This window comes from Sinorhizobium sp. RAC02 (genome assembly GCF_001713395.1).
In the GTDB taxonomy this organism is placed as follows: domain Bacteria; phylum Pseudomonadota; class Alphaproteobacteria; order Rhizobiales; family Rhizobiaceae; genus Shinella.
The window spans coordinates 794,215-1,024,900 of sequence record NZ_CP016452.1 but is presented as its reverse complement, the minus strand read 5'-3'; the positions used below and the strand labels follow the sequence as shown (position 1 = coordinate 1,024,900).

Annotated in this window: 203 protein-coding genes, 8 pseudogenes and 1 riboswitch (2 of these 212 running past the window's edge); of the genes and pseudogenes, 59 read left to right on the top strand and 152 right to left on the bottom strand. The window is 62.4% G+C overall.

Features of this window, described 5'->3' with window-relative positions; all coding sequences use genetic code 11:
• The 12 genes from BSY16_RS25880 to BSY16_RS25825 all read right to left on the bottom strand — a co-directional run.
• On the bottom strand, positions 1-784 hold the 5' portion of the coding sequence (locus BSY16_RS25880) for an alpha/beta fold hydrolase (RefSeq protein ID WP_069062668.1). It extends 509 nt beyond the left edge of the window; the window shows 784 of its 1,293 coding nt (coding positions 1-784); its start codon is at positions 782-784; its stop codon lies off the left edge, out of view.
• Between the two features lie 3 nt (positions 785-787).
• Positions 788-2,098, bottom strand: coding sequence for an acyl-CoA dehydrogenase family protein (locus BSY16_RS25875; RefSeq protein WP_069062667.1), 1,311 nt, complete (start codon positions 2,096-2,098; stop codon positions 788-790).
• Between the two features lie 22 nt (positions 2,099-2,120).
• Entirely contained in the window at positions 2,121-3,170 is a 1,050-nt protein-coding gene (locus BSY16_RS25870; protein ID WP_069062666.1) for a 2,5-dihydroxypyridine 5,6-dioxygenase NicX family protein, read from the bottom strand.
• Between the two features lie 120 nt (positions 3,171-3,290).
• Positions 3,291-4,031 carry an amino acid ABC transporter ATP-binding protein gene (locus BSY16_RS25865; protein ID WP_069062665.1) on the bottom strand — a complete coding sequence of 247 codons (741 nt, stop codon included), beginning with the start codon at positions 4,029-4,031 and terminating at the stop codon, positions 3,291-3,293.
• Positions 4,028-5,002, bottom strand: a complete 975-nt coding sequence (locus BSY16_RS25860; protein ID WP_069062664.1) for an amino acid ABC transporter permease — start codon at positions 5,000-5,002, stop codon at positions 4,028-4,030. Before BSY16_RS25860 ends, BSY16_RS25865 begins: the two co-directional genes overlap by 4 nt.
• Positions 5,003-5,059: 57 nt before the next feature.
• Positions 5,060-5,893, bottom strand: coding sequence for a transporter substrate-binding domain-containing protein (locus BSY16_RS25855; protein ID WP_069062663.1), 834 nt, complete (start codon positions 5,891-5,893; stop codon positions 5,060-5,062).
• A gap of 147 nt (positions 5,894-6,040) precedes the next feature.
• Complete coding sequence (locus BSY16_RS25850; RefSeq protein WP_069062662.1) at positions 6,041-6,430, bottom strand: carboxymuconolactone decarboxylase family protein; 390 nt, start codon at positions 6,428-6,430, stop codon at positions 6,041-6,043.
• Complete coding sequence (locus tag BSY16_RS25845) at positions 6,423-7,235, bottom strand: alpha/beta fold hydrolase (protein ID WP_069062661.1); 813 nt, start codon at positions 7,233-7,235, stop codon at positions 6,423-6,425. Before BSY16_RS25845 ends, BSY16_RS25850 begins: the two co-directional genes overlap by 8 nt.
• A 2-nt stretch (positions 7,236-7,237) precedes the next feature.
• Positions 7,238-8,314, bottom strand: coding sequence for an LLM class flavin-dependent oxidoreductase (locus BSY16_RS25840; RefSeq protein ID WP_069062660.1), 1,077 nt, complete (start codon positions 8,312-8,314; stop codon positions 7,238-7,240).
• A gap of 21 nt (positions 8,315-8,335) precedes the next feature.
• Positions 8,336-9,850, bottom strand: a complete 1,515-nt coding sequence (locus BSY16_RS25835; RefSeq protein WP_069062659.1) for an aldehyde dehydrogenase — start codon at positions 9,848-9,850, stop codon at positions 8,336-8,338.
• Between the two features lies 1 nt (position 9,851).
• The gene (locus BSY16_RS25830; RefSeq protein WP_069062658.1) at positions 9,852-10,844 is read right to left on the bottom strand and encodes a flavin reductase; all 993 of its coding nucleotides are present in this window, start codon (positions 10,842-10,844) and stop codon (positions 9,852-9,854) included.
• Between the two features lie 145 nt (positions 10,845-10,989).
• Positions 10,990-12,795, bottom strand: a complete 1,806-nt coding sequence (locus BSY16_RS25825; protein WP_069062657.1) for a helix-turn-helix domain-containing protein — start codon at positions 12,793-12,795, stop codon at positions 10,990-10,992.
• A 164-nt stretch (positions 12,796-12,959) separates the two neighbouring features.
• Between BSY16_RS25825 and BSY16_RS25820 the strand changes: the two genes are divergently transcribed.
• Both BSY16_RS25820 and BSY16_RS25815 read left to right on the top strand, forming a co-directional pair.
• The gene (locus tag BSY16_RS25820) at positions 12,960-13,550 is read left to right on the top strand and encodes an amino acid synthesis family protein (protein WP_069062656.1); all 591 of its coding nucleotides are present in this window, start codon (positions 12,960-12,962) and stop codon (positions 13,548-13,550) included.
• Positions 13,551-13,765: 215 nt separating this feature from the next.
• On the top strand, positions 13,766-14,641 hold the full coding sequence (locus BSY16_RS25815; protein WP_069062655.1) for a helix-turn-helix domain-containing protein: 876 nt from the start codon (positions 13,766-13,768) through the stop codon (positions 14,639-14,641).
• Between the two features lie 41 nt (positions 14,642-14,682).
• Here BSY16_RS25815 and BSY16_RS25810 read toward each other — a convergent pair whose 3' ends face one another.
• On the bottom strand, positions 14,683-16,812 hold the full coding sequence (locus BSY16_RS25810; RefSeq protein ID WP_069063701.1) for a TonB-dependent siderophore receptor: 2,130 nt from the start codon (positions 16,810-16,812) through the stop codon (positions 14,683-14,685).
• 303 nt (positions 16,813-17,115) lie between these two features.
• On the opposite strand from BSY16_RS25810, the gene BSY16_RS25805 reads away from it, so the two are divergent.
• The 10 genes from BSY16_RS25805 (at position 17,116) to BSY16_RS25760 (ending at position 25,750) form a co-directional block, all read left to right on the top strand.
• Complete coding sequence (locus BSY16_RS25805) at positions 17,116-18,114, top strand: iron-siderophore ABC transporter substrate-binding protein (RefSeq protein ID WP_083243116.1); 999 nt, start codon at positions 17,116-17,118, stop codon at positions 18,112-18,114.
• On the top strand, positions 18,111-19,154 hold the full coding sequence (locus tag BSY16_RS25800; protein WP_069062654.1) for a FecCD family ABC transporter permease: 1,044 nt from the start codon (positions 18,111-18,113) through the stop codon (positions 19,152-19,154). Before BSY16_RS25805 ends, BSY16_RS25800 begins: the two co-directional genes overlap by 4 nt.
• Before the next feature lie 2 nt (positions 19,155-19,156).
• On the top strand, positions 19,157-20,194 hold the full coding sequence (locus tag BSY16_RS25795; RefSeq protein ID WP_069062653.1) for a FecCD family ABC transporter permease: 1,038 nt from the start codon (positions 19,157-19,159) through the stop codon (positions 20,192-20,194).
• On the top strand, positions 20,191-21,060 hold the full coding sequence (locus BSY16_RS25790) for an ABC transporter ATP-binding protein (RefSeq protein ID WP_069062652.1): 870 nt from the start codon (positions 20,191-20,193) through the stop codon (positions 21,058-21,060). The genes BSY16_RS25795 and BSY16_RS25790 overlap by 4 nt, the downstream gene beginning before the upstream one ends.
• On the top strand, positions 21,057-22,127 hold the full coding sequence (locus BSY16_RS25785) for a DUF2218 domain-containing protein (RefSeq protein ID WP_069062651.1): 1,071 nt from the start codon (positions 21,057-21,059) through the stop codon (positions 22,125-22,127). Before BSY16_RS25790 ends, BSY16_RS25785 begins: the two co-directional genes overlap by 4 nt.
• Positions 22,128-22,250: 123 nt before the next feature.
• Positions 22,251-24,299, top strand: coding sequence for a putative bifunctional diguanylate cyclase/phosphodiesterase (locus BSY16_RS25780; protein WP_069062650.1), 2,049 nt, complete (start codon positions 22,251-22,253; stop codon positions 24,297-24,299).
• 300 nt (positions 24,300-24,599) lie between these two features.
• Complete coding sequence (locus BSY16_RS25775; protein WP_069062649.1) at positions 24,600-24,809, top strand: cold-shock protein; 210 nt, start codon at positions 24,600-24,602, stop codon at positions 24,807-24,809.
• Between the two features lie 131 nt (positions 24,810-24,940).
• Positions 24,941-25,228 (top strand): hypothetical protein, encoded by a 288-nt coding sequence (locus tag BSY16_RS25770; RefSeq protein ID WP_069062648.1) that lies wholly within the window; start codon positions 24,941-24,943, stop codon positions 25,226-25,228.
• 37 nt (positions 25,229-25,265) lie between these two features.
• Complete coding sequence (gene rpsU, locus BSY16_RS25765; protein ID WP_069062647.1) at positions 25,266-25,502, top strand: 30S ribosomal protein S21; 237 nt, start codon at positions 25,266-25,268, stop codon at positions 25,500-25,502.
• Positions 25,503-25,543: 41 nt separating this feature from the next.
• Positions 25,544-25,750 (top strand): hypothetical protein, encoded by a 207-nt coding sequence (locus BSY16_RS25760; RefSeq protein WP_069062646.1) that lies wholly within the window; start codon positions 25,544-25,546, stop codon positions 25,748-25,750.
• 269 nt (positions 25,751-26,019) lie between these two features.
• On the opposite strand, the gene nrdF is transcribed toward BSY16_RS25760, so the two are convergent.
• The 10 genes and pseudogenes from nrdF to BSY16_RS25710 all read right to left on the bottom strand — a co-directional run bounded on the left by nrdF (position 26,020) and on the right by BSY16_RS25710 (position 35,124).
• Positions 26,020-27,009: a class 1b ribonucleoside-diphosphate reductase subunit beta gene (gene nrdF, locus BSY16_RS25755; protein WP_069062645.1), complete on the bottom strand. Its 990-nt coding sequence runs from the start codon at positions 27,007-27,009 to the stop codon at positions 26,020-26,022.
• A gap of 14 nt (positions 27,010-27,023) precedes the next feature.
• On the bottom strand, positions 27,024-29,171 hold the full coding sequence (gene nrdE / locus BSY16_RS25750; protein WP_171902518.1) for a class 1b ribonucleoside-diphosphate reductase subunit alpha: 2,148 nt from the start codon (positions 29,169-29,171) through the stop codon (positions 27,024-27,026).
• Entirely contained in the window at positions 29,168-29,563 is a 396-nt protein-coding gene (gene nrdI, locus BSY16_RS25745; RefSeq protein ID WP_069062643.1) for a class Ib ribonucleoside-diphosphate reductase assembly flavoprotein NrdI, read from the bottom strand. Before nrdI ends, nrdE begins: the two co-directional genes overlap by 4 nt.
• Positions 29,564-29,576: 13 nt before the next feature.
• Positions 29,577-29,798 (bottom strand): glutaredoxin-like protein NrdH, encoded by a 222-nt coding sequence (gene nrdH, locus BSY16_RS25740; protein ID WP_069062642.1) that lies wholly within the window; start codon positions 29,796-29,798, stop codon positions 29,577-29,579.
• Between the two features lie 249 nt (positions 29,799-30,047).
• Positions 30,048-30,265, bottom strand: a riboswitch (cobalamin riboswitch).
• Between the two features lie 291 nt (positions 30,266-30,556).
• A pseudogene (locus tag BSY16_RS25735) lies at positions 30,557-31,551 on the bottom strand (TRAP transporter substrate-binding protein).
• Between the two features lie 30 nt (positions 31,552-31,581).
• Positions 31,582-32,525: pseudogene (locus BSY16_RS25730) on the bottom strand (TRAP transporter large permease).
• Positions 32,525-33,007, bottom strand: a complete 483-nt coding sequence (locus BSY16_RS25725) for a TRAP transporter small permease (RefSeq protein ID WP_150130149.1) — start codon at positions 33,005-33,007, stop codon at positions 32,525-32,527. Before BSY16_RS25725 ends, BSY16_RS25730 begins: the two are co-directional and overlap by 1 nt.
• Before the next feature lie 421 nt (positions 33,008-33,428).
• Positions 33,429-33,623: a hypothetical protein gene (locus tag BSY16_RS25720; protein WP_069062641.1), complete on the bottom strand. Its 195-nt coding sequence runs from the start codon at positions 33,621-33,623 to the stop codon at positions 33,429-33,431.
• A 15-nt stretch (positions 33,624-33,638) separates the two neighbouring features.
• Positions 33,639-34,382: an SDR family oxidoreductase gene (locus BSY16_RS25715; protein WP_069062640.1), complete on the bottom strand. Its 744-nt coding sequence runs from the start codon at positions 34,380-34,382 to the stop codon at positions 33,639-33,641.
• Positions 34,375-35,124: an SDR family NAD(P)-dependent oxidoreductase gene (locus tag BSY16_RS25710; protein ID WP_069062639.1), complete on the bottom strand. Its 750-nt coding sequence runs from the start codon at positions 35,122-35,124 to the stop codon at positions 34,375-34,377. Before BSY16_RS25710 ends, BSY16_RS25715 begins: the two co-directional genes overlap by 8 nt.
• A 98-nt stretch (positions 35,125-35,222) precedes the next feature.
• Between BSY16_RS25710 and ydiJ the strand changes: the two genes are divergently transcribed.
• Together ydiJ and BSY16_RS25700 are read left to right on the top strand one after the other, a co-directional pair.
• Positions 35,223-38,270, top strand: a complete 3,048-nt coding sequence (gene ydiJ / locus BSY16_RS25705) for a D-2-hydroxyglutarate dehydrogenase YdiJ (RefSeq protein WP_069062638.1) — start codon at positions 35,223-35,225, stop codon at positions 38,268-38,270.
• A 42-nt stretch (positions 38,271-38,312) separates the two neighbouring features.
• A complete protein-coding gene (locus BSY16_RS25700; RefSeq protein ID WP_069063699.1) occupies positions 38,313-39,044 on the top strand; it encodes a FadR/GntR family transcriptional regulator in 732 nt (243 codons plus the stop codon).
• A 24-nt stretch (positions 39,045-39,068) separates the two neighbouring features.
• Here BSY16_RS25700 and BSY16_RS25695 read toward each other — a convergent pair whose 3' ends face one another.
• Genes BSY16_RS25695 through BSY16_RS25670 form a run of 6 tightly spaced genes read right to left on the bottom strand, consistent with a single transcriptional unit; the run spans position 39,069 to position 47,755 of the window.
• Positions 39,069-40,754, bottom strand: coding sequence for a thiamine pyrophosphate-binding protein (locus tag BSY16_RS25695; RefSeq protein ID WP_069062637.1), 1,686 nt, complete (start codon positions 40,752-40,754; stop codon positions 39,069-39,071).
• 17 nt (positions 40,755-40,771) lie between these two features.
• Complete coding sequence (locus tag BSY16_RS25690) at positions 40,772-41,965, bottom strand: NAD(P)/FAD-dependent oxidoreductase (protein ID WP_069062636.1); 1,194 nt, start codon at positions 41,963-41,965, stop codon at positions 40,772-40,774.
• Between the two features lie 8 nt (positions 41,966-41,973).
• Entirely contained in the window at positions 41,974-42,780 is an 807-nt protein-coding gene (locus BSY16_RS25685; RefSeq protein ID WP_069062635.1) for an NAD-dependent epimerase/dehydratase family protein, read from the bottom strand.
• A gap of 12 nt (positions 42,781-42,792) precedes the next feature.
• Complete coding sequence (locus BSY16_RS25680; protein ID WP_069062634.1) at positions 42,793-44,004, bottom strand: pyridoxal phosphate-dependent aminotransferase; 1,212 nt, start codon at positions 44,002-44,004, stop codon at positions 42,793-42,795.
• Positions 44,001-45,659 carry a hydantoinase B/oxoprolinase family protein gene (locus BSY16_RS25675; RefSeq protein WP_069062633.1) on the bottom strand — a complete coding sequence of 553 codons (1,659 nt, stop codon included), beginning with the start codon at positions 45,657-45,659 and terminating at the stop codon, positions 44,001-44,003. The genes BSY16_RS25680 and BSY16_RS25675 overlap by 4 nt, the downstream gene beginning before the upstream one ends.
• A gap of 11 nt (positions 45,660-45,670) precedes the next feature.
• The gene (locus BSY16_RS25670) at positions 45,671-47,755 is read right to left on the bottom strand and encodes a hydantoinase/oxoprolinase family protein (protein ID WP_069063698.1); all 2,085 of its coding nucleotides are present in this window, start codon (positions 47,753-47,755) and stop codon (positions 45,671-45,673) included.
• A 324-nt stretch (positions 47,756-48,079) separates the two neighbouring features.
• On the opposite strand from BSY16_RS25670, the gene BSY16_RS25665 reads away from it, so the two are divergent.
• From BSY16_RS25665 to BSY16_RS25645, 5 genes are all read left to right on the top strand, one after another.
• Positions 48,080-49,195 carry a branched-chain amino acid ABC transporter substrate-binding protein gene (locus tag BSY16_RS25665; RefSeq protein WP_069062632.1) on the top strand — a complete coding sequence of 372 codons (1,116 nt, stop codon included), beginning with the start codon at positions 48,080-48,082 and terminating at the stop codon, positions 49,193-49,195.
• Positions 49,196-49,276: 81 nt separating this feature from the next.
• Entirely contained in the window at positions 49,277-50,194 is a 918-nt protein-coding gene (locus BSY16_RS25660; protein WP_069062631.1) for an ABC transporter permease subunit, read from the top strand.
• Positions 50,195-50,205: 11 nt separating this feature from the next.
• Positions 50,206-51,510, top strand: coding sequence for a high-affinity branched-chain amino acid ABC transporter permease LivM (gene livM / locus BSY16_RS25655; protein ID WP_069062630.1), 1,305 nt, complete (start codon positions 50,206-50,208; stop codon positions 51,508-51,510).
• Positions 51,507-52,325 (top strand): ABC transporter ATP-binding protein, encoded by an 819-nt coding sequence (locus BSY16_RS25650; protein WP_069062629.1) that lies wholly within the window; start codon positions 51,507-51,509, stop codon positions 52,323-52,325. The genes livM and BSY16_RS25650 overlap by 4 nt, the downstream gene beginning before the upstream one ends.
• On the top strand, positions 52,322-53,038 hold the full coding sequence (locus BSY16_RS25645; protein ID WP_069062628.1) for an ABC transporter ATP-binding protein: 717 nt from the start codon (positions 52,322-52,324) through the stop codon (positions 53,036-53,038). The genes BSY16_RS25650 and BSY16_RS25645 overlap by 4 nt, the downstream gene beginning before the upstream one ends.
• 88 nt (positions 53,039-53,126) lie before the next feature.
• Here BSY16_RS25645 and BSY16_RS25640 read toward each other — a convergent pair whose 3' ends face one another.
• Positions 53,127-54,296: a M20 aminoacylase family protein gene (locus tag BSY16_RS25640; RefSeq protein ID WP_069062627.1), complete on the bottom strand. Its 1,170-nt coding sequence runs from the start codon at positions 54,294-54,296 to the stop codon at positions 53,127-53,129.
• Positions 54,293-55,504 carry a diaminopropionate ammonia-lyase gene (locus BSY16_RS25635; RefSeq protein WP_069062626.1) on the bottom strand — a complete coding sequence of 404 codons (1,212 nt, stop codon included), beginning with the start codon at positions 55,502-55,504 and terminating at the stop codon, positions 54,293-54,295. Before BSY16_RS25635 ends, BSY16_RS25640 begins: the two co-directional genes overlap by 4 nt.
• Positions 55,505-55,607: 103 nt before the next feature.
• On the opposite strand from BSY16_RS25635, the gene BSY16_RS25630 reads away from it, so the two are divergent.
• Positions 55,608-56,084, top strand: coding sequence for an Lrp/AsnC family transcriptional regulator (locus BSY16_RS25630; protein WP_069062625.1), 477 nt, complete (start codon positions 55,608-55,610; stop codon positions 56,082-56,084).
• Positions 56,085-56,124: 40 nt separating this feature from the next.
• Here the strand turns inward: BSY16_RS25630 and BSY16_RS25625 are convergent, their stop codons facing one another.
• The 3 genes from BSY16_RS25625 to BSY16_RS25615 all read right to left on the bottom strand — a co-directional run bounded on the left by BSY16_RS25625 (position 56,125) and on the right by BSY16_RS25615 (position 59,743).
• The gene (locus BSY16_RS25625) at positions 56,125-57,315 is read right to left on the bottom strand and encodes a DUF3095 domain-containing protein (RefSeq protein WP_069062624.1); all 1,191 of its coding nucleotides are present in this window, start codon (positions 57,313-57,315) and stop codon (positions 56,125-56,127) included.
• Between the two features lie 306 nt (positions 57,316-57,621).
• Positions 57,622-58,647 carry a DUF2955 domain-containing protein gene (locus tag BSY16_RS25620; RefSeq protein ID WP_069062623.1) on the bottom strand — a complete coding sequence of 342 codons (1,026 nt, stop codon included), beginning with the start codon at positions 58,645-58,647 and terminating at the stop codon, positions 57,622-57,624.
• Positions 58,637-59,743 carry an HlyD family secretion protein gene (locus tag BSY16_RS25615; RefSeq protein WP_069063697.1) on the bottom strand — a complete coding sequence of 369 codons (1,107 nt, stop codon included), beginning with the start codon at positions 59,741-59,743 and terminating at the stop codon, positions 58,637-58,639. The genes BSY16_RS25620 and BSY16_RS25615 overlap by 11 nt, the downstream gene beginning before the upstream one ends.
• A 614-nt stretch (positions 59,744-60,357) precedes the next feature.
• On the opposite strand from BSY16_RS25615, the gene BSY16_RS25610 reads away from it, so the two are divergent.
• From BSY16_RS25610 to BSY16_RS25600, 3 genes are all read left to right on the top strand, one after another.
• Positions 60,358-61,596, top strand: coding sequence for an alpha/beta hydrolase (locus BSY16_RS25610; RefSeq protein WP_286157353.1), 1,239 nt, complete (start codon positions 60,358-60,360; stop codon positions 61,594-61,596).
• A gap of 48 nt (positions 61,597-61,644) precedes the next feature.
• Entirely contained in the window at positions 61,645-63,804 is a 2,160-nt protein-coding gene (locus tag BSY16_RS25605; protein ID WP_069062622.1) for a mechanosensitive ion channel domain-containing protein, read from the top strand.
• A gap of 164 nt (positions 63,805-63,968) precedes the next feature.
• Positions 63,969-64,616 (top strand): MarC family protein, encoded by a 648-nt coding sequence (locus tag BSY16_RS25600; RefSeq protein WP_069062621.1) that lies wholly within the window; start codon positions 63,969-63,971, stop codon positions 64,614-64,616.
• 196 nt (positions 64,617-64,812) lie between these two features.
• On the opposite strand, the gene BSY16_RS25595 is transcribed toward BSY16_RS25600, so the two are convergent.
• Positions 64,813-66,597, bottom strand: coding sequence for an IlvD/Edd family dehydratase (locus BSY16_RS25595; RefSeq protein ID WP_069062620.1), 1,785 nt, complete (start codon positions 66,595-66,597; stop codon positions 64,813-64,815).
• A gap of 167 nt (positions 66,598-66,764) precedes the next feature.
• On the opposite strand from BSY16_RS25595, the gene BSY16_RS25590 reads away from it, so the two are divergent.
• Complete coding sequence (locus BSY16_RS25590) at positions 66,765-67,670, top strand: DMT family transporter (protein ID WP_069062619.1); 906 nt, start codon at positions 66,765-66,767, stop codon at positions 67,668-67,670.
• 19 nt (positions 67,671-67,689) lie between these two features.
• Here the strand turns inward: BSY16_RS25590 and BSY16_RS25585 are convergent, their stop codons facing one another.
• From BSY16_RS25585 to BSY16_RS25540, 10 genes are all read right to left on the bottom strand, one after another.
• Positions 67,690-68,967, bottom strand: coding sequence for an L-fuconate dehydratase (locus BSY16_RS25585; RefSeq protein WP_069062618.1), 1,278 nt, complete (start codon positions 68,965-68,967; stop codon positions 67,690-67,692).
• Positions 68,968-69,028: 61 nt separating this feature from the next.
• Complete coding sequence (locus BSY16_RS25580; protein WP_069062617.1) at positions 69,029-69,763, bottom strand: SDR family oxidoreductase; 735 nt, start codon at positions 69,761-69,763, stop codon at positions 69,029-69,031.
• 20 nt (positions 69,764-69,783) lie between these two features.
• Positions 69,784-70,233 (bottom strand): MaoC/PaaZ C-terminal domain-containing protein, encoded by a 450-nt coding sequence (locus tag BSY16_RS25575; protein ID WP_069062616.1) that lies wholly within the window; start codon positions 70,231-70,233, stop codon positions 69,784-69,786.
• A gap of 13 nt (positions 70,234-70,246) precedes the next feature.
• Complete coding sequence (locus BSY16_RS25570; RefSeq protein WP_069062615.1) at positions 70,247-71,317, bottom strand: Gfo/Idh/MocA family protein; 1,071 nt, start codon at positions 71,315-71,317, stop codon at positions 70,247-70,249.
• Positions 71,310-71,639, bottom strand: coding sequence for an L-rhamnose mutarotase (locus BSY16_RS25565; protein WP_069062614.1), 330 nt, complete (start codon positions 71,637-71,639; stop codon positions 71,310-71,312). The genes BSY16_RS25570 and BSY16_RS25565 overlap by 8 nt, the downstream gene beginning before the upstream one ends.
• 3 nt (positions 71,640-71,642) lie before the next feature.
• Positions 71,643-72,761, bottom strand: coding sequence for a mandelate racemase/muconate lactonizing enzyme family protein (locus tag BSY16_RS25560; RefSeq protein ID WP_069062613.1), 1,119 nt, complete (start codon positions 72,759-72,761; stop codon positions 71,643-71,645).
• Position 72,762: 1 nt separating this feature from the next.
• Positions 72,763-73,860: an ABC transporter ATP-binding protein gene (locus tag BSY16_RS25555; RefSeq protein WP_069062612.1), complete on the bottom strand. Its 1,098-nt coding sequence runs from the start codon at positions 73,858-73,860 to the stop codon at positions 72,763-72,765.
• Positions 73,861-73,863: 3 nt separating this feature from the next.
• On the bottom strand, positions 73,864-74,730 hold the full coding sequence (locus BSY16_RS25550; protein ID WP_069062611.1) for a carbohydrate ABC transporter permease: 867 nt from the start codon (positions 74,728-74,730) through the stop codon (positions 73,864-73,866).
• 13 nt (positions 74,731-74,743) lie between these two features.
• Complete coding sequence (locus BSY16_RS25545; RefSeq protein WP_069062610.1) at positions 74,744-75,640, bottom strand: carbohydrate ABC transporter permease; 897 nt, start codon at positions 75,638-75,640, stop codon at positions 74,744-74,746.
• Positions 75,641-75,768: 128 nt separating this feature from the next.
• Complete coding sequence (locus BSY16_RS25540; protein ID WP_069062609.1) at positions 75,769-77,079, bottom strand: type 2 periplasmic-binding domain-containing protein; 1,311 nt, start codon at positions 77,077-77,079, stop codon at positions 75,769-75,771.
• 158 nt (positions 77,080-77,237) lie between these two features.
• On the opposite strand from BSY16_RS25540, the gene BSY16_RS25535 reads away from it, so the two are divergent.
• Together BSY16_RS25535 and BSY16_RS25530 are read left to right on the top strand one after the other, a co-directional pair.
• Entirely contained in the window at positions 77,238-78,023 is a 786-nt protein-coding gene (locus BSY16_RS25535; RefSeq protein WP_069062608.1) for an IclR family transcriptional regulator, read from the top strand.
• Positions 78,024-78,083: 60 nt separating this feature from the next.
• Positions 78,084-78,611 carry a MaoC family dehydratase gene (locus BSY16_RS25530; protein ID WP_069062607.1) on the top strand — a complete coding sequence of 176 codons (528 nt, stop codon included), beginning with the start codon at positions 78,084-78,086 and terminating at the stop codon, positions 78,609-78,611.
• Between the two features lie 170 nt (positions 78,612-78,781).
• Here BSY16_RS25530 and BSY16_RS25525 read toward each other — a convergent pair whose 3' ends face one another.
• Together BSY16_RS25525 and BSY16_RS25520 are read right to left on the bottom strand one after the other, a co-directional pair.
• A complete protein-coding gene (locus BSY16_RS25525) occupies positions 78,782-79,918 on the bottom strand; it encodes a type 2 periplasmic-binding domain-containing protein (protein WP_069062606.1) in 1,137 nt (378 codons plus the stop codon).
• Entirely contained in the window at positions 79,915-81,072 is a 1,158-nt protein-coding gene (locus BSY16_RS25520; protein WP_069062605.1) for a CaiB/BaiF CoA transferase family protein, read from the bottom strand. The genes BSY16_RS25525 and BSY16_RS25520 overlap by 4 nt, the downstream gene beginning before the upstream one ends.
• 373 nt (positions 81,073-81,445) lie before the next feature.
• Between BSY16_RS25520 and BSY16_RS25515 the strand changes: the two genes are divergently transcribed.
• Together BSY16_RS25515 and BSY16_RS25510 are read left to right on the top strand one after the other, a co-directional pair.
• Positions 81,446-82,459: a zinc-binding alcohol dehydrogenase family protein gene (locus tag BSY16_RS25515; RefSeq protein ID WP_069062604.1), complete on the top strand. Its 1,014-nt coding sequence runs from the start codon at positions 81,446-81,448 to the stop codon at positions 82,457-82,459.
• A gap of 19 nt (positions 82,460-82,478) precedes the next feature.
• Positions 82,479-82,787 carry a putative quinol monooxygenase gene (locus BSY16_RS25510; protein ID WP_069062603.1) on the top strand — a complete coding sequence of 103 codons (309 nt, stop codon included), beginning with the start codon at positions 82,479-82,481 and terminating at the stop codon, positions 82,785-82,787.
• Here BSY16_RS25510 and BSY16_RS25505 read toward each other — a convergent pair.
• The 13 genes from BSY16_RS25505 to BSY16_RS25450 form a co-directional block, all read right to left on the bottom strand.
• Positions 82,772-83,689 carry a LysR family transcriptional regulator gene (locus BSY16_RS25505; RefSeq protein ID WP_069062602.1) on the bottom strand — a complete coding sequence of 306 codons (918 nt, stop codon included), beginning with the start codon at positions 83,687-83,689 and terminating at the stop codon, positions 82,772-82,774. The genes BSY16_RS25510 and BSY16_RS25505 overlap by 16 nt on opposite strands.
• A 122-nt stretch (positions 83,690-83,811) precedes the next feature.
• Positions 83,812-84,186: a VOC family protein gene (locus BSY16_RS25500; RefSeq protein WP_069062601.1), complete on the bottom strand. Its 375-nt coding sequence runs from the start codon at positions 84,184-84,186 to the stop codon at positions 83,812-83,814.
• Positions 84,187-84,250: 64 nt separating this feature from the next.
• A complete protein-coding gene (locus BSY16_RS25495) occupies positions 84,251-84,946 on the bottom strand; it encodes a helix-turn-helix transcriptional regulator (protein WP_069062600.1) in 696 nt (231 codons plus the stop codon).
• Positions 84,947-85,052: 106 nt separating this feature from the next.
• Positions 85,053-85,214: a hypothetical protein gene (locus BSY16_RS32560; RefSeq protein WP_171902484.1), complete on the bottom strand. Its 162-nt coding sequence runs from the start codon at positions 85,212-85,214 to the stop codon at positions 85,053-85,055.
• 160 nt (positions 85,215-85,374) lie between these two features.
• Positions 85,375-86,562: a saccharopine dehydrogenase family protein gene (locus BSY16_RS25490; RefSeq protein WP_069062599.1), complete on the bottom strand. Its 1,188-nt coding sequence runs from the start codon at positions 86,560-86,562 to the stop codon at positions 85,375-85,377.
• Positions 86,563-86,589: 27 nt separating this feature from the next.
• A complete protein-coding gene (locus tag BSY16_RS25485; protein WP_069062598.1) occupies positions 86,590-88,095 on the bottom strand; it encodes an aldehyde dehydrogenase family protein in 1,506 nt (501 codons plus the stop codon).
• A 153-nt stretch (positions 88,096-88,248) separates the two neighbouring features.
• Positions 88,249-88,596, bottom strand: a complete 348-nt coding sequence (locus BSY16_RS25480; RefSeq protein ID WP_069062597.1) for a cupin domain-containing protein — start codon at positions 88,594-88,596, stop codon at positions 88,249-88,251.
• Between the two features lie 27 nt (positions 88,597-88,623).
• Complete coding sequence (locus tag BSY16_RS25475; protein ID WP_069062596.1) at positions 88,624-88,986, bottom strand: cupin domain-containing protein; 363 nt, start codon at positions 88,984-88,986, stop codon at positions 88,624-88,626.
• Positions 88,979-90,271, bottom strand: coding sequence for a nucleotide disphospho-sugar-binding domain-containing protein (locus BSY16_RS25470; protein WP_069062595.1), 1,293 nt, complete (start codon positions 90,269-90,271; stop codon positions 88,979-88,981). Before BSY16_RS25470 ends, BSY16_RS25475 begins: the two co-directional genes overlap by 8 nt.
• A gap of 13 nt (positions 90,272-90,284) precedes the next feature.
• Positions 90,285-91,337: an ABC transporter ATP-binding protein gene (locus BSY16_RS25465; protein WP_069062594.1), complete on the bottom strand. Its 1,053-nt coding sequence runs from the start codon at positions 91,335-91,337 to the stop codon at positions 90,285-90,287.
• Positions 91,334-92,125 (bottom strand): ABC transporter permease, encoded by a 792-nt coding sequence (locus BSY16_RS25460; RefSeq protein WP_069062593.1) that lies wholly within the window; start codon positions 92,123-92,125, stop codon positions 91,334-91,336. Before BSY16_RS25460 ends, BSY16_RS25465 begins: the two co-directional genes overlap by 4 nt.
• Positions 92,122-92,922, bottom strand: coding sequence for an ABC transporter permease (locus BSY16_RS25455; RefSeq protein WP_069063695.1), 801 nt, complete (start codon positions 92,920-92,922; stop codon positions 92,122-92,124). Before BSY16_RS25455 ends, BSY16_RS25460 begins: the two co-directional genes overlap by 4 nt.
• A gap of 166 nt (positions 92,923-93,088) precedes the next feature.
• Positions 93,089-94,147 carry a polyamine ABC transporter substrate-binding protein gene (locus BSY16_RS25450; RefSeq protein WP_286157343.1) on the bottom strand — a complete coding sequence of 353 codons (1,059 nt, stop codon included), beginning with the start codon at positions 94,145-94,147 and terminating at the stop codon, positions 93,089-93,091.
• A 212-nt stretch (positions 94,148-94,359) separates the two neighbouring features.
• On the opposite strand from BSY16_RS25450, the gene BSY16_RS25445 reads away from it, so the two are divergent.
• The 4 genes from BSY16_RS25445 (at position 94,360) to BSY16_RS25430 (ending at position 98,542) form a co-directional block, all read left to right on the top strand.
• Complete coding sequence (locus tag BSY16_RS25445; protein ID WP_069062591.1) at positions 94,360-95,292, top strand: GntR family transcriptional regulator; 933 nt, start codon at positions 94,360-94,362, stop codon at positions 95,290-95,292.
• A gap of 4 nt (positions 95,293-95,296) precedes the next feature.
• Positions 95,297-96,592 (top strand): glycosyltransferase, encoded by a 1,296-nt coding sequence (locus BSY16_RS25440; protein WP_069062590.1) that lies wholly within the window; start codon positions 95,297-95,299, stop codon positions 96,590-96,592.
• A 264-nt stretch (positions 96,593-96,856) separates the two neighbouring features.
• Positions 96,857-98,098: an AGE family epimerase/isomerase gene (locus tag BSY16_RS25435; RefSeq protein ID WP_069062589.1), complete on the top strand. Its 1,242-nt coding sequence runs from the start codon at positions 96,857-96,859 to the stop codon at positions 98,096-98,098.
• 36 nt (positions 98,099-98,134) lie between these two features.
• Complete coding sequence (locus BSY16_RS25430) at positions 98,135-98,542, top strand: DUF3307 domain-containing protein (protein WP_069062588.1); 408 nt, start codon at positions 98,135-98,137, stop codon at positions 98,540-98,542.
• Between the two features lie 3 nt (positions 98,543-98,545).
• Here the strand turns inward: BSY16_RS25430 and BSY16_RS25425 are convergent, their stop codons facing one another.
• Positions 98,546-99,595: a hypothetical protein gene (locus tag BSY16_RS25425; RefSeq protein ID WP_150130148.1), complete on the bottom strand. Its 1,050-nt coding sequence runs from the start codon at positions 99,593-99,595 to the stop codon at positions 98,546-98,548.
• A gap of 119 nt (positions 99,596-99,714) precedes the next feature.
• On the opposite strand from BSY16_RS25425, the gene BSY16_RS25420 reads away from it, so the two are divergent.
• The 4 genes from BSY16_RS25420 (at position 99,715) to BSY16_RS25405 (ending at position 104,649) form a co-directional block, all read left to right on the top strand.
• On the top strand, positions 99,715-100,764 hold the full coding sequence (locus tag BSY16_RS25420) for a helix-turn-helix domain-containing protein (RefSeq protein WP_069062586.1): 1,050 nt from the start codon (positions 99,715-99,717) through the stop codon (positions 100,762-100,764).
• A gap of 78 nt (positions 100,765-100,842) precedes the next feature.
• Entirely contained in the window at positions 100,843-102,216 is a 1,374-nt protein-coding gene (locus tag BSY16_RS25415; RefSeq protein ID WP_069062585.1) for a transaminase, read from the top strand.
• Complete coding sequence (locus tag BSY16_RS25410; protein ID WP_069062584.1) at positions 102,213-103,601, top strand: glutamine synthetase family protein; 1,389 nt, start codon at positions 102,213-102,215, stop codon at positions 103,599-103,601. The genes BSY16_RS25415 and BSY16_RS25410 overlap by 4 nt, the downstream gene beginning before the upstream one ends.
• Positions 103,602-103,614: 13 nt before the next feature.
• The gene (locus BSY16_RS25405; protein WP_069062583.1) at positions 103,615-104,649 is read left to right on the top strand and encodes a histone deacetylase family protein; all 1,035 of its coding nucleotides are present in this window, start codon (positions 103,615-103,617) and stop codon (positions 104,647-104,649) included.
• Between the two features lie 7 nt (positions 104,650-104,656).
• On the opposite strand, the gene BSY16_RS25400 is transcribed toward BSY16_RS25405, so the two are convergent.
• Positions 104,657-105,799: an alpha-hydroxy acid oxidase gene (locus BSY16_RS25400; RefSeq protein ID WP_069063694.1), complete on the bottom strand. Its 1,143-nt coding sequence runs from the start codon at positions 105,797-105,799 to the stop codon at positions 104,657-104,659.
• Positions 105,800-106,231: 432 nt separating this feature from the next.
• Between BSY16_RS25400 and BSY16_RS25395 the strand changes: the two genes are divergently transcribed.
• Entirely contained in the window at positions 106,232-106,705 is a 474-nt protein-coding gene (locus BSY16_RS25395) for a GNAT family N-acetyltransferase (RefSeq protein WP_069062582.1), read from the top strand.
• A 13-nt stretch (positions 106,706-106,718) separates the two neighbouring features.
• A complete protein-coding gene (locus BSY16_RS25390; protein ID WP_502696033.1) occupies positions 106,719-108,746 on the top strand; it encodes a beta-N-acetylhexosaminidase in 2,028 nt (675 codons plus the stop codon).
• A gap of 56 nt (positions 108,747-108,802) precedes the next feature.
• Here the strand turns inward: BSY16_RS25390 and BSY16_RS25385 are convergent, their stop codons facing one another.
• Positions 108,803-109,426: a TerC family protein gene (locus BSY16_RS25385; protein ID WP_069062580.1), complete on the bottom strand. Its 624-nt coding sequence runs from the start codon at positions 109,424-109,426 to the stop codon at positions 108,803-108,805.
• Positions 109,427-109,926: 500 nt separating this feature from the next.
• Entirely contained in the window at positions 109,927-110,667 is a 741-nt protein-coding gene (gene hutC, locus BSY16_RS25380) for a histidine utilization transcriptional repressor HutC (protein ID WP_069062579.1), read from the bottom strand.
• Between the two features lie 509 nt (positions 110,668-111,176).
• Between hutC and BSY16_RS25375 the strand changes: the two genes are divergently transcribed.
• The 4 genes from BSY16_RS25375 (at position 111,177) to BSY16_RS25360 (ending at position 115,471) form a co-directional block, all read left to right on the top strand.
• Positions 111,177-112,211 (top strand): ABC transporter substrate-binding protein, encoded by a 1,035-nt coding sequence (locus tag BSY16_RS25375; RefSeq protein ID WP_069062578.1) that lies wholly within the window; start codon positions 111,177-111,179, stop codon positions 112,209-112,211.
• 99 nt (positions 112,212-112,310) lie between these two features.
• Positions 112,311-113,168, top strand: a complete 858-nt coding sequence (locus BSY16_RS25370; protein ID WP_069062577.1) for an ABC transporter permease — start codon at positions 112,311-112,313, stop codon at positions 113,166-113,168.
• Positions 113,161-113,991, top strand: coding sequence for a quaternary amine ABC transporter ATP-binding protein (locus tag BSY16_RS25365; protein ID WP_069062576.1), 831 nt, complete (start codon positions 113,161-113,163; stop codon positions 113,989-113,991). Before BSY16_RS25370 ends, BSY16_RS25365 begins: the two co-directional genes overlap by 8 nt.
• Entirely contained in the window at positions 113,984-115,471 is a 1,488-nt protein-coding gene (locus BSY16_RS25360) for an HAL/PAL/TAL family ammonia-lyase (protein WP_069062575.1), read from the top strand. The genes BSY16_RS25365 and BSY16_RS25360 overlap by 8 nt, the downstream gene beginning before the upstream one ends.
• 38 nt (positions 115,472-115,509) lie before the next feature.
• Here BSY16_RS25360 and fba read toward each other — a convergent pair whose 3' ends face one another.
• From fba to BSY16_RS25215, 29 genes are all read right to left on the bottom strand, one after another.
• Positions 115,510-116,553, bottom strand: a complete 1,044-nt coding sequence (gene fba / locus BSY16_RS25355) for a class II fructose-bisphosphate aldolase (RefSeq protein ID WP_069062574.1) — start codon at positions 116,551-116,553, stop codon at positions 115,510-115,512.
• Between the two features lie 243 nt (positions 116,554-116,796).
• On the bottom strand, positions 116,797-119,484 hold the full coding sequence (locus BSY16_RS25350) for a DNA translocase FtsK (protein WP_069062573.1): 2,688 nt from the start codon (positions 119,482-119,484) through the stop codon (positions 116,797-116,799).
• 107 nt (positions 119,485-119,591) lie between these two features.
• Positions 119,592-120,659 (bottom strand): ABC transporter ATP-binding protein, encoded by a 1,068-nt coding sequence (locus BSY16_RS25345; protein WP_069062572.1) that lies wholly within the window; start codon positions 120,657-120,659, stop codon positions 119,592-119,594.
• Between the two features lie 11 nt (positions 120,660-120,670).
• A complete protein-coding gene (locus BSY16_RS25340; protein WP_069062571.1) occupies positions 120,671-121,504 on the bottom strand; it encodes a carbohydrate ABC transporter permease in 834 nt (277 codons plus the stop codon).
• 4 nt (positions 121,505-121,508) lie between these two features.
• On the bottom strand, positions 121,509-122,432 hold the full coding sequence (locus BSY16_RS25335) for a carbohydrate ABC transporter permease (protein ID WP_069062570.1): 924 nt from the start codon (positions 122,430-122,432) through the stop codon (positions 121,509-121,511).
• 87 nt (positions 122,433-122,519) lie between these two features.
• Positions 122,520-123,779 carry an ABC transporter substrate-binding protein gene (locus BSY16_RS25330; RefSeq protein WP_069062569.1) on the bottom strand — a complete coding sequence of 420 codons (1,260 nt, stop codon included), beginning with the start codon at positions 123,777-123,779 and terminating at the stop codon, positions 122,520-122,522.
• Positions 123,780-123,818: 39 nt separating this feature from the next.
• Positions 123,819-124,991: a PLP-dependent transferase gene (locus tag BSY16_RS25325; RefSeq protein WP_069062568.1), complete on the bottom strand. Its 1,173-nt coding sequence runs from the start codon at positions 124,989-124,991 to the stop codon at positions 123,819-123,821.
• The gene (locus tag BSY16_RS25320; protein WP_069062567.1) at positions 124,988-125,710 is read right to left on the bottom strand and encodes a FadR/GntR family transcriptional regulator; all 723 of its coding nucleotides are present in this window, start codon (positions 125,708-125,710) and stop codon (positions 124,988-124,990) included. Before BSY16_RS25320 ends, BSY16_RS25325 begins: the two co-directional genes overlap by 4 nt.
• Positions 125,711-125,925: 215 nt before the next feature.
• A complete protein-coding gene (locus BSY16_RS25315; RefSeq protein ID WP_069062566.1) occupies positions 125,926-127,353 on the bottom strand; it encodes an amidase in 1,428 nt (475 codons plus the stop codon).
• 38 nt (positions 127,354-127,391) lie between these two features.
• Positions 127,392-128,417: an extracellular solute-binding protein gene (locus tag BSY16_RS25310; RefSeq protein ID WP_502696032.1), complete on the bottom strand. Its 1,026-nt coding sequence runs from the start codon at positions 128,415-128,417 to the stop codon at positions 127,392-127,394.
• Positions 128,418-128,681: 264 nt separating this feature from the next.
• Positions 128,682-128,984: a hypothetical protein gene (locus BSY16_RS25305; RefSeq protein WP_069062564.1), complete on the bottom strand. Its 303-nt coding sequence runs from the start codon at positions 128,982-128,984 to the stop codon at positions 128,682-128,684.
• Positions 128,981-131,275: an FdhF/YdeP family oxidoreductase gene (locus tag BSY16_RS25300; protein ID WP_069062563.1), complete on the bottom strand. Its 2,295-nt coding sequence runs from the start codon at positions 131,273-131,275 to the stop codon at positions 128,981-128,983. The genes BSY16_RS25305 and BSY16_RS25300 overlap by 4 nt, the downstream gene beginning before the upstream one ends.
• 231 nt (positions 131,276-131,506) lie before the next feature.
• Positions 131,507-132,337 (bottom strand): IolE/MocC family protein, encoded by an 831-nt coding sequence (locus BSY16_RS25295; RefSeq protein WP_150130147.1) that lies wholly within the window; start codon positions 132,335-132,337, stop codon positions 131,507-131,509.
• Positions 132,337-133,542, bottom strand: a complete 1,206-nt coding sequence (locus tag BSY16_RS25290) for an NAD(P)/FAD-dependent oxidoreductase (protein WP_069062561.1) — start codon at positions 133,540-133,542, stop codon at positions 132,337-132,339. The genes BSY16_RS25295 and BSY16_RS25290 overlap by 1 nt, the downstream gene beginning before the upstream one ends.
• A gap of 58 nt (positions 133,543-133,600) precedes the next feature.
• The gene (locus BSY16_RS25285; RefSeq protein WP_069062560.1) at positions 133,601-134,545 is read right to left on the bottom strand and encodes a substrate-binding domain-containing protein; all 945 of its coding nucleotides are present in this window, start codon (positions 134,543-134,545) and stop codon (positions 133,601-133,603) included.
• Between the two features lie 77 nt (positions 134,546-134,622).
• Positions 134,623-134,934, bottom strand: coding sequence for a MocE family 2Fe-2S type ferredoxin (locus tag BSY16_RS25280; RefSeq protein WP_069062559.1), 312 nt, complete (start codon positions 134,932-134,934; stop codon positions 134,623-134,625).
• Positions 134,931-135,965 (bottom strand): sterol desaturase family protein, encoded by a 1,035-nt coding sequence (locus BSY16_RS25275; protein WP_069062558.1) that lies wholly within the window; start codon positions 135,963-135,965, stop codon positions 134,931-134,933. The genes BSY16_RS25280 and BSY16_RS25275 overlap by 4 nt, the downstream gene beginning before the upstream one ends.
• 156 nt (positions 135,966-136,121) lie before the next feature.
• Positions 136,122-137,123, bottom strand: a complete 1,002-nt coding sequence (locus BSY16_RS25270) for a LacI family DNA-binding transcriptional regulator (RefSeq protein ID WP_069062557.1) — start codon at positions 137,121-137,123, stop codon at positions 136,122-136,124.
• A 63-nt stretch (positions 137,124-137,186) separates the two neighbouring features.
• Positions 137,187-138,806, bottom strand: coding sequence for a GMC family oxidoreductase (locus tag BSY16_RS25265; RefSeq protein ID WP_150130220.1), 1,620 nt, complete (start codon positions 138,804-138,806; stop codon positions 137,187-137,189).
• 2 nt (positions 138,807-138,808) lie between these two features.
• Positions 138,809-140,338 carry an FGGY-family carbohydrate kinase gene (locus BSY16_RS25260; protein WP_069062555.1) on the bottom strand — a complete coding sequence of 510 codons (1,530 nt, stop codon included), beginning with the start codon at positions 140,336-140,338 and terminating at the stop codon, positions 138,809-138,811.
• 78 nt (positions 140,339-140,416) lie between these two features.
• Positions 140,417-141,259: a class I fructose-bisphosphate aldolase gene (locus BSY16_RS25255; protein ID WP_069062554.1), complete on the bottom strand. Its 843-nt coding sequence runs from the start codon at positions 141,257-141,259 to the stop codon at positions 140,417-140,419.
• Positions 141,232-142,980: a glycerol-3-phosphate dehydrogenase/oxidase gene (locus BSY16_RS25250; RefSeq protein WP_069062553.1), complete on the bottom strand. Its 1,749-nt coding sequence runs from the start codon at positions 142,978-142,980 to the stop codon at positions 141,232-141,234. Before BSY16_RS25250 ends, BSY16_RS25255 begins: the two co-directional genes overlap by 28 nt.
• Positions 142,981-142,992: 12 nt before the next feature.
• Positions 142,993-143,988 (bottom strand): aldo/keto reductase, encoded by a 996-nt coding sequence (locus BSY16_RS25245; RefSeq protein ID WP_069062552.1) that lies wholly within the window; start codon positions 143,986-143,988, stop codon positions 142,993-142,995.
• Complete coding sequence (locus tag BSY16_RS25240; protein ID WP_069062551.1) at positions 143,985-144,992, bottom strand: sugar-binding transcriptional regulator; 1,008 nt, start codon at positions 144,990-144,992, stop codon at positions 143,985-143,987. Before BSY16_RS25240 ends, BSY16_RS25245 begins: the two co-directional genes overlap by 4 nt.
• A gap of 1 nt (position 144,993) precedes the next feature.
• The gene (locus BSY16_RS25235; RefSeq protein WP_069062550.1) at positions 144,994-145,983 is read right to left on the bottom strand and encodes an ABC transporter permease; all 990 of its coding nucleotides are present in this window, start codon (positions 145,981-145,983) and stop codon (positions 144,994-144,996) included.
• Between the two features lie 22 nt (positions 145,984-146,005).
• Positions 146,006-147,532 carry a sugar ABC transporter ATP-binding protein gene (locus BSY16_RS25230; protein WP_069062549.1) on the bottom strand — a complete coding sequence of 509 codons (1,527 nt, stop codon included), beginning with the start codon at positions 147,530-147,532 and terminating at the stop codon, positions 146,006-146,008.
• Between the two features lie 66 nt (positions 147,533-147,598).
• Positions 147,599-148,627: a substrate-binding domain-containing protein gene (locus BSY16_RS25225; protein WP_069062548.1), complete on the bottom strand. Its 1,029-nt coding sequence runs from the start codon at positions 148,625-148,627 to the stop codon at positions 147,599-147,601.
• Positions 148,628-148,962: 335 nt separating this feature from the next.
• Positions 148,963-151,404: a GcvT family protein gene (locus BSY16_RS25220; RefSeq protein WP_069062547.1), complete on the bottom strand. Its 2,442-nt coding sequence runs from the start codon at positions 151,402-151,404 to the stop codon at positions 148,963-148,965.
• Positions 151,401-152,312 carry a choline/ethanolamine kinase family protein gene (locus tag BSY16_RS25215; protein WP_069062546.1) on the bottom strand — a complete coding sequence of 304 codons (912 nt, stop codon included), beginning with the start codon at positions 152,310-152,312 and terminating at the stop codon, positions 151,401-151,403. Before BSY16_RS25215 ends, BSY16_RS25220 begins: the two co-directional genes overlap by 4 nt.
• Before the next feature lie 221 nt (positions 152,313-152,533).
• On the opposite strand from BSY16_RS25215, the gene BSY16_RS25210 reads away from it, so the two are divergent.
• Positions 152,534-153,292, top strand: coding sequence for a DeoR/GlpR family DNA-binding transcription regulator (locus BSY16_RS25210; protein ID WP_069062545.1), 759 nt, complete (start codon positions 152,534-152,536; stop codon positions 153,290-153,292).
• A 57-nt stretch (positions 153,293-153,349) separates the two neighbouring features.
• On the opposite strand, the gene BSY16_RS25205 is transcribed toward BSY16_RS25210, so the two are convergent.
• The 22 genes and pseudogenes from BSY16_RS25205 to BSY16_RS25105 all read right to left on the bottom strand — a co-directional run bounded on the left by BSY16_RS25205 (position 153,350) and on the right by BSY16_RS25105 (position 174,619).
• Positions 153,350-153,583 carry a DUF2171 domain-containing protein gene (locus BSY16_RS25205; protein ID WP_069062544.1) on the bottom strand — a complete coding sequence of 78 codons (234 nt, stop codon included), beginning with the start codon at positions 153,581-153,583 and terminating at the stop codon, positions 153,350-153,352.
• A 102-nt stretch (positions 153,584-153,685) separates the two neighbouring features.
• Complete coding sequence (locus BSY16_RS25200; protein ID WP_069062543.1) at positions 153,686-155,485, bottom strand: NAD(P)/FAD-dependent oxidoreductase; 1,800 nt, start codon at positions 155,483-155,485, stop codon at positions 153,686-153,688.
• Positions 155,486-155,636: 151 nt separating this feature from the next.
• Positions 155,637-157,508, bottom strand: a complete 1,872-nt coding sequence (locus tag BSY16_RS25195) for a sigma-54-dependent Fis family transcriptional regulator (protein ID WP_069062542.1) — start codon at positions 157,506-157,508, stop codon at positions 155,637-155,639.
• Between the two features lie 67 nt (positions 157,509-157,575).
• The gene (locus tag BSY16_RS25190; protein WP_069062541.1) at positions 157,576-159,519 is read right to left on the bottom strand and encodes a MacB family efflux pump subunit; all 1,944 of its coding nucleotides are present in this window, start codon (positions 159,517-159,519) and stop codon (positions 157,576-157,578) included.
• A 10-nt stretch (positions 159,520-159,529) separates the two neighbouring features.
• Entirely contained in the window at positions 159,530-160,804 is a 1,275-nt protein-coding gene (locus BSY16_RS25185) for an efflux RND transporter periplasmic adaptor subunit (protein ID WP_069062540.1), read from the bottom strand.
• Between the two features lie 183 nt (positions 160,805-160,987).
• Positions 160,988-162,163 (bottom strand): glycerate kinase family protein, encoded by a 1,176-nt coding sequence (locus BSY16_RS25180; protein WP_069062539.1) that lies wholly within the window; start codon positions 162,161-162,163, stop codon positions 160,988-160,990.
• A gap of 146 nt (positions 162,164-162,309) precedes the next feature.
• Complete coding sequence (locus BSY16_RS25175) at positions 162,310-163,788, bottom strand: SLC13 family permease (RefSeq protein WP_286157342.1); 1,479 nt, start codon at positions 163,786-163,788, stop codon at positions 162,310-162,312.
• 31 nt (positions 163,789-163,819) lie between these two features.
• Complete coding sequence (locus BSY16_RS32555) at positions 163,820-164,164, bottom strand: hypothetical protein (RefSeq protein ID WP_069062537.1); 345 nt, start codon at positions 164,162-164,164, stop codon at positions 163,820-163,822.
• Positions 164,165-164,342: 178 nt separating this feature from the next.
• Positions 164,343-165,059 carry a DUF6065 family protein gene (locus BSY16_RS25165; protein WP_069062536.1) on the bottom strand — a complete coding sequence of 239 codons (717 nt, stop codon included), beginning with the start codon at positions 165,057-165,059 and terminating at the stop codon, positions 164,343-164,345.
• A gap of 95 nt (positions 165,060-165,154) precedes the next feature.
• Positions 165,155-165,457, bottom strand: coding sequence for a DUF6958 family protein (locus BSY16_RS25160; protein ID WP_069062535.1), 303 nt, complete (start codon positions 165,455-165,457; stop codon positions 165,155-165,157).
• Positions 165,450-165,986, bottom strand: a complete 537-nt coding sequence (locus tag BSY16_RS25155) for a GFA family protein (RefSeq protein ID WP_069062534.1) — start codon at positions 165,984-165,986, stop codon at positions 165,450-165,452. Before BSY16_RS25155 ends, BSY16_RS25160 begins: the two co-directional genes overlap by 8 nt.
• Positions 165,937-166,617 carry a TetR/AcrR family transcriptional regulator gene (locus BSY16_RS25150; protein WP_069062533.1) on the bottom strand — a complete coding sequence of 227 codons (681 nt, stop codon included), beginning with the start codon at positions 166,615-166,617 and terminating at the stop codon, positions 165,937-165,939. The genes BSY16_RS25155 and BSY16_RS25150 overlap by 50 nt, the downstream gene beginning before the upstream one ends.
• Positions 166,618-166,772: 155 nt before the next feature.
• Positions 166,773-167,516 (bottom strand): hypothetical protein, encoded by a 744-nt coding sequence (locus tag BSY16_RS25145; protein ID WP_069062532.1) that lies wholly within the window; start codon positions 167,514-167,516, stop codon positions 166,773-166,775.
• Positions 167,513-168,046 carry an RNA polymerase sigma factor gene (locus tag BSY16_RS25140; RefSeq protein ID WP_069062531.1) on the bottom strand — a complete coding sequence of 178 codons (534 nt, stop codon included), beginning with the start codon at positions 168,044-168,046 and terminating at the stop codon, positions 167,513-167,515. Before BSY16_RS25140 ends, BSY16_RS25145 begins: the two co-directional genes overlap by 4 nt.
• Before the next feature lie 15 nt (positions 168,047-168,061).
• Complete coding sequence (locus tag BSY16_RS25135) at positions 168,062-169,600, bottom strand: IS3 family transposase (protein WP_069061375.1); 1,539 nt, start codon at positions 169,598-169,600, stop codon at positions 168,062-168,064.
• Between the two features lie 87 nt (positions 169,601-169,687).
• Positions 169,688-169,803, bottom strand: a pseudogene (locus BSY16_RS32175) (IS5/IS1182 family transposase); the annotation flags it as partial.
• 320 nt (positions 169,804-170,123) lie between these two features.
• Positions 170,124-171,449, bottom strand: coding sequence for an Nramp family divalent metal transporter (locus BSY16_RS25130; protein WP_069062530.1), 1,326 nt, complete (start codon positions 171,447-171,449; stop codon positions 170,124-170,126).
• A gap of 91 nt (positions 171,450-171,540) precedes the next feature.
• Positions 171,541-172,267: pseudogene (locus BSY16_RS32965) on the bottom strand (L,D-transpeptidase).
• A complete protein-coding gene (locus tag BSY16_RS25120) occupies positions 172,267-172,461 on the bottom strand; it encodes a hypothetical protein (RefSeq protein WP_150130143.1) in 195 nt (64 codons plus the stop codon). The pseudogene BSY16_RS32965 and the gene BSY16_RS25120 overlap by 1 nt, the downstream one beginning before the upstream one ends.
• Positions 172,436-173,299, bottom strand: coding sequence for a peptidyl-prolyl cis-trans isomerase (locus BSY16_RS25115; RefSeq protein ID WP_069062528.1), 864 nt, complete (start codon positions 173,297-173,299; stop codon positions 172,436-172,438). Before BSY16_RS25115 ends, BSY16_RS25120 begins: the two co-directional genes overlap by 26 nt.
• The gene (locus BSY16_RS25110) at positions 173,296-173,937 is read right to left on the bottom strand and encodes a DsbA family protein (protein WP_069062527.1); all 642 of its coding nucleotides are present in this window, start codon (positions 173,935-173,937) and stop codon (positions 173,296-173,298) included. The genes BSY16_RS25115 and BSY16_RS25110 overlap by 4 nt, the downstream gene beginning before the upstream one ends.
• Before the next feature lie 235 nt (positions 173,938-174,172).
• Positions 174,173-174,619 (bottom strand): hypothetical protein, encoded by a 447-nt coding sequence (locus BSY16_RS25105; protein ID WP_069062526.1) that lies wholly within the window; start codon positions 174,617-174,619, stop codon positions 174,173-174,175.
• Between BSY16_RS25105 and BSY16_RS25100 the strand changes: the two genes are divergently transcribed.
• Positions 174,618-175,232 (top strand): L,D-transpeptidase, encoded by a 615-nt coding sequence (locus BSY16_RS25100; protein ID WP_083243112.1) that lies wholly within the window; start codon positions 174,618-174,620, stop codon positions 175,230-175,232. The genes BSY16_RS25105 and BSY16_RS25100 overlap by 2 nt on opposite strands.
• A 246-nt stretch (positions 175,233-175,478) precedes the next feature.
• Positions 175,479-176,714, top strand: a complete 1,236-nt coding sequence (locus tag BSY16_RS25095) for a peptidoglycan L,D-endopeptidase MepK (protein ID WP_083243231.1) — start codon at positions 175,479-175,481, stop codon at positions 176,712-176,714.
• A 52-nt stretch (positions 176,715-176,766) separates the two neighbouring features.
• On the opposite strand, the gene BSY16_RS25090 is transcribed toward BSY16_RS25095, so the two are convergent.
• Entirely contained in the window at positions 176,767-177,639 is an 873-nt protein-coding gene (locus BSY16_RS25090; RefSeq protein ID WP_069062524.1) for a cation diffusion facilitator family transporter, read from the bottom strand.
• 184 nt (positions 177,640-177,823) lie between these two features.
• On the opposite strand from BSY16_RS25090, the gene gdhA reads away from it, so the two are divergent.
• Positions 177,824-179,173: an NADP-specific glutamate dehydrogenase gene (gene gdhA / locus BSY16_RS25085; RefSeq protein ID WP_069062523.1), complete on the top strand. Its 1,350-nt coding sequence runs from the start codon at positions 177,824-177,826 to the stop codon at positions 179,171-179,173.
• Between the two features lie 265 nt (positions 179,174-179,438).
• Here the strand turns inward: gdhA and BSY16_RS32960 are convergent.
• The 5 genes and pseudogenes from BSY16_RS32960 to BSY16_RS25065 form a co-directional block, all read right to left on the bottom strand.
• Positions 179,439-179,588 (bottom strand): annotated as a pseudogene (locus BSY16_RS32960) (3,4-dihydroxy-2-butanone-4-phosphate synthase); the annotation flags it as partial.
• Between the two features lie 139 nt (positions 179,589-179,727).
• Positions 179,728-180,515 (bottom strand): annotated as a pseudogene (locus BSY16_RS25080) (SDR family oxidoreductase).
• A 16-nt stretch (positions 180,516-180,531) separates the two neighbouring features.
• Complete coding sequence (locus BSY16_RS25075; RefSeq protein ID WP_069062522.1) at positions 180,532-182,019, bottom strand: sugar ABC transporter ATP-binding protein; 1,488 nt, start codon at positions 182,017-182,019, stop codon at positions 180,532-180,534.
• Positions 182,020-182,049: 30 nt separating this feature from the next.
• The gene (locus BSY16_RS25070) at positions 182,050-182,982 is read right to left on the bottom strand and encodes a substrate-binding domain-containing protein (RefSeq protein ID WP_069062521.1); all 933 of its coding nucleotides are present in this window, start codon (positions 182,980-182,982) and stop codon (positions 182,050-182,052) included.
• Positions 182,983-183,105: 123 nt separating this feature from the next.
• A complete protein-coding gene (locus BSY16_RS25065) occupies positions 183,106-184,080 on the bottom strand; it encodes an ABC transporter permease (protein ID WP_069062520.1) in 975 nt (324 codons plus the stop codon).
• A 208-nt stretch (positions 184,081-184,288) separates the two neighbouring features.
• On the opposite strand from BSY16_RS25065, the gene BSY16_RS25060 reads away from it, so the two are divergent.
• The 5 genes from BSY16_RS25060 to BSY16_RS25040 all read left to right on the top strand — a co-directional run bounded on the left by BSY16_RS25060 (position 184,289) and on the right by BSY16_RS25040 (position 189,426).
• A complete protein-coding gene (locus BSY16_RS25060; RefSeq protein WP_069062519.1) occupies positions 184,289-185,098 on the top strand; it encodes a transketolase in 810 nt (269 codons plus the stop codon).
• Positions 185,098-186,066 carry a transketolase family protein gene (locus BSY16_RS25055; RefSeq protein ID WP_069062518.1) on the top strand — a complete coding sequence of 323 codons (969 nt, stop codon included), beginning with the start codon at positions 185,098-185,100 and terminating at the stop codon, positions 186,064-186,066. The genes BSY16_RS25060 and BSY16_RS25055 overlap by 1 nt, the downstream gene beginning before the upstream one ends.
• 83 nt (positions 186,067-186,149) lie before the next feature.
• On the top strand, positions 186,150-187,619 hold the full coding sequence (locus BSY16_RS25050; protein ID WP_069062517.1) for an FGGY family carbohydrate kinase: 1,470 nt from the start codon (positions 186,150-186,152) through the stop codon (positions 187,617-187,619).
• A 21-nt stretch (positions 187,620-187,640) separates the two neighbouring features.
• Positions 187,641-188,591, top strand: a complete 951-nt coding sequence (locus BSY16_RS25045) for a sugar-binding transcriptional regulator (RefSeq protein ID WP_069062516.1) — start codon at positions 187,641-187,643, stop codon at positions 188,589-188,591.
• Positions 188,592-188,640: 49 nt separating this feature from the next.
• The gene (locus BSY16_RS25040; protein ID WP_069062515.1) at positions 188,641-189,426 is read left to right on the top strand and encodes an SDR family oxidoreductase; all 786 of its coding nucleotides are present in this window, start codon (positions 188,641-188,643) and stop codon (positions 189,424-189,426) included.
• A 166-nt stretch (positions 189,427-189,592) separates the two neighbouring features.
• On the opposite strand, the gene BSY16_RS25035 is transcribed toward BSY16_RS25040, so the two are convergent.
• The 6 genes and pseudogenes from BSY16_RS25035 to BSY16_RS25010 form a co-directional block, all read right to left on the bottom strand.
• Positions 189,593-189,826: a substrate-binding domain-containing protein gene (locus tag BSY16_RS25035; protein ID WP_069062514.1), complete on the bottom strand. Its 234-nt coding sequence runs from the start codon at positions 189,824-189,826 to the stop codon at positions 189,593-189,595.
• Between the two features lie 86 nt (positions 189,827-189,912).
• Positions 189,913-190,176: pseudogene (locus BSY16_RS25030) on the bottom strand (tetrahydrofolate dehydrogenase/cyclohydrolase catalytic domain-containing protein); the annotation flags it as partial.
• 9 nt (positions 190,177-190,185) lie between these two features.
• On the bottom strand, positions 190,186-191,070 hold the full coding sequence (gene purU, locus BSY16_RS25025; protein WP_069062465.1) for a formyltetrahydrofolate deformylase: 885 nt from the start codon (positions 191,068-191,070) through the stop codon (positions 190,186-190,188).
• A gap of 109 nt (positions 191,071-191,179) precedes the next feature.
• Positions 191,180-192,109, bottom strand: a complete 930-nt coding sequence (locus BSY16_RS25020) for an electron transfer flavoprotein subunit alpha/FixB family protein (RefSeq protein WP_069062512.1) — start codon at positions 192,107-192,109, stop codon at positions 191,180-191,182.
• A 24-nt stretch (positions 192,110-192,133) separates the two neighbouring features.
• Positions 192,134-192,883: an electron transfer flavoprotein subunit beta/FixA family protein gene (locus BSY16_RS25015; RefSeq protein WP_069062511.1), complete on the bottom strand. Its 750-nt coding sequence runs from the start codon at positions 192,881-192,883 to the stop codon at positions 192,134-192,136.
• 22 nt (positions 192,884-192,905) lie between these two features.
• The gene (locus tag BSY16_RS25010; RefSeq protein ID WP_069062510.1) at positions 192,906-195,347 is read right to left on the bottom strand and encodes a GcvT family protein; all 2,442 of its coding nucleotides are present in this window, start codon (positions 195,345-195,347) and stop codon (positions 192,906-192,908) included.
• A gap of 94 nt (positions 195,348-195,441) precedes the next feature.
• Here BSY16_RS25010 and BSY16_RS25005 point away from each other — a divergent pair, with 94 nt between their 5' ends.
• Complete coding sequence (locus BSY16_RS25005) at positions 195,442-196,377, top strand: LysR substrate-binding domain-containing protein (RefSeq protein ID WP_069062509.1); 936 nt, start codon at positions 195,442-195,444, stop codon at positions 196,375-196,377.
• Positions 196,378-196,383: 6 nt separating this feature from the next.
• Here BSY16_RS25005 and BSY16_RS25000 read toward each other — a convergent pair whose 3' ends face one another.
• The 7 genes from BSY16_RS25000 to BSY16_RS24970 form a co-directional block, all read right to left on the bottom strand.
• On the bottom strand, positions 196,384-197,667 hold the full coding sequence (locus tag BSY16_RS25000; RefSeq protein WP_069062508.1) for an NAD(P)/FAD-dependent oxidoreductase: 1,284 nt from the start codon (positions 197,665-197,667) through the stop codon (positions 196,384-196,386).
• Between the two features lie 21 nt (positions 197,668-197,688).
• Entirely contained in the window at positions 197,689-198,828 is a 1,140-nt protein-coding gene (locus tag BSY16_RS24995; protein WP_069062507.1) for an aldo/keto reductase, read from the bottom strand.
• A 32-nt stretch (positions 198,829-198,860) separates the two neighbouring features.
• Entirely contained in the window at positions 198,861-199,595 is a 735-nt protein-coding gene (locus BSY16_RS24990) for an aspartate/glutamate racemase family protein (RefSeq protein ID WP_069062506.1), read from the bottom strand.
• A gap of 66 nt (positions 199,596-199,661) precedes the next feature.
• Complete coding sequence (locus BSY16_RS24985) at positions 199,662-200,504, bottom strand: substrate-binding periplasmic protein (protein ID WP_069062505.1); 843 nt, start codon at positions 200,502-200,504, stop codon at positions 199,662-199,664.
• Between the two features lie 23 nt (positions 200,505-200,527).
• Positions 200,528-201,190: an amino acid ABC transporter permease gene (locus tag BSY16_RS24980; RefSeq protein WP_069062504.1), complete on the bottom strand. Its 663-nt coding sequence runs from the start codon at positions 201,188-201,190 to the stop codon at positions 200,528-200,530.
• Positions 201,190-201,834, bottom strand: coding sequence for an amino acid ABC transporter permease (locus BSY16_RS24975; protein WP_069062503.1), 645 nt, complete (start codon positions 201,832-201,834; stop codon positions 201,190-201,192). Before BSY16_RS24975 ends, BSY16_RS24980 begins: the two co-directional genes overlap by 1 nt.
• On the bottom strand, positions 201,831-202,595 hold the full coding sequence (locus BSY16_RS24970) for an amino acid ABC transporter ATP-binding protein (RefSeq protein WP_069063692.1): 765 nt from the start codon (positions 202,593-202,595) through the stop codon (positions 201,831-201,833). Before BSY16_RS24970 ends, BSY16_RS24975 begins: the two co-directional genes overlap by 4 nt.
• 670 nt (positions 202,596-203,265) lie before the next feature.
• Between BSY16_RS24970 and BSY16_RS24965 the strand changes: the two genes are divergently transcribed.
• Positions 203,266-203,580, top strand: a complete 315-nt coding sequence (locus tag BSY16_RS24965; RefSeq protein WP_069062502.1) for a LysR substrate-binding domain-containing protein — start codon at positions 203,266-203,268, stop codon at positions 203,578-203,580.
• A gap of 147 nt (positions 203,581-203,727) precedes the next feature.
• Here the strand turns inward: BSY16_RS24965 and BSY16_RS24960 are convergent, their stop codons facing one another.
• Genes BSY16_RS24960 through BSY16_RS24940 form a run of 5 tightly spaced genes read right to left on the bottom strand, consistent with a single transcriptional unit; the run spans position 203,728 to position 209,677 of the window.
• Positions 203,728-205,227 carry an amino acid permease gene (locus BSY16_RS24960; RefSeq protein WP_069062501.1) on the bottom strand — a complete coding sequence of 500 codons (1,500 nt, stop codon included), beginning with the start codon at positions 205,225-205,227 and terminating at the stop codon, positions 203,728-203,730.
• 33 nt (positions 205,228-205,260) lie between these two features.
• Complete coding sequence (locus BSY16_RS24955) at positions 205,261-205,617, bottom strand: DUF1937 family protein (protein ID WP_069062500.1); 357 nt, start codon at positions 205,615-205,617, stop codon at positions 205,261-205,263.
• 38 nt (positions 205,618-205,655) lie between these two features.
• Complete coding sequence (locus BSY16_RS24950) at positions 205,656-207,050, bottom strand: FGGY family carbohydrate kinase (protein ID WP_069062499.1); 1,395 nt, start codon at positions 207,048-207,050, stop codon at positions 205,656-205,658.
• Positions 207,051-208,271, bottom strand: coding sequence for an NAD(P)/FAD-dependent oxidoreductase (locus tag BSY16_RS24945; protein ID WP_069062498.1), 1,221 nt, complete (start codon positions 208,269-208,271; stop codon positions 207,051-207,053). It abuts the gene before it with no gap.
• The gene (locus BSY16_RS24940; protein WP_069062497.1) at positions 208,268-209,677 is read right to left on the bottom strand and encodes an NAD(P)/FAD-dependent oxidoreductase; all 1,410 of its coding nucleotides are present in this window, start codon (positions 209,675-209,677) and stop codon (positions 208,268-208,270) included. The genes BSY16_RS24945 and BSY16_RS24940 overlap by 4 nt, the downstream gene beginning before the upstream one ends.
• A 310-nt stretch (positions 209,678-209,987) precedes the next feature.
• Here BSY16_RS24940 and BSY16_RS24935 point away from each other — a divergent pair, with 310 nt between their 5' ends.
• Positions 209,988-210,704 carry a DeoR/GlpR family DNA-binding transcription regulator gene (locus tag BSY16_RS24935; RefSeq protein ID WP_286157340.1) on the top strand — a complete coding sequence of 239 codons (717 nt, stop codon included), beginning with the start codon at positions 209,988-209,990 and terminating at the stop codon, positions 210,702-210,704.
• Between the two features lie 812 nt (positions 210,705-211,516).
• On the opposite strand, the gene BSY16_RS24925 is transcribed toward BSY16_RS24935, so the two are convergent.
• Positions 211,517-212,185, bottom strand: coding sequence for an MreC domain-containing protein (locus BSY16_RS24925; RefSeq protein ID WP_069062494.1), 669 nt, complete (start codon positions 212,183-212,185; stop codon positions 211,517-211,519).
• A gap of 195 nt (positions 212,186-212,380) precedes the next feature.
• Between BSY16_RS24925 and BSY16_RS31735 the strand changes: the two are divergent.
• A pseudogene (locus tag BSY16_RS31735) lies at positions 212,381-212,458 on the top strand (cold-shock protein); the annotation flags it as partial.
• Positions 212,459-212,544: 86 nt separating this feature from the next.
• On the opposite strand, the gene pdxR reads toward BSY16_RS31735, so the two are convergent.
• Positions 212,545-213,996, bottom strand: a complete 1,452-nt coding sequence (pdxR, locus tag BSY16_RS24920) for a MocR-like pyridoxine biosynthesis transcription factor PdxR (RefSeq protein WP_069062493.1) — start codon at positions 213,994-213,996, stop codon at positions 212,545-212,547.
• 203 nt (positions 213,997-214,199) lie between these two features.
• On the opposite strand from pdxR, the gene BSY16_RS24915 reads away from it, so the two are divergent.
• Both BSY16_RS24915 and BSY16_RS24910 read left to right on the top strand, forming a co-directional pair.
• The gene (locus BSY16_RS24915) at positions 214,200-215,783 is read left to right on the top strand and encodes an ABC transporter substrate-binding protein (RefSeq protein ID WP_069062492.1); all 1,584 of its coding nucleotides are present in this window, start codon (positions 214,200-214,202) and stop codon (positions 215,781-215,783) included.
• Between the two features lie 63 nt (positions 215,784-215,846).
• A complete protein-coding gene (locus tag BSY16_RS24910) occupies positions 215,847-216,686 on the top strand; it encodes an alkaline phosphatase family protein (RefSeq protein ID WP_069063691.1) in 840 nt (279 codons plus the stop codon).
• A gap of 213 nt (positions 216,687-216,899) precedes the next feature.
• Here BSY16_RS24910 and BSY16_RS24905 read toward each other — a convergent pair whose 3' ends face one another.
• The 11 genes from BSY16_RS24905 to BSY16_RS24855 form a co-directional block, all read right to left on the bottom strand.
• Entirely contained in the window at positions 216,900-217,589 is a 690-nt protein-coding gene (locus BSY16_RS24905; protein ID WP_069062491.1) for an SDR family NAD(P)-dependent oxidoreductase, read from the bottom strand.
• A gap of 2 nt (positions 217,590-217,591) precedes the next feature.
• A complete protein-coding gene (locus BSY16_RS24900) occupies positions 217,592-219,046 on the bottom strand; it encodes an NAD-dependent succinate-semialdehyde dehydrogenase (RefSeq protein WP_069062490.1) in 1,455 nt (484 codons plus the stop codon).
• The gene (gene gabT / locus BSY16_RS24895) at positions 219,043-220,347 is read right to left on the bottom strand and encodes a 4-aminobutyrate--2-oxoglutarate transaminase (RefSeq protein WP_069062489.1); all 1,305 of its coding nucleotides are present in this window, start codon (positions 220,345-220,347) and stop codon (positions 219,043-219,045) included. Before gabT ends, BSY16_RS24900 begins: the two co-directional genes overlap by 4 nt.
• Positions 220,348-220,444: 97 nt before the next feature.
• Positions 220,445-220,636, bottom strand: a complete 192-nt coding sequence (locus tag BSY16_RS24890) for a hypothetical protein (RefSeq protein WP_069062488.1) — start codon at positions 220,634-220,636, stop codon at positions 220,445-220,447.
• Between the two features lie 4 nt (positions 220,637-220,640).
• Positions 220,641-222,338 (bottom strand): hydantoinase B/oxoprolinase family protein, encoded by a 1,698-nt coding sequence (locus BSY16_RS24885; RefSeq protein WP_069062487.1) that lies wholly within the window; start codon positions 222,336-222,338, stop codon positions 220,641-220,643.
• Between the two features lie 11 nt (positions 222,339-222,349).
• Positions 222,350-224,380, bottom strand: a complete 2,031-nt coding sequence (locus tag BSY16_RS24880; RefSeq protein ID WP_069062486.1) for a hydantoinase/oxoprolinase family protein — start codon at positions 224,378-224,380, stop codon at positions 222,350-222,352.
• Positions 224,381-224,406: 26 nt separating this feature from the next.
• Positions 224,407-225,111: a GntR family transcriptional regulator gene (locus tag BSY16_RS24875; RefSeq protein WP_069062485.1), complete on the bottom strand. Its 705-nt coding sequence runs from the start codon at positions 225,109-225,111 to the stop codon at positions 224,407-224,409.
• On the bottom strand, positions 225,104-226,162 hold the full coding sequence (locus BSY16_RS24870; RefSeq protein WP_286157339.1) for a branched-chain amino acid ABC transporter permease: 1,059 nt from the start codon (positions 226,160-226,162) through the stop codon (positions 225,104-225,106). Before BSY16_RS24870 ends, BSY16_RS24875 begins: the two co-directional genes overlap by 8 nt.
• Positions 226,162-227,076 (bottom strand): branched-chain amino acid ABC transporter permease, encoded by a 915-nt coding sequence (locus BSY16_RS24865; RefSeq protein WP_083243111.1) that lies wholly within the window; start codon positions 227,074-227,076, stop codon positions 226,162-226,164. The genes BSY16_RS24870 and BSY16_RS24865 overlap by 1 nt, the downstream gene beginning before the upstream one ends.
• A 10-nt stretch (positions 227,077-227,086) precedes the next feature.
• Positions 227,087-227,845 (bottom strand): ABC transporter ATP-binding protein, encoded by a 759-nt coding sequence (locus BSY16_RS24860; protein WP_286157338.1) that lies wholly within the window; start codon positions 227,843-227,845, stop codon positions 227,087-227,089.
• Between the two features lie 106 nt (positions 227,846-227,951).
• Positions 227,952-229,148, bottom strand: a complete 1,197-nt coding sequence (locus BSY16_RS24855) for an ABC transporter substrate-binding protein (RefSeq protein ID WP_069062483.1) — start codon at positions 229,146-229,148, stop codon at positions 227,952-227,954.
• A 164-nt stretch (positions 229,149-229,312) separates the two neighbouring features.
• On the opposite strand from BSY16_RS24855, the gene BSY16_RS24850 reads away from it, so the two are divergent.
• Together BSY16_RS24850 and lhgD are read left to right on the top strand one after the other, a co-directional pair.
• A complete protein-coding gene (locus tag BSY16_RS24850; protein WP_069062482.1) occupies positions 229,313-230,041 on the top strand; it encodes an ABC transporter ATP-binding protein in 729 nt (242 codons plus the stop codon).
• Positions 230,042-230,064: 23 nt separating this feature from the next.
• Positions 230,065-230,686, top strand: partial view of an L-2-hydroxyglutarate dehydrogenase gene (lhgD, locus tag BSY16_RS24845; protein ID WP_069062481.1) — the 5' portion only. Its footprint extends 587 nt past the window's final position; only the first 622 of its 1,209 coding nucleotides appear in the window; its start codon is at positions 230,065-230,067; its stop codon lies off the right edge, out of view.

Here is a 230,686-nt window from a genome sequence, read left to right as displayed (position 1 = left end):
CGAAGGACGTAGCGATCCAGGATCCATAGGAGAGACCGCAGAGCACAAGGCGCGTCGCGCCAAGCGCCTCGGCGACACGCCGGATATCGTCGCAATAGTCCTCCACCGTGCTTTGTGACGGGCCGAGCCGGCTCTCGCCGTAGCCGCGCAGGTCAAGTGCCGCAGCCCGCAGGGTCGGCGCGACCGCGTGGAGCTGGGCCAGCCAGTTCGTCCGCGCACCGCCGATGCCGTGCAGGAAAAGTACCAGCGGACCCGGCCTTTGCGGCGTGACCGTCAGCGCCAATTTCGGCTCGCCAGCGATGAAGACGCTTTCGAGTGCGGCGTCTGGCTGCTCGACAGAGGGAATATCATCCGAGGCCGATGTCCCGGCGATGTCGTCCAGAGCCGCTATGTCCATCTCAAAGATCGCCTTCGTGCCGGCGGCGATGGCCGGAGCGCGATCGGCGGAAGCGGAGAGCCGTGCCGACCACTCGATGCGGCTGCCCCCCGTTTCGTCGGCAAAGACCTGTAGTCGGGCATCGTAGCGTTCCGCGCCCGCAATACCCTCCAGATGCGTATAAGCGAGCACCCGGTCGCTGTCGGAGCGGTAGGTGAGCTGCTCGCGATACAGCGTGTCCTCACCCTTCGCGGTGAAGGCGCGGATGAGCGCGCCGCGCGCATCACGCTCCAGGCGCATTTCCGCGATCGCCGGATGCCAGGCGCCGCAGAAATTGCCGACAACGGCCCAGACCTCGGCAGGTTCTGCCGCAACATGCCCGATGACGTGAACCTGCTCCGTCGCCATGTCTCAGCGAAGCCCCTTGAGCGTGCCGCCCGTACCCCGCCACAGCGAGGAGCGCGCACCGCCCTCGTCGCCGGGCGCCTTGTCGAGTTCGTCCGTGTCATAGAGCGTGAGGACGGAAAGGTAGTCCTCCATGATTTCGGACGTGTAGGGCAACATCAGCGCCCCGCAGCGACTATCGCGATACATGCGTTCCAGCGGCAGGGTTTTCAGCATGGATTGGCCGCCGCAGGTCCGGATGGCGAGCGCTGCGATCTCCTGCACGCCTTCCATGACAGTGTACTGGGCGGCGTACATGCGCAGCACCTGCGCCTTTGTCGGAAACCCCTGGGCCTCCATGAAAGCCTGCCACCACAGTGCCCGCATCGCGGCGAGCTGGGTGTACATCTTGCCGACGGTGATGCGCTTCGTGCCGAACATGCGCCGGTCAGCGGCCAGCTGGCCGGGCACCTCGCCGCGCAAATAGGCGACCGTGAAATCGAAGGCGCCCTGCGCCACACCCATATAGGTGGGCGATAGCGTTGCCATCATGTGCGGCCAGTGCGGCAGGGTCTTGATGAAGATGCCGCGCGGCATCATCAGGTCATCCTCGGTGACGAAGACATCCTTGAGCACGAGGTCGCGGCTGTTGGTGCCGCGCATGCCGAGCGGATCCCAGCTGCCGGTGACCGAGAGGCCCGGCGCGTCCTTGTGCACGACGAAGATCATCGTGTCCTCGTGGCGTGGCTCGATGCCCTCGAAATGCTCGGTGCAGACGATGGAATAGTAGTCGCAATAGCCGGCGAGCGAGGCGAACTTCTTGAAGCCATTGATGCGCCAGCCACCATCGACCTTGCGGCAGGCGGTCTGCGCCGGCTTGGAGGTCCAGTTCTGCCCGGCCTCGGAAATCGGCTGCGAATAGATGCCCTGTTCCTTGACGGCACGACGGAACTGGCGTTCGCGCAGCGGCGCGAAGGCGGCACGGTCCTCGTCCGTCAGATTGGGCAGCTCATACATGAACCGCGACCACATCATCGAGGAATTGTGCATGTTGAAGGTGAGTGCGGTGGCACCGCAATATTTGCCGATTTCCGCCCCGACCATTGCATATTCGCCGAGGCTGAAGCCGTGGCCGCCGAACTCCTTGGGAACCGTCAGGGTGAGAAAGCCCTCGGCGGCCAGGTCCCTGTAGTTCTCGACCGGAAAGGACGCTTCGTCGTCTATTCCCTTGGCGCGCGGCGCAAAGCGTTCGCGGCCGAGTTCGTTGATGCGTGTGAGAACCGCCAGCACGTCGGGCCGGATACGGGAAAGGTCGTAATAATCTGCAGGTTCGCTCATGATCAGTCCTTGTCAAATCCGGTCAGAGAACGAGGTCGCCCTGGAGACGGCCGTCCCTCACCACGGCAACGCCATCCAGCGTAATCGTGCACTTGCGCATCGGCAGGTCGAAATGCCCTTCGGTGAAGCGGCCGGCATATTGGTTGGCACCTGTCGACCAGAGGAAATTGCCGGCCCAGGCGCGAAACTCGACGGCCTGCATGTCGCGCTTGTCGTAGAGCGCGCCGGACACCCAGCGGGCAGCGGGGTTCATGCCCCAGCCGACATGCGAGAACCCGTAGGCCAACGGGTCCTCCCAGGCGTCCATGTAGTCGCGGAACAGTTCAGCATCCAATCCGTCGCCTTTGATTTCCTTGACGAAATCGTTCTCGACGGTGAAATCGATGCGGCTGGTCAGATAATTCTTGAAGGTCAGGTTCATGTCGCCGACGTCCATGACGATGCGTCCGTTGACGGTGCCCGGCCCCGGGAATGCGAGGCAAAGGCCGCCCGGCCAGTGCGCGACGGCTCCCGGCGTCGTGCCGAAGCCCGGCGTTCCGCCGCAGGGCGCATCCGTAAGGTCGATGAAGAGGTCCGTTCCGGCCGCCGAGGTGACGCGCATTTCCTTCGCCTCGCGCAGCATCTGGATGCCGAGCGCCACCTTGGGGCCGAGTTCGGCCTTGGGTTCGCAACGCTCGAGGATTTCCGGATGCTCGTTGCAGACCACGAGGATGCGTGCACCGGCCGCCTCGATCTCCGGCCATTCGGCGGCATGGATCATGCCTTCCACGGTGCAGTCGACGATCACCTCGCACTGCTTCATGGCCTCGATCGCCGCGCGGTTGCCTTGGATGGCGAGTGAGGTGCCTGTGGATTTGACCGGCACGGGCGCCGTCTGCCGCGGCGTCGGCATGGTGATCATGCAATAGTCCGCGCCGAGATCGTGGCAAGCGATATCCGCAAGCTGGACCAGCACGGGCCGCGACTGCGTCTCCGCGACGATCGCCACGCGCGTTGCGCGGCCAATTCCATTGAGCACGAATACGCGCCGGAAGCAGGCAAGCCACTTCCCCTCAATGCGCTCCTGCAGCATTGACCTCTCCCAGATTTGAATCGCCCCTCAGCGATTTCTTTACTCATGAGTAAAGAAACTGTTTGAAGTCTAAAATTTTGTCAAGAGATAATTCTGGAGCCGGGAAACGGGCAATCCGCCTCAGTGTTTGAGGATCTGGCTGAGGAAGAGCTTGGTGCGTTCGTGCTGCGGATTGCTGAAGAAGTCTTCCGGCTTGCCCTGTTCGACGATCTGTCCTGCATTCATGAAAATCACCCGATCGGCAACCGCGCGGGCGAAAGCCATTTCATGGGTGACGCAGACCATCGTCATGCCCTCCCGGGCAAGGCTCGTCATGGTCTCGAGCACCTCCGAGACCATTTCGGGATCGAGCGCCGATGTCGGCTCGTCGAAGAGCATGACGGCCGGTTGCATGCAAAGCGAGCGCGCGATTGCCACGCGCTGCTGCTGGCCGCCGGAAAGCTGCACCGGATATTTGTTCGCCTGCTCGGGAATGCGCACGCGCTCCAGGAATTGCAGCGCCGTCTTGCGGGCTTCCGCCTGGGAAACGCCCTTGATCCACATCGGCCCGACCATGCAGTTCATCAGCACCGTCATATGCGGGAAGAGGTTGAAGTGCTGGAACACCATGCCGACGTTCTTTCGCACCGCGCCGACCTCACGCATCTTGTCGTGCAGGGTGATGCCGTTGACGACGATGTCGCCCTGCTGGTGCGCCTCCAGCCGATTGAAGCAGCGAATGAGCGTCGATTTTCCCGAACCCGATGGGCCGCAAATGACGATGCGCTCGCCCTTTTGCACGGTGAGATTCACATCGGTCAGCACGCGGAAGGCGCCGTACCATTTGGAAACGTTGCGCACATCGATAATCGTGTCGCTCATCGCACTTTGCTCCTCGCGTAGTGGCGTTCGATGCGCGACTGGATGAGTTCGAGTCCAATCGACACGATCCAGTAGAGCATGGCGGCGGAAATCAGCATTTCCATGTGCTGGAAGCTTTTCTGGCCGAGCGTGCGTGCCAGGAACATCAGTTCCCAGACCCCGATGACCGAGACGAGTGAACTGTCCTTCAGCATGGAGATGAATTGGTTGCCGGTTGGCGGAATGATGACGGGCAGCGCCTGCGGCAGGATGATCTTGCGCATGGTGACGCCGAAGCCGAAGCCGATGGAGCGCGAGGCCTCCCACTGGCCGCGGTCGATGCTCTGGATGCCGGAACGGAAGATTTCCGTCATATAGGCACCGTAGCAGAGCGAGAGCGCCAGGATGCCGGCGGGCACGGCATCGATGACGAAGCCGATCTGCGGCAGGCCGAGATAGATGAGATAGACCTGCATCAGAAGTGGCAGGCCGCGGAAGAACGACGTGTAGAAACTCGCGATCGCATAGGCAAAGCCGTTGGTCGACAATTTTGCGACCGCGCCAAGGATGGCGATGGCTGACGCGATGACGATCGAGATCGCGGAGACATAGATCGTCGTGAAAAGCCCCTGCGTGATGAGGAAAGGCAGCTTTTCGGCCATGAACGGCAGGCTGAGATTGAAGGTCGTGAAAAAGGCGAGGAAGAGCAGCAGCAGCTCGGACCAGACGACCGCGACCTGCACCTTCAGCGGCGCAAAGCCGATCAGCACGATGTTGAGGCACAAGGTCACCGCGATGACGAAGGCGATGGCAAAGCGGCCGTACACGCCGCTTTCAGCGGGATCGCCGATCACCGGCCGCATCAGGTCGCCAAGCGACGTTCCCGTCAGGTCGAACGCGAGAAAGACGGCGAAAACCACCGCAAAAAGACCGGCGACGAACCAGGGCTTGTGGACAAGAACGTCGGATTCGACGGTATCCGGATACAGCATCTCCGCTCCTTCAGGATTGGGCGCGATCCGGCAAGCCGAACCGCGCGCCGGTGGATGTTACTGGGTGACCGTGTAGTCGACGCCGTACCACTTGACAGACAGCTTGCTCAGCGTGCCATCCGCCTGCATGGTCTTGACGGCCTCGGCGATCTTTGTGCTCAGCTCCGCGTCGCCGTGTTCGACGGCGACCGCCAGCGGCTCGAAGAACACCGGCTTGCCGAGCTGCTTGATCGGGTAACCAGCCTTTTCAGCATCGAGAATGCTCGGCAGCGACGAAACGACGGCGTCGAGACGCGTGCCATCGCCAAGGCGCAGGTCATCGAAGGCGGTCGTCGAGTTGGCGTAGGATTTCACCTGACCCGGCTTGAATGCGTAGTTAAAAGCCGGCGCGCCAGCGGCATCTAGCGTCAGGTCCTGGTTGGCATAGGCCTCGAAGGTAGAGGTCGCCGTCACGCCCACACTTTTGCCCTCGATATCCTCGAGCTTTCCGGCCTTACTGTCCTTGTGCACGGCGACAGCTGCTGGGGTGTAATAATAGACGGCTGGGAAATCGAAGAGTTCGGCACGCGCCTTGGTCGGCGTCATCGATCCGATATGCATGTCCCAGCGACCCTGCCACTTGCCGGCGGTGATGATGTCCCAGCCCGGCGTCACGAATTCGACGGAAACACCGAGATGCTTGCCGATCTCCTTGGCGACATCGACGTCGAAGCCGTCCATCTCGTTCTTGTCGTTGACGAAGGATTGTGGTGCCCAGTTGGCGTCCGTCGCGACCTTCAGCGTCTTGGCAGCGAGCACGCGGTCCAGCACTTCGCCGGCCTTGGCGGGCACGGCGGCAAGCGAAAGAGCAATAGAGGCGGCGAGCGCCGCAACTGTCGAAATTTTCATCATGTGTTGTTCCCTCTGTCTATTGTTGCTTCGTGGACGGCGCGGCTTCCTCTTCCCGCCGTTGTGAATAATCTTGCGGCCTGTGGCCGATCCGGTCTTCCGGCGTTCCCAAGCAGCGCCTGCCGCCAGTCTCCGCTGGAATGACGGAAATCAAGCCGGTCCTTCCCCGGCCATCTCGGCCCGCACCGCGCGCGCCACGCGAAAAGCCTCGACGCCGGCCGGCACGCCGCAATAGACCGCGATTTGCACCAGCGCCGCCTGGAGTTCCCTGTCCGTCAGGCCGTTGCGGATCGCGCCGCGAAAATGAAGGCCGAATTCGTGCATGCGGTTGCTTGCCGCCAGCATGCCGAGGTTGAGAAGACTGCGCTGCTTGAGATCGAGGCCGTCATCCGTCCAGGCCATGCCCCAGCAATACTCATTCAAGAGATCCTGCAGAGGCGCGGCGAAGGCATCGGCGCCTTTCGTGGCGCGGTCGACATAGTCGTCGCCAAGCACGCGTCGCCGCACGGCCTCGCCTTGTTTGCGCAGCGCCTCATCCATCGGCCGCCTCCTTCTTTGTCAGGAACGTGGCCATGGTGTCGGCCACGACGTCCGGGGCTTCGATCAGGATGGAATGGCGCAGGCCGGGGAAGATGGCGAGCGTCGAACCGGGAATGCGCTCGTGCATGTAGCGGGCCATGCGCGGATTAGAGCCTACATCGTCCTCGCCGGTTGCAATCAGCGTCGGGCAGCGGATCTGGTCGAGAAAACCGCCGAAATCCGTTTCTGCGAGCACCCGGTAGGCGGAAGTGTAACAATCCGGGTCGTTCTCCGCATCGCGCGCCCGAAGCCAGGCGATGGTGTCGGGGTGCGCGTCCTGGAAACCTTCCGTCAGCCAGCGGGACAGCGAGGCATTGTGGTGGTCGGATGGCGTACCGGCCTGCAAAGCCGCGAGCCGCGCCAGAACGCGTTCGCGCTCCTCCGGCGTCCGGCCAGCGACCGTGGAGAGCAGCACGAGCCGCCGCAGCCGCGGAAGATGCGTCAACGCGAGGCGCTGGGCGATCAGGCCGCCGAGCGAAAAACCGGCGAGATTGAAGGTCGAAAAACCGGCCTTGTCGGCAAGTGCCAGAGTCTCGGCGACAAAATCATCGATCTCGTAGCGACCCTTGATACGGCTCGACCGGCCGTGTCCCCTGAGATCGAAGGTGAGGATCGTGAAGCGGTCCTTCAACCGCTCCACCACGCCCGACCAGGCCTCCAGATAGGAACCGACCCCATGGATGCAGACGAGCGGTTCGCCGCCGTCGCCATCAATGCGATAGTTGAGCGTAACCTCGCCGACCCTGTGCTCCAGCGCCTTGCCCATCGTCAGCGCCCCGCAACTGCCCGTTTGCGCTCATTTTCGCGCGCGGCGAAGACGGGCATGACTTCCTTCACGAAAAGCTCGATCGTGCGCTTTTGCAGTTCGAAGAGCAGGTTGAAGGTGAGGCCGAGGCAATATTGGTCGACACCGGCCGCCTCGAAGACCATCAGCTTCTCGATCACCTCGTCCGGCGTGCCGAACATCAGGTTCTTGCGGATGTTTTCCGGATTGTAGTTTTCCTTGCCCCGCACCGCTTCATAAGGCACGGCCTCCGGAAAACCGTCCTGCACGGTACCGACATTCTGCATCAGGTTCTCGAAGGCGCGGCCATAGTCCATGCTGTGCTGCACGGCCCTCTCCCAGCCGTCCGGCCGATCGTAGACGCAGGTGCGCCGCTGCATCATGAAACGAGGACGCGGCACCTCCGGATGGTCCGCCACCGCGCGGTGAAACTTGTCGGAAAGAACCTGGATTTCCGCAGCCGGGGCGGAAAGCGGCGTCGAAAGGATGCTGGCGCCGTTGGCGATTGCCCAGTCGAAGGTACCGGGATCGCGCGCGGCGACCCAGATGCGCGGGTGCGGCTGCTGCAACGGTTTCGGCACGGCGGCGGTCACCGGGAACTTCCAGTAGTGTCCGTCATGGGCATAGTCGCCGGCCCACAGCTTCTTCACCGCCGGCACCAGCTCCTTCAGATAGGCGACGCCCTCCTGCTGCGGCATGCCGCCGGCCATCCGGTCGAATTCGTACTGGTAGGAACCGCGCGCGATGCCAAATTCCAGGCGGCCGTTCGTCAGGTGGTCGCAGAGCGCGGATTCGCCGGCGAGCCGGATCGGGTTCCAATACGGCGCGACCAGCGTCGAAGTGCCGAGCCGGATATTGTCCGTGTGCTGCGCCAGCCAGACGAGCGTCTGGAACGGGTTCGGCGAGATCGTGCATTCGAGCGTGTGGTGCTCCGCCGTCCAGAGCATCTCGAAACCGCCCTCGTCTGCCATGCGGGCCAGCGTCAGGAGGTTGTTCTTCACCGTGGCCATCGGCACATCCGGCGAGAAGCGTTCCATCGTGAGCGAGACTGCGAACTTCATGGTTCTGCCTTTCGATGCTGGTTATTTGAGGCGGATGACGAAGGGGTCCTGCATGGCGCCGGAATAGTCGATGATGACGTTCTTCAGACGCGAGAACTCGTGCATGACCTCGAAGCCACCGCGCCGGCCGTAACCGCTTTCCTTGAAGCCGCCATTGGCCGACATGAAGGAGGCTGAGCGGTAGGTGTTGATCCAGACGGTGCCCGCCTCGATGCGGTTGGCAAAGCGCAGCGCCCGGTCGATGTCCTTCGTCCAGATGCCGGAAGCGAGGCCGTAACGCGTGTCGTTGGCCAGTTCGATCATCTCCGCCTCGTCGCGGAAGGGCATGACGCCCACCACGGGTCCGAAGAGTTCGTCGCGCATGAACGCCATGTCGTTTTGGGCATCGACCATGACCGTCGGCTCGAAATACCAGCCGCCCGGCGCGAGATCGGCCTTCTGCGGTCGCCCGCCGCCGACGGCGACTTTCGCACCTTCCTTCACCCCCGAGGCGACATAGGCCGCGACCTTCGACAGTTGGTCGGCAAGCGCCAGCGGGCCGACATCGGTATCCTCGGCAGTTGGCAGACCCACCCGGATACGCTGCGTGCGGGCGACGAGTGCATCGATGAACCTGTCGTAGACGCTCGCCTCGACGAAGCAGCGCGAGCCGGCAACGCAGGTCTGGCCCGCCGCGGCAAAGACGCCGGAGACGACGCCATTGACCGCATGCTCGATATCGACGTCGCCGAAAACGACGTGAGGCGACTTGCCACCAAGCTCCATGGAGCAGGGAACGAGGTTCTGTGCTGCATTGCTGGCGATGCGCCGGCCGGTCGCCGTGCTGCCGGTGAAGACGTATTTCGCAACGCCTGGATGACGGGTCAGCGCTTCGCCTGCACTCTGGCCGGTGCCCGTCACCACATTGACCACGCCCGCCGGGAAACCCGCTTCGTGGATCAGTTCGGCAAGTGCCAGCGTGGACGCCGTGGCATGCTCGGACGGCTTGATGACGACGGTGTTGCCGATGGCAAGGCACGGCGCCAGCGTGCCGGTCAAAAGCATCAGCGGAGAATTCCACGGCGTGATCATGCCGACGACGCCGAACGGTTCGCGCAGGTTGATGTTCAGCGTGTCGAGCCGGTTGATCGGGATCGTGTCGCCCTGCAGCTTGTCGGCCATGCCTGCGAAATAGTGGTAGCTGTCGGGCATGGCGCGCATCTGGGCGCGCGTCTCTTTCAGAAGCTTGCCATTGTCGCGCGTCTCGATTTCGGCGAGCGCATCGGCATTGGCGCGGACGAGTTCGGCGAGGCGCCGCAGCAGAGCACCGCGGTCGGTCTGCGTCATGCGCCGCCAGTCAGGATTGCGGAACGCGGCGCTGGCGGCGGCGACAGCGACCGCCACATCGTCCGCATCGGCTTCGGCGAACTCGTACCAAGGCTCGCCCGTCGTCGGATCGTAGCTCCGGATATAATTGCCGCCCTTTGGTGCCACGAATTCACCGCCGATGAACAGCTGCTGGCGCGAATCTTCGATGGTGCTGACTGTCGTCTTCATGTCATTGTCCTTGGTCTTGGGAGGCCTGGAGCCAGGCGCGAGCCTGCCCGTCGATCATCGCGACGCGGCCGCCATCGTCAGAATCCATGTAGATGCCGAAACGACCGGCCTGGCGCTCCTGCACGTAGCGCCGCAGCATGGAGCGCAGTTCGTGGGTGGCGATCGCGTCGTAAGGCAGGTCCTCGACGGGAAAGAAACGCAAGGTGTCGGGCAGGCTGATCTGCGCACCCTCCCCGGCCAGTCGCGCCCGGTAGACGAGATATCCGGGATCGCTGTCGGCAACGTCGAAGACGGAATAGAGGAAGGTTTCCTCCGGCACGAGGCGCAGCGCATCGCCGCCGTCCAGCACCAGTTCGCGGTCGGCCTTGCGCCGCCGCGCAGAGGGCAGCACCCACCCCCCTTTGCCGTCCGAGCACAGCAACAACCCGTCGCCAGCCTCGATGAGATAGCCGATGATCATGCCGTGCGAAGCAAGCCATCCTGCCGGCAGCGGGTCCTTCACGCTGGCATAGCGCCCTCGGCAGAAGCCGAGCGGTGCTGTCGGGCTGGTGCCAAAGGCGCGCACCTGGCCGATCAGGATCGCATGATCGCCGGCATCGACGGAACTGGTGAGGCTGCAATCGAACCAGGTCAGGCTGTCCGTCAACACGGGCGCGCCCGTATGCACCCGGTCATGATTGACCGATTGGAATTTGTCCGGCGACTTTGAGGCGAAGGTCGCCGAGACATCGACCTGACCTTCATGCAGGATATTGACTGCGAAACAGTTCGCCGCGGTGAAGGTGGCATAGCTGGACGCCGATTTGGCGACACAGACGAGCAGGAGCGGCGGATCTAGCGAAACGGAGGTGAAGGAATTGGCCGTCATGCCACGCGGCGTGCCGTCGGCCTCGCAGGTGGTGAGGACCGTAACGCCGGTGACGAAGGTGCCGAAGGCGCGGCGAAGCGCGACGGGGTCGATCGGTGCGTCCTGTGCTGTCGCCTCATCCGCCATGCCCGCAATCTCTCTCCTCATTTCGTTGGGAGGACGCTACCCGGCGCGGGCGGCGGGTGCTTCCCGCTGAACGGAGGAGACGATGGTGTTGTTCTGCTGCGGTTCGGAGGAGAGGCAATAGGGGGCGGCAATGGCCTTTACGCGTTCAGCGCTCGCCGAAGGCATGATTGTCGATGACACTGTGGAGACGAAGCGCAAGTTCCACGGAAAAGCGTCGTTCCGGCGTTTCCACGTCGATGCCGAAGAGTTCCTGAATGCGCGCCAGCCGGTAGCGCAGCGTCGTGACGTGAAGGCCGAGCCGGTCCGCACAGGCTTGGCTGCGGCAACCTTCCTCCAGATAGGTGGAAAGTGTTTCCAGATAGGGCGTGCCGTTCTCCCGGTCGTGCTCGGCGATCGCCCCGACACTATCGCGCACGAAGCTGCGCACGTCGCCGACGTCGGCTGCGGAAACAAGCATGGGCAGCGGCCCGAAATCCTGCGTGGAGAGCGCGCCCGTCAACCCGAAGGAACGGCCGATGCGGATCATCCGGCTGCATCGTTCCCAGGCCGTGGCATAATCATCGAGACCGCTGCAACGGCTTCCGGCAACCACGATCGGCGGCTCGCCGAGATAACGGCCAAGCTCCTCGGCGATACGGCGCATGAGCTTCGTGGTGCGTTCCTGCCGGTGTCCAGCCTCATGTTTGATGAGGCAGACGACGCCGCCATCGATCGCCACGAGTCCGGCCTCGATCGAGGCCTGTTGCATGATGCGCGAAAGCGTGTGCTCCACATCGATGGAACCGCCGCCAAAAGCCTTTGCCCGCTCCGGGAAATCGACCACGATCATCTGCTGCGGCAACGACAGATCAAGCCCGAGCCGCGCGGCACGCTGGCCAATATCGGCCGCATCCCGCCAGCGCCGCTCGACGATCTCGAAGAAAAGCTCGCTTTGCGTGCGCGTCTCGAAGCGGAAACGCAGGAAGCTGCGCATCATCTGGACGCTGAGTGCGAATTTCGCACTGTCCAGCATTAACTGGTCCAGCTCGCCTTCAGCAGCCGCGAAGGGGAAGATCACCAGCGCCCCGACCAGCTGGCGGTCGACCATCAGCGGTTCGGCGCGGGCGGAGACGCGCAGCCGTCGCGCGCCGTCCTCAAGGAAGATCGGTGTGGTTTCGGTGCTGCCGCGTTCCACCGCCTCCCGCGCCGCGCGGATGAGCACACGGGCAAAGGTCGTGGGCGCCGCCGCCTGCCAGGCGGCATCGTCGAAATCCGTCGCCAGCGGCGAGCGCCCGGCGATCACCTGGTTGACGGTGAAGTCCACGACGACGAGCGGGTTGGGCAACAGTCTTCCCACCATCGCGGCGAGCGAAGAGACGGAACCGTCGCTGAGCACGTGCTCCAGCAGCGAGGTATGTGCCGCAAGCGCCCGGACGAGCCGCTCCGACCCGCGCTTTTCCGCCGCCAGGCGGTGCTGTTTTTCGACGGCGATCGCGCCGAGGTGGATGATCGTTCCGAGGAAGGCGAGGTCGTCCTCCGTGACCTCGGTCACCGTGCGGGCGATGACGCTCAGCACCATCGGTCGGCCTTCCGCATCCGCGCAGTCCATCGGCATGACGAGCACTGTCCGGTAATCGCGCTCGAACGCCTCCTTGCGGTAGCCTGGGAATTCTTCACTCTCGCGCGCATCGCGAATATAGACGGGTTCGTTGCGCTGGAGCGCGATGAGCGATGGGCTGGTCGCGAGTTCCCAGCGGTCCGGCAGGTCGCGCTGGAGGAGCGTCGGATCATGCCGCACGATAACATGGGCATAGCCGTGCGCCGCATCGATGCCCATGATGGAGCCGAGCGCCCAGTTGGCGTGCCGGCAGGCGGCCGCGATCAGGTGCTGCAGCACGGTCGACAGATCGCCGCCGCTGTTGATCTGGCTCGCGACATCGCGAAGCGACAGTATCCGTGATTTCTGGTCCAACGCGCTGCGCATCCTCGTTAAAGAGCGGTGATAATGCGGCGGGGCGGCGCTGAAATCTACTTGTTTTCGGAGGATGACATGCTGCTCCACTCCTCCGGATACTAGGAAGACCAGGCGCGATCACACGCTAGGTTGCGGCAAGTTCAACAGACGGTGGAAATGACATGGCCCTCGACATCCGAAAGATCTGCACCTTCCTCGAGGAGACCCATATCGAAGGCGGCAAAGCCGCGCCGCGACCGTTCAATGTCGTTGTCGTCGCCGCCATCATCCGCAACCCCTGGGCCGGCCGGGGCTTCGTTGAGGACCTCCGCCCGGAGATCATCCGCATTGCCGGGCCGCTCAGCACGGAAATGACCCGTCGCCTGCTGGCGCAGATGCCGGCGGAGACCATCGAAGCCTGCGGGAAAGCCGCCGCCGTCGGCGTCAATGGCGAAATCGAACATGCCTCGGCGATGATCCACACGCTTCGCTTCGGCAATCCGTTCCGCGATGCGATCGGCGGCACCAACTACCTGGAATTCGCCAACACGCGCAACGCGCCCGGCGCCCTGCTTTCCCTGCCCATGATGCACAAGAGCGAGAACGGCAAGCGTTCCCATTTCCTGACTGCGAACTACCAGATCGCCGACGCCCCGCATCCGGACGAAATCGTCGTCGCCATCGCAGCCGCAGACGGCGGGCGTCCTCACGCCCGCATTGCCGATCGCTTCCAGGACATTGCAGAGATGGAGGCGGAATTCTCACGTCCTTGAGGGTGCCTGAAGGCGTCATTGCTGCAAATGCCTACCCGGGTGGCTGCTCTTGATAATCCCGGACGAAGACGCTTGGCAGCAGGCGGATCGCATTCTTTCCTTGTCTCAGCATGCAAACATGATAGTTTTCATCATCTTTAAGCCAGCCGAGATTGACGAGGCGCACGGCATTCGATGAAGAAGAGCGGCTTCAAACGGTGAGTTATCTGCACGCGATGACCTGCTATACCGAGGGCATCAAGGTCCTCGCGCCGGTCAAATGGCGCAGCCTTGATGGTCTGGTGGGTGTATTCTGGGATGCCGAAGGCCAATCCGGCGCAAAGGGGTACTATCTGTCCCCCGATCCACGCATCGTGATTTTCTTCAGCGACGTGTCGCCCTTCATCCAGATGACCAACCGCGAAGGCGGAATGGCTGCGCACGCCCGTCCCATGACGCGGGCAGTCTACGTGCCTGCCGGCGTGCCGCTCTGGACCAGCTTCACGTCCTCGCACCGTTTTTCCCATCTGGACCTGCACCTGCACAAGGACCGGATGCTGCGCTTCCTGTCGCCTTCGGTCGGCATGTCCTGCGCGCTTGCGGCCCTTCGCCGCCCGGTCGAGATCCAGGATGTCGGAGCGATCGAAACACTGGCGGGCCTGCTGGTCGACGAGGTCTCCACCCCGACGAAACACGCGGTTTATGCGGAAAGCCTTGTTGGCAGCATCGTCAGCGGCCTGCTCGATGTTTCTGACCACGGAACGGAACTTCCCAATGGCAGGTTGACCCAGGCGCAGCTGAACAAGCTCATCATGCACGTCAACACGCGTAGCGATGGCCGGCTGAGCGTCGCCGAAATGGCCGAAACGGTTGGTCTTTCCGAAAGCTGGTTTGCCAATGTCTTCAAGCAGACGACCGGCAAAACACCGCTACAGTGGCAGCTCGCCAGGCGCATCGACCTTGCACAAAAGCTGCTTGTGGAAAGCGAACTGAGCATAACGGACATCGCCGCCCAGCTCGGCTTCTCCGATCAGGCGCATCTGACGAAAACCTTCCGGCAGATCGTCGGAGGAACACCCGCCGCGTGGCGGCGGATGCAGCAGTTCAACTAAAGACGTCACGCCCACCCGAAAAGCTTCGGGCGGCGCATTCCTCACCAGGTCTGGCGCAGCGTCGCGTAGACCGCACGGCCCGGATTGTAGAAATCGGCCCCAAAGCCGCCGTAATCGACATGCTTGCGGTCGAACAGGTTGCTGACATTGAGTTCCAACGCGGTGTTTTCAAAGACCTTGTAGGTAAAGGCCGCATCGACAACGAAGTTGCTGCCCGTCTTTACCGTGTTCGCGTCGTTGAAATAGTAGGCGCCGGTATAGCGTCCGCCGAGCCCGAACGTCATGTCGCCGCGCCGGCCATTTCCTTCAAGCGTGTAATTGACCCAAAGCGAGGCGATGTGCTCGGGAACGTGATAGGGGCGATTGCCTCTGTTCGGGTCCTTTGGATCGATGATCTCGGCGTCGAGATAGGAGTAGGCGGCCGTCAGGCTCCAGTTGTTCGTCAGCTCAGCTTTTGCCTCGAGGTCCAGGCCCTTCACGCGCATGCCATCAAGCTTCTCCCAGCTGTTCGTCGCTGCGTTGAAGCGCGATACATCCGTCTTGGTCAGGTCATAGACGGAGGCCGTGAACAGGGCCGGAAAAGCCCCAGGCTGATATTTAATGCCGAGCTCGATCTGTTCGCCACGCTCGGGATCTACGCCAAAGGCCGGGGGTGCAACCGATTCGGCATAGGTCACGTAAGGCGCGATCTCATCGGTCAGCCGATAGGTCAGGCCGATACGCTTCGTCAGTTCGCTGACATCCGCTTCCTTTGTCGTGGACGCCAGATTGTTCGTCTCGCTGAGATCCAGCCAGTCATTGCGCAGCCCGGCCGTAACGATGATCTTATCGGCAAAGGTCAGCTCCTGCTGCATATAGAGGGCCTTGCCCTTCTGGTCATTGCTCGTACTGGCAATCAGCGGAAGCGATGTCGGCCGACCGGTATAGATGGGGTTCGTCCAGTCGATACTCGGCGCCGGCCCCCAATAGGTGTCGTTGTCACCGGCAATGCTGTTGTACTCGGCACCGATCAGGGTGCGGCTTTCAACATTGTCGAAGCTTGCTTCATATTGCAGGTGCGCGTCGATGATGAACTGGCGGCTGGATGCCTCATTGCCGAAGAAGGCGCGAGACGCGGTATTCGAGCCATCCGTCGATGTGCCGGAAATGTACGCGTAGCCGAAATCGGTGTTCGTCTTGCTGTAGCGCGCATTCGTGTTGAAGGTGAAGCCCGAGCCGAAATCATGGTCTAGCATGACGCTGACTGTGTTCCTGTTGGTGCCACGGTAGTTGTAATCCGGCTCACCGAAGAAGCGGTCGCGATCGAAATCCGTCCCGACCGGGTGGCCACCGCTGCCCGGCACGCCATCCTTGTTGAGGTGATCGTAGACGATGGAGAGGCTGGTGGCGTCGGTCGGCCGCCAGGTCAGGCCACCCATGAAAAACTTTTCATCGTCGCGCGAATAGTCGTATTCGGCGTCGGCGTCCCTGAGCTTGCCGGTGAAACGGTAGGAAAGTGTGTCGTCGCTGGTCAGGTTGTCGCCGAAATCGAAACCCACTTCCTTGCGGTTGAACGACCCGCCCGTGATATAGGCTTCGCCGAATTTCTCGCTCTTCGGTCGCTTGGTTACGAAATTCACCGCGCCGCCCGGATCGGAAACACCGAAGACCGTGGAATTCGCGCCCTTCAGCACCTCGACGCGCTCGAAGGCATAGGCCTCTTCGCGCACCCCGCCGAAGGGGCGACCGAGGACCAGGCCGTCGCGATAGGTGTAGGCGTCGAAGCCCCTGATCTTGAAAAAGTCATAACGATCATCCGACCCGTAGAAATCCGTGGTGACGCCGGCGGTATATTGCAGCACCTCCTCGACGGTCTCCGCGCCACGCTGCTGGATTTCCTTGGCGGTGATCACGGAAACCGAGGCGGGCGTATTGAGAATCTCGGTCGCCATCTTGCTGCCGCTCGAGGTCTTCGTCGCCACGATCGATTTCGCATCATTGTCGTAGTTTACGGTGGTGCCGGTGCCCTCGATGACAATCGTTTCCAGAACCGTCGCGGAGCCCGCCTCCGCCTGCTGCGCGCGCAAAGAAGCTGGTATCAGGGCGACGAGGGCCGTGCAGCCGAGAAGCATCACGTTTCGGCACCGGGTAAGATGCAGCCGCTTGTCGTCGCTAGTTTGCTTGATGTTCATCATCGAATCCAGAATTGAGTTGCGCTCGCTGGCAGCCGGCAAACCGTTGGCATGTCGATACCAGCCGGAACACAAATGCCCTCACAGCCTCAAGCCCCTCTCAGACCGATGCAGCGGTGCGCGATGTTCCTTGGGAGCGTCAATAACTTGAGATATCTAGTCTAGTATTGTAGATTCCCCCGGTTTTGTAGGAAACTACGGAAACTTCGCGGCTCTCCGGGAAAGACATGGGCATTCGCCTTGACGCCGCCCGGTGAACCTGAAACGGAAACTCCACTTTAAGGACCATGGAGGGTTTCGCCAATGCCGCGGCTCTTGCGTTTTTGCGCAGCACTGCTCATCGCATGCCTCTGGGCATTCACCTCCGGCAACGCCCGGGCTTCGGACGACACCATCTATCCCATCGTCATCAAACACGCCTTCGGCACGACGACGATCACGAAAAAGCCTGAGCGGGTGGCGACGGTCGCCTGGGCAAACCACGAGGTCCCGCTCGCGCTCGGCATCGTGCCCGTTGGGTTTGCAGCAGCCAATTTCGGCGATGACAATGGCGACGGGCTGCTTCCCTGGGTTGCCGACAAACTGGCGGATTTGAAGGGTGCGGCGCCCGTGCTGTTCGACGAGGGCGACGGCATCGATTTTGAAGCAGTCGCTGCGACGAGGCCTGATGTCATCCTCGCGGCCTATTCCGGACTGAGTCAGTCGGACTACGATACGTTGAGCCAGATCGCCCCGGTCGTGGCCTATCCCGGCTCCGCCTGGTCGACGGACTGGCGCGAGATGATCCGTCTCAATAGCACGGGCCTCGGCCTGGCTGCCGAGGGCGAAGCGCTGATCGTCCGCATCGAGAAAGAGATTGCCGATACGGTCGCGGACTACCCCATCCTGAAGGGCAAGTCGGCCATCTTCGTTACCCATCTCGACGTGACGAACCTCAGCACGGTCAATTTCTATACGGCCAACGACACACGGGTGAAATTCTTCGCCGATCTCGGGTTGGTATCCCCGAAAAGCGTGCTGGAGGCGACGAAGCCGGGCCAGTTTGCAGCCAGTGTCAGTGCGGAACGGGTCGATGCCTTCGGCGATGTCGACATCGTGGTGAGCTATGGCAGCACGCCGCTGCTCGACGCCGTGAAGGGCGACCTGCTTCTTTCGCACATGCCTGCGGTCCGCAAGGATGCCCTCGTCATGCTTGGCCAGAATCCGGTCGGAACCGCCGCCAACCCGACACCGCTTTCGATCTCCTGGGTGCTAAAGGACTATGTCGGGCTTCTTGCCGAAGCCGCCGGGAAGGCGCAATGACGGCGCAGGCTGCCAAGGCACAGGGCATGCCGCGGCTTGCCGGGCGCTCGCGTCGCCTGCACACCCTGTGGCTGTTCTCGCTTGCAGCTATGCTCATGCTGCTCTCGGCCCTGTCCGTCGCGGTCGGCACGCGCGACGTCGGCTTTGACGATATCTCCGCCGCGCTCGGTGGACAGGTCGAGACGATCGGTCAGGCAGCGGTGGCCATGCGGATTCCCCGCACGCTGCTCGGTCTTCTGGCGGGCGCCGCGCTCGGCCTCGCTGGCGCGATCATGCAGGGTGTCACGCGCAATCCGCTTGCCGATCCCGGCATTCTCGGCGTCAATATGGGCGCTTCGCTTGCGGTCGTGGTCGGCGTTGCCTGGTTCAGCATCGATACGATCCATGCCTACATCTTCACGGCAATCCTCGGCGCCGGTGCGGCGGCGGTCTTCGTCTATGTCATCGGCTCGCTCGGGCGCGGCGGCGCGACGCCGCTCAAGCTGGCACTTGCCGGAGCGGCAACCTCCGTCGCCTTCTCGTCGTTGGTCATCGCGGTCGTGTTGCCGCGCAACGATATCGCCGGCGGCATCCGGGCGTGGCAGATCGGCGGCGTCGGCGGCGCGACCTTCGAGCGCATCTACCCTGTTCTGCCCTTCCTGGCGGTGGGCTTTGTGATCAGCCTGCTTTGTGCGCGCAAGCTGAACGCTCTTGCCCTCGGCGACGACGTCGCTGCCGGCCTCGGCGAGCACGTCGCGCTCACCCGCGCGGTCGCCGCATTCGGCGCCATCCTGCTTTGCGGAGCGACAACGGCGATCTGCGGTCCAATCGCCTTCCTGGGCCTCATCGTGCCGCATCTCAACCGCCTGCTGGTCGGGAGCGACCATCGATGGTTGCTGCCGTTTTCCGCGCTCGGCGGCGCCGGCCTGCTGCTCGCCGCCGATATTGTCGGCCGCATCATAGCGCGGCCGGGCGAACTCGATGTCGGCATCGTCACCGCGTTCATCGGCGCACCATTCTTCATCTGGATCGTACGCCGCCAGCGGGTACGGGACCTGTGACCATGCTTCTTGCGCCCGTGACCGACATTATCGTTGACAACCGCCGCCGCCGCACCCGCCGGCACAGGCTGGTCGTCGCTGTTCTTCTCGCCCTTCTGGCCGCCGCCTTTGTCATCACCCTGTTGCTTGGGCAATCGTTCACGCCGCCTCGGGATATCCTGCGGGTCCTGATGGGCGAAGACGTGGCGGGCGTTGCGTTCACGGTCGGCCAGCTCCGGTTGCCGCGCGCGGTTCTGGCAATCCTCGCAGGCCTCAGTTTCGGGCTGGGAGGCGTCGCCTTCCAGATCATGCTGCGCAATCCGCTGGCCAGCCCCGACATTATCGGCATCAGCTGGGGCGCCAGCGCCGCGGCGGTCTTCGCCATTGTCGTCCTCGGCCTGAGGGGACCGATGGTATCGATCCTCGCGGTCGGCGCCGGGCTCGGCGTGGCACTCCTGGTCTACGGACTGTCGTTCCGCAACGGCGTTGCCGGCACGCGCCTCATTCTCGTCGGCATTGGTGTCTCCGCCATGCTGGAAAGCGTCATCGCCTACATCCTCTCCACGGCCCCGGCCTGGAGCCTGCAGGACGCCCTGCGTTGGCTGGCCGGCAGCGTCAACGGTGCGCAGCTTGGCCAGACGCTGCCCCTGATAGCATCCCTTGTCGTCTTCGGCGGCCTGCTGCTGAGCCGTACGCGCGACCTCGAGGCCCTAAGACTGGGGGATGACACCGCCGCAGCGCTGGGCGTCCGGGTCTCCCGAACGCGGGTGCTGATCATCATTTCCGCCGTCGGCATGATCGCCAGCGCCACAGCCATATCCGGGCCGATCGCCTTCGTCGCCTTCCTGTCGGGGCCGATCGCCGCCCGGATCGTCGGGAACAACGGATCGCTTCTCGTTCCTGCCGCTCTGGTGGGCGCCGTGCTCGTGCTGGTGGGCGACTATTGCGGCCAGTTCCTGCTGCCGAGCCGCTATCCCGTGGGCGTGGTCACCGGCGCATTGGGTGCCCCCTACCTGCTTTTCCTGATCGTGCGCGTCAACCGATCCGGAGGGTCGCTATGAAACCCCACGCCCTTGTCGCAAGCCGGCTCTCCGCCGGCTATGGCGACACCCGCATTCTGGAGGGGCTGGACCTCGCCATTCCCCCGGGCAGCATCACCGTAATCGTCGGCGCCAATGCCTGCGGCAAGTCCACGCTGCTGCGTACGATGTCACGCCTCTTGTCTCCGCAGCAGGGGCATGTGCTGCTCGATGGCAAATCGATCCATCGCATCCCCTCGCGCGAGTTGGCGCGCACCCTAGGCCTCCTGCCCCAATCGCCGATTGCGCCGGAAGGCATAGCCGTTGCCGATCTCGTCAGCCGCGGGCGACATCCCCACCAGGGCGTGTTCTCTCGCTGGACGCGCGAGGACGACGAAGCCGTTGCGGCGGCACTTGCGGCAACCCGCACCGTCGATCTTGCTGAAAGACCGGTCGACGAGCTTTCCGGCGGACAACGCCAGCGTGTCTGGATCGCCATGGCGCTGGCGCAGCAGACGGAACTCCTGCTGCTTGACGAGCCGACGACCTTTCTCGACATCAGCCACCAGATCGAAGTGCTGGACCTCCTGACCGATCTCAACCAGACGCGCGGCACCACGATCGTCATGGTGCTGCACGACCTCAACCTGGCGGCACGCTACGCGGACCACCTCGTCGCCATGTCGGATGGCCGGCTGCATGTCTCCGGCAGGCCGGAGGATGTGCTGACGGAAGAAAACGTGCGGCAGGTCTTCGGCCTGGAAAGCCGCATCATCACAGACCCGACATCCGGGCGGCCGACCATGTTGCCGATCGGACGACATCGGATGATCACAGGACAGGCCGGCGCTGCCGGCAAGAACGATACCGCCCCGATCCGGGCATTCGAGAGCGAGGACCCGTCATGACCGCAGTCGCGGAATTCAAACTTTCCGGCATAGCACTGCCGAAGGATGCCGAACGGATGCTCGACGAGGTCTGCGAGCACTTCATCGAACACGCAGAGGTTCAGCGCACCGCTGGTACCGCGCTGCTCACGAGCGAAACCGGCACTGCGCATATGCGCCTGGAGGATGGCAAGCTTCTGATCGAGCTGGTCTGCCCGACGCAGGATGCGCTCCAGATCAGCCGCACCGTCATCGCCGAGCATCTCTTCTACTTTGCCGGAGACGAGCCGTTCGAACTTGCCTGGTCCGAACCGGCGCCCCGCACGCGGCTCGCCAACCTTCACGAGGTGACGGTCGTGTCGGCAAAGGACGTGACACCGCATATGCGGCGCGTAATCGTTGCCTGTGCGGATGCCACGCCCTTTGTCAGCAGCGACATGCATGTGCGGCTGCTCATTCCGCCTCGGGGGCGGGAGCCGGTCTGGCCGGGTCCGCGCGACGATGGCCGCATTGCCTGGCCGGAAGGCGAGGATACGCTGCTGTCCCGTGTCTATACGATCCGCGCTGTCGATGTGGAACGGCGGGAGCTGTGGATCGACTTCCTGCAACATCCCACGCCCGGCATAGCAACCCCGGGCGCCGACTTTGCCCGGGATGCGCAACCGGGCGACCGATTGGCGCTGCTCGGGCCGGGCGGCGGCAATATGCCGGAGGCAGCCTCCATTTTCCTCGTTGGCGACGAAAGCGCCCTGCCCGCCATTGCCCGCATCGCCGCCGAAGCGCCGACGGGCACACATATGCAAGCCATCATCGAGGTGCAGGATGCCGCGGAAGAGCAATCGCTTCCCACCGCGGGCACGCTCGACGTGCGCTGGTTGCACCGCGGGACCTATCCCGCCGGCACGAAGAACATGCTCGCAGAAACGGCGAAGGCGGCCTTTGCCTCCGTCGATGGTGAGACCTTCGTCTGGGTGGCCTGCGAGAAAGACGACGTGCGGATAATCCGCGGCTTCCTGAAGAGGCGGCAACATGACAGGAAGCGGATGTATGTGGCCTGGTATTGGGAGCGCGAAGTGGTGGCGGCTTAGCCCGAGCGCCGGAGCGCGATGGCCAGAGATCGGTCGGAGACGCCTACTTTGAGCGAAATAGCTTTAGAGTTTGTTTACGATTAGGCGCCTACCCTCGATTGCAACGCGATCTGGGGCCAGCTCATGCTGAGAGTGATTTCGTGTATAGCCTACGAGCACGACTATGCCTTTGTCATCGCGGCGGCAATTGTCTGCATCGTGACGTCGATCATGACGGTGCGCTTGTTTGATAGAGCTGATCGCATCCCCACCGCCCGCCGGTTCTCCTGGATTGTCTTGTCCGGCATGGCCGGTGGTGCAGCCATCTGGACCACACATTTCGTCGCCATGCTGGGCTTTCAGCTTCCGGCTGAACACGCATTCGATGCATTCCTGACGGTCGGCTCGCTCCTCATTGCCATCAGCGTCACGGCCGGCGGTTTCTACATGACGGTGGAGCGGGCGTGGAACCTGCCTCCCGAGATCGGCGGCCTGGTTTTCGGCATAGGCATCGTCGCCATGCACTTTACCGGCATGGTGGGCCTGGAAAATGCCGGGCAACTCGAATGGGACCAGACCCTCGTCACCGCGGCCGTGCTGTTTGCGCTGGGTTTCGGCGCTCTGACGGCCCATCTGCTGGCACGATACCATTCGGGCCTCAGCCGGCTTCTGGCGATGCTCACGCTGGTGCTTGCGATCTGCACCATGCATTTCACAGCCATGGGGGCGGCAACATTGTTGCCGGACGCCACCGCCGCCGCCCCGACGCACACGATGTCCAACGAATTCCTGGCCGTGCTGGTGCTCGCAACGATGGCGGTCATCGCCGGGTGGATACTCTACATGATGGACACCCGTTCCCAGCGGGAGTTGATCGACAGCTTCCGGCACGCGGCACGCCACGATCCGCTGACGGGATTGCCAAACCGGGCCTATCTGTCGGAACATCTGCCCGCCATGCTGGCGCAGGCGCGGGATTGCAGCGCGCAGGCAGCGGTGGTCGTCATCGACCTCGACCGTTTCAAGGAGATCAACGACGTTCACGGGCACCATGCCGGTGACTGTCTGCTGCAGACGCTGGCAAAGCGGTTCGCATTGCAGATGACAGCAGGCGAGATCATAGCCCGCGTCGGCGGTGACGAGTTTGTCGCCATCAAGCATCCGGTTCATGAACAGGCCGATGTGGACGAATTCGCCCGGCGCCTCGGTGACTGCATTACCGAGCCGGTACAACGCGGCACCACGACGCTTACCGCAGGCGCGAGTATCGGCATCAGCCGTTTCCCGGGCGACGCAGACAATGCAGAGGAGTTGATCGGAAGGGCAGACCTCGCCATGTACCGCGCCAAGCGGGCGATTGGCGACGCGGTTTGTTATTATGAGCCGTCCATGGACGAGGGGCGCCGGGAGCGCAGCTCGCTTGCCATGGAACTGCGCCATGCGGTCGAGCGCGATGAGCTTGTACTCCACTACCAACCACAGCTGAACCTGCAATCAGGCGAGGTCATCGGATACGAGGCGCTGGTGCGCTGGAAGCACCGCACGCGCGGCCTCGTGCCGCCTTCCGACTTCATTCCGATCGCCGAGGAAACCGGTCTGATCCTTTCGATCGGCGATTGGGTGCTCAGGACGGCATGCGAGGAAGCCGCGCGTTGGGCCAAACCGTACAGGATCGCCGTCAACATCGCCTCTGCGCAACTCGCACAGGCCGACCTGCCGAAGTCCGTTCATGAGGTCCTTTTATCTACAGGCCTATCGGCATCGCGTCTGGAACTGGAGATCACCGAAGCAAGCCTCATAGAGGACAGGGAACGGACGCTGCGTGTCATTCGGCAGTTGAAGACGCTGGGCGTGACCATCGCCATGGATGATTTCGGCACGGGATACTCCTCGCTCTCCATGTTGCAGACCTTCCCCTTCGACAAGGTCAAGCTGGATCGCTCCTTCATCGAGGCGGTGACGACCAACGAGGTCTCAATGGCAATCGTCAAGGCGACGATCCTTCTCGCCACCAGCCTCAGAATGTCCGTCGTTGCTGAAGGCGTCGAGCGTCAGGAGCAGGCTGATTTCCTGCAGGCAGAAGGGTGCCGGGAAGCCCAGGGGTTCTTCTACGGTCGGCCGGAACCGCTATCGGAAATCGCCGACAAGGTGGGCCGGGTGACATCTATCGGCGTCGGACCGGTCGCGGCATGACAGGACGAGGCCGTCGTTTCAGGCCGCCATACACCCGTCGATAGAAAATTACGGACGAGGAAAAAATAAAATCGACGGCATATCGCTGATTCCGCGATGTTTTTTCAGTACTTTTTTTGAGAAATCTCGGGCGGCGGCGAGAATTTTGTTGCCCAAGCCGGCAAACATACTTATCTTCGTGGTATCGAACTTTGCTTGCGACCTTTGTCTTCCGCCTTCCGGCCCGGTCAGATCTCCTCTCATTGTCGATTTATCTGCGACCGATTTCGTCGCGTTTTCAACGATTGAAAGGATATCGTTATGAGTTCAGGCACCGTAAAGTGGTTTAACGGCACCAAGGGTTATGGCTTCATCGCACCGGATGACGGCGCAAGTGACATTTTCGTTCATATTTCCGCTGTCGAGCGCGCCGGTCTCCGCTCGCTCGCCGAGGGCCAGAAGGTCAACTACGAAGTGGTTCAGGACCGCAAGTCCGGCAAGCTTTCTGCCGACAACCTGACCGCAGAATAAGAGAATTGTTGCCCCTTTTCGCTGACCACGGATGTACTGGCAGCGAATGGAGAGCGACGGGAAGAGGTCGGGTCGATGCCCGGCCTTTTTATTTTTCGCATTCGGGAAGTCGGAACCTGAAAGGGGCACCTATGAGCCGGAATGTCTACGCAATCGGTGACGCGGTAAAGCTCAAGACGGATCAGCGCCGTCCTGCCGATGGCGGGAGAGCTTGCCGGATCGTCGCTGTGCTGCCTTCTGATCGTGGCGAAGTGCAATACCGCGTTCGTGTCGGCGATGAGCCCCATGAACGCCGTATTCTCGCAAGCGACATCGAGGCGCCGGACACGCCGGTGGTGACAAGGCCCAAAACGCCGACCGCCCATTCCGGAGGAAAAGAGCCCTGGTTCAAGGCCTCCAGCATCCGGACCAAAAAGTAAACAAGCAGCGGGTACTCCCGCCAAGGAAGGACATAATTTGCAAGTTCTCGTCAGGGACAACAACATCGAGCAGGCTATCCGCGTTCTGAAAAAGAAGATGCAGAGAGAAGGGCTTTTTCGGGAAATGAAGGCGCGTAGCGCCTACGAAAAGCCTTCCGAGCGGAGAGTACGAGAAAAAGCCGATGCCATCCGGCGTGCCCGCAAGCTCGCCCGCAAGAAAGCGCAGCGAGAAGGTTTGCTTCCGGCACCCAAGAAGAAACCCATTCGCGCGTGATCGCGTGGCGACCAGTTTCCGGCTCAGGTGAGGAGTGATCGATGACAGCGACTCGACAGCAATTTTTCAAGCCGACAAAGGCGACGGCTGCCACGAAGGCGGCTGAGACCAACTCTGTCGCGAAAGGCATCATCGAGCAGGAAGCCGCCGCCCGCGAAAAGAAGACCGAGAAACTGCGCGCGTTGCGACTGGCCCAGGATGCGGAGACGGTTCAACCGGTTCCTGCTCCCAAGCGAAAGCGCAAATAGCCAGCGATGGCTGTGAGGGGCGCAAACGCCCAAGCATCGAGACAGCTCGCCCGACATTCAAAGGCAAGCCCATTTCGACAAGACCATCTTTGACGTCTTCAAGGGTAAAGCGGCCAAGCCATCGAATTGGCCGCTTGCCTTATTTGGGATTCAGCAAACGCGGAATGCGGTCTGCTGAATCCCTCGATCGGCATAGATAGCGGACCGAAGCAACGGCCCTCCGTTTCCGGGCCGCTACGCCGTCGATACCAAACCCACCCTACTCGTACCTAGAAGTCCCAGTCGGCATCCTCGGTGGCGACCGCCTTGCCGATGACATAGGACGAGCCGGAGCCGGAGAAGAAGTCGTGGTTCTCGTCGGCATTCGGCGAGAGCGCAGAAAGAATTGCGGGGTTCACCTTGCAGGCCTCTGGCGGGAAAAGCGCCTCGTAGCCGAGGTTCATCAGCGCCTTGTTGGCGTTGTAGTGCAGGAACTTCTTCACGTCCTCGGTCAGGCCAACGCCGTCATAGAGCGCTTCGGTGTATTTCGCCTCATTGTCGTAGAGCTCGAGCAGCAGGTCGAAGGCGAAATCCTTGATCTCCTGGCGCCGTTCCTCCGACAGCCGTTCCAGCGAACGCTGGAACTTGTAGCCGATGTAGTAACCGTGCACGGCCTCGTCGCGGATGATGAGACGGATCATGTCGGCGGTATTGGTAAGCTTTGCGCGGCTCGACCAGTACATCGGCAGGTAGAAGCCGGAATAGAACAGGAAGCTTTCAAGGAAGACGCTGGCAACCTTCTTCTTCAACGGATCGGCGGAAGCGTACTGCTCCATGATCAGCGCCGACTTCCGCTGCAAAAACTCGTTTTCCTCCGACCAGCGATAGGCGTCGTCGACGTCCGGCGTCGAGCACAGCGTGGAGAAGATCGACGAATAGGAGCGCGCGTGCACGGCCTCCATGAAGGAGATGTTGGAGAGCACCGCCTCCTCGTGCTGGGTCGCGGAATCCTCCATCAACCGCACGGAGCCGACGCCGTTCTGGATTGTGTCAAGCAGGGTGAGGCCGGTGAAGACGCGGATGGTGAGCTGCTGTTCCTCCGGCTTCAAGGTAGCCCAGGACGGGATATCATTGGAGAGCGGCACCTTCTCCGGCAACCAAAAATTTCCGGTCAGGCGGTTCCAGACTTCCAGGTCCTTGTCGTCCTCCATGCGGTTCCAATTGATGGCGCGCACGGCGGCGGCCGCCTTCGGGGCTTTGGTCTTCACTTGGATGTTCATGGTCTTCCCCGATGTCACAATGCGCACGAGACGCAGCCCTGCACTTCCGTGCCGGACAGCGCCATTTGGCGAAGGCGGATGTAGTAGATGGTCTTGATGCCCTTCTTCCAGGCATGGATCTGCGCCCGGTTGATGTCGCGCGTCGTCGCGGTGTCGCGGAAGAACAAGGTCAGCGACAGGCCCTGGTCGACATGCTGCGTCGCCGCCGCATAGGTGTCGATGATCTTCTCCGGGCCGATCTCATAGGCGTCCTGGTAGTAGTCGAGATTGTCGTTCGTCATGAAGGCGGCCGGATAATAGACGCGGCCGATCTTGCCTTCCTTGCGAATCTCGATCTTCGAGACGATCGGGTGGATCGAGGACGTCGAGTGATTGATATAGGAGATCGAGCCCGTCGGCGGCACGGCCTGGAGGTTCTGGTTGTAGAGACCACCTGCCATGACTGCAGCCTTCAGAGACTGCCAGTCATCTTGCGTCGGGATATGGATACCCGCCTCGTCGAAAATCCCGTGCACCTTATCCGTCGCCGGCAGCCATTCCGCTTCCGTGTATTTGTCGAAATATTCGCCGGAAGCGTATTTCGAATTCTCGAAGCCTTTGAAGCTCACGCCCTTCTCGACCGCCAGCCGGTTGGAGGCGCGGATGGCGTGGTACGTCACCGTGTAGAAATAGATATTGGTGAAGTCGACGCCCTCTTCCGATCCATAGAAGATGCGCTCGCGGGCGAGGTAGCCGTGCAGGTTCATCTGGCCGAGGCCGATGGCGTGGCTGTCGTCATTGCCCTTCTCGACGGAGGGGACCGAGGAGATGTGGCTCATCTCGGAGACGGCCGTGAGTGCCCGGATCGACGTCTCGATCGTCTGGCCGAAATCGGGGCTATCCATAGCAGCCGCTATGTTGAGCGAGCCGAGATTGCAGGAAATGTCCTTGCCCATCGTCGCATAGGAGAGGTCGTCGTTGAACGTGCTCGGCTCGCTGACCTGCAGGATTTCCGAGCAGAGGTTACTCATGGAGATACGCCCGGCGATGGGGTTTGCCCGGTTCACCGTGTCCTCGAACATGATGTACGGATAGCCGCTTTCGAACTGGATCTCGGCGATGATCTGGAAGAAGTCGCGCGCCTTGATCTTCTTCTTCTTGATGCGGGCGTCCTCGACCATCTCGCGGTACTTTTCCGTCACCGAAATCTCGGAGAAGGCAACACCGTAGACGCGCTCCACGTCATGCGGCGAGAACAGGTACATGTCCTCGTTGTTCTTCGCGAGCTCGAAGGTGATGTCGGGGATGACGACGCCAAGCGACAGCGTCTTGATGCGGATCTTCTCGTCAGCATTCTCGCGCTTGGTATCGAGGAAGCGCATGATGTCGGGATGATGGGCGTTGAGATAGACCGCACCCGCGCCCTGCCGCGCACCGAGCTGGTTGGCGTAGGAGAAGGAATCTTCCAATAGCTTCATCACCGGAATGACGCCGGAGGACTGGTTCTCGATCTGCTTGATCGGCGCACCCATTTCGCGAAGGTTCGTCAGCGAAAGCGCCACGCCGCCGCCGCGCTTGGAGAGCTGCAAGGCCGAATTGATCGAGCGGCCGATGCTCTCCATGTTGTCTTCGATGCGCAGCAGAAAACACGAAACGAGTTCTCCTCGCTGCTTCTTGCCGGCATTGAGGAAGGTCGGCGTCGCCGGCTGGAAGCGGCCGGAAATGATCTCATCGACGAGGTCGCGGGCAAGCTGTTCGTTGCCGCGCGCCAGCGCCAGCGCCACCATGCAGACGCGGTCCTCATAGCGCTCCAGGTAGCGCTTCCCGTCGAAAGTCTTCAGCGTATAGGACGTGTAATATTTGAAGGCGCCGAGGAAGGTCGGGAAACGGAACTTCTTGTCATAGGCGTGGTCGAACAGGTCACGCACGAAATTGAAGGCATACTGGTCCAGAACCTCCTGCTCGTAGTAGCCCTCCGTCACCAGATAATCGAGTTTTTCCCTGAGGTTATGGAAGAACACGGTGTTCTGGTTGACGTGCTGGAGGAAATACTGCTTGGCGGCCAGCCGGTCCTTGTCGAGCTGGATTTTTCCACCCTCGTCGTAGAGGTTCAGCATGGCGTTCAGCGCGTGGTAGTCCAGCGCCGTAATCTCCGGGGCCTTGATCGGCTTGTCGAGCGTCATCGTGTCCAAAATCGTTCCAATCCATCTTTGACGTTGGCGACATCCTCATCCGTGCCCAGAAGCTCGAAGCGATAGAGGTACGGCACCCCGCATTTGGCGGAGATGACATCGCCGGCGATCCCGAAGGTCGCGCCGAAATTGCTGTTGCCCGCGGCAATCACGCCGCGAAGGTTTGCGCGGTTTTCCGCATCGTTGAGGAAGCGGATCACCTGCTTGGGAACGGCGCCTTTCCCGTCCTCACCGCAGTAGGTCGGCACGACGAGCACGAAGGCCGCCTTCGCCTTCAGCGTCTCGTCGGCGCGGAGAGGAATGCGGGAGGCTGGAAGGCCGAGCTTTTCCACGAACCGACGGGTGTTTTCCGACCGGGTGGAAAAATAGACGAGCCCGCCCATCGCCTGGCTCGCTTCAAGCCAGCGCGCTGATCATATCCGGACGAAAGCCGGCCCAATGCTGCTCGCCGGCGATGACGACAGGGACCTGCCGGTAGCCGAGCCCCTGCACGAGCGCGAAGGCATCGGCATCCTCGGAGACGTCGACGACGCTGTAATCGATGCCCTGGCGGTCGAGCGCGCGGGTGGTCGCGGTGCACTGGACGCAGGCAGGCTTGCTGTAGACGGTGATGGACATGGTCTTCCTCGTAATTGGACAATTGGGCGTGACAAATCGTTCAGCCATCCGCCGATGGCCGTTCGAAAAACTGGAGATAGGCAGATGGCCGCCTGAGACGGCCGGACACGAAACGCCGCTTACTCGCGTGGATGCACTGGAAACTGGATCGACATAACTTCACCCCGAAGTGATTATGCGGGACATACGGGGAGACGGGGCGCGACATCATTCCGCAACCCAACGCTCGCCTTCCGGACACCCCGCCCGTGGACATTCATGTACGAGGCAGGTCTCCTGGCTTGCGGGTCGCGGCATCCGTTCACCTTCCCAAGGCATTTGCGCCTCAGTGGCTTCATCGAACGAATGCTCGCCGCTTACAGTTGCGGGGGCAGCTCCGGTTTGACGCGGCCATCATGGCCGCCCCGGATTCCCGTCTTAGCCTTCGATTTTTTCGAATCGAAGGAACCTCGAACACAAGATATAGTAGACGAGGTAAAAAATGCGTCAACAGCTATGACGACTTATCAACCGTTTCGGTGCCCGCACTAGAACTGGCCGACGCCGCCATCGGGTCTTTCGATCAAGATTCGTCCACAATCGTGTTGCGAGTTCTTAGGTCTTTCGCAGACAACAACACCCCCGCTCCTATCAGAGGGAAAGAAGCCAGCCTCTCAGAATGTTGTCACGTGATCTGAAAATAATCGTGCCTACATGGTGGACTGTGCCGATACGGCCTTCCCTTGGCAGGAAAGCCGCAAACAGGTGAGCCGCTTCCGTCAGAGACTTGCGCCGACTTCCCGCAGTTTTTCAGAACCGGTGCCTTCGGCAGCGAGATCTCGTGATAGGCCGCGATAATTTCGGCGGTGTTCTGCAGGTCTACGTCGACGATCTTGATGCCGGCATCCTTGAAATTCTGCAGGAGGGGGGCTTCCTTTGCGACGGTAGCGTCGATCTGCTTGTCGAGCTCTTCACGGGTGAGGCGGGTGATGAGTTCACGATCCGCTTCAGGAACGCCCTTCTATACGCGACCGGACGCCAAGGCGACACAGGGCATGAAGATGGCGTTCATACGCAGCATTGTCTTGGCGACCTTGTCGTAGCGCTGATTCCAGGAGAGATCCAGATCGGCTTCAAGTCCATCCACCTGCCCGTTGGACATGGCGTCGAACACCTGCGGTGTCGGCATTGGTGTCGGCGCTGCGCCGAGCAGCTGGTAGAAATCACGGTACGCCAGCGTTGTGTTGATGCGCAGCTTCATACCCTTGATATCTTCGATGCCTGCGGTTTCCTTGCCCGTGAAGACGACGCGTAGGGTGGCGATGCCGTAACCAAGGCCGATCGTACCGCTCTGGGTAGGCAGTACGTCGAGCAGCTTGAGGGCCGCGGGATGGCGAACGAGCGTAGCGACTTTTTCCGTGCTTTTGACGAGCCACGGCGCATTGATGGCAGCGATCTGAGGAATACGCGAACCGAGTTCCGCGGTCATGATCCAGCCGAGATCCAGCGCGCGGGATTGCATCTGCTGCAGCATCGCGCCTTCGTTGCCCAGCTGATTCGACAGGAAGGCCTGAATCGAAAGGCGACCATTGGTTTCTTCCGAAAGGCGCTTGCCGACAGTTTCAGCTGCGACGTTCCACGGGTGGCCGGGCGGCGCTGTAATGCCGAGACGGTAGATCTTGGCGGTCTGCGCACGCAGGATCGACGGTGCGGAGACAGTCATTGCTGCTCCAGGCGAGACGCTTTTCATCAAAGCACGACGTGTAATGTCCATGGTGGGTTCCCTCTTTTATGAGTTAGCGAGTTAGGAGAAGTAGGTCGAGAGTGCCGGGAAGATCGAAAGCAGCACCAGGATGACGCAGCAGATCAGGAAGAACGGTAGCGTTACAATGAACATCTTTCCAGGTTTCGCGCCCGTCACGGCGGCAGCGATGAAGAAGTTCAGTCCGACCGGCGGGGACAAAAAGCCGAGGACCAAGTTGAGCACGGCGACGACGCCGAAATGCACCGGGCCGATGCCGTAGACTTCCGTCGCGATTGGAAGCAGGATTGGAATGGTCATGATCAAGCCAGGCGCGCCGTCAATCACCGTGCCGATGAGTCGACACGGCCTTTAGTGTAATGGGCACACGCTCGCGCATCGCAGGCTGGTGCCGCGCGGATAGTTGTAGACATAGCCCATGAGCGCGATCACCACGCAGAAGGCTATGGTTAGAATGACACCCGGAATGATGCCGGCGGCCAGCATGGTTCCAACGGGAACTTGCCAATGACGCTGTAGACAACGAACATGATGGACGGCGGAATGACCGGCCCAAGCATGCCGGCATAGGCAGTGAGGCCGGCAGCGAAGGTCTTATCTTAGCCCTTCTTCTCCATTTCCGGGACGATCATCTGCGACATCAGCGCAACCTGTGCTGCCGCGGAACCGAGAATGGAGGCCACGAACCTGTGGGCGAGCAGATTCACATAGACAAGACCGCCCTTGAGCGCGCCGACGAAAGCCATGGCCATGTCGATGATGCGCCGCGTGATGCCGCCGCCATTCATGATCTCGCCGATGAGAATGAACAGCGGGATGGCGATCAATCCATAACTGTCCAGCCCCATGAACATCTGGGTGGGAAAGGAGACGAACAGAACCGTGTTATCGCTCTGCGAGATATACGCCGCCGCCGTGAGACACAACAGGATGGAGATTGGCAGGCCAATCAACATGAGGGCAACGAATGCGCCGAAGGTAAACATCAAGCGGCTCCTTCGGCAGTCGTTAGCGGGGCCTGCTCGCGCTTGCGCGCGATCCCGAGGTCTTCAAGCAAGTTGGCAGCGTTGTGGACGGTGGGAGTGAGAGCGAAGATCGGCAGGATCAGGTTGACGATCCAGCTCGGCCATTCCAGCGTCTGGGTCCGCTCGGTATAGAGGAAGTTGAAGGTTTCCGAGGCAAAAGCCTGGGCATCAAAACCGTGGGAAGCGATGCCGAGCGGATCCAACCACAACCAGCACACCACCGCAAAACCGATCGCAAAGGTCAGCGATGTTCCGGTGGCGAGCGCGCGCAACCGCACGACCCATTTGGGCGACAACTGATCCGACAGGAGCGTGACGGCGAAATGGATCCGCAGCCGCGTCATGACCGATGCCCCGATGAAGCCGAACCAGATCAACGAGAAAATCGAAGCCTGATCGATCCAGTAGGTCGGCACCTTGGCGAAACGAGTGACGACGTTCACCGGGGATCAGCGCCAGCAGCACCGTTATGAAAATCCCGGCCAGAAATTTCTACCCACGCAGGAGCACCTGGGACACGCCTATGATTTTCTCCGTTCAGAACGGATAGTTTCGTCGCTCCGCTGTCAATGGCATCGTACACCTTCTCATCTTGCATACTTTATATATTCCTGAAGTATACAAGATGAGAAGGTGTCAACTATTTTCCGATACCCTTAGCAGGACGTGGCCGAATAGATCATCGCCCGCCCCCAACCCCTTGCCTCGCTTTCCAGGAAAACAATGACAGATGTGCGTGGATCAGGGCCACGCGCCACGCCACCAAATTCAACTCACGCCGCCTGGCGGCGCGCGCCACTGGAGCCGGCTGTGAACATGCATATAGGGCACAGAGTATGATCGAGTGTCCGCGTCGGCAAAATTTCAATCGTCTGGAATCGCGTGAAAGCCTGCCGGTAGGGCGAAGCCCGTGTCTGCCGGCGGATCGGGCGGCAGGGGTTCTTGCCTTCTCGGGATCATCGCATGGGCGGCGAGAACCGAGCGGATGGCGACCGGGCGATAGTGCCTGATGAGATCCGGCTTTTCTTCCCGCGTTTTCTTGTCGTCGTTGCCGGACACGGCGCCTCCAGGACTTCAGCTTGCCGGAAATCTTACCATGGATCCGCCGCCGGTCGCCTGGTCGGTCGGGAAAACCTCGACGCGGGCGACATCGACATAGACGGGCAGCGCAATCACGTCGTTGATGATCTGCGCGATGTTTTCCGGCTGGATCGGACGGTAGCCGTCATAGAGTACGGCGCTCGCCTGATTGTCCGGGATCGAGGTGCGGTACAGCGCCGTCTGCACGCGGCCGGGCACGATCTCGCTGACGCGGACCGAGGTTCCGAGCAGGTCGCAGCGCAGGTTATCGCAAAAGAGGCTGAGGCCGGCCTTCGAGGGGCCGTAAGCCCCCATGCCCGGAAATGCCGCCTGGCCGCCGCTGGAGCCTATATAGATGAGGTGGCCGCGCTTGCGCGAAACCATGCCCGGCAGGACGATGCGCGTCAGGTGCATCGGCGCCTTGAGATTGATATCGACCATCGCGTCGATTTCGGCGGGGTCGATGTCCTGAAAGGCTGCGCGGGTCGAGAGGATGCCGGCATTGTTGACGAGGATATCGACCTCGACGCCGGCCAGCGCGTCGGCTATGCGCGCGCTATCGCGTACATCCGCCTGAACGGGGATCGCGCCGCTTGTCTTCGCCAGTTCAGCTAGCTGCGCCTCGTTGCGCCCGATGGCATAGACGTCAAGCCCGCGCTTGCGCAGCATCGGCACGATGGCCTTGCCGATGCCGCTGGTCGCGCCCGTGACGACGGCGACGCGGTAGACGTCAGACATAGATGTATCCCCCGCTGATCACGACATTCTCGCCGGTCGCATAGGTATTCCGGCTCGATGCCATCATGACGATCCATTCGGCCATTTCAACCGGTTCGGCGGCGCGGCCGAGCGCGCTGGCTTTCGCCAGTTCCGGCAGAAAGCCGAGTTCCTTGGCGCGGTCGGTGGCAAAGCCGGCGGGCGCTACGGAGTTCACGAGAATCTGGTCCTTGGCGCATTCCTGCGCAAAGGATTTCGTCAGGCTGACGACCGCCGCCTTGGTCGCCGCATAATGCGCGTTCTGCGGATGGGCCTTGAACGCATCGACCGAGGTAATGTTCACGATACGGCCAGTGACGTCCGGCGCGTTCACGAACTGGCGCATATGGCGCACGGCTGCGACCATCATATGGTAGGTGCCTTTGACATTGATCGCATTTTCGAGATCCCAATCTTCATCGGTAATGTCGAGAATGGCCTTGCGCGGGTAGATTGCTGCGCTGTTGACGAGGGCATGGACGCGGCCGAGTTTGGCAGCAACGGCATCGAAGCCGGCATGCGCCGTTTCGGCACGGGAAATATCCGCCACCGCGGTCGCCACCTCGACGCCGAGCGCCGTCAGTTCCGCTGCAGAGGATGTCAGCAACGCCTCGTTGCGATCGATGAGGCCGATCTTCGTCGCGCCATGCGCGGCCATCAGCTTCGCCGTCGTGAGCCCGAGGCCCGAAGCGCCACCGACTATGACAACAGACTGGTTTTTCACGTTTCAAACCTCGCGTTTTCCGGGTTGCACCGCCATATTGGTATGTTATCACTTATATGCCAACTTCAACGAAGCGCAAGCCGTTTTTGGAATCCGCCATGATCCCCCGCCTCGATACCAACCGGGCCGTTTCGACATCCAATACCGGCTTTTTCAAGCATCTCGCCTCCACAGGGTTCGAGGGTGACGTGGGCACCGATGCTTCGGAGCGCACTGTCTATTCCACCGACAATTCCATCTACCAGGTGGCGCCTGCCGGCGTGCTGTTTCCTAAAAACATCGACGATCTCAAGCGCATTGCCAAGACCCTCGCGAGGTCGGAATTTTCCGGCGTCACGATTACCCCGCGCGGCGGCGGCACGGGTACGAATGGCCAGTCGCTGACAAACGGCATCGTTGTCGACTGCTCGCGCCATATGAACAGGATCATCGAGATCGATCCGGTCCGTCAAACCGCACGCGTGGACGCCGGCGTCGTCAAGGACCAGTTGAACAAGGCATTGGAACCTTACGGCCTGTTTTTCGCGCCGGAGCTGTCCACTTCCAACCGGGCGACGATCGGCGGTATGATCTCGACGGATGCGTGCGGCCAGGGATCCTGCCTTTACGGAAAGACCAGCAACCATGTCCGCGCCCTGCGCGTGGTTTTGACGGACGGCACCGATTTCCTCTCCCGCCCCGTGCGGGAAGAAGAATTGCGGGCGCTTCAGGCCCGGCGCGACCGCATCGGCGACATCCACAGGACGCTCGCTCGCATCGCGACCGACAACCGCGAGCAGATCGAGGCGATTTTCCCGAAGCTCAATCGCTTCATGACCGGCTATGACCTCGCCCATCTCCAGCGCGGGGATGGTCTTTTTGACCTGAACGCCTTGCTTTGCGGATCCGAAGGCACGCTTGCGATGATCGCCGAGGCGGAACTGGCGTTGTTGCCAATTCCCGCCTGCGCGGCGCTCATCAACATCCGCTACGACAATTTCAATGCCGCGCTCGAAGACGCCCGCACGCTCGTCGCTCTCAACGTCGCCTCGGTCGAGACGATCGACGAGACGGTCCTGCGGCTTGCGAAGGGCGACAGTGTCTGGCCGCGCATCGCAGGCTTTTTTCCAGACGATGCCGACGGGCCGGCGAACGGCATCAACATTGTCGAGGTTCTGGCCGACACCTCGGGGGATCTTGCCGAGAAACTCGCTCTCGTCAGCGCGGCACTCGAAGGAACCGCCTTCCCCGGCCGGAAAGGCTTTACCACGACGCATGGCAAGGCCGATATCGACGCCATCTGGACGATGCGCAAGCGGGCGGTCGGCCTGCTTGGCAATGTCGAAGGCCCGATCCGGCCGGTGCCCTTCGTCGAGGATACCGCCGTTCCGCCAGAACATCTCGCCGCCTATATCCGCGAATTCCGGACATTGCTCGATGGAGAAGGGTTGACCTATGGCATGTTCGGCCACGTGGATGCGGGCGTGCTGCATGTGCGTCCTGCGCTCGATCTGACCCGCGCAGACCATGCTGCGCTCGTACGGCGGATCAGTGACGCCGTCGTCGCGCTGACGCAAAAATACGGTGGTGTTCTCTGGGGCGAACACGGCAAGGGGGTGCGCTCGGAATATGTGCCGGCCTTCTTCGGCCCCCTCTATCCATGCTTGCAGGACATCAAGCAGGCCTTCGACCCGCTCAACCAGCTAAATCCCGGCAAGATCGTCGCGCCTGCCGGCAGCACCCTGCCGAAGATCGACGACATTCCCTTGCGTGGCAGCCTCGACCGCATCATCGGCAACGACATCCGCGCCGCCTTCGACAATGCAGCCTATTGCAATGGCAACGGCGCCTGTTTCGATTTCGATGCCGATGGGCTCATGTGCCCTTCCTACAAGGCGACGCGCGACCGACGGTTTTCACCGAAGGGCCGCGCCTCGCTGATGCGGGAGTGGCTTCGCCGGCTTGCCGAAAAAGGCGTCGATCCGCGCCAGGCGGCGGAACGCTTGCGCCGCTCGAGCGCCGCCCTAAGGCTGGCTTGTCGCGCCTGGAACTCGCTCAACCCCGCAAACCGCGACGACTTCTCCCATGAGGTGCGGGCGGCGATGGATACCTGCCTCGCCTGCAAGGCCTGCGCAGGCCAGTGTCCCGTCAAGGTGAGCGTACCCGCCTTCCGTTCCAAATTCCTCGAACTCTACTACGGACGCTACCTGCGCCCCCTGAAGGACCCGATCGTCGCTGCCATCGAAACCATATTGCCGGTGATGGCGCGAACGCGACCGCTCTACAATATCTTCGTCGGCTCCACGATCGGCCGGGCGGCGATGCGCTTTGCGGGCCTGACGGCACTTCCTGCCCTGCCCGCCCCTTCGCTTCGCCGCAGCGTCGCCATTGCAACACCGCAGGCACTCGCGAGCCTGAGCGGGAAGGAACGGGCCAGCACGGTTATCTTCGTGCCCGACGCCTTTACCGAACATTTCGACCCGCAGGTACTGTCCGCCGCCATCGATGTCGCAGTCCTCCTCGGGTTTCGGCCCCTCCTCGCGCCGCCGCTTGGCAACGGCAAGGCGCTGCACGTGCTCGGGTATCTCGGCGCTTTTGAGAGAGCAGCAGGGCGGACCGCCCGGCAGCTCGACCGTATGGCCGATACCGGAGTGGCGCTGGTCGGCATCGATCCCTCGATGACGCTCGCCTATCGCAGCGAATATGGCGCGACACGGCTGCGTGCGCGCGTCCTGCTACCGCAGGAATGGCTGGCGCAATTGATCGACCGGCTGCCCTCACCCGTTCCCGTGGGCGACCGACCGCTCTATCGGCTGATGGCGCATTGCACGGAACGCAGCAACCTGCCGGCGGCCGCCAGCCAATGGGGTGCGGTCTTCGCAAAACTGGGCATCGAGCTTTCCGTCATCGAGGCCGGCTGCTGCGGCATGGCGGGCATGTTTGGTCATGAGGTGCGCAACCGCGCGCTTTCGGAGAAACTCTATGCGATGAGCTGGCAGCCCGCCCTCGCAAGGCTGGGAACGGAAGATGTGCTCATGGCGACGGGCTATTCCTGCCGTTCGCAGGTAAAGCTGATGGCGGAGCGGCGCATTCCGCATCCCCTGGAAGTTATCTGCACCCTTCTTCAGGCGAATGCCGCTGCCATTGGAGAAGCCTGCCATGTATGATATGTGATAAATGCGAACTTTCGGGGCGAAGGGCAGACCGGCATGTCGATCATAACACAGCGCGGCAATCTCGCGGAAATCGTCGTCGCCAAACTTGCCGAGCGCATCGATAGCGGACTTTATGCGCCCGGCGAAAAGATCCCGTCAAGCGCCCAGCTCTGCGAGGAGTTCGGCGTTTCCCGCACGGTCATTCGCGAAGCGCTCACCTCGCTCAAGGTGGCAGGCCGGGTCATTTCGCGGCAGGGTGCCGGCGTCTATGTCACGGAGAAGGACGTCAAGACGCTGAACTTCGAGATCAGCCGCATCGATGACATCCGCTCCGCCATGCAGATCCTCGAACTGCGCCTCGGCGTCGAGATGCAGTCCGTGGCGCTTGCCGCGCAGCGTCGCACGCCGGAAGCGCTGGCCGAGATCGCTCGCGCCTTCGACTATATCGAAAACCTCGATACGAACGATCCCGAGATCGAGGCGCGCGCCGATTTCGATTTCCATCTTGCCATCGCCAAGGCCACGCGCAACTCGCATTTTCCGAGTTTTCTTGTCGCGGTGATGGGCGAGATTAACTTCGATCTGGTGCTCAAGCATCGCCAATCCGGCCGCACCTACAATGCCTATCTGAAGAAGATCAACAAGGAGCATGCCAGCATTCTCGCGGCGATCACACAGGGCGATGCCAAGGCTGCCAAACAGGCGCTGGTCGCGCATCTGGAGGAAAGCCTCACCCGCTACCGCGCCATGCTGGACGAGCCGGCGGGCAGCGAAGCGGACGACTGACCGCCGCGCCGCGGCCCGCCCGTCTCATTTGCCCGCTGCAAGTGCCTGTTCGCGGATCTGCGTCAGGCTCATCTTGGGCGTCAGCGCTTCCGGGTCGATGCGGATTTCGATCAGCGCCGGCTTGCCGGAGGCTTCCGAGCGCAGGAAGGCATCGGCGAATTCCTCCGTCCTCTCCACCGTCTCCGCGTGCAGGCCATACGAGCGGGCGAGATCGGCAAAATCCGGGTTGGTGAGCCTCGTGCCCGAAACGCGACCGGGATAGTTGCGCTCCTGATGCATGCGGATCGTGCCGTACATGCCGTTGTTGATGACAAGGAAGATGACGCGGGCGTCATACTGCATCGCGGTGGCCAGTTCCTGCCCGTTCATCAGGAAGCAGCCGTCGCCGGCGAAGGCGACCACAGTGCGCTCCGGCACTGTGATTTTTGCGGCGATTGCCGCCGGCACGCCATAGCCCATCGAGCCGTTGGTCGGCCCGAGCTGGGTGCGGAATGTGCGGTACTGGTAGAAGCGATGCGCCCAGGCGGAATAGTTGCCCGCGCCCGTCGTCAGGATGGCATCGGCCGGCAGATGGCCGCGCAACCATTCCATGACCTCGCCCATTTGGACGGCCCCCGGCACCTGCGGATGGTTGATGTTTTCGAGATAGTCGGCATGGGCCGCCGCCGTCCAATCACGCCAGGCTGGCGCTGCCACAGGCTTCAGCTTTTTGGCCTGCGCCAGAAAACCGGCTACACTGGCATTGATCGGGAGCGTGGCATGATAGACGCGGCCGAGTTCCTCCGCGCCGGGATGAACATGGACGAATGTTTGCTTCGGTACAGGAATGTCGATCAGCGTGTAGGCGCCGGTCGTCATCTCGCCAAGGCGAGCGCCGATGGAGATCAGCAAGTCGCAATCCTTCACGTGCTGGATCAGCTTCGGCCCGGCCGCAAGGCCAAGATCGCCCGCATAGTTCCCATGCGTATTGTCGAAGAGATCCTGGCAGCGGAACGAAGCAGCGACCGGAAGCGAAAACGCTTCCGAGAAGGCGCGCAGATCGGCAACCGCCTGCTGCGTCCAGCCGCCGCCGCCGGCGACGACCATGGGTCGCGTCGCCTTTGCCAGCAGTGCGATCAACTCGTCGAGCTGTGGCTCACCGGCATAGGTTTCCACCCGTTTGTAGGCCGGTGTATCGGCAATGGCCACCACATCCGTCAGCATGTCCTCCGGCAGCGCCACGACCACCGGTCCCGGACGACCGTTGACGGCGCGGTGGAAGGCCTGGCTGATGAGTTCGGGAATGCGTGCCGCATCCTCGATCTCCACCACCCATTTCGCCATCTGGCCGAACATGCGGCGATAGTCGATCTCCTGGAAGGCTTCGCGCTCCATCTGGTCGCGCGCCACCTGGCCGATGAAGAGGATCATCGGCGTCGAATCCTGGAACGCCGTATGCACGCCGACAGAGGCATTGGTGGCGCCCGGCCCGCGGGTGACGAAGCAGATGCCGGGCTTGCCCGTCAACTTGCCATAGGCCTCTGCCATATAGGCCGCCCCGCCCTCCTGACGGCAGATGACGAACTCGATCGCATCCTCGGCATCGTGAAAGGCATCCAGCGCCGCCAGATAGCTCTCACCCGGCACGCCGAACACCCGTTCGACGCCATGAACCCTCAGTGCGTCGACCAGGATCTGGCCGCCGCTGCGTGTCTCATATTCGGTTGTCATGTTCGTCTCCTGAGCCGTTAGATCACGGCGTCCTCAAGGAAGGGCCGGTCCGCGACGACGCGCTCGTAGCCGAAGGGCGAGAGGTCGAGCGAGCGGAAGCCGCCATAGGCGATCAGTTCGGACAGGCCGCGCCCCATTGCCGGCGACTGCTGCAGGCCGTGGCCGGAAAAGCCGTTGGCGAAGAGAAAATTCTTCACGTCGGTGTGTGGGCCGAGGATGACGTTGTGATCGAGCGTGCAATAGTCGTAGTGCCCCGCCCAACTGTTCACCACCTTGATCGCCTCGAAGGCCGGCACGCGTTCGGCGATCGTCGGCCAGATTTCGTCCTCGAACTCGTCGTGCATGACGGAAAAATCGTTCGGATCGACCTCCGGATCGTGCTTAGGATAGGTGCCCATCAGGTAGAATTTCCCTTCGGGGCGGAAGAAGACGCCGGACGGATCGATGGTGAGGCCGACCTTGCCTTCCAGTGGCGTGCGGCAATCCACCACGAAGAGTGAACGACGGCGCGGTTCGACCGGAATGTCGAGGCCGGCCATGCGCGCAACCTGCTTGCCATTGGTGCCGGACGTGTTGACCAAAGTGCCACAAGCGACCGTTTGCCCGCTCTTCGTCGTCACCGAAACAATGCGGTCACCCTCCCGGTTCACCGCGACGACTTCGTCCTCGATATAGTCGACACCGAGAGTGCGCGCCTTCTTGCGGAAACCCTGCAGCAGCCCGACGCTATCAAACCAGCCTTCGCCGCTTTCGCCTGTGCTGCCGAGCGTCAGGCCCTCCACGTTAAGCCACGGGAAGCGGCGACCCAGCCCTTCCGGATCGAGCAACGACACGTCGGCGCCGCAGGAGACCTGCGTTTCGTGGTTGCGACGAAGCACGTCAGCGCCACGCGCGTCGCCCGCAAGGAAGAGGTAGCCGTTTTCGTGGAAGCCGATTTCCGGCGTATCGTCATCGACTTCGACATTTTTCCGGAAGTTGCGAATGAACTCCGTGCCGAACTGCGAGACCTTGACGTTGATTGCGTTGGAGAACTGGTGGCGGATAGAACTGGACGAGAGCGCGGTCGCCGAGCGCTGATAGGTCCAGTCCTTTTCGATCACCAGCACCGAGCCGGTAAAATCGGGGTTCGTCGCCAGAAAATAGGCGGTCGCGCTGCCAACCACGGCACCGCCGACAATAATGACGTCATAGGATGTCTTCGAAGCCTGCATCGTCGCCCTCACTTGTCTTCGAAGTGGCCGGCCGCGCAGAAGCTGCCGCCCTGGTAGCGCACGGCCGGATCGTTCGGGTCCCCCTGTTCCGTGCTGGCAAAAACCTTGTCGGCATAATCGTCGGCGCTGTCTTGCGGTTTATAGCCGAGCACGGCGGCGGTGCGATTGTCCCAGAAGGCCTGCGCATTGTTCGACATGCCATAGGCGACCATGAAGCCGACGCGCGGGGCCGACAGGCTCTTTTCGACAAGCTGGCGGCAGTCGCGATAGGACAGCCATGTAATGAGGTGCCTGCGGTCTGTCGGCTCCGGGAAGCAGGATCCGATGCGGATACTGACCGTCTCGATCCCGAACTTGTCGAAATAGTAGCGACCGAGATTTTCCACGAAGGTTTTCGACACACCGTAGAGGCTGTCCGGCCGGGTCGGCACGGTGCCGTCGATCGTCTCGGTGCGCTCGTAATAACCGATCGCATGCACGGAACTGGCATAGACGATGCGCTTGACGCCGTGCTGGCGCGCGGCCTCGTAGATGTTATAGCCGCCGGAAATGTTGCTATCGAGGATCGTCTTCCATTCGGCTTCCAGCGGCTGGCCGCCGAGATGCACGATGGCGTCGCAACCCTTCACCGCCTCCGAAACCGCATCGAAATCGGCAAGCTCGAGCGGAAAATCCTCTTCGTGCGACCCGATGTTTTCGCAGGGCTTGCGGTCGGACAGCCGCACGACCCTGCCGAGCCGCGTGCCGGACTGGCGAAGCGCCGTGCCGACGCCGCCGGCAGCACCCGTCAGAAGAACTTTCTGGAAATGGGACATGGTCGGTTCCTCCTAGCGAAGCCGGGCGAGTGCATCGGCGATGCGGTCGATGGCGAGCGTGAGATTGTCGCGCGAGGTGGCGAAGGACAGGCGGATATAGGGCTCGACGCCGAAGGCGGCGCCCGGCACTGTCGCGACCTTGCCTTCCCTCAGCAGGTAGGCGGCGAGCGCCGTATCGTTGTCAATGACGGTGCCATCCGGAGCTGTCTTGCCGATATGAGCGGCGCATTTCGGGAAGAGGTAGAAAGCCCCCTCCGGCGCGCGCACCTCAAGGCCGGGAATCGCACTGAAACCCGTCGTCACGAGTTCGCCGCGCGCCTTGTATTCAGCGACGGCGGTTGCCACGAAATCTTGCGGGCTATTGAGCGCCGCCGCGGCCGCAACCTGCGTGATCGACGATGGGCACGTCGTGCTCTGCGACTGCATCTTGTTCAGGACCTTCGTCAGGCTCTTCGGACCCGCCGCATAACCAAGCCGCCAGCCGGTCATCGCATAGGCCTTGGAGACACCGTTGATGAGAAGCGTGCGGTCGCGCAGATCCGGGCAGGCATTTGCAAAGGACGTAAAGGGCACATCACCGCAGACGATGTGCTCATAGATCTCGTCCGACATGACAGCGACGCGGGGATGGCGCGCCAACACGTCACCCAGCGCCTTCAGTTCGTCGGCGGCGTAGATCGCCCCGGTCGGGTTGGACGGTGAATTGAACAGGAACCAGCGGGTCTTCGGCGTGATCGCCGCTTCCAGTCGCTCCGGCGTGATCTTGAAGTCGTCCTCCACGCCGCAAACAACGATCTTCGGCACGCCGCCGTGCAGGATGACGATGTCTGTATACGAGACCCAGTAGGGTGCCGGCACCACCACCTCGTCGCCGGGCTCCAGTGTGCCGAGAAAGGCGTTGAACAGGATCTGCTTGGCACCGTTGCCGATGGAAATCTCATCCAGGGCATAGTCGAGGCCGTTCTCGCGCTTGAATTTTCTGACGATCGCCTCGCGCAACTCGGGAAGGCCGTCCGGTGCAGTGTATCGCGTAATACCCCGCCTCATCGCGTCCACTGCGGCGTCCACGATATGGGCCGGCGTGTCGAAGTCCGGCTCGCCGAGCGACAGATCGATGACGGGTTCGCCCTTCGCCCGCATGGCCTTGGCCGCCATGGAAACGGCCATAGAGGGCGAGGATTTTATCGTGGATGCCCGCGCGCTTTCAAACACGATCATGTTCATGCCTTTTCTCCCACCTTGCCATAAAGCGCGGCCTGTTCCTCTGTGATGTAACCGTGCTTGACGTCATGGGCGACGGCATCTGCGGGGCGTACTGCCGGTTCACCATAGCCCCCGCCGCCGGGCAGCGAGAGAACCAGCCGCCGGCCTTCGGGTACGAATTGCAGGCCTTTGCCCTTCAATGCCGTGCCGTCATCGAGCGCTACACCGCCGGGCGCACCGTCGAGGCCGCCATCGCGGCCGCGGGCCGGATGGTGCAGGCGATCGAACATGGCGGAGAAGCGGAAGGAATAACCCTCGGCCGCCTCGATCTCGATCATCTGGCCGAGGCCGCCGCGTTGCGCACCCGCGCCGCCGGAGCCCTCGCGCAGTTCCTTGCGCCAGATGATGACCGGACCAACGTTTTCCGTCGCCTCGATCGGCATGGTGTGCACGCCGCTCGGGAAGGCCGTTGCGTTGAGGCCGTCTAGTGCTGCGCGCGCGCCGGAGCCGCCGGAGTTGAACATCAGGATTTCCGCGCCCTTGCCACCGATCTGGTCGGCGACGGGGCGCACGCTCATATGCAGGTTCCACAGCGCGCTCGCGCCTTCCGCCGGCACCTGGCCGGGCAATGCCTGGTGCAGCGCGCCGAGCACGAGATCCGGCACGAAATGGCCGAGCACATGGCGCACGGCGACGGGCGCTGGCCGCTTGGCGTTGAGAATGCAGCCTTCGGGCGCCGCGATGTCGAAGGGCGCAAGCGAGGCCGCATTGTTGGGAATTTCCGGCGCCACGACACATTTGATGCCGTAGCAGGCATAGGCCTTGGCATAGACGAGCGGCACGTTGATTCCGAACTTGCTCATGCCGGAAGTGCCATCGAAATCGACCAGCACGCCCTCCGGCCCGATGGTGAGTTTTGCCGCGAGGTGCACCGGCTCATCGTAACCATCGAGATCGAGGCTGTAGGACCAAGTGCCGTGCGGCAGGTTCCTCAAGCGCTCCAGCGTTGCCTCGCGGCTGTGCTTGAGGATGAAGCCGCCGATCATCGAAAGATCTTCGAGGTTGAATTCCGTCAGCATGTCGATGAGGCGGCGATGGCCGGTCTCGTTGCAGGCGGCAAGGGCATGGAAGTCGCCGACCACCTTGTCGTTCTCGCGCACATTGTTGCGCACGATATGGATGAGCGTGCGGTTCAGTTCGCCGCGCTCGAAGAACTTCATGATCGGGATGAACAAGCCTTCCTCATAGACTTCGCGCGCATCCGGACCGAAGCCGCGTCCGCCGACATCCACAACATGGGCGGTGGAGGCGAAGTAGCCGACCAGTTTGCCATGGTGGAAGGAGGGGGTGACGACGGTGATGTCGTGCAGGTGCCCGGTGCCCTTCCACGGGTCGTTGGTGATGTAGACATCGCCTTCAAAGATGTTTTCCGGGCCGATGTCGCGGATGAAATGCGCGACGGATTCCGCCATGGCATTGACGTGTCCTGGCGTGCCGGTGACGGCCTGCGCCAGCATGCGGCCTTCCAGATCGAAGACGCCGGCAGACAGGTCGCCCGCCTCGCGCACCGAGGTAGAGAAGGCAGTACGGATCAGCGTCTGGGCCTGCTCTTCCACAACGGAGATCAGGCGGTTCCACATGACCTGCATATGGATATCGATCATCGACTGGTTCATCGGTTCTATCCTTACAGCCGGGTGACGAGCAGGCAGCCGTCGTTCTGCACGATGGCCTTGAAGGCGGCGGTTAGCATGGTCGAGGTTTCGCGCTCCACCACAATGGCGGGGCCTTTCACGACATCGCCGGGTTTCAGGCCGTCACGCTCATGGATGCCGGCGTCTAGGAACGTGCCTTGCCCTGCTTCGAACAGGCGGCGGGTCTTGGCCGGCGTCACGACGCTGCCTTCACCAACGGCGGCGACGCGGGCGGCCGGGGGCAGTGGCGAACTTGCCTTGACCGACCAGCTCACGACCTCGATATCGAGGCCTTCGATGGCGCGGCCGAAGAAGCGCTCGTATTCCGTTTCGAACCGCACGGCGAGTGTCCCTGCACTGCCGGCACCGAACTTTTCCGCATCGAGCGGTACCGGAATGTCCCAGCCCTGCCCCGCGTAACGCATGAAGAGCGTGCGCTCGATCACCGGCGCGCCGCTATCGAGCCCACCTTCGACGAAGCCCAGTGCTTCCGCCTGCATGGAATCGACCAGCTTGTTCGCCTCGGCAAAGTCGAAGCTGGACAGATTGAAGACGGCGCTGCGGATGGATTCATAACCGAAGGGCGCGCGCAGGAACCCGATGGCCGACCCGACACCGGCGCCCGCCGGCACGAGGAAGGTGGAAATGCCCATCTTCTCGCAAAGTCTTGCGGCATGCAGCGGACCGGCGCCGCCGAAGGTGATCATGGTGAAATCGGCAATGTTCTTGCCATTCTCAACGGTGTGCACGCGGCCGGCATTGGCCATGTTCTCGTCCACCATCTCGCAAGTGCCGTAAGCGGCGCCGTCCGGATCGAGGCCGATCACCGTGCCGATATCGTCGGCCATTGCCTGCCGGCTGGCCGCGACGGAGAGTGGAATGGCGCCACCGGCGAAATTGTCGGGATCAAGCTTGCCGAGGATGAGGTCGGCGTCCGTCACCGTTGGGTTCTTGCCGCCGCGCTGGTAGCAGGCCGGGCCTGGCTCGGAGGCCGCCGAATGCGGTCCGACGCGGATCTGGCGCATACCATCCACGGAGGCGATGGAACCGCCGCCGGCGCCGATTTCCACCATCTCGACCACCGGTATGGAGATCGGCATGCCGGAGCCTTTGCGGAAGCGGTAGGTGCGCGCGACCTCGAAGGTTTTTGCGGTCTTCGGCACCTGGTTTTCGATCAGGCAGATCTTTGCCGTCGTGCCGCCCATGTCGAAGGACAGCACGGTGTCCAGCCCATGGCGCCGCGCGATGTCGGCGGCGAAGATCGCGCCGCCCGCGGGGCCGGATTCGACGAGGCGCACCGGGAATTCGGAGGCGCTTTCGACGGAGACGATGCCGCCGCCGGAATGGATCATGAAGACCGGGCAGCGGACGCCGATCTCCTTCAGCGAGACGACGAGCCGGTCGAGATAGGATTTGATCGCCGGCTTCACATAGGCATTGGCGCAGACCGTGTTGAAGCGCTCGAATTCGCGCATCTGCGGCGAGACTTCAGACGAAATCGACACGGAGACATGCGGCAGGCGCTTGAGGATCGCATCGCGCACGGCGGCCTCGTGTGCGCCATTCGCATAGGCGTGGATGAAGCCGATGGCGACGCTCTCATAACCGCCCGCCGCAATCGCCGAAACGACGGCCTCTACGGAGGCGTCATCGATCGCCAGCAGCACCTTGCCGGCGGCATTCGTGCGCTCGCGCACCACGAAACGATCAGCGCGGGCGATGAGCGCCGGCGGCAAGACGATGTTGAGATCATACTGCTCGAAGCGGTTTTCCGTGCGCATTTCCAGCGTGTCGCGAAACCCTTCCGTCGTGACGAAAGCGGTCCTGGCACCGCGCCGCTCGATCAGCGCGTTTGTGGCGAGCGTAGTACCGTGGATCAGAAGATCGATCTCCGAAAGCCCGATGCCCGCCATCTCGGCGACGGCGACGACCCCCTTCAGGATGGCCCGCTCGGGGCCGGTATAATCGGTCAGCACCTTTGTCGAATGGAGCACGCCATCCAGATCGAGGGCGATGTCCGTAAACGTGCCCCCGATGTCGACACCCACCCGGCAGTTCCGCGGCGCATTGCTCACCATGTCATTCCCCACATTCAGGCACCTTTCGGCATCGAATCCCATCCGGCGCGACCGCCGGCCGAACCTCTGGCACATCAGGTTTTCATGCCCGGCGCGCCGATGCAAGATTTCCGCTTGACGGATTTTGGATATATCACTTATCATACATGTGTCAACTGAAATTGAAGTCGGATCGCGACACAGAAACCGTCGCAATCAAGACATGACGCCGGCTGCCGCACGTCCTGAAAAGGCGAATGGCTCGGCTGCAACAAGAAGACCGAACGCGGAAAAACACGCGTCGAAACGAAGAACATCAACGGCTTAACCAGAGGGAAGCCTTTCATGACATCCATTTCGAAACTCTTCGCTGCCACCGCCATCGCATCCGCGCTCCTGCTTGCGCCGGCCTTTGCCGCCGACACGATCAAGATCGGCGTTGCCGGTCCCTATACCGGCGCCAACGCCACATTTGGCGAGCAGGTCTTCGATGGCGTCTCGGCCTATGTGAACGGCGTGAACGCGAGCGGCGGCATCAACGGCAAGCAGATCGAGCTGGTGAAGGGCGACGACGCCTGCGAGCCGAAGCAGGCAGTCGCGGTCGCCAACCGCTTCGTCGATCAGGACAAGGTGCAGGCCGTGATCGGCCACTTCTGCTCGTCGAGCACGATCCCGGCTTCCGAAATCTACAACGACGCCGGCATCCTCGAAATGACGCCGTCCTCGACCAACCCGGCCGTGACGGATCGCGGCTTCGACAACCTGTTCCGCGGCTGCGGGCGTGACGACCAGCAGGCCGTCGTTGCCGGCGGCTTCATCCTCGACACGCTGAAGCGGGACAAGATCGCGCTGATCCACGACAAGGACACCTACGGCCAGGGCCTGGTCGACGCCGTGAAGAAGACCATCGAGGCGCGTGGCATCACGCCGGTGCTCTATGAGGGCCTGACGCGCGGCGAACGCGACTTCAACGCGCTCGTCACCAAGATCAAGAGCACGGGCGCGAACGCCGTCTATTTCGGCGGCCTCATTCCGGAAGGCGGCCCGCTTATCCGCCAGCTCAAGGAACAGGGCGTCGACGTCGTCTTCGTCAGCGGCGATTCCTTCGCCCAGGCAGAACTCGTGGCTGCGGCCGGCGGCGGGGCCAACCTCAAGGATGTTTACTATTCGGCAACGCCCGATCCGCTGGCCGATCCGTCGACCAAGGACGTGCAGGACGCCCTGACTAAGGCCAACGTCACACCGGCAAATTACGTGCTCTACGGCTACGCCAATGCGCAGGCGGTCGTGGCGGCGCTGAAGGCAGGCGAAGACTTGAAGGCGCAGGCCGACTGGCTGCGTGCCAACACGGTCGATTCCGCCATCGGCAAGATCACCTGGGATGAAAAGGGCGACATCAAGGACTTCAAGTTCGTCTTCTACACCTTCGACGACAAGGGAACCCCGGCTCTCGTGAACTAAGGCAGGCCTGCCCGGACCAGCCGGACATGGGCGTCCGGCTGGTTTCGCCATGCCCGCAAGATTTGAAGAGAAGGGTTCACCATGGACGTCTACATCCTGGTCCAGCAATTGTTCAACGGCATCACGCTCGGCACGATCTACGGGCTGATCGCCGTCGGATACACCATGGTCTACGGTGTCATCCGCATGATCAACTTCGCCCATGGCGACGTCTACATGGTCTCGGCCTATATCGCCGCGATAACCCTTGCCGTGCTCACCTTCTTCGGCATCCAGTCCGTACCCTTCGCGCTGATTTCCGTGCTGGTGATCACCTGCGCCGTCACCGCCGTCTACGGTTGGGCGATCGAGCGCGTCGCCTACCGTCCTTTGCGAGGATCCACCAAGCTTGCCCCGCTGATTTCCGCCATCGGCATTTCGCTGATGCTGCAAAGCTACGTGCAGATCTCGCAGGGCGCACGCGACCAGGGCGTTCCGACGCTGATCAGCGGCGCCTTCCGCTTCGGCGACGGCGTGCATTTCGCGCAGATCACCTACATGCAGACGGTCATCCTCTTCGCCTCGCTGATCGCCATGGGCATCCTCACTTATGTAATCAACTACACCCGCATCGGCCGGGAATGCCGGGCAACGCAGCAGAACATCCGCATGTCCGCCGTGCTCGGCGTCAACACTGACCGAATCATCTCGACAGTCTTCGTTATCGGCGCCGCGACGGCTGCCGTCGGCGGCGTGCTCGTCACCTTCAACTACGGTTCGTTCAACTTCTTCATCGGCTTCGTCATGGGCATCAAGGCCTTTACCGCGGCCGTGCTCGGCGGCATTGGCTCGCTGCCCGGCGCCGTGCTCGGCGGCATCCTGCTTGGCCTGACGGAAGCGCTGTTCGCCGGTTATGTCAGCACCGACTACAAGGACGTCTTCGCCTTCGCGCTGCTCATCACCCTACTGTTCTTCCGCCCCTATGGCCTGCTCGGCCGGCCGGAAATCCAGAAAGTGTGAGGAGAACGACCATGCAAACCAACCGCCTCCGCACGCTCTTCAAGCAGGCACTTCTTACCTTTACCGTCTCGCTCATCCTGTTTGGCCCGATCTCTGGCCTCGTGCTCGAGGGTTTCTCGTTCCGCAATGAGCTGACGCGCGCCGTCCTGCTCGCCGCCATCGTCACCGCAGGGCGTATTGCCGTCTCGCTCGTCCAGATGACCGGCCTTGGCCAGGCGCTGACCCGCAAGCTGGCCGACAGCGGTGTCGGCGTTACGGTGATGACCGGCACGGAAAAGTCGCCCATGCTGATCCTCGCCTTGCTGTTCCTTGTCGGACTCAGCCTGCCCTTCTTCGCGGACAAGTATTTCCTCGGCATCGCGATCCTCGCGCTGATCTATTGTCTGCTCGGCCTGGGGCTGAACATCGTCGTCGGCCTCGCCGGTCTGCTCGATCTCGGCTTCGTCGCCTTCTATGCCGTCGGGGCCTATCTTTTGGCGCTCGGCTATCAGTATCTCGGGCTCGGCTTCTGGAGCGCGCTGGTCATCGCCCCCTTCCTCGCCGGCCTCTTCGGCATGGTTCTCGCCTTCCCTGTCCTCAAGATGCACGGCGACTACCTCGCGATCGTCACGCTCGGCTTCGGCGAGATCATCCGTCTCGTGCTGAACAACTGGCTGGAATTCACCGGCGGCCCGAATGGCGCGCCCGTGCCCGCGCCGACGCTTTTCGGCCTGGAATTCACTCGCTCGGCCAAGCAGGGCGGCGTGCCGATCCACGACTATCTCGGCATCCCCTACAGCGCCGACTACAAATTCTGGTTCATCTACCTCGTGCTGTTCCTCGTCGTCTGCCTCGTCATCTATGCCGTGGAGCGCCTGCGCGTCATGCCGCTCGGCCGCATGTGGGAGGCGCTGCGCGAGGACGAGATCGCCTGCCGCTCGCTCGGCGTGAACCACGTCTTCACGAAACTCACCGCCTTCATGCTCGGCGCCTCGACGGGCGGGCTTGCCGGCGTGTTCTTCGCCGTCCATCAGGGCTTCGTGAACCCGACATCCTTCACCTTCTTCGAATCCGCTCTCATCCTCGCCATCGTGGTTCTCGGCGGTCTCGGCTCGACGGTCGGCGTGATCGCCGCCGCCCTCGTCCTCACCATCCTGCCGGAACTCTTGCGTGACTTTGCCGAATACCGCGTGCTGATCTTCGGCGTGCTCATGGTCATCATGATGATCTGGAAACCCCGCGGCCTCGTGCGGATCAAACGCCCGGCCTTCTTTCCGAGCACGACGAGGGACGCTGGGCCGCTCCCGCTCGCAGCCAAGGTGGAGGCAGCCCGATGACCACGCCCCTCCTCGACATCCGCAACGTCACGATGCGCTTCGGCGGCATCGTCGCAAACCGCAATGTCAGCTTCTCCGTGGAGCGCGGCGCGGTGACCGCGCTGATCGGCCCGAACGGCGCCGGCAAGACGACCATGTTCAACTGCATCACCGGCTTCTATCGGGCAAGCGAAGGCGAAATCGTGCTGAACGGCCGCGACGGCCCGCTCGACATCGGTACGCTGATCACAAAACCCATCACCGGGGGCTCGCATCTCGTGACGCGCGCCGGCATCGCCCGCACCTTCCAGAACATCCGCCTGTTCAAGGAAATGTCGGTCATTGAAAACCTGCTGGTCGCCCAGCATCTGGTGACCGCCAACAATCTGCTGAGCGGCATATTCCGCACGCCAGGCTTCCGCCGCGCCGAGCGTGATGCCGTCGATCGCGCCTATCACTGGCTGCGCGAGATGAACCTTGCCGACGACGCCAATCGCCTCGCCGGCGAGTTGCCCTATGGGCGGCAACGACGTCTCGAAATCGCGCGCGCCATGTGCACCGGGCCGACGCTCATCTGCCTCGACGAGCCGGCCGCCGGCCTCAACCCGTCGGAAACCCGCGAACTCTCCGAGGTCATCCAGCGGCTCTGTACCGAGCATGGCCAGTCCGTCCTCGTCATCGAACACGACATGGCACTCGTCATGCGCATTTCCCAGCATATCGTCGTGCTCGACCATGGCGAGGTGATCTCCGACGGAACGCCCGAGCATGTGGCGAACGATCCCGCCGTGGTCGCCGCCTATCTCGGCGTCAGTGAAGAAGAGGTTGAGGCATGAGCGTTCCGCTGCTCGAATTTACCGGCGTTCATGCCCATTACGGCCCGGTCGAGGCGCTGAAGGATGTGAACGTCCATGTTTCCAAGGGCGAGATCGTCAGCCTGATCGGCGCGAACGGCGCCGGCAAGACGACGCTGCTCTCCTCGATTTTTGGCGCGCCGCGTGCGTCAGCGGGAAAGATCCTGCACAAGGGCGAGGACATTTCCCGCCTTGCGACCAACCGGATTTCCCGCCGCGGCATCGCGCTCGTCCCGGAAGGCCGGCAGATATACCAGGACATGACGGTGGAAGAGAACATGATGATGGGCACGACGCCGATCGGCATGGATCACTTCGACGAGGATCGTGCGACCATGTTCGATCTCTTCCCGCGCCTCAAGGAACGCCGCAGCCAGACCGCCGGCACCATGTCCGGCGGCGAGCAGCAGATGCTGGCGATCGCCCGCGCCATGATGGCGCGCCCGGAACTCATCCTGTTCGACGAACCGTCGCTTGGCCTCGCACCCCTCGTCGTCAAGCGCGTCTTCGAGGTGCTGAAGGAGATCGCCCAGATGGGCAAGACCATCTTCCTCGTCGAGCAGAACGCCAACCACGCACTGAAGCTCTCGCAACGCGCCTACGTCATGGTCAACGGCCGCATCCACCTCTCCGGCGAAAGCGCAGCCCTCCTCGACAACGAAGACGTCCGCAAGGCCTATCTCGGCCTGCACTGAACGGAGAATGCCGCACGGAAGCCTGATGCCGTCAGCCATCGGTGCCCGGTGGTTCTTCCGCGCGCGCCTTCTGGATGTCTGACCCCGGCTATTGACCGAGCGCGCCGGAAAGCCGTCGTCTCACGATACCAGCATGAAAATCCGCGCCGTGGAGAAGCCCTTCGTCGTTGAAGTCGTAGCCGGGGTTGTGCAGCGGCGCGGACTCCGTGCCGTTACCGAGGAAGACGAAGCAACCAGGCACATGGGCGAGGAAATGGGCGAAGTCCTCAGACCCGGTCATCGGCTCGGCGGCGAGCCTCGCATCCTCCGGCGGCAGGATGGCGCGTGCAACGGCAAAGGCCTCGTCGACGAGGGCGGGGTCATTCAGCAGCGGCACGAATTCCCGCGTATAGGTGACGCTCGCGGTGACATTGTGCGCCAATGCGGTGCCTTCCGCGATGATGCGCATCTGCCTTTCGATCGCCGCACTCACCTCCGGCCGGAAGCTGCGGGCATCCCCCAGAATCCGCGCCAGCCCCGGAAGCGCATTGCGCGTGCCGTCGGTGATGAGTTCCGTCACCGATACCACGCCCACATCCGTCGGGCTCAGCCGGCGTGCCACGATGGTCTGGAGGCTGGTCACAAGCGCACAGGCGGCGACCAGCACCTCGTTGCCCCAATGCGGCCGCGCCGCGTGGCCACCGACACCCTCGAGCACGATCTCGAAATTGTCTTCCGCAGACATGATGGCGCCGGGGCGTGTCTCGAAATGCCCGACAGGCAGGCCCGGCATGTTGTGGATGCCGTAGATCTCCTCGAAGGCGAAACGCTGCATCAGCCCGTCGTCGAGCATGGCCAATGCGCCCTTGCCCCATTCCTCCGCCGGCTGGAAGACGAAGCGCACTGTGCCGTCAAAGCCGCCCTCCTGCGCCAGTACTTTTGCGGCACCGAGCAGCATGGTCGTGTGTCCGTCATGGCCGCAAGCGTGCATGACGCCCGGATTGCGGGAACGATGGGCTCTCTCCCCCTGTTCGGTGATCCGCAACGCGTCCATATCCGCCCGAAGCGCAATGGAGCGGTTGCCCTGCCCCCGCCGCAGCGTTCCGACAACACCCGTTCCGCCGACGCCTTCCACGACCTCATCGAGGCCAAACTCGCGCAGCTTTTTCGCAACGAAAGCCGCGGTTCGTGTCTCCTCGAAGCCGAATTCGGGATGGGCGTGCAGGTCACGCCGCCAGGTTGTCATCTCGACCTGAAGGGCATTTCTGTCGATTGTCATGCCGATTCTCCCTTCCCGTTCCGCGCAGCAACGAGCGCGGGCGAAAGCCCGACGATTTCCTCGTATTTTCCGGGGTCCGTCGCTCCTTCCGTGTTGATCAGGAGGATCCGCGATTGGCCATCGATGCCAAGGTCGGCCTTCACCGCCGGATCGGCGATGGCGCGCATCAAGCCGGCAAGGCCGACACCGCCGCTTTCCCCGGAAACCACCGAGGGGTCGCCGGCGACAGGGTTGGCGAGCTGTTTCATCGCGGCGATGGCATCCTCCTCGTCGACGGTCATGAAGGCATCAGCGGCACGCGACAGGATGCGCCAGGCGACAAGCGACGGCGTATAACATTCGAGCATGGCCATGACAGTCGGCTCACCATGGGCGATCGTCACCGGATGGCCGGCGCGCGCCGTCTCGAACAGGCAGGCCGCCCGCGCCGGATCGACAACCGTGAAGACCGGCCGCGCCGCACCGGCTTCCAGCGCCAGATGGCCAGCCACTGCAGCAGCGATGCCGCCGACGCCGGACTGCACGAAGACATGCGTCGGCGGCGCCGGCAATGCTCGCAGCGCCTCGCGCACCAGCGCGGTGTAACCTTGCATCACCAGCCCCGGAATACGCTCGTAGCAGGGCCAGGACGTGTCGGAAACGATCGTCCAGCCCTTCTCCTCCGCCACCCGCGCAGCCTCCCGCACGGAATCGTCATAGGTGCCGTCGACACGGATCATCTCCGCGCCGAACCGGGCGATGGCGGCGACGCGCTCGGCCGAGACGCCGGCATGCACGAAGATCGCCGCCCGCGCGCCCACAAGTTGGGCACCCTGCGCCACCGACCGGCCATGGTTGCCGTCGGTGGCGCAGGCAAACGTCATGGTCCGCGCGACGGCTGCCACCTCCGGTGCCCGCAACGCGGCGATGTCCACCGTCCGGCCGAACCTCTCGCCGGCCTCCTCCAGCACGAGGCGGATCACTGCATAGGCCCCGCCTAGTGCCTTGAAACTGCCGAGACCGAGACGATGGCCCTCGTCCTTGATGTGGATCGCCGCGATCCCGTGTTGTTGCGCCAGGCCGGGCAGCGCGACGAGCGGTGTTTCCGCATGATTGCCCCGGAAGGAAAGATGGCGCTCCACTTCGGCGGCGGCTTCAAGGCCGAGCGTTTCGCCATCGCGCGGGTCGAGCGCCGTACGATAGTCGGCATGGGTATTCTTCAGGAACATGGTGGCCTCCTCGGTTGGAAGCTGAACGATATTGCATCGGGATCGAAATGAGCGCTGATATTTGCCTTGCCCTTTGCAAGTTTGTTTCGTCTGGAGCCGCCCAATGCACCATCCGCCGCGCCTCGATGCCTTCGACCGGAAAATCCTCGCCATCCTGCAGCAGGACAACACCACGCCGCAACGCACGATCGGCGAGGCGGTCAATCTCTCGGCCCCCGCCGTCCAGCGGCGGATCAAGCGCATGACGGAAGACGGCGTCATCCGGGCGAATGTCGCCATTGTCGACCCCGCCGCGGTTGGCCAGTCCATCACGCTCTTCGTCGAGGTGGAGGTGATCAGCGAGACGGCCGAGCACATCGAGGCCGCCAAGCGCGCCTTCGCCGCCACGCCGGAAATCCAGCAATGTTACTACGTCACAGGCGAGGCGGACTTCATCCTCGTCATCATCGTGCCCGCCATGGCCGACTACGAGGCCCTGACGCGGCGCCTGTTCTTCGGCAACAACAACGTCAAGCGGTTCCGCACCTTCGTCGCGATGGACCGCGTGAAGGTGGGCCTAGGCGTTGTGGTGGAGGCGTGAGAGCAGAACCGCAACTTGCGAAGCACGGGAAATCCGGCGCTTATGTCGCTCGCAAAGGTGAGGCTACGCCCAACGGGATGGAAGAAATCTGCTTCTTCAGGCGGCTGGCGGCCATGGCGTAGCCGCCGGCGGCGCCGTCGATGAAGTGCATGTGATCACGGCTGAGCGCCGTCGGCACGATGCAGGTCATCAGCGCCGAATCCTGACGATGCAGGCCGAAGCGGCAGATGCCGGCGCGCGTGGCATCCTCGAGCCGGGTTTCGATCTGGCGAAGCCTTTCCGGATCGATGTCGATGGTCATTTTCAGGCCATCGTCGAACTTGCGGAAATCGGTGTTGCGGGCAACGTCCTGCCGATAGACTTTCGGATCGAAACGGCCGAGCGTCAGGCCCAGACGATAGAGGCCGACGGTCAGCAGATATTGCCCCAGAATGAACAGCCGGTGCCGGAAGCGCCTTCCCTTCGGAGCCGTCTTGGTTTCCGCCGATAGACCCGCAACCGACAATCCCATCTGCGGCCCTTCCGGCGCAATCGGATGACCCTCCCGCTCTTCGCCGGCGGCCAGTGCGACGATATCGAGGACCAGCGCCTGAAAGGCCTCCACGGCGCCTGAACCGGCAGGGACCGCGAAGATCGAGACGATGTCGCCGTGCCGGGATTTGATCGGGTTCCATCGGCAGGACAGGCCGGCCAGATCCGGACGGGCGCCTGGCGGCGCCGGCGGAACGGTGAAAAGGCCTTCCTTCATGCGGGCTTCGGCCCAGCTCGATCCGCCGCCGGCAAACATCGCGTAGGAAAGATCCGGCGTGACCTGGAAGCGCGCAACGCGGACTTCCAAACCCGCCGCGATGACATCGGCGACGGGCACGAGAGCGGCGCGCAGCGTCAGGTGCAATTCCTCGCCCACCCAGCTTTGCACCGCCGAAAGTGCAGCCAACGCCTTCTCCACACCCGATGGCGGCACGGCCACCAGGGCGCCATCCCCGCCGAAGACGAAGGGGAGGTCGTTGTTGCCAAGCGCGTTCAGGATGGCGGAGATGACGCTGGCGCCGGCCATATTGACCGCCTTGTAGCGGCCGGCCTCGATTGCGCCGGTGGAATCGACGATATCGGCCGTCGCCAAAGCCCAGTCGGACGGCAGCGTCCGGTAGTTCCGGCTGTCGGCAACGCCTGCGAAATCGACGAAGGCGGGAAGCGTGCTGAAAAATGTTTCGCTGGAAGGCTCGCTCATGCCGCAAGGCTACCATATTCGCGCAGGACAGGCGACGTGGTTCGGCGGCCAATCAACCGGCGTCCTCATGATATCCGAGACGGGGGATGGCGCTATTGATTTCGCGACGGCGCGCCCCCATCTACCGATCACTGCCCGTTATGATGATTGCCTGCAGCGACAGATTTGTCGCGCGTTCGCAGCTGTCCGGGTCCGAAGGGCGCTCCCCGAAAGGGTCGAGCGCCCTTCGTCATTTGGCGAGCCGCAGGCATCGGACCCCTTGGCCAACTTTGTTTTGAAGCACCGCGTCAAGCTGGCGGCAAGTTGTCATGCCAATATCTGCTTCATGCCCGATTTTCGCGGCGAAAGAAGCACTGCAAACAGCAGTGTGAAGACCAAGGCCATCCCGACATAGAGGATGCGGGTCGCGAAGGATTCGGCCGCACTTCCCGGCAGCGGCGACACCCCCAGCCCGAACAGGATCAGGAAGATCGTCAGGGCACCTGCGAAAACCGGTGCGTCCTTCGACGGGGCGGCTGCGCGCCCGCCAAGCAGAAGCGCGGCCACCAGGACGATGATGAAGATCGTAAAAAGACTGGGCCGCAGGTCCAGGATCGCATAGGCGAGCGAGGCGAGCACGCCGCCAAAGAGATTGACAATCACAAGCCCGACCGCTGCACGACCGCTTGCCGCGAGGTCGAGCTGTCCGAGCAGCGATGCCACGGTTATAGGGATGACCGCAGCGGCGTTCAGATTATCGTTCGTCAGGCAGATGACGACCGATGCGAGGAGGATTGCGGTGTTGGCCAGCGCACGCCCCAGAGCTGGCGGCCGCTCTTCGGGCGGGGGTCCATCAGCGCTCTGCGCAGGCGGCTCGGGAAAGATCGCATGGGCGATCCACGCGAGAACCGTTGCGGACAACACGCCGCTGACGAGGATGAAGAGGATGGAACTGGCAAGCTCCTTGTTCAGGATTCCGAGCAGCGGCACGATGATCGCAACGACGAGGACGAGAAAGACCGCAGGACCACCCTTGCCCGTCGATTGCGCGACGAAGCACGAAAAATAGACCAGTCCCAACATCGGGAGGAGCACCAGGGGATGCTCGGCTGTCAGGATCGTCAACGCCATCAAGGCGATCCCCGTGAGCAGGATCACCAGCGCTGCTCCGATAGTCTTTCGCAGCGGCATGGGCTGCGCGCTTCCCAACAGGAACTGCGCGGCGAACAGCGGTCCGAGAAACGGAACGATGGCGCCCGAAAACACCGCGAACGTGAAGCCGACGGAGACCGCGAAAGCGACCCGCAGCCCCTTGCGCTTCTGCTCGGCGACGGCGGCGCTGTCAGTTGACATAGGTCAGCACCGAAATGATGCGCATCCGCAACGAACCCCATGCATTGGTTATCGGGTTGTCTCCGGTATAGATGACGACGTTTGCCTGCGAGCCGTAGCGCACGCCACCCTTTGGCCTGTCCGCCTCCTCGATGGTGAGGCGAACGGGGAAGCGCTGCGCCTCGCGGACCCAGCCGCTGTCATTCTTGATCGTCGGCAGCCCGGTGCTCGGGTCCGTTCCGCCCTGCGACACGCCGAACCCGACGCTTTCCACCGTCGCCGGGAAAAGCCGTCCCGGCAGGGCATCGAACAGCACCTCCGCCCGGTTGCCGACAGCAACCTTCTCGAGGCTGTTCTCCTTGAAGGCCGCGTTGATCCAAATCGTGCCGGCGTCGATGAAGGTCATGGCGGGCTGGCCGGCCGAGACGACCTTGCCGATGGTGAGCTGAAGATTGGTGACGACGCCCGCCGACGGCGCCTTGACGACCGTGTGGAGAAGATCGAGCCGGGCCTTTTCAAGCGCGGCGAGCGCTGCCCTGAGCTGCGGATTGTCCTTGCCCGTCGGGCCGAGCTGCTCTCTCGCCTTGGCAAGATCGGCCTGTGCCCCCGAAACTGCCGCCTCCGCCTGATCATAGGCAGACTTGGCCGCATCGAACCGCGCCTTGGAATAGACGCCGCGCTGCACCAGTTCGGAGGCGCGGGCATATTGGTCGCGCAGATTGTCCCGGTCCACCTGGATCTGCACGAGCTTGGCCTGGGCGGCATCCACTGTCGCCGTCGATGCCCCGATCGACTGGCCGGCACTGGCAAGCGCTGCCTCGGCCTCGCTGACGGCAAGCTCATAGCGCGTGGGATCGATGCGGAAAAGAACCTGATCGGCCTCGACCCGGGCATTGTCGGCAACGCCGACCGCCACAACCCGGCCTGTGACTTCGGACGCGATCCCGACGATATAGGCCTGCACCTGGGCTTGCGACGTCGACGGCGTGCGCCGTTCCATGAAGATCGACAGCACGAAGAAGGCCAGCGCCAATGCCACGACGACCAGGGCGATCCTGCGCAACGGATTGCGGGGCGGCGGCGATGGGACGGGCTCGTCAGAAATCTCGGAAACCACTTTGTCATCCTTCAAATGCACGGGGTCGATGGGTTACCGTCCAACAGCGATTTCCGATCACACTCTCATCAGCAAGGCCATGCCACGCACGCACAGCAGGCAGTGATGCTGCGATGTTTGCTGATGAACGCGAACGTCGTGGAGTAAGTTACCGTAGCCAACAGCTGCATGACCGCCTGCCTTGCCTGCTATCGCAGCCCCCCACAGGACATTTTCTGGCGGCGTGTCTCTTTCAACGGCCGCGCAGGCCTTGCCGTAGAACGCGAACGTCTTTGCGGTTTTCCACGACTGCACACCTGTAAACGGCCGGCCACCAACGACGCCTATCTTAGCAAATCAATGATAGCCCCCAACCCGATCTCCGCAAATCCTCATCAGCAACACGGCGTGCAATTTCTCCCATAAACGGACGTAACTTACCCGAAGTTACGGGCAAGCGTGCACGCCATCGCGTAGATTTCCCTTGGCGTCTATCGATCACTGCAACCGCCGGGGGGCGACAGTGAGCAATGGCAGGACGCCCGCGGGGAATATCGGTGATCAAAGCGGGTTGCGTTGCCTACCAGAAGCCCGGGGTTCTTCTCCGCCGCCTGAAATCGATCCTTGTCTGCGCCATGCTGATCGTGCTCGGCGGTTGCGGCGGCCATGCCCGGAACGTGCTCGTTCCTGTAGCGGATAGCGAACAAAAATCCACCAAGGTGAACATGCTCGTGACCACGACGCGCAGCCGCTCGGTGGTTCAGGGCGAAATGTTCACGGGTGAACGCGCCCGCGACGCCGCCTTTGCGGATATCACCGTCTCCATCCCGCCCAGCGACGCCCGGAAAGTGGGGGAAGTCGCCTGGCCAAAGAAGCTTCCCTCCAATCCGGCAACCGATTTCGCGACACTCAAGGCCGAAGAGATCAACCGCGAAGGAGCGCAGAAATGGCTGAACGCTTCGCTGAAAAAAAGCGGAGACGGCAGCGTGCTGGTCTTTATCCATGGCTTCAACAACCGCTTTGAAGATTCCGTCTATCGCTTCGCACAGATCGTCCAGGATTCCGGCGTTCACAGCGCTCCGGTGCTGGTGACGTGGCCATCGCGCGGAAGCCTGCTTGCATACGGCTATGATCGGGAAAGCACGAATTACTCGCGCAACGCGCTGGAGATGCTTTTCCAGCATCTCGCCAAGGAACAGAATGTGAAGGAGGTCTCCATCCTCGCGCATTCCATGGGAAACTGGCTTGCGCTGGAAGCGCTGCGCCAGATGGCCATCCGCAATGGCCGGCTCCCAGCGAAGTTCCAGAACGTGATGCTGGCCTCACCGGACGTCGACGTCGATGTTTTCCGCCAGCAGATCGCCGACATGGGCGAACACCATCCCAATTTCACATTGTTCGTCTCGCGGGACGACCGCGCGCTTGCGGTATCGCGCAGGGTATGGGGCGACGTAGCAAGGCTTGGCGCCATCGATCCCGAACAGGCGCCGTTCAAACAGGAGCTGGCGGACAGCCAGATCACGGTCATCGACCTCACCAAGGTCAAGGCGGGCGACAAGCTCAACCACGGCAAGTTCGCGGAATCGCCGGAAGTCGTGCGCCTCATCGGGGCACGGATCTCCGACGGGCAGACGTTGACCGACAGCAAGGTGGGGCTGGGCGACACGCTTCTTGCCGCAACGACGAGCACGGCGGCGGCGGCCGGCAGCGTGGCAGGCCTTATCCTTGCCGCTCCGGTCGCCGTCATCGATGCGGATACGAGAGACAACTATGCGGGCCATGTCAGCAGCCTTACCGGCTCGGCCGATACGAAAGGGCGGCCGTCGAAATGCGTGGCCGGCCACAACGGACAAAGGACGTGCGCACGCCAATAGACGGAAGCAGCGGGATTTCGAGCGACGTCATTCGAGCAAGGGCAAGTGATGGCAGCATTTTCGAAAATGGTCTCCGTCGGCATGATGTTCACCGCGGTCGCGCTGTCGGTCGTCATTCTCCTTGGCGTTTCCGCAACCGCAGCGCAGGACAACACCGAAGCGAAGGCGCAGCCCGAGAGCGTTCAGCATTTCATCGGCCTGCTTGCAAATCCGGACGTACAGGCGTGGCTTTTAGAGCAACAGAAAAGCGCCACGCCAGCCAAGACGGAAACGGAACCGGCGCAACCAGCGTTGGGCGACAGGGTTTCCTTTGCCGACGTTACGACGAAATTTCGCAGCCATGTCGCTGACCTTCTCGCCGCCGCGCATTCCCTCCCTTCGGAGACTTTCCGCGCGGGCGCGCTGCTCGAGCGCGACATCCGGACGAATGGCGGAACACGCCCGGTTTTCCTTGTCGCGGCGTTCGTTGCAGCCGGGCTCGGCGCCCAATGGCTGTTCCGTCGGGCCAGCGCCGGCTGGCGAGCCCGCATGGCGACTGCATCCTTTGCAACGGTGCGGGAGAAGCTGATCGCCATCGCCGCCCGCTTGCTGTGGGCGGCCTGCTACGTGCTGTCGTTCGGGCTTGGCAGTATCGGGTTCTTTCTCCTGTTCGAGTGGCCGACGCTCATCCGTGAAGTGGTTGTGGCATACCTGTTCGCGATCGTCGTCTTCCGCCTCGCAACGGCACTGCTCGACGTCGTTCTGGCGCCGGTCCGGGAAAACGAGAACCAGTTTCGCCTCGTGCCGGTTTCCAATGAAACGGCCCAGTTCTGGGCAAAGCGTCTGGGCTACGCCATCGGGTGGTACGCCTTCGGCTCGGTGACGATCCGCCTGCTTAGCACGCTCGGTTTTTCCGATGCCACCCGCCAACTCGTCGCCTATTCCCTCGGCCTCGTACTCTTCGCAATCGGCATCGAAGCTGTCTGGCGCGCGCCGCGTGAAGCGCCCGCCGGCCGCGCCGGTCTGCGGCTTCGAAAGGTCCTCTGGACGGCCTATCTGGTTGGTGTCTGGCTGCTGTGGGTCATCGGCGCGATAAAGCTGTTCTGGATCGCCGTCGTCTGCGCAGCACTACCGGCCGCCATCGCCCTCACAAGGGCGTCCGTCAGCAATATCCTGCGTGCCCCAGGGGCGGAGGACAGCCAGGAGAAGGGCACCGTCCTCTCGGTGATCATCGAGCGCGGCATAAGGGCGGCGCTGATCGTCGGAGCGATCGTTTTTCTCGCCAATGTGCTGGGCGTCCGCCTCACCGAAATGACGATGCAGGATTCGCCTGCGCTGCGCCTTGGCAGGGGCCTGTTGAGCGCGGGTATCATTCTCCTCGTCGTCGATCTCGCCTGGAACATCGTCAAGGTGCTCATCGACCACAAGATCGGCGACAGTCAGGAGGCGTTCGAGATCGGCAGCGAGCAGGAGCGCCGGCGCTCCCGGATACGGACGCTGCTGCCCATCCTGCGCAATCTCCTGATGATCCTGTTTGCAGCCGTCGCCGTCATGATGGCCTTGTCCTCGCTCGGCATCGAGATCGGCCCGCTGATCGCTGGAGCCGGCGTGGTCGGCGTTGCCATCGGCTTTGGCGCGCAGACGGTGGTCAAGGACATCATCAGCGGCATGTTCTACCTACTCGATGATGCCTTCCGGGTCGGCGAGTACATCCAGAGCGGCAGTTACAAGGGTACCGTCGAGGCTTTCAGCCTGCGCTCCGTCAAACTCAGGCATCATCGCGGCCCGATCTACATCGTCCCGTTCAGCGAACTGGGTGCGGTGCAGAACATGAGCCGCGACTGGTCGGTCGTTAAGTTCTTCCTGTCCGTCGCCCACGATTCCGACGTGCCGCAAGTCAAGAGCATCACGAAAGCCGTTGGCAAGGCCCTGCGCGAGGATCCCGAATTCAACCCGCTGATCATCGAGAACCTGAAGATGAAGGGTGTCGAGGAGATCAACGACTACGGCATCAAGCTCAGCTTCGGGATGACCATGAAACCCACGTCCTTGCAGTCGGCCATCCGCCGCCGGGCCTATGCCATGATTCGGGAAGCCTTCAACAAGAACGGCATCAAGATCGCCGTACCGACCGTGCAGGTTTCGGGGGGCAAGGACGAGGACAGTGTCGCCGCGGCGCAGAAGACGCTGGCAACGCAGAAAGCGGCGCTGATGCCCGCCCCGACGTGAGAACGCCGCCCTTCCGGTGAAACCAAACAGACGAGGACGTTGGAAGACATGAAGGCCCCGGAAAGCGCATCGTCCTTGTTCGCCCCACGGGTCCGCGCGCCCGTCATCACCCGCTCTCCCCGCTAGGGGCTGCCAAGCGTCACAAAGCCAAGAGGAACCGTTCCATGGATTTCACAGTCATCGATGCCGCACTCGTCGGAAACCTGCTCCTCCTGCTTCTCATCGGTATGGGGCCGAAAATCGCCCTGGTGCCGTTTCTCGAAAAGACCCATGCGTTCGATGCCGAAACCAAGGCGCGCATCGGTCGCCAGATGGTCATAGCCGCGCTGATTACGGCTCTGCTGCTTTTTGCCACCGGCGCTCTGTTGATGCGGCTTCTCCACATTACGGGTGGTGCCGTCGCCGTGGCTGGCGGCATCATCCTGGCACTTCTCGCGATCAAGATGGCGGCCGGGCCGATCGAAAAGCCGCATGACGAAATCGGACTGCCGGTCGATCCGGCAAAGATCGCCATCTTTCCGCTCGCCGTGCCCTATTTGCTCAACCCTGTCGGCATCACGGTTATCATTCTCGTCTCGGCGGAAGTCTCATCAATTGCCAGCGTCGCCATGGTCATCGGATTGATCCTGCTGGTTGCCGCGTTCGACTATCTCATCTTCACCAACATCGATGTGCTGGCAAAGCGCATGAAGCCTGCCAGCCTGGTCGTCTCCGAAATCGTCTTCGGGATCCTGCTCACCGCCGTCGCCGTACAATTGTTCGTAACCGGGCTGGGTAAACTCGGGATCATTTCCCCGGTCGCGGTTCACTGAGGGTTGCGTGATCTGCTTGTGGCACGCCGGGCAACTTGGCCCGGCGCGCCCAGCCGACGAGAAAGACCGGCCCGGCCTTTCGTTCAAGGCATTTGTTGGTGATCACCATCGCCTGTCTCCGAGAGACGTCGCTCTTACCCGAGCTTCAGCGACCCGTCATTCACCGCCATGGCCTCCCCTCGCGAACGCGCAGCCTTCAGTGATTATGCCTTGGCGGCGTCTCCGCGATCTTGCGGAAATCGGCGGCGCCTTCGATGACCGCGCCATCGGCAAGCTGGGTCACGGTCTGGCGGTAGAGCCGTTGCCAGGGCGTCGCATCAGCCGGCACCGGTGGAATGCCGTCTTCCTTTCGCCTCTCGATCTCGGCCGCGTCCACCAACATGTCGCAGCGACCTTTCTCGAGGTCGATGCGAATCGTGTCGCCGGTCCGTAGCCAGGCGAGGCCGCCGCCGGCCGCACTTTCCGGCGATGCATTGAGGATAGACGGGCTGTCCGCCGTGCCGGACTGGCGCCCGTCACCGATCGTCGGCAGGCTGGTGATGCCGCGCTTCAGCAGATGATCCGGCGGCTGCATATTGACGACCTCCGCCGAACCCGGCCAGCCGAGTGGCCCGGCACCCCGAATGACGAGGATGGTGCGCTCGTCAATGTCGAGCGCCGGATCGTTGATGCGCTTGTGATAGTCCTCCGAGCCATCGAAGACGACCGCCTTACCCTCGAAAATGCCTTCGCGGCCCGGCTCGCTGAGATAGCGCTCGCGAAACTCCGGCGAAATCACCGAAGTTTTCATGATCGCGAAATCGAACAGATTGCCTTTCAGCACGAGGAACCCCGCTCGTTCTTTCAGCGGTTCACCATAGGGCCGGATGACCTCGCGGTCGGTCGCCGCGCGGCCTTCGAGGTTTTCCAACACGATCTGCCCCGTCACGGTGGGACAGCCTCCGTCCAGCTTTCCCGCATCGAGCAGTTCGCGCATGATCGCCGGCACGCCACCGGCGCGGTGGAAGCGCTCGCCAAGGAATCGTCCGGCCGGCTGCACGTCGGCAAGCAGCGGAATGTCGTAGCCATGCACCTGCCAGTCCTCGGGCTTCAGGTCCACACCGGCATGTTTTGCCATGGCCATCAGGTGCGGCTGGGCATTGGTCGAGCCGCCGATCGCGGAATTCACGCGGATAGCATTGAGGAAGGCCTCACGGCTCAGGATGTGCGAGGGACGGATGTCCTCCAGCACAAGTTCCACCGCGCGGCGGCCGGTACGATACGCCATCTGACCGCGTTCGCGATAGGCGGCGGGAATGGCCGCGCAGCCGGTCAGCGACATGCCGAGTGCTTCGGCGAGCGCGTTCATCGTCGAGGCTGTGCCCATCGTGTTGCAATGGCCGATGGAAGGCGCCGAATCCATCGCCGCCTGCAGGAACTGTTCATCATCGATCGTGCCCGCCGCCAGCTTGCGGCGCGAGCGCCAGATCACCGTACCGGAACCGACGAGATCACCCTCGTTCCAGCCGTCGAGCATCGGCCCGCCGGACAGCACGATCGCCGGGATATCAACCGTGGACGCCGCCATCAGCGCCGAGGGCGTGGTCTTGTCGCAGCCGGTCGTCAGCACGACGCCATCGAGCGGATAGCCGTACAGGATTTCGACGAGGCCGAGATAGGCAAGGTTGCGGTCAAGCGCTGCCGTCGGCCGCTTGCAGTTCTCGAAGATCGGATGCGTCGGGAACTCGATCGGGATGCCGCCCGCATCGCGGATGCCGTCGCGCACGCGTTTTGCCAAATCGACATGATGGCGGTTGCAGGGTGTCAGGTCGCTGCCGCTTTGCGCGATGCCGATCACCGGCTTGCCGGAGCGCAGCTCCTCCGGCGTGATACCGTAGTTCATGAAGCGCTCGAGATAGATCGCGGCCATATCGATGTGATCGCGGTTATCGAACCAGTCCTGCGAGCGCAGCCGGCGTTTGCCTGTCGTTTCGTCCGTCATGAAATCCGCCTTGTGAAAATATCCGTTCGCACTGTTCCACCGCTTCCCTTTGCGATCAACCGGCCGGCGATGCAGTGTTCCGCTTTATGCAGCTATCAAAATTGCTGACTGGATCGGCTGGAGGGAATGTGTCACAGCCCTCGCATCCCGAGACCCGAGTTCCCGCCATGACACACTTGACCGCCGCCTCCCCTGCTTCAGGCACCGCCCGCCTCGGCGTGATCCTGATGCTGCTCGGCATGGTCATGTTCTCGCTGAACGACGTGCTCGGCAAATGGCTGGTCGCGACCTACTCCGTCGGCCAGCTCATGCTGATCCGCAGCATCGCCGCGATCGTCGTGCTCGCGCCGTTCTTCTGGCGCGTCGGTTGGCGCCGCCTCATCGATGTCGACCGGCCGAAACTGCACCTGCTGCGCTCCGCCCTCTTCGCCTTCGAGGCCTCCGGCTTCTACTTCGCCGTCGCCTATATGCCGCTTGCCGACGCCATGACCTACTGGCTTGCAGCCCCCATCTACGTCGCCGCCATGTCGCCGCTGCTGCTCGGCGAAAAGGTCGGTTGGCGGCGCTGGTCGGCCATCATCGTCGGCTTCATCGGCGTGGTCATCGCACTGGAACCATCGAAGGATAGTTTCACCCTGCCTGCCCTGATCGCCGTCGCCGGCAGCCTCGCCTTCAGCCTTGCCATGGTGCTTGGCCGATCGCTGCGCGCCGCACCCGATACGACGCTGGTCTTCTGGCAGGTGGCGGGTGCCGCGATCTTCGCGGGCGTCTGGTGTCTTGTCGACCCCGCCGGCTGGGCGCCGGTCAGCAGTGTCGATTTCGGCCTGCTGAGCCTGCTCGGCATCGTGGCGATGGGCGCGCATATGCTGGTCAACCGCTCGCTGAAGCTGGCGGACGCCTCGACCGTCGTACCGCTGCAATATACGCTGCTGATCTGGGCCGTGCTGTTCGGCTGGATGTTCTTCGGCGATGCGCCGCGTCCGGCCATGCTGATCGGCGCCGCCGTCATCGTTGCCTCCGGACTCTTCATCTTCTTCCGCGAGCAGCAGCTGAAACGCCGCGCCCGCGGATAAGAAGCCGACGCGCAAGCCGCTACTTGCCGAACGTGTAGGCCGCGATCGACTCCGGCTTCATCTCGATGGAAAAACCCGGCAGCGAGGGCGGCATGTAGGCGGCATTCTCGATGCGGCAGGGGTCGATGAAATGCTCGTGCAGATGGTCGACGAACTCGATCACCCGGCCTTCCTTGGTGCCTGAAACCGCGATGTAGTCGATCATCGACAGGTGCTGCACATATTCGCACAGGCCGACGCCGCCGGCATGCGGCCAGACCGGCAGGTCGAATTTCGCGGCCATCAGCAGCACGGCGAGCACCTCGTTGAGGCCACCCATACGGCAGGAATCGATCTGCACGATGTCGATCGCACCCTCGGCGATGAACTGCTTGAACATGATACGGTTCTGGCACATCTCGCCGGTCGCGACCTTGACGGGATGGATCGCCTCGCGGATCGCCTTGTGGCCGGCGACGTCGTCCGGACTCGTCGGCTCCTCGATGAAGAACGGCTTGTAGGGCTTCAGTTCGTTCACCCAATCGATCGCCTGCCCGACCTCCCAGACCTGGTTGGCATCGATCATCATATAGCGATCATCGCCGATGACCTCGCGGGCAATGCGCAGGCGCCGTTTGTCGTCTTCAAGATCGCGGCCGACCTTCATCTTGATATGGGTAAAGCCCTGGTCGACGGCTTCCTGGCAAAGCCGACGCAGCTTCTCGTCGCCATAGCCGAGCCAGCCGGCCGAGGTCGTGTAGCAGGGATAACCTTCCGTCTCGAGCTTCGCAATGCGCTCCGCCTTGCCCACTTCTGCCGTTTTCAGGATCGCGAGCGCCTCGTCCGGCGTCAGGGCGTCGGTAAGGTAGCGGAAATCGATGATATCAAGGATTTCCTCCGGGCTCATTTCGGCGACGAGGCGCCAGACCGGCTTGCCGGCCTCCTTGGCCAGGAGATCCCACACCGCGTTGACCACCGCACCGGTTGCGAGATGCATGGCACCCTTGTCCGGTCCGATCCAGCGGAGCTGGCTGTCGCTCGTGACGTGTCGCCAGAAGCGGCCGGGGTTTTCGCGCACCCAGTCAAGATCGAGGCCAATTACCAGGTGCTTCATTGCATCGATCGCGGCACAGCAGATCTCGTTGCCACGGCCGATGGTGAAGGTCAGACCGTGCCCTTCCAGACCGGCATTTTCGGTGCCCAGCACGACATAGGCGGCGGAGTAGTCCGGATCCGGGTTCATCGCATCCGAACCGTCGAGGCTCTGGGAGGTGGGAAAGCGCAGGTCGATCGAGCGAAGGCTGGTGATCTTGGTCATGGAAGCGGCCCTTGGCGTGGTCGAGTTGGCCGCCGGCGTCCTGCCGACGGTCGGAGATGTCTTAGATGGTCCAGCCGCCGTCGATGGCGTAGGCCTGACCGGTCGTGTAGGTGGCGCCGGCGAGATAGACGGCGAGATCGGCGATCTCCTCCGGCGTACCGATGCGGCCGATCGGCTGGCGGGCGATGAAGGCGGCCCGCGCCGTCTCGTAGTCGCCCTGCGCCTTCAGGCGATCCTGCAGCGAGGGGCTTTCGACGGTGCCGGGGCAGATCGCGTTGCAGCGGATGCCCTGCGCCACATAGTCGGCCGCGACTGACTTGGTGAGGCCGACGACGGCGGCCTTGGTAATGGTATAGGCGGCGCGGTTCGGCACGCCCTTCATGCTGGAGGCGACGGAGGCCATGTTGATGATGGCGCCGTCCTTTCGTTCCAGCATCGCCGGCAGGACCGCACGGATGGTGCGCACCATGGCCCGCACGTTAAGATCGAAGGCAAAGTCGAGGTCCTTGTCCGCCATGTCGAGGATCGATCCCGCATGCACGAAACCGGCGCAATTGAAGAGCACGTCGAACGGACCGGTGGCGGAAACGACACGATTGACTGCCTCTTCGTTCAAGACGTCGAGAACATAGGTTTCGATATTGGCCTCGCCGGCAAGGCTCTTCAGGGCGTCGGCATTGATATCGGTGGCGATCACCGTGGCGCCTGCGGCAGCAAAGGCGAGCGCGCTCGCCCGGCCGATCCCCTGCCCGGCGGCGGTGATGAGGACGCGCTTGTTTTCAAGTGACTGGGACATGTGGACTCCTCGATAGAATGTCAGGTGCTCGGGCGACGCTCGACAACATAGATGTGATCGGCGGCAAGTACGACCTCACCCTTTTGATTGATGACTTCCGTGCGCTCGACGATGCGGCCGGAACCGGCGCGCTTGGGGTCGTCTTCCTTGGCCGTTATCGTCACGCGGGTGTGGATGGTGTCGCCGATGAAGACGGGTTTGATGAAGCGCATGCGATCGTAGCCGTAGGAGAAGGCGGCCGGATTGATGACGCTGGCGGTCAGCCCGACGCCGATCGAAAAGACCATGGTGCCATGGGCGATGCGCTGGCCGAAGGGCTGCGTCTTCATGAATTCCGCATCCATGTGATGCGGGAAGAAGTCGCCCGTATGGCCGGCATGCACCACGAAATCCGTTTCCGTGATTGTTCGGCCGTAGGTCGTGCGACCCTCGCCGATCGCATAGTCCTCGAAATACTTGACCTGTTCCATGTCCTGTTCCTGTCTAGGGCCGGGTGGCAAGCGGCGTGGCGGGCGCGGCGCTGGAGGCGTAGGCTGCTTCGACAAGCGCCATGGTCATCCAGGCATCCTCGACCGACGAGACAAGATCGGCGTCCTCGCCCGAAACGAAACGCTGGAGGTTTGCCATGCGGCCGACGAAAGCATCCGGAAACCAGGTCCCTTCCAGCGGCACGGCGACCCAGCCATCGCCGCCCTTCGGATAGATTTCGAGAATGTCCGGCTCGCCGCGCGGATAGTCGAGATTGACGCCGAGCTGAAGATAGGCCGCTCCTTCCGTACCGGAGACACGGAACTCGCAGGCCTGGTGCTTGCGACCGAATTTGTGGTCGTGGTTGATCGACAGTGCGCAGCGCACGCGGTCGCCGTAGTCGAGGATCGCGGTGGTGCGGGTCTGCGCCATCCGGTGGTTCGGGTGGCCGATCGACTTGGCGTGCACACCCTTGGGATCACCCAACACCTGACGGATCACGTCGAGATAGTGGATCGAGTGCATGGCGATCTCGATGCGCGGCAGGCCTTCGAGGAAGGACCAAAGCTGCCATGGGGTATCGAGCGCGAGATAGACGTCGAAATCGACGACCTCGCCGAGCATCCCCCTGGCGATGGCATCCTTCAGCGCCAGCATCATCGGCGCGAAACGAAGCTGGAAGTTGACGGCCGCCTTGAGCTTCTTGTTGCGGCAGATATGCAGGATTTCAGTCGCCGCGGCGAGATCGGCGCCCATCGGCTTCTGGATCAGCGCTGCCGCGCCGTCGGGAAGTGCTGCAAGCACCTTGGCATGCGCGGCTGGTGGTGTGGCGAGATCGAAGATAGCGTTCTCCACCGAGGTCGCTTCTTCGACGGTTCGATAGGCTGTGACATCCCATGTGTCCGCGAGCGCTTTCGCCTTGTAATGATCCGGATCGTAGAGACCGGCAATCGGAAAGCCGCCCTTGCGATAAGCGGGATAGTGCGCATCGCCGACGATAGAACCGGCGCCGAAAGTGACGATCGGGCGCGGTTTCGACGGCAGAGGCCAGGACTGGGCAAGCGATTTGGGATCGAAGTCAGGCATGAAAGAACACCTCCTCCATGCCCGCCCACCATTCACCTTCCTTGCGCGTTTCCAGCGGCGCCTGGCACGGCATGCAGACGGCCCACCATTCCTGCGTCGTCGGATCTGCCGCCATCTTCGCCATATCGGCGGCATAATCCGTGCCGTGGTATTCGAAGAAGGAGAACAGCAGGTTTTCCGGCTCCTTCAGGAAGATCGAATAGTTTTTGATGTTGCAGGCCGAAATCCTCGCCAGCACCTCCGGCCAGACGGCGGCGTGCAGGCGCTTGTACTCGTCGATCTGCTCCGGCTTCACGCCGATCACCATGCCGATGCGCTGCATGTCTCAAGCCCCCTTGCGGATCTCGCGGTCGAATTCGGAAATCGAGCGGCTGCGGATCGCGTCCCAATCCCAGTCGATGCCGAGACCGGCGGTCGTGGGCGCGAGCGCCATGCCGTTCTCGACCTTCAGGCGCGAGGTGGTAATGTCGTCGAGCTGCGGGATGTACTCGACATATTTGCCGTTCTGCACCGCGCAGGTGAGGCTGACATGCAGCTCCATCAGGAAGTGCGGGCAGACCGGCATGTCGAAGGCTTCCGCCGCATGCGCCACCTTCAGCCAGGGCGTGATACCGCCGATACGGCCGGCATCAACCTGCACGATCGAGCACGCGCCCTTCTGCATATATTCGCGGAAGTGGCGGATCGAGTAGAGCGATTCACCGATGGCGATCGGCGTCGAAGTCGATTGATTGAGACGGACATGGCCGTCGATATCGTCGGCCGGCAGCGGCTCTTCGATCCAGCCGAGATCGAGCTCGCGCAGGCGCTCCGCCCGACGGATCGCCTCGTCGACGCTAAAACCCTGATTGGCATCCGTCAGGATCTCGTAGCCATCGCCGACGGCCTTGCGCACAGCCGAAAGCCGCGCAAAGTCCTCGGAGCCGTGCGGCTTACCGATCTTCACCTTCGAGCCGGTAAAGCCCTTCGCCTTGGCGTCCAGCGCATCCTCGACCAGCGCTTCCACCGGAATATGCAGCCAGCCGCCTTCCGTCGTGTAGAGCGGGCAGCGGTCCTTCGCACCGCCGGCGAGCTTCCAGAGCGGCAGGTTCTGTTTTCGGGCACGAAGATCCCAGAGCGCGGTGTCGATGGCGGCGAGCGCAATCGAAGTGATCGCGCCGATCGTCGTGGCGTGGGTGGCGAATTCCAGTTCGTGCCAGATCGCCTCGATCTGGTCGGCATCCCGTCCCAACAGACGAGGCGCAAGATGATCGGCAAGAAGCCGCATGACGGACGAGCCGCCGGTGCCGATCGTATAGCTGTAGCCGGTGCCGACCGCGCCGTCGCTGTCGGTGATGGTGACGAGCGGCGTTTCCTGGGAAACGAAACTCTGGATGGCATCCGTGCGCTCGACCTTCGGGCGAAGGTCAACCATTTTCAGTTCGACGCGTTCGATCTTCGCCATGTCAGCCTCGCAGGGTGCGGCCGCTGTCGCGGTCGAAAAGATGGGCCTGCGACAGGTCGAAGCAGAACGGCAGCGCCTCACCGGGCGAAAGCCGCCGCGGGTTCAGCATGCGGCCGACCCATTCCGCACCGGCATAATCCGAGAAGACCAGCGTTTCGTTGCCGAGCGGTTCCGTCAGGATGACGCGTAAATCCTGCTTGTGCACGTCGGCATCCTCGCCGGAATGAATGCCGTGGCCGGCCGGGTAGAGATCATCCGGGCGAAGACCGAAGGTCACCTTCTGCCCGGCCGTCACGCGGTCCTTGAACCGCGCCGGCAGCGGCAGACGGTCGCCATTTTCAAAGACCACTTGGCCGTCAGCCACTTCGGCATCCTTGAGGTTCATCGGCGGCGAGCCGATGAAGCCCGCGACGAATTTCGACTGCGGGCGCTGGAAGACATCCTCCGGCGTGCCAACCTGCTCGATATAGCCGTCGCGCATGATGACGATGCGGTCGGCGAGCGTCATCGCCTCGACCTGATCGTGGGTGACGTAGATGACGGTCGACTGAACCTTGGCATGCAGCTTCTTGATCTCGACGCGCATCTGCGTGCGCAGCTTCGCGTCAAGATTGGAGAGCGGTTCGTCGAAGAGAAAAACCTCAGGATTGCGCACGATGGCGCGGCCCATGGCAACACGCTGGCGCTGGCCGCCGGACAGCTGCGAAGGGCGACGGTCGAGCAGGTGGGTGAGGTCGAGCGTCCTGGCAGCCTCTTCCACTTGCGGCGCGATCTCCTCCGGTTTCTGGCCGGCGATCTTCAGCGAAAAACCCATGTTCTCGCGCACCGTCATATGCGGATAGAGCGCGTAGGACTGGAACACCATGGCAAGGTTGCGCGAGCGCGGCGGCAGGTCGTTGACGATACGGCCGCCGATCTTGAGGTTGCCCGCAGAGATTGGCTCCAACCCGGCGATCATGCGCAGCGTCGTGGACTTGCCGCAGCCTGACGGGCCGACAAGCGCGATGAATTCGCGGTCTGCGACCTCGAGATCGATACCATGCACCACTTCGACGGCGCCGTAGCGCTTGACCAGCTTTTCAAGGGAAACGGTTGCCATGGATTATCCTTTGACTGCGCCGGAGGTGAGGCCGGAAACCAGATGCTTCTGCACGATGAAGGTCAGCACGAGGGCGGGGATGATCATGATCACCGCCAGCGCACACATGCCGCGCCAGTCGATGGTGAACTCCGCCGTATAGTCGAGAAGGCCGACGGGCAGTGTCTTGGAATTGACGGAACGGGTAAGCTGCGAGGCAAGCGCAAACTCGTTCCACGAGGTGAGGAAGGCGAAGATGCCGGCGGATGCGATACCGGGGCCGGCGAGCGGAAACTCCACCTGCCAGAAGGCCTGCCAGCGCGTGCAGCCGTCGATCTGCGCGGCCTCCGCCAGATCCTTCGGCACCTGCCGGAAGAAGCCGTCGATCAGCCAGATGGTGAAGGGCACATTGAGCGCCACGTAGGCGATGATCAGCCCGAAATGCGTGTCGATGATGCCGAGCTTGGAATAGACGAAGAACAGCGGCAGCGAGAGCGCGATGCCGGGCACGGTACGCGTCAGCATCAGGCCGAGGAAGATCGAGGATTTCGCCCGAAAACGGAAGCGCGCGAAGGCGTAACCGCCGGCCATGCCGAGCGCCAGCGCGATCGCCGTAGAGGTAACCGAGATGATCAGCGAATTGCGGAAATATTCGATGACGGGAATGCCGCCCTGCCCCACGCCGGAAAACATCGCGACATAGGCATCGAAGGAGAGGTCCTGCGGGATCCAGACCGGCGGCTTCGCCATGATCTCGACCGTCGGGCGGAAAGAGGCCAGCACGATCCACAGGCCGGGCAGGCAGATGACGGCCATCGCCAGGAACAGGCCGATCTTGTGCGCGATCGACAGAAGGATGCCGTTGATGCGGGCTTTTGCGTTCTCGTTCATCTCACCACTCCCCCTACCATTCGGCTGCAATCTGGGTCCGCGCGGCCGAGAGCTTGCGGAAGAAATAGACGGTGAAGACGATGGACAGCAGGATCGCGACATAGGCCATGGCATTGGCGAGGCCCATGCGGGCATCGGCGTAAGCCGTGCGCGAGACCAGCGTCCAGAGCAGTTCCGTGCGCTTGGCCGGGCCGCCATCCGTCATGATCTTCACGATGTCATAGGCGCGTGCGACATCGAGCGAGCGGATCGTCATGGCGATATAGGCGAAGGGCATGATGAACGGCCAGGTGACGTAGCGGAAGGTCTGCCAGGGGGTGCAGCCATCGACGCGCGCCGCCTCGATCGGCTCCTTCGGCATGGCGAGCAGGCCGGCGAGGATGAGGATCGCGAAGACCGAGGTGGACGACCAGACTTCGGCGATGAGGATCGCGGTGAAGGCGAGCGTGCCGTCGATCAGCCACGGGATCGCCTGGTCCGTCAGGCCGAGCGACTGGAGTGCATTGTTCACGAGGCCGATATTGTCGTTGAACATGAACTTGAACTGGAAACCGACGAGGATCGGCGAAAACATCATGGGAAACATCATGATGGTACGAAGCAAGCGCTGGCCGCGCGTGGCCTTCTCGACCAGCATGGCCAGCCCCAGGCCGAGCAGCATTTCGACATTGAGCGCGACGGTGAGCAACAGCACGGTCCGGCCGAACGCCGTCCAGAACTCCAGATCCGTCAGGATGCGAACATAGTTGCGAAAGCCAATGAACGTGTAGAGCGACGCCGGCTGCGTCAGCCGGAATGGCGTGAAGCTCGAATAGAGCGACAGGATCAACGGGATGATGACGACGGCTGCCAGCACCAGGACGGCGGGCAGCAGAAGCAGAAACGGTGCCGGTGGCCTCCAGCCTTTCATGTCGGCTTCTCCTGTCTTCACGAATGCAGGAAAGACACCGCTTGCCGAAGCCGGCAGACGGTCCTGTCTTTCAGAATGTCACTAGAGGTGGCGGGTGGCGCCGGGCGAACCGGCGCCACGCTTGGCAATCAGAGTGCGCCGGCGTCTTCGAGGATCTGTGTCGCTTTTTCAGCGGCCGCATCCAGCGCTTCCTTGGAGGTCTTGTCGCCGAGGATGGCGGCCTGAAGCTCCGGATAGACGGCATTGGAGATCTCGATCCACGACGGCGTCTGCGGAACCGCGAAGGCGTGTTTTGCCGCCTCCTGGAAGGCAGTCAGCACTTCCTTGCGATACGGATCGCTTTCGGCCTGCTGGATGTTGTATTCCCAGACAGCGGTGCGCGTCGGCAGCGGACCGGCAGACGATTCGAGCTTCTGGCTGTCCTCGTTGGTGAGGAACCAGGCGAGCGAAGCGGCCGCTTCCTTGTTGGCGCAGCTTTCCGTGACCGAGAAGCCGTGGTGGCCGGACCAGCCGGTACGCTTGCCGGAAGAACCGGCCGGCTGAACCTTCACGCCGACATTACCGGCAACCTTGGACGACTTCGGGTCGTTGAAGAAGCTTGCCCAGCCAGGCCAGTCGAGGTTGACGGCAATCGTGCCCGAGGCAAAGCCCTGGCCGAGATCGTCCCACAGATAGTTCGTCGTGCCGACCGGCACGGCCTTCGCCTTATAGAGATTGACGAACCAGTCGAGCGCGCGGACGCCGGCTTCCGAGTTGAAGGTAGGCTTGCCATCGGCATCGAGATATTCGCCGCCTTCGGCGACCAGCATTTCATAGAAGCGGCCGTTGATCGCCTCTTCTTTGCCGGCATATTGCGTGCCGTAGAAATCCGGTGGATTGGAGAAGAACGTCGCCTGGTCGGTGACCTGCTGCCAGGTGTCCGGCGGGGTCAGATCATAGCCGTATTTCTCCTTGAACGCCGCCTTCTTGGCGTCGTCCTGGTAGAGGCTCTTCTGGTAGTAGAGGGCCGAGACGTCGAACTGCGCGCGCGGCAGCATCACCAGCTTGCCGCCGAGCGTGGAGGCAGCGATGTTGGCCGGTACGAAGGCAGCGATCTCTTCCTTCGGCAGCAAAGCCGCAAGATCGGTATAGATATCCGGATATTGCGGGGCGAAGGACGAGTGGTTCGAGCCGACGCACCAGGTGATGTTGCCGGTCGCGATGTCCGACTTGATCTCCTTGTCCAGCTCGAAGTGGTTCTTCTTCGAAAGAACGTTCACCTTCGCGCCGGTCGCCTTCTCCCATTCGGCGATGCGCGCATAGAGCGCTTCATATTGCTGACCGCCGATGAGCTTTGCATCGACGGTCACGCCTTCGAATTTTCCGGGCAGATCGGCGGCGAGCGCAGAGCCTGCGCACATCAACGCACCGACAGCGACGCCGGTTAGAAATCTCGACATGTTCTCCTCCCATGTGGCTTTCGCCAGCCCTCACCAATAAGAGCTTCATTCATATACAAACCAATTATTCATTCTTCGTCAAGCAGAAAACCGGTTTGCCGCATTGCCACGCCTTATTTCTGCGTATATGAATTTACTCATTCACTGGAGGATTTCAGGTGTCGGAAGAGGAAAACGATCGCTACCGGGCGCCGGCGCTCGACAAGGGTCTCGACATTCTGGAGCTCCTCGCGGCCGTCGATGGCGGGCTGACCCAGGCGGAAATCGCCAAGCGGCTCGATCGCAGCCCGAACGAATTCTACCGTATGCTCGACCGGCTGGTGAAGCGCGGCTACGTCACGCGCATCGATGGCGACCGCTTCTCGTTGACCCTGAAACTCTTCGGTTTGGCACAGCTCCATGCGCCGGTGCGCCGCCTTGTTTCCTTCGCCGTACCGCTGATGCGCGAGCTTGCGGAAGCCTCGCGCCAGGCCAACCAGCTCGTCGTCTTCGACCGCGGCAATCCCGTGGTCATCGCCCAGCAGGAGGCGCCGGGCTACTGGGGTATTTCTATCCGCGTCGGCTCGCGCATCGGCCTGTTCGACACAGGCTCCGGCCATGTTCTGCTCGCCTTCCGCTCGAAGGAGGAGCGCGAACGCATGATTGCCGAGCATATCGGCGACAGCAGCACGGACGGGCGCGTAACGCCGGAATTTTTGGCGCGGCTCGACCTCATCCGCACGCGCGGCTATGAGATGATGCCGAGCGCCCAAACTGCCGGCGTCATCAACCTTTCCGCCCCGGTGCTCGGTGCCGACGGCACCGCGATTGCCGCACTCACCGTCCCCTATATCACGCTGATCAACACGCCCGCCCCCGACATTTCCACGACGATCCAGCTGATCAGCGAGACCACCAGCAAGCTTTCCGAAATGGCAGGCGCCGGCTTCACTGCCGAAACATAAATTCGTATTTGAATAATCCATTCCTATGTGGCAGCTTCCTCCCATTCAGAGGAGGCCCGCATGACGTCGACAGTTGGAATCGAGAGCACCCACCCGAAGACCATGCCGGAGGCCCATGCGGCGTTGCCGGTCTGGAACGCGGAAAACTGGTTCTACGAGGATTTCGAGATCGGCCACAAAATCCGCTCGCTGCGCCGCACCATCTCGGAAGGCGAATCGATGCAGTTCAACGCGCTGGTGCTCGACATGCACCCCTATGTCGGCGACCAGATTTTTGCCGAGACCGAAGGCCTGTTCGGCCGCCGCCTGGTGGCTGGTGCCTTCGTGTTTTCGGCAGGGCTCGGGCTGGTGGCGACCAATTGCGTCAACGCCTTCTCCTACGGCTACGACCGTCTGCGCTTCATCAAACCCGTCTTCATTGGCGATACGATCTACACGATCCGCACCAATCTCGACAAACAACCGAAATACGACGATCTCGGCCTCATCCGCGCATCCTATGAAGTCTTCAAGGGCGAAGGCGAGCTGGTGCTCTATTGCGAGCACATCCAGACCGTAAGATATCGGGACGGCAAGCCAGTGGCGTGATGGGTGAATGTGCCAAAGGTGTTGGCAACCTCATTCAAACCTCTCCACCGTCATGGTCGGGCCTGACCCAACGCTGAGATATATGGATCCTCGGCTCAAGGCCGAGGATGACGTCGTGGTTGGAGCACGGCTGGCGAAAACCTCGAGAGGCGCGCCAATGGCACCCTTCCCTATCGAAAACTGCTCACGAAGAGATCGTTGAGATCACCGATGACCTTCGCCGCCGGCTCCCGACCTGTCACCGCCCGGTTGATGCGCTGAGAAGCCGCCTCCTGAAACGGCATATAGCCATCGTGCCGCGGCCGCAGCCATGCCCCCTCCAATGTTCGACGCGTATTGCGATAGAAGCCGAGCGTTGCCGCATTGGCAGCATCATCCTCCCAACCCGCAGCGTGACCTGGCTGCCCCCCGGACCGCCAGTAGCGATTGGCCTGTACCGCGCCACCGGCAATCCAGTACGCGAAATCCACGGCGGCATCACGGTTCGCCGAGAAGACCGAAACGGCAATACCAGTCCCGCCGAGCGCAGACCCGACGGGTCCGTTGGCCCCCGCGACAGGCATGTCGGCGAAGGCGATGCGGTTCGCCCGAAAGCCTTCCAGTGAATAGCTGACATAGCCGTAGATCAGAGGCGCGAGGCTGTAGCGCGACCCCTCCTCGCCCATGCGGTCCAGCACGGCGATCGGGTCCATGCCGGTACAGGCGGGATCGGTGAGCGCTGCCAGTTCCCGGATCATCTCGATCGCTTGCACGCCGATTTCCGCGTCGACGAAGGGACGGTCTCTTTCCACGGAACAAGGCCGGCCGAAGTTGCCGCACAGCGAGAACAGGCACATCAACGAATGCGGCGGCCGCAGGGGAAGCAACACCTCCCCGCCCCGCGCAAGGTCGACAACATCTGCCCATGCCGTTGGCGCCGTGCCCAATCGATCCGGCCGAAAGGCAAGCACTTGTGTGGCGGCATCGATCGGGAAAGCCCACTGATGGCCCTGCCAATAATAGCTTGGGAAAGACGCACCGACCGATCCTTCCGCCAGAGCAGCGAAAGCCGCCTCGCAGCCTGGCACATCCAGCGGAGCGAGGCAGTTTTCCGCGGTGATCTGGCCGACATGCGGGTGGTCGATCACGATGAGATCGTAGCGGCGCGCAAGCTCCTCGACAGGAAAGCTCTCGAAATCCTGAAGCGAACGCTTGTCCCATTCGACGACAACGCCCGTCTTCTGCAACCAATCGTCCGAGCAGGCCACCATAGGGTCGTAACCCCGCGGATGGCTCCAGGTCATGCCCTTGAGGGTAACCGTGCTCATCGGGCGAACTCCGCACGGATGCGATCGCTGTGCTCGCCGACCCGCGGCGCGGCGCGGCCACCGGAGGGGCGACGGCCATCGACGCGGACCGGGCAGCGGGTCGTGCCGATCGAAACGTCGTCCTCGCGCGTCACCGTCTGCAACATGTCGAGGATGCGAAAACCGTCACTCGAAAGCAGTTCCGGCCATTCCAGCACCTTGGAGCACCAGATATCGGCGGGCTCGAGGATGGAAAGCCAATGGTCGACCGTTTCCGTCGCGATGCGGTCGGCGATGATCTGCTTGATGGCATCGCGCGCCGTGAACCACGCCCTGCTGTCATCTCGGAAGGGGGCAAGCGCCTCTATCTGCAACAGATCCTGCAAGCGCCCGATCGGCGTCATCGCGATCGCCAGATACCCATCCTTGGCCGGATAGACGCCGTAGGGTGCGGAGAGATAGGCATGCGCGCTGCGGAAACCGGCCCGCTTCGGCCGGCGACCGCCGTCATTCAGATGGGTTGTCAAAACCTCGAACTGGAAATCGACCAGGCTTTCGAGCAGGCTCGTCTGGATAAAGGCACCCTTGCCGGAAATCCCGCGCCGCACGAGAGCCGCCAGAATGCCCTGGCAGGCATTGGCCCCGGCCAGCATGTCGGCAACAGCAAGGCCAAAGGGCACCGGCCCCTGCTCTTCATCGCCGTTCAGCCACATCAGGCCGGACCGCGCCTGCGCCAGCAGATCCTGTCCCGGCCGCATCACCCAGGGGCCGTCCTCGCCGTAGCCGCTGATCGAGGCATAGACGATGGAAGGGTTGATCGCCTTCACCGCCTCGTAATCGAGACCAAGGCGTTCGATGACGCCCGGGCGGAAATTCTGGATCAGCACATCGGCCTTCGCAATGAGCGTGCGCAGAAAGGCAAGATCGTCCGGGTTCTTGAGGTCGACGCCGAGGCTTTCCTTGCCGCGATTGATGGCATGGAACAGCGTCGAGTCGCCACCGACCTCCGTGTCGCTGAGATAGAGCCGCCGCGAAAGATCGCCGCCATCCGGACGCTCGATCTTGATGACCCGCGCACCCAGATCGAGCAATCGCAGCGAACAGTAGGGGCCGGAGAGAAACTGGCTCATATCGAGCACGGTCAGGCCGGCCAGCAGCCCGGTATCATCCTGCATTCACATATCCTCCAGCTGTGATGACAGCCGATCGCGATCTCATTCTTATTTAAATTATCATTTCATATGTGAGTTTTCGTTTCAAGCCTCGCGACGGCATCATCGCTCGATGGCTTCGGATACGCTAAGCTTGGAGCATCCGAGGTCTGGCTCGCGGGCAATCAACGGAAAAACCGAATTATTATTTCGTTTTGCGCCGAATTATGCGCGATGCGCGCAAAGTGTATTGCCAAATTAAGAGGGAGCCAACATGAAACTCGACAATGCCAAGATGAGATCATCGCGACATTCCCTTCATGAACGGTAGCGTCGTCGACATTGAAGGCAGCGCCCGCGCCATCTGACTTTTTAAACACCAATCAGGAGCTTCACCATGCGAGCCATCGGCTACCAGAACCCGCAACCCATCGACGCCGCAACCGCCCTTGTCGATTTCGATCTGCCGAGGCCGGAGCCAGCCGGGCGCGACATCCTCGTCGCTGTGAAGGCCGTTTCGGTCAACCCGGTCGACACCAAGATCCGCGCCTCGGCAAAGCCTGCGGATGGGGAATGGAAGGTCCTCGGCTGGGATGCCGCCGGTGTGGTCACCGCGGTCGGGCCGGAGGCGACACTGTTCAAGCCGGGTGACGCAGTCTTCTATGCCGGCGCGATCAATCGCTCGGGTACCAATGCCGAATTCCATCTCGTCGATGAGCGCATCGTCGGGAAAAAGCCGGAAACCCTCGATTTCCCGGCTGCCGCTGCCCTGCCGCTGACCTCGATCACCGCCTGGGAAATGCTGTTCGACCGGCTGGACGTCACCCGGCCTGTGCCCGGCGCCGCAAACGCCATCGTCATCATCGGCGGCGCTGGAGGCGTCGGCTCGATCGCGATCCAGATCGCCCGGGCGCTGACGGACCTGACGGTCATCGCCACGGCCTCCCGGCCGGAGACGCAGGATTGGGTGAAGGCGCTCGGCGCGCACCATGTGATCGATCATCGCAAGCCGCTGGCCGCACAGGTCGAGGCGCTCGGTCTCGGCGAGCCCGCCTTCGTCTTCTCCACCACCAACACCCAAGATCATCTGGGCGAGATCGTCGAACTGATCGCGCCGCAGGGTCGGTTCGGCCTGATCGACGACCCGAAGGAACTGAGCGCCCTCCCGCTGAAGCGTAAATCGATCTCGCTGCATTGGGAACTGATGTTCACCCGCTCGCTCTTTGCCACCGCCGATATCGAGAAGCAGCACGACCTGCTGAACCGCATCAGCGACCTCGTCGATACCGGCAAGATCAAGTCGACACTCAACGAGAATTTTGGCGCCATCAATGCGGCAAACCTCAAGCGCGCCCATGCCCTCATCGAGTCCGGCAAGGCCAAGGGCAAGATCGTGCTCGCCGGTTTCTGAGCGCACGAGAGGAGACATCATGACGATATCGACCGAAAAGCTCATTGCCCTTGCGGTTTTGAAGGCGAGGCCCGGCAAGCGGGAAGCGCTGCGGCAAGGGTTGCTCGCCCTCATCGAACCGACACGGGCGGAGACCGGCAATCTCGACTATGTGCTGTTTGAACTCCGCGACGAACCTGGCGCCTTCTACATGCGCGAGGCCTTTACCAACCAGGCTGCGCTCGACGAGCATGTTGCCGCGCCGTATTTCCAGACGTTCGCCGCCACGATCGACGACCTGCTCGAAGAACCGTTGCGCCTGATCTACCTGGATCAGGTATCGTCCTGACCGAACACCACGCCGCGGCCTGGAGACAGCGCCGCGGCGATACGATCGATCAACAGCCTCACCCGCCGCGGCTGCACCGCGCTCGGTGGATAGACGATCTGCAGCCCCGTGCTGCCGGCGGAAAAATCCTTGAGCAGCTCGACCAGTGCACCTGAGGCCAGGTCCGCATCCACGTCGCGGATCGATTTGAGCGCGATGCCGCGGCCCTCGCGGCACCAGTGCCGCACCAGCCCACCGTCATTCGCTACGCGCCGGCCACGCACGGCGACCTTGCGTACCGCGCCATCGATGACGAAGGACCAATCACGATCGATGTTCTGTCCGAAGCGCATGACGATGCAGTCGTGTCGCGCTAGGTCGTCCGGATGCTGCGGCACGCCGTTGGCGTCGAGATAAGCGGGTGACGCACAGACGATGCGGCGGTTCTCACCCAGCGGTTTTGCCCGCAGGCTGCTATCCGCCAGAACGCCGTGCCGGATCGCGAAATCCATGCCCTGCCCGACAAGGTCGACATTCCCGTCCGTGAGGTTGATATCGACCGTGACGGCGGGATGCTCCTCCAGGAAGGCATCGATCACCGGAACGAGTAGGCGCCGGCCAAGGTCTTCCGGCGCACTCAGCCGGATCGGCCCGGAAATGACATTCGCCCCGTGCCGCACGCGGCTCTCCATCTCCTCCGCCTCCGCCAGCAGGCGCCGCGCGCCTTCGACGAGCGCCCGCCCCTCGTCGGTCAGGCTGATGGCACGCGTGGTGCGGGTCAGCAGCGCCGCGCCGTAGTAGGCCTCCAGCGCGGCCAGCCGTTCGGAAACGGTGGCGGGTGAAAGTCCAACCTCACGCCCCGCAACGGCAAGCCCGCCCTTTTCGACGATGCGCAGGAAGAGCGAGAGGTTTTCAAGCAGCATTGATCGATTATCCCGAATTATGTCCAGCGGACCAAAGCAATTATCGGGTGTTACCGCAAGCGGGCAAGGCTGCATGATCTCCTCACAGCGTCCAATGTGGACCGGCCGGAGGCGAAGACGATTCAGCCTTCATCGGCGACGGCATAGACGCGCAGCCGGTGCCCATCACGATCCGTCGCGACGAAGCTGCGACCGAACTCCAGATCCGTCGGCGGCATGAGGATATCGGCCCCCTTGCCAGACCAATCCCGGTAGTGCGTATCGACTGCGGCCGCATCGGCCACCCGGAAGGCAATTTCGCAGCCACCGCCTGCTGCAATCGACGCCGGTTCCACACCGTCCCGGCGCCAGAGACCAAACCCAAGTCCTGAGGGAAGCCGGAACATCGCAAAGGTTGGGCTCGCCTCCACGGGCTCCAGGCCAAGCAGGCGGGTGAAGTAACGGGCGCTTGCCTCGGCGTCTGCCACGTAGAGAAGAATGCTGTTGTTGCCGGTCATGAAAACCTCCTGTGTTTGAAGACAGGGTGTTTCTAACCGCTCATGCTGTCAGTTTTTGGCAGCATCATACATCACGGGTGGGAACGCCCTCCACGTCCCGCCAGGCGCGCAGCAGCGCCTGCCGTCGTTTCGGGTACCGGTCTTCCAGCACTTCAGCCGTTTCAATACGATCGGTGCGAAAGTGACGAAATCCGTTTCGCAATTCGCACCAGGCGATGACGACGCGGGCACGATCGAAAAACGAGAGTGCAAAAGGCCACACGACCCGTGCCGAAGGCTCTCCTCCGCCAGTGCGATAGATGATTGACACTTTGCGTTCCGCCCGGATCGCACCGCGCAGAATGGAAAGATCGATACGGCCAGTGGGGAGCGCGTCGCCGGGACCTACGAGCAGGGGCGACGTTTCCAGTTCGGTGCGCAGTTCTGGTGGCAGGACGGCGGAAATGCGGGCGAGAGCGTTGCGGGCGGCACCTTGAAGGTGGCTGTCGGCGCGCTGCGCAACCCAACGCGTGCCGAGAACCAGTGCCTCAATCTCTTCCGGCGTGAACATCAATGGCGGCAGCAGAAATCCCGGTTTTAGGACGTATCCCAGACCCGGTTCGCCTTCGATATCAGCGCCCTGCGCCTGAAGACTGGCAATGTCGCGGTAAAGCGTGCGCAAACTCACGCCGGTCTCTTCCGCCAACACCCGACCGCTCACGGGCCGGCGATGGCGACGCAAGACTTGCAGCAGATCGAACAGGCGTTGGGAGCGAGACATGGCATGAATGTCTAGCGCATATCCGTTGCCAGACAATGGCAGCGGCCGGATATGATGGGAGCATGAAACACGATCATGCTCGGCCTAAAAAAGCGGGGGAGAAAATTCAGCCGACGAGGCCGAAAACCACTGCACTGACGAAGAGGAAAGCACCGGCGACGATGATATTGTTCAAGAGAACCTGCCGCTCTGCGCGGCGGACACGGCGATCATTGACCGCGCTAAAGGAACCAAACGTAGAACGGCCGCCGAGTTTCGTACTGCTCATGCCATCATCCCTTGCTGCGGAGGCCGAATTTCCGGTCTCTCCTGGACGGACACTCATGCCCGCCCGTTCTCTGGGACTATTTATATATTATCCCTATAAGATTGGTAGGGTATTTTTTCTCAATTTCGCCACACTCGTAAACAGGGATTTCACACGCCCGTCACGTGACGGTCTTGGCGATATGGAATTTCCGCTTTTCCAGTTCCGGGAAATAGCTAGTGATGTCGAAATAGCTTTCCGGTGCATGGACACCCGGTTTCCTCGGCATGGACAGGATGAGCTGGGCGGCGATGGATGCATTCATCGAGGTGCAGGCATCGACATAGGGTGCATAGATCGGGTCCGGTGATACCGTGACCTCGACGCGCACGGTGCGTTCCACCCCGTCCTTTCGGCCGCAGCCGATCGCGAAATGGATCTCGTGGCTGTCCTGCGCCGGGATTTTTTCCGCGTTTTTTCGGATGTTGCGCTCGATCACCTTGTTCAGCACGTCGAGTGGCTTGACCTTGATGCCGCCGATTTCCACGGGCTCATCGAAATCGCCGAAGCCAGCCTTCACCAGACCGACCCAGGCCTCATGCTCGCGGTGCGGCAGATGGAGCTTCCAGGAAAACTCCTTGATGCCCTTCTCGCGGATGCCATCGGCAAGCGGCACCGTCAGTTGCTCGGAATGCGGGGAATGCATGAATTCGCAGCGGCCCCACGGTTCTGGCAGGTCGAGGAACTCGCTACCGCTCATCGGCGCGCATTCGACATGTTTACCGCCGTAAAACTGCGTGCTCGCATGGGCGTACTCGGCAAGCACGGTCGAGACGCTGTAGGGCGGTACGAGCACAGGGTTCTCGTCGCCGACCAGTTCAGCGGCCCAGTAGAGATTGATCTTGTCGATCTCGTCCAGTTCATTGGCGACCGCCCGGCAGATGACGTTCGACATACCGGGATCCGCACCACAGCCGATGACCGCCGGCACGCCGGCCGCCTTGAAACGCTCATGTTGGGCAATTTGCTTGACCGTGTAGGTGCCGAGGCCGCCGAGATCCATGTAGGGCACCTTGAGCGCAAGTGCGGCCTCGAAGATCGTCATCTGGAAGCCGAGCAGGGTCGGCACGCAATTGATGCAGATATCGGCGCCGGCAATCGAGGCGTTCAAAGCCGCGGCATTCGTCACGTCGAGATCGACGAGCGTGACGCGCGGATCGCCAAGCTCCTTTGCCAGCGCCTCCATATTCTCCCGCGAGGCATCGCAGAGGCGGATGGTCGTGATGTCGATGATGGCGCGGTCGGAAACGAGGTCGCGCACGATGCCGGCGCCCATGAAGCCCGCGCCGCCGAGAAGAGTGATGATCATTGTCTTTTCCTCAAAGAATTGCCGGTTTCAGACGTGCTTGCGCCCGCCCTCCTCGTAGAACCAGTCGTCTGGATAGGGGTACCACCAGCTCTGAATCACTGGCTTGTGGTCGATGATGACCATCTTGGAGCGGCGGAAGGCATCGAGGCCGAGTTTGGAAAGCTCGCGGCCAAGGCCGGATTTCTTCCAGCCACCGAAGGGCAGCGCATCGTTGTCGATCAGCGGATTGTTGATCCACACCATGCCCGCCTCCAACCGGTCCGCCGCCTCCATCGCCTCTTCGAGTGACGTGGTGAAGACCGAAGCCCCTAGGCCGAATTCGCTGTCGTTCGCTCGCTCGATCGCCTCGTCGAAATCAGCGACCCGCATGACGGCGGCAACAGGACCGAAACACTCCTCGCGCAGGATCGCCATGTCCGGCGTGCAGTTGGTGAGGATGGTCGGCTCGTAGAACCAGCCGACGGGCTCGCTCTCCGGTATCTTTCCACCGATCACGACGGTCGCGCCTTTCGCCTTGGCATCCTCGACCAGCCGGATGACCTTCGCCCGCGCCGCCTCGCTGACGAGCGGACCGATCTCGGCACGGGTGAGCCCGTTGCCGATGCGCAGGCGCTTCGTTTCAGCAACAAATTTCTCGATGAATTCGTCATGCACCGCATCGACGACAAAGAAGCGCTCCGCCGAGGTACAAACCTGGCCGGACATGTGGAAGGCAGCGGTGACGGCACCGGCGGCGGCCACGTCGAGCGGCGCATGTGCGGTGATGATCATCGGATCCGAGCCGCCGGCCTCGATGACGGCAGGCTTCATCTCAGCCGCTGCGGCCATGGCCACAGCCTTGCCGGCGGCAACCGAACCGGTGAAGGCCACCGCATGGGTCTTCGGTGAAGCGATCAGCGCGCTGCCGAGTTCGACCCCGCCCGGCAGGCAGGCAATCAAACCCTCCGGCAATGCCTCAAACACCTGCATGAACTCCAGCGTCGACAGCGTCGTCGCCGGCGCCGGCTTGATGATGCAGGCATTGCCGGAGGCTAGCGACGCGGCGACCGTCCAGCACATCAGCAGAATCGGGAAATTGAACGGCATGATGTGCACGCTGGTGCCGAGTGCCTCGTAGCGCGCGTGCTGGAAGGAGCCCGCCTGCGTCGTGCCCGCCACCTTGCCGGCCTCGTCGCGGGCCATTTCCGCGAAATAGCGGAAGGCCCCGGCGCAATTGGCAACCTCGCCGATCGCCTCCGGATAGGGTTTGCCCATCTCGCGCGACATCAGTTCCACGCAGCGCCGCATGTCCGTCGCCTCGATACGGTTGGCGATACGGTGGAGAATGGTCGCGCGTGTCTTGGCGTCGAGCCGCTTCCAGTCGCGCTGCGCCTTCCCGGCAGCGTCGAGCGCCGTTTCCATCTCCGCCAGCGTCGTGTCGGCGATGGTGCCGACGGCCGCGAACGTCGCGGGATCGATCACCGTGTGGCGCGTACCCTCGCTCGGGAAATAGGCCGGATGCCGGTAGAAGACGGGTTCGGCAGGGTTAAACATGGTATTTTCCTTGAGGTTCCATCACGCAGAAAACTTGCTCGTCCCTCACCCCGCCCTCTCCCCGCAAGCGGGGCGAGAGAGACGAAACGGCGCGGCAAGTCCCTTCGCCGCTAGCGGGGAGAAGGTGCCGACAGGCGGATGAGAGGCGGCCCCTTACCGGATCATGTAGACCTTCTTCACCGTTTCATGCACGGTGCACTCGCCCTTCCAGTCCTTCGGAAAGAACGCCGCGGTATCCGGCGTGATCTCGATCACCTCGCCGCTCTTATGCACATAGGTGCAGCGGCCTTCGAGGAAGTGGCAGAACTCGTCGCTGGTGACGTGGCAGAACCATTTGCCGGGAGTGCAGATCCATAGGCCGCTTTCGGACTCGCCGTTCGGCCCCTTGTAGATGACCTTGCCGGAGGTGCGGCTTTCGCCCTCGATCATGGTGGGGATCACGCCCCAGTCCTTGAGGTCGGTTTCTTCCAGCGGCTTGCGCATCAATGGTGTCGCGGTCATGGGGTTTCCTTTCGGTTTCTTTTTGCGTCAGGCCAGCATGTAGATATTGCGCATGGTCTCGATGACAGTGCATTCGCCGGTCCAGCCGGCCCGGAACAGGACGACGGTGCCGGCCTCGACCTCGATGACCTCGCCGTCATCCGAACGATAGACCGCCCTTCCCGCCACGAAATGGCAGAATTCGTCGCGCGGGATCGACAGCCGCCAGCGGCCGGGCGTGCAGACCCAGATGCCGGATTCGGGCTGGTTGTTCGGCCCCTTGAAGACGAGGCGACCGGAGGAATGGGACTGGCCCTCAAGACTATCCGGCTGGCTGCCCCAGTCGACGAGATCGGGAAAGGTCGTGGCCTCGTAGATATGCGGGGCGGAGGATTTTGTCGTCTCAACCATTGTAGGCACCCGTCTTCACAAGTTCGTCGAGAATGCCGGCCGCCTTCTTCGGGCCGTTGCGCGCCTGCATATGCGCGCTGGTGGCGGCAAGGCGTGTCTTCATGGTCGGGTTGTTGACGCAGGCGTCGAGTTTTGCCGCAAGGTCCGGATCTGCCCAGTCGTAGCGCGGCATCTTGAAACCGTGGCCGGTCTCGTCGACGCGGGTCGCGTTATCGTGACCATCCCAGACATAGGGCATGATGATTGCCGGCTTGCCGAAATAGAGGCACTCCGTGAACGAGTTGTTGCCACCGTGATGGATTACCGCATCGACCTGCGGAATAAGAGACGGCTGCGGGAACCAGCTGTCGACGATGATGTTGCCCGGCAGGTCCTCATACTGATCCTTGTAGTCGCCGACATTGACCAGCGCGCGATAGGGCAACTTGCCGATCGTCGTAATCAGGCGCTTCAGGAGATCGGTGTCCCCCGCTCCGAGCGAGCCGAAGGAAATATACAGCAACGGCCTGTCGTTGTTTTCGGAGAACGCCGGCACCTCGTAGGGCTTTTCCTTGCGCACGCAGCCTTCGAGATACTGGAACTGTTTCGGATCGAGCGCATGTTCGCGGTCGAACTTCACCGCCTCCGGATAGAGTAGCAGGTTCATGAAGGGCGAGGCCTCGAAGAACTGGCCGATCGGATAGGCCGCCTCGCCGTTCTCGCCGAGGAAGCCGTTGAAATCGTCGTGGATCGGCTTGATCACCGCGTTGAAGTGATCGCGATAGGCGGTATGGCCGGCAAAATCCTTCTCGCCGCAGCCGGAAAGGTGCGGTGGAATCTCTGGGTCTTCGATCTCGTTTTCCGAGCAGGAGATAATGCGCACCCAGGGTTTGCCGAACTGCTTGATTGCCGGGAAGAGAATGACGTTGTCGACACAGATGAGGTCCGGTTTGATTCTTGCCAACACGCCTGGCAGGTCTTTTTGGGCCCATTTGGCGCTGTCGACGATTGCCGTCCAGCAATCCTTTACGTAGTTGTCGACCTGGTCGTAGGGGGATTTCCGGAAATTCGGGATGTGGCCGTTGATAAAATCCTCCCAGAATTTCGCCATCTGCTCCGGCGGCATGGGCTCGGAGAGGTTCACCGCATGGGCCTCGAAACCATATCCTTCATAGACGGAGACGAAGCCGGGATCGGACAGGAAGACCGCCTTGTGACCGAGCGCCTCGACGGCTTGGGCGATGCCGACCGAGTTCAGCGCCGGCCCGAAGGCCGCTTCCGGGAAGAATGCTATCGTCTTGGACATGGTGTTTCCCTCTTTATTCATGGAAGAGCCGGCATTTCGCCGGGTCGATCTTGAGGCTCAGCACATCGCCGATCTTCCAGTTGCCCGCCCCGCTCGCGGGGATGCGGACCTGAAGTGGCGCCTCGCTAGCCGCGGTTTTGACATGCAGCACCCGGTCGAGCCCGTGATAAGCGATATCGGCAATCGTGCCGGCGACCGGATGATCCCCCGGCGGGCCGATGACGATGTTTTCCGGGCGGATGGCAAGCGTCGCCGCTCCGGGTTTCCCACCCGCAGCCTTCACCTGGAGGCCTTCCGCAGCGAAGAGGCCATCGACGCCCACCTTGCCGTCGATGAAATTCATCACGCCGATGAAATTCGCCACGAACCGGTCGGTCGGGCGCTCATAGACCTCTTCCGGCGCCCCGACCTGCAACAGGCGCCCGTCCTTCAGGATCGCCATACGGTCGGCCATCACCAGCGCTTCCTCCTGGTCATGCGTCACGATGATGAAGGTGATGCCGGCTTCGTTCTGCATGCGCTTCAGTTCAAGCTGCATCCGTTCGCGCAGCTTCTTGTCGAGCGCGCCGAGCGGTTCGTCCAGCAGCAGCACCTTCGGCCGCTTCACCAGCGCACGGGCGAGCGCCACGCGCTGCTTTTGACCACCGGACAGTTGATCCGGCTTTCGGTCGGCAAAGGGCGTCAGGTCCGTCATTCCCATCGTGTCGTCGACCCGGCGGCGGATATCGGCCTTGGGGAAGCGCTCCATTTCGAGGCCGTAGGACAGGTTCTGCCGCACCGTCATATGGGGAAACAGCGCATAGGACTGGAACATCAGGTTGAGCGGCCGCTTTTCCGGCGGCAGCGGCGAGATATCCTTGCCTTCGAGCAGGATGCGGCCTGTAGTCAGGCTCTCGAAGCCGGCGAGCATGCGCAGCAGCGTGGTCTTGCCGCAGCCCGATGGACCGAGCAGCGCGAAGAATTCGTTCTCGCGGATGTCGAGCGAAACATTGTCGACCGCCGTCACCGGCCCGAATGACTTGCCGACGCCCTCGATACGCAGGATCGGGTTGTTCGATGACGTCATGGGACCTGCTGTTCTCTGTTGAGCCATTGCGAGATCAGGAGCGCCGTCGCGCTGACGCCCATCACGACGGTGGCGAGCGCGTTGACCTCCGGCGTGATGCCGAAGCGGATCATCGAATAGATCTGCATGGGAAGGGTGATCGACGAGCGCCCGGCGCCCGCCGTGAAGAAGGCGATGATGAACTCGTCGACCGAGAGCGTGAAGGCGAGCAGCGCGCCCGCGACAATCGACGGCAGCAGCACCCGAAAGGTGACGCGCCAGAAGGTCGTCCAGCCGGAGGCGCCGAGATCACGCGAGGCCTCGACGATGGAAAAGTCGAAATGTTTCAGCCGCGCCCGCACCACCGAGCAGACGAAGGCGAGGTCGAAGATGACGTGGCTGATGATGATGGTGTGCAGGCCCATCGCCAGGCCGAGGCGCGAGAAGAAGGTGAGAAGCGCCACCGCAAGCACGATATCGGGGATGACCATCGGCGCGAAGGCGAGCGCTTCCAGCCCGTTGCTTTTCCGCCGCCGCGTTTCCATGCCGAGCGCCAGCAGGGTGCCGAGCACCGTGGAGATGACGGTCGCGAAGACGGCGACGATCAGCGTGTTCCAGGCGGCGCGCAGGATATCGGTATTGGCTACCAGCGCGCCGTACCAGCGGGTGGAAAAGCCGGACCAGGAGGTCGGCAGGCCGCTGTCGTTGAAGGAGAGCAGCACCAGCACGGCGATCGGCAGGTAGAGGAAGCCGAAGACCAGCAAGAGAACGATACGGCCCGGCAGCTTGCGGGAAAGGGCCGCGCTCATCGCTCCGCCTCCGCTTTTCGCTCGCCGGAGGCATGCGCCGTGGCGCGGGCTTGCAGGAGAAGCAGCACGATCATGGTCAGGATCAGCGCCGCACCCAGCGCTGCGCCGAAGGGCCAGTCATTGGCGGTCAGGAACTGATCGTAGACGAGATTGCCGACCATCTGGAACCGCCCGCCGCCGAGCAGGGCGGGTGTCACGAAATTGCCGATGGAGAGCACGAAGACGAAGACGCCACCGGCGGCAACGCCCGGCAGAGTGAGTGGCAGCGTGACACGCAAGAAGGTGCGGACGGGACCGGCGCCGAGATCGCGCGAGGCTTCCATCAGTTCCGGGTTCAGCCGCGAGAGTGTGGAATAGATCGCAAGGATGACGAAGGGCAGGTAATTGTAGACGAGGCCAATGATGACGGCACTCTCGGTATAGAGCATCGAGAGCGGCTCGCCCGTATAGCCGAGCGTGCGCAGCAGATTGTTGATCAGGCCTTCACGGTTGAGCAGCACGATCCAGGCGTAGGTGCGGATCAGGTAGTTGCTCCAGAAGGGCAGAACCGCGAAGAACAGCAGGATCGGCTGCGTCATTCTTGGCGCGCGCGAGATCGCATAAGCGGCGGGATAGGCGATGAGGATTGCGACCACCGTCGCCGTCAGCGCGATGCGCGCGGAATTGAGAAAGATCTTTGCGTAAAGCGGATCGACGACGCGGGCGAAGTTTTCCAGCGTGAACGTATATTCCACCCCGCCCCAGACGCCGCGCTGGAAGAAAGCATAGCTCAGCACCAGCAGGCACGGCACCACCATGAAGGCGACGAGCCAGGCAACGCCGGGCGCGGCGAGCAGGGTCGGTCTGGTGGCGTTGAAGGACAATATTCTGCTCCCGCGGGGCCGCAATCGGCGCCCGCGCATCGATGGATTCAGGATTGGAATGCTCCGCGGCGGCACGAACCGCCACGGAGGAAACGCGTGATCAGTTCGCGGCCTTGATCTCGCTCACGATGCGCGAATAGTCTTTTTGCGCGGTGCCGAGATCGCGCAGCAGTTCGAATTTCACGAGGTCGGCCGGGGCCATGGCCATGTTCGGATATTGCTCGGCCAGAGCCTTGTCGAGGCTTTCCATCGCCGCCTTGTTCGGCACCTTGTAGAGAATGTTCTGTGCCGCCCAGGCGTGGTTCTTGGCGTCGAGGATGAAGTTGATGAACTTCATCGCCGCTTCCTTGTTCTCAGAACTCTTCATCACGACGATCGTGTCGATCCAGAGATCGGAGCCTTCCTTCGGCACGACGAACTTGATGGCCTTGTTCTCGGTGATGCCGTAATTGCACCAGCCATCCCAGGCCTGCACCAGCGAGGCTTCCGCCGAAACGAGCTTCGAATAAAAGGTCGTGTCGTCATAGGCGAGCAAGGTTTTCTTCGCCTCGATGAGGAGGTTCTTCACCTCCTCCAGCTTCGCCGGGTCCTTCTCGTTGACCGAATATCCCTTGGCCAGCTCGCCGGCCGCCATCAGCCAGCGGTCGGTGGCGAGCATTGTGGTCTTGCCCTTCAGCTTGTCGGTCGGCTGGAGCAGGTTCATCCAGCTGTCCGGCGTGCCCTCCACGAGGTCGGAGCGGTAGCACAGACCCGTCGAGCCCCAGGTATAGGGCACGGAGAAGGTGTTGCCGGGGTCATAGGCAAGCGTGGTCGCTTCGGGATAAAGATTGGCGAGGTTCGGTACGGCGGCCTTGTCGATCGGTTCGGCGAGCCCCTGCCCGTTCAGGATTTCGGCAAACGGCGAGGAGACGAAGACGACGTCGTAGCCCTTGCCACCGCTCGCCATCAACTTGCCCATGACCTCTTCGTTGGTGGCATGGTTGACCACCTCGATCTCCAGCCCCGTCGCGGCCTTGAAGGCATCGGCGATATCAGGCGCCATGTAGCCATCCCAGTTCGAGATGACGAGATCGGCGGCGGCGGCCGCGCCCGCCGAAAGGCATGCGGCAAGAAGCGCCGCGGCCGCTGCGGACGCAGTCAGTCGGTTCTTCGCGTTCACGGAAGACTCCCTTGTTTCGATTGTTCCAACCTCTTTGAAGGGCGCGCCGGTTCTCCGGTCTCATTCCCCTCGCATGGCAGTATTATTTAGAAAAAAAATACGTCAATAGGCTTTCGCCATTTTTGTGCAGCGAGCGCAAATCCGCTTTTCCGGACTTGCGAAACAACGCCTCAAAGGGCAGCATGCGCGGTGATAGAGGGCAGAAACCGCAGATGACCCCGGAGCCGAAGCGCACCAACTTTCGCCATGTCGAATTGGCGCAAAAAATACTGGACGTCGCAGGCGAGCGCGGCATGACGCCGGGCGAGCGGCTGGCCGAGCAGGCCCTCGCGTCGCTCTGCAATGTGTCGAGAACACCGATCCGCAAGGCTTTGCAGATTCTTGCCGAACGGGACCTGGTGACGGCCGATGCCGAGGGCGGCTATCTTCTTGCGGTCGACCCGGTCGCCACGGCGCGGCTCGAAGACACGACGGATGGAGAGGGCGAGAACGAGATTTATGCGGCGATCCTGCGTGACCTCGCTGCCGGACGCATAACCGAGAACCAGACAGTTGCCGCGCTTCAGCGTCGCTATGATGTCTCGCGCCAGGCGGTACAAAATGCGCTGATGAAACTATCGGAGGAAAACCTGGCGGAGCGCGGCGCCGGCCAGCAGTGGCTGCTAAAACAGTTTGCGATCAGTGGTGATGCGGCTGCGAAGAGCTACGAATTCCGCCTTGCGACCGAGCCGCTTGCACTGACGCTGCCGGACTTCAAGCGAGACATTCCCGCGATGACGGCGCTGCGCCAATCCATGCTCATCCTGCGCGGCATGAACGAGACGGCGTTCGACCGCAAACTCTTCGACCGCACGGACGTCGATTTCCATCTCTTGATCGCGCGCTCCTGCGGCAACCCTTTCATGGCCGAGGCGCTCACCAACCATCACCGCCGCCGCCGCGCGAGCCCGCCGGCCGGCCATGTCAACGCGTTCCGGCTGATGCAGTCGAACCTCGAGCATATTCAGATCCTTGAACAGATCGAGCGCGGCCAGATGGAGCTTGCCGCCGATCTGATGCGTGTGCATATACAGCTCTCCCAATCACAGCGCCCCCGGCTTGCCGGCCGTGGTGTCCCTCCCGCTTTCAAGCTTGTCGTGCGTTAGCCCCATGGCGCCAGCAAAGACCATCGCCCTCTTTCCGGAAGCGAGCTACGGCGCGGCGCTGAACTGCGTCGGCATCGCCCAGGAACTGCGACGGTTGGGCCACCGCCCGGTCTTCATCTGCCATCCGGGCTTCAGCGGGGTTTTTGCAGAGTACGGTTTTGCCGAACATCAACTGACCGATGCCGATGCAGCGCCGACGGACTGGAACGATTTCATCGCACGCCACCAAGACGCCTTTCGTCAGGCGCCGCTCGATCAACTCGAGAGCTATGTCGGCCCGACCTGGGAGGCGATCGTCGATACGGCGATGCGGGTGGAAGAGCCACTGCGCCAACTTCTCGGACGGTTGAAGCCGGATGCCATCGTGCTCGACAATGTCGTGATGTTCCCGGCCATCGCCAATGCCGGCGTACCGTGGATTCGCGTCGTTTCCTGCGCCGAGACGGAAATTCCCGATGCGAATGTCCCGCCTTATCTTTCCGGCTGCGGCCACGACGAGCGCGCGGCATGGTCGACCTTTGCTACAGGATACGAAAAGACGGTGGCCCCAGCGCACAGGCGCTTCGCCGGCTTCCTCGCCGAGTGCGGCCTCAAGGCACCGACACCACCGAATTTCCTCGATCCGTCACCCTGGCTGAACCTGCTGCTTGCACCGGACATCATCCGACATGAGCGCCGCACGCCGCTCGATCCGGAAAACTTCGTTTTCCTCGACGGCTGTGTACGCCATGAAGCGCCTTATACGCCGCCGCGCTTTGCCAGCCACAATGAGGCGCCGCTGGTACTGACGAGTTTTGGCTCGCTCGGCGCGATGGACGTTGCCATGATGAAACGCATGATCGGCGTCTTCGCGACACTTCCCTATCGCTTCCTCGTCAATGCCGGGCACTGGCGGGAGGAATACCGCGAGGTGCCGGACAATGTCTTCATCGACAGCTGGTTTCCGCAGCCCTCGGTCGTCGAGCAGGCGAGCCTGTTCATCCATCACGGCGGCAACAATTCCTTCTGCGAAGCGCTCTACTACGGCGTCCCGTCTCTCATCATGCCCTATTGCTGGGACGGCCACGACAACGCTGCCCGCGCCGCCGAGACCGGCGTCGGACGGCGGCTTGGCCGCTATGACTGGAGCGATGCCGAGCTTGCAAACGCGATAGAAGGCCTGCTCGGCGACGAGGCGATGCGTGTGCGACTGAAGGCCAATGCAGCAAAGATGCATAAGGCGGCCGGAGCAACACGCGCCGCGGAAGAAATCGCGCGGATCGCCACCGGTGTGGCCGGGGTTGCGCGCGCTTCCGTCTGACGACCTCGACGAGAAGCAGAGCACATCCTTCGGTAGTGAGGCCCACTGAGCCGGCATGACACGCCTGCTTGAGACGTCCCGTTCGCGGGTTGCAGCACTTTCCTTTCTGGGCCATAACTCCCCTCCCCACCTGTCGAGGCCAGCCGTCATTGCGAGCGTTGCGGGCCGTGCGTGATCCCCACGCCACGGCAACTCCCCCCGCGCTCCGGCGAGGCTTCGGCTGAGGGCACAACAATGCGGACCGATCAAAAAGGAGAACGCATCATGGGCGCAACGGGACATCTCGGTACGGCTTGGCGCAAGCGCGACTATCACCGTCAATGGCTCTGGCGGGAAGCAAACCGCCTCTTCGACTTCTTCCAGAACCGGGCCTTCAATCCGGTCGGCGGCTTCCACGAGCTGGATGCCGAAGGCCGCCCCCTCAACGCCGGCAACCCGGTGCGCGGCATCCACTCGACCGCCCGCATGGTGCATTGCTTTTCCATCGGCAGCCTGCTCGGCCGCCCGGGTTCCGACGATCTTGTCGATCACGGCATGAAATACCTCTGGGAAAAGCACCGTGACCAGGAGCGTGGCGGCTACCATTGGTCGCTCGACAATTCCGGCCTGCTGGATTCCAGCAAGCAGGGCTATGGCCATGCCTTCGTGCTGCTCGCCGCGTCAAGCGCCAAGCTTGCCGGCCATCCCGATGCCGATCGCATGATCGCCGATGTCACAGACGTGCTGGAAAAGCGCTTCTGGGAAGACAAGCACGGCGCGATTGCCGAAGAGTTCGACGCGGACTGGACGCCGGTTCCCGGCTATCGCGGCCAGAATTCCAATATGCACCTGACGGAAGCGCTGATGGCGGCGTTCGAGGCGACGGGCGAAAAGGCCTATCTCGACAAGGCTGAACGCGTGGTCGACCTCGTCATTCGCCGCCGTGCAGGGGAAAACGGTTTTCGCGTGCCCGAGCATTTTGACGAGAACTGGGTACTCGACAAGGAATATCGCGGCCACGAGATGTTCCGCCCCTCCGGCACCACGCCCGGCCATTGGCTGGAATGGGCTCGTCTCATCCTCCAGCTCTATGCCCTCGGCGGCAAGAAACACGCCTGGATGCCGGAAGCTGCCAAGGCGCTGTTCGCGCAGTCCATCGCGTTGGGCTGGGATAACGAAAAGGGCGGCTTCTTCTATACGCTCGACTGGAACGACGAACCGGCAAAGCGCAACAAGCTGTGGTGGCCGATGGCCGAGGGTGTCGGTGCGGCGGCCTTCCTTGCCGAACATCTGCCGAGCGATTTCCACGAGACCTGGTATCGCAAGATCTGGGATTCCATTGCCCGCCATTTCCTCGATCAGGACCGCGGTGGCTGGCATGAAGAACTCACCGAAGACCTTGTGCCGAGTTACACCCTTTTCGCCGGCAAGGGTGACATCTATCATGCGCTCCAGGCCTGCCTGATCCCGCTCTATCCGGCGACAGGCAGTCTGACCAAGGGCATCATCGAGGCCGGCGGCCACTAGGCCGCCTGCTCCTGCCGCCAGGCAGACGGGAGTGGAATGATCGACATACCAGACCAGATCTCGACCGCGTGGATCGCCGCCGCCTTGGTGGCGTTCCTCGCCAAACACTTCCTGGCGGATTTTCTGCTCCAGACGGACTGGATGGTGGTGGGCAAGGAACAGCCGGACGGCTGGTTCCTGCCGCTTGCAGCCCATGCGGGCCTGCACGGGGCATTGACCACCGCCCTTTTCCTCTTCGTGTCGCCACCACTGGCCTGGCTCGGCCTTGCCGACGCCCTGGTTCATGGCACGATAGACCGGCTGAAAAGCATCGCTACGCGTCACCAGAAGCTGACGCCCCGGCAATCGGCCTTCTGGTGGCTTCTCGGCGTGGACCAGACCCTGCATCACCTGACGCATGTTGGTCTGGCGATCCTTCTCGCCGCCGCGGGTTCTGCTTCTTAACCGTCAGTCGGCCGCGGCCGGAGGGCGGACCGTTGCTTCGCGCAGCAGCAGGTCGGTCAGGGCCATATTGTCTGCAAACCAGCGATTGGCGGCATGCCACATCGACGGCGTCAGGCATATATCATGACCACCGCGCGTCGCCGTCGTCAGCAGACCGGCGTCACGCGCGGCCTCGATGATGCGACGGACATGGGTGCGCGAAACACCGGTTTGCGTGGCAAGCCTCTGATATCCGGTGGGAACCATGCTATCGCCGTTTTCACGCGCGTCGCGCAGGAGAAGCAGCAGGATCATATAGCCGCAGTCGTGCGCGAAGAACGGGGCAAGCGGCAAATGCCGGCGGATGAGCCGGCTAAGGCCCGACAGATGCGCCAATGTCACGCGCCGCATGGCACGATGCAGATCCGGGGGAAGCGGACCGCTGTGTTTTGCGATAGGGGACAGGCCGAAATCCGATAGGGCCGTCACGAGAAGCCCGAGAATGCCGGCATCGCGGGCCAGAAGCGTAGCGCTCGGCACGAGCAGCCGAACGCGCCGATCCGAGGCATGCGGTTGCTGTGTCAGAAAGCCGTATTTGCGCAGGCAGGAGACCTGCGCCTCGACGCGGTTGCGGCTCGCGACACCCAGTTGGGTCACTTCGCGCTGAAGGCGCCCGAGCGTCAGCCATGTGGGCGGCTGCGCCATGTCCTGACCGGCATGAAGCGACAAGGCCGCGAGATAACAGAGAAAACGGCCCTCCTCCAGGATCATCCGGTTGAACAGATGATTGCCTTCATAGAGGGCGAGCTTGCCGGCAATCAGCCGGTCCCGAGTCTGCCCAAATCCGGGCGCGCTCAGAAATTCGAACGGTGGTACGCGAAACGCCACCGCACTGTCTTCAAACGTATGCTGATCCATGTATGCACTTCCCCAATCCGGAGCGGCGCGATTTGTCTTTTTCTTGTCACAACACCGCAGGTCCAAATGGACCCATATTTTTCCATGGGGTTGCAGCCCGTTGAAACTGTCAATTGTAATACTAACCCGAATGCGCAATATGAGACGGGAAGCCAAAAGAATGAGACACCGTGCCAAAACGGCAAACCCGACACCGTGACGAATTTTCAGGAACCTTCGCCCGTACCTATTCCTTGATAGGTCATGCACCTGTTGTCCGACTGTCGTGAGATGCAATGACTCCCGCCGCCAAGTTGCCGACCAATTCCGTATCTGCTGCACCCGGAGCCGATTGTCGCCGGGATAGCCAGCTCTTTGCCGAGACGCTCGATCCGGTCTTCCGCACGACCATTGCAACACCGGAACGGATTGACGATTTTCGCGCCGAGCTCTCCACCTACTTCATGGGACCGGCCCTGTTTTTCGTCGCCGACATGCTGGGCACCACCTACACTTTTTCCCGTGACCCCTCCCGTATCGCCCGCAGTGGGCTCGACCTCATCCTCGTGCAGGTGACCCTTGCCGGCAGCGATCTGCGGACCGTCAACGGTGAAACGATGCTGGTCGAAGCAGGCGATGTGTCCATCTTCGATCTGACACGGCCCATGCATTCCGAGACGCAGCACTGCCACAACCTGACGCTGGTGCTGCCGCGCCACCTGCTGTTCAGCAAGGATGTGCAGAACGATGGCCTGCACGGTCTGCTTTTCAAGCGATCGACGAGCACCGCCCGGCTGATCGGCAGCCATCTGCGCGCCCTTTTTGAGGACCTTCCGGACATCACGCAGGCCGATGCGCCGACGATCGTTACCGCCACCGCGAATCTCGTCACGAACCTGGTCGGACCGAAGATAACCGAGCGCCAGCAGTCTGGCCCCACCGTGCGGGGCGCGGTCATCATGCAGATCCGCCGCTATATCGAGCAGCATACTGCCATGGCGGATCTCGGCCCGGATCATCTCTGCAAGATGTTCGGCCTGTCGCGTGCCTCACTGTACCGCCTGTTCGAACCGATTGGCGGCGTGACCGATTACATCCGCACGCGTCGGCTTCGTGCAGCCTTCGACATGCTGACGAACGATCGCAAGCGCGGCGTCGGAGAGATTGCCTATGCCTGCGGTTTCGCTGATATCTCCGCGTTCTCGCGCGCCTTCCGCAACCAGTTCGGCATGAGCCCGAGCGAGGTACGCGACATGGGCGATCGCGGCCCCCTCTCCCTTGGTCCGGCCGAAAAACAATCGGCCACCTCCGTGCATGACTGGTTGCGCATCGTCAGCACGCTGTAACCATCTTGTCGTTTGACACTTGAAATCACATCAACCAATATGTGATCACATTTACTGAATGACCTGCTGGAGAACGGGATGGAGAGGGCGAACCTGGAGGCGCGTGCCCACGCGCTTGTCAAGGCGGAATCGGAGATTTTTCGCGCAAAACGGCCGCGCTGCGCCGCAGCCCATGACGAGGCCACATCGGGCTTCTTCGATGGCGTGCCGCAGCATTGGATGCTCGACTGGCCAACCCCCTTTCCCGTCGTGATCGATCAGGCGAGCGGCGCTGAACTCGTCGATATCGACGGCAACCGCATTGTCGACGTCTGCCTCGGCGACACGGGCGCGATGTTCGGCCATGGTCCGGTCCCAGTTCTCGAAGCCCTGAAGAATGCAGGCACACGCGGCCTCACCACCATGCTGCCCTCCTCCGATGCGCAGATCGTCGGCCGTCTGCTAGTGGAGCATTTCGGCCTGCCGCGCTGGCAGCTCGGCGCCACCGCAAGCGACGCCAACCGTTTTGCCATCCGCGTGGCGCGCGCCGTCACCGGCCGGGCAAAGCTGCTCGTCTTCGACGGCTGCTATCATGGCGCCGTGGATGACACGCTGGTCGATCTCGTCGACGGCAAGACGATTTCGCGCCGCAACCTGCTTGGCCAGGTGCGCGATCTCGGCGAACTGACCGTTTCCATTCCCTTCAACGACGAAGCCGCGCTGGAAAAGGCGCTTGCCGCGCACAACATTGCCTGCGTGCTCGCCGAACCCGTCATGACGAATTGCGGCATGATCCCACCCGACCCCGGCTTCCACGATGCACTACGCCGCCTGACGCGCGCGGCCGGCACGCTGCTTCTCATCGACGAGACGCACACCATCTCCACCGGCCTTGGTGGCTACACAAAGATGTATGGACTCGAACCGGACCTCATCGTCATGGGAAAGCCGATCGGCGGTGGCGTTCCGGTCAGTGTCTGGGGCATGACGCAGGCGATTTCGGACAAGTTGCACGTCATTCGGCGCGAACAGAGCGGCCATGGCCATTCCGGCATCGGCACGACGCTTTCAGGCAGTGCGCTGCAACTGGCCTGCCTGCGCGCCTGCCTGGAGCACGTGATGACCGAAGAGGCATACCGCACCATGCAGTCCCGCGCGGATCGCATCGAGGCGGGCTTCAAGGCGGCAATCGCCGCCGCCGGCCTCGACTGGACGGTTTCGCGCGTCGGCGCCCGGCTGGAAGTCGTCTTTTCAGCCGTGCCAGTGCGTAACGCGGCAGAAGCCCGCGCTGCCGCTTCCGACACGATCGAGGCTGCGTTGCATCTGTCCATGCTGAACCTCGGCTACCTGCTGACGCCCTTCCACAACATGGTTCTCGTCAGCCCCGCGCTTTCGGAAAAGCAGGCGGATGGCCTCGTCCAGGCCTTCGCCACCGTTCTCGGCCGCCTTGCCGAGCGGAGGGCAGCCGCGTGAGCCGAGATCTCGCCGCCCGCCCGCCTGAAGCCGCTGATCCTTCCGAAGCGGAGGCCTTTCTTGCCGCCCACCCAGAGATCACAGCCTTCGATCTCGTTCTGATCGACCTCAATGGTATTGCGCGCGGAAAAATCATCCGGCGGCATGAACTGCTGCCGATCTTCCGCTCCGGTCGCCACCTGCCCGGCTCGATCCTCGGCCTCGACGTCACCGGTGAGGATGTCGAGGAAACCGGCCTCGTCTGGTCGGATGGCGATGCCGACCGGCGCGCCTGGCCGATTGCCGGCTCGCTGGTGCCCCTGCCCTGGACCTCGCCACCACGCGGCGAACTGCGCCTTGCCCTCTTCGAACTGGATGGTGCACCGATGGCTGCCGATCCGCGGCACGCCCTTGCCCGTCAGGTCAAGCTGCTCGAAGCCGATGGTTACCATCCCGTGCTCGCCTACGAGCTGGAATTCTATCTGCTCGACCGCGAGCGCACCGCGGACGGTAATTTCCAGCCGCTCCGCCTGCCGCTCTCCGGCGAACGACCGGACGGCATCCAGGTCTATGGCGTCACCGAACTCGACCGGCTTGAGCCCGTCATCGATGCCGTCTATCGCGGCGCCGAGGCGCAGGGCCTGCCCGTCGAAACCATGATATCGGAATATGCCCAGGGTCAGTTCGAGCTGACATTGCGCCACGGCAGCGCGCTCAGGGCCGCCGACGATATTACCATGCTGAAGCGCCTCATCCGCAGCCTTGCCGTGCGCCACGGCATGATGGCCTGCTTCATGGCAAAGCCCTTTGCCGGCCGCGCCGGTTCCGGCATGCATGTGCATGCCAGCCTTGCCGACGCAGCAGGCAACAACCTCTTCGCCGATCGCGACGAGACGCTGGCGCCCCTCCTGAAACAGGCCGTCGCCGGGCTGCTGGAGACGATGCAGGAGTCCATGCTCGTCTTCGCCCCGCACTTCAACTCCTGGCGTCGCTTTTCCGCCCAGAGCTACGCCCCGACCACGCCGACCTGGGGCACAAACAACCGGAGCGTCGCGGTCCGCATTCCGGCAGGCGCCTCCGCTGGCCGTCACCTCGAGCAGCGCGCAGCCGGCATCGATTCCAACCCCTATCTCGTCGGCGCCACGGTGCTTGCCGGCATGCGCAAGGGTATTTTGGAGAAGGCCGACCCCGGCCCGGAAACCACGACCTATGCCGAGAGTACAGGCGACGAGTTGCCGCCGGATTGGCGTGGCGCCATCGAAACGGCAACTCGATCCGCCTTCCTCAGGGAGGCACTCGGCGAGAAGCTGCACCACGTCTACCTCGCGCTCAAACGCGCCGAGTATCGACGGTTTGCCAGCGAAGTGACGGCACTCGAACGCTCGCTCTACGGCGAAGTCGTCTGATCGGGCGGATGCAATGAAGACATTCTATACTGCCGACCATCACCTGCATCACAGTGGCATGGAGCTTTCCTTCGGCCGCATCGTCGAAACCTTCGAGAAGCCGGAGCGCGCCGAAATCGTGCTTCGGCGGGTGAAGGAGGCCGGGCTCGGCCCGATTGTCGAGCCGACGTCCTATCCGCGCGCCACAATCGGACGCATCCACACGCCCGACTATCTCGATTTTCTGGAAACGGTGTTCCCCGAATGGCGCGCCGCCGGCCGCGATGGCGAGGTCTGGCCCTATAGTTGGCGCCATCACTCGATGCCGATGATCGACGCCCCGCCCGCCGGGCTGGACGCCCGCCTCTCCTATTATTCCTTCGACATGGCCGGCTCGATCACCGAGACGACATGGCAGGCGGCCAAACGCGCCGCCGATACCGCACTTGCCGGCGCCGATGCCGTGCTGGCGGGCGAAAAAGCCGCCTTCTCGCTCTGCCGCCCACCCGGTCACCATGCCGGCCGCGACTTCTTCGGCGGCTATTGCTACCTCAACAACGCGGCCATCGCAGCCCAGCGCTTCCTTGACAACGGGCCCAGCCGTGTCGCGATCTTCGACGTGGACTACCACCACGGCAATGGCACGCAGGAAATCTTCTACGACCGTGACGATGTGCTGCTCGCCAGCCTGCACGGCGACCCGGATTTCGAATTCCCCTTCCACCTCGGCTATGCCCGCGAACGCGGCGCCGGCAAGGGCGAAGGCTACAATCTCAACTATCCGCTTCCTGCCGGCACCGCCTGGCCGGAATGGCTTGCAGCCTTCGAAGACGCGCATGCCAGGATCAGCGCGTACGCGCCCAGCGCCCTGGTCATCTCGCTCGGCGTCGATACCTTCAAGGACGACCCGATCTCCCAGTTCAAACTGGAGAGCGAGCATTTCCTGACGATCGGCCGCCGCGTCGCCGACTTCGGCCTGCCGACGCTGTTCGTCATGGAGGGCGGCTATGCGGTCGATGCGCTCGGCGTCAACGCGGTGAATGTCCTGCAGGGTTTCGAAGGCGCTTGACGCGCCTTCAGATATCCTTGAGCAGGTTGTTGCGCGACAGGTTCTTCACGTCGCGCTCGCCGCAGAGCGCCATGGTGATGTCGAGCTCCTTGCGGATGATTTCCAGCGTGCGGCGCACGCCGGCCTTGCCGCCCGCGCCGAGGCCATAGAGGAAGGGGCGGCCGATATAGGTGCCCTTCGCGCCGTAGCACAGCGCCTTCAGGACGTCCTGCCCGGAGCGGATGCCGCCATCGAGATGGACTTCCATCCGGTCGCCGACCGCATCGACGATGCGCGGCAGCATGCTGATCGAGGAGGCTGCACCATCGAGCTGGCGACCGCCGTGATTGGAGACGATGATCGCATCCGCACCGCTATCGAGCGACATGCGGGCATCTTCCTCGTCCAGAATCCCCTTGAGGATGAGCTTGCCGCCCCAGCGGTCGCGGATCCACTCGATATCCTTCCAGGAAAGCTGCGGGTCGAACTGCTCGGATGTCCAGGAGGAGAGTGACGAAAGGTCCCCAACGCCCTTGGCATGGCCGACGATGTTGCCGAAGGTGCGGCGCTTGGTGCCGAGCATATCCATGCACCAGAAGGGCCGTGTCGCCATCTGCCACAAATGCTTCGGGGTGAAGCGCGGCGGGGCGGAAAGACCGTTGCGCAGATCCTTGTGGCGCTGGCCGAGGATTTGCAGATCGAGCGTCAGCACGAGCGCCGAGCAGCCTGCGGCCTTCGCGCGGTCGATCAGGTTATAGACGAAGTCCTTGTCCTGCATCACATAGAGCTGGAACCAGAAGGGCTTTGAGGTGACGGAGCGCACGTCCTCAATGGAGCAGATGCTCATTGTCGAAAGCGTAAAAGGCACGCCGAACTCCTCCGCTGCCTGGGCGGCGAGCATTTCGCCGTCCGCATGCTGCATGCCGGTGAAGCCGGTGGGGGCAAGCGCCACGGGCATGGAAACCTTCTCGCCGATCATTTCGCTTTCGAGCAACCGGTTGCTCATATCGACGAGCACGCGCTGGCGCAGCTTGATCTTGTGGAAATCCTCTTCGTTCGCCCGGTAGGTGCCCTCGGTCCACGCGCCCGAATCGGCATATTCGAAGAACATTTTCGGCACGCGGCGGCGGGCCCGCTCCTTGAGGTCCGCAATCGTCAGGTCCTGGCTCACACTCATGCTGTCTGTCCTCGCAACATCCGGCGCCACCGCGGGGGGTCTCCGCTCATTCCGGGCAGCAACCTTTTACGAGGCACTTTCGTCGCTCGCAACGGATTCCTCGGCGCAACCGCGGGAAATTCGGTGACATTCCGGGTGCCCTGCCTGCTGATGAAGTTCGATCTTCGCCCTTGAAAAATCATGCACCTTTGTCGCGATGGCCGCCGGCTATACTGAGCTTTGCGGCCGAACTCTTTCCGCGATCCCGGAGATCCGCATTGGGCGAGAACGGAGAGCACCCTTTTGATTAAATCAAATTGATTGACTACAAATGCCGAAGCAAGAGGGAGGACGCGCGCTCGTGCCCCTAACGGTCGGCACCGAAAGGGATCGAGCAGGGCGCCCGAACCACGTCCGCGATTGCCGTACAAACCAGGGAATTTCAGCTTGGACTATCTCGTCAACCTTTCGCTCCTCGCCCCGAACCCGGAGCTCGACGCCAGAATGGCCAAGGCTGGCGTGACGATCCGCCGACCGTTGGCGCCGGAAGCCCAGCTCGTGGCGGAATGGGTCTCGCAACGGTTCGGCAAAGGCTGGGCGAGCGAGACGTCCATTGCCCTGACGCGCCAACCGCCCACCTGCTTCATCGCAACGCGCGCAAAACGGCTGTTCGGTTTCGCCTGCCATGAATCGATCGCCCGTGGCTTCTTTGGCCCGACCGGTGTGGACGAGGAGGCGCGGGGTCTCGGCATCGGTCATGCCCTGCTGCTAGCCTCGCTCCTCGATCTCAGGACCATGGGCTACGGCTATGCCATCATCGGCGATGTCGGCCCTTCGGCCTTCTACGAAAAAACGGTCGGCGCCATGCCGATCCCCAACTCCGCGCCCGGCGTCTATGCCGGAATGCTCGACGTTCAGTGAACCCAGGCCAGAGATTACCATGCCTTTGCAGAACCGATCCGCCTTTGAGCTCGAAACCGCGTGGACGCCGGCGACGGATGACCGGGCGATGGCCTATATGCTGCGCCTGAAGAACAATTCTGGAGCGACACTTCGCGATTTTCGGCTGTGCGTCAGCGGCCCCGGGCGGGTCGATCCGACGACGGATGTCGAGGGCGGCGCAGTCGGCATGCGGCTTTCCAACTTCACGGAACTGCTGCCGCCCGATGGTTTCGAGCTGGAACCAGGGGAAAGCTGGGCCATCACCATTCATGGGCTGAGTTGGGCATTCAAACACTGGACGGACGGCGCGCGAAGCGCCTATCTCGCCTTCAAAGACGGCAGCACGCTCGCCGTCGCGACAGCCCCCACCAGACTCACGGGCGGCAATGCGCCGCTCAAGCGTGGGGTGGAGTTCTATCCGGTCCCGGCGGCTCCCCCGGCGCCGGTTTCCATCATCCCCTGGCCAAACCACGTTTCAGTCTCTGGTCGCCGCTCCGTTCCAGCCGGCTTTACGCTTGTCGCAGCGGGCACGGAGGCGGAGGAAGTGGCCCAGGCCTTCACCACTTTGACCGAGGCCCTCTTCGCCGTCGAAGGCATCGTCCGCCCCGTTTCGGAAGGTGGCCTTCCGGTTCATCTTCAGCTGAAGGACGGCCTCGCACCGGAAGCCTATGAGATCGCCTTCTCTCCCGCCTCTGTCTCCATCTCCGCCTCAACGCGTAACGGGCTCTTCTACGGCCTCGTCACGCTCGGACAGATCTGGCGCGGTGCGCGGCATTTTCCAGATGCCTACAACTTCCCGAGCGAAGGACAGATTTCCGACGCGCCATCCATGGCCTGGCGCGGCCTCCATCTCGACGTCGCGCGCCAGTTCTACGGCGAGGCCGAAATCCGCAAGCTGCTGGCCATTCTCGCCTGGAACAAGCTCAACCGCTTTCACTGGCATCTCTCCGACGACGAGGCCTGGCGCGTCGAGATCGACGCCTATCCCGCCCTCACCGAGATCGGTGCCTGGCGCGGCGAAGGCCTGGCGATCCCGCCCCTTCTCGGCACGGGACCGGAGAAGAGCGGCGGCTACTACACCAAGGCCGTCATTCGCGGGATAGTCACCCACGCCAAAACCCTTGGCATCGAGATCGTGCCGGAGATCGACGTGCCCGGCCATTGTTTTGCCATGCAGCAGGCCATTCCCGGCCTGCGCGACCCGCAGGAGGAGGGCAGCTACTATTCCGTCCAGGGTTTTCCGGACAATTGCCTCAACCCGGTCCGGGAAGAGACCTACACGGTGCTTGAGACGATCTTCAAGGAGTTGATCGAACTCTTCCCTTTCAAGACGATCCATGTCGGCGCCGACGAGGTGCCGATCGGCGCCTGGTCCGGCTCTCCACAGGCGCTAGCGAAACTGCGTGACATCGGCGGCGATGCAATGGCGCAGACCCATGCCCGCCGGTTGAACGTGATCACCAATACGCACGGCGCCGACGCCATCGACGGCTCCGGTGCTGCTATGTTGCAGGCGATCTTCCTTGAGCGCGTGCAGAAATTCCTCGCCTCGCAGGGCTGCGTGACCGGCGGTTGGGAGGAGGCGGCGCACGGCAACGTCATCGATAAGGAAAAAGTCTATCTTTGCGGCTGGCGCGACATGCAGGTTTCCGCGGCGCTCGCCGGCGAAGGCTATTCCATGGTCGTCTGCCCCGGCCAGGCCTACTATCTCGACATGGCCAATAGCCCAGACTGGGATGAACCGGGCGCAAGCTGGGCAGGCTGGTCGGCGCCCGAGATGACCTATGCCTTCGACCCCATCGCGGGGTGGAGCGATGCGCAAAAGACCAATCTCCGGGGCGTCCAGGCCTGCATCTGGTCGGAGCCGATGACCGACCGCGCCGTATTCGATCGCCTCGTCTTCCCGCGGCTTTCGGCTATCGCCGAGACGGGCTGGACGAAGAAGGAGCGAAAATCCTGGGACCGCTTCAAGGCATCGGCCGGGCTCATGCCCGTGCTCTACGGCTATCCCCTGGCCTAGGGCCGAACATCGGTTTGTAGCCGACGCCGGGCAAAGCCGGCATCGGCCAGGGACGATTACAAAGCAGCCGTTCCGTTGGCGAGATACGGCATGACTTCGAGTGCCCCGCGATAGATCATGTCGAGCGAGACATAGAGAATGATCGCGAGACCCACATAGGCAATCCAGCGGTGCCGCGTGAGCAGGCGCGCGATAAGGTTTGCGGCAATACCCATCAGGGCGATGGACAATGCGAGCCCGACGACGAGGACGCTCGGATGTTCGCGCGCAGCACCCGCAACGGCAAGAACATTGTCGAGCGACATGGAGACGTCGGCGACGACGATCTGCGTTGCCGCCTGGAAGAATGTTTTCCGCGAGGCGCCTTCGGCGAGGGCAGCGTCGTAATCACCATGAGCGGTGCGCAGTTCACGCCACATTTTCCAGCACACCCAGAGCAGCAACAGACCGCCCGCCAGCAAAAGACCAATGATCGCCAGCAGGTGAACCGCAACCGTCGCAAAGGCAATGCGGAGGATAGTGGCCGCCAGAATGCCGACGAGGATAGCCTTCTTGCGTTGCTCAGGCGGAAGGCCTGCGGCTGCAAGGCCAATGACCACGGCGTTGTCGCCGGCAAGAACGAGGTCGATAGCGATGACCTGCAGAAGCGCCGTCAAGCCGGCCGCCGTAAGAATGTCCATTTTCTCCCCATCTGGTCTTGGCAAGCCGCTTGAACGGAACACCGCAGGCGGCCAACAGGCATGTTTGTCTCGGATGGGCATCGCGCATCGGACGGGACGGCACCGCGAGACTGCAAAGCCTCCGCGGCAGCCGCCATCAGGAGCGATCCAGCCACCCGGAAGCCTTCACGGATTCACACGCGATTTTCAACAAAATTTGATAAACCGTGAACGTTTATGCAGTGCTCTCTGCGACCACCGCGTTCAACGTTTCCACTTGGGCTCCTGCCGCGATCCGTATCCCGCCCATCACGCACCGCCTCGTGGGAAACAATTAGCGACATGGCGCGAGGCGGCAGTCGCATCAAACCGCTTCGGCCGAAGGCTTCTGAAGGGTGGCTACTATTCCAGGATGATGGCGCGACTTTCGGCGGCCACCTTCCGGCATGAAGGCTCACTGTCCAGATAGCCGGGCATTTGGTCGTCAATCCGTCGCGAAGCTGTTGACGCCGCCTCGCCTGTCAAAAATTGCTCTGGAGCCGATAGCGCGAGCCCGGGTAAAGCAGGCGCACCGTCGTCACCACGCGATCTTGCGACCAGGTCCGGCGGCGGATGAGGATGCAAGGCTCCGACCGGGCGATCGCCAGAAGCTTGCATTCCCAGGGCTGCGGCAGCACCGCTTCGATGAACTGTTCCGTCTTGGCGATGGGCGCGATGCTGGTCAGGAAGGCGTTCGGCGTCGTGCTCGAAAAATCCTGCTCCAGATAATCCGGTGCGACGGCGGGATTGACGAAACGGTCCTCCAGCTGGATCGGCACGTCATCCTCGTTGTGCACGATGACGGAGTGAAAGGACTGGGTGCCGATATCGAGTTCCAGTGCGGCGGCAAGCTCATGTCCGCAGGTCTCAGCCTGGGCGAGGATGAGTTCCATACGGTGAACCGCGCCGCGCTCCAGAATCTCATCGGCGATGTTGCGCACGCCGAGCGCCAGGGCGCTGCGCTTCTTCGGCGCGACGAAGGAGCCCTTGCCCTGCACGCGGGTGATCACACCCTCGTTGGCAAGTTCGCGAAGCGCCCGGTTCGCCGTCATGCGGCTGACGCCGAGTGTATCCACCAGCTCGTTTTCAGATGGAATACGATGGTTGACGGGCCATTCGCCGGTTTCGATGCGTGCCCGGATCTCGGTCTTCATACGCTCGTAGATCGGCGCAGCGCGGTCCTTCGCGTCCCTTGCCAAAAGGCCGGTTTCTTCGTTCAGCATCGCCACGGCTCCCCGCATTCCAATCAGCATCCGCCTATAGGTTCTATACGACCAAGGTAAGCATGCTTTTTGATTCACGTCACTTTCTTGTCCGGCCGGAACCACCAAGTCACATATACAACTTAGGCATCTTCCGTCGACTATCCTATACAGCTTCCGACAAATAGTCGACTTGCGCAAGCATGACGTAAAGATCAGCTGGCTAGCCGCCGCCGGCAACTTGGCGAGACGCATCGGGTCAGAAAATTGCCCAATGCCCGCGAATTTCGCAACATAGAACCCCACTGGCATTGAGGGACGCAACAACACGTTCGCCGCCCTTACGAGTCACTTTGAAAGCGACATAAAATGTCGCGCGTAGACACGCGCCATCGCGCGCGGAACAGGATAGTTGTCTACTAAGTTGTATAGTGAACTTCACGAAAGGTCCTGCATGCATGACGCCGCCCCGGCGGCCTTTCAAAATCGCTGGTTTTCAACGTTACCATCATCAAAAAAGGGGAACTGACATGCTGAATTCCAACCTGAAATACGCACTTCTCGCCGCCGTCGCCTTCATCGGCGTCTCCTCCGGCACGGCGCAGGCCTCCTATTGCGGCGACGGCAAGACCGTCACCTTTGCCGGCATCGACTGGGAAAGCGGCGCCTTCATCACTGAGGTCATGAAGGAAATCCTTGCCAAGGGTTACGACTGCAAGGTCGATTCCATCCCCGGCAACTCGGTGACGCTGGAACAGGCGACCGCCAACAATGACGTGCAGATCTTCGCCGAAGAATGGATCGGCCGTTCGGACATCTGGAACACGGCGGCCGCCGCCGGTCAGGTGAAGTCGGTCGGTAAGACCTTCGTTGGCGCCGCCGAAGGCTGGTTCGTGCCGGAATATCTGGTGAAGGGCGATGCCGAGAAGGGCATCGAAGCCAAGGCGCCGGACCTGAAGAGCGTCGAGCAGCTCTCCGACCCAAAGATCGTCGAACTGTTCAAGGACCCGGAAGAGCCGTCGAAGGGCCGCTTCCTGAACTGCCCGTCGGGCTGGACCTGCGAAGGCGTCAACACGGCCAAGCTTGAAGCTTACAAGCTCGGCGAGACCTACGTGAATTTCCGCCCGGGCACCGGCACGGCGCTCGATGCGGCGATCGCTTCGGCCTATCTCCAGGGCGAGCCGATGCTGTTCTACTACTGGAGCCCGACGGCGATCATGGGCAAGTACAAGCTCATCCAGCTGGAAGAGCCGGCCTACAACGACGCCTGCTGGAAGGAACTGACCAGCGCCGATGGCAAGCGTGACGCCGGTTGCGCCTTCCCCTCCGTGGAAGTGGCTTACGGCGTCAACAGCACCTTTGCCGGCGAAGCGCCTGAAATCATGGAAATCCTCGAAAAGGCGACCTTCCCGCTGGACGAGGTCAATGCCAGCCTCGCCTACATGACCGACCAGAAGGTCGATGCCGTCGCAGCCGCCAAGAACTTCCTCCAGACCAAGGCCGACGTCTGGGGCGGCTGGGTCTCGGCGGATGCCAAGGCGCGCATCGAAGCGGCCGTCAAGTAATCGCAGGGCTGTGCGCCGGCCTTCCGGCGCGCAGCCTTTTCCCGTCAGGACAGGGGCCGGTCGCCGGATGGCGGGCTGGCGCGCGCGAGGATCTCACCGATGTTTCCTGAAGCTTTTCACATTTCCATTCGAGGCCCCATCAACGACTTTGTGCAGTCGCTGGTGGTGAACTACGGTTTCGTCTTCAAGGCGATCTCGCAAACCCTCCTTCAGGCGATCCTCTTCGTGGAGTGGATCCTGCGCGGCCTGCCCTGGTGGGCCGTCTTCATCGTCTTCCTGGCGCTTGCCTGGTTCGCCTCGAAAAAAATCTCGCTGGTCATCATCGTCGCGGTCATGCTGTTTGCCGTCGGCGCGCTCGGGCTCTGGGACCTGACGATGCAGACGCTGGCGCTGATGCTGATCGCCAGCCTCATCTCCGTCGCCATCGGTGTTCCGATGGGCATCTGGCTTGCGAAAAGCGAACTGATGCGGCGCATTACGCTGCCGGTGCTCGATGTCATGCAGACCATGCCGAGCTTCGTCTATCTCATTCCGGCGATCATGCTCTTCGGCCTCGGCAAGGTGCCGGCGGTGCTCGCCACCATCATCTATGCCGTGCCGCCGCTCATCCGCCTCACCGATCTCGGCATTCGCCAGGTGGATGGTGAAGTGGTGGAGGCTGCAACAGCTTTCGGCGGCAGCCCGCCGCAGATCCTCTTCGGCGTCGAGCTTCCGCTCGCCACGCCTACCATCATGGCCGGCCTCAACCAGACGATCATGATGGCGCTCTCCATGGTCGTCGTCGCCTCGATGATCGGCGCGCGCGGCCTCGGCGAGCAGGTGCTGAACGGCATCCAGACGCTCGACGTCGGCAAGGGGCTGGAAGCCGGCCTCGGCATCGTCATTCTCGCCATCGTGCTCGATCGCATCACGCAGGGTTTTGGCCAATCCAGCCGGAAGGAACGCGGCAATGACTGACATCGCAATCCGCAACGTTTCCAAGATCTTCGGCGGCAACTGGAAGACCGCGCTGGCGATGACCAAGGATGGCGCCGACAAGACGGCGATCCTCGCCAAGACCGGATGCAGCGTCGGCCTCGACAATGTCAGCCTCGACATTCCGGGCGGCCGCGTCTTCGTCATCATGGGGCTCTCGGGCTCCGGCAAGTCGACGCTGGTGCGCCACATCAACCGCCTGATCGAGCCGACGAGCGGTGAAATCCTGGTCGACGGCAGCAATGTGCTCGACCTGAAGCCCAAGGACCTGCGCGACTTCCGCAACCGCCGGGTCAGCATGGTGTTCCAGAATTTCGGCCTGATGCCACATCGCACCGTGCTGCAGAACGTCGTCTACGGCCAGCGCGTGCGCGGGCTCACCAAGGACGACGCCAAGCCGATCGGCATGAAGTGGATCGAGACGGTCGGCCTTGCCGGTTACGAAAACAAGTTCCCGCACCAGCTTTCCGGCGGCATGAAGCAGCGTGTCGGCCTGGCGCGTGCGCTGGCGGCCGACACCGACGTCATCCTGATGGACGAGGCCTTTTCCGCGCTCGATCCTCTGATCCGCGCCGACATGCAGGACCAGCTTCTCCAGCTCGAAAAGAACCTGCACAAGACCATCGTCTTCATCACGCACGATCTCGACGAGGCCTTGCGCATCGGCGCGCAGATCGCGATCCTGAAAGACGGCAAGCTGGTGCAGGTCGGTACCCCGAGCCAAATCCTCAACAGCCCCGCCAACGACTATGTCGCCCGCTTCGTGCAGCGCCGCGCCGGCGCAGGAGAAAGCCAGCATGCCTGAGACGATCGTCCTCGATCGCCCCCTCACCTGGCAGGAGATCGCCGCCGTCGCGAAAGGCGCGGCGCTCTCCCTGTCGGACAAGACATGGCAGCGCATCGCCGATGCGCGTGCCATCGTCGATGCGCTCGTGGCCAGGCGGGTGCGCGGCTACGGCATCAACACAGGCGTCGGCGCACTCTGCGACGTGATCGTGGATATTCCCGAGCAACAGGCGCTGTCGCGCAATATCCTGCTCAGCCATGCCTGCGGCGTCGGCGAGCCGCTCGGCCGGGAAGAGACCCGCGCGGTGATGGCCGCCCAGATCGCCAATTTTTCCCATGGCTATTCCGGCGTTCGCATCGAGACGGTCGAGACGCTGCTGGCGCTGCTCAATGCCGATATCCTGCCGGTCATTCCGTCGAAGGGATCGGTCGGCTACCTCACCCACGCCGCCGCCATCGGCCTCGTGCTGATCGGCGAAGGCGAAGCGCGCCATAAAGGCGAGACGATCTCCGGCAAGCAGGCCATGGAGATGCTGGGTCGGACGCCGCTGGTGCTCGGCGCGAAGGAAGGCCTCAGCCTCGTCAACGGCACGCCTTGCGCAACCGGTCTTGCAAGCCTCGCCGTTGCCCGCACGGCGCATCTGCTCGATTGGGCCGATACCGCCGCCGCGATGAGCTACGAAAATCTCGGCGCACAGGCGGACCCTTTTGCCGCCGCGCCACTGGCACTACGCACCTCGCCCGGTCTCCAGACGGTCGGTGACAATCTTCGCCGCCTGCTGGCCGGCAGCCCGTTGCTCGCGCAATCGGCAGGGTCGCGAACGCAGGATCCGCTCAGCCTTCGCGGCGTACCCCAGGTGCATGGCGCGGTGCGCGACAGCATCGGGCAGATTGCAGACGTAGTGAACCGCGAGCTTGCGAGCGTCACGGACAATCCGGTCGTGGCCGGTTCGCCCGAAGCGCCCGAAGTGCATTCGCAGGCGCATGCCATCGGCGCGGCGCTTGGTCTTGCGATGGATGGGCTCGCCGTCGCGGCTGCCGAGCTTGCTGCCATTTCAGAGCGCCGCATCGACCGCCTCGTCAACCCGCTCGTCAGCAAGCTTCCCGCCTTTCTGGCGGAAGGTAGCGGCGTCGCCTCCGGCTTCATGATCATTCAGTACACGGCGGCCGGCCTCGTTGCCGAAAACCGCCGCCTCGCCGCCCCCGCCAGTCTCGACGGCGGCATTACCTCTGCCCTGCAGGAAGACATCCTGACACACGCCACCCCGGCAGCGGACAAGGCGCTAGCCATCATCGCCAATCTGGAAACCGTTCTGGCAATCGAGGTGATGAGCGCCACCCAGGCCTACGACATGCAGCCGAGCCAGAGCGGCAAGGCGGCAGGCACCGGAGCCCTTTACGAGTGTGTCCGCACTATTGTGCCGATCTATCGCGACGACCGGCCGCTCAATGGCCTGCTTGCGCGCGTGCGGAACCTTCTCCGTACGACCGCGGCATAGTAAAAACCCCTCCCGGCAAAGCCGGGAGGGGCAAAAGCTTACTTCGTTGCGTAGAACTTCGCCATGTCAGGCAGGCGCTTGACGCGGATGCTGGAAGCCTTGCCGGCGGTGCGGAAGGCTTCGAAGCGCTCCTTGCAGACTTCCGCCATCAGGGCGGTTGCCGGCTTCAGGTAGGTACGCGGGTCGAAATTATCCGGCTTTTCCTTGAAGTTCTTGCGGATCGTGCCGGTCATCGCGAGGCGCAGGTCCGTGTCGATATTGACCTTGCGCACGCCAAGCGGAATGGCCTTCTGGATTTCCGCGACCGGAACGCCCCAGGTCTGCTTCATCTCGCCGCCATAGGTGGTGAAGAGATCCTGCAGTTCCTGCGGAACCGACGAGGAACCGTGCATGACAAGGTGCGTGTTCGGCAGCTTCTTGTTGATCTTCGCGATCGTCTCGATCGACAGGATGTCACCATCCGGCGCGCGGGTGAACTTGTAGGCGCCGTGGCTGGTGCCGATGGCGACGGCGAGTGCATCGACGCCGGTCTTCGAGACGAAATCGAGCGCCTGGTCCGGATCGGTCAGAAGCTCTTCGCGGGTCAGCTTACCTTCAAAACCGTGGCCGTCTTCCTTCTCGCCGGCGCCCGTTTCCAGGTTGCCGAGACAGCCAAGTTCACCTTCCACCGAAACACCGGCCGCATGCGCGATCTTCACGACTTCCGCCGTGACATCGACATTGTAGTCGTAGCTGGCGATCGACTTGCCGTCGGCGAGCAATGAACCGTCCATCATGACCGAGGTGAAGCCGTTGGTGATGGCCGAAATACAGGTCGACGGCTGGTCGCCATGGTCGAGATGCAGGCAGACGGGAATATGCGGATACTCTTCAGCCGCACCGAGAATGAGGTGGCGCAGGAAGGCGTCGCCGGCATAGGCACGCGCACCGCGGCTTGCCTGCAGGATCACCGGAGAATCCGTCGCATCCGCCGCGCGCATGACCGCCTGGATATATTCCAGGTTGTTAACGTTGAATGCCGGCAGTGCGTAGTCGTTTTCCGCTGCGTGATCGAGCAATTGCCGCATGGTGATCAATGCCATTCCTGTCCTCCTTGGATGCAGTTTCTCGGGTCGGCGGCACTATTCACAGATCGTCCGCCATATGCAACAGGCCTGAAAGACCGCGATACAAGCCAAATCGATTAAATGCGGGGCTTGGAATAAATTTCTCGTGGACATGGCAAAAATCCGGCCCGCAAGCGCGAGCCGGATCCGGAAAATCCATCCAATTCAAATAAGTAGGACAAATGCCCGGCGGTGGGGCAATCGCCGCCGGAGCAAATCTTATTCGTCGTCGCTTGGCTCCGGCGCCTGAAAGCTGTTGCGTTCGCCGCTGATGATCTCGCGCTTGCCGACATGATTGGCAGGACCAACGAGACCCTCCTTCTCCATGCGCTCGACGAGCGAGGCGGCGCGGTTATAGCCAACCGCGAGGCGTCGCTGGATATAGGAGGTCGAGCATTTACGATCGCGCATGACAACCTTGACCGCCTTTTCGTAAAGATCGTCGCCATCTTCGGCTGCAATGTCGCCCTTGTCGAACACTGCGCCACCCGCCGGCTTGTCGTCCTCTTCGTCCTCTTCCTCGGCGGTGACCGTTTCGAGATACTCCGGACGGCCCTGCGCCTTCAGGTGCAGCACGACCTTTTCGACTTCTTCGTCGGACACGAACGGACCATGCACACGCGAGATGCGCCCGCCGCCGGCCATATGCAGCATGTCGCCCTGGCCGAGCAGCTGTTCGGCACCCTGCTCGCCGAGAATAGTGCGGCTGTCGATCTTCGACGTCACCTGGAAGGAGATGCGGGTTGGGAAGTTCGCCTTGATCGTGCCGGTGATGACATCGACCGAGGGACGCTGCGTCGCCATGATCAGGTGGATGCCGGCGGCACGGGCCATCTGGGCGAGGCGCTGGATCGCGCCTTCAATCTCCTTGCCGGCGACCATCATCAGGTCGGCCATCTCGTCGACGATGACGACGATGTAGGGCATCGGATCGAGAGCGAGTTCCTGCTCCTCGTTGATCGCCTCGCCGGTTCCCTTGTCGAAGCCGGTCTGCACGCTGATGGTGATGGTCTCACCCTTGTCGCGCGCCGTGGCCACGCGGCTGTTGTAGCCGTCGATATTGCGCACACCGAGGCGGGACATCTTCCTGTAGCGGTCCTCCATCTCGCGCACCGCCCATTTCAGCGCCATGACGGCCTTCTTGGGGTCGGTGACGACGGGCGTCAGCAGGTGCGGAATGCCGTCATAGATCGACAGTTCCAGCATCTTCGGATCGACCATGATCAGGCGGCACTCCTCCGGGCGGAACCGGTAGAGCAGCGACAGGATCATCGTATTGATGGCGACGGACTTGCCCGAGCCGGTGGTGCCGGCAACAAGCAGGTGCGGCATCTTTGCCAGTTCGGCAACCACCGGCTCGCCGCCGATGGTCTTGCCGAGGCAGATCGGCAGCTTGTAGCCGGACTTGGCGAAATCGGCCGAGTCGATCATCTCGCGGAAGTAGACGGTTTCGCGCGTCGCATTCGGCAGTTCGATGCCGATGACGTTGCGGCCGGGTACGACGGCAACGCGGGCCGAGAGCGCCGACATGGAGCGGGCGATATCGTCGGCAAGGCCGATGACGCGGGAGGATTTGACGCCGGGTGCCGGCTCGAATTCGTAGAGCGTGACGACCGGGCCGGGGCGGACATGGATGATCTCGCCGCGGACGCCGAAATCTTCCAGAACGCTTTCGAGAAGGCCGGCATTCTGCTCCAGCTGCTCCTGCGTCAGCACGAAGCCGACGGTGCGCGGCGGCTCCTGCAACAGTTCCCGCGGCGGGTATTCGTAGGTATCGTTGGCGGATGTCGCCAGGGTGACCTGAAACGGCTTGGCGCGCGAGAGCACAGAAGATGGGGCTTCGCGCACAGGCTCGATGACGGCGGCCGGAGTGATGGTTACCGGCTCGGGCTTGATCTCAACTGGCGCCGGCACCGCAACAGGCACGGCCTCGATGATCGGCGTTGCAGCAGCGACGATCGGCTCCGGCGTCACCTCAGAAACGGCAACAACGGTCTCGACGATTGTCTGCCGCGTTGCGGCTGGGCGGCATTCGACGACGCGGAACAGCGAGGCGATGGTATCCGGCTCTTCACGCTTTTTCTCGATGACTGCGGGTGCAGGCGTCGCAATGGCAACGGGAGCCGGTGCGGGCGCAGGCATGGGCATGCGCACGACTGTGGCGGCCCGTCTTACCGGTGCCTCGGAAGGCTCTTCGTCCGGAACAAACGTTTCCCAGAACGCGTGGTCGGAGAGATGCGCAAAGCGACTGATCGCGGCGCGCACGTCCGGCTTGACGACGGGCTTCGCGATCGGGGCAGCCTGCACGGTGGGCGCGGGCGCCGGCAGCGGGGTCGCCGGCTTGAACACGACGGCGGCATCGGCGGGTGTACCCGTCGTGCCGGCGGCAACAACGGCCTGGACCAGCGGCGGCGTGGGTTCGACAGAAAGCGCCGCGGCCGCAGCCTGCTGTTCCTCGGAACGGCGGCGACGGTCTTCGAGCGCCTCGCGCAGACGCTGGAGCAGTTCCGACTGCGAGAGCTGTGCCGCCTCGGAAAGCTTTGTTGCCGCGGCTGCCTGTTCGATGACCAACTGGGCGTGCTGCGCCTCTTCGGCCGCCGCCTCCTCGATCTTCGCGGCCACCTTGTCGGGGGTGCGCGTGAAGCGGACATTCGGGGCCATGTAGAAATGGCTTTCCCAGCTTCCGTCCGTATATTGACCCGGGTCGTAGCTCCTCAGCGCGGGTGAGCGGAACCGCGGACGATAGTCCTCGTCGTTGGCAATCGGCTCTCCGGCCGCATGCCAATCCTCGACCTGCGGAATCTCTTCCGGCAAGGCGTTGTTTTCGTGAGAATAATGTGCCGCTTGCGCGTCACTTTCCACGTCGGCTTCAAGGATGGGATAGAAGTTTGTTCTGGAAATACGCATGAACCTGCAAACTCGACGATCATTGCCGATAGGGATGCGTAGATGGTTAGGAAATGAAGGTTAACATTGTCTTTGGAACGGACCGAAATCGTCTTCACAATCCCGTTTCAATCCAGACGCATCCCCTCCGATCCGAAGAGGTGAAGCCGCTCCAACGGCAGGTTCACGCAGACTTTCGGGCCGGGATTGAGCATACTGCGATCGAGCGTAAAAATTTTCAGCGGAATGTTGTGGATGGTCACATGCATAATGATGCCGAACCCCGTCGGCTCGATGAGGTCGACCGACGCTTCCAAAGCGCCCTGATCGCTCAACACTACATGTTCGGGCCGGATGCCGAGCGTCGCCACCGAGCCTGATTCGATGCCGGCACGCGGGCCGACGGGCAGCGCCACACCGTTTTCGAGCCGAAGCACAGCCTCGCCGCCCGAAGCGATATAGCGCCCCTCGAAGAAGTTCATGCCCGGCGAACCGATGAATCCGGCAACAAAAAGGTTCGCCGGCCGGTCGTAGAGATCGAGCGGCGTGCCGACCTGTTGCACGATGCCGGCATGCATGGCGACGATCCGGTCGGCGAGCGTCATCGCCTCGATCTGGTCGTGCGTGACGTAAATGGAGGTCGCGCGCAGATCGGCGTGCAACTTCTTGATTTCGGCCCGCATCTGTTCGCGCAGGCGCGCATCGAGGTTGGAGAGCGGTTCGTCGAAGAGAAAGGCCTTCGGCTGTCGCACGATGGCGCGGCCCATGGCGACGCGCTGGCGCTGGCCGCCGGAAAGGGCGCGTGGGCGGCGCTCCAGCAGCGGATCGAGACCGAGCTTCGACGCGGCATTGCCAACCGCGCTGGCGATCTTCTCCTTGGCAGTGCGGCGCAGCCGCAGGCTGTAGCTCATATTGTCGGCGACGCTCATATGGGGATAGAGCGCGTAGGACTGGAACACCATGGCGATGTCGCGGTCCTTCGGGGCGAGGTCGTTGACCCGCTTGCCGTCGATGCGGATTTCGCCCGATGTCACGCCCTCGAGGCCGGCGATCATGCGTAGCAGCGTCGATTTTCCGCAGCCGGAGGGGCCGACCAACACGATGAATTCGCCGTCGCGAATGGTGAGATCGACGCCGTGCAGGACAGGAAAGGTGCCGAAACTCTTGCGGATGCCGTGGATGTCGATGGAAGCCATGAGAGACCCTTTCAGCCTTTGACCGCGCCGGCCGTCAGGCCCTGCACGAGATAGCGCTGGATGAGGAGGAAGAAGAGGCAGGCCGGGATGAGCGCGAGGATGCCCGCCGCCATCATCTGCCCGAAATCGACCGAGAATTTCGAGACGAAGGTGAGCAGCCCCACCGGGAAGGTCGCCGCGTCGTTGCCGGAGATCAGCATCAGCGCGAAGAGCAGTTCGCTCCAGGCAGCGGTGAAGACGAAGCCGAGCGTTGCGGCGATGCCGGGAAGCGTCAGCGGTAGGATGATCTGGCGGAAAGCGATGAACTGCGTCGCCCCGTCGATCATCGCCGCCTCCTCCAGGTCCTTCGGAATGCCATCGAAGAAGGACTGCATGAGGAAAGTGGCGAAGGGCACGTTGAAGGCGGTGTAGACAATGACGAGGCCGGTCAGGCTGTTGGTGAGGCCGAGCGGCGAAAGCATCTTGAAGATTGGCGCGACCAGCATGACCAGCGGGAACATCTGCGTGATCAGCATCAGCGCGACGATCCAGTATTTCGCCCGGAAATTGAAGCGCGACAGCGCGTAGCCCGCGAGCGAGGCGAGGATGGTAACCGCGATGGCCGTGGAGCCGGCGACGATCAGGCTGTTCTTGAAGAAGGTCGGGAAGGCGCTGTGGGTGATGACGAATTCGTAATGCTCGAAGGTCGCGCGCGACGGCCACATGCGCACGCCCTCGCTGTAGAGCAGGTCGTTCGGGGTCACTGACACCTTCAGCAGCCAGAACAGCGGGAAGAGCGCCACGACGATATAGGCGAGAATGGCGAGGCGGTGCGCGACGGTGAGAAGGAGCTTGCTGGTGCGCATGGTTTCAACCCTTGTTCAGCAGCGTCTGGCGCAGCACCACGATCAGCATCGAATAGGCGAGCAGCAACACGAGCAGCACCAGGGCGATCGCCGAGGCGTAGCCGAAATCGAGCCGCTTGAAGGCCTGGGTGAATATGTAGCTCGCGACGATCTGCGTGCGGTCCGCCGGCCCGCCATTGGTCATGACGACGATAAGGTCGGCGAAGTTGGAGATCCAGACGGTGCGCAAGAGGATGGTGATGGCGATGGTCGGCGCAAGGAACGGCAGCGTGATCGACAGGAAGCGTTGCACCGGCCCTGCCCCGTCGATGCTCGCAGCCTCATAGAGATCGCGCGGGATCGCCTGAAGTGCTGCGAGCAGCGTGATCGCGAAGAACGGAATGCCCCACCAGACATTGGCGACGATCGGCCCCCACATCGCAAGGTGCGGATCGGAGAGGATGTTGTTCGGCGCATCCATGATGCCGAGCGCATACATCCAATGCGGCAGCGGGCCGATCACCGGATTGAACAGCCAGGCCCAGTTGAGGCCGGCCAGAAAACTCGGCACCGCCCAGGGCAGGAAGACCAGCGCTTGCGCAAGGCCTCGACCCGCAAAGGGCTTGTCCAACAACAACGCGAGGATGAGGCCGAAGATGAATTGCAGGAAGACCGAAGCGCCCGTCCACCAGAGCGTGTTGCGCAGCGCCCGGAAAAAGGCCTGATCCTCGGAGAGCGCGCGAAAATGATCGAGCCCGATGAAACCGCCGGAAAGCGGGTTCAACAGCTGGATATCGCGGAAGGCATAGGAAATGCCGAGCACCAGCGGCACCAGCATGACGGTGACGATGAGGATCAGCGCCGGGGCACTGTAGAGATAGGGCTCCGATGCGTCGGCGATCCGCTTCCTGAGCGGTTTGGTGGCTTGTGGATAGGCGGCAACGGTCATCGTCTCGCTTCCGTTCTCGGGTTGCGCGGCGTTTCGAAAGATGGTTCCGGGCGGAGCCTCGTGTTCTCCGCCCGGAGGTTCCCCGGCCTATTTCTTGGCGAGGAACTTTTGCTGTGCCTTGGTGAGGTAATCGGCCCACTGGTTGGCGAGGTCTTCCGGTGTGATGTCGCCGAGAAGCGCTTCCTGCGAGGTCTTGATGACCAGCGAATCCTTGAAGAAGGCGAACTCTTCGAGATGCGTCGGCATCACGGTCGGCACGGCGTCCTTATCCTCAAGCTCGGCGAACCAACCCTTGAACTGTTCGCTGGCATAGAAGGGGTCCTTTTCCGCCGAGGTGTGCACCGGCAGCGCGCCCGTGCGCTTGTTCCACTCGATATTGCCTTCCGGCCCTTCGAGCGTCTCGATCAGCTTCCAGGAAAGATCCTTGTTGGCGCTTGAGGAGAACATCGACCAGCCCGCGAAGCCGATGGTCGGGAAAGTCTTGCCGCCCGGCCCCTTCGGCATGGTCATGATGCCGTAGTCTTCCGCCTTCATGCGCTCGGCAATGGCGATGAGCGCATCCGGGTCCTGGTCGAGGAAGGCGCAGGTGCCGCTGTAGAAACCGGCGACGATCTCGTTGAAGCCCCAGTTGACGCTGTCCTTCGGCGCATAGCCGTTCTTGTAGAGATCGACGACCCAGGTGAGGCCCTTGACCCAACCTTCGCTGTTGAAGGTGGAGGTGCCGTCCTCGTTGAAGAACTTGTTGTCACCGGCCATGGACGCACCGAACATCACCCAGCCGTTGAGGCCGCCCGGGCCGCCGCGCAGGCAATAGCCGTATTTGCCGGGCAGCGCCGAAATCTTCTTCGAGGCCTCCGCGAACTCGTCCATGGTCTTCGGCGGCTCGGAAACGCCAGCTTCGGCGAGCAGCTTCTTGTTGTAGAACATGGCGCGCAGATAGAAGCCGTAGGGCAGCATATAGGCCGTGTCCTTGATGTCGCGGCCGAGTTCCAGCGCGCGCGGCGTCAAGCCGGGCGTATGCTCCCATTTTGCAAGATAGGGCTCGAGGCTTTCGAGCATGCCGTTATTGGCATAGAGCGACAGCCAGGTGTCCGGCATTTCCATGACGTCAGGCACTTCGCCGGCCGAGACCATGGTGGCGAATTTCTGGAAGGCCTCGCCCCAGGGCAGCGAGATGATCTCGACCTTGGTGCCGGGGTTTTCCGCCTCGAATTTACCCACAATGGATTTCAGCGTTTCCGTGCGCTCGGGGCTGGTAATCACCTCGACGAGTTTTAGCGTCGTATCGGCCAGCGCGCTCGTCGCCATGAGCGTGGTGAGCAGGGCTGCGGTCAAAAGTCTCTTCATGGTCGTTCCCTCTTTTCTGGTTGAATCTGATTTCTGACGTCAGGCTTCGGATGCGGCTGTTATCGCCGCTTCCAGATCACTCCACAGGGCCTCGGTTCCCTCTAGGCCCACATGAAGACGCACGGACCGCGCATCGATACCGAATGTATGCGCGGAATTCGGTTGGGCCTTCTGCTGCAACACCACCTCGCCCGGCACGATCAGGCTCTCGTGCCCGCCCCAGGAGACGCCGAGCTTGAAAAGCTGGAGGTGATCGGCAAAGGCGCGGATATCGATGCCCTCGCGGAAGGTGAAGGAGAACAGGCCGGATGTGCCGGTCAGCCCCGGCGGCAGGCGATTTGCGAGCGCCGGGTGGAAGACCGTGTCGACGACATCCAGCGCCTGCAGCCGCTTGGCGATGTCGAGCGCGGACGCCTCATGCGCCTTCATGCGGATCGGCAGGGTGCGCAGCCCCCGCACCAGCAGCCAGGCATCGAAGGGCGAAAGCTTGCCGCCGAGATACGGATAGGCCTCCGAGCGGATGCGGCCGATCAACTCCTTCGAACCGGTGACGATGCCGGCGACGACATCGCTGTGACCGCCGAGATATTTCGAGGCCGAATGCAGCACGAGATCGACGCCCAGCGTCAGCGGCCGCTGGAAGATCGGGCTTGCCCAGCTGTTGTCGATGACGCTGACGACGCCCTGCTGCTTGGCAAGGGCGGCGAGCGCACCCACGTCATGCGCTTCCATCACCCAACTCGTCGGGCTTTCGAGATAGAGCAGCTTGGCGCCCGGCAGCGCTTTCGCGACCGCCTCCTCGTCGCGACCATCGACATAGGTCACCTCGATCTTCATGCGCTTCAGATGCGTGCCGAACAGACGGAACGCGTCCGGATAGCAGTGGCGGACCGCGACGATGCGGTCGCCCGGCTCGACAAAGGAGAGCACCGTCGAGGAAATCGCGGCCATCCCGCTGGCAAACCCCAGTGCATCCTCCCCGCCTTCGAGCTTCGCCAGCATTTCTTCGAAAGCACGCACCGTCGGGTTGAGGCCGCGCGTATAGATCGGCCGCACGATCTCGCCGCGATAGGCGGCCACCATCTCGTCGTAGCTGCCGAAGGTGAAGAGCGAGGTCTGCACGATCGGCGGAACCACCGCGTCGAAGGCATTCGCCTCGTCATGGGCGACGATGAGAGAGGCAAAGTCGAACGGATCGGCTCCGTTGATCATTGGGACATGTCCTTGATGTCTTCCTCGACGACGGCGAGGATTTTTAGGGTTTCGGCGCGGGCGGATTCAGGGTCCTGCACGGCGATCGCGTTGAAGAGCGTGCGGTGAAACGGGAAGGAACGGCGGGCGAAATCGGGCCGGTTGAACGGCTTTTCCCAAAAACGTTCGAAGGCACCGCGCATCTGCTCGAGAAGCTGCTTGAACAGCGGGTTGTGCGTGGCGTCGTAGATGGCGAGATGGAAGGCAAGATCTTCCGGGCCGGAGGTGCCCTTGGCGAGATGCACCCGCTCCATCTCGTTGAGCTTCGTCTCTATGGTGACGATGTCTTCCGCAGTGCGCCGCCGCGCTGCCACCATGCCGGCCTCGCATTCGATGCCGCGGCGAACCTCCAGCGTCTGGAGCAGCACGTCGCGCAGATGAATTGCGTCGAAAGAGAGCGGCATGTGCACGGTGGCGCTCGTCACCGGCTTCAGGAGATAGGTGCCGCTGCCCTTGCGGCTTTCCATGACGCCGAGCGCCTGGAAATGCCGGATCGCCTCGCGGATCGTCGACCGACCAACGGCCAGTGCCGCCATCAGCTCGCGCTCGGCTGGCAGCCGGTCGCCGGCCTGCAAGTTCGCGCGATCGATATAGGAGGCCACAGCCTCCGTTACCTGTCGCGCCCTGTCGATGGGCGGCAACGGCTCGATTCGCGGCCTGTCGCTCGGATCAGCTGGCATGACGCCAAGTTCCCTGTTTGATGTCAGCTTCTCAAATTGGTCTGACATCTTAGCATTATGCGGCGAAGCCTGCCTGTCAAGCGGCAATCATTAGCGAGCAGATCGAGCACAAATAAAAACGGGCCGATCCAAAGATCGGCCCGTTACCGGGAGAAAGTCGCGCGGGTCAGCGGCGTGGGGCGCAGAAGGTCGATCCGGCCACCTATTTCACGCGTCTAGAGGCGGGGGCGAGACGCCGCGTCGCCATACCAGCCGCCGACCGCCTCCTCGAAGGCGAGGCCAGCGCGGAAGACATCCGCATCGCGATAGGTGCGGCCGACGATCTGGAGACCGGTCGGCACACCATTGCCGGCATGGCCGGTCGGCACCGAAAGAACGGGGCAGCGGCTCATCATGTTGAACGGCGTCGTCATGACCCAGCCCAGTGAGGGGTTGACCACCTTGCCGTCGATCTCGACCGTGCCTGTCGAATGGTCGAAATCAGCCGGCACGGCGGGCAGTGCGTTGGTCGGGCAGACGAGCACATCGTAACGCTCGAGGATCGGCCCGAGCGTCTTGTACATCTCGCCGACGACCTCCAGGCTCGCGACGAAATCCGTGGATTTCGAGGCCCGGCCATGTTCGGCGAACTGGCGGGCATAGGTGGTCATCTCGTCGCCATGCGTATCGAGAAGGGTCGAGAGATAGCCGCCGAAAAGATGTTCGAGATACCCCATGCCGGCAGCGAGAACGTGCTTTGGCCAGCCGAGATCGACCTCCTCCACCGTCGCGCCCAGCGAACGGAAGACATCGAGCGCCGCGAGCGTGTTCTTCTGCACCTCCGGATCGACCTCGAAAATGCCGAGATCCATGGAAAAGGCGATCTTCCAGCCCTTGATCGGCTTGTATTCCAGCGGGAGGCGCAGCTTCGGCCGCAGTGACGCGATGTCATCCGGGCTCGGGCCGCACATGATGTTCTGCAGCAGGATCGCATCCTTCACCGTGCGGGCCATCGGGCCGGTATGGCAGAAGAAATCGAGGTTGAACGGCGTGTCGTCCGGGTTGCGGCCATAAGGCGGCTTATAGCCGACGACACCGCAGGCGGACGCCGGAATGCGGATCGAGCCGCCGATATCCGAGCCCGTCGCCAGCGTCGATGTACCGGACGCGAGCGAGGCGCCTGCTCCGCCGGATGAACCGCCGCAGGTAAAATCCGGGTTCCACGGATTGCGGGTGACGCCCCACAGGCGCGACCAGGTGGTGCCGGCACAGCAGAATTCCGGCGTCGCCGTGCGTGCGTGCACGATGCCGCCCGCCGCCATGACGCGGGCATTCATCGTCGAGGTCCGGTCCGCGATATGATCCTTGTGGATCAGCGAGCCGATCGACGTCGGCTTGCCCTTGATCTCGCTTTCGTCCTTGATGCCGACCGGCAGGCCCTCAAGCACGCCGGTGCGTGCGCCCCTGGCGTATTTGGCTTCGGCCTTGCGGGCGAGGTCCATCGCCTCGTCGAAATGCGTGTAGGTCAGTGCGTTGACTGAGGCCTTCAGCGTCTCGGCCCGGCGGATCGTGGCCTCCATCAGTTCCACGGGCGAGAGTTCCCGGCTCTTGAAGCGGCGGAGCGCTTCGTGGGCGGGCAGGTAACACAGGTCGAGATCGGTCATGCTTGGCTCCAATGGGTTTGTCTTGTCGGAAGGGCGCATCACTTCAGCACCTCGGTCCAGATTTTCGTGTAGAGGTCGGTAACGTGCTGCGGACAGGCCGGCGAGAAATGCCCGTTGTCGATGAATTCGGCCGGCACGACGATTTCCGGCGCATTGCGCATTTCTTCCGGCATGTACTTCTCCGAGCCGACGATGCCGTTCGCGTAACGCGCATAGGCGGAAATCAGCGCGGCGTTTTCCGGGTCCATGATGAAGTTCTGGAAGAGTTTTGCGTTCTCGACGTTCGGCGCGGTCTTCAAAACCGCGACGCTGTCCATCCAGATCGGATAACCCTCCTTCGGATAGCCGTAGACATAGCGGGAGCTGACCAGGCGTACCCGCATGGCGGCGCCACCCCAGTTGACGCCCGCCGCATAGTCGCCGTCGACGAATTTTTCGGTGCTCGGATAATCGAGCGCCACCCACTTGTCGCGCGCAGCCGCGAGGCGGTCGCGGACCTTGCGCAGGATGGCGAGGTCGTCGGTGCAGGCCGTGCCACCTTCGTAATAGATGGCAAGCGCGAGCACGTCGCCCATTTCCGGCAGCACGTTGATCTTGCCGACGAGTTCCGGCGGTGGATCGAGGAAGATCGCCGAGGTGTTGGGATCGCCCGAGTAGACGGCGGTATCCACCAGCACGCCGGTCGTTCCCCATTGCCAGGGCACGGTATAGCGGCGGCTGGGATCGAACGCGACATTCACCCAGCGCGGGTCCATGTTCTTGAAATTCTCCATCTGGTCGGGGCGGGATTCGAGCAACAACCCCTCGTCGATCCAGATCTTCACGAAGGTCGAGGACGGCACAACGATATCGAACTGGTTGCCGCCCTGCCGGGCCTTCGCAAGCGCCGTATCGTTGGAATCGAAGTCGGTGACCGTCACCTTGACCTTGTAGGTCTCCTCGAATTTCTGGATCAATTTTGGATTGGTGTATTCCCCCCAATTGTAGATGTTCAGAACGCCCTCCGCATGGGCCTGCCCGAAGGTAAGAAGGGCGACGATCGATGTGGCGGCAGTCACAAGCATGCGCATGAAAACCCCCCTTGGATTCGACGAAACGAGGCACACCGTCCGCGAATGAACGCCACGTTGCTGCGCGCGGGATTTTCAGGGATGGCGGACCCTCCGTTGCCATCCCGCCTCCAGGGCAAATCTCCCCGCGCCCGCCCTCCCGCGGTTGCCTCGCGACGCAGTAAGAAACAAACTGAATGTTTAGTCAAATAGTTTTATGGCGAGGAAGATGCACTTCGCTGCGGCGCGTTCAGATGCATAGGATCAGGACGCCGGGCCCTATGGAAGCAATGCGAGAAGACGCCCGGCTCCCGTGCCCGGCGTAAAGGCGGTGCGCATCGTCCGCGCATCGCGACTTTGGATGTGGAGTAAGGCGCCTTGCTCGGCAAGGACGTTCAATTCGCGTAGCACGAGGGCATGGGCGAGGCCGAGCTTGCGGGCAAAGGTGCGGCTGTCATGCGCGACGCCGAGATGGGCGGCGACGAGAAGACCGGCCTGTATCGCCGTCAGGCGCGGAGCCTCCGCTTGAAGACGTGCGACGCAGGCCAGGAAACGGTCGACATCCGGCTCGCCGCCGCTCACGCCGCCTCGCGCTTGCGGAAAGTCACCATGACGGACTTGGAGGTCGGCGTGTCACTCTCCTCCCCGGCGCTGCCGAGCGGTACCAGCACGTTCAGTTCCGGATAGTAGCCGGCAATGCTGCCGCGCGGGATATCATAGGGCACGAAGCGGAAATCCGCCGCCAGGCGCTCGACACCGTCGTCATGGTCGCCAATCACATCCACCCGCTCCCCCGCCTCGGCCCCCATGGCCTTCAGGTCTTCCGGATGAATGAAAATGACCTGACGTTCGCCGTAGACCCCGCGATAGCGGTCATCAAGGCCGTAAACGGTCGTGTTGTACTGGTCGTGCGAGCGGAACGTCTGCAAGGCAAAACGCCCGACGCCACGCTTTGCCCGCTGATGCACGGTCTCCTGCGGCAGCGTCCCGGAGAAGAACGTCGCCTTGCCTGCCGGCGTTTCCCATTCCCGATGCGCGGCCGTGTTGCGCAGCAGAAAGCCGCGCGGCTTGCGCAGGCGTTTGTTGAAATCCTCGAAACCCGGAATGGTCGCCTCGATATGATCGCGGACACGGTCATAGTCGTCGGCAAGCGCCGCCCATCCGATGACGCTGTCGCCGACGGTTGCCGCCGCTATGCCGGCAATGATCGCCACTTCCGACAGGAGATGCGGCGAAGCAGGCCGGTTGATGCCGGCCGAGCCGTGCACCATGCTCATCGAATCCTCGACGCTGATGAGCTGCGACTGGCCCGCGGAATTGAGATCCATCTCGGTCCGACCGAGGCACGGCAGGATGTAGGAGACCTCGCCCGGCATCAGGTGCGAATGATTGGGCTTGGTGGCGATGTTCACCGTCAGTTTGAGGTTGCGAAGCGCCTTTTCGACCAGCGCACTATCCGGCGTCGCGCGGGCGAAATTGCCGCCAAGACCGATGAAGGCCTGCGCGGAACCATCCAGCATCGCGCCGATCGCCGACAGCACATTGTGCCCGTGTTTGCGCGGCACGGCGAAACCGAAATGCTGCGCCAGCGCATCGAGAAAAGCTTCCGGCGGTTTTTCGTTGATGCCGACCGTACGGTCGCCCTGCACGTTGGAATGGCCGCGCACCGGGCATAGGCCGGCGCCCGGCCTGCCGATATTGCCGCGTAGCAACATGAAGTTGGCGATCTCGCGGATCGTCGCGACGGAGTGCAGGTGCTGCGTGACCCCCATCGCCCAGGTGCAGATGACGCGCTCGGCATTGATGTAGACGTCCGCCGCCCGCTCGATTTCCGCACGGGTCAGGCCGGACTGGTCCTCGATCTCGTCCCAGCCCGTCGCCTCGACGGCGGCACGATAGTCGGCAAGACCGGCGCAATGCTCGGCAAGGAAGGCATGGTCGAGTATGGTTGGAAGGCCGGCGGCGACTGCCGCATCCTCGGCTGCGAACACCGCCTTCGCCATGCCGCGCACGGCCGCCATGTCGCCGCCAAGCTGCGGCTGGAAATAGTGGCTGGCAATGTCGGTCGAACCACCGCGCAGCATCTCGATCTTGTCCTGCGGATCGGAGAACCGCTCGAGGCCACGCTCGCGGATGGGGTTGAAGACGACGATGCGGGCGCCGCGGATCGCTGCCCGGCGCAGATCCCCCAACATACGGGGATGGTTCGTGCCGGGATTCTGGCCGATCACGAAGATCGCATCGGCCTTCTCGAAATCCTCCAGCAGCACCGTGCCCTTGCCGACGCCGATCGCCTGGCGCAGGCCCACGCCGCTCGCTTCGTGGCACATGTTCGAGCAGTCGGGAAAATTGTTCGTTCCATAGACGCGCACGAAGAGCTGGTAGAGGTAGGCCGCCTCGTTGCTGGCGCGACCGGACGTGTAGAACTCCGCACGATCCGGGTTTTCCAGGCTTTTGAGGATGGCGCCGATCTCGGCAAAGGCGTCGTCCCACGCGACCGGCAGATAGGTGTCGCTTGCCGCGTCGTAGCGCATCGGATGCGTCAACCGGCCGTGGAGCTCCAGTTCATAGTCCGTCAGCTTGCGGAGGTCCGAAACGGTGTGTGCGGCGAAAAAGGCCGGCGTGGCCCGCTTTTCCGTTGCTTCCCACGCCACGGCCTTCACGCCGTTCTCGCAGAATTCGAAGGAGGAGCCGTGCTCCGGGTCGCCCCAGGCACAGCCGGGGCAATCGAAGCCGTCCGGCTGGTTGGCCTTCAAGAGGGTGCGGGCACCGGAGATCGGCATGCCGCTCTCGAGCAACCGCTTGCCGCAACTCTTCAACGCTCCCCAGCCGCCGGCTGCAGAGGACTTTTTGCCGATAAAGGTAGTAGCCATTCCTCCTGTATTTGCGATCCGTCAGGAATGATCAAGGGGACGGTTCGTATGGCTTGATAGGGAATTCCTATCGCCTGCAGCCACCGAACGGCATCGCCGCACCTATCGGACGACAGAAGAGGGGCGGCCGGGAGCCACCCCTCTCCTTTCAACCGCGACGGGAGGAGATACGACGCGGTTACCGTCAGGGCGCCAACGGGTCGTTGCCCTCATCCCTTATGTGGAAGGCGGTTACCCCGTCGCGTTCCACAGATCGCGCACCATCTGTCGCAGCATGAGCGCCTCCGCCCAGCGGTCCGTCGTGTCATTGCCGTCCCTGCCGGTGATCGCGTAGGGCTTGGGGCCGAGTTCACAGGTGAAGACGAGTTTGGCATCATCGGCTGCACGCGACCGCCAGCTGCGAAATCCGTAGTCCCACCATTCGAGGAAGAGATCGACCCAGGGACGATGATGCGGAAAGGAAATTTCGATCTGCACCTGCTCGCGTGACGCGATGCGTCCGTGAAAGGCCTGCGTATTGCGCAGGATGCGCCGGATCAGCGCGTGGTTCTCCTCCTCGACCGGAAAGGCAAACTCCCGACCGACTAGGAAATGCGACAGGTCGGCGAGGAGCGGCAGCTCTGGCCGCTGGTCCAAAAGGTCCAGCGTGAAGAACAGGTCCGTCGTCATCCGGTCACGGTGCGTTTCGATGAACACGGGAATGCCCGCGTCCTCGGCAAGCCGCATCCAGCCGTCGAGCAGCGGCAGGCAATCCTCCACCCGGCGCAGTCGGATATCCGGCTGCAGGTTGATGTGACTGACGGGATATTCGGCTGCAAGCTCCAGCGGCAGGCGCAGGTCATCGACCGCACGCGGAAAGCAGACGCCCTCGATCTTCAGGCCAGTCCCCACGATGCCCTCATTGAGGCGCGTGACACCAACGCGGTTGGTATAGTGCGCGCTGATACCGTCGAAACAGGCATCGGCGATCATCGCGACGTTTTCCGCAAGACTGCGTTCGTGGCCGTCCGTGTGCCGGCGCTCCATGGCCCAGAGGGATTGGAAGAAGAGCAAGGTCTGCATCAGGCTGCACGCGCGCTTTTCAAAAGCGATTTGAGGTTCACACCTGGATCTTCAAGCGCTTCAGGATCGGGGTTTATCCCGGCGGCGATCAGCATCTCGGCCAGTTTGATATCCTTGGCGAGGCTGTTTCCGGGGCCAAGGCCCGCCGCTGCCACAAGGCATCCGTTGTCGAGGAAGAATTCCAGTTCCCCTTCACCGACGGACCGCACCACGCTCTGATACGACGGCAATGGCAAGCCCGCGACCTGCAAACCGAGATCATATTGATCCGACCAGAACCACGGGGCGGCGGCAAAGGTCTCGTTTGCTCCGGCCATGTTCCGGCCGGCCGTCTCGGCCTGGCTGCGGGCATTTCGCCAACTCTCGAACCGAATATGCCCGCCACCGGCGTGGGATATCGCGGCGCAGTCTCCGGCCGCGAAAACGTGCGGATCGCTGGTGCGAAGGGAAACATCCGTCAGGATGCCGTTGCCGGTGGCGAGCCCCGCCGCTTCAGCCAGCGCCATATCCGGCAGAACGCCGATTGCAGCGACAACGATATCCGCGCGCACTTGACTGCCGTCAGCAAGCAGGACCGAGCCCGGCGTGATTTCCGCAATGCCTTGCCCCAGATGAAACTGGACGCCTTCTTCCACATGCCGGGCATGCAATTTCGCAGCAAAGCGCGGGGGAATGACCCGTCCAAGCGGTTTTGGTGCCACCTCGATAATGCTGACGGCAGCACCTTTGGCACGCAGCACGGCTGCAAGCTCCATACCGATCAGACCACCGCCGATGATCGCGACACGCCCGCCGGCTTGCGCGCGGGAGAAGATCGCCGTCGCATCTGCATAGGTTCGGAAGTCGAGCGCGTGGTGTGCCCCGGGGCAGCCCAATTGTCTGGGCCGCGCACCCGTGGCGAGGAGCAGTTTTTCATAGTGCAGGGAACGACCATCACTCAGCGTCACGCTCCGCAGACCTGTATCAAGACCCGCTGCCGAGACGCCCCGAAGATAGTCGATGCCTGCGGCTTCCAGTACTTCGGCCCCGCAGATCGCCTTCATCTGTACAGTGCCTTCGAGCGGCTTAGACAGCGGCGGGCGTTCGTAGGGCAGGTGCGGTTCCGAGCCAACCAGCGTAACGGCGTCGGCAAACCCTGCTTCGCGTGCGGCAAAGGCCGCCCTTGTGCCGGCCTCGCCTGCGCCGATGATGACGATACCGTCCATGGTGTCTCCATGTGAAAGGGACCGGCACATCCTGGAGATGCGCCGGCCAGGGGGAGGATCAGTTCTTGTTGGCGTAGTCGGCCATGTTCTTCGGTGTGACGAGTTCGAACGGCACCCAGACCTGCTTTTCGACCGGCTCGCCGCGCACCAACGCGACCGCGGCATTCACCGCGCTGGCTGACTGGCCCTTGGCGTTCTGGAACACGGTCGCGTCGAGATCGCCGGCCGCCATGGCGGCAAGGCCGTCCTGCGTGGCGTCGATGCCAACGACGATCACGTCCTCCATCGAGACACCCGCCGCCTTGAGTGCCTGGATGGCGCCGATCGCCATTTCGTCATTGTTGGCGAAGACCACGTCGATCGGCTGGCCGGCGGTGATCCAGTTGGTCGTCAGGTCCATCGCGTTGGTGCGCGTCCAGGCGCCGGACTGCTCGTCGGCAAAGGTTACGGTCTTGCAGTCGCTTGCCGCCAGCGTTTCCTTGAACGAGGAGGTGCGGTCGCGCGAGGCCTGGTGCGCGAGATCGCCCATCAGGATATAGACCTGTGCATCACTGGCCTTGCCCTTCTCCTTCAGGATCGAACAGGCGGCTTCCGCGCCCAGTTTTCCGGAATCCGTTTCCTTCGATCCGACATAGGCCTGCTTTTCCGGCAGCTTGCCGACATTGTCAGGCTCAAGGTTGAGATAGACCAACGGAATGCCCGCCTTCTCGGCCGCTTCGCTGATGCCGGGTGCGGCGGACGTGTCCGTCAGCGTCATGACGATGGCGTCCACGCCAGCCGCGATGAAGTTGTTCACCTGGTTGAGCTGCTTGGAAATGTCGGTCTGCGCATCCTCGATCTGCACGTTGACGCCGTTGACAGCCGAAGCCCGGGCACTGATGCCTTCGCGCAGAAGCGTCTGGAAGTTGTTGTCGAAGCTCTGCATGGAGACGCCGATCGTCTCCGCCGAGGCAGCACTTCCCATCAAGGCGGCCAGGGCGGCCGCCAGGTACATGGATTTCATCGTATCCTCCCAATGGGTGCCGGCTCACCCGATCGCATTCCGGAGGCCCGGTCGGGCCCGGTCTCTAAAGCGTGCCCCTAAGTCAGGGCCACGCGAACCTCTCCGTCGACGACCTCCGCCGGATAGGTTTTCAGGTTCTCGCAGGCGGGAAGCCGGATGGCCTCGCCGGTGCGATAGTCGAAGACGCCGGAATGCTTGGGACATTCCACCTCGAAATCCATGACCAGCCCATCCGCGAGATGGATCGCCTCATGGGTGCAGAGGCCGGCCGTGCAGTAGACCTGGTCATCGGGGGCGCGGTAGATCGCGTAGGTGCGGCCGCCATGGTCGAAGCGAATGGCGCCTCCCTGTTCGATATCGTCGAGCTTGCAAGCGGGAACCCAGGTCATTCTGCTGCTCCCTGGATTTCAGCGCGGGCCTTGCGGGCGGCGAGCTTTTCCTTGCGCTTGCGGTAGCGCTCCTGCATCTGCGCCTCGCCCTCTGTCGAGCCGTCGTGCCAGGTGCCGAACCACTTATCGAGCGGGATCAGCGCGTCGCCATAGTTCACCTCGAAATATTTGTGGTGCAGGTAGTGCGCATAGGCGTGGCTATCGACCAGCTTGTCCTCGCCCACCTCGACCTTGTCGAAGCCGACATGGCCGGGGATGGCGCCGAAGCCCGCATAGTGCAGCTGGTAGAGCATGAGGATCGGGTTGGATGGCAGGATAAGGTGGTAGAAGGCGGTACCGAGATAAAGCAGATGCTCGACCGGATGCATCGACAGCGACGACCAAGGCGACGGATTCACGGAATTATGGTGGACCGAATGCACCCACTTGTAGAGGAACGGCGTGTGGATGAGCCGGTGGATGCAAAAGAAGTGGAATTCGTGAATGATCGGCACCACGAGGGCCACGAGCGCCAGTGTCCACGGGTTCTCCGAAAAGCTCAGCCAGGGTGCATAGCCGTTGGCATAGGCCCAGAGCATGGCCACTTCGATGGCCGTCCAGATAGTGACGCCCGAAAGGAACGTGCGCAGGATGTTGTCGAGGTTCTGGCTTTCGAACCAGAAGGCCTTGTTCTTCTGGTCTGAGGGGAATTTTCCATTGTACTTGAAGCGGTTTTCCTGCCGCTTCAGCACATAGAGGTGGACCTCGAAGGCGCCGTAGAAGAGGAGAACGCAGACCGCATTCACGGCATAAAGCCAGGCGGCCCAGCCAATGCTCAATGTCTGCATGGTTTCGACAGACGGGATGACCCAAGCCCAATAGGCGACCGCCGACAGGGCAAAGATCACATTCCACGGGAAGAAGTAATGCGGCAGCCATTTCACGACTGCCATCAGTTTCGGCGGAAAGACGAAGAGCGGCGCGGTTTCAACCGGCTCGTTCGGCGCCCAGTCGCCGCGCTTGTTGCGCTTGCCATATTTCAGATCGTCCATTGCGCTCTCCTTCGGGTTTTGGCCCGCACAATTTGTGAAAGGAGAGCGCGTGATGCGCCTTACCCGTACGTTCTGGTTGGAACGCCGGCTCTCCTCCTGACTTGAAAATTATCAGGAGCGCCGTGGAATGGCGAAGGCTTCCTTGATCAAATCAGATCAAAGCCCTTCGGCGGTTATGGTGATGAAACGAATGGGATTCCGGTCCGGCTCGATCTCCGTCAGGCCGATGCGGCGCAGGATGAGATCAAGCGCGCGTTGCGCCTGCGCCTCTGGTGCCTGGTCGAGCACGACATCCATGATGCCCTCGCTCAGCGCCGTGCGTGTATAGTCGGTCAGTTCGTGCCCGACGAACAGGATGTCGCGGCCCCGTGGATGGCGCCGCAGCACGCTGATCAAAGCGGAATTCGCTCCGCCCGCATTATAGAGGCCGACGAGGTTTGGGTATTTTTCAAGCGCAATGGAGAGTGTTTCCGCACTGAAACTCTCTTCATCCCGGCTGTAACCGAGCCATTCGAAGGCGATCGGCCCTGGATGATCCAGGAAATAGTCCGAAAAGCCGCGAATGCGATCTCGATGCACCTGATAGATCGGGTGGCAGAGCGCCACGACCGGCCCTTCCACCTTGGCCATTCGCGCGATGAAATAGGCCGCCGTGCGCCCGGCGGCATAATTATCGATGCCGACGAATTCCGCGCTGTTGCCGGACGCGCGGGTCACGACATGGACGACGGGCACGCCGCGGGCGATGACCGCCTCCACAGCGGCGCTGATCAACGGGCTGTTGGGAACGGCGAGGATCAGGCCGGCCCTCGGCGTCTCGGTGGAAAGAATGCGTTTGGCGATCTCCTCCGGCTTCATCTCCTCCGTGAAGCTGCGGTGAACGACGGCGAGCGGATCGAGCGTGGCGGCAATGCGTTCAAACGCCTTGGAAAGCCGTCGATAGAAGGTGGTCTCGGGGCGCACCATCAGCACCTCGATGCGCAGCAAGCCGCGATGGGTATCGGGCAGCGTGCGCGGGTATTTCAGGCTACGCGCCGCAATGACCACCTTCGCGACCAGATCGGGCCGCACCCCGCCGCGGCCGTTCAGCACGCGCTCGACCGTGGCGGTCCCGACACCGGCATGCCGGGCGATGTCCCCGTAGTTCGGCTTGCTCACGTCGCGAAGGCCTTGGATTGAGTAACGCTGCGATGAGATGCCAAACTAGCGCAAGACGTTTGCCTATGCGCGCGCCAAAATGGCCTCCGCCGCCTTTTCCGCAATCATGATGACCGGCGAATTCGTGTTGCCCGAGACGATCGTCGGCATGATCGAGGCATCGACGACGCGCAGATTGCCGACCCCGTGCACACGGAGCTTCGAATCCACCACCGCCATCGGGTCGTCGCCCATCTTGCAGGTGCCGACGGGGTGGAAGATCGTTGTGGCGATGTCGCCAGCGCGCTGGATCAGTTCCTCATCGCTCTGGTATTCGCGGCCCGGCAGCATTTCCTGCGGACGGAAGCGATCGATCGCCTTGGTCTGCATGAGGCTGCGAGCGTGGCGAATCGATTTGGCCGCAAGCAACCGGTCGCCGACGGTCGAAAGGTAGTTGGGGCGGATTTCCGGTGGCAAAGCCCCATCGCGGGTCGTGACGTGCACAGTACCGCGGCTTTCGGGCCTCAGATTGCAGACGGAAACCGTGACGGCCGGGTAGCGGTGCAGCGGCTCGCCGAGCCGATCGGTGCTGAGCGGCTGGACATGGTATTCGAGATCGGCCGTGGCGACGGCCGGATCACTTTTCGCAAAGATGCCGAGCTGGCTCGGGGCCATGGAGAGCGGGCCGGAACGGTTAAAAGCATATTGCAGGCCCATGCCGGCGCGGCTGAACAGGTTGTGGTAGAGCTGGTTCAGCGTGCGTGCGCCCTCGATCTTGAAGACCGTGCGGATCTGCAGGTGATCCTGAAGGTTTTCACCGACGCCCTGAAGCGCGTGCTGCACGGGAAGATCGAGCGTCGAGAGCACATCCGGCCGGCCTATGCCGGACAGTTCCAGGATCTTCGGCGAATTGATGGCGCCGGCCGACAGCACGACTTCGCGGGAAGCCCGCGCGATGCAGAGCCGCCCACCAAGACGGAAGCGGACGCCGGAGATCGCCTTGCCCTCGAATTCCAGCCGCTCAGTCTCGGCCCCCGTGAGGACGCGGAGGTTCTTCCGTTTCATGGCAGGCCGCAGGAAGGCCTTCGTCGTGTTCCAGCGCAGGCCGCCGCGCTGGTTCACCTCAAAATAGCCGGAGCCTTCATTGTCGCCGTCGTTGAAGTCGTCGGTCTTCGGAACCCCGAGTTCCTCCGCCGCATCGCGGAACGCATCGAGGATCGGCCAGGACAGGCGCTGACGCTCGACGCGCCATTCACCGCCGGCCCCGTGCATGGCGGATTTGCCGCGATAATTGTCTTCCGACTTCAGGAAGTAGGGCAGAACCTCGTCCCAGCCCCAGCCGGCATTGCCGGCCTGCCGCCAGCCGTCATAGTCGGCCGCCTGCCCGCGCATATAGATCATGCCGTTGATCGACGAGCAGCCGCCCAGTAACTTTCCACGCGGATAGTTCAGCGTGCGGCCGTTGAGCCCGGCTTCCGCGGCCGTCTTCATCATCCAGTCGGTGCGCGGATTGCCCATGCAGAAGAGATAGCCGATCGGTACATGCACCCAGTGATAGCGGTCCGTGCCACCGGCCTCGAGCAGCAGCACCCGGTTCTTCGGATCGGCCGAGAGCCGGTTTGCCAGGACGCAGCCGGCCGAGCCGGCGCCGACGATAATGAAATCGTAGGTGCCCTCGTCGACCGGCGTTTCTGTATCATGCAAAGTCACGCCGCAACTCCGGTTGCTCTGGGTTCGGTTGCCGAAAGCCGACGCCAGAGCGGTGTCATGGCTTCCGTAATGTCCTTGTAGAGGGCGTACCGCCGGTCATAGTGCGCGGCAAGGGCGCTGTTTGGCCTATAGTGCCGGTCCGTGCGCACCATGGCATTTGCGCCATCGGTGAAATCCGCAAACAGGCCGACGCCCGTGCCCGCCGCGATTGCCGCACCAAGAGCGCCCGTCTCGCGCGACACGGCGACGGTCACGGGCACGCGCAGCGCATCCGCAAAAATTTGCGGCCAGAGAAGGCTGCGCGAACCGCCACCGGACAGCACCGCCTCCTCGAATGTCGCACCCGCCTTGCGGATCGTCTCGACATGTTGGCGGTGGCCGAAGGCGACACCTTCGAGCAGCGCGCGGATCAGGTGTCCTTTGGTATGCCAGCCGGCAATGCCGTAAAAGCCGGCACGCGCATGGCCGTCCTGTTGCGCGCCGTAGAGATAGGGGTGATAGAGCGGATCATCTGCCGCAGGCTCCACTGCCGCGGCCAGCGCACAAGCTGCATCGAACGGCGAAACGCCCTCCGCATGCTCGCCTTCGAAGAATTCACGCACCAGCCATTCGAGATTTGCCGCCGAGGTGGCGCTGTTTTCCATCGCCATGTAGCGCGTGCGGTCGAAGGTCGAGGACATGAAAACCGGACCGTCGAGATCGGGACTGTCGATGATGACCTGATTGATGCTCCAGGTACCGGCGATGATCGAGGCGCTGCCGGTGCGCGAGACGCCCGAGCCGAGCGCGGAGGCGACGACGTCGAACAACCCGCCGATGACAGGCGTGCCGGCGGCGAGCCCCGTCTCCTTGGCCACCGCTTCCGTCACCCGCCCGGCGATGTCGGCGCTTTCGATCAGTCGCGGCAGCAGCTCCAGGCAATCACCAAGGCCGTAGGCCTCCATCAGCACCTTGTCGTAGCGACGGGCGGAGAGATCGAGCAGGCCTGCGCCGGACATGTCCGACATCTCGCTGACGCGCTCGCCGGTCAGGCGGTTGACGACGAAATCCTTGGAGTAGAATACCGTGCCGATACGCTTGAAGACGTCCGGCCTGTAGCGCTTCAGCCAGGCGAGCAGCGTCGGCGTCTGGGATGGCCAGGGGCGCTGGCGGGCGATGGGATAGGTGCGATCGCCCACACCTTCCGCCAGCCACTCCTCGACGAGGCCGGTGGCGCGCGTGTCGATCGACTGGATGCCGATCAGCGGTTCGCCGTCCCGGTCGAGCGCATAAAGCCCGTTGCCGTGGCCGGCGCATCCGATGGCGGCGATGTCGCTCGCCGCAATGCCCGCCTTGTCGAGGCAGGTGCGGATGACGCGTTTCGCATTGGCCCAGAGTTCGCCGAGATCGCGCTCGACATGGCCGGGGCATGGCATGCGGCTATGCCCCTCCTCCCCCGCATGCGCCACTTCCCGGCCTGTGAGGTCAAAGATCACCGCCTTGATGACCGTGTTGCCGGCATCGAGCCCCAACAGATATTTCTGCATTCTGAACCCCTCCCAAGGCTCCAGCTTCCGCAATTCCAGGAAAACCGCCTTGCGGTTTCCCGGAATTGCTCCAGCACCTCAACCCTGCTGATACTGCGCGAAGGCTTCCTCGCCGCTCGCATCGTCATGGATAATCGCCATCAGTCCGCGCACCACGGCATTCGGGTTGGCATGCTGGTAGATGTTGCGCCCATAGACCATGCCCATTGCGCCCTGCCGCATCAAGGCGGCAGATTTGGCGAATACGGCACCGAGATCCTCCTTGCCGCCGCCGCGCACCAGAACCGGGCAGCGCGCCGCCTCGACCACGCGGTGGAAATCCTCCGCATTGGTCGTCGGGTCGGCCTTGACGATATCGGCGCCCATCTCGCGCGCAAGGCGCGTCAGGGTGACGATCTTTTCCGCGTCGCCATCGACCATATAGCCGCCGCGCTCCGTGACGGGCTGCATGACGAGCGGCTCGATCATCAGCGGCATGCCGTATTTTTCGCAATCGGCGCGCACGCGGGAAATGTTCTGCACGCATTGGCGGAAGAGGTCCGGCTCATCCGGCAGCATGAAGAGGTTGACCACCACGCAGGCGGCATCCATCTGCAACGCGCCGATCAGCGGCTCCGCCTCGTTCTGCAGCACGGCCCACATGTCGCGATGGCGGATGCGGTTGTAGGGGTTGCCCATGTCGATGCGCATGACCAGCGCCGGCTTGTCCTTGCCGGGAATGTCCTGCAACAGGTCGGCCTGGCCGTAGTTCATCTGGATCGCATCGGGCCTAGCATCGACCAGCGCCTTCACGACGGCGGGAACGTTTTCCAGTCCGTCGAGGAAGGACGGCTCGTTGCACACGCCGTGATCGATCGCCACGTCCAGGCAACGGCCGTTGCCGAACAGCCGGTTCATCCGGACCTTGCGGTAGTCTCGCATAGTTCACTCCTTTGTTCATTCCTAGCGGAAAGGGTTTCCTCGGCGACGCCGTGGCGCTCGCGCATGAGGGTTAGAAAACGGGTGCGCTCTTCGATTTTGCGCGGTGCCGGCCAGCCTTTTTCGGCGGCCAGCACGCCGAGAGCGGCGTCAACCATGGCGAGCGAGAGTTCACCGGCGATGGCAAGCGTCGTGCGGCGCGTGAGCAGGTCGTCCAGATGTTCGACCGCTTCCGAGCGGATGAGATGGATAAGCTCCCGGGCGCTGTAGCCTTCATGCGGCAGCGGATGATCCGGTGCAGCGGCGATGAAGCGCGCGACATCGTCGGCATCCGTGCCGTAGCGCTCGAACAGCGATGCCGCGCGCTCCGCAGAAACTCCTGTCGAGGCCGCGAGGTCGCGAGTCCAGCCGCTGCGATCTTTGGGAAACGCCCGGCCGCCGCCGATGGTGCGTTCTGCCGTATCGACGCGACGCGACAGACCGAGCCGTTCGAGTGCCATATCGGCTGCCATCTCGCCGAAGGAGCGGAAGGTCGTCCACTTGCCGCCGATCATGCAAAGCACGGGTGGACCGCCATTCTGGCCCTCGAGCACTGTACAGAAATGATCGCGCGGGATGCGGCCGGTAAAACTGTCCTTGCTGGCCGGCAGTGGGCGCACGCCGGCGAACTGGAAAACGATTTCCTCCGGCCGGATCTTGACGCCCGGCAGCACGAAGGCGAGTGATTGCAGAATATAGTCGCGCTCGTCCGCCTCGCAACGCACGGTACCGGGATCGTCGACGCGGATATCCGTCGAGCCGACCAGCACCTTACCGAGATAGGGGAACAGGATGCAGATGCGTCCGTCCTCGTTCTCGTAATAGATCATGTGCCCGTCAAGCATGTCGCGCAGCGCGGCGTTGTCGATGATGAGGTGTGACCCCTTGGTGCCCCCCATCAGCGGTGCGGGCCTTGCGTCCTCGGGGAACAGCGCGCCATTCGCGATATCGATCCAGCCGCCCGTCGCGTTGATGACCAACCTTGGCTGGATAGACAACGTCTCGCCGGACACGCCGTCGCACAGCAAAAACTCTCCCGCACCCCTCTGCTCGACCGTCGCATAGTTCAAGGCCTTGGCATACGAACCGGCGGACAGGCCATCGCGCAGAAGCTCGATGCCGATGCGCTCCGGGTGGCTCACCCAGGCATCGTAGTAGGTCGCAGAGTTGCGGATCGCCGGATTGAGCGCCGGCCATTTTTCCAGCGTCGCCTTGCGGCCGCGGAACTGGTGTTTTGGCATCAGGGCGCGTTTGCGCGTCAGGAAATCGTAGATGCCGAGACCCGTCTTGATGGCGATGGCGCCGCGGCGGCTGGGGCGGCGGGTGAGGCCGAGGAAGCGCACGATACCGTTGGCGAGGCCGGAGAAGATATCGAAGATCGGCACCGTCGTCGGCAGCGGCGCGACATAGTGGGGGGCGTTGCGGAGCAACCGGTCGCGCTCGACGAGCGATTCCTGCACCAGGCTGAATTCGCCATTCTCCAGATAGCGCAGACCACCGTGAACCATTCGCGAGAGAGCGGCACTGGCGCCGGAGCAATAGTCGTCCTTCTCGACGAGGAGCACGTTGACGCCTTGCAACGCCAACTCGCGAAAGACGCTGAGCCCGTTGATGCCGCCGCCGAGGACGCACACGTCCACCTTCGGGCTCCGGCGAAGCCCGTCCATTGTCTCTGCACGGTTCATGATGGCAGCCTGTTATCCGTCCATGGTGACGAGTTGCGCCGATATGGCGGCATTGATCGCCGCAAGATCGTCTGTCGAAAGACTGAGCGTGCCCGCCCGCGCATTGTCGAGCGCCTGCGCCGGGTTGCGCGCGCCGCAAAGCCCGAAGGTCACGCCCGGCTGCGCCAGCGTCCAAGCGATCACCACCTGTGCGATGCTGGCGCCGTGGCCTTCCGCGACAGGCCGGATCGCCTCGGAAAAATCCTTCGCCTTCTGCCGGTTGGCGACCGAGAAGCGCGGGTTGTCCTTGCGCTGGTCGTCACCGGCGAAGACCCGGTCCGGCCCGATCGTGCCGGAGAGCAGGCCGAGTGCCAGCGAGGAGTAACTCAGCGTCGAAACGCCGTTGGCAAGAGTGAGCGGCAGCAGGTCCGCCTCGATCTCGCGATCGATGATGCTGAACCGCTCCTGGATCGCATCGAGCGACCCGGTAGCAATATACTGTTCGAGTTCCGAGCGGTTGACGTTGCTCGCGCCGATCGCGCGGATCTTGCCGGCCTTTTTCAGCTCTTCGAGCGTCGCGACCGTCTCCTCGATGGGTGTCGTCGGGTCCTGCCAGTGCGTGATGTAGAGGTCGATATAGTCCGTGCCGAGCCGGCGCAGGCTTTCCTCGACTTCATGGATGATCGAGTCGCGGCCCAGATAACGGTGGACCGGCTTGCCGTCCTGATCGAAGAAGTGGTTGCCCTTCTGCGTATGCCAGACGAGCCCGCATTTCGTTGCGATCACCGCCTTGTCGCGGCGGCCGACAAGCGCCTTGCCGACGATTTCTTCCGACCGGCCGAGGCCATAGGCCGGCGCCGTGTCGATGAGCGTCACGCCGGCATCGAGCGAGGCCTGGATGGCGGCAATCGATTCCGCCTCGTCCGTGCCGCCCCACATCCAGCCGCCGATCGCCCAGGTGCCGAGGCCGACGGCGGAGGCCTTGACGCCGGAGCGTCCGATGTCACGGGTCAATTGTTCGCCGCTCATGCGGAAAATCCTTCCTGGGATGCAATGTCGAGGATGCGAGCGCCCGTCGCCTCGTCGGTGACGAGCGTATCGAGATGGTTGCCGCGCAGCACGCTGAGAATGGAGCCCGCCTTGTTGAGGCCGCTCGCGACGCCAATCTTCGTCGGGATCGAGGCAAACTCCTCGAGCGTCAGCGAGACCAGCGAGCGATTGAGGCTGTAGTCGCAAACCCGGCCCTCGCCATCGAGCAGGTGGGCGAGGAGTTCGGCGCTGGCGCCGGAATGCTCGATCGCGCTGCGGTCTTCGCTTGAGGAGGGGTGGAGGTCGTAATAGGTCGAGTCCGTGCTCAGGATCGAGCCGATGCCGACCACCGCCACCTTCGCCTCCCGCCCGCGTTGGAATACGTCGGCGACGGAGCGCATGTTCATCAACATCGCGCGTTGCGCGGCATCGTCGGCAAAGAGCGGCGCGTGGATCTGGTAGGAGCGCCCGCCGAGCCGGTCGGCCATCAGCGTCGAAACGTGGTTGACGTCGGTATAGTGTTTGCCCTGCACGCAGCCCGTTGCCGGGATGACCTCGACATCGAAGCGGCGTGCTGCCTGCAGGCCGGCCACGACGGCGCTGACGCCCTTGCCGCCGGTGATGCAGATCGTGTCGCCATCGGCAATCTCTTCGAGCAGCAGCCGGGCTGCCGCTTCGCCGACCGCCTGAAGCGCCGTCTGCGGATTGTCGGAGACCGTCGGCACTACGACGGCGCGGCTGATACCGCCGAGCGCCAGAAGCCGCTCTTCCATGTCGACCAACGGCTCGACCGGCGACTTGATCTTGATCTCGACGAGGCCGAGCTGGCGGCCGCGCTTGATGAGGCGGTTGACGGTGGCGTGCGAGAGGCCGAGCTGGTCGGCGATCTGCGCCTGCGTCAGGCCTTCGAGGAAGTGCAGCACGAGCGCCTGGTGCATCTGGCGGGCGATCACGATCTCTTCGCGCGGCGCGGTCGTCTTGGGTTTCAGCTTGGCGATCGGCATGTTAGGCGGCCTTCCGCTTGTGCATGAAATGGTCGATGGAGACGGCGGCGAGCAGGATGCAGCCCTTGATCATGTCCTGCCAGTAGACGGAGACATTGAGCAGGATCAGCGACGAGGTGACGACCGAGAGCAGCGCGATGCCGAGGATGGCGCCGAGAATGGTGCCCGAGCCACCGTTGAGCGAGGCTCCGCCGATAACGGCCGCAGCGATGATGTTCAGCTCCATGCCGGCGCCGAAGGTGGGGGTCGCCGCCCCGAAGCGGGACATGTAGATGACCCCTGCGACACCGGCAAGCGTCGAGCATAACACCGTCACCCAGAACTTCACCTGGTTGGTCTTGATGCCGGAATAGAGCGCGGCCTTCTCGTTGCTGCCCGTGTAGAAGACCTTGCGGAAGGCGGTCGCCCGGCGCAGCAGGAAATCGAACAGCACGACGACGGCGACGAAGATCAGGATGACATAGGGCACACCGTAGAACGTGCCCTGCCCGACAGCCTTGAACCCAGCCGGCAGCGTGAAGAGCGAGAGCGGCGTGCCCTTGGTGATGATGAGGCAGAGACCGCGCACGATCACCATGGCTGCCAGAGACGTGATGAAGTGGTTGAGGCCGACGACCGTCACGAAGAAGCCCATGGCGCCGCCGATCGCGCTGCTGGCCAGGATGCCGATCAGCGAGGCCGTCCATGGGTCGAGGCCTGCGAGGAACAGCGAGCCTGAGAGCACCATTGCAAAGCAGACGACGGAGCCGACCGCAAGGTCGATGCCACCGACGATCAACAGGATCGTCATGCCGACGACGACGATGCCTTCGACGGAGAAACTCATCAGCATGGCGCGGAAATTGCCGAGCGTCAGGAAGTGCGGCGAGGCGAAGCTCATGATCACGCAGAGTGCGAGGATGATCGCGATCAGCCCGGCCTCGCGCATCGTGCCGAGGCGTTTGAAAGACGATGTCTTCGGCGCGCCGGCCGTCATCGTGTCGATTGCCATTCCCGTCTCTCCCAGTTTCTTCTCACGCGGCATGGTTTGCCGCCTTTACCGTACCCATGCCCGATGCAAGGCGGATCACGGCTTCTTCCGTCATCTCGTTCGCCCCGAGTTCGCCCGCGATGCGTCCTTCACGCACCACAAGCACGCGGTCGCAGAGCCCGAGCAGCTCCGGCATTTCCGAGGAGATGACGACAATACCGATGCCCGAGCGTGCAAGATCACGCAGCAGGCGGTGAATTTCTGTCTTCGCGCCGACATCGATGCCGCGCGTCGGTTCATCCATCAGGATGACCTTCGGCTTGACCGCCAGCTGCTTGGCGATCGCCACTTTCTGCTGGTTGCCTCCGGAAAGCGATTTGACCGGCGCATCGACGCCGCTCATGCGTACCCCGAGCCGTTTCGCAAAATCCTCCGCCAGCGCGGTCTCCGCCCGGCGTTTCAGCAGGCCGGCTGGATTGGTCAGCGCCTTCAGGTCCAGCACGGAGATGTTCTGCGCGATGGACAGTTCGAGAAAGACGCCGGAGCCCTTGCGGTCCTCGGACAGGTAGACGATGCCCGCCTTCACGGCATCCGAATAGGATTTGATCTTCTGCGTATCGCCATGCAGGCGCACCGTGCCTGAGGTGTGCGGCCGCAGCCCGCAGATGCCCTCGGCGATTTCCGTGCGGCCGGAGCCGATGAGGCCACCGATGCCGAGGATTTCGCCCTTGCGCAGCTTGAAGCTGACATCCTGGAAGCGCACATCGTCACCAATGCGGTCTACCTCAAGGATCGTGGTGCCGGACATCTCGTCCGCGCCCAGCTTGTTCGGATAGAGCTGCGTGATCTCGCGCCCGACCATGCGGCGCACCACGTCGTCCGGCGTCACATCGGCGATGCGGTCGGTGCAGACATAGCGGCCGTCGCGGAACACGGTGACCCGGTCACACAGGCTGAAAATCTCGGCCATGCGATGGCTGATATAGATGATCGATATGCCGTTCGCCTTGAGGTCACGGATGATCGAGAACAGCTGCTGCGCCTCGGTTTCGGTGAGCGCTGCGGTCGGCTCGTCCAGAATGAGCACGCGGCAGTCGAGCGTCAGTGCCTTGGCGATCTCGACGAGCTGCTGGCTGGAAATCGGCAGGTCTGCGACCTTGCGGCGGACGTCGATGGCGGCAAGCCGATTCATCACGGCCTGCGCGTCGCGTTCCAGCGCGCGGTAATTCATGAAGGGTGTCCGGCGGCGGTTGGTCGCTGCCATGAACATGTTTTCGGCGACCGTCGCATCCGGGCAGAGCGCGATTTCCTGGTGTACCAGGCCGATGCCGAGCGCCTGGGCGGCAGCGGGCGACGCGATGCGCACGGCTTTGCCGTCAACGCGGATCTCGCCTTCGGTCGGCTGCAGCACGCCGGCGATGATGTTCATCAGCGTCGACTTGCCGGCGCCGTTTTCGCCGCAAAGCGCATGGACCTCGCCGCGCTCGAGCGTGAAGTCGACATCCGTCAACGCCTTCACTGCCCCGAAATGCTTGGTCACGCCATGAATGGTGAGCACCGGCTCGGCCATCGTCTTCCTCCCTCTCCTCCCGAGACCATCCGCGCCGCAAGGCGCGGATGGCGTTCTCTTGGGAGATTACTCCTCGATGCCCTTGGTGCCGCGACGCTTCAGGTACTTGTCCCAGTAGAAGTCGTCGGCATTTTCGGCCGTCACGATGGAAAGACCGTTGTCGACGAAGGGGATGCTCATCGGGTTGAAGCCGGAGCGCTTGGCGTCGTTCATCGGGTCGATCAGCTCGGGATGCTTGGCGAGCCACAGCAGCATGAAGCCCATGTAACCCTGCATGCCCTGGTTCGGGTTGATCGAGCCGAACACTTCGCCGGCCTTGATCATGTCGAGGATGTTGGCGTTGACGTCCGCGCACATGACGAGGACCTTGCCGCCCGCTTCCTTGTTGGCCTGTGCCGCGCCGATGGCGGAGTTGGCTTCCGGCATGAAGACCGCGCCGAGGTTCGGATTGGCCTGGATGAGGCTCGACAGGCCCTGATAGGCCTTGGTCGGATCCTGGTTGGATGCCGCGCGACCGACGAGCTTCATGTCCGGCCACTTCTCTTCCATGCGGGCGACGAAGGCCGTGATGCGCTTGTCGTGGTTGTCCTGGCCCGGATTTTCCAGAACCGCATATTCGCCCTTACCGCCCAGCTTCTCGGCGATCGCGTCGGCGGCATAGGTGCCTTCGCGGGTGTTGTCCGAGGTGATGAAGGAAATACGCTTGGAGAGCGGAGAGTCAGCCGCAAAGGTCACGACCGCCGTGCCCTGGTCGATGGCGCGGTTGATCGGCTCGATGAACGGGTCGGAGTTCATCGGATGCACGAGAATGCCGGCGGGGTTCTGGGCGAGCGCCTGGTCGAAGGTGGCGATCTGCTTGTTGACGTCATATTCCGGCGTGCCGGTATATTCCGTCTCGCAGCCGAGCTGCTGGCCGGCCTGCTTGAACATTTCATAGACCGGGAACCAGTATTCGACGCCCGACACCATGACGTTCATGACGTATTTTTCGCCCGGCTTGCAGCGGAACGGGTTTTCCGTCTCGGCGGCGGCGGAACCGGCAAAAAGCGTTGTTGCAAGGACCGCCATCGCGGTCGTCGTCAGAAAAGTGCGCAAAAGTCCTCCTCGAGGCCGAAGCCCCTCCCAAAAAGCCCGAGGGCGTCGAAACGACGCCGCTGATCGCGTTGAACCCGAACTTCCTCCTCGAAGTCCGGTATGGGCAGGTAACCGCAAAGGAGATTGCCTGTCAATATAATTCACGATCTGAAATATATTTCACGGACATCGGGTGAAATCAAGCCCGCTGGCTGAAATATCTTTCACGGCGCGCCAAACCGCAAGAGGGATGGAGCAGACAGACGGTGCGCATAGCCGCCTGTCTGCTCCATCCCGTCGATATCGTTTGCGGGAAGCGGCAGCCCGATACCGCAGCCGGCGTCGACACCCTCAGCTCAGGCTTTCACTCGCGCGGCCGTCGGATCGTACAATGGGTCGAGGTGGATTTTTGCCGGTGTACGCTCCATAGCGACGACCAGCTCGTAGGTGCCCCCCGCGAGAAAGGCATCGTCCACGCCCTCGGCGCGGCGCACATAGCCGTAGCCGACATTCTTGCCGAGCGTGTAGCCGTAACCACCGCTGGTGAGATAACCGACAGGCTCACCGTTCCGGAGAATCGTCTCGCGGCCGACGAGCACGACATTCGGGTCGTCGACCGTGAAGCCGGCGAATGCCTTTTTGCGCAGTTCGCCCTGCGCCGTTTCCAGCGCCCGGCGGCCGAGGAAGTCGGTGTCCTTGCGCAGCTTCACCGCCCAGCCGAGGCCGGCGTCGAAGGGCGTGTCGTTCGGCGTGATGTCCGAACCCCAGGCGCGATAGCCTTTTTCAAGGCGCAGCGATTCCAGCGCCCGGTAGCCGACAGGGCGGATGTTGGAGGCAGCCCCCGCCGCCATCAGCGTGTCGAAGACGCTTCCGATGGCGCCGATCGGCACATGCAACTCCCAGCCGAGTTCGCCGACATAGGTAACGCGCAGCGCCCGAACCGGGTGTCCTGCAATCGAAATCTCCCGCACATGACCGAACGGGAAGCCGGCATTGGACACATCTGCGTCGGTCACCGCCGAAAGCACGGCGCGTGCCTTTGGTCCCATCAATGAGAGCGTGCCGAACTCTTCGGTCACGTCGCGAAGCGTCACGTCGAGGCCTGCCGGAATGTGATCTTCGATCCAGCCGAGATCATGCGTGCGGAAACCGGTGCCCGTGACGATGTAGAACTTGTCCTCCGACAGTCGCGCGACCGTCAGGTCCGCCTCGATGCCGCCGCGGCTGTTGAGAAGCTGCGTATAGGTGAGCCGGCCAGCGGGCTTGCCGGTGTCGTTGGCGCAGATCCAGTCGAGCGCCTTCAACGCGTCCGGCCCCGTCATTTCATACTTGGCGAAGGACGACTGGTCGAAGATGCCGACGGCTTCGCGCACATGGCGGTGTTCCTCGCCGACGGCGGAGAACCAGTTCTGCCGACCCATCGAATAGACGTCCTTCGGCTCCTTGCCGTCAGGCGCGAACCAGTTCGGGCGCTCCCAGCCGAGCTTCGAGCCGAAGACGGCGCCATGTGCCTTCAGGCGCTCATAAAGCGGCGAGACGACATGCGGGCGGCCGCTTTCGTATTCCTCATGCGGGAAGCCGATCGTGTAGTGTTTGCCGTAAGCCTCCAACGTGCGGTCGAGCACCCATTGGCGATCCCGGTGCATGCCGGCGAAGCGGCGGATATCGACGACCCAGAGGTCGAGTGGCGCTTCGCCATCGACCACCCATTGCGCCAGCACCCAGCCGGCCCCGCCGCCCGACGCAATGCCGAACGCATTGAAGCCGGCGCCGACGAACATGTTCTTGCACTCCGGCGCGACGCCGAGAATGAAGTTGCCGTCCGGCGTAAAGCTCTCCGGCCCGTTGATCATCTGTTTCACACCGACTGTTTCCAGCGCCGGCACGCGGGCAATCGCCTCTGCCATATGCTGCTCGAAATGGTCGAAGTCGTCATCGAACAGCCGATAGGCCCAGTCGTCCGGCACGTCGCCGGTCGTCCAGGGTTGCGGGTTTGGCTCATAGCCCCCCATGACAAGCCCGCCGACTTCCTCCTTGAAGTAGGTGCGGCGGTCGGGATCGCGGATGGTCGGGGCGTCCGTCGATAGGCCGGGGACCTTTTCGGTGATGATATACTGGTGCTTGACCGGCTGGAGCGGCACGTTGATGCCCGCCATGGCGCCCACCTGCCGTGCCCACTGACCGGCGCAGTTGACAACCTTGTCGCAGGCAATGTCGCCGAGCGTGGTGCGCACGTGCGTGATGTGGCCATCCTTCATCTCGAAGCCCGTGACACGCACGTTCTCGACGATCTTCGCGCCGTGCATGCGCGCGCCTCTGGCGAGCGACTGGGTAATATCAGAGGGGCTTGCCTGCCCGTCCGTCGGCAGCCAGCTGGCGCCGACGAGATCACCGACCTCCATCAAGGGCCACATGGCCTTCACCTCCTGCGGCGTCAGCAAGTGCATGTCCATGCCGAAGCTTTTGGCGGTCGTGGCGAGGCGGCGGAATTCGGTCCAGCGGTTCTGATTGGTGGCAAGGCGCAGGCAGCCGGTCATCTTCCAGCCGGTGGCAAGGCCCGTTTCCGCCTCCAGCCCCTTGTAGAGATCGACCGAATATTTGAGCACCCGGGTGATCGAGGCCGAGGAACGCAGCTGGCCGACGAGGCCCGCCGCATGCCAGGTCGAGCCGGAGGTCAGCGTGCCCTGCTCGAGGAGGACCACATTCGCCTTGTGATCACGCGCGAGGTGATAGGCCGTCGAGCAGCCGATGATGCCGCCGCCGATGACAACGATCTCGGCATGGGATGGCAGGGTCATTTGATTCGTTTCCCGTATGTGGATCTGTAATGGTCGAGCGCCTGATCGAGACGGTCGAGATTTTCGCTCGTGTAGCCGACATAGTCGGCGCCGGGTGCGGTGAGGTGCAGTTCGGAAACCATGCTCCACATTGCCTCACGCAACAGGGAGGCGCATTGCATGGCAGCGTGGGAGTGGAGGAGCGCAGCGTCGGGCGCGCCGCCAAAGTAGGCAGCGAGAAAGTCGTCCGCTTGCTCGGGCGAAAGACCGGCATTCGACGTCGCGCCAGCCAGATCGAACATCGCCGTCGAAAAGCCGGCATATTCGAAGTCGATCAGCCAGAGCCGCTCCCCGTCATCGAGGATGTTAGCCGGCAAGAGATCGTTGTGGCCGAAGACGATCGGCAGCGGTGCCTGCACGGCCTCCAGTTCGTCGGCAAGGGCGAGATAGCCGGGCAGATGCCGCGTCATGCGGCTGTTGCCGGCCTTCAGGGTGCGGGCATAGTCGCGCACGACATGGAAGGGCCAGAACAGGAAGGCCGCACCGCTGATTTCCGCGGGCATTTCCATGTGAAAGCGCCGCAGCACCTCTGCCACCCGCCGCCGCTCGGCAACGACGTCTGCCGCGCCAAAGGTTTTTGCGCCGAGATACGCGGAGACCATGACGCCGGGTTCGGCGTAGTGCACCGCCGGCCCGAAGCCCGCCGCATGCGCTGCCCGGGCGGTCATCAGTTCGCGATCGCGGAAGACGTGATGGAACGGATAATCCCTGCCGAAGCGCACCACGTGGCGCCCCGCGCTGTCACGGACAAGATAGCTTTCATTGCTGATGCCGCCCTTCAGGGGCGCAATCTCTATGTGGCCACTCCAGCACGGCATGGCCCGGATGCGATCTTCGACCGTGCGGCTGAGCTCGGCATGCCCATCCATTCATTTCCTCCCGCGCTCCCCATAAAGTGGAGCCGCCCTCGCACGCGGTTCCCCGGTTGTTTTCTCTCGACGACGCGCACCGTCAATGTCATGCGGGAGGAAAGCGGCTGTCAATCCTCAAATGTGGCTTTTTCTGCCTTTATGACCGTTTTTGAAGCTTTCTTGCCAGCCGCCTCGCGAAGGATTATGAAGTGGGAGAACGCATTGCGGGCTCGAAGATCATGAACCACTCCAAACGCCACAACGACATTCTCCGGCTCCTCCAGCAGGACGGCACCGTGACGATTGCAGACCTCGCGCAAAGGCTCGACGTTTCGCTGGAAACCGTGCGGCGCGACATCAAGCCGCTGACGACGAACGGCACCGTCGTGAAGATGCATGGTGCCGTGGCGCTGCCCTCCATCGTCGGCGAGGCGCCTTTCGAAAAACGCATGCGGGAGAACAGCGAGGCCAAGAAGGCGATTGCGGTTGCGCTGGCTGCGACCATTCGCGACGGCGATTCGATCATGCTCGATACGGGCACGACGACAAGCTATCTCGCTCGCGAGCTTCTCGGCCACCGCCGCCTGACGGTCGTCACCAATTCCTCCGACATCGCGCGCACGCTGTCGACGGTCAACGACAACCGCGTCTATATGGCGGGCGGCGAGCTGCGCAGCGACAATGGTGCTGCCTTCGGCATATCGGCCATCGAGTTCATCAGCCACTTCACGGTGGGCCACGCCGTCATCTCGACCGGGGCGATCGATGCCGCGATCGGGATTATGGACTATGATTTGGAGGAAGCGGAGTTCGCCCGCGCCGTCGTCGCACAAGGCCGTCGTGCGATCGTCGTCACCGACCATACGAAATTCGGCCGGCAGGGCCTGGTGCGGGTTTGCGACTTCAGCACGCTCACGGACCTCTTCACCGACAAGGCTCCTCCGCGCGACGTTTCGGCGGCACTGAAGACGGCCGGGGTCACTGTAACGCTTGCATGACGCCAGGCGAAAAACGGCCCGGCGAGGTCCGCCGAGCCGTTTGCATGGAGAGGAATATCAGTTCATTGCCGACCACTGGCGACGAACTTCATCCGCATCCTTGTTGAGATGGACATGGGCGTCGACATGATCGACCCAGTCGAGCGGGATGAGATGATGCTGCCCATCCTCGGAGTCTTTCCGGGTAAGCTTGATGCGGCTGTCACCTTCCATGTGGTCGACAGTGCCGACATGGCGCCCATCGGCGGCGCGGACTTCCATATGTTCGCGAATTTCGTTTGCAGCGACCATGGATGTTCTCCTTTTCGGTAATGGTTTGCAAAGAGGAAACGCAGGCGGTCGGCCCGCGGTTCCTTTCTGATCCATTGCCGCAGCCCACAGGTGGCCCTGGCGCTATTTCCGGTGATGGACGGCCTGCAGGCCATAGACCGGTGTCGGAAGCCCTTCCATGCGCGCCTTCAGTTGCAGCGAAAGATACTGCGAATAGTGGCGGGACTGGTGCAGGTTTCCGCCGTGGAACCACAGCGCCTCCTGCTGCGTCGGCTTCCACATGTTGCGTTGCTCGCCCTCCCACGGCCCCGGATCCTTCGGCGTATCGGAGCCCAGGCCCCAGACCTTGCCGACCGTGTCGGCGGTTTCCTGATCGATGAGATCGGCGACCCAGCCGTTCATCGAGCCATAGCCTGTCGCATAGACGATGACGTCGGCCGGGATTTCCGCGCCGTTCGAGAGCTTTATGGCGTTCTTCGTGATCTCCTCGACCTGTCCCACGGCAAGCTTGACCTTGCCGTCAATGATGAGCTGCGAGGCGCCGATATCGATATAGTAGCCGGACCCGCGGCGCAGGTACTTCATGAAGAGGCCCGATCCATCCGCGCCCCAGTCGAGCTGGAAGCCGGCCTTTTCCAGCGCCGCATAGAAGTCCGCATCGCGCTCGCGCATCTTGTCGTAGAGCGGAATCTGGAACGTGTGCATGATACGGTATGGAAGCGAGGCGAAGATGAGGTCGGCCTTGGCCGTCGTCATGCCGTTCGCCAATGCCTGTTCGGAGTAGAGCGAGCCGAGGCCGATATCCATCAGCGTGTCGGACCGCACGATGTGGGTGGTCGAGCGCTGGATCATGGTGACATCGACGCCCGCCTCGTGAAGGGCCGCGCAGATGTCGTGGGCCGAGTTGTTCGAGCCGACGACCACCACCTTTTTACCCTTGTAGCCATCCGGCCCCGGATGCTGGGACGAGTGATGTTGTTCGCCCTCGAAGCGATCGCGACCGTTGAAGTCCGGAATGTTCGCCTTGCCGGACATGCCGGTTGCGAAGACCAGCTGTTTCGGCCGAAGCACGACCTCCTCGCCGTCGCGATCGACGACGATCGTCCATTCCTTCGCCGCCTCGTCCCATTTCGCCGACTTGGCGGTCGAGCGAGTCCAGTAGTTCAGCTCCATGACCTTGGTGTAGAATTCCAACCAGTCGCCGATCTTGTCTTTCGGCGCGAAGACCGGCCAGTTCTTCGGAAAATCGATATAGGGCAGATGATCGTACCAGACGGGATCGTGCAGGCAGAGTGACTTGTAGCGCTTGCGCCAGCTGTCGCCCGGCCGGTCGTTCTTTTCAAGAATGATCGTCGGCACACCAAGCTGGCGCAGCCGCGCACCGAGCGCAATGCCGCCCTGCCCGCCACCGATGATGACGGTATAGGGCTGCTTCTCGTAGCCGAGCGTACGCTCCTCGTCCTCACGCTCTTCCTTCCAGGTCTTGGCGCCGATGTTCTGGCCATGTCGGGCGCCGAGCGGGCGGGTGAAGCCGATCTTTTCTTCGTGGCCCTTGAGTTCCCCAAGCGCCGTCAAAAGCGTCCAGATGAGGCCGTTCTTGAAACGCACCAGCCCGTAGCCGCGCCCGGTCGCCGTCTCGAACGAAATCCAGCTTTCCAGGACGCCGTCACTTTCGGTCGCCTCCTCGCCGGTCGCCACGCGCCAGTTCGAGGGTTTTGCCGTGGCGAGCTGGGCCTGCAACATGTCGCGAACCTGGTCACGGCCCTCGACGGTCTTGAGGTTCCAGGTGAAGGCGACGAGGTCGCGCCAGTAGCATTCCTCGGCGAACAGATTGACGGCGTCGTCGATGCGGCCGGTTTCGAGTGCTGCGCCGAATGTGTCGAGAAGCGCCTGGACGCGGGTGGTGGGGGTTTTGTCGAGCATGGTTTCTCCTCCTGCTATCTCCCGCACAGAGAGCAGCAAGCGGCGTGCCAAATTCCGTTTCCACTGATTTATGAGCAGGTTAGAGGAAAGCACAGGCTGCGAAGCGGCGGAATGCAACAGGTGGCGTGCAACAGGTGTTGCAGCGGCTGCATCAGTTGAGGCGCTTCAGGCGGCGATGAATGGTCGAGCGGTTGACGCCGAGCTTTCGGGCCAGTGCTGAGATGTTGTTGTCGCAATCGTCGAGCGCACGGCGCAAGGCGTCCTCATCACCCGCGGCGGTGGCGGCCGGCGCGGCGAAAAGATGATCCGGCAGGCAATCGGGATCGATGACGCCGCCCTCCGACAGGGCCGCGGCCACGCGGAGCGCGTTGGAAAGCTCGCGCAGATTGCCCGGCCAGCCATGAGCGAGAAGGGCCGCGCGCGCCGCCTTATCGATCCGGTAGGTTGCGCCGTCGTCCTTTTCGACGCGGCTGAGAAGCTGGTCGATCAGCCAACCAAGATCCTCCCGCTCGCGCAACGGGGGCAAAGCGAGTGTCGCCGCGTTCAGGCGGTAATAGAGGTCCTGCCGGAAGCGCCCCTCCTTCACCAGTTCCGCCAGATCACGGTGGGATGCCGAGAGCACCCGCAGGCGGACCGGCCGCGCCTTCAGCGCCCCGACCGGCTGCACTTCATTTTCCGAGAGAACGCGCAGCAGCCGGCTTTGCAGGGCAAGCGGCATGTCGCCGATCTCGTCGAGGAACAGCGTGCCGCCGTTCGCTTCCTCGATCAGGCCACGTTTGCCTTTCTGGCTGGCGCCGGTGAAGGCGCCAGGCGTGTAGCCGAAGAGTTCGGATTCGATGAGGTGTTCCGGGATCGCCGCGCAATTGACGGCAACGAAATTGCCGTCACCGCCACAACCATCGTGGATCGCCCGCGCCAGATATTCCTTGCCGCTGCCCGTTTCGCCCTGGATGAGGATCGGGATATTGCGCGCCGCCAGTTTCGCCGCACGGGCCTGCATCCTTTCCATAGCGGCATCGCCGTGGCTGAGGTCGCGCAGCGCCCGCGGCAGGCGCGGCTCCGATGGGACGGTCGAGCGCAGGTTGACAGCGGGCGCGATGGCACTGGCAAAAAGCACCAGACCGTTGCGCGCCCGAAGTAGTCTTTCGCCATTCGGCCGGCCGCGCATGAAGCGTGGCAGGTCGTCGACGTCGATATCGAAAACCTGCGAAATCGGCTGGCCGAGAACGTCGCGCGTCGAAAGCCCGCCGAGATCCATCGCGCGGGCGAGCGCGCCAAACCCGCCATGGGTCATGCCGGTGATGCGGCCGCTGCCATCGAGCGCGATGGCGGCATCCGGGTCGACATCAAGGAATTCCGGCGAGCGGGCAAGGCGCAACACCCAGTCGTTGCGGGTGCGGGTCATGAGATTGGCAAGCTCGATACGTCGCGTCGTGGAGGCGACCAGATGCAGCGCGAGCTGCTGGCTGGCCTTGGCCGTCGGCGAGCGGAGCTGGGAAATATCGAGCACGGCGGTAAGGCCGCCCAGCGTATCGAAGATGGGCGCTGCGGTGCAGGTCAGTCCGATATGGCTGGTGTCGAAATGATCGTCCTGATGGATGATCACCGGTTCGCCGGAGACGAGGCAGGCACCGACGGCGCAGGTGCCGGCCCGGTTTTCCGACCATTCAGAACCGAGATAGAGCCCCGCCCGGCGCAACTGGTTATCGAAGGTGGGGTCGCCCATGAAGTCGACGGTCACGCCACGCGCATCCGACAGGAGAAGGACGTAGTTCTGCTCGGCGATCTGGTTGAACAGCGTTTCGAGGCCGGAGCGGCCGATGCGGATGAGTTCTTCCGCCTGCTCGCGATGCTCGCGCAGCTTCAGCTCCGGAACGATATAGGCTTCCTGCGCGATTGTCGGATCGAGCTTGTAATCGTTGAGACAGCGCAGCCAGGACTGGACGACGGGCGCATCGCGCGGGCTGACCGCGCCCATGCCGACGCGTTCGATCTCCCGTATGTGCGACAATGTCGACACCATCCAGATATCCTCCCGCACCTATGGTGGCACAGGAGGCGATCTGCGACAATCCACTCAATCGGACCATTCAATCAGCGCCGAGCGCGACGGCCGGTTGGAGCCGCGAGGCGTTGCGGGCGGGCAGGTAACCGAAGACGAGGCCGGTGAGGAACGAGCAGGCGAAGGCGAGTGCTACGGGGCCGACCGTAAAGCTCACCGGCAGACCGAAGACCTGCGCAAGCCCACCGACGGACAAGCCCAGCACGACGCCGATGGCGCCACCGATCGCCGAGACGACGAGCGCCTCGATGAGGAACTGCAGCAGGATATCGCGCTGGCGCGCGCCCGTGGCCATGCGCACGCCGATCTCGCGCGTTCGTTCGCGCACGCTCACCAGCATGATGTTCATAACCCCGATGCCGCCGACGAGAAGCGAGATGGCGGCGACCGAACCGAGGAAGAGCTTCATCGTGTTCGAGGTTTCGGTAAAGGCCTCACGCACCGAGGACATGTTGGTGATCTGCGTGTCCTCGGCCTTGTGGCGCTCGTTGAGCAAGGCCTGAATGGCTTCCTGCGTCAGGTCTATCGCCGAGGCGTCCTCGACCTGCACGGTGATGGTGCGCACGTTGCGCTGGCCGAAGAGCCGCATGCTGCCGGTCGAGAGCGGCACGAGGATCACGTCATCCTGGTCGTTGCCGCCGGCGCTCGCTCCCATCTCGCTCATCACGCCGATCACCTGGAAGGGGATCTTGTTGACCAGCACATATTGGCCGAGCGGATTGCCGCCGTCCGGAAACAGCGTCTTGGCTACCGTCTGGCCGAGCACGGCGACCGGCGCATAGGTGTCCATGTCGTCCGCATTGATGAACTCGCCCGAGGCGACCGTCCAGCTCTTGGCGCGCGGGAACTGCGGCACCGTGCCGTTCGCCGTCGTCTGATAATCGATGTTGCCGTGGCGCAGCGTCACGGTGCTCGTCATTTCCGGCACGGCGAAGGTGACATTCGGCACTTCCAGAATGGCATCGGCGTCCGCGGGAATGAGCGTCACCGGGATGCCACCACTGGCGCCGCGAAAATTCGCCATGCTGGGCCGAACAAGCAGCAGGTCGGATCCCATCGAGGAGATGCGGTCGAGCACGGAATTCTGTGCACCCGTACCGATCGCCAGCATGGCAACCACCGAGCCGACGCCGATGACGATGCCGAGCAAGGTCAGCACGGTGCGGAACAGGTTGGCGTGCAGGGCCCGGATCGCCATCTTGACCGCTTCGGAAACATCGGCGATCGCGGCGGAACCTTCCTTCACTGCCTTTTGCAGGCTGGCTGCCGCCACCGGGGACGGGCGTGGCTTGCGGGCGCGGTCGGAGGTGATGCGGCCGTCGCGGATCTCGATCAGCCGGTCGGCGGCTTCCGCCACCTCGCGCGAATGGGTAATGAGGATGATCGTATGACCATCCTGGTGCATCCTGTGCAGCAGGGCCATCACCTCTTCGCCGCTCTGGCTGTCGAGTGCGCCGGTCGGTTCGTCGGCGAGGATGACGCGGCCGCCATTCATCAGCGCGCGGGCGATCGAGACGCGCTGCTGCTGGCCGCCGGAGAGCTGGTTCGGCCGGTGGTCGAGCCGGTCGCCGAGCTTCAGCGAGGAAAGCAGCATGTCTGCCCGCTCCTGCCGGTCGCGCGCCGAAATGCCGGCATAGATCGCCGGTACCTCGACATTTTCACGGGCGCTGGCCGTCGGGATGAGGTTGTAGCTCTGGAACACGAAGCCGAAGGTGCGGCGGCGCAGGGCCGCCAGGTCGTCGGTTTCGAAATCGGAAACCGGCTCGCCATCGATCAGATAGGTGCCGGTGGTCGGCTGGTCGAGGCAGCCGAGAATGTTCATCAGCGTCGACTTGCCGGAGCCGGACTGGCCGATGATCGCGACGAACTCCCCCGCCTCGATGTCGAGCGAGACGCCGTGCAGCACCTCCACGGCGAAACCGTCGTTGAAATAGGTCTTCGTGACGTCCTTGAGCGATATGAGCGCCGTCATGGCAACCTCCTCAGAACATCGGTGGCATGCGCATGTTGCGCCGCGAACCCCGATTGCTCGCGGCACCGCCATCGGCAGAACCGGAGCCAACGATGACCCGGTCGCCTTCTGCAAGGCCGCTTTTCACTTCGACGCTCACACGGTTGCGAATGCCGGTTTCGACGTCGCGCACGTCGTTGCCGCCGGACGCCGTGACGACCGTCACCTGCGCCTGGGGATTGCCGTCGCCGCGCTTCATCGTTACGGCCCCGCTCGGCACGACCAGCACGTCGCGTGCGGCAGCCTGCACGAAGAACACCTGCGCGCTCATCGATATCATCAGTTCGCCGTCCGCGTTCGGCACGTCGAACAGGGCATTGTAGAGCACGACATTGTTTTCGACCGTCGGCGACGGCTCAACCTGCCGGAGCGTGCCCGTGAAGCGTTTTCCCGGCTGGCCGAGCAGCGTGAAATAGGCCTCCATGCCGACTTTGAGGCGGCCGACATCCGCTTCCGAGACTTCGGCGCGCACCGTCATGGTCGAGAGGTCGCCGATCGTGACGATGGTCGGCGCCGTCTGGCTGGCGTTCAGCGTCTGGCCTTCCTTCACCGGATTGGCGACGATGGTGCCGGCCATGGGCGCATAGATCTTGGTATAGCCGAGATCGACCTCGTCGCCGGCGAGCGTCGCCTGCTGCTTGCGGATCTGGGCCTCGGTCGCGTTGACATCCGCCTCGGCGGCGGCGAGGTCGGCGACAGCCTGGTCGAGCGCCTGCTGGGCGGCGGCATTGCCGGCAACCAGATTGAGCTGGCGGGCGATGTTTGCCTGCTTGAAGACAAGTTGTGCCTTCTTGGATTCGAGTTGCGCCTGGAGATTGGCCAGCTCCGCGCGGTTGATCTCGATACGGTTCTCGATTGTTGCCGGGTCGATCTCGGCAATCAGCTGGTCCTTCGTGACAACATCACCGATCTCGACATGCATCGCCTTGAGCTGGCCGGAAACCTGTGCACCGGCATCGACCGACTTCACGGCCTCCAGCGTACCGACCGCCGTCACCGCATTTTCGATATCGCCGCGCACGACGGGCTGCGTGATGATCGCCGTCGTCGTCTCGGCCGGCGCGTAGGCGCGCCAGCCATAATAGCCAGCACCGGCGATGAGCGCGATCACCGGAAGCCAGATCCAGGCACGCGACCGTCGCTTGCGCCGGACGGGCGGGGTCGCGCCCGGCATGAAGGTCACATTGGCGTGGCCACCCTCTTCGCCGGGCGTCTCATCTTTTTTCGGTCGTGCGGTCTTGGTCATCGGTGTTCCTCGGATCGAGGTCATGCCTCTGCCGTCCCTTTGATAGACATGTGACACCGCCCACCCCGAAGTTGAAGCCCTTGGGATCATTATATTTTCGTAATGTTTCCTCATTGGGGCGTTAGCGGGAGGCGACCGATAACCGCGCCGCCCCTCCGCAAGGGCGGCGGAAGGTCGTCTGCATCACGCCGCTTTTTCCACCCGATTTCGCAGGCTCATGCCGACCATGACCATGCGGGCGGCGTCCTCCGCTGCGTGCGCGAGCAGCTTCGGCGCGGATGAAATCGCGTCCTCCAGCGAGCAAGGCCGCGTCAGAATGGAGGCGAAGGCATCGATACCCTGCTCGAAATTCAGCCGCACGCCCTTGCCGATCGTGCCGGCCAGCGCGATGACGGGGACACCCGCACGCTTTGCCCGCTGTGCCACCTCTGCCGGTACCTTGCCGAACGGCGTCTGGCCGTCGAGGCTGCCCTCCGCAGTGATGACGAGGTCCGCCTCGGCAATGAAGCGGTCAAGCTCCAGATATTGCATGACGATATCGTAGCGCGGATGCAGCTTGCCGCCGAGCAGACCGAGAACCGCCGCGCCAAGCCCGCCCGACGCCCCCGAACCGGGTGCCATGCCCACCTCGATGCCTGTCGTATCCCGGATGCTTGCGGCGTAGGTTTCCATCGCGGCCGCGAGAACCTCCACCTGTTCGGGCGTGGCACCCTTCTGGGGGCCGAAGACCCGGGCAACACCGCGCTCGCCGAGCAGCACATTGTGCCAGTTGACGGCGGCATCGATACGGACAGTGTCCAGGCGCGGATCGCGGCCGGACAGATCGATCGCGGCGAGATCGGCGAGCGCTGCACCACCACGCGGCAGAAGGTCACCTTCGCTGTCGAGAAGCCGGATACCCAGCGCCTCGGCCATGCCGGCGCCACCATCGTTGATACCGCTATCGCCGCAGCCGAGCAGGATGCGACGGGCACCGCGGTCAAGCGCAGCGCGCACGAGTTCGCCGACGCCGTAGCTCGTCGTCAGGCAGGGATTGCGACGGCCGCGGGGAACAAGGCTGAGCCCGGCGGCAGCCGCCATCTCGATGACCGCCGTCGGTTCGCTGCATCCGCCGAGAAAACCGAAATGCGCCTCGACCGGATCGTTGATGGGACCGGTTACCGTTAGGTGATGAAGCGTACCGCCTGTTGCCTTGACGAGGGCCTTGGTGAAGCCCTCCCCGCCATCGGCCATCGGCGCCTTCAGCACAATGGCCTCGGGGAACGCCCGGAGTACGCCCTTTTCGATGCAATCGGCGGCTTCGTCCGCCGAGAGGCTTTCCTTGAAACCGGAGGGGGCGACAAGAACCGTGAAAGACATGGATCGTTCCTTTTCTATTGTGACAATGCTGTGACAGGGGAGGAACGACGCGCTTCGATTTCTATTCCACCAACGGCGAAAAAAAGTTAGCCGGCTCAATAAAAAAGGCCGCCAACGGCGACCTTTTTGTCTCGTTCTCAGGCGCTTCAGCGCAGAGGCAGGCCTTGCAGGGGCCAGACGAGCGTGGCGAAGAAGAGAAGCAACGCGATGAACGGCACGATCAGGAAGCTCGCTAGCCGAAGCAGATCGGTCTGCCCAAAGGGTGGAGGATCCATGGCACCGAACAAGGCGACCGGCTTGGCGGAGACCATCAGCGTCTGGCAAAAGCCGCTCGCCAAAGTTACCACCATCACGAGATTGAGCGGATCGACCCCGAGACCCGCCAACGGCAAGGCAAGGGCCGGGATGAGCACCGTCGCCCGCGCCGTGCGGGATGTGATCACGAGGTGGGAGAGCGTTGCCACGACGGCGGCAAAACCGATGACGACCACGGGCCAAGCGGCCACACCTTGCCCCAGCAGCCCGACCAGGCGGTCAGCCAGCACCTTTGCCGTGCCGGTTTCAAGCAGCGCTTCGCCGATGACGAGGGTGCCGGCGAGAAAGAGCAAAAGGTTCCATTCGACGCCTTTCAGCGCTGTCTTGAGCGAAAGGCCGGAAACCCGCTCGGTCGCCAGCACAAGGGCAGCGGCAATGGCAGTCAACGCCATGCCGATACCGTGGAGCGGCTGGGTCGCGAAGAGCAGGATCATCACGCCGGCAACGGCGAGCACCGTCCATTGCTGCCGCGTGACCGGTACTGGGTCGCCGTCTTGCTGGCGTTGCGCGAGCACGAGTGTCCGTTCCTCGCGCGTCAGGAAGGCATGCAGGAGGGCGCCGCAGGCGAAAAGGCAGCAAAGCAGCGAAAACGGGCCGGCAAGCGCTATCCAGGCCAGGAAGCCAGGTCCCTCGCCCCGCACGCGCTCCATCATGTCGGCAGCGACGAGATGGGCGCCGGCGCCGATCAGCGAAGCACCGGCGGACAACAGAATGATAGACGGGAAGAGCAGCGCCAATGCCCGGTTTACCCGCGCATTGGCGATTGCTGCCGAAAGGCCGAGATAGACCGGCGCCAAGATGGCCGCGCGCGCGGAGGTCGACGGGATGACGAAGGCGGTGGCGAAAATCAGGAGCGTGAGTGCCCAGAACAGGCTCTGCACGGTGTTGATACGGTCGAGCAGACGGCCGATGACCTGCTCGACCACGCCGACCTGCCGCAGTACAGCCGCCACGACGAACGCCGCCAGCATCAGCCAGACGATCTCGTTGCCGAGCGAGCGGTAAAGCACGTCCTCGTCAATGGCGCCGACGACCGGCAGGATCGCCGCACCGGCAAGCGCTACGGGCGTATCCGGCAATTCCAGAATGGTCCAGGCGGTGATCGCCGCGACGAAGACCGCGAGTGTGAGCCGCATCGGCATGGTGAGGCCATCGATCGCCAGAAAGATCAGCATGGCGCTGAAGGCGAGGACGATCATCGCGACGATCTGCCGGACACGGGCAAGCGGCATGGTTGGCACGGCCGCGGCGGACGGTACCCCGCGCCGGTCGGCGCGGGGCTCGGGAGGGGCGATTGCGTAAAGGGTCACGATGCCCTCCTTTCAGTTTTCTGCCGGGGTCTCAGTCGTCGTCCGAGGAGGAGTTGGAGGACGAGTTCGAGCTCGAATTGCTCGAGGAGTTGGACGAACTGTTCGAATTGGAGTTGCTCGACGAATTCGAACTGCGGTTCGAGTTCGAATTCGAGCTGGAATTCCGCGAGGAATTCGATGACGAATTGGAGTTGCGGTTGGAACTCCAGCCGCCACGACGGTCGTCGTCCCGGTCACGTTTGTAGCGCGCCTGGCTCTTGCTGCTGTGCGTCATCTTCTTGAGAAAACGAAAAACCGGATCGTCGGCGACGGCAGGCGTCGGTGCGGCGGCACCGACCACCAGGAATGCACTCAGGATGGCGATGACCTTCTTCATGGCGTTTCTCCTTTGAAAGACAGCCTCGTTGGCTGCAAGGGAGAAACGGCCGCGAGAGGTACCTATTCCACAAAAATGAAAATATTTTCAATGGGATGGACGAATTTTCCGGCGCACGCGGCATCACCGCCGCTGCGACGTGCAACGGCGGTGAAAAATGGTTGATGCAGGTTCCAGACTACCGCTGGGCGCGGGCGAATTTCCGGTACCAGCCATCCGAGGCGAGGGTCTTGCGCAGGATCGTCTGGCGAACGCTGCCCTCGCCTTCGCTTTCGGCACGGATATCCGCATCGAGGTCGGATGTGTCGCGGCGGAAGGGAATGACCTGCACGATCGGCGTGCCGCGCTCCAGTACGTGCAGGCCATCCTCTCCGGTGGCGAAGAACGGAAAGTGGATTTCCGACTGGTAGGTATCGGTGTCGACCACGCCCGCAACAATCTCGAAAATGCCATTCGGCCGGTTGAGCGGCGGCACGAAGAGGCAGCTCCAGCCGGGCGGCGTGCGTATGGTCCAGTAGTTGTGGAACTTGCACGGCGGCAGCGGTTCGCGCGGATTGCCGGCGACCTGATGGCTGGCATGGTTGCTTACGAGCGTACGGTCGAAATCCCAGCCGCAATCGACCTGCCTGCCGCCGTCGGAGATTTCCATGCGCACGGTCCCCGCAAGCCCGATCACCCAGCCCGCAGCCATGGCATCGAGGAAAGGCATGCAACGCTTGACGGTGATGCCACTGTTGTTCGGCGAAACATGCGCCGCGTCGACGGGCGGCAGCTTGCGGAACCATTCGGGCAAGGCGGTCTTGGCGCGGATCGGGGCCGGGATGACACCCTCGTCTTCCTTGCGGCAGAGAAAGGTCAGCCGGGACTGCGGTTTCTTCAGAAAGGCAATTGCCATCGCTGTTCTCCTCGTCATTGGATGCGAGAAGAACGGCGGTGGCGAAGTCCTATTCCCGGTTGGTCGAAAAATTTCTGCCGGGAGCATATGGGGCGTCAGGTGAGCCGGTAGAGTTGCACCGGCCGCTTCGGCGCGCGCTTGATGACGCCCTTTGCCTCAAGGTCGAGCTGCACGGCCTTCATCCACCAGCCGGCCTTGTGCCGCTCGGGAAAGTCCGTCTCCGACAGGAACGGCATCAACGCATCCTGTGCCTGCGCGACAGTCAGGCCGGGGGCCTTGTCCGGCAGAGCGGCGATAAGAGCCGTGCACATCGCCATGTATTTCGTCCGGTCGACCCGTTCGGTACGGCCGGGAACATTGATGTTCTCAATTTCGATCTTCTCGGGTTTCTCAGGCATCGATTGCCCCCCCGACAGCGATTTTCGGATTGCGGAAACCCATGGCGATCCATGCCGCCAGAAGTTTTGCATAGAAGGTGACGGTGTGGGTCTTGAGGTTCGGCATGTCGGACGGCAGGCCGGACGGATCGGCGAGATCGCCAACCATTGTCCGCAACTCGGCCTTCGGCCGCGTCTCTACCGGCCAGAGATGCAGGTAGAGGCTAAGCCAGTGGGCGCCCTTCATCTCCAGAAAGACCGGCGTGTTGCAGCAGGTGGCGACGACGCGGCGCGAGCGGGCTGTCGGTGACAGGCGAAATTCCTTGAGGTTTTCCTCACCTGACAGGATGCGGATTCGGTCCTTGCGGTATTCCGCGGCGGGCGTCGCATGGTAGGCGGTCAGGGTGTTGCGAGCGCCGGGGAGTGTCGCCAGGCGTCCGGCCGCAGCCCGGCAGCTGTTGCACAAGCATTCGGAAACGAGGATCGGGTTTCCCGCTACTTCAAGGTGCGTCTGCCCGCAGGCGCATCCGATATGGGTCAATCTGCTCATCTGCGTCATCCTCCGTGACGTTAAACAAGTGTCGAATGTATCGCTCGAGGTGATCGAGGCTTTCCCGCGCCAGCGCGGGGTTATTGCCTGCTTTCGCCAGGACGAAACCGCCCTGGATGACGGCCTGCGTGTGGCGCGCCAGGCTTTCGGCCGTCCAGTCTGCCGAGATGCCGTGTTCCTTTCGCGCCATCTCGATGTCGTCTTCCAGCGTCGCCGTGTGGCCGAATATGCTGCGGCCGCAGGCATCGCGTATGTCGGGCGCACTTTCGTAGACTTCCTGCGCCATCGTGCCGACGAGGCAGGTGAATTCCTTCAACGCGCCGGCAATGATCGCCTTGCGGAAGGCGACATAGGCGAGAACCCGCGCCAGCGGATCGCCCGGTTCATGATAGGGCGCGGCGGCAAAGAAAGCCGATGTGGTCTCCGCCCAGAATTCCGCCGCCGCCACGCCGAGAGCCTCCTTGCTCCCGAAGTGGTGGAAGAACGCCCCCTTCGTGACGTCAGCGGCCTGGCACAGATCGTCGACGCTCGTGGCTGCAAAGCCCTTTTCGCGGATGATATCGCGCGCCGCCTCCAGCAGGCGGATCCGGGCGTTGCCGCGTTCGGGCGAATGTTTCGTTGGTCTCGACATGACGAAAACATACCATACGGTTGGTATGCGTCAAGTATAAGTTTATATCAACCTATCTCACCATTGGTCCATTCCTGCGGCTGACGGTAACCGCTGGCCATCAACGCTTTGCACAAGCGCGGCAAACACGATCATATCGCGTGTGATGATCCTGCTTATGGGGCGAGCGCGCTGCGCTCTTCCTCCGGAGAAAGCGGTGCGCCCGCCTGGATGGAAGCCAGGTAGGCGTCGATCGTTTCCTGCGAGGAGGCCGGGACATAACCATCGGCCGACGGGGCGGTCAGCGCCAGCCGCGTCGTCCAGCCGTCCTGCTGGCGGCAGGCAATGGTGAGCGTGCGGCCGGCCGGCTCCTTCACCTCGTATTCACGGCAAACGTCGCCGCGTTCATCACGAAACGTGGCGATGACATGCAGAACCTTGCCCGAAGCATCGAGCGCGACGTCCTTGCCTGAAGCCTCCCGGTCGAGGGCCGAAGCTATCTCAGCACCGGAACCCGCGGCCGGCGGCCCCATCCGCCCGATCGAAAAGCCAACGACGCCGGCAACCGCCGCAACGACACTTGCGGCAAGCGGCATCAGCCAGCGCCGTGCCACCGGTGCCGCAGCCTGCTGTGGCCGCGGGTGGAAGGCAACGACGTTGTCCTGTGGCTTGTCCGCCGCGCGCTGGGCATCTTCGGCCATCCGGCGAACCGACGCGAGAAGCGCCTCCGGCACGGGTTCGTCGATCAGCGGCTTCAGGGCATCGCCCACCAGCCGGCGGCTGTCGAGGAAGACTGCGAGCCTTTCGGCAAGCGCATCGTCGGCGGCAAGCGCCTCTTCGAGCGCCTGGCTTTGCGCCTCGTCCAGCTCGCCGTCGGCGAAAGCCATCAATGTTTCGTCGTCGAATTCCTGCTTGATCATAGAGCGCCGCCTTTCATATCGGGCGAACGTCTTTCGCCAAAACTTATTCCCGTCAGCTCTATCAAATTTTTCCGTGCCCGCGCGAGGCGGCTCATCACGGTACCGATCGGAATGGACAGAACGTCGGCCGCATCGCGATAGCTAAGCTCCTCGACACAGACCAGAACCAGCACTTCGCGCTGTTCTTCCGGCAGCTTCTGGAGCGCAGCCATCACCTCGGCAAGATCCATGCGGGCGTGGGCGGCGGCCTCGCCGGACGGAACGGAAACGTCGCGCGCCTCGTCGATATCATCGTGGGGACCGGCGGTCTTCTGGCGGCGAAGATGGTCGATCCACAGGTTCCGCAGGATGCGGAACATCCAGGCATCGAACCGGCTATCGGGCGCAAAACTGCCGGCAGCCAGGATGGCGCGTTCGCAGGCGGCCTGTACCAGATCGTCGGCCAGTTCCCGCGAACGGCAGAGCGAAATGGCAAAACGTCTGAGGTTCGGCAGGAAGGCCACAAGCCGTTCCGGCACGGGGATGCGGATAAAAAGTTGGACTGGTTATGCGTTAAGCCCAAGGCTGTTTCGATATTCGATGGGACTGAGGGCGCCAAGTGACAATTTGATGCGCTTTTCGTTGTACCAATGGATGTAGGCGTCCACCTCTCTGACGAACTGCTCGATCGTGGTCGCCCTCCAGTCTCTAGGATAGAAGAGTTCTGTTTTCAGCCGACCGAAGAAGCCTTCGCAGGCCGCGTTGTCTTGCGAACAGCCCTTGCGGGACATTGAGCGGACCAACTTTGCATTGCCTATCCTGGTGAGCCACCCCGGCCAGCGATAGTGGGCTCCGCGATCAGAATGAACGATAGGCCGTGCATCAACATCGGCCACGGTTTCGATCGCGGCTTCCAGCATGGTATTGACCAGCCCCGCATCCGGCTGCGTTCCAATGGACCAGCTTATGACCATGCCGTCGAAGCAGTCGATGATCGGCGAGAGGTACACCTTACCCGCTGGGATCTGGAACTCGGTGATGTCCGTCAGCCACTTTTGGTTCGGCGCCTCGGCCTGGAAGTCACGATTGATCAGGTTCTCAGGCGCCGGACTAATCTCTCCCAGATAAGAACCGAAGCGGCGGCGCTTTGGCCTGGGGACGATCAAGCTTTCCTGTTTCATCAGCCGCTGCACAACCTTTTCCGAGATCATCACACGCTCTCGCGCCAACGACGCCTGCAGTCTTCTATAGCCGTAGCAGCGATGGTTGGTTTCGAAGATTTCGATGATGCTACGACGGATGGCGACATACTTGTCCGCCAAGCTCGCACGGGCGCGATGGTAGAAGTATGAGCTTCGTGGCAGCCTCAACTGGGCAAGCAGCTCTGGTAGTCGATAGAGATCCTTGAGGGCGTCAACCAGCCTCGTCTTCTCCCGGTTGCTCAGGAGTGGCAGATCGACGCCCAGGCCTTTTTTTAAGAGTTCATTGGCCTTCTTCAAGAGATCATGTTCGAGCTGCAATTGGCGGACATCGCGTTGGAGGGCTTCAAGCTGTCGCTCGAGTTCCTCGCGGTCTGGCGCCGGCGGAGACGTATTGCGGCGTTTCATAGATGAGGGAGCCTCATGACCGAGTAGCTGGTTCTTCCAGTTGTACAAGGTCGGTCTGCATACGCCCAGCCGGTCCGCTACATCTTGAGCACTTTCCTCTCCACTGCAAAGCCCGATGACACCGGCCTGTTTCAACGCCTCAGGATATGCCGGCCGCCAAGAGCGACCGACTATCGACGTTCTGGCTTCCGGAAATGCTTCCCGGATCCATGCGGTCAAGGTTCCGCGACCGGGATAACCCAAGTCCCTCATCGTCGAAGCGATACAGCGATCGTGACAAAGGTAATGCTCAACAGCCGCCTGCTTCTGAGCCTCAGAATACTTTGGAGTTTTAGCCGCACAACGTGCACGCAAGTCACGATGCTGCTCGTACTCTCGGCACCAAGCCTTCAATGCATTCTTGGTGGGATAACCTAGCTGACGAATGGTCGCCTTAACGCGCTTGCCAAGCTTTATATACAGTTCAACCGCTCGAATTCTGTCTGCGTAGGAATACATGAACGACCTCCTGGTGGTCCAAGTTTTCGTCCGCATCCCCGGGATTTGCGCCGAGAAGTGACCATCCTTATGGTCAGGACTCGTTGATCACAGCCATAAGATGACAGTTGCGGGCAGAGCGAGGCAGAGAGGAATACAGTCGGACATCGGTCGTATCGGGTGGCGATGCGGCGCCAATCCTGGAGACGACCGAACATGATCTCCCTCGATGGGTTCTGAGCAGCGTTTCTCGGTTCAACTCATAGAGAAGTGATTTGTTTTGCTGAAGCGACGACCTCGGCGATCCCGATCACCGAATATAGAACTGGTTTTGCGGCGAAGCCCTTCGGGCTGAAAAGTTCAGGCGTTTCCGAGCCTAGCCCACAGTAAACCCTCTCACCCCAAGGCCGCATCCAACGCTGCGATAAAATCCCATGAGCCTCTTCTCAGCAAATGCGGAACGGTGGCAGAGCGCGTGGCAGGAACAGACATCCCGGAGATGGGACCATCGCCGACTTTGACCGACAGGGCCTTGGCCGCGACCCTAAAGAACAAAATCCACCAGCATTTTGATATTCAACCCCGCGATGACGATCGCGATCAGCAGCGCCAGCGCCGTCAGCCAACGCGGCGCGATGAGCTCTCCCATTTTCCGGCGATCAGCCGTGAACATCACGAGCGGGAAGACCGCGAAGGAAAGCTGGAGGCTGAGGACGACCTGCGTGAGGATGAGGAGTTGGGCCGTTCCGCTGTCGCCATAAGTGATGGTAACGCCGGCAGCCGGAATGATGGCGATCCCCCGCGTGATCAACCGCCGCAACCAGGGTGCCAGGCGCATGCGCAGGAACCCTTCCATGACCACCTGTCCGGCCAGCGTCGCCGTCACCGTCGAGTTGATGCCGCAGCACAGGAGCGCCACGCCGAAGAGCGTGGGGGCGAGGGCGATCCCGAGAAGCGGCGCCAGAAGATTGTGCGCCTCGCCGAGTTCGGCGATGTCCGTGCGGCCTGTCGCGTGAAAGGCCGCGGCGGCGAGGATCAGGATGGAAGCATTCACCAGGAGCGCGAACATGAGCGCCACGGTGGAATCGATCGTCGCGAACGTCAGTGCCTCGCGCCGCTCGGCAAGCGTCTCCCCATAGGCACGCGTCTGGACGATCCCGGAATGCAGATAGAGATTGTGCGGCATGACGGTCGCCCCCAGAATGCCGAGCGCGAGGTAGAGCATGTCCGGATTGGTGACGATCTCGGTCGTCGGCGCAAAGCCGCGGATGACCTCGCCCCAGTCCGGATCCGCAAGACCGATCTGGACAGCGAAGCAAACGGCGATGATGCCGAGCAGGGCAATGACGAAGGCCTCGAGCCATCGGAAGCCCAGGCGCTGCAGGTAGAGGATCAGGAACACGTCCAGCGCCGTGATGATGACGCCGATTTCCAGCGGGATGCCGAAGATCAGGTTGAGGCCGATCGCCGTGCCGATGACCTCGGCAATATCGGTAGCGATGATGGCGATTTCCGCCAGAAGCCAGAGGCCGATCGCCACGGGGCGAGAAAAGGCGTCGCGACAGGCCTGCGCCAAGTCGCGGCCCGAGGCGATCGCCAGCCGCGCGCACAGCGATTGCAGAACGATCGCCATGATGTTGGACACCAGCGCCACGACAAGCAGCGTGTAGCCGAAACGCGACCCGCCGGCGAGCGAGGTCGCCCAGTTGCCCGGATCCATGTAGCCGACGGCGACGAGATAACCCGGTCCGAAGAAGGCAAGTGCCCGCCGGAGCGTCGATGCATCCTTCCTGACTGGGATGGAGCGATGAACATCGGAGAGGGAGACGTCTCCGCCCGCGTGCAACCAACCTTCCCGGCGCGTATCCATGTTCGATCCACTAGTTGCAAATGCTATTGCAAGTCATTCGCATAAATGACGTGAAGCCGCAAGGGCATTCATGCCGCGATATCGTCGGGTTTCAGCGCACCATGATGCGCGCCTTCGATGGCACCCGGGTATGGAGGTCGATGACATCCTGGTTGATCAGCCGAACGCAGCCGGAGGAAACGGACGTGCCGATGGAGTTCCACTCGCGAGTCCCATGCAGGCGATAGAGCGTGTCTTCGCCGTTCTGGAAGATATAAAGGGCGCGGGGCGCCGAGCGCGTTGTCCGGTCCGGGCGGCTGCCCGCCGTTTTCGACGGAGAATTTCGCCAGTTCGGGCTGGCGCGCGATCATTTCGGCCGGCGCCTTCCAGCGCGGCCATCTCTGGCGCCACTGGACAACCCCCTCGCCTTCCCAGGCAAAGCCGGCTCGGCCGAGCCCCACCCCGTACCGCATGGCCGTGCCGCCGGGCTCCACAACATAGAGAAACCTCGAGCCTATATCGACCACAACGGTGCCTGCAGGCTCGCCCGTGGTGTTCATCACCCGCTGGCGATAGAATTTCGGATCGATCTGCTGATAGGGAACGGCCGGCAATGTATAGCCACCATCCCCCAGGCCGGCATAGCGCGCCGCCAGTTCCTCCTCGCTCGGCAGTCCCATGGAGCGGCGAGCGGCGCTCGGCGTGATGTTCGTGATGCCGGCGGGAGAGAGGGTGGAACAGGCCGTAAGTGTCGATGACACCATACCCAGGAGGAGAACCCGTCTGGATAGCGCGCGGGCCCGGTCGTTCACGTCTTTGCGCTCCGTCGACGGTTGCATCATGGTTTCGCGGCGCCCGTCGGCGCCGACATATCGATTTCACTGCGGATATGGAGCCCGCTGTAAGCCGTCACAGTTAGGACGAAACCCGACAGGACGAGCAGCATGATCCAGTTCCGGCGCCGAATCGTGCGCTGGTGCACAACGTCGACCGCCTGGTTCGCCGCCTCAGTTGGCACCATGGTCGTGCCCATCGTCGGATGCGTCAGGCATGGCGACATCGGGAACGAGCTTCTCGATGCGCGCGCTCGCCTTGAGGTCGGCGACGATCTTGCCAACGGCCTGGGCCTCCATGCCGCTCCGCAGCTCCGCCGACACGGTCTCGAAGGCGGGCGGTTCGCGCTTGCGCCGCTCTTCCAGCTTCAGGACGTGAAAACCGAACGGCGTTTCGATAGGGTTGGTGGAAGTCTCGCCAGCCTTCATCGTCGCAATGGCCGTTCCCAACTCCGGCGGAAGCTGCTCGGTTGTCAGAAAACCGAGGTCGCCGCCTTTACCCTTCGATGCGTCGTCCAGCGAGGTACGTCCCGCCACCTCCTCGAAGGGCATTCCCCCGGCAATCTCGCGGATGGCCGCATCGGCGCCGGCCTGGTCGCTGGTCAGGATGTGCCGCAGGCGCACCTCCTCGCCTACCGGCATCGCGGCGACACGCTCGTCATAGGCCTTGCGCACCACATCCTCCGTCACGGCGACCGCGGCGGCCTTGGCCAGATAGACCTGCCTCAAGGCCTGCTGGCGGAGAAACGTCATCTGGCGCTTAAACGTCTCGTCGTTCTCCATACCATCACGGATCGCAGCATCCGACACCACCTTGAGATCGATCAGTGCATCGACGACAGCCGATTTCCTGGCCTCCTGCGTCGCCTCTGGATTGGAATCACCGAGGAACGAGGTTGCGAACGTGACGTCGGATTCCAGAATTTCCGTATCGCCGACGCGGGCCGCAACCTGGTCCGCCCGTTCCTCGGCGAAAGCTGGAACAGCAGCCAGAATGAGCCCTGCGAGAAGGGCATTCCTGATGTTTCCGATGGTCATTTTGCTGCTCCCGCAACGAGCGGCTCGATGATGGACCGCATCTGCTCGATCGGCATGACGCCGGTGTATTTCTGGCCGTTTATGAAGAAGGTCGGCGTCGAATCCACGCCGAGCTCCTGGCCCCGCGCGGCAACGGCGTTCACCTTGTCGAGCAGCGCCTGGTCGCCAAGGCAGGCCTCGAGATCTACTTCCTTCAGGCCCGTCATCGAAAGAACCGACAGGAAGCCCGCTTTCCCGTCTTCCACCCGCGCCCAGCGCGGCTGGTTGCGGAAGAGCAGATCGACTGTCGGATACCATTTGTCGTCGCCCATGCAGCGGGCGAGCATGAAGGCGGCGGTCGATCGCGGATCGAAGGGGAATTCGCGCAGGATGAAGCGAACCTTGCCGGTGTCGACGAACTCCGCCTTGAAGGCCGGCCAGACGTTGAGGTGGAAATTGGCGCAGTGACCACAGGTCATCGAAGCATATTCGATGACGGTGACGGGCGCATCGTCGCGTCCGAGGATCCGCTCTGGCAAGGGGCCAGGTTCCATGAGGTCAGGTGTCGCCGTCGTGCCGTTACCCTGTGCCATCACATGGCTTGCTGCCAGCAAGCCCAGCCCCGCCACGGTCGATCCCAAAAATTGCCGCCTGTTCATGTCGCCTCCAAATCAAGGGAGCCGGATCATAAAACCTCTAGCTACTTGAGGTGCAAGTGCGCGAAAGCGCGCATTTCCGAGAATTCCGCAAGGGCTGGAAACCGCGTGGAAATCGGCGCCGCTAACGGCTTCTTAAGCACAATGCCGCGACATTATCCTTCGAGGTCGGAGCTACTTGAGTGTTACGGGCATGCCGCACCACGCAGTCGTAAGATGGATCGTCATATTGCTGATGTCACTGGTCGTCGGCATCAGCACAACCGCGTCGGCTGCCGCCCGCAGCCATCCATCGTTCGAGCCGTCGCACCTGACCGCAAACCTGACTGTCGCGGATATCGATAACGACATTCCCGATCACCCGGCCCCGTCGGACAGTTGCCACGAGGCCTGTGGCTGGCTTGTCGAATGGCACTGGCCGGGAGTGGGTCCTGCGTATCGCCTCCGGCCCGACCGAGCGTCCGACCCGCAGGTACCGGGTCCCGTCCTCCTGATCCTGCCTCCCCCTCGCGCGGCTTGACGTTACAGGCGTGGCCGTGCCGGGTCGATTGCGGATGACATGCTCCTCCGAGCGGGCCGCACTGCAATCGGCGGCCTGTTCCACTTCACCGTATTCTTCCACTTTTGATCGCGGGTGACAGATGGCGGCCTGATGCGCCCTGCCCGCAGCAAGGATGATTTCCATGAGACGTCTCTTCCCATCTGACATAGACCCCGTCCCGGCAGTGGTGCGCCTTGATCGGCGAAGCTTCAGCCTTGCGGCTCTCGCGCTGCTCATCTCGCCGAACCTTGCCCTTGCCGAGGGAAAGAAGCGTACATTGGACATCGACGCGCGTTTCTTGCCGCAACTCGTGACCTCACCCTATCCGGAAGAACCTGGCACCATCGTGGTCGCGCCGCAGGACCGTTACCTTTTTCTCATCGAAGAGGGCGGTTTTGCACGTCGCTACGGGGTCGGGGTCGGCCGCGCCGGACTGGCTTTTTCTGGCTCGGCGACCGTTGGCCGCAAGGCAAAATGGCCAAGCTGGCGACCGACCGACAACATGATCCGGCGCAACCCGAAGAAGTATGCCCGCCATGCCGGGGGCGTGCCGGGCGGACCGAAGAACCCGTTGGGCTCCCGGGCCCTCTATCTGTTTCGCGACGGGCGCGACACGCTCTACCGGATTCACGGCACCACCGAACCCTGGACCATTGGCAAAGCGGTTTCGAACGGCTGCATCCGGATGGTCAACGACCATGTCGAGGACCTTTACGAACGGGTTCCCGTGGGAGCCCGGGTCGTCGTAATTTCGTAAGGCTGCGGTCTGGTCGCGGGATCCCTTCTGCAAACAGTTGCCGGCGCCATTGCGCGCGCCGGCAACCTCGGATGGGGGCCTGTCCAGGCCTCGCGGCAGGAGCTGAGGACAGGATCGACGCCCGCCCGGCAGCCATCAACAGGATCTTAACCCTTCATTGACCATAATCCTCACTGGTGCCTGAGCGCCGTCATCCGCTTTCGATGGCTGTATCTCGTTGGATTGGAACGTGTCGTGTTCGAGTATTTGTTGCCCGCGTCGTGGGTCCACGCCCTGCATCCCGTTGCAAGGAATGGTTTTGGCAAGGCTGCGCGCCGGATTGCGCAGGCAAGTGCGATTGCCCTCGCCGCCCTGACCGCCGCCCCCTCCGCGGCCTTTGCGGAAGTCCGCTCGCTTAAGCTGTTCTTCACCCATACCGGCGAGCGTGCGACGATCACCTACAAGCGCAATGGCAAGTACGACCCGAAGGGGCTTGCACAGGTCAATCGCCTGCTGCGCGACTGGCGTCGGAACGAGCCGGCCCGCATGGATCCGCGCCTGCTGGATCTGGTCTGGGAAGTCTACCAGCGCGCCGGCGCGAAGGATTACATCAATATCGTCTCGGCCTACCGTTCGCCCGCCACCAACACCATGCTGCGCGGCCGCTCGCGCAATACAGGCGTCGCGAAGAACAGCCAGCACACACTCGGCAAGGCGATGGACTTCTTCATTCCCGGCGTCAAGCTCGCACGGCTGCGGGAGCTTGCCATGCAGCTGCAGATCGGCGGCGTCGGCTACTATCCGACCTCCGGCTCGCCCTTCGTGCATCTCGATGTCGGCCGTGTCCGGGCCTGGCCTCGGGTGTCGCGCCAGGAGCTGGCGCGCATTTTCCCGAACGGCCAGACACTGCATCTGCCGGCCGACGGCCGGGCCTTGCCGGGTTATGATCTGGCGATGGTGGACTACAAACGGCGGGTCAAGGCGACATCCGTGATCGCCGCCAGCACTGCGGGAAAATCGAAATTCAAGGGTGAGGCATCTCCGTCCGAAAGCACGCTGCTCACCGCCATGCTGCCGACCCGCAAAGGCCGCGCGGAGAAGGCATTGGAGCTGCAGACCACACGCCAGATGGTTGCCGAGGAGCCGCCATTCGTCGACCTTGCGACGATTGTTGCGCCTCTTCCGATATTCCGGTCCGCCGTTGTCGAGCGTGCACTTCCCATGAACACTGCCGCGTTCGTTCCGTCCGCGTCGTTCTGGGTCGTGCAGGGCACGGGCCTCCTGCGGCAGCCGACTGCTGCCGAGTCCAGTCTCGCCGGTTCAGGCCTTTCCGGCACGCAACCGGAATGGGCGGTTTCCGAAGCCGCGCTCTTCGACTGGGCGCTCACGCCGGCCAAGGAACTGGAGCAGCTGCGCCTTCCGACCAGCTTACGGCAGGCGGTGGCAAGCGCCGAGGATATCCAGCAACCACTGGAGCGGCGCGTTCAACCCGCCGGCCAGTAGACGACGTTCGACGAGAGCCGCTTCTGGTCGGATGGCTGATGGCGCGGCCCGGTCACTCGTGCCGGGCGACAAGCGCACCCGGCGGATCCACCTGCACCGTGACGTGATCGATGTTCCCCTTCGCCTTGAGCCACGCGGCGACCACCGGTGGCAGCGATAGGGGATCGACTCCCGCAGCGGGACTGACATGGACCGTCGCGACGATGCTCTCGTCGGTCAGTGTCCAGGCGTGAAAGTGGCCGGCTCCTGACACGTCTGGAAGGTTCCGCAAGCCCGCTTCTATGTCATCCGCGCGGATGCCTTTCGGCGTTGCCTGCAGGAGGACGCGAATGGAATCGGAAACGAGCCCCCAGACCGACCGGATGACGAGGCCTGCGACGAGCACCGACAGGATCGGATCGAGAATACTCCAGCCGGTCAGCATGATACCGACCGCCGCCGCAATCGCGCCGACCGATCCCAACAGGTCCCCGATGACGTGCAGGAGCGCTCCGCGCAGATTGCTATCGCCGCTGTTACCGGACCACAAGGCATAAGCGCCGATCAGGTTCACCACGAGGCCGATGACAGCGACGACAAGCATGGGGCCGGCAAGGATTTCCGCGGGCTCGTTGATCCGCTGCACGGCCTCCCACGCGATCCAGACGACCAGCAGCAGCAGTGTTGCGCCATTGGCAAGGGCGGCGAGAACCCGCACGCGATGAAACCCGTAGGTCCGGTGCGCATCGACGGGCCAGCGCGCAACGCGATAGGCGATCAAGGCCAGCAGGAGCGCCGCCGAATCCGAGATCATATGGCCGGCGTCCGCGATCAGGGCAAGCGACCCGGCAAGCCAGCCTCCGATCGCCTGCACGAGGGCGTAGCTGGCCGTGAGGATGAAGACAAGATGCTTTGGGCGAGTTCCAGCAGAAGGCTGACGGCTCAGGCGCCCCCGCTCTTAAGGAATAACATCCATACATTGGCTTCGTTGTGAATGAGTTTGCGGCAGAACCAATCTCCTATCGCGGGTTCAGGGCAGCGCATTTTTGATTTAGTCAGGTCAAAAAATAGGCTAACCACCTACGGCGCCGCGGAATTGTCCGGTTTTCGGCAGTTGGAGTGATTAAAAATTGGTCAATGTGGACGAGAAGCTCGAACCGATCTTGAATGAAGTGTTGAGACGAAATGCAGGTGAGCAGGAATTTCACCAGGCAGTGCGGGAGGTCCTTGAAAGTCTTGGACGTGTTGTTGCAAAGCATCCCAATTATGCCGACAATGCGCTCATCGAACGCATCTGCGAGCCCGAGCGACAAATTATTTTCCGCATTCCCTGGGTCGATGATAGCGGGCAGGTTCAGATCAACCGTGGCTTCCGCGTGCAGTTCAACTCGGCGCTCGGTCCCTACAAGGGCGGCATCCGCTTTCACCCCTCGGTCAACGTCGGTATCATCAAATTTCTTGGCTTCGAACAGACGTTCAAGAACGCGCTGACCGGCATGCCAATCGGTGGCGGCAAGGGTGGATCTGATTTCAATCCGCGCGGCCGATCGGACGGTGAAATCATGCGTTTCTGCCAGTCCTTCATGACGGAACTGCATCGCCACATTGGAGAATACACAGACGTTCCAGCGGGGGATATCGGTGTCGGGGGGCGGGAGATCGGCTACATGTTCGGTCAGTACAAACGCCTGACCAACCGCTATGAAGCCGGTGTATTGACGGGAAAAGCACTGTTTTACGGTGGCTCGCGCGCACGCCGGGAGGCCACCGGCTATGGCGCCACCTATTTTGCCGAGCGAATGCTGGCGACCAAAGGCGAGGGCTTCGAGGGAAAACAAACTGTCGTTTCCGGCTCGGGCAACGTTGCGATCTACACGATGGAAAAGGTCATCGAGTTCGGCGGAAAGGTCATAGCCTGCTCGGATTCCGGTGGATATGTGATCGATGAAAACGGCATCGATCTCCATCTCCTCAAGGAAATCAAGGAAGTCCGCCGCGAGCGGATATCGGAATACGCGCGGAGCAAAGGGGCTGGCTGCCGCTACGTCGAGGGGGGATCCATATGGGATGTGCCCTGCGACGTCGCGATGCCCTCGGCGACACAGAACGAACTCACAAGAAAAGACGCCAAAACGCTGATCAAAAACGGGGTGATCGCAGTCGTCGAAGGGGCCAACATGCCGACGACACCCGAGGCCGTACGCCTCTTTCAGGAAGCAAACGTGTTGTTCGCACCCGGAAAGGCTGCCAATGCCGGTGGCGTCGCAACCTCGGCACTGGAGATGCAGCAAAACGCTTCTCGCGATAGCTGGACCTTCGAGCAGACTGAAAAGCGCCTAGCCACAATCATGCACAACATCCACGATGTGTGCGCCGAAACCGCCGAGGAATACGGCGCTCCACGCGACTACGTGCTAGGGGCGAACATCGCGGGTTTCGTCCGGGTGGCGGAAGCCATGGACGCACTGGGCGTTATCTGACACACGTCGCACACTCAACCGCAGACCGGCATACGCCGGTCTGGCATCGTGAAGTTCACGCGCTCACGTACAGGCGAATTACCGGGCCTTCTGAAGGAACATATCCATTCAAGCTCTTGAATAGATTCGAACGGCCGCCCCCAAACCCAAACAGTCAACCCGGCCGCGCTAACGGGCATACTCCTCCAGCCAAAGGCACGCGAGTCAAGCGCCCCAAACGGCCATCGTGGCCCGAGGCGAGGTCTGCAAAGACGATTATCCGGCCGCGTGCCATGGTTCCGTCATCGTTTGTGACCTCGCAGATCGCGCCGGAGGGCGTCTTGCCGGCAAGACGCACCAGATCGACGGGAGCTTCGATGTGACCCGGGCGACCAAGCACACCGCGCGGATGAGCCCGCAGCGGATCTGCTGACCCTTCCGTCGGAAGGCGCTTGCGGGCTCCCGGATTGCTTCGGATACCGCCGGTGGGGAATTTCGCCCGCCCGGAAAACATGCGCAAATAAGGAATTTCCGGACAGAAATGCAAGAGGCCGGCTTAAAGCCGGCCTTGGAAACTACCAGCAGCAGAAGCCGCCATCGACCAGCAGATCGACACCCGTCACGAAGCTTGCGGCATTCGAGAGCAGGAAGACGGCCGGGCCGACCATCTCGTCGACATTTGCCATGCGCTGCATGGGCGTCTGCTCTTCAAAGAGCTTTGTCTGATGCACCATTTCCGGCCGGGTGTTCATCGGTGTTGCGGTGTAGCCCGGGCTGATTGTGTTGACGCGGATGCCGCGGTCGACCCATTCCATGGCCATGGACTTGGTCATGTGGATCACGCCGGCCTTGGAGGCGTTGTAATGGCACTGGCTGAGGCCACGATTGACGATAACGCCGGACATGGAAGCGATGTTGACGATGGCGCCGCGGCCGGTCTTCAGCATGGCACGCGCTTCCGCCTGGCAGGAGAGAAAAACGCCCTTCAAGTTGATGTCCATCATCGTCTGGAACTGGCTTTCCTCCATCTCCTCGGCCGGATTGGCATTAGCGATGCCAGCCGCGTTGACCGCGAGCGTGAGAGCACCAAGGTCCGCCTGCGTGCGGGCGATCGCATCGTTCAGCGCCGGGCCGCTGGTGACGTCGGCGGCGATCTGGATGCTGCGGCGCTCTGCCCGCGCGATGAAATCGGCCGTCTGGGCAAGGCCGTCATCGTACGGCGGTCGAGCAGCGCGACGTCCGCACCGCATTGCGCCAGCCCCATGGCGATGCGCTGGCCGATGCCGCTGCCCGCCCCCGTCACGAAGGCGACGTTGCCGGAAAGGTCGAACAATTTCGGTGCGTTGAGCGTGATTTCAGACATGCTGCCTCTTCCCTGTTCAGATTGTCGCCAGTTCCATCACCGAGACGTCACTAGCGTCCTCGCGGTCCAGGATACCGGCCTGCTTGCCTTGTGCCATGACCATGATGCGGCTGGAGACACCAAGCACCTCCTCGAGGTCGGAGCTGACCACGATGACGGTGACGCCTTCGCACGCCAGGCCCACAATGAGATCGTAGATCGAGGAGCGCGCGCCGACATCGATCCCGCGCGTCGGCTCGTCCAGCACCACGACCTGTGGTTTGCGTGCCAGCCACTTGGCCAGCACCACCTTCTGCTGGTTGCCGCCGGAGAGCTCGCCGGCATTCTGCCCGCCGCGCCCCTTCACGCCCAAGCGCTTGATGTAATCCTCGGCGAATTCACGGACGCGGCGCGACGAAATCCAGCCGTTGCGAGAAATCTCGCCGAGATTGGCATAGCCGATGTTTTCCGCTATGGAATGCTCCAGCACGACGCCCTGCAGCTTGCGATCCTCGGGTACTAGCACGATGCCGTTGCGGATCGCATCGATCGGTGAACGCGGCGTCACCGGCTTGCCATGCAACAGCACTTCGCCGCTTGCGATCGGGTCAGCACCGGTTATGGCGCGCACGAGTTCGGTACGACCGGCGCCCATGAGGCCGGCAATGCCGAAGACCTCTCCTTTGCGGACGGAGAAATTGATGTCGCGGAAGGCCTTTGATGGCGAGGACAGGCCGCGCACTTCGAGCGTCACCTCATCCGTCGGCGTGGGCAATGCCGGGAACATGCGCTCCAGCGAGCGCCCGACCATGGCCTCGACGATGGTGCGGATCGGCACGTCGCCGCGGTCGAATTCCTGCATCTTGGCGCCATCCCGCATGACGACGATACGGTCGGTGATCTGGCGGATTTCCTCCAGACGATGAGAAATATAGATGATGCCGACGCCTTCGGCCTTCAGGCGCTCGATCTGGCGGAATAGAAGCTGGGTCTCCTCGCCGCCGAGCGCGGCCGTCGGCTCGTCGAGAATGAGCAGGCGCGCATTCAGCGTCAGCGCCTTAGCGATTTCGATAAGCTGCTGCCGGCCGGTCGAGAGACCTTCGACGAGCCGGTCGGGCGACACGTCGAGACCGAGGCGCTGCAGGCCCGCGCGGGCGCGCTCCTCCATCGCATGGCGATCGAGGCGGCCGGATTTCATGGGATAGCGACCGACGAAGACGTTTTCCGCGATAGAGAGCTTCGGCAGGAGCTTCAGTTCCTGGTGAATCATGCCGACCCCCTCGTCCATCGCGGCACGGGGATTGGCGGGGGCGTAAGGCTTGCCGAACCAGGTCATCTCGCCCGCGGAGGGCTGGACGGTGCCGGAAATAATGTTCGACAGGGTCGATTTCCCGGCACCGTTTTCACCGAGCAGCGCCACGACCTCTCCCGGATAGACGTCGAGATCGACACCGTGGAGCACCTTGATCATACCGTAGGATTTCTGGATTCCTCGGAGCGACAGGATGGGAGAGCGGTTCGTCATGCGCTGCTGCCTTTCTGCTATGAGCCCGGATTACGGATGGCTCTTGACGAATTCCGGCGCGTTTTCGCAGGTTGTCAGGACGGCGTTCGGCGTCTGACGCTCTTCCACCTTCTGGCCGGCTGCGACTGCGAGCGCGGATTCGACGGCGAGAACGCCCATCTTCTGCGTGCTCTGCGTTGCGGTCGCAATGAACGGACCCTTGCACTTGGCGAGGTATTCGAGCGCCGAGACGTCACCGTCATAACCGCCGATGATCACCTTGTCCGAGAGGTTTGCAACGTCGACGGCCTTGGCGGCACCCATCGCGAGACCATCGGCCTGACCGAAGATGATCGTAATCTCGGGGTTCGCCTGCAGCATGTTTTGCGCGATGGTAAAGCCTTCATCGGCCGACCACATGTTGCTCCACTGCTGGTCGACCAACCCGACGCCCTTGTTCTCGTCGATGGCCTTTTTGCAGCCCGTGAAGCGGTCGACTTCCGGCGTCGTGCCCTTCTGGCCGTGGATGATCGCCATCTTGCCTGCGCCACCGGCCTTGCCGATGATGTACTTGCAGACTTCGTAAGCGGATTCGACGCTTTCGCCGGCGATGAAGGTGTCACCTGGCGCGCCCTCGGGCGTGCGGTCGACGTTGATGACGGGAATGCCGGCTTCGCGGGCAAGACGGGTCGGGACGGCAGCAGCAGCAGCACCGGCCGGGATGTAGATGAAGGCGTTGATGTCCTGCGTCATCAGGTCCTGCACCTGGCTGACCTGCGTGTTGGTGTCGTTCTTCGCATCGACGACGACGACTTCAATACCCTTTTCCTTGGCGTGCTTTTCGACGCCGAGCTTGATCTGGTTGAAGAAGTCAGCCTGCAGGTTCGGAACGGCAAGGCCGATCTTCTTGACTTCGGCAGCGGAGGCCGGAAGGGCGAGTACAGAAGCAGCGGTTGCCGCCATCAGCAGTTTGGACAGTGTCATGGTTTCTCCTCCAAGTTACCCGGCAGTGCCTGTCTCCCAGAACACCACCTTCCCTTTTGCCGGTCCGCACGATTGCGGACCGTTTTCTCCACCCCGCCGCTTGGGCCGCGGGGGTGAAAGTCGTTATTTGCGCTTGCGGTAGGTTTCGGCGGTGACGGCGAGTACGATGACAGCGCCGATGATGACCTGCTGCATGAAGGGCGAGACGCTGAGCAGGTTGAGACCATTGCGCAGCACGCCGATGATGAGCACGCCGATGATGGCGCCACCGATGCCACCCGTGCCGCCCGACAGCGACGTGCCGCCGATGACGACCGCGGCAATCGCGTCAAGTTCATAGGAAACGCCCGAGGACGGCTGCACGGAGTCGAGGCGGGCGGCGAGCACCATGCCCGAAAGGCCGGCCAGGAAGCTGCACACGACATAGACGAGCACGGTCGCGCGCTGGACATTGATGCCGGCAAGGCGCGCCACCTCGGCGTTGCCGCCGATCGCATAGAGCACGCGGCCACCATGACGGTAGCGTTGATAAATCAGGCCGACGACGAAGACCACGACCATCACGGCGACGGTCAGCGTCAGGAAGCCACCGAAGCGCACGATGGCCATCATGTTGAACCAGGCCGGAAAGCCGATGATCTGCTGGCCGTCGGTGATCATGTTCGCAAGGCCGCGCGTGATCGACATCATGGCGAGCGTCGCGATGAAGGCCGGCACGTTGAAGCGCGTAATCAGAAGCCCGGCGACCAAACCGTTCAGCGACGCCACGAGCAAGGCAAGCGGGATCGCGATGCCCATAGGAACACCGGCGGTAACATTGAGATAACCGAGCACCATCATGGCCAGCGCCATGACCGAGCCGACCGCCAGGTCGATGCCACCGATCAGGATGACCATCGTCATGCCAACGGCCATGACGCCCAGCACCGTGATCTGGTCGAGTACGTTGAGGAAGTTGCGCACCGACAGGAACTTGTCCGTCGCAAAGGTGAGAAAGAGGCACAGCACGATGAGGCCGATGAGCGGACCCGTGGCTCCGCGCAGCGAAGGCAACATAATGCCTGCGAACCCCTGTCGTTCTTTCACATCCGCCACCATGGACACTCCTCCGGGTCGTTCGCGGCTTCGCCTAGGCTTGTCGCATAAATATTCATTAGTGTGTGTAAATTCATAGCGCATCCCATTGAGGGGTGTCAAGGCTGATAGAACGAATTTTTCAGGATCGCTTAATGTCATTTCCGCTTGACTTCGCGATCATCCGTGCAAATATATCTATCAGTGTATATTTATTCACAACGAGGGTTTCATGCAGCCGAACGATCTCGACCGTATCGCTCAACAGATCCGACTCCGCGATCTGCAAGCGGTTTTTGAAGCTGGCGCAGGCCACATCGGTGGCGAGATGTCTGCAATCGACATCCTGACTGCGCTCTATTTCCGTGTGCTGCGCATCTGGCCGGATCAGCCGACGCACCCGGATCGGGATCGCTTCGTGCTCTCGAAGGGCCATGTGGCGCTCGCACTGTACGTGACGCTGGCCAAGCGCGGTTTCATTCCGGAAGAAGAGGTCGCTACCTTCCTGAAGCCCCATTCGCGCCTCAACGGCCACCCGAACTGCAACAAGGTTCCCGGTGTCGAAACCAACACCGGCCCGCTCGGCCACGGTCTGCCGGTGGCCGTCGGCATGGCGAAAGCCGCAAAGCTGACGGGTGCCGTCTATCGCACCTATGTGCTGACGGGCGACGGCGAGATGCAGGAGGGCTCGAACTGGGAGGCTATCGCTTCGGCCGCGCAGTTCGGCCTCGACAACCTGACGCTCATCATCGACCACAACCGCTTCCAGCAGGGTGCATCGCTGAAGGATACCAACAACCTTGCACCCTTCCCGGCCAAGCTCGAAGCCTTCGGATGGGATGTCACCGAGATCAACGGAAATGCCATGGACGAGATCGTCCTGGCGCTGGAAAAACGCGGTAGCCGGCCGCATTGCATCGTTGCCCACACCAACAAGGGCCACGGCATTTCCTTCATGCAGGACACCGTCGACTGGCACCACAAGGTGCCGAATGCCGAACAATACAAGATTGCCGTCGCTGAGCTTTCGGAGGCCCTGTAATGAACGCCATCACTCCTTCTCCCAAGCTGCACGACTGCCGTGACGCCTTCGTCGCCGTGCTGGAACGCCTGGGCGCCGACAATCCCAAGATCGTCGCCGTCTGCAACGACTCCGTCGGCTCCTCCAAGCTCAATGGCTTCAAGGCCAAATGGCCCGAGCGGCTCGTCAATGTCGGCATTGCCGAGCAAGCGCTGGTCGGCGTCGGCGCCGGTCTTGCCAATGGCGGCCTTCTGCCCTTCGTATGCGGCGCCGCCTGCTTCCTGACCGGCCGTTCGCTGGAACAGATCAAGGCCGATATCGCCTACTCCAACGCCAATGTGAAGCTGATCGGCATTTCCTCGGGCATGGCCTATGGCGAACTCGGCCCTACGCACCATTCCATCGAGGACTTTGCCTGGACGCGCGTTCTGCCGAACCTTCCGGTCGTCGCCCCCTGCGATTCCATCGAGACGGCAGCCGCCGTGGAATGGGCGGCATCCTATAACGGCCCCGTCTTCCTGCGCCTTTCTCGTGTCGGAGTTCCGGACCTGCTGGCGGAGGGCCACAAGTTCGAGCTGGGCAAGGCCAACCTGCTGCGCGAAGGCGATGCCGTCACGCTTATCGCCAATGGCACACTGACCCATCGCATGGTGAAGGCCGCCGCAATCCTTGCCGAACGGGGCATCGAGGCCCGCGTCCTCAATATGGCGACCGTGCGCCCGATCGATGTCGAGGCGGTGGTGTCTGCCGCCCGCGACACCGGCGCGATCGTGACGGCCGAAGAGCACTCCGTCTTCGGCGGCCTCGGTTCGGCGATTGCCGAAGTCGTCGTGGCGGAAAGCCCGGTGCCGATGAAGATCCTCGGCGTTCCCGGCATCTTCCCGCCCACCGGCTCGGCGGAATTCCTGCTCGACGAATTCGGCATGTCGCCCGCCGGCATCGCTAACGCCGCCATGGACTTGATCGCGCGCAAATCTTCCCGCACCTGATCGTGCGCGACTAGATTGCGTGCCGGGCGCGGCAATACCTCCCGATGCCGCGCCCTCCTCTTCTTCCGCCGACCGGAGCCGCCATGACGACCGCCATTCTCGCCATCGACCAGGGCACCACGAACTCTAAGGCCGTGCTCGTTTCGACACACGGCGACATTCTCGCACGCGGTTCGTCTCCCGTTGGCATCGAGCATCCGCAGCCGGGTTGGGTGGAGCAGAGCCCGTTGCGACTCTGGCAATCGGTGCAGGAAGCCATCGCCACCTGCCTTGCGGCCGCGCCGTCTGTCGAAATCCTTGGCATCGCCATCTCCAACCAGCGCGAATCCGTTACCGTCTGGGATGCTGATAGCGGCAAGCCGCTTGGTCCTGTGGTCAGCTGGCAGTGCCGCCGCAGCGCACCCGCCTGCGCCGAGCTGATTGCCGCCGGCCATGCGCCGCGCGTCCAGGCTCTCACGGGTCTGCCGATCGACCCGATGTTCCCCGGCCCCAAGATGAAATGGCTGCTGGATCGCGTACCCGCCGGAAGCAAGGTGCAGCTCGGCACGATCGACGCTTGGCTGATCCATTGCTTCACGGACGGCGCGGTACACGCCTGCGACGCAGCCAATGCGGCGCGCAGCCAGCTCTACGATCTCAACGAACGGGTGTGGAGCAACGAGCTCTGCGATCTCTTCGGCGTGACGAAATCCGCCCTGCCGGAGGTCCGCGACAGCGCCTCCCGTTTCGGCGTCACGAAGAACGTGCCCGGCCTTGCAGACGGCATCCCGATTGCCTCCGCCACCGGTGACAGCCATGCCGCGCTGTTCGGCCACGGCGCCTTCAATCCCGGCGACGGCAAGGTGACCTTTGGTACCGGCTCGTCGATCATGACGACCCTGCCCCGCTTCATCGCGCCGCAACAGGGCATCACCACGACCATCGCCTGGTCGATCGGTGGCAAGCCGACCTATGCCTTTGAGGGCAATATCCTCGTCTCCGCCGCCTCGCTTCCATGGATGGCCGACATGCTCGGCCTTGCCGATGTGCAGGCGCTGACCGAACTTGCAGCAACCGCCCCCGCCGGCGGTCCTGGCTTCGTTCCTGCTTTCGTTGGCCTCGGCGCGCCCTATTGGCATTCAGATGCCCGGGCACTGTTTTCCGGCATCACCTTCAATACCAGCCGCGCCCAGATGGCACGCGCCGTGACAGATAGCATCGCCTTCCAGGTTCACGATGTCTTCAAGGCCATGTCGTCGCAATCGCCGACACCGCTCGGCCGCCTCTATGCGGATGGGGGGCCGAGCAAGAACACGTTCCTTATGCAATGCGTCGCCGATACGCTAAATCACGCAATCATCCAGTGCGATGCACCGGAAGCGTCCGCATTGGGCGCCGCCTATCTCGCCGGCCTGACGCTCGGCGTCTGGCCGGACCTCGCGGCCATTGCCGCCCTGCCGCGTGCGGTGAATGCCCTAGCCCCGCAGGTCTCCGATGCCGCGGATCGCCTGCTCGTCTGGCAGGACGCAATCTACCGCTCGACCATGCCGGGCCCTTCCTCTATGAGTGAATAAAAATTCACCACCGGAGGCTCCATGGGACGGCTCAACGAGTTACGACTGATTGCCCGCATTGCCCAGATGTATCACATCGAAGGCAAGCGGCAGGCTGAGATCGCGGAACTCATGCATATGTCGCAGGCCACCGTTTCACGCATGCTGAAGCGGGCGGAGCAGGAAGACATTGTGCGCACGACGGTCATTCCGCCGGCCGGCACCTTTGCCGACCTGGAAACCGCATTGCGCGAGCGCTATCGCCTCACCGAAGCCATCGTCGTCGATTGTTCGGAAGATCGCGATGGCGCCATCATGGCGCGCATCGGCGAAGCCGCCGCCCACTTCCTCGAAGTCACCCTGCAACAGGATGAAATCGTCGGCGTCTCGAGCTGGAGCCAGACCATCCTGCGCATGGTGGACAACATCCACCCGCTGAAGAACGCCAAGGCCAAGTACATCGTGCAGATCCTGGGCGGCATGGGTGACGCTTCCGTCCAGACCCACGCGACACAATTGACCGCCCGCCTTGCCAGGTTGACTGGCGGCGAGCCTCGGCTTCTCCTCGTGCAAGGCATCACCTCCTCGCGAGAAGCCAAGCTCGTCATGCTCGCGGACCCGGTGGTGCGCGAGACGATGGACCTCTTCGGGCGCCTCAGCCTCGCCATCGTCGGCATCGGTGCGGTTGAGCCATCCGAGCTTCTTGCCCGATCCGGCAATACGTTCTCCCGCCAGGAAATGGCGATGCTGCAAGAGGCAGGTGCGGTCGGCGAAATTTCGTATCGTTTCTACGACCAGGACGGCAAGCCCGTCGAAACACCGCTCAACGACCGCGTCATCGGCCTTTCGCTGGAGGATCTGCGCAAGACCGCCCGCGTCATGGCGCTCGCGGGCGGAGAGTCGAAAACCCAGGCCATCGCCGGCGCCCTGAAACTGGGCGTCATCGATGTGCTCGTCACCGACAAGTTCACTGCGGCACGGCTCACAGCCTGATCCATCCCGGATCGGACATCGGCCTGCTGCGCATTATGGAGAAAAGACCATGACACGTTTTGCAGGCCAGACGGTATTCGTGACCGGGGGCAACAAGGGCATCGGCCGCGGTATCGCCAAGCGCTTTGCCGAAGAGGGCGCGAAAGTCGCGATTGCAGCAATTGAGAAAGACACCGTGGAAGCCGCCACCACACTCGCCAATGAGACCGGCGCCGAAATTCTTGGCCTCGCGCTCGACGTGACTGACGCCAACGCCGTGCAGGAAGCCTATGGCGAGGCCGAGGTGAAGCTGGGTGCGATCTCCGTTTCCGTGCAGAATGCCGGCGTCATCACCATCGCCAAGGTCGAGAACCTGACCGAGCGCGAATGGGACCTCAATCTCGACGTCAACACCAAAGGCGTCTTCCTGTGCTGCCAGGAGGCGATCCGACGGTTCCGCGCCAGCGCCACGAAGGGGCGCCTCATCAACACCGCCTCCGGGCAGGCCCGCCAAGGCTTCATCTACACCCCGCACTACGCCGCCTCGAAATTCGGCGTGGTCGGCCTGACCCAGAGCCTTGCCAAGGAACTGGCGCGCGAAGGCATCACCGCCAACGCCATTTGCCCCGGCATCATCCACACCGAGATGTGGGACTACAACGACCGCGTCTGGGGCGAGATGCTCGGCGAATACGGCCCGGGCGAACTGATGGCCGAATGGGTCGAAGGCATCCCGATGGGCAGGGCCGGCACCCCGGCCGAAGTCGCCGCCCTCGTCGCCTTCCTCGCCTCACCGGACGCCGCCTACATCACCGGCCAGACGATCAACGTCGATGGCGGGCTGATCATGTCGTAAGACGGGGCTAGCCTGAGGACGCTACCTTTTCAAGCAAATGCGCGCCTATCGGCGCGCATTTGCCGGGAGCGATCGTTTTTGCAATAAACCAACACCGATCTTAAGCTCTTGAAGGGATTGGAACCGTTGACCCGGGGATTGCTCGTATGCATTTGCTATCCTCCAGTCAGCCCAAGCAGACCGGCTCTTTCGCCAATCCGATCGAAACGAGGCGCTGCGGGTGGGCCATGTTGGTAGAGGCGAAGAGGTCGAAAGGTTCTCCCGCTTCAATCCGTTCGCGCAGAAGCCCCGCAGGGCCTAGCAACAGGGAAACCCCGGTGGTTTTCTCGAAGGCGGCGGCGATTTCCGGCATAGCGTAACGCAAGCTGCCGGCGGCGAGGATGCGGACGACATCATTCATGGCTATCGCCCTTGCGCGCCCGTTGCCGGAAGAGCGGCACGAAAGCGATCTCCTCCCGGTCACCCTCGCCGAGCCGCAGCCCGTGAATCCGCGTTCAGCGACGCCACCAGGCTTGCGAGGTCCCCTTCCGTGGTCTCCTCCGGCAGCGTGTGCTGGGTGGAGTTGAAGCCGCATTCCTTGGCCAGACGACCCTTGGCGCCGACATAGGTGTGGCTTGCCGGATCATCGCCGACGATGACGACCGCAAGCCCGGTCCTCGCCCCTGCCTCATTTTCGAGCGCCGAGCTCGCAGCCTTCACAGCCTCGATCACCGACGCCGCGACTTTCTTCCCGTCAATACGCGCCGCGATCCCCATGGTTCAACCCATACGCTCTGACGCGTACGAGCCGGGGCTGGGCGGGAAGACGATGGTCTTGTTGCCGTTCATGAAGGTACGGTGGTGGATGTGGGCATGCACGGCGCGGGCAAGCACCTGGCTCTCCACGTCGCGACCGATCGACACGTAGTCCTCCGCAGACTGCGCATGCGTGATGCGCGCCACGTCCTGCTCGATGATCGGACCCTCGTCGAGGTCCTCCGTCACATAGTGCGCCGTCGCGCCGATCAGCTTCACCCCGCGCTCGAAGGCCTGCTTGTACGGGTTCGCACCCTTGAACGACGGCAGGAACGAGTGGTGGATGTTGATGATCCGGCCCGACATCTTCTTGCACACCGCATCCGACAGCACCTGCATGTAGCGGGCGAGCACGATCAGTTCCGCACCGGACTGTTCCACCACCTCCATCAGGCGGGCTTCTGCCTGCGGCTTGTTCTCCTTCGTTACCTTGATGTGGTAGAAGGGGATGTCGTGGTTGACGATGACCTTCTGGTAATCGAAGTGGTTCGACACCACGCCGACGATGTCGATCGGCAGCGCGCCGATCTTCCAGCGGTAGAGCAGGTCGTTCAGGCAATGGCCGAAGCGCGACACCATCAGCAGAACCTTCATGCGCTCGTCGCTGTCGTTGAAGCGATAGTTCATGCCGAAGGGCTTGGCGACCGGGGCGAATTCAGCCTTGATGTCCTCCTCCGATACGCCTTCCTGGGACAGGAAGGTGAGGCGCATGAAGAACAGGCCGGTTTCGAGGTCGTCGAACTGCGACGAATCCGAGATGTAACACCCCTTCTCGGCGAGGTAGCCGGTGATCGCGGCAACGATGCCGCGGGTCGATTGGCACGATACTGTCAGGACGTGGCTTTTCATTCAACGTATCTCCAGAGCCATGAATCTCAGAAGAATGGCGCAGTCTTTTGAACCGCGCCATTCGTCGCTTGGGAGGTGAACATAAGGCAGGCGCGAGCGTGCCCCGGTCTTATACGGCCTTCTGGAGTTCCGGCAGCGCCTCGAAGAGATCGGCGACGAGGCCATAGTCGGCAACCTGGAAGATCGGCGCCTCCTCGTCCTTGTTGATCGCGACGATCACCTTCGAATCCTTCATGCCGGCGAGATGCTGGATGGCGCCCGAGATGCCGCAGGCGATGTAGAGCTGCGGGGCAACAACCTTGCCCGTCTGACCGACCTGCCAGTCGTTCGGCGCATAGCCCGCATCGACCGCCGCGCGCGATGCACCGACGGCAGCACCGAGCTTGTCGGCGACCGGAAGGATGACCTCCTGGAACTTCTCCGACGAGCCGAGCGCACGGCCGCCCGAGATGATGATCTTGGCAGACGTCAGTTCCGGACGGTCGGAGGACGACAGGGCGTCCTTCACGTGGCTGGACAGACCCGGGTTTGCGGCGGCCGCGATGGTTTCGATCGATGCGCTTCCGCCTTCACCGGCTGCGGCGAAGGATGCCGTGCGCACCGTGATCACCTTCTTGGCGTCGGTCGACTGCACCGTCTGGATCGCATTGCCCGCATAGATCGGGCGCTTGAACGTGTCGGCGGAGACGACCTCGGTGATTTCCGAGACCTGCGCGACGTCGAGCAGCGCTGCCACGCGTGGCAGCACGTTCTTGCCGACCGAGGTCGCTGCCGAGACGATGGCGTCATAGGAGCCGGCGAGCGAGACGATGAGCGCTGCCAGCGGTTCCGCCAGGTTGTTGGCGAGGCTGGCATCCTCGGCGACGAGCACCTTGGAAACACCCGAGAGCTTTGCCGCCTGTTCGGCAACTGCCTTGGCACCGGCGCCGGCGACGAGCACATGCACGTCCGAACCGATCTTGCCTGCCGCCGTCAGCGCTTTCGCCGTCTGGTCGGAAAGATGCGCATTGTCGTGATCTGCCAGAAGAAGAATGGCCATGGTTCTAGTTCTCCCTTTTCTGCCTTAGAGCACGCCGGCTTCGTTTTTCAGCTTGTCGACCAGTTCGGCAACCGACTTGACCTTGACGCCAGCCTTGCGGCCCGACGGTTCCTCGGTCTTCAGCACCTTGAGGCGTGGGCTCGTATCGACGCCGAAGTCTGCGGGCGTCTTCTTGTCGAGCGGCTTCTTCTTCGCCTTCATGATGTTCGGCAGCGATGCGTAGCGCGGTTCGTTGAGGCGCAGGTCCGTCGTCACGACGGCCGGAAGCTTGACCTCGATCGTCTGCAGGCCGCCGTCGACTTCGCGGGTGACCTGTGCCGAACCATCGCCGATCTCGACCTTGGAGGCGAAGGTCGCCTGTGCCCAGCCGAGCAGCGCCGACAGCATCTGGCCGGTCTGGTTCGAATCGTCGTCGATTGCCTGCTTGCCAACAATGATCAGGCCCGGCTGTTCGGCCTCGGCGACACCCTTGAGGATCTTGGCGACCGCCAGCGGCTCGACCTGGTCGTCGGTCTCCACCAGCACGGCGCGGTCGGCACCCATGGCGAGTGCGGTGCGCAGCGTCTCTTCGGCCTTGGCGGGACCGATCGACACAACGATCACTTCCTCCGCCTTGCCGGCTTCCTTCAGCCGCAATGCTTCCTCAACGGAAATCTCGTCGAACGGGTTCATCGACATCTTCACATTCGCCAGCTCGACACCCGAGCCGTCAGACTTGACGCGAATTTTGACGTTGTAATCAACGACCCGCTTTACAGGGACCAAGATCTTCATGGCTTCCTTCCTCACCAATTCGTTACATGCGGCCGCGCAGGGCTTCGGGATCGTAGGGCGATTCCGCAATCACCCGCGCCTTGCAGCGTTCGCCGAGGATCGGCACTTCCAGCTCCGTTCCGGGCGTGCCGAGCTCGACAGGCAACAGCGCGAAAGCGATATCGTGGCCGACCGTGTAGGCATAACTGCCGGACGTGATGCGCCCGACGAGCTTGCCGTCGTGATAGACGCCCTCATGAATGAGCGAGCTTGCACCGTCGGTATCGATGGCGATTGTCACTGAGCGGTTCCTGACGCCTTCCTGCTGCTGGCGCACCAGCGCCGCCTTACCGATGAAGTCGCCCTTGTCGAGCCGGATGAAACGTTCGAGGCTGCTTTCCCATGCTGTCAGTTCCGGGTTCATGTCGCGGTACATGGCACGGTAGGACTTTTCGAGGCGGAGCGATTCTAGTGCGTGATAGCCGACAAGGCGCAGGCCGTGCGGCTCGCCTGCCGCGAGGATCGCCTGCAGCAGCTGACGCTGGTACGGCAGCGGATGGTAGAGCTCCCAACCAAGCTCGCCCTCATAGTTGACGCGTAGCATGCGCACGTCGGTTGCGAGGCCGACCGTGCCGGACTTGACGCCAAACCACGGGAAGGCCTCGTTGGAAAGATCCGTCTCCGTGAGGCTCTGCAGCACCGCGCGGGCCTTGGGGCCGACGACGGTGAAGCAGCCGCGCTCGTTGGAGACGTTGCGCAGTTGCACGCTGCCGTCCTTCGGCAGAAGCTTCGACAGGTCGTCAAAATTCCAGCGTTCGGCGCGCGGCGTCGAGATCAGGTAGAAGCTGCCGTCTTCAAGGCGCGCCACGACATACTCCGCCTGCACGCCGCCATGCTTCGTCAGGTGGTGGCTGAGATTAACGCGGCCGATTTTCGGCAGACGGTTGGCGAGAATAGTGTCGAGCCAGGCTTCGGCACCGGTCCCGGAGACTTCGAACTTCGTCATCGGCGTCATCTCGACGAGACCGACCGCCTCGCGCACCGCCCGCACCTCTTCGGCGACGTAATGGCCCTTCTGCGTCCAGCGCCAGCTGTATTGGTCCTTGGCTTCCACACCTTCCGGCGCAAACCAGTTCGGCACCTCCCAGCCGTTCAGTACGCCCCAGACGGCGCCGCGCTGCGACAGGATATCGTAGGACGGGGCGGTCTTCTGCGGGCGGGCGGCGGGCATATCCTGGCCGGGGAAATGCAGCTCGGCATGGGTACCCCAGCTTTCCTTGACCTTTTGGCGCGTCCATTCCTTGTTGGCATAGGTGCCGAAACGGCGCGGGTCCAGCTCGGACGTATCGAGGCTGTTGGCCCCTTCGACGATGCGCTCGGACAGATAGTAACCGATAGCCCCGCCCCAGAGGATGCCGCCCGGAACGCCTTCGGCGATCCAGACATTTTCCAGCCCCCAGGCCGGTCCGACCAGCGGCAGCTCGTCGGCGGTCATCTGGAAGGGACCGCGGACATTGGCCTTGATACCGACGCGGCCGAGCGCCGGGACCATTTCCATAGCCGCTTCCCAGTTCCAGGCCACCGCATCGAAATCCTCTTCGACGAGGTCCGCGCCGAACCATTCCGGCACGCCGTTCTCGGCGAAGAGCTTCAGGTGCTCGGTCTTCTCATAGGGGCCGAACATCAGGCCATCACCCTCTTCGCGCAGATAGCCCTCAAAACCTTCGTCGCGCAGGATCGGCATTTCGGGCAGGCCCTGGCGCTTGCGCTCGATGATTTCCGGCACCGCGTCGGTGATCCAGTACTGGTGCAGGATCGGGATGGCCGGGATTTCCAGCCCGAGCATGGCACCGGTCTGGCGGGCGTAGTTGCCCGTCGCCGAGATGATGTGCTCGCAGATGATCTCGCCATTGTTGGTGATGATCTTCCATTCGCCGCTGGAAAGACGCTCGAAACCCTTTACTTCGGTGTTGAGGTAGACCTTCGCGCCGCGGTCGCGCGCACCCTTTGCCATGGCCTGCGTGACGTCGGCGGGCGCGATATGGCCATCGTCAGGATGATAGAGCGCGGCGAGCATATCCTTGTTGTTTTCGAGCAACGGCCAGAGATCGCGCGCTTCCTGAGGTGTCACCAGTTCGGCGCGGATGCCCTGCACGGCGGCGACGCTCATATAGCTCTTGTATTCGTCGAGACGGTCGCGGGTGTTGGCGATGCGCAGCTGGCCGCACTTGTGCCAGCCGACATGCTGTCCCGTTTCCTTCTCGAGACCTTCATAAATCTCGATGGTCTTGGCGATCATGCGGCCGATATTGATGCTGCGTGCATAGGAGGGAATGAGGCCAGCCGCATGCCAGGTCGAACCGGCCGTCAGCTGGGTGCGCTCCAGAAGCGCCACATCGGTCCAGCCGCGCTTGGTGAGACCGTAGAGAATGGCGGCGCCGACACAACCGCCTCCGATGACAACGGCGCGAGCATGAGTTTGCATGAGAATGTTCCCTCGAATTGATTTCCAGCACCGTACAAAGGGCCCGGGAGGCTGTAATCTTGCTAAAAATTGTCGAGGGGCATAACTTCAAATTATGCATAGACTCCGCTCCCTGATCCCCTCCGCCAATTACCTCTTCTGCTTCGAGGCCGCCGCCCGCAGGCGCAGCTTCACCGCGGCTGCGCAGGAACTGAACGTCAGCCAGCCGGCCGTCAGCAAGACGATCCGGTTGCTGGAGGAGGCAACGGGCCTGAAGCTTTTCCGCCGCGATCACACGCGGCTGGAGCTGACGGCGGATGGCCAGCGGCTCTACAAGGAAACGCAGGAGGCCTTCGACCATCTGCACATGGTGATTTCCTCCCTCCAGAAGAAGCATTCGCAAGATATTGTGCGGGTCTCCTTTTCCGCGGCTTTCGTGCAGCTCTGGCTTCTTCCACGGCTCGGGGAGTTCAAGGCCAAGCACCCGGACGTGTCGCTGCGCATAGAGGAAAGCAGCCGCGACGATCAGGATTTAGTCGAGGAGGACATCGACCTTTCCGCCCGCCTCGGCAACGGCAAATGGCCGGGCATCCATTCGTGGCACTTTGTAACGGAAGAGGTGCTGCCGGTGTGTAGTGCGGACTATCTGAAGGAGCATGGGCCGATCCACGCGCCGGTGGATCTGCTTCGGCACACGCTGCTGAATTTCGAGGAACGGCATCGCACGCGCCTCGGCTGGCGCGAATGGCTGGAGCGCCAGGCCGTCCCCGTGGCGAAGCTGAAGCAGGATTTCGTCTTCACCGATGCGCTCGGCTCCATCGAGGCGGCCGTACGAGGCCAGGGCATTGCGCTTGGCTGGAAGCACCTAGTGAACGAGCACCTGCAAGCCGGAAGGCTGGTCGCCCCCCTAAAAGAGACCTATCAATCGGGCCTTGCAGTCCACATCATCATGCCGGCGCAACGCCCGCCGAAACGCGGCACCGAGCTCTTCCGCGACTGGCTGATGGAACAGAACGCTGACGCCTGCATCGCATCAGCCAACGCGGACTGAGCGCCCTCAGAGGCGCTCGCCCGCAAGGTGCGCAATCTGCGCGCCAGCCTCATAATAGAGTTCCTTGACAGGCCGAAAGGCTGGTGTTTTCGGATCTGTCTGCGGCAACGGCAGGTCCGCCTCGCCAATGTCGCCGAGGACCAACTGCGCCAACGTGCGTCCGAAAACCGTGCCAGGCGCAATGCCGCGACCATTGTAGCCGGAGAAACCGACGACATTCTCGGCGAAACGATGAAAGCGCGGCAGGGCATTGTCCGTCATGCCGATCTCGCCGAACCACTCGCATTCGAATTCAACAGGCCCGAGCGCGGGGAAAAGACGTTTTAATGCCCGTTTGGCCCAGGCGACATGGATGGCGCGGCCTGTATTGCGCAGCGCACCGACGCTGCCGAAAACGAGCCGCCCGCCCTGGTCCATACGGAACGACGAAAGAATCTCCTTCGTGTCCCAGACACCCTCACGCCCCGGCAGGATCGACGACAGGAGTTGGGGCGAGAGCGGTCGCGTTGCCAGATTGAAGTAGGGCAGATGCACCTGCTCGCGGCGCACGCTTTCCCAGGGGCCTGTGCTGTAAGCATCCGTCGATACGATCACCCAGGGCGCCGTGACGGAGCCGCCGTCGGTGCGCACGGTCCACTGAGAACCGGAGCGTGTGTAGCTCGTGGCCCGAGACGCCGTATGGAAGGTTGCGCCGGCGGCGCTCGCGGCCTTCGCCAGGCCGCGCACATAGGCGAGCGGCTGCAGGGTGCCCGCCCGCATGTCGAGAAGCGATCCGGCATAGGCGGCGGTACCGATGCGTTTTGCGGTCTCGACCGCATCGAGCAGTGTCACCGGCGCACCGCGCCGCTGCCACTGGCCTGCCCGTTCCGTGATTTCCTTCAAACCCGCCTCGCCGACGGCGCAGTGCAAGGTGCCATTGCGCTCCAGTTCACAGGCGATGCCATGTCGCTCGATAAGCTCCATGACGAGCCGCGGTGCGTTGCCGAGCATGTCGAGGAGGCGCTCGCCATGGACGTCGCCGAGTTCCCCGGGAAGATCGTCCGGCATGACCCACATGCCGGCATTGATCAGCCCGACATTGCGGCCAGCACCGCCGAAACCGATTTCCGCGCCTTCGAGCACGACCGCGCGCCGCCCCGCTTCCGCAAGGTGAAGAGCAGCCGAAATGCCTGTGAAGCCACCGCCGACGATCACGACATCTGCACTTACCTTTTCATCAAGCGCCCTCGTCACTGGCGCGGCCGGCGCTGTCTTTTCCCAAAGCCCATGGGAGCGAGGATCGTTCAGCATGCCGTCAGTCCTTCCAGTCGCCTATGATTTCTGCTTTTTTGGCTGGCCGAAGACGTAGTCCGTCACCTTCGGCAGGAAGATGTCGGAACGATACGTCCGCGGTTTCTCACCGACAGAGCTGCCGGTGTTCAGGATGCCCGCCTGATAGTCGTCGGCAAACAGGCTGTAGGGATAGGGCGCATCGATGGCGCTGGCCGCATCGAGGGCGGCGCGCTGGTCGGCGGCCAACTCGAAATCGAGAGAAGCGAGATTGTCGTCCAGCTGTTCGAGCCGGCTCGCACCGATGATCGCCGCGGCAACGCCTGGACGGTTGACGACCCAATTGAGCGCCACCTGCGCCATGCTACGCCCGACCTGCGCAGCTGTTTCCTCAAGAGCGGCGACAATGCGGGCATTACGCTCGTTGAAAAGTCCCAGGCCCGTGCCGGAGGCATCCAGCGCAAGGCGCCCCGCCTGCGCGCCGGAGCGGTACTTGCCGGACAGGAGCCCCATGGCAAGCGGGCTCCAGGCGGTTATGCCGAGCCCGAGCGTTTCGGCGAGTGCAACGAATTCGTGCTCGATACTGCGTTCGACCAGCGAATATGGAAGCTGCAGGCTGATCGGCAACGACAGTGCATGGGCCTCCGCCCAGGTCTGCGCTCGCGCCGCATACCAGCCGGGTACGTCGGAAAGGCCCGCATGCCGGATCTTTCCCGTACGCACGAGATCATCGAGCGTGCGCATCACTTCCTCTACAGGGGTCATGCGATCCCAGGTGTGAAGGAGGTAGAGATCGATATAATCCGTCTTCAGGCGCTTCAGCGAGGCATCGACCGCGCGCATGATGTTCTTGCGACCGTTGCCGCCCGCATTCGGATTGCCAGGCGAGACATTGTTCGAGAACTTCGTGGCGATGACCATCCGGTCGCGAAGCCCGGCTTCAGCAACGAAATTGCCGACGAGGCTCTCGCTCATGCCTCCGGCATAGGAATCTGCCGTATCGATGAAGTTGCCGCCCGCTTCGACATAGCGATTGAAGATCGCGCGGGCCGTCGCCTCGTCACTGCCCCAAGAGCCGCCAATACCGCGTATACCAGCGTTGCCGAAGGTCATGGTACCGAGCGCAAGGCGGCTCACCCGCAATCCGGAGCGGCCGAGGAGGTAATAGTGATCAAGCGACATCGTCGATCCCTGTTTCTGTCAGAAGAGCCCGGCTACATGCCGCCCGTATAGGGGCGACGCGCGGTACTCTGCTGCACGTAATTGATCATGGTGATGAAGTCGAAGACCGGCCGGCCGGTCGCCGCCTGCACGGCATGGGCATAGGGCGGTAGGTCGCTGCACTCAAGCAGGATCGAGCGGACATCGGGATTATCCTCCACGAGACGCCGCGCCACCTCCGTTACTTCCCGCTCGATTGCCGCAGAATCAAGTGTTCCGCGTTCTTCGAGAATGGCCTCGCGAAACTCCGTCTGCCCCTCCATGCCGGCAATGGCCAGTGGTACATGGTCCGCGACATTGCAGGCCGCGAAGTGACGCGGGGTCAACCGTGCGGCATTCGCGGTGATGACACCGACCCGCCCGCCGCACAGCGCATGCATGAAGGGAATCTGCATCAGACTGGAAAGGAAGACCGGAACCTCGACCGCTGCCGCAACCTCTTCCTGGAAATAGGCCATGAAGCCGCAGGCGCCCGTGATTGCCTTGACGCCGCGGTTCTGGAGTTCGACGGCAGCCTCGATGAAGACCTCTTTCAAAGCGGGATCGCGCTGGTTGAGCAGACGGTCGATCGACGCGCCTCGCACCTCCTGGAAGCGAACGGGATACTCATAGGTCGTCGCGTTGCCGACATTGCCGGGTACGCAGGGATAGGCGGCGTCAAGGATCAGGATGCCAATCTGTTCGCCATACCACGACTGCGTCTTTCGCGTGACCGTATAGACAGTCATCGTTATCGTCTCCGATTGCCATGTCAGGGGAATGCGGGAGAGTGCCCTCTCCCGCCTCTTGGTTTATTACTCGACGAGGCGCGGCGCACCCGTATCCGCCGCAGTGCCATCCAGGCCGTAGGACTTGAGGATGGTGACGACCGTGCCGTCCGCATGCATTTCGGCTATCGAGGCGTCCAGCGCGACGCCCAGTTCCTTCGCATTCAGCGAATAGGGGAAAGCCGCCTGCGCCGCTTCCTTCGTTGCCTTCACGCGTTCGTCGGGAGCGGCAACGTTGACCTTGACATCACCCAGCGCGTCCTTCTGTTCGGCGACGACGCCGGTCGAGTAGCCATCGACCGCAACATCGATGCGGCCCGAGTTCAGGTCCTGCTGCATATTGACGGAGTTCGGATAGAGCTTCAGCGAGTCGCCGAGCATTGCCTTGAGGTCGGCGACCCAGAGATAGCCCTGCACCGTACCAACCTGCTTGCCTTCGAGATCGGCGACGGTCTTGAAACCTTCCTTTGAATAGATGCCCATCTGGTCGGTATAGAGCGGAGCGGAAAGGCTCATCACCTTCGCGCGCTCAGCGGTGCGATACCAGTCGCCGGTAGTGATATCAGCCTGGCCTGAGAGCACGTACTGGATGGCGGCTGCCGGATCGACAGCGATCGCCTTTACCTTCAGGCATTCGCGCTTGGCGAATTCGGCGGCGATGTCGCCGTCGATACCCTTCATGTTGCCGCTGTCGTCGACGAAGGAATGCGGTATGTAGGTCGTGACTGCTACCGTCAGCGTACCGGCTTCAACCGTGGTGAACTGATGCTTTGGCGTGCAATCCTGCGCGGACGCGATTCCAGCCGAGAGCGCGAGACCGGCAATGCCGGCGAGAAGGAACTGCATCGTGGTCTTCATCATTCGGGGCATGGAGGCATCCTTTCAGGTTGGGTTCAACGGTGGGCGTAAAGGCCCGCACGTTTCTCGACGTGGTTGACGAGCAGGGCGGCGGGGATGGAGATGCTGGCGTAGAGCACGCCGGCGGAGAGCAGAGCCGGGAAGTAGCGGAAGGTCGTGGAGCCGATCTCATAGGCACGGCTCACCAGCTCCGGCAGTGCGATGGTGAAGCAGAGCGACGTGCCCTGGAAGATCAGGATAGAGAAGCCGAGCAGTGCGGGAAGCGCCACCCGAAGGCCTTGTGGCAGGAGCACGTAGCGCAGCTCGTCAACCCGGTTGAGGCCGAGTGCTTCGGCCGCCTCCCGCTGGCCATGAGCGACGGATTGCAGGCTGGCGCGGATGATCTCGCTGGTATAGGCGCCAGTGTTCCAGGCGAGCGCAATAATTGCGGCTGAGTAGGAGCCAAGCGTCAGCCCGGTCGTCGGCAGGCCGAAATAGATGAATTGCAGAAGCACCAGCGCCGGCGCGCCGCGGCCGATCTCAACCAGGAAGAGGCTGAAGCCCTTCAGCACGCGGCTTTTCGCAAGTACGCCCAATGCCAGGAGCAGGCCGAAGGGGATACCGATCAGCAAGCTGAGAGCCGTCACCTGCAGGCTGATCGACAATCCGCCGAGAAGGTCCGGCAGCCAGGCGGAGATCTCGTCAAAGCTCGGAAACATCAACGCGCTACCTTCGTCTGGAGATAAGCGTCGGCGACGCGCGAGAGCCATGCGATTGGAAGGCTCAGGAGCACGTAGAACAGCCCGACCAGCGCAAAAACCTCAAGGCCGCGATAGGTCAGCTGCGACAGCTGATTGCCCTGGTACGCAAGCTCCGCTACGCCGATGGTCGAGGCGACCGCGGTCTCCTTCATGAGGCCAATAAGGTAGCTTGCCGCCGAAGGCAGCGCGACGCGGAAGGCCTGCGGCGCGACGATGTCGCGCAAGGTCGACCAGCGGCCGAGATCGAGCGCGGCAGAGGCCTCGAACTGGCCATGGTGGATGGATGCGACCGCACCACGGTAGATCTCCGCCATATTCGCTGTTGCGATCAGCCCGAGGCCCACCAGCGCGGCGTTGAACGGGCTGATCGGCATCACACCCATGCCGAGGCCAAAGAAGATGATGAAGAGCCAGAGGATCGGCGGGATCGCGCGGACGATCTGGATGACGACCATGGCGAGGAAGCGCAACGGCGAAAGCCGGCTCTGACGCGCTGCAAGCAGCGGTACGCCGAGCACAGCGCCAATGAGGAACGCGCCGGCCGTGAGCGCGATCGTCCAGGTGAGGCCGCGCAGGAGGGGCAACAGGTCCGTCAGGCTCATCGATCGTGCACCGCGCGGAGGAAGCGTTTCGTCCGCTCCTGCTGCGGATTGCGCATCACCTCCTTGGACGGTCCCTTCTCGACGATATGGCCGTCGGCCATGATCATGACCGTATCGGAGACGTTCTCGGCGAAGCCCATTTCATGGGTCACGACGATCATGGTCATGCCGCTTTCGGCAAGCTCGCGCATGACGGCGAGAACCTCAAGACCGAGCTCAGGATCGAGCGCCGAAGTCGGCTCGTCGAACAGCATGATATCCGGATCAAGCGCCAGCGAGCGCGCAATAGCGATGCGCTGCTGCTGGCCGCCCGAACACCGCACCGGATATTGCTCAGCCTTGTCATCGAGGCCGACGCGTTTGAGGAGTTGCATGGAACGCTCATCGGCCTCCTTGCGGCTGCGGCCAAGGACACGCTCCTGGGCAAGGCTGACATTGCGCAGCACAGACATATGCGGGAAGAGATTGAACGATTGGAACACCATGCCAACCCGCCGGCGCAGGGCGGAGAGTTCGGCACGCCCAACAGCGCGCGCTGCATCAATGGTCGTCGATCCGATCGAGATCATCCCGCCATCCGGCCGCTCGAGGTAGTTGATGCAACGCAGGAGCGTGCTCTTGCCCGAACCGCTTGGCCCTATGATGGCAAGCACCTCCCCCGAACGCACCTCGAGGTCGATGCCGTCGAGGACGGTGTGCGTTCCATAGTGTTTGCTCAAGGACTTGAGACGAATGAGCACGTTGTCCGAAGCGGCAGTCATCTCGGGCTGCACCTCGCTCGATGCGGCACGAGGTCGATCTTCGCCTCCGATGTAGAGGATGGCACCGTCCATATCATCTGATCCCCCATGCGACTGCAGTCCGCGCGCCGCTTTGCGGGCTGGTTGTTCGCGTAAACCGCTTTCGTGTAAGTTGGCCGTCGGAATTCCGGTTCTGGCCGCGTTCCCGTTGTTCTTATGAGGAATGTTAGCATTCTGCCGTGCGCTGAGCAGGGCGAAAAAATTGCCGACTTGCCAAACTTGAAGTTATGTTAACCGCAAAAGGAAGACGGCGGGCCGTCATTCAGATGGTCACACGGACACTGCACCACGCAAGCTGGATGCCCACGGAAACGCCGAAGATGCCGGCGTCGATGACGATGGCCTAAGAGATAGTGTTGTCAGTCATGGTGGTGTCTTGATGAAGCGGTCAAGGCTCTTCCCAGCGACCGCTGTCGGCGGAGTGGAACAATGCGCCGATCGCATTTATGTTGGCGACTGCATCCTACAGACACGAATCAAGCCGGTTGCAGATGAGGACTGATTCGGGAAGGCATCGGCCTGCTCGCGGCACTGGTCGACCGGCTAAACTGACAGCACCACAGACCCGCATGGCCACATAACTTGCACAGTATGGTTTGCTGCAAACCCGGCGCGCTTCAAGGCTTTCCAAATGGTCCTGACCTTAGCCAAACTGATAGAAGCTGAACCTGGCCGAATGAATCCATCCCTAAACAATGTTGCCGCGATGGACACCATCACCTCAGTGACAGCTTGCGTCGTCAACGAGTTGGGCGGTTCCATCGTGCCCCGCATCGCGGCGCTCGACGGCAGCGCCCTCATCGTCGCCCCCTTTGGTGATCCACCAGTCCCCCGACAAATTGGCTTGTTGCAGCGTCCTCAGAACCGTCGATCGGCACTGGTTGAGGAGTTGCACTCGCATTTGGCGGCGGCAAGCGGTGATTACCGTGTGCCGGATTACAGATAGGGAGACGGAGAAAGCTCTTGATGGAATGTGAACTTGATTGCCCTACGCCCGCTTCCCAAAAGGTGTTCAATACGCATGACTCATTTTTGTATGCCACGTAGGATAGCCGGCACTCTAACGTTGGCGCCGGCTATCACGATCTGCCAGTTATCGCAGCGTTTCCTGCCCCTTATCCGCATCGAGGATAGCATCAACCGAGATCATGTCAGGCATTTTGAGGCCTTTCGCTCCACCGCGTGTCGCAAGCAAAAACACCAAGTAAACCACACAAATCGCGAACATGATCGCAACATAGGACCATGGCTTAGCAAACGACGCATCACGGAAGATCGCCAGCTCGAACACGAGCCAGAGAATCGCCACAATGAGAACCGGGGTTTCCCATGCGCCGAGACGGAAGCCCTGGCTCGGCGGCAGGTTGTTCCGCTGGAACGCGTAGATCAGCACCGTCACCGCGTAGATGATCGCCGGGAGCAGCGTCGCCGCCGAGAACAACGCAAACAGCGCGTCGGTCTGCTTGGCGAACAATGCCAGGATGACCTGGCCAACGACCGCCATGAACACGGTCGCGTTTACGGGCGTCTTCAGCGAGGGGCTGATCCGATGCCACAGCTGCCAGCCGGGGAAGCGCTCGTCGCGGGACATTGCCCAGACGAGGCGCGTGCCGCTCAGCAGAATCACGAGGCCGCAGGAGAAGATCGAGATGACGACCAGCACGAGCAGCAGGTTGCCGAGAACAGGACCGAGAACGCGGTTGATAACGTCGGCGATCGGTGTCGCAGAACCGCTGAGCGCGGTTGGGTCGCCGAGCAGGGCCGTAATGGCGATGAGGAACAGCATGCCGATGATGCCGAGGCTGAGGACGGCCTGCCACATGGCCTTTGGAACGACGCGAGCTGGATCGCGGGTTTCCTCGGCGAGGTTCGCAGCGGATTCGAAACCGACGATGGTGAATGCACCAAGCAGCGTACCCATGATCCAGGGACCGGCGCTCGTCAACGTACCGAAGGAATAGTAGCCTTCCTGCGCGACGCCTGCGGTGCTGAAAAGGTTCGAGAAATTGAGCTCGTTATTGTACGCGCCGACAGCAAACAGCAGCACGACGAGACCGATCATGCCGACGAGCTGGATGGTCACGGCGACGGAGTTGAATTTTTGGGTGAATTTTGTCGAGAAGGCGATCATGACAGCCTGCGCGATGATCACGATGCTGGTGATCCACCAGGCGTTCTCGGCAGTTCCCTCATAGCTGAGTAGGACCGGAAGGACGGTCGAGGCGATCGTATAGTCGACCGCAACAAGCACCACGGCGAGGAAGGTAAACCCGATCCAGCCCATGATCCAGCCGAAGACCGGGTTGGTGAGACGCGATGCCCATTGGTAGATATAGCCTGTTACCGGAATACGGGCGGCAAGCGAACCGATGATCAGTGCGACCATGAGCTGGCCGATGACAACGACGGGCCAAGTCCAGATGCCCATCGGGCCAGAACTCGAGAGCATCGCGCCATAGGCGGTGAAGATCCCCGTGGCAATCGAGACGAAGCCGAACGCAACCGCAAAAGACTGGAACGGCGTGACGTCCCGCTTGAGATGGTCGTGATCGGTTTGCCCCGGCGCGGAGCCGGAAGTGGACAATGTAGTCATTGGATTCCCCTGTTTCTTGCCCAGTTACGTCGGTTAAGCGAACTCGTGTTCGACATCGCTCCAGAGGCTGACGCGACGCCCCTTGGATTCAAAAAACTCCATCTCCCGCTTGACGCCGGCACTTTCCTGCCAGCCGGGGCCGTCAATCACGAAGATCTCGTCCATGGCTTCCATGAAGACCTGGTCGATCGGCGCCCACAGCTTGCCGATACCTGCCTTGTCGAAATCAGACAGGTGGCCGTTGATCGGGTGGGACATGGAAATCTGACTGAAGACGGTGGACCCGCTCCGCGCGATCTTGGCGGCGATCGCATTCGCCTCGTTGAACCTGCGGTCGACAACGTCACGATCGGCATGACCGTACGGGCCTGCGAGAAAGATTTTTCGCATGCTGCATAAACTCCTGATTTTAAGCGTTCAGTGGTGCGTCAGTCGCGCCAGCCGCGCGATCGTTCGACGGCTTTTTTGAACAACGCGTGGTGTGCTTCGGTGACCGATCCGTCGGGCTCGTAGCGCGTGCTCCTGGCGCGGGCTGCGGTAACGTCAAGACCACAGAGCTCCGCAAGCCCAAGGGCCGTCAGTTCGTGCATCGAGGGAACGGTAATGGTGCGATTGCTGGCCGATGCGAGGAACTGGGCAAAATATGCGCTTTGCGAGAGCCCGCCATCGATCGAGATACTGGGACCAAGGTCCGTGACATCGGAGGCGGCCTTGATCAGTCCAACTGTGAGCATCGCGATGCCTTCCAGGACGGCGCGGACGAGGTCTCTCCGATCCGTGGCATGGTCCATGCCGATAAACATCGGAGCAGCGGTTCGATCCCAGTAAGGGGCTGCAAGACCGGAAAGCGCCGGGACGAAGATGATCCCGCGGCTCAAAGCTGACGGGCCTTCAAACACGCCCAGCTCTTCCAATGCAGAATAAAGGCCGATGTTTCTGGCCCACTCGAGCGCTGATCCCGCGTCGTAGACGCCGCCTTCGATGGCAAAGGCCGTGCCGCTGTCCTTCAATGCCCAGGCGACGGTCGGAAGCAGTTCTGAGCGCGGCGGGCGTTCGCTGCCGCTGACAGCGAGCAGGAATGCCCCCGTTCCAAACGTTATCTTGCAGTCGCCGGGCGCACGGCATCCATGACCGAATAGGGCCGCCTGCTGGTCCACGATGGAGGCCTTCACGGGAATGCCGTTGATCTGGCCGAAATCGTCGTTGACGTTCGCGATGCGCGGGAGGCATTCCTTGGGAACGCCGTGCAGGGCGCAAAGCTCATCGCTCCACATACCCGTCGCGAGATCAAGGAGACCGGTGCGCGAAGCCGTCGCAAGATCGGTGGCGAACACGCCCGCCAGGGAGTCGAGGAAGAATGCGTCGGTCGTTCCGAGGCGAAGGCGGCCTGCTTTGTAGGCTTCCTCGATGCTCGGAACATGACGGAGGAGCCAGGCGAGCTTACTGGCTGAGAAATACGGATCAAGCGGAAGACCGCAGATGCGCTTGGAGATTTCCTCAGCGTCGCTCCCCAGATCGGCAAGATACTTCGCCGTTCGGGAATCCTGCCACACGATCACGGGAGAAAGCGCTTCCTTGGTCTCGGCATCCCATGCCAGGCAGCTCTCACCCTGGTTTGCGATGGCGACCGCATCGACCCTCCCGGCCGCATCCAGAACGGTGACGATATTCTTTAGAAGCTCGTGCGGATCATGCTCGACCCAGCCCGCGAATGGATGATCCTGACCATGCTTGCGGCTGGCGACGATCTTCCATTCGCCCCCGTCTTCCACGACCAGGCATCGGGTTGATGTGGTTCCTTGGTCAATTGATGCGACGCGCATTCACTCTTCCTCGCTGAAGCTGAAGTGGACGCTTTGCGCGTCAGTCGAATTTTTGGGCCGTGGGACAATGATCCGGCTTTCCGGCCGCCACGTTTCTTTGCGTTGCCAGACCTCGCGTCCATCGATGGCCAATGAGAGGCTCCCCTTGGCCCTGCGCCGAAAGCGCAGTTGAAAATCCTTCAAGCCGCCAGGGAGCACTGCTCCATTCCGCAGAAGGTTCGGCACGACAAGCTTGATCGGATCGTCGTAAGTGACCTTGATCGGAGCCGCCTTCGAGGCGTTGCCGAGAAGGTCCGCAGCGAGGGCCGTTCCAATAGCCCTGCCCTCGCGGAATGCCCATCCACCGGTCTCGACGGCTCGGAGCACGTTTCCCGCCGCAAAGTAGCGAGGGTTTTCGCAGCGGCCATCCTGATCGACTGCCGGACCGGCGCTACCCCAATCGACGGCAAGCCCGGATGTGAGGAACAGCGAGGCCTCGGGCGTGAACCCACCGGAAAATAGAACGCCGTCACATTCGACTGTTTCGACGATATCGCCATGCTGGATCCTTACGGCCTCGACGCGGCCGCGGCCGAGAATATCGACGACCTGCGCACCGCGGTGGAACGGAATACCCATCAGCGACGGGAACCAGTTCAGCGGCCCGCGCACCAGGGAATGTGATCTCGGCTCAAGAACCGCGGCGGGACGCGCACCATGGCTGAGGCATGTCCAGATCGCGGAGAACGTCACGAGTTCCGATCCAACAATGACGGGGCGTTTGAATGGCATCATATTGTGGAAGGCGACATAGGATTGCAAAGTGCCTGTCGTTACGACGCCGACCGGACGATCGCCCGTCACGAGTCGTGCGGCGCGCGTCGTTTCCCGCACCCCGGTCGTCACAAGCACACGCTGGGTTGACAGGGTCTGGAGACCATCGGGGTTCGTGACAAGAAGTTCGCCGTCTTCTCCAAGTCGGGCAACAGAGTGGCCATAGCGGAGGTCGATGCCGTACTTGGCGATTTCCTGTTCCAGGCGACGGCCATACGCAGCGCCAAAATAAACGCGGCCGAACTCGAACATTCCGAAGGGTGAATGGCTGCAGTGCCGCGTCGCGCCGCCAAGGTAACGCTCTCTCTCAAGGAGAGTGATCTTCCCAACGCCGGCCTTGCGCATCGCAATTGCGGCCGCGACGCCAGAAGGACCTCCGCCGATAATGATAACGTCGGACTGGCTCATTTGCCGCCCTCCTGATCGACCGCAAGCGGTGTAGCGAGACAGCCCTTGCTGATTTCGGCAAGCTTGGCGTTGCAGTAGAAGCCTTGGCAGCATCCCATCCCTGCGCGCGTGCGCCGCCGCAGGCCACCGAAATCGCCAGGCGGAAGCGGGCTGCTCAGTGTCGCTTCGATCTCGCGGCGTGTGACCATCTCGCAGTGGCAGACGATGTCGCCGTGGTTTTCGGCTTGCCAGTCCCGCGATCTGCTCTCGGCAAGATTTGGCATGCACACCTTCGGTGTCGCCTTGGAGGAGAACTCGCCGCGGTCTGCGCCACCATGCAGGTTCAGAGCATGTTGCGCGAGACCGAGAGCGGAACTGAGCCCGGTGGATCGAATGCCGCCAAGGGTAATCGCATTGTGCTCGGCGCGATGGATGACCCGGTATTCCTTCTTCTCCGTTGCGGGACGCAGACCCGCATAGACCGCCGTGACCGGAATGTGGGCCAGACCGGGGACAAGCTTGCTTCCAAGCGCGACGAGAGCCTCGAGTGTGTCGTGTTCGACCGTAGCCCGGATGCGATCGTCCTGTTCTTCGGCGGTGGGACCGACCAGGATGTTGCCGAATGCCGTGGGACAGACAACGACCCCCTTGGTGATTTCGTTCGGCACGGGGAGAATGATCGTCTTCAACTGGCGCGATGCCGCCTTGTCGAGGACGACGAATTGACCTTTGCGAGGCTTTATCTGGAATTCGGACTGGAAACCCAGACAGGTATCAACGTGGTCGCCGAATAGACCGGCTGCGTTGACTACCCATTTTGACCTGATGCCGCCCTGGTTGGTTTCGAGCCGCCACTCTCCGTCGAATGCCCCTGCCCGCACCTCGCACTGGCGCAGGACGGTTGCCCCAAGGGCAATTGCTTGGTTGACGTAGGCAAGGGGTGCAGACCACGGATCGATGACGTGTTCGTCAAGAACATGAAGTGCCGCAACCAAATTGTCTGCCAATCCGGGCTCGACAGTTCGCGCTTCTGCGGAGGTCAACAACCGGAGACGGTCGACCCCGTTCTGGCGACCCTGCTCGGCGATCCCTTCGAGTTTCAATGCTTCATCGGCAGTCCAGGCGCAAACAAGAGCGCTTGTTTCGACCAGGGGTAAATTCATGTCCTGATGGATATCGAGGTATTCCTGTCGCCCGGCCTGAACCAATGCGAGTTCGAGGCTTCCGTTCGGCGCATCGAAACCCGTGTGAAGGATCGCGCTGTTTGCTTTGGAAGCCCCCGAAAGAATGTCCGAGCCCTTCTCGATGAGCGCGACTTTCGCGCCCGCGAGAGCGAACCGCCGGGCAACCGCACAGCCGACGATGCCTGCACCGATGATCGCGACGTCGAAAAACTCACTACCGGATAGTTGCGATTGTGCGTTCACAACATAAATTCCTACCGTTTGGGCGATTTATGACCGAACGGTAACAATAAGCGTATCATTCTGTAAAGTGGGAATCCGCGCGAACCGCACAGCCGACCACTTTCGCGTTGAATCGACGTCGATTTTTCGTATCTGGACTCTTTGCATCTCGGCCATTCGGTCGCTATATGTGGAGATATTGTTGCGCTTTTTGACCGTTCGGGCATTTAGCGGCAATGCGTTTAGGCGCTATCGGAGAGGTTCACTAGTGCGTCCACACGAGCGTCACGAGGAAATAATCCGGCTTGTTACTCGTCGAGGAGAGGTCAGCGTGGACCAACTTGCTGAGGAGCTCACGGTCTCCCGCGAGACGATCCGCAGGGATCTTGTCGGCCTCGACGAGTTAGGCAGGATTCAGAAATTCCATGGCGGTGCTAAGCTCCGCTCCATCGCTGCGACCGAGATGGGTGGCGAAGGCCCATTTGCCGCGCGCATGGCGGAAAACCTCCCGGCCAAACGCCAGATCGCAAAGGCGGCCGCGAGCCTTCTCTCCCCAGGTGACAGTCTTTTCATCGATACGGGGACAACGACGGTTCTGTTCGCCGAAGCCATCGCCGGATTGTCAGGTCTGACAGTGATCACGAACAGCATCCGCATCGCTTCGCTCGTATCTGCCGGCGGTGAAAACAAAGTCTTCCTGATCGGTGGTGCGTTCAGCATGGACGCGTCGGAGACAGTAGGCTCGTTAGCGGTCGAGCAGATTGGCCGCTTTCGAGCGCGCCACGCGTTCCTGACCGTCGGCGCCATCGACGGAACTGGCCTACTGGACTTCGACGAGGCAGAAACGCAGATCGCCCGAGCGATGATCGAGCGGGTCGAGACGGTGACGGTGCTCGCTGATGCCTCGAAATTCAACAAGCGCGGGATATTCGAGGTTACCGGCTGGGATCAAATTGGCCGCCTCGTCACAGACACCGAACCACCGCCAAACATCACTCAGGCCATTGAAGCGGCCGGTGCTTCCTCCATCATCACAACCCGATATTGATCGTTCCCAAAAACGCTTTTCTAAATCGACATCGCTGCGAAATAGGCTCTTGAAGAGTATCGACATGATCACTAAGCAATCCATGTGCTTAGGATCAGGACCCTAGGTTGAAAACGGCTGAGCATCTGCCTCAGTTGATCATTTTGAACCCGGAGCTTCACTACCAGTTGGGACCGTAGTTCCCAGATCTCACGGCCTAGCGCCCGAACTGGATCTGGTTCATTTGGCGCCGCTTGCACCGCCAAGGCGATTGCCCGTTCCGCATCCCTGACAAGACCCCACGCGTCCGCCTTGACCTTCCTTTGGGTCGTCGGCGGGGCCCTATCCTGCTGATTTTGCCGTTCGGCGCCTATGACGACCACAGCGCGATCCCGGGCCAAGCTGGAGGCTTCGTCAGCCGGCATGGGGTCAGGCACCTCTGCCGCCATTGATGGCGGTGGCTCCTGACGATCGATCACCGGCTTCGCCCTTGCCAGCTTGCAACGCGACCGATGGTTTCGGTTCAGGTGCGGACTCGCCCCCTATCAATACTTCAGCAGCGATGGAATTGGCTCCAGGTCCCTCGACCTCGTTGGGGATCTCGGTGAGGCTGGCTTGGCCAACGTCATGCTGATCCGCAGTCTTTCCCCGAAACAGCAATCCGGCGAGAAGTTTCCAGGGCGACTTTGCTACCGCTTTTCAACTCCACTCTTGTCGTACGCTCCGGTAACCCACTGGGCAGCGGAGACGAAGATGCCCGTTGTCAGCGGTCGAGCAGCACCGCACTGAAGAGGAGGGTCGGCCTGGCAGCCGACCAATCCTCCGGCATCATGTCAGTCAAGACCGAGTCGCTGGCGAAGACTAGCATTCTCCTCGCGGAGCTTTTCCGCAAGTAGCTTCCGCAGTCGCTGGTTTTCCTGCTCGAGTTGAAACAGATCCTCCATCTCCTCATCAGCCGCTGCGATAGGCGAGACCGCCTGCGTAGCGGGTTCAACAATCGACTCGACAGCAGCCTTGGCTTTGCGTCCGCCACGGCGAGCAGATGGCTTCACCTCGGCTGCGATGTTCTTGCTATCCCTTTTCGCCCGCGTTTTCTTAACAGCAGGCGCGTCGACCAAAGCATCAGAAGCTACAGTTTCCCGCGCTGCCTTCTTGGCTCGCAGGCCACGCTTCTTGATCTCAGGCGGCTTCGGCAAGGCAGTTTCGGGTTCGGTGGACGCCTGTTCGGTCATGCTCGTGTCATCGGCCATCTGTTCCTCCACTGCCATGATTGACGTTGTCTTTTGCTGCAAATCTGCTGTTAACGTGGGTGCATGCGATACCTCGTGCATCTCCGCATCTGAATCAACGCGAAGCGCACCAGCCCTGAGTGCTTCCACCTCGCCGTCGTGCTCGGCAAACCGGCGCAAATCGACGTTGCCCCAAATCGAATTGGATTCCGGCGTGGGTTTTCGACGCGCACCCTTGTGCTCAACGACGAAGTTCTTTTGTGGCTTTTTCAAATGTTCGAGGCTCCAGGTGCACTCATTTGGTCATGCGCAAAGAGACATGTATCGAACAGAAATGCAAACTCCGCCCCGGCACAAGATGAGGCTAGCCGTAGACAGTGGCGCTGCCGAGCATGAATGGTTGCGAGTATACCAGCCGATCCGTAAGATCTGCCAGTGGCGCGGTGCCGCTTGTTTCAAGAAGACAGTATGGCGACGGGTACCGTCAAGTTTTTCAATCAGGACAAGGGCTTTGGTTTTATCACCCCCGACAATGGTGGTGTTGATAGGGTTCGAACAATCGCTTCATCAATTCATGTTAAGGCTAGGTTTTTTACTTCAAAAGTTTCTACATCCGCAACGATGCAAGGGCGTTATGTCGCCTCCAAACAGCGCTTCAACAGTTTCGTTGAGAACTGAATCTCATCTTCATTCGATGCAGCAAAGCCGACAAGAAGCGCCTTTCGCGGCGATATCCGGTTTGCGTAATAGTAGGACAGTTGTTCGACGCCGAGATTGTTGTGCCGGCAGCGGATCAGGAGCGCATCCTCATCGACCGACTGATCCCTGTAATAGCAAAGATTGTAAAACCCCGATGCGAATTCGGGCGGTTCGAAAATATCGGCAAAATCCGACCGCAGGATTTGCAGGAGCCGGTTCTGTCGTTTGGCGTAGATACGGCGCATCCTGTGCAGATGACGAACATAGTGGCCGTCTTCGATAAGGCGGCCAACGATCTGCTCGGTAAATTGCGGCAGTGCCCTGTAGCGAACCTGAATCAGCCGGCGGCATTTTTCCGCAAGCGCCTTCGGCATGATCATGTAGCCGACGCGCAGCGATTGCAGCAGCGTCATACTGAAGGCACCGACATAAATGACTTGGCCAGCTTGATCGAGCGCTTTCAGGGGCGGAATGGGGCCGCCCCGATAGCGGAACTCGCTGCCCAGATCGTCCTCGATGATCAGCGTACCGCGATCGGCCGCCCAATGCAGCATTTCCAGCTTGCGCTTCATCGGCATCGCGATGGTCATGGGCTGCTGTTTGGCAGCCGTGACGAAGGCGAGCTTGACGTCGCGGTTGACGACCGTGTGCGGATCCGGCCCCGATGCATCGACGTACATCGGCTCGATCTTGCAGTCGGAAGATTGGAAAATAGACCGAATCGCCGCCATGCCCGGCTCCTCGAACGCGACCGTGTCGCCAGGATCGAGCAGCAATTCAGCGAGAAGCGTGACTGCATGATGCGCGCCAAGTGTCGTCACCACCTCCTCAGGCTCGCATCGAATACCGCGACTGACGGCGATATGACGGGCGATCTGCTCTTCGAGCAGGGAGGGACGTAAGATCTCGCGGTAATTGACGATACGGAAGTCGCCTTCCGCATAGACTTCTTTCGTCAGCCGCGACCAGATATCCACCGGAAACAGCCGGTGGTCGGGCGTTGCCATATGCAGATGCTGCGAGCCGTCATTCAAGGTCAGCGAGGTGCGCCATGTCAGCGCCTGCCCTCGCCGGGAAAGCATATCTTCGAAGCGATCCGGGGGAGTATCCTTGCCGTTGACGGAAGCATCGAATGGTCGAGTTTGGCGACGTGGAACGGTTTCCACATAGGTGCCGCTGCCTCGCACGGAGTTGAGATAACCCTCGGCGACGAGCTGGTCGATCGCTGTCACAACGGTGAAGCGGGATATCCCGAGGCTTTCCGAGAGAACACGTGTAGAGGGGATGCGCGTCCCGCCGGAAATCGCGCCCGAAAGAATCATTTCCCGTAACCCGGCATAGAGCTGAAGGTACAGCGGGCGATCGCTTTCGGTATCGAGTATCAATCCATCCAGACTGGAGCCGTCGATCGTGCGGGCGATGGCATCTCTCCTTGCGCGTATGCCAGCCGTAAAGTGGACTGGTCATTTTCGTGATTTCTGGACATGTATACAGTATTCTTACTGACTAATATCCACCCCGGATCAAGCAATCACGGTCTGCGGGCCGGCCGCGGGCCAAGCCATTTCAGCCGGTCGGGGAACTATCGATGGATGAATTGAACTATCTCTCCAGCCTCGTTGCAAAAGGCCGGATGTCGCGTCGCGACTTTCTCGGCCGCAGCGTCGTGTTCGGCCTGGGCCTTGTTGCCGCGGAGTCCCTGCTGTCTACCGCCGCAAGGGCTGAAGGGCCGGTGCGCGGCGGAACAATCAAGATCGGCATGCAGGGCGGCGCATCAACCGACAGCCTCGACCCGGGGCTTGCCACAAATCAGGTCACGGCGATGATCAATCATTTGTGGGGCGAGACTCTTGTCTGGCTGGCGCCGGATGGTTCGCCGATTCCGGTTCTTGCAGAAGAATGGAGCGCCTCGCCGGATGCCAAGACCTGGACTTTCACGATCCGCAAGGGCGTGCAGTTCCACGACGGTAGGACATTGAAACCGGACGACGTCGTTGCCACAATCGAACGTCATTCGGATGAAAGCGCAAAATCCGGGGCGCTCGGCATTCTCAAAGGCATCGAAACGGTCAAGGCGGACGGCGACGCCGTCGTCTTCACCCTCAAGGAAGCCAATGCCGACATGCCCTTTCTGATGATCGACTATCATCTGGTGATCCAGCCGAACGGCGGAAAGGACAATCCTGAAGCCGCAATCGGCACCGGACCTTACAAACTTGCCGGCAGCGAGGCGGGCGTCCGCTACAACGCGACCCGCTTTGAAAACTATTGGGCCAGCGATAGCGTTGGTTTCGTCGAGCAGGTGGAGATCGTTGTCATCAACGACGCCACGGCGCGCATCGCCGCCATGCAGAGCGGCCAGGTGCATATGATCAACCGGATCGAGCCGAAAACCGTCGCACTACTTAAGAATATGCCGAGGGTCACGATCCGCAACGTATCCGGTCGCGGCTTCTACCCGTTCAACATGTTCTGCGACACGGCACCCTTCGATAACAAGGACCTGCGCCTCGCCCTCAAATACGCGATGGATCGCGAGACGATGATCGAACGCATTCTGCAAGGCTACGGCTCGGTCGGCAACGATGCCCCCATCAACAAGGCCTATCCGCTCTACGAGGCGATCGAACAGCGCGCCTACGATCCCGAGAAAGCGGCTTTCCACTTCAAGAAGTCCGGACACAGCGGCGCCGTCGTGCTGCGCACCTCGGAAGTCGCGTTTCCAGGTGCGGTCGATGCTGCGGTTCTTTATCAGGAAAGCGCCAAGAAAGCCGGCATCGAGATCGACGTCAAGCGCGAACCCGGCGACGGTTACTGGTCGAATGTCTGGAATGTGCAACCTTTCTCGACCTCCTATTGGGGCGGGCGGCCGACACAAGACCAGATGTATTCCACCGGTTACATCTCGTCGGCGGACTGGAACGATACCCGCTTCAGGAATGAGCGCTTCGATAAACTCGTGATCGCCGCGCGTGCGGAACTGGACGAGACGAAGCGGCGGGCGATGTATCGGGATGTGTCGGAGATGATGCGCGACGAGGGCGGACTGATTGCGCCAATGTTCAACGACTTTATCGACGGCGTCGGCGAAAACATCCGGGGCTGGGTGGACAATCCCGCCGGCGAGCTCATGAACGGCGACGCACCGCTGCGGTGCTGGCTCAGCGCCTGACCAAAGCCTCGGATCGAACGCCCCGTCATTGGGCGGCGCGTGATGCCATGCAAGGATATGGAAATGCCGCTTCGTAACAAACTCCTGCTGATCATTCTTGACGGCCAGCCCTGGCGCAACGCGCGCCGGCTGATGGGCAATCTGGAAGGCTGGGTGGCGGCTGGCGAGGCGCGTGTGTGGAAGATGCGCTCCGTTCTGCCGTCGACATCCGCATCGTGCTACGCATCGATCCACACCGGCGTGGCGCCGCAGGTACACGGAGTTCTTTCAAACGAGACACTTTTCCGCATTGTGCAGCCCGATGTTTTCTCCGAAGTGGCAAGGGGCGGCGGCAGGACCGGCGCCGTTGCTCATTCCTTCTGGTCGACTTTCTTTCAGCGCGCGCCCTTCGACATGGTGCGCGACATCGAATACGACGACGTGGAAGGGCCCATTCATCATGGCCGGTTCCACACCATGGCCGGCTACAATCACCAAAACCAGATGACACCCAGCGACCTCGATCTCTTCGCGACGCTGACCATGCTCACCGAACGCCACAACATCGACTACGGCGTCCTGCACACCTGCACGCTCGACAGCATGGGGCATCGTTACGGCCATGATTGTTCGCAGATGGATCACGCCTGCTTTACCATCGACGCCCAGCTCGCGGCCTTCCTGCCACGGTGGCGTAAGAACGGCTACGAAATCATCGTCACCGCCGATCACGGCCAGACCAATCGCGGCCACCACGGCGGCCACGATGAAGAGATGCAGGATTTCGCCTTCTACTGGTTTGGCGGCGGCGAAGGCCCTTCGCCGGACACCCTCCTCGAACAGTTGCAACTGGCTCCGACCGTGTTGTCACGCCTGGGCGTGCCGCAACCTGAGAGCATGACATTCAGGGCTTTCCTGACCTAGCTCTCAGCCATAGGCACAGCGCCTCAGGCCTTAGGTCAAACGGAGATCCTCGATCGAAAAACCCTCCTCATCCGCGAGATCGCGGATGAGGCCTTCGACAATGTTGACGTAGTCCAAGCGCCTCGCCGACGGCCACTCATCCGGTATCCATTGCTACGCTGTGGTCGCCGTCTCCGACGGCACCGTCGAGGTCACTCCGTCCGCGTATGGCACCTACCAAGCGATGGGTTGGTTGCGGAAATCGACGAAATGAACGCCACGAGCGCCCGAGCGAACGATCAATGTTTCGACAACTCCGGCGGCGCTTGTTTCTATGTCAAGCGGCGCCTCGCCGCCGCCCATCTCGGTGCGCACCCATCCCGGCGATATGGTGATATAGGTTCGCCCGTCTGCTTTTCTGACCGCGAAACTCTTCATCATCTGATTGAGAGCCGCCTTGCTGGCACGATAAATCTCCCACCCCCCGCCGGCGTTGTCGTTGATGCTGCCCATGCCCGAAGACATCGCTGCGACAACGCCGTCGGGAGCGACCAGGTCATGAAGCGCACCAAGAACGCGCAGAGGAGAAAGCGCGTTCGTGACCATGACGTCCACGAAGTCCTGCGTCGATATGGATTCCACCGCGATCGTGGGATCAATGGCAACGCCCGCATTGACGAACAACACGTCAAGCGATCGCTCCGAGAGCTTCTTCCGAAGAACCCTTATGTCGTCGGGTACGTTGATGTCCATATGGGCGATGGAAACCGGACCTTCGTCGACAAGGGGTTTCAATATGCTGCGGCCATGCTCGTTGCGCACGGTCGCGATCACCTCCCATCCCCGTGACATGAAAGCGTGAACCAGCCCAAGCCCCAACCCTCGCGAGGCGCCGACGACGAGGGCGACCTTACGATCCGTCATCTTCAACCCCGCCCCAGGCCGCCGAAACAGGCGTATTTCAGTTCCACATATTCCTCGATGCCGTACTTGGAGCCCTCTCGACCAAAACCGCTTTCCTTGATGCCGCCGAAGGGCGCGAGCTCGGTGGAGATCAGTCCTTCGTTGATACCAACCATGCCGAATTGCAACTCTTCGAGTACATGCCAGATCCGGTTGATGTCGCGTGCGTAGAAATAGGCCATCAGGCCGTAGCGTGTGTCGTTGGCGAGGCGGATAACCTCCGCGTCATCCCTGAAGCGGAAGACCGGTGCAACTGGGCCGAAGGCCTCTTCCTGCGCGAGCCGCATCGATGACTGCATGCCGCTCAGCACCGTCGGCTCGAACCAGGTGCCGCCAAGCGCGTGCGCCTTCCCGCCGGTTTCGACGCGGGCGCCGTGGTCCACGGCGTCGCCGATCAGCTCCGCCACCTTCGCTACGGCCTTACCATTGATGAGCGGCCCCTGCACCACTTCCCGCGCAGCACCATCTCCCACCTTCAGCCTGGCAACCTCTTCGGTCAGCTTCGCCACGAAGGCATCGTGGATGCCGTCCTGCACGTAGATGCGGTTGGTGCAGACGCAGGTCTGGCCGGAATTGCGGAATTTCGAGGCGATGGCGCCGGCGACGGCGAGATCGAGGTCCGCATCGTCGAAGACGATGAAGGGAGCATTGCCGCCGAGTTCCAACGACAGTTTTTTGAGCGTGTCGGCGCATTGCCGCATCAGGAGCTTGCCGACAGCGGTTGAGCCGGTGAAGGAGAGTTTTCGGATGACCGGATGTTCGCAGAGCAGGCGACCGATGCCGGCGGAATCCGTCGAAGGTACGATGTTGAGGACGCCGGCCGGAATGCCCGCCTGTCGGGCCAGCTCGGCCATGGCCAGCGCCGTCAGCGGCGTTTCCTCCGAAGGTTTGACGACCATGGTGCAGCCGGCGGCGAGTGCGGCGGCCGCCTTGCGGGTGATCATCGCCAAGGGAAAATTCCAGGGCGTGATGGCGGCGCAGACGCCGATCGGCTGTTTCAGCACCACGAAACGCCGGTCGCGCCCGGCCGAGGGGATAACGTCGCCGTAGACGCGCTTGGCCTCTTCGGAAAACCAGTCGACGAAGGAAGCGCCGAACGCCACCTCGCCGCGGGCTTCGTAGAGCGGCTTGCCCTGCTCGGCGGTGATCAGCCGGGCAAGGTCTTCCGTATGTGCGGTGATCAGGTCGAACCAGGCGCGCAGCAACTTGGCTCGTTCCTTGGCCGGGCGCTTGCGCCAGTCCACCTGAGCGTGTTCGGCCGCAAGGATGGCGCGTTCGACATCGGCGGCCGTGAGATCGGCGACGCGGGCGAGAACCTCGCCCGTCGCCGGATTGCGCACTTCGAAGGTCGTGCCCCCATCCGCACACACCCACTCACCATCGATGAAGGCGCGATCATGCAGCAGCGCGAGCGTCATTGCCCGGCCTCCACCTTTTCCAGCGCCGCCCGAAGGCTGTCCTTGAGGATGGCGATGCCTTCGTCGAGATGGTCGAAGGGGATGGTCAGCGGCGTCAGCACACGCACGACATTGCCATGCACGCCGCAGGAGAGCAGCAGCAGGCCTTTTTCGGCGGCGGTGTGGGTGATGGCCTTCACCAATTCCGGCCAGGGCTGGCGCGTCTCGCGGTCACGCACGAACTCGATCGCCACCATGGCGCCGAGGCCGCGCACCTCGCCGATGCAGGCAAACTCGTTGCCCTCCTGCCAGTCCTTGAAGACCGCCTTCAGCCGGCTGCCGACCTCGTTGGCACGGTCGATCAGCTTTTCGTCCTCGATGATCTCCATCACGGCGAGCGATGCCGCGCAGGACAGCGGATTGCCGGCGAAGGTGGAGCCGACGCCGCCCATTGGGATCTTGTCCATGATATCGGCGCGGCCGGTGACGGCGGCGATCGGAAAACCGCCGCCGAGCCCCTTGGCCATGGTGACGATATCGGCGGCGACGCCGGCATGTTCCATCGCGAACATTTTCCCCGTGCGGGCAAAACCCGTCTGGATTTCGTCGGCGATCAGCAGGATACCGTGTTTGTCGCAGATCTCACGCAGCGTGCGCAGGAAGGCAACGGGCGCGGGATAGAAACCGCCCTCGCCCTGCACCGGCTCGACGAAAATGCCGGCGACGCGCGTCGGATCGACCTCCGAGCGGAAGAAGCGGTCGAGCGCAGTTAGCGATTCCTGCTCGGAAATGCCGTGATAGGGGATCGGGAACGGCAGGTGGAAGACATCAGGCACCAGCGGGCCGAAGCCGGCTTTGTAAGGCGTGGTCTTGCCGGTCAGCGTCATCGCCATCAGCGTGCGGCCGTGGAAGGCGCCGGAAAAGGCGACGAAGGCCGACCGGCCGGTCGCGGCGCGGGCAATCTTGGCAGCGTTTTCGATGGCTTCAGCGCCGGTGGAGACGAGAAACGTCTTCTTTGGGAAGTCGCCGGGCACCAGCGCGTTCAGCTTCTCGCAGACCGTGACATAGTCGATATAGGGCGTGGTCTGGAACGAGGTGTGGGTGACCTTGTCGAGTTGGTTGCGCACGCGCTCGACCACTTTCGGATGGCGATGACCCGTGTTGTTAACGGCAATACCGGCGGCAAAATCGATGTAGCGCTTGCCTTCGACGTCCCACAGTTCGGCGTTTTCCGCCTTCTCGATATAGACGTCGAGATGTTTCGACAGGCCAGCCGGAATAGCGGCAGCGCGCCGCGCCGTGAAGGCAGCGTTCGTGGACATGGATGTCTCCTTGGACAGTTTGTTATGGTGCGGCGCTATCGCGGCGCTTCAAGATGGCCGGCCCCGTCCCGGATGGACGGGACCGGCTCGTCAACTCCTAGACGGTCGCCTTAGCGCGGCGGGCATCCCGCTCGAGCTTCCAGTCGACGCATTCCTGCGAGCAGTAGATGCTGCCATCGTGCGTCTTCTTGCGGCTGGAATCCTCTTCCGAGGCTTCATAGATCAAGACGCCGCAATTGGCGCATTTGGTGTAGCTTTCGATGTAAAGCCCGTTCAGCGAAAACTTCATGGTCTCAGGCCTCCTGGTAGCCGTAGTGTTTCTGGGCGGCCGCCTTGGAGACGTAGCCCTCGCGGACATCCTCCGCGACCGCTGCCGGGTCGCGCTTTGCCGGTTCGCCGTAGCCGCCGCCGCCGGGAGTGACGAGCCGCACACGGTCGCCGCGGCGGATCGAGACGTTGGAATAGCGGCTGGTCGAGGCCTTGCCATAGGCTTCGCGCATCGTCTGCCAGTCCTCGCGGCCGTTCTTCATGACCAGCGTCGCGCCGACGCCGCCTTCCGTGCCGCCGTTCAGACCCCAGGGGGCGAGCAGGTGGCGGTCGGTCATCTGCGAGCAGATGATCTCGTCGTTGAGGCACAGCATCTGCTTGGAATATCCCACCCCGCCACGGAATTCGCCGGCACCGCCGGCATCGACGTTGAAGGCGAGGCTTTCGATACGCCAGGGGAAGCGCGTCTCGTAGACTTCCACCGGCGTGATACGGCAATTGCCGTTGATCGAGTCGACGCCGTCATTGCCATCGGCAAAGGCGCGGCCGCCCCAGCCGACGGCTTCGAGGTCGTAGCAGGCGAAATATTCGCCGGTATCCGCATCGACGCCACCGAAGACGAAGTTGCAGTGTGTCGCCCCTTCCGCCGCCATGACGCGGTTCGGAATGGCTGGCGCCATGGCGCCAAGGATAGTACCGACGATACGCGGATGGGTTTCGGTGTTGCCGCCGACTTCCGGTGCCGGGAAATCCACGTTGACGATGGTGCCGGGCGGCGCCATCACGCGGATCGGCCGGAAGCAGCCGGAATTGCGCGGGATCGTCGGGTCCGTCATGTGCAGCACGGCATTGTAGGCGGCCGAGGTGGCAACGCCGAGCGTCGCGTTGATTGGGCCGGAAGCCTGCGGCGAGGAGCCGTGGTAATCGACGATGATCTCGCCGCCGCGCTTGTGCACTTCCACGGCGACCGTGTAGGTGCGCTCGGCATCGATGCCGTCGCTCTCGATCGTATCGGAGAAGGCGTAAATGCCGTCCGGGATCAATTCCAGTTCGGCGCGCATGCGGCGTTCCGAATAGAGCAGCAGATCGTTGACGGTCTCCTTGATCTTCTCCTTGCCGTATTTCTTGTAGATCTGCGTCATCTGCTTTTCGCCGAGATCGACAGCGGCGATGAGGGCGCGAAGGTCGCCATAGTTGACTCGTGGGGTGCGCACATTGGCGAGAAGCAGCTTCCAAACCTCGATATTGTCTTGGCCGCGCTTCTTGATCTTCACCGGCGGAATGCGAAGCCCCTCCTGGAAGATTTCCGTCGCCTCACCGCAGAAGCCGCCCGGCGCCATGCCGCCGACTTCCGCGATATGGCCGATCGCCACCGCAAACCCCATGATCTCGCCATCGACGAAGATCGGCTTGAAGAAGGTGTGCTCCGGCGTGTGCAGACCACCGCGGTAGGGGTCATTGTGCAGGATGACGTCGCCCTCCTCGATCTCGTCGATCGGGATTTCCTTCAGGCACGACTTGACGAGCAGCGGCATGCCGCCGATCTGCGCCGGGCAATAGTCGGCGACGGCGATCATGTCGCCGTTCATGTCTGCGAGGCCGCAGGTGAAGTCGAGCGCCTCGTTGAAGATCGTCGAATAGGACGTCTTCATCAGCACGATCCCCATCTCCTTGCAGAGAGAGACCATGCTGGATTCCAGGATGTTCATCGTAACGAAGTCCATGACGGTACTCCTCAGGCCGAAATGATCAGATTGCCGAGACGGTCGACGCGAAGCGTCTGTTTCGGCTGGAGAATGGTGACGGAAGCGCTTTCCTCGACAATGGCGGGACCGGCGACGGTCTGACCCTGCTTGAAGGTGCCGCGATCATAGGTCTTGACGTCGTGCCAGCCGTCCTCGAAGCGCACCTTGCGGCTGCCGGAGGAGGCAGGCGTGCCCTCGCCCTTTTCGAGCTCCCGCATCTGCGGCTTTTCCGAAACGGCAACGGCCACGACCTTGAGATTGACCGTCTCGATGGTCTCGCCGGGAATGGAGAAGCCGAAGCGGTTCTGGTGCTCCTCGTGGAAACGCTCCCAAAGGCTTGCGATAGTTTCCTCGGTGAACTGGTTGGCGGGGAAGCTCAGTTCCAGCTCGTGGTTCTGGCCGAAGTAGCGGGCTTCGATCGAGCGGTAGATATCCACCTTCTGCTGGTAGCCCTGCGAGACCAGCTCGGCGATGGCGCCATCCACCAGTTCCGTCATCGCCGCCGTGGCACGCGCACCATCAAAGTATTTCGAGATCTGCTGCACGGTGCGGTGCCGGTCCACACGGGCATCGGTCATGATGAAGCCGAAGGCGGAGAACTGGCCGGGATAATTCGGCACGATGCCGTGCGGAATGCCCGAGATATCCATCAGGTCGCAGATATGCACCGGACCCGCGCCGCCCGAGGCGACGAGCGAGAAGTCGCGCGGATCGAGGCCGCGCTGGAGGAGGACGGCACGCAGTGCGCCCAGCATGTTGTTGTTGGCGATCTGCACCATCGCGAAGGCCGCCGCATCGACCTCGAGGCCAAGCTGGTCGGCGATCTTCTTGACCGCACGATGCGCCGCCTCGGCATCGAGCTTCATCTTGCCGCCGAGGAAGTAATCGGGATTGATGCGACCGAGCACGACGTTCGCGTCCGTCACGGTGGCATTCTCGCCGCCGCGGCCGTAGCATGCCGGTCCCGGCGCCGCACCGGCCGATTGCGGGCCCATGCGCAGCATGCCACCCTTGTCGATCCAGGCAATCGAGCCGCCGCCGGCGCCGATCGTGTGGATGTCGATCATCGGGATCTGGATCGGCAGGCCCCATTCGATTTCGAAGCTGGTCGTCACATGCTCCATGCCGTCGACGACGGTCGAGCAATCGGTCGAGGTGCCGCCCATGTCGAAGGTGACGAGGTTCTTGATGCCGGTCAGTTCAGAAAGAATGCGGGTGGCGACGACCGCGCCGGTCGGGCCGGAGAGCGTCATTTGCACGGGCGCTTCGGCAGCGCCCTTCAAGGTCGATTCACCGCCGTTCGACTTGATCACGCCGATCCGGTCGCCGATGCCGATGGCGTCGAGACGCTTCTGCATGCGGTGGAAATTGTCGGAGACGATGGGCTTCAGGTAGGCGTCAGCGATGGTTGTGGAGGCGCGGTCGTATTCCTTCCACTTCGGCAGCACCTCGTAGGAAATCGAGATCGGCATGCCGGGCAGTTCTTCCGCAAGGATATCTCGGATGCGCTGCTCATGGCTCGGGTCGATATAGGAGAACAGCGTGCACACCGCGATCGCCTCGATCGTGCCGTCGGCCCTGATCGTTGCGGCAACCTCGCGCACGGCCGTTTCGTCGAGCGCCGTAACAAGCTCGCCCTTGGCGCTGAAACGCCCGCCGATCTCATAGGTGTCGGCGCGCTTCATCAGCGGCTTGGTCTTGATCCAGGTAATGTCGTAGTGGCTGCGGCGGTCGCCGCGCTGGATGAAGGGAACATCGCGAAAACCTGATGTCGTGACATAGGCGACCTTGGCGCCGCGGCGCGTCAGGAGTGCATTGGTCGCGATCGTCGTGCCGAGACGAATCTTGTCAACGCTTGCGACATCGTCCACCTGTCCGAGCCCCTGGAGCACACCTTCGATCGGTTCGGAGGGCGTCGTGAGGTTCTTCCAGTTCTCGATGGTGCCGGTCGCCGCATCGTAGGAAACGAAGTCGGTGAACGTTCCCCCAATGTCGATGCCGATGATTTTTCTGTCAGGCATTGTTCCCTCTTTTCTCATGGATAGGATCAGGACGAACGGGGTTTTTCCCGCTCGTAAGCTTCAAGCAGATGGCGCCAGGAATCGCGGATGTGATCGCGGATGGCGTCCATCGCCTTTTCGGGGTTGCGGGTGCGCAGCGCCTCGACGACCGGCCAGTGATCGACGGCCGCCGCCATCTGGCTCTCGAACTGGCGCTCGGCCATGGTGATGAGCATCTGCACTTCCGCCTGGATGTTGGTGAAGGCGTGCAACGTCTGGCGGTTCTTCGAGAGCCGGCAGATTTCGAGGTGGAAGGCGAGGTCGTTTTCGACCAGCGCGATTTCGTCATTGGCATTGGCGGCCGCGACCATCGCATCGACGAAGCCGGCAATGCGCTCGATATCGGCATCGGTCATCTGCGGCAGCGCCTGCTCGACGGCAAAGCGCTCGACCACGACGCGAAACGAAAAAATCTCATCGATATCGCTGTGCAGAAAGGTGCGAACGAAGGTGCCCTTGCGGGGAACCGCGACGAGCAGTCCGCGCTCCTCCAGCCGGCGGATCGCCTCACGGATGGGATTGCGGCTGATACCGAGCTGGCGGGCGAGTTCCGCCTCGTTGATACGCTGACCGGGCTGGAGCCGACCGAAGATCAGTTCCCGCACAAGAAAAGTCGAAACCTGGTCGGAGAGCATCCGGTGGTCGATAATGCCGACCGGCTCGTCGGTATTGAAGAGTAGATTGTTAGCCATTGATGAGCCCTTTCTCGCGCTGTGCCTGCTCCGGCAGGCCTATTTCTCGCCCTGCCATGATTCCGTCTTTGCGGAAGGCCAGTATCAACAGCATAAAGGCCGCGATGATAAGCTCCTGCGTACCCGCCGGCAGCGACCATTGCTCCCCACCGATCGAAATTCCGGCTTCGAGCCGGCGGAAGACATCGACCATCGCCGTGATGACGACGACGCCGGTGACCGCGCCTGCAAGGCTACCCATGCCGCCGACGATGAGCATGGCGAGTGCGAGGAAGGTGAAGCTGAGGAAGAAGCTATTTATCGACACCGTGCCAAGGTAGTGCGCCTGGAGGACGCCGCCGAGACCAACCATAAAGCCCGAGAGCGTGAAGGCGATGAGCCGCGACCAATAGAGCGAGATGCCCGACGCGGCGGCCGCCACCTCGTCTTCGCGCGTCGCCCGGATCGCCAGGCCGAAGGCGGAGACCTGGTAGAGATAGGCGACGACGATGGCGACGACGGCGCAGCCGAGCGCCAGCCAGGCCGTCACATAGGTCGGCAGGCCGACGATCGAGGCGGAGCCCATCGTGACACTATCCCAGTTGGAATAGACGACGTTCAGGATGAACAGCACAGCAAGCGTGGAAATCGAGGCCGCCAGACCGGTGAGCCGCATGATGACGAGGCCAGTGAAGAAAGCGGCGGCACCCGCGAGCAGCACCGAGACCACGGCCGACGGCAGCAGCGGGATGCTCTGGTCGCGCAGGAAGGGCGGCAGGCCGGACATGGTGATCGGCTTCAGCATCTCGCAGCAGGTCTGCCAAGCCGAGGCGTAAGCGGCAATCGCCATGAAAGTTGCGTGGCCGAAGGAAATGATGCCGGAGTTACCAACAAAGACGTAAAGCCCGACGACGATGACGATGCTGATCAGCATTTCAATGACGGTGCGCTGGATGGACAGGCCGCCGAACTCGCCCGTCACCATGACGATGAGCGCAAGCGGCACAATCAGCGCCAGCACCGGAAACCAGAAACGGCCGATCGTTGCGAAGGACATGGTATCGCTCTTCATTATACGCGCTCCTTCGCGGCGCTGGTGACGATCAGGCCCTGCGGGCGCACGAGGAGGATCAGGATGACCATCATGAACACGCCGGCGTCGCGGAAGGGGCGCAGATCGGCCGGCAGGTAGGTTTGCAGGAGCACGCTTACGACACCGACGAGGAACCCGCCGAGTGCAGCGCCCGGCAGCGAGCCCATGCCGCCGATGACGGTGGCGAAGAAAGCGTAGACGACAGGCATCAGGCCCATGCGCAGATCGAGCGTGCCTGTCTGGATCGTCAAGAGCAGCGAGACCGCACCGCCGAGCAGGCCGGAGATGGCGAAGGCGAGCGCGATCACCCGATTTGCCGGCATGCCGAGCAGGCGGGCCATCTGGAAGTTTTCCGCCGCCGCCCGCATCTGGATGCCGAGCGGCGTCTTCTTGAGGAAGAGCACGAGCGCAACGAGCAGTCCGGCAGTGACGACCATGGTCAGGAGCTGAATGCCGGGAACACGCACGCCGCCGATCTCCACCGCATTGGCAAGGCCCTGTCCGATGCCGACCGATTTCGGCCGGCCGGTATGGACGAGCATGACGAGGTTCTGCAGGAAATAGCTGACGGCGAAGGAGGAGATGAGCAGGGTCGACGGGTTGGAATTGCGCAACGGCCGGAACGCAACACGCTCGGTCAGAAGCGCCAGAGCCATCACGACGACGAGCACGCCACCGATCATCAACGCAGACGGCAACGCACCGAGCAACAGCGGTGGCGTGACACTCGCGGTCGGCACCACCAGCGCATAGGCGCCAATGGTGATGTAGTCGGCCTGCGCGAAATTGACGAGCCGCATGACGCCGAAGACGAGGCCGATCGCCAGTGCGACAAGAGCATAAAGGCTGCCCAGCGCAATCGCATCGACGAGAACTTGAACGATGTTGGCCATGGCGTCGGTCCTAGATCGCGAGGGTGCTGTCGCCCGCCTTTTCGCCCAGATAGGCGCGGCGGACGGCGGGATTCATCTGGATATCCTGTGGTGAGCCCTCGGCGAGGCTCTGCCCGCCATCGAGCACATGGATGCGTTGGCACACCCCCATGATCACCTTCATATTGTGTTCGATCAGCAGTACGCCGCAGCCGAAGCGGGCCGGCAGCTCGGCGATGATTTCCATCAGTGCCTCACATTCAGCATCGTTCATGCCGGAGGCGGGCTCATCGAGCAGCGCGAAGGACGGCTGCAAGGCAAGCGCCCGGGCAATGCTGACGCGCCGCTCATCGCCATAGGAAAGGCTGTCGCAGCGGTGATCGGCCTTTTTGGCTAGGCCCATCCAGTCAAGGATATCAAGCGCCCGCTCCCGGGCGGCCCTCAGCGAAAGCCCGCTGCCGATGGCCGCGACGGAGAGGTTCTGCTCCATCGTCATCGCCCGGAAGAGGCGCGCCGCCTGGAAACTGCGACCGACACCGGCCTGGGCGATCTTGCGGGCCGTCAGTTTCGAAACATCGACGCCGTCAAGCTGGATGCTGCCGCTGGTCGGTCGCTGGAAGCCGCTCAGCACATTGACCATGGTCGTCTTGCCGGCGCCGTTCGGACCGATAAGGCCGAGAACTTCGCCGCGCCGGAGTTCGAGGTCGACACCGCTGAGCGCCCGGATACCGCCAAAGGCGACGGCAACACCGCGGGCTTCAAGCCGCTCCTTCGGAGCCGATCTTTTCAATGGACGTGACATATCGGACGAGACCTATTCGTAAGCTCGACGGTAAATTTTTCAGGAGATTGGTTCCGCCAGCCGCACCGCCATGCGGCCGGCGGATCGCTGCCGGTTACTGCCCGACGCGGAACAGGAGCTTCATGTCCGGCTTGAACGAGTTCCGGTAGACCTCGACAGCACGGAAGGAGTCGTTCTCGACCTTCATGATAAGCCAGGGACGGTCGACCTGGATATGCAGCTGATCGGTAAACGACGTCGGGCCGGCGGTGAACGGCTGGTCCTTGAAGGTGTTCATGACGCCAACCACCGCTTCGGATTCCGTCGTCTTCGCTTGATCGACGGCATAGGCCCACTGCTCGATGAGGCTATAGCCGAGAACCGAGTAGGAAGAGACCGGCGGCTCGCCGTAACGCGCCTTGTGGCTTTCGAGGAATTTGTTCATTTCCGGGCGCGGATCATCGCCGTAAAGCGACATGAAGGCGGGCAGGTAGAAGTCTTTCAGGCCCGGCACGGCGTTCAGCCAGTAATTGTCGACCATCGCCGTGTTGGCGAGGATCGGAAGGTCGATGCCAGCGGCGCGCAACTGGCGCACGGCGGAAGCCCCGCCCGGCGTGAACGAGCAGACGAAAACCGCTTCCGGTTGCGTTGCGAGCCCCTTGAGGCGGGTGATCTGCGAGGCGATCGACGGGTCGTCGTTCTTGAACGTGTCGTTGCCGAGGATCGTTTCCTCGCCACCACCCGCGGCCCAAGCCGCACGGAACCCGGCGCAGGCCGACTTGTTGTATTCGATCGTCAGGTCTTCGAGCACGTAGACCGACTTCAGGTTCATCTTCTTCTGAGCATATTCGGCAATCGCGATGCCTTCCGATTGTGCCGCGCTGTTGGCGGTGAAGGTCAGCGGACCAACGCCCTGAACGCCCATCTTCGGATCCGCCGCGCAAAGGCTGAAGGCTATTTTCCCCGCCTGCTTGGCGGCTAGAGCCGCTGGCGCACCGAAATCGTAGTCGCAGGATACGACCAGCATGTCGACGCCACCATCAACGAGCTGCGCGCCGACGGATGCGGCACGCGCCTGCTCCGTCTTGGTGTCCATGACGGAATATTCGATCTGGCGCCCCAGCAGGCCGCCAGCCTTGTTGATTTCCTCGATCTTCATGACGGCCGCCTTGAAGGGCGCGCTGTCGTAGTTCGAGAGCCAGCCGGATTCCGCGATGGCAAAGCCGATCTTGATCGGCTCTTCGGCACGCACGCTGGTCACAGGCAACAGAAGGGCAATTGCGGCCGAGGCGGCCACAGCAACAGATCTCATCGTCGTTCCCCTTGGCGATGAACGATGCACCGCCATAATTATTTGCACATAGTCCTCTGTGGACAGAAGACAGAATGCGGGTTAGATTTTTTTTGTCAACGGCAAAAAACGGCGAGCCTTTCCGATTTCGATCGGTGGTATCAGCCGCGCTAAAGGGGAACGACATGCTTGAAGTACGCGGCCTCACTGCCGGCTATGGCCGGCTTGCTGCCTTGAAATCGATCGACCTCGAGGTAAGGAAAGGCGAGATCGTCTTCGTCGTCGGGCCGAACGGCGCCGGCAAATCCACGCTCCTGAAGACGATTTCCGGGCTGATGGCGCCCACCGCAGGCACACTCGCCTTCAATGGCGAGCCGATCGCCGGTCAGGCGCCGGAAAAGCTCTGCCGGAAAGGTTTGGCCCTGGTGCCGGAAGGTCGCAGTATTTTTCGCACGCTGACGGTTCAGGAAAATTTGCTGCTCGGCGGCATGATCCGCAAGGACAAGGCCGAAGCGGCTGCCGATCTGGAACGAGTGCTGGAGATTTTTCCGATCCTGAGAAGTCGCTATCGCGGCGTTGCCGGCCACCTTTCCGGCGGCGAACAGCAGCAGCTCGCCATCGCCCGCGCCATCCTGCAACGCCCGTCGCTGATGATGATCGACGAACCGTCGCTCGGCCTTGCGCCGCTGGTGATCGACCAGGTTTACGAAAGCATCCGCCAGCTCAATGCCGGCGGACTGACCCTGCTCGTCGTCGAACAGTCCACCGCCCGTATTCTCGACCTCGCGTCCCGTATCTACGTGCTTCGCAACGGCCACGTCGCTCTGGAGGGATCGGCAAGCGAACTTGCCGATGGGCATGCGCTGGAAGAGGCTTATTTCGGTTACAGCGGCCGCCAGTCCGCGCACGCATAATCCGGCAGACAAGGGCAGGACAGATGATTTTCGACTATTGCGTCATCGGCGGAGGCATCGTCGGCCTGGCGACCGCCATGCGGCTGCTTGAGACATATCCCGGTAGCAGCCTGATCCTTATCGAAAAAGAGGATGCACTCGGCAAGCACCAGACCGGTCACAACAGCGGCGTCATCCACGCCGGCATCTACTATCCACCGGGTAGCCTGAAGGCCGAGTTATGCCGCAAGGGCGCGGATGCCACCAAGACCTTCTGCGCGGAAAACGGTATCCGTTTCGAGGTATGCGGCAAGCTGCTCGTCGCGACCTCAGCGCTCGAAGTGTCGCGCATGGAGGCCCTCTACGAACGTTCTCGAGAGAACACGATCGAGGTTCAACGCGTCAGCGAAGGCGAATTGAAGGAACGGGAACCGAACATCCGCGGTCTCGGCGCGCTTTTCGTGCCATCGACCGGCATCGTTAGTTATGCCGAAATCTGCCAGGCCATGGGGCGACGCATCAAGGCGCTCGGTGGCGAAGTCCGCCTCTCGACGCGCATCACCGGCATTCGCGAAGCCATCGATTCCGTCGATATCGCAGCGGCTGGCGAAAGCTGGCAGGCGAAAAGGCTGGTGATCTGCGGCGGCCTTCAGTCGGACCGGCTGG

Excerpts from the sequence above, each read along its gene's own strand:
- BSY16_RS25875 (WP_069062667.1), bottom strand. The coding sequence starts at position 2,098 with ATGAGCGAACCTGCAGATTATTACGACCTTTCCCGTATCCGGCCCGAC.
- BSY16_RS25870 (WP_069062666.1), bottom strand. The coding sequence starts at position 3,170 with ATGCTGCAGGAGCGCATTGAGGGGAAGTGGCTTGCCTGCTTCCGGCGC.
- BSY16_RS25865 (WP_069062665.1), bottom strand. The coding sequence starts at position 4,031 with ATGAGCGACACGATTATCGATGTGCGCAACGTTTCCAAATGGTACGGC.
- BSY16_RS25860 (WP_069062664.1), bottom strand. The coding sequence starts at position 5,002 with ATGCTGTATCCGGATACCGTCGAATCCGACGTTCTTGTCCACAAGCCC.
- BSY16_RS25855 (WP_069062663.1), bottom strand. The coding sequence starts at position 5,893 with ATGATGAAAATTTCGACAGTTGCGGCGCTCGCCGCCTCTATTGCTCTT.
- BSY16_RS25850 (WP_069062662.1), bottom strand. The coding sequence starts at position 6,430 with ATGGATGAGGCGCTGCGCAAACAAGGCGAGGCCGTGCGGCGACGCGTG.
- BSY16_RS25845 (WP_069062661.1), bottom strand. The coding sequence starts at position 7,235 with ATGGGCAAGGCGCTGGAGCACAGGGTCGGCGAGGTTACGCTCAACTAT.
- BSY16_RS25840 (WP_069062660.1), bottom strand. The coding sequence starts at position 8,314 with ATGAAGTTCGCAGTCTCGCTCACGATGGAACGCTTCTCGCCGGATGTG.
- BSY16_RS25835 (WP_069062659.1), bottom strand. The coding sequence starts at position 9,850 with ATGAAGACGACAGTCAGCACCATCGAAGATTCGCGCCAGCAGCTGTTC.
- BSY16_RS25830 (WP_069062658.1), bottom strand. The coding sequence starts at position 10,844 with ATGGCGGATGAGGCGACAGCACAGGACGCACCGATCGACCCCGTCGCG.
- BSY16_RS25820 (WP_069062656.1), top strand. The coding sequence starts at position 12,960 with ATGGCCCTCGACATCCGAAAGATCTGCACCTTCCTCGAGGAGACCCAT.
- BSY16_RS25815 (WP_069062655.1), top strand. The coding sequence starts at position 13,766 with ATGACCTGCTATACCGAGGGCATCAAGGTCCTCGCGCCGGTCAAATGG.
- BSY16_RS25810 (WP_069063701.1), bottom strand. The coding sequence starts at position 16,812 with ATGAACATCAAGCAAACTAGCGACGACAAGCGGCTGCATCTTACCCGG.
- BSY16_RS25805 (WP_083243116.1), top strand. The coding sequence starts at position 17,116 with ATGCCGCGGCTCTTGCGTTTTTGCGCAGCACTGCTCATCGCATGCCTC.
- BSY16_RS25800 (WP_069062654.1), top strand. The coding sequence starts at position 18,111 with ATGACGGCGCAGGCTGCCAAGGCACAGGGCATGCCGCGGCTTGCCGGG.
- BSY16_RS25795 (WP_069062653.1), top strand. The coding sequence starts at position 19,157 with ATGCTTCTTGCGCCCGTGACCGACATTATCGTTGACAACCGCCGCCGC.
- BSY16_RS25790 (WP_069062652.1), top strand. The coding sequence starts at position 20,191 with ATGAAACCCCACGCCCTTGTCGCAAGCCGGCTCTCCGCCGGCTATGGC.
- BSY16_RS25785 (WP_069062651.1), top strand. The coding sequence starts at position 21,057 with ATGACCGCAGTCGCGGAATTCAAACTTTCCGGCATAGCACTGCCGAAG.
- BSY16_RS25780 (WP_069062650.1), top strand. The coding sequence starts at position 22,251 with ATGCTGAGAGTGATTTCGTGTATAGCCTACGAGCACGACTATGCCTTT.
- BSY16_RS25775 (WP_069062649.1), top strand. The coding sequence starts at position 24,600 with ATGAGTTCAGGCACCGTAAAGTGGTTTAACGGCACCAAGGGTTATGGC.
- BSY16_RS25770 (WP_069062648.1), top strand. The coding sequence starts at position 24,941 with ATGAGCCGGAATGTCTACGCAATCGGTGACGCGGTAAAGCTCAAGACG.
- BSY16_RS25760 (WP_069062646.1), top strand. The coding sequence starts at position 25,544 with ATGACAGCGACTCGACAGCAATTTTTCAAGCCGACAAAGGCGACGGCT.
- nrdF (WP_069062645.1), bottom strand. The coding sequence starts at position 27,009 with ATGAACATCCAAGTGAAGACCAAAGCCCCGAAGGCGGCCGCCGCCGTG.
- nrdE (WP_171902518.1), bottom strand. The coding sequence starts at position 29,171 with ATGACGCTCGACAAGCCGATCAAGGCCCCGGAGATTACGGCGCTGGAC.
- nrdI (WP_069062643.1), bottom strand. The coding sequence starts at position 29,563 with ATGGGCGGGCTCGTCTATTTTTCCACCCGGTCGGAAAACACCCGTCGG.
- nrdH (WP_069062642.1), bottom strand. The coding sequence starts at position 29,798 with ATGTCCATCACCGTCTACAGCAAGCCTGCCTGCGTCCAGTGCACCGCG.
- BSY16_RS25715 (WP_069062640.1), bottom strand. The coding sequence starts at position 34,382 with ATGTCTGACGTCTACCGCGTCGCCGTCGTCACGGGCGCGACCAGCGGC.
- ydiJ (WP_069062638.1), top strand. The coding sequence starts at position 35,223 with ATGATCCCCCGCCTCGATACCAACCGGGCCGTTTCGACATCCAATACC.
- BSY16_RS25700 (WP_069063699.1), top strand. The coding sequence starts at position 38,313 with ATGTCGATCATAACACAGCGCGGCAATCTCGCGGAAATCGTCGTCGCC.
- BSY16_RS25695 (WP_069062637.1), bottom strand. The coding sequence starts at position 40,754 with ATGACAACCGAATATGAGACACGCAGCGGCGGCCAGATCCTGGTCGAC.
- BSY16_RS25690 (WP_069062636.1), bottom strand. The coding sequence starts at position 41,965 with ATGCAGGCTTCGAAGACATCCTATGACGTCATTATTGTCGGCGGTGCC.
- BSY16_RS25685 (WP_069062635.1), bottom strand. The coding sequence starts at position 42,780 with ATGTCCCATTTCCAGAAAGTTCTTCTGACGGGTGCTGCCGGCGGCGTC.
- BSY16_RS25680 (WP_069062634.1), bottom strand. The coding sequence starts at position 44,004 with ATGAACATGATCGTGTTTGAAAGCGCGCGGGCATCCACGATAAAATCC.
- BSY16_RS25675 (WP_069062633.1), bottom strand. The coding sequence starts at position 45,659 with ATGAACCAGTCGATGATCGATATCCATATGCAGGTCATGTGGAACCGC.
- BSY16_RS25670 (WP_069063698.1), bottom strand. The coding sequence starts at position 47,755 with ATGGTGAGCAATGCGCCGCGGAACTGCCGGGTGGGTGTCGACATCGGG.
- BSY16_RS25665 (WP_069062632.1), top strand. The coding sequence starts at position 48,080 with ATGACATCCATTTCGAAACTCTTCGCTGCCACCGCCATCGCATCCGCG.
- BSY16_RS25660 (WP_069062631.1), top strand. The coding sequence starts at position 49,277 with ATGGACGTCTACATCCTGGTCCAGCAATTGTTCAACGGCATCACGCTC.
- livM (WP_069062630.1), top strand. The coding sequence starts at position 50,206 with ATGCAAACCAACCGCCTCCGCACGCTCTTCAAGCAGGCACTTCTTACC.
- BSY16_RS25650 (WP_069062629.1), top strand. The coding sequence starts at position 51,507 with ATGACCACGCCCCTCCTCGACATCCGCAACGTCACGATGCGCTTCGGC.
- BSY16_RS25645 (WP_069062628.1), top strand. The coding sequence starts at position 52,322 with ATGAGCGTTCCGCTGCTCGAATTTACCGGCGTTCATGCCCATTACGGC.
- BSY16_RS25640 (WP_069062627.1), bottom strand. The coding sequence starts at position 54,296 with ATGACAATCGACAGAAATGCCCTTCAGGTCGAGATGACAACCTGGCGG.
- BSY16_RS25635 (WP_069062626.1), bottom strand. The coding sequence starts at position 55,504 with ATGTTCCTGAAGAATACCCATGCCGACTATCGTACGGCGCTCGACCCG.
- BSY16_RS25630 (WP_069062625.1), top strand. The coding sequence starts at position 55,608 with ATGCACCATCCGCCGCGCCTCGATGCCTTCGACCGGAAAATCCTCGCC.
- BSY16_RS25625 (WP_069062624.1), bottom strand. The coding sequence starts at position 57,315 with ATGAGCGAGCCTTCCAGCGAAACATTTTTCAGCACGCTTCCCGCCTTC.
- BSY16_RS25620 (WP_069062623.1), bottom strand. The coding sequence starts at position 58,647 with ATGTCAACTGACAGCGCCGCCGTCGCCGAGCAGAAGCGCAAGGGGCTG.
- BSY16_RS25610 (WP_286157353.1), top strand. The coding sequence starts at position 60,358 with ATGCTGATCGTGCTCGGCGGTTGCGGCGGCCATGCCCGGAACGTGCTC.
- BSY16_RS25605 (WP_069062622.1), top strand. The coding sequence starts at position 61,645 with ATGGCAGCATTTTCGAAAATGGTCTCCGTCGGCATGATGTTCACCGCG.
- BSY16_RS25600 (WP_069062621.1), top strand. The coding sequence starts at position 63,969 with ATGGATTTCACAGTCATCGATGCCGCACTCGTCGGAAACCTGCTCCTC.
- BSY16_RS25595 (WP_069062620.1), bottom strand. The coding sequence starts at position 66,597 with ATGACGGACGAAACGACAGGCAAACGCCGGCTGCGCTCGCAGGACTGG.
- BSY16_RS25590 (WP_069062619.1), top strand. The coding sequence starts at position 66,765 with ATGACACACTTGACCGCCGCCTCCCCTGCTTCAGGCACCGCCCGCCTC.
- BSY16_RS25585 (WP_069062618.1), bottom strand. The coding sequence starts at position 68,967 with ATGACCAAGATCACCAGCCTTCGCTCGATCGACCTGCGCTTTCCCACC.
- BSY16_RS25580 (WP_069062617.1), bottom strand. The coding sequence starts at position 69,763 with ATGTCCCAGTCACTTGAAAACAAGCGCGTCCTCATCACCGCCGCCGGG.
- BSY16_RS25575 (WP_069062616.1), bottom strand. The coding sequence starts at position 70,233 with ATGGAACAGGTCAAGTATTTCGAGGACTATGCGATCGGCGAGGGTCGC.
- BSY16_RS25570 (WP_069062615.1), bottom strand. The coding sequence starts at position 71,317 with ATGCCTGACTTCGATCCCAAATCGCTTGCCCAGTCCTGGCCTCTGCCG.
- BSY16_RS25565 (WP_069062614.1), bottom strand. The coding sequence starts at position 71,639 with ATGCAGCGCATCGGCATGGTGATCGGCGTGAAGCCGGAGCAGATCGAC.
- BSY16_RS25560 (WP_069062613.1), bottom strand. The coding sequence starts at position 72,761 with ATGGCGAAGATCGAACGCGTCGAACTGAAAATGGTTGACCTTCGCCCG.
- BSY16_RS25555 (WP_069062612.1), bottom strand. The coding sequence starts at position 73,860 with ATGGCAACCGTTTCCCTTGAAAAGCTGGTCAAGCGCTACGGCGCCGTC.
- BSY16_RS25550 (WP_069062611.1), bottom strand. The coding sequence starts at position 74,730 with ATGAACGAGAACGCAAAAGCCCGCATCAACGGCATCCTTCTGTCGATC.
- BSY16_RS25545 (WP_069062610.1), bottom strand. The coding sequence starts at position 75,640 with ATGAAAGGCTGGAGGCCACCGGCACCGTTTCTGCTTCTGCTGCCCGCC.
- BSY16_RS25540 (WP_069062609.1), bottom strand. The coding sequence starts at position 77,079 with ATGTCGAGATTTCTAACCGGCGTCGCTGTCGGTGCGTTGATGTGCGCA.
- BSY16_RS25530 (WP_069062607.1), top strand. The coding sequence starts at position 78,084 with ATGACGTCGACAGTTGGAATCGAGAGCACCCACCCGAAGACCATGCCG.
- BSY16_RS25525 (WP_069062606.1), bottom strand. The coding sequence starts at position 79,918 with ATGAGCACGGTTACCCTCAAGGGCATGACCTGGAGCCATCCGCGGGGT.
- BSY16_RS25520 (WP_069062605.1), bottom strand. The coding sequence starts at position 81,072 with ATGCAGGATGATACCGGGCTGCTGGCCGGCCTGACCGTGCTCGATATG.
- BSY16_RS25515 (WP_069062604.1), top strand. The coding sequence starts at position 81,446 with ATGCGAGCCATCGGCTACCAGAACCCGCAACCCATCGACGCCGCAACC.
- BSY16_RS25510 (WP_069062603.1), top strand. The coding sequence starts at position 82,479 with ATGACGATATCGACCGAAAAGCTCATTGCCCTTGCGGTTTTGAAGGCG.
- BSY16_RS25505 (WP_069062602.1), bottom strand. The coding sequence starts at position 83,689 with ATGCTGCTTGAAAACCTCTCGCTCTTCCTGCGCATCGTCGAAAAGGGC.
- BSY16_RS25500 (WP_069062601.1), bottom strand. The coding sequence starts at position 84,186 with ATGACCGGCAACAACAGCATTCTTCTCTACGTGGCAGACGCCGAGGCA.
- BSY16_RS25495 (WP_069062600.1), bottom strand. The coding sequence starts at position 84,946 with ATGTCTCGCTCCCAACGCCTGTTCGATCTGCTGCAAGTCTTGCGTCGC.
- BSY16_RS32560 (WP_171902484.1), bottom strand. The coding sequence starts at position 85,214 with ATGAGCAGTACGAAACTCGGCGGCCGTTCTACGTTTGGTTCCTTTAGC.
- BSY16_RS25490 (WP_069062599.1), bottom strand. The coding sequence starts at position 86,562 with ATGATCATCACTCTTCTCGGCGGCGCGGGCTTCATGGGCGCCGGCATC.
- BSY16_RS25485 (WP_069062598.1), bottom strand. The coding sequence starts at position 88,095 with ATGTTTAACCCTGCCGAACCCGTCTTCTACCGGCATCCGGCCTATTTC.
- BSY16_RS25480 (WP_069062597.1), bottom strand. The coding sequence starts at position 88,596 with ATGACCGCGACACCATTGATGCGCAAGCCGCTGGAAGAAACCGACCTC.
- BSY16_RS25475 (WP_069062596.1), bottom strand. The coding sequence starts at position 88,986 with ATGGTTGAGACGACAAAATCCTCCGCCCCGCATATCTACGAGGCCACG.
- BSY16_RS25470 (WP_069062595.1), bottom strand. The coding sequence starts at position 90,271 with ATGTCCAAGACGATAGCATTCTTCCCGGAAGCGGCCTTCGGGCCGGCG.
- BSY16_RS25465 (WP_069062594.1), bottom strand. The coding sequence starts at position 91,337 with ATGACGTCATCGAACAACCCGATCCTGCGTATCGAGGGCGTCGGCAAG.
- BSY16_RS25460 (WP_069062593.1), bottom strand. The coding sequence starts at position 92,125 with ATGAGCGCGGCCCTTTCCCGCAAGCTGCCGGGCCGTATCGTTCTCTTG.
- BSY16_RS25455 (WP_069063695.1), bottom strand. The coding sequence starts at position 92,922 with ATGGTGGTGCCGTGCCTGCTGGTGCTGAGCTATGCTTTCTTCCAGCGC.
- BSY16_RS25445 (WP_069062591.1), top strand. The coding sequence starts at position 94,360 with ATGACCCCGGAGCCGAAGCGCACCAACTTTCGCCATGTCGAATTGGCG.
- BSY16_RS25440 (WP_069062590.1), top strand. The coding sequence starts at position 95,297 with ATGGCGCCAGCAAAGACCATCGCCCTCTTTCCGGAAGCGAGCTACGGC.
- BSY16_RS25435 (WP_069062589.1), top strand. The coding sequence starts at position 96,857 with ATGGGCGCAACGGGACATCTCGGTACGGCTTGGCGCAAGCGCGACTAT.
- BSY16_RS25430 (WP_069062588.1), top strand. The coding sequence starts at position 98,135 with ATGATCGACATACCAGACCAGATCTCGACCGCGTGGATCGCCGCCGCC.
- BSY16_RS25420 (WP_069062586.1), top strand. The coding sequence starts at position 99,715 with ATGACTCCCGCCGCCAAGTTGCCGACCAATTCCGTATCTGCTGCACCC.
- BSY16_RS25415 (WP_069062585.1), top strand. The coding sequence starts at position 100,843 with ATGGAGAGGGCGAACCTGGAGGCGCGTGCCCACGCGCTTGTCAAGGCG.
- BSY16_RS25405 (WP_069062583.1), top strand. The coding sequence starts at position 103,615 with ATGAAGACATTCTATACTGCCGACCATCACCTGCATCACAGTGGCATG.
- BSY16_RS25385 (WP_069062580.1), bottom strand. The coding sequence starts at position 109,426 with ATGGACATTCTTACGGCGGCCGGCTTGACGGCGCTTCTGCAGGTCATC.
- hutC (WP_069062579.1), bottom strand. The coding sequence starts at position 110,667 with ATGCTGAACGAAGAAACCGGCCTTTTGGCAAGGGACGCGAAGGACCGC.
- BSY16_RS25375 (WP_069062578.1), top strand. The coding sequence starts at position 111,177 with ATGCTGAATTCCAACCTGAAATACGCACTTCTCGCCGCCGTCGCCTTC.
- BSY16_RS25370 (WP_069062577.1), top strand. The coding sequence starts at position 112,311 with ATGTTTCCTGAAGCTTTTCACATTTCCATTCGAGGCCCCATCAACGAC.
- BSY16_RS25365 (WP_069062576.1), top strand. The coding sequence starts at position 113,161 with ATGACTGACATCGCAATCCGCAACGTTTCCAAGATCTTCGGCGGCAAC.
- BSY16_RS25360 (WP_069062575.1), top strand. The coding sequence starts at position 113,984 with ATGCCTGAGACGATCGTCCTCGATCGCCCCCTCACCTGGCAGGAGATC.
- fba (WP_069062574.1), bottom strand. The coding sequence starts at position 116,553 with ATGGCATTGATCACCATGCGGCAATTGCTCGATCACGCAGCGGAAAAC.
- BSY16_RS25350 (WP_069062573.1), bottom strand. The coding sequence starts at position 119,484 with ATGCGTATTTCCAGAACAAACTTCTATCCCATCCTTGAAGCCGACGTG.
- BSY16_RS25345 (WP_069062572.1), bottom strand. The coding sequence starts at position 120,659 with ATGGCTTCCATCGACATCCACGGCATCCGCAAGAGTTTCGGCACCTTT.
- BSY16_RS25340 (WP_069062571.1), bottom strand. The coding sequence starts at position 121,504 with ATGCGCACCAGCAAGCTCCTTCTCACCGTCGCGCACCGCCTCGCCATT.
- BSY16_RS25335 (WP_069062570.1), bottom strand. The coding sequence starts at position 122,432 with ATGACCGTTGCCGCCTATCCACAAGCCACCAAACCGCTCAGGAAGCGG.
- BSY16_RS25330 (WP_069062569.1), bottom strand. The coding sequence starts at position 123,779 with ATGAAGAGACTTTTGACCGCAGCCCTGCTCACCACGCTCATGGCGACG.
- BSY16_RS25325 (WP_069062568.1), bottom strand. The coding sequence starts at position 124,991 with ATGATCAACGGAGCCGATCCGTTCGACTTTGCCTCTCTCATCGTCGCC.
- BSY16_RS25320 (WP_069062567.1), bottom strand. The coding sequence starts at position 125,710 with ATGCCAGCTGATCCGAGCGACAGGCCGCGAATCGAGCCGTTGCCGCCC.
- BSY16_RS25315 (WP_069062566.1), bottom strand. The coding sequence starts at position 127,353 with ATGACCGATCTCGACCTGTGTTACCTGCCCGCCCACGAAGCGCTCCGC.
- BSY16_RS25310 (WP_502696032.1), bottom strand. The coding sequence starts at position 128,417 with ATGCTTGTGACTGCCGCCACATCGATCGTCGCCCTTCTTACCTTCGGG.
- BSY16_RS25300 (WP_069062563.1), bottom strand. The coding sequence starts at position 131,275 with ATGGCTACTACCTTTATCGGCAAAAAGTCCTCTGCAGCCGGCGGCTGG.
- BSY16_RS25295 (WP_150130147.1), bottom strand. The coding sequence starts at position 132,337 with ATGCAGACCTTGCTCTTCTTCCAATCCCTCTGGGCCATGGAGCGCCGG.
- BSY16_RS25290 (WP_069062561.1), bottom strand. The coding sequence starts at position 133,542 with ATGGACGGTATCGTCATCATCGGCGCAGGCGAGGCCGGCACAAGGGCG.
- BSY16_RS25285 (WP_069062560.1), bottom strand. The coding sequence starts at position 134,545 with ATGAAATCCATGTACCTGGCGGCCGCCCTGGCCGCCTTGATGGGAAGT.
- BSY16_RS25280 (WP_069062559.1), bottom strand. The coding sequence starts at position 134,934 with ATGACCTGGGTTCCCGCTTGCAAGCTCGACGATATCGAACAGGGAGGC.
- BSY16_RS25275 (WP_069062558.1), bottom strand. The coding sequence starts at position 135,965 with ATGGACGATCTGAAATATGGCAAGCGCAACAAGCGCGGCGACTGGGCG.
- BSY16_RS25260 (WP_069062555.1), bottom strand. The coding sequence starts at position 140,338 with ATGCAGAAATATCTGTTGGGGCTCGATGCCGGCAACACGGTCATCAAG.
- BSY16_RS25255 (WP_069062554.1), bottom strand. The coding sequence starts at position 141,259 with ATGCGAGACTACCGCAAGGTCCGGATGAACCGGCTGTTCGGCAACGGC.
- BSY16_RS25250 (WP_069062553.1), bottom strand. The coding sequence starts at position 142,980 with ATGAACCGTGCAGAGACAATGGACGGGCTTCGCCGGAGCCCGAAGGTG.
- BSY16_RS25245 (WP_069062552.1), bottom strand. The coding sequence starts at position 143,988 with ATGAGCGGCGAACAATTGACCCGTGACATCGGACGCTCCGGCGTCAAG.
- BSY16_RS25240 (WP_069062551.1), bottom strand. The coding sequence starts at position 144,992 with ATGCCGATCGCCAAGCTGAAACCCAAGACGACCGCGCCGCGCGAAGAG.
- BSY16_RS25235 (WP_069062550.1), bottom strand. The coding sequence starts at position 145,983 with ATGGCAATCGACACGATGACGGCCGGCGCGCCGAAGACATCGTCTTTC.
- BSY16_RS25230 (WP_069062549.1), bottom strand. The coding sequence starts at position 147,532 with ATGGCCGAGCCGGTGCTCACCATTCATGGCGTGACCAAGCATTTCGGG.
- BSY16_RS25220 (WP_069062547.1), bottom strand. The coding sequence starts at position 151,404 with ATGACCCTGCCATCCCATGCCGAGATCGTTGTCATCGGCGGCGGCATC.
- BSY16_RS25215 (WP_069062546.1), bottom strand. The coding sequence starts at position 152,312 with ATGGATGGGCATGCCGAGCTCAGCCGCACGGTCGAAGATCGCATCCGG.
- BSY16_RS25210 (WP_069062545.1), top strand. The coding sequence starts at position 152,534 with ATGAACCACTCCAAACGCCACAACGACATTCTCCGGCTCCTCCAGCAG.
- BSY16_RS25205 (WP_069062544.1), bottom strand. The coding sequence starts at position 153,583 with ATGGTCGCTGCAAACGAAATTCGCGAACATATGGAAGTCCGCGCCGCC.
- BSY16_RS25200 (WP_069062543.1), bottom strand. The coding sequence starts at position 155,485 with ATGCTCGACAAAACCCCCACCACCCGCGTCCAGGCGCTTCTCGACACA.
- BSY16_RS25195 (WP_069062542.1), bottom strand. The coding sequence starts at position 157,508 with ATGGTGTCGACATTGTCGCACATACGGGAGATCGAACGCGTCGGCATG.
- BSY16_RS25190 (WP_069062541.1), bottom strand. The coding sequence starts at position 159,519 with ATGACGGCGCTCATATCGCTCAAGGACGTCACGAAGACCTATTTCAAC.
- BSY16_RS25185 (WP_069062540.1), bottom strand. The coding sequence starts at position 160,804 with ATGACCAAGACCGCACGACCGAAAAAAGATGAGACGCCCGGCGAAGAG.
- BSY16_RS25180 (WP_069062539.1), bottom strand. The coding sequence starts at position 162,163 with ATGTCTTTCACGGTTCTTGTCGCCCCCTCCGGTTTCAAGGAAAGCCTC.
- BSY16_RS32555 (WP_069062537.1), bottom strand. The coding sequence starts at position 164,164 with ATGAAGAAGGTCATCGCCATCCTGAGTGCATTCCTGGTGGTCGGTGCC.
- BSY16_RS25165 (WP_069062536.1), bottom strand. The coding sequence starts at position 165,059 with ATGGCAATTGCCTTTCTGAAGAAACCGCAGTCCCGGCTGACCTTTCTC.
- BSY16_RS25160 (WP_069062535.1), bottom strand. The coding sequence starts at position 165,457 with ATGCCTGAGAAACCCGAGAAGATCGAAATTGAGAACATCAATGTTCCC.
- BSY16_RS25155 (WP_069062534.1), bottom strand. The coding sequence starts at position 165,986 with ATGAGCAGATTGACCCATATCGGATGCGCCTGCGGGCAGACGCACCTT.
- BSY16_RS25150 (WP_069062533.1), bottom strand. The coding sequence starts at position 166,617 with ATGTCGAGACCAACGAAACATTCGCCCGAACGCGGCAACGCCCGGATC.
- BSY16_RS25145 (WP_069062532.1), bottom strand. The coding sequence starts at position 167,516 with ATGATCAAGCAGGAATTCGACGACGAAACATTGATGGCTTTCGCCGAC.
- BSY16_RS25135 (WP_069061375.1), bottom strand. The coding sequence starts at position 169,600 with ATGTATTCCTACGCAGACAGAATTCGAGCGGTTGAACTGTATATAAAG.
- BSY16_RS25130 (WP_069062530.1), bottom strand. The coding sequence starts at position 171,449 with ATGGATACGCGCCGGGAAGGTTGGTTGCACGCGGGCGGAGACGTCTCC.
- BSY16_RS25120 (WP_150130143.1), bottom strand. The coding sequence starts at position 172,461 with ATGGGCACGACCATGGTGCCAACTGAGGCGGCGAACCAGGCGGTCGAC.
- BSY16_RS25115 (WP_069062528.1), bottom strand. The coding sequence starts at position 173,299 with ATGACCATCGGAAACATCAGGAATGCCCTTCTCGCAGGGCTCATTCTG.
- BSY16_RS25110 (WP_069062527.1), bottom strand. The coding sequence starts at position 173,937 with ATGAACAGGCGGCAATTTTTGGGATCGACCGTGGCGGGGCTGGGCTTG.
- BSY16_RS25100 (WP_083243112.1), top strand. The coding sequence starts at position 174,618 with ATGAGACGTCTCTTCCCATCTGACATAGACCCCGTCCCGGCAGTGGTG.
- BSY16_RS25105 (WP_069062526.1), bottom strand. The coding sequence starts at position 174,619 with ATGGAAATCATCCTTGCTGCGGGCAGGGCGCATCAGGCCGCCATCTGT.
- BSY16_RS25075 (WP_069062522.1), bottom strand. The coding sequence starts at position 182,019 with ATGACGAACCGCTCTCCCATCCTGTCGCTCCGAGGAATCCAGAAATCC.
- BSY16_RS25070 (WP_069062521.1), bottom strand. The coding sequence starts at position 182,982 with ATGACACTGTCCAAACTGCTGATGGCGGCAACCGCTGCTTCTGTACTC.
- BSY16_RS25065 (WP_069062520.1), bottom strand. The coding sequence starts at position 184,080 with ATGGTGGCGGATGTGAAAGAACGACAGGGGTTCGCAGGCATTATGTTG.
- BSY16_RS25060 (WP_069062519.1), top strand. The coding sequence starts at position 184,289 with ATGCAGCCGAACGATCTCGACCGTATCGCTCAACAGATCCGACTCCGC.
- BSY16_RS25055 (WP_069062518.1), top strand. The coding sequence starts at position 185,098 with ATGAACGCCATCACTCCTTCTCCCAAGCTGCACGACTGCCGTGACGCC.
- BSY16_RS25050 (WP_069062517.1), top strand. The coding sequence starts at position 186,150 with ATGACGACCGCCATTCTCGCCATCGACCAGGGCACCACGAACTCTAAG.
- BSY16_RS25045 (WP_069062516.1), top strand. The coding sequence starts at position 187,641 with ATGGGACGGCTCAACGAGTTACGACTGATTGCCCGCATTGCCCAGATG.
- BSY16_RS25040 (WP_069062515.1), top strand. The coding sequence starts at position 188,641 with ATGACACGTTTTGCAGGCCAGACGGTATTCGTGACCGGGGGCAACAAG.
- BSY16_RS25035 (WP_069062514.1), bottom strand. The coding sequence starts at position 189,826 with ATGAATGATGTCGTCCGCATCCTCGCCGCCGGCAGCTTGCGTTACGCT.
- purU (WP_069062465.1), bottom strand. The coding sequence starts at position 191,070 with ATGAAAAGCCACGTCCTGACAGTATCGTGCCAATCGACCCGCGGCATC.
- BSY16_RS25020 (WP_069062512.1), bottom strand. The coding sequence starts at position 192,109 with ATGGCCATTCTTCTTCTGGCAGATCACGACAATGCGCATCTTTCCGAC.
- BSY16_RS25015 (WP_069062511.1), bottom strand. The coding sequence starts at position 192,883 with ATGAAGATCTTGGTCCCTGTAAAGCGGGTCGTTGATTACAACGTCAAA.
- BSY16_RS25010 (WP_069062510.1), bottom strand. The coding sequence starts at position 195,347 with ATGCAAACTCATGCTCGCGCCGTTGTCATCGGAGGCGGTTGTGTCGGC.
- BSY16_RS25005 (WP_069062509.1), top strand. The coding sequence starts at position 195,442 with ATGCATAGACTCCGCTCCCTGATCCCCTCCGCCAATTACCTCTTCTGC.
- BSY16_RS25000 (WP_069062508.1), bottom strand. The coding sequence starts at position 197,667 with ATGCTGAACGATCCTCGCTCCCATGGGCTTTGGGAAAAGACAGCGCCG.
- BSY16_RS24995 (WP_069062507.1), bottom strand. The coding sequence starts at position 198,828 with ATGTCGCTTGATCACTATTACCTCCTCGGCCGCTCCGGATTGCGGGTG.
- BSY16_RS24990 (WP_069062506.1), bottom strand. The coding sequence starts at position 199,595 with ATGACTGTCTATACGGTCACGCGAAAGACGCAGTCGTGGTATGGCGAA.
- BSY16_RS24985 (WP_069062505.1), bottom strand. The coding sequence starts at position 200,504 with ATGCCCCGAATGATGAAGACCACGATGCAGTTCCTTCTCGCCGGCATT.
- BSY16_RS24980 (WP_069062504.1), bottom strand. The coding sequence starts at position 201,190 with ATGTTTCCGAGCTTTGACGAGATCTCCGCCTGGCTGCCGGACCTTCTC.
- BSY16_RS24975 (WP_069062503.1), bottom strand. The coding sequence starts at position 201,834 with ATGAGCCTGACGGACCTGTTGCCCCTCCTGCGCGGCCTCACCTGGACG.
- BSY16_RS24970 (WP_069063692.1), bottom strand. The coding sequence starts at position 202,595 with ATGACTGCCGCTTCGGACAACGTGCTCATTCGTCTCAAGTCCTTGAGC.
- BSY16_RS24965 (WP_069062502.1), top strand. The coding sequence starts at position 203,266 with ATGGTCCTGACCTTAGCCAAACTGATAGAAGCTGAACCTGGCCGAATG.
- BSY16_RS24960 (WP_069062501.1), bottom strand. The coding sequence starts at position 205,227 with ATGACTACATTGTCCACTTCCGGCTCCGCGCCGGGGCAAACCGATCAC.
- BSY16_RS24955 (WP_069062500.1), bottom strand. The coding sequence starts at position 205,617 with ATGCGAAAAATCTTTCTCGCAGGCCCGTACGGTCATGCCGATCGTGAC.
- BSY16_RS24950 (WP_069062499.1), bottom strand. The coding sequence starts at position 207,050 with ATGCGCGTCGCATCAATTGACCAAGGAACCACATCAACCCGATGCCTG.
- BSY16_RS24945 (WP_069062498.1), bottom strand. The coding sequence starts at position 208,271 with ATGAGCCAGTCCGACGTTATCATTATCGGCGGAGGTCCTTCTGGCGTC.
- BSY16_RS24915 (WP_069062492.1), top strand. The coding sequence starts at position 214,200 with ATGGATGAATTGAACTATCTCTCCAGCCTCGTTGCAAAAGGCCGGATG.
- BSY16_RS24910 (WP_069063691.1), top strand. The coding sequence starts at position 215,847 with ATGCCGCTTCGTAACAAACTCCTGCTGATCATTCTTGACGGCCAGCCC.
- BSY16_RS24905 (WP_069062491.1), bottom strand. The coding sequence starts at position 217,589 with ATGACGGATCGTAAGGTCGCCCTCGTCGTCGGCGCCTCGCGAGGGTTG.
- BSY16_RS24900 (WP_069062490.1), bottom strand. The coding sequence starts at position 219,046 with ATGACGCTCGCGCTGCTGCATGATCGCGCCTTCATCGATGGTGAGTGG.
- gabT (WP_069062489.1), bottom strand. The coding sequence starts at position 220,347 with ATGTCCACGAACGCTGCCTTCACGGCGCGGCGCGCTGCCGCTATTCCG.
- BSY16_RS24890 (WP_069062488.1), bottom strand. The coding sequence starts at position 220,636 with ATGAAGTTTTCGCTGAACGGGCTTTACATCGAAAGCTACACCAAATGC.
- BSY16_RS24885 (WP_069062487.1), bottom strand. The coding sequence starts at position 222,338 with ATGGACTTCGTTACGATGAACATCCTGGAATCCAGCATGGTCTCTCTC.
- BSY16_RS24880 (WP_069062486.1), bottom strand. The coding sequence starts at position 224,380 with ATGCCTGACAGAAAAATCATCGGCATCGACATTGGGGGAACGTTCACC.
- BSY16_RS24875 (WP_069062485.1), bottom strand. The coding sequence starts at position 225,111 with ATGGCTAACAATCTACTCTTCAATACCGACGAGCCGGTCGGCATTATC.
- BSY16_RS24870 (WP_286157339.1), bottom strand. The coding sequence starts at position 226,162 with ATGAAGAGCGATACCATGTCCTTCGCAACGATCGGCCGTTTCTGGTTT.
- BSY16_RS24865 (WP_083243111.1), bottom strand. The coding sequence starts at position 227,076 with ATGGCCAACATCGTTCAAGTTCTCGTCGATGCGATTGCGCTGGGCAGC.
- BSY16_RS24855 (WP_069062483.1), bottom strand. The coding sequence starts at position 229,148 with ATGAGATCTGTTGCTGTGGCCGCCTCGGCCGCAATTGCCCTTCTGTTG.
- BSY16_RS24850 (WP_069062482.1), top strand. The coding sequence starts at position 229,313 with ATGCTTGAAGTACGCGGCCTCACTGCCGGCTATGGCCGGCTTGCTGCC.